General features: G+C 73.8%; 225 protein-coding genes (1 of these 225 cut by a window edge). 130 read left to right on the top strand and 95 right to left on the bottom strand.

Annotated elements, in window-relative coordinates; translation table 11 throughout:
• Nucleotides 1–334 precede the first annotated feature (334 nt).
• From HL054_RS06260 to HL054_RS06305, 10 genes are all read left to right on the top strand, one after another.
• Entirely contained in the window at nt 335–1,591 is a 1,257-nt protein-coding gene (locus tag HL054_RS06260; protein ID WP_369137982.1) for a thiolase family protein, read from the top strand.
• A gap of 5 nt (nt 1,592–1,596) precedes the next feature.
• Nucleotides 1,597–2,037 carry a Zn-ribbon domain-containing OB-fold protein gene (locus HL054_RS06265; protein WP_369137983.1) on the top strand — a complete coding sequence of 147 codons (441 nt, stop codon included), beginning with the start codon at nt 1,597–1,599 and terminating at the stop codon, nt 2,035–2,037.
• Nucleotides 2,034–3,233, top strand: coding sequence for a CaiB/BaiF CoA transferase family protein (locus HL054_RS06270; RefSeq protein ID WP_369137984.1), 1,200 nt, complete (start codon nt 2,034–2,036; stop codon nt 3,231–3,233). The genes HL054_RS06265 and HL054_RS06270 overlap by 4 nt, the downstream gene beginning before the upstream one ends.
• On the top strand, nt 3,230–4,027 hold the full coding sequence (locus tag HL054_RS06275) for a crotonase/enoyl-CoA hydratase family protein (RefSeq protein ID WP_369137985.1): 798 nt from the start codon (nt 3,230–3,232) through the stop codon (nt 4,025–4,027). The genes HL054_RS06270 and HL054_RS06275 overlap by 4 nt, the downstream gene beginning before the upstream one ends.
• Nucleotides 4,028–5,404: an aldehyde dehydrogenase family protein gene (locus HL054_RS06280; protein ID WP_369137986.1), complete on the top strand. Its 1,377-nt coding sequence runs from the start codon at nt 4,028–4,030 to the stop codon at nt 5,402–5,404.
• A 25-nt stretch (nt 5,405–5,429) separates the two neighbouring features.
• Complete coding sequence (locus HL054_RS06285; protein ID WP_369137987.1) at nt 5,430–6,158, top strand: enoyl-CoA hydratase/isomerase family protein; 729 nt, start codon at nt 5,430–5,432, stop codon at nt 6,156–6,158.
• A 98-nt stretch (nt 6,159–6,256) separates the two neighbouring features.
• Nucleotides 6,257–7,027, top strand: coding sequence for a CoA transferase subunit A (locus tag HL054_RS06290; protein ID WP_369137988.1), 771 nt, complete (start codon nt 6,257–6,259; stop codon nt 7,025–7,027).
• Nucleotide 7,028: 1 nt separating this feature from the next.
• Entirely contained in the window at nt 7,029–7,703 is a 675-nt protein-coding gene (locus HL054_RS06295; protein ID WP_369137989.1) for a 3-oxoacid CoA-transferase subunit B, read from the top strand.
• Between the two features lie 61 nt (nt 7,704–7,764).
• Complete coding sequence (locus HL054_RS06300) at nt 7,765–8,676, top strand: quinone oxidoreductase family protein (RefSeq protein WP_369137991.1); 912 nt, start codon at nt 7,765–7,767, stop codon at nt 8,674–8,676.
• 184 nt (nt 8,677–8,860) lie between these two features.
• Nucleotides 8,861–9,502, top strand: a complete 642-nt coding sequence (locus HL054_RS06305) for a TetR/AcrR family transcriptional regulator (RefSeq protein ID WP_369137992.1) — start codon at nt 8,861–8,863, stop codon at nt 9,500–9,502.
• Nucleotides 9,503–9,697: 195 nt separating this feature from the next.
• Here HL054_RS06305 and HL054_RS06310 read toward each other — a convergent pair whose 3' ends face one another.
• Complete coding sequence (locus HL054_RS06310) at nt 9,698–10,630, bottom strand: mycofactocin-coupled SDR family oxidoreductase (protein WP_369139071.1); 933 nt, start codon at nt 10,628–10,630, stop codon at nt 9,698–9,700.
• Between the two features lie 339 nt (nt 10,631–10,969).
• Here HL054_RS06310 and HL054_RS06315 point away from each other — a divergent pair, with 339 nt between their 5' ends.
• The 13 genes from HL054_RS06315 (at nt 10,970) to HL054_RS06375 (ending at nt 26,221) form a co-directional block, all read left to right on the top strand.
• Nucleotides 10,970–11,701, top strand: coding sequence for an SDR family NAD(P)-dependent oxidoreductase (locus HL054_RS06315; protein ID WP_369137993.1), 732 nt, complete (start codon nt 10,970–10,972; stop codon nt 11,699–11,701).
• Between the two features lie 157 nt (nt 11,702–11,858).
• Nucleotides 11,859–13,004 carry a serine hydrolase domain-containing protein gene (locus HL054_RS06320; RefSeq protein WP_369137994.1) on the top strand — a complete coding sequence of 382 codons (1,146 nt, stop codon included), beginning with the start codon at nt 11,859–11,861 and terminating at the stop codon, nt 13,002–13,004.
• 58 nt (nt 13,005–13,062) lie between these two features.
• Nucleotides 13,063–13,533, top strand: coding sequence for a nuclear transport factor 2 family protein (locus HL054_RS06325; RefSeq protein WP_369137995.1), 471 nt, complete (start codon nt 13,063–13,065; stop codon nt 13,531–13,533).
• A gap of 314 nt (nt 13,534–13,847) precedes the next feature.
• On the top strand, nt 13,848–14,924 hold the full coding sequence (locus tag HL054_RS06330) for an NAD(P)-dependent alcohol dehydrogenase (RefSeq protein WP_369137996.1): 1,077 nt from the start codon (nt 13,848–13,850) through the stop codon (nt 14,922–14,924).
• Nucleotides 14,925–15,314: 390 nt separating this feature from the next.
• A complete protein-coding gene (locus HL054_RS06335; protein ID WP_369137997.1) occupies nt 15,315–16,937 on the top strand; it encodes a flavin-containing monooxygenase in 1,623 nt (540 codons plus the stop codon).
• Between the two features lie 146 nt (nt 16,938–17,083).
• A complete protein-coding gene (locus HL054_RS06340; protein WP_369137998.1) occupies nt 17,084–18,676 on the top strand; it encodes a sugar ABC transporter ATP-binding protein in 1,593 nt (530 codons plus the stop codon).
• Nucleotides 18,669–19,760 carry an ABC transporter permease gene (locus HL054_RS06345; protein ID WP_369137999.1) on the top strand — a complete coding sequence of 364 codons (1,092 nt, stop codon included), beginning with the start codon at nt 18,669–18,671 and terminating at the stop codon, nt 19,758–19,760. Before HL054_RS06340 ends, HL054_RS06345 begins: the two co-directional genes overlap by 8 nt.
• 118 nt (nt 19,761–19,878) lie before the next feature.
• Complete coding sequence (locus tag HL054_RS06350) at nt 19,879–21,045, top strand: sugar ABC transporter substrate-binding protein (protein WP_369138000.1); 1,167 nt, start codon at nt 19,879–19,881, stop codon at nt 21,043–21,045.
• 196 nt (nt 21,046–21,241) lie between these two features.
• Entirely contained in the window at nt 21,242–22,192 is a 951-nt protein-coding gene (locus HL054_RS06355) for an LLM class flavin-dependent oxidoreductase (protein WP_369138001.1), read from the top strand.
• A gap of 157 nt (nt 22,193–22,349) precedes the next feature.
• Nucleotides 22,350–23,129, top strand: a complete 780-nt coding sequence (locus HL054_RS06360) for an SDR family NAD(P)-dependent oxidoreductase (protein ID WP_369138002.1) — start codon at nt 22,350–22,352, stop codon at nt 23,127–23,129.
• The gene (locus HL054_RS06365) at nt 23,126–24,175 is read left to right on the top strand and encodes a phosphotransferase family protein (RefSeq protein ID WP_369138003.1); all 1,050 of its coding nucleotides are present in this window, start codon (nt 23,126–23,128) and stop codon (nt 24,173–24,175) included. The genes HL054_RS06360 and HL054_RS06365 overlap by 4 nt, the downstream gene beginning before the upstream one ends.
• A gap of 1 nt (nt 24,176) precedes the next feature.
• Entirely contained in the window at nt 24,177–25,433 is a 1,257-nt protein-coding gene (locus tag HL054_RS06370) for an acyl-CoA dehydrogenase family protein (protein ID WP_369138004.1), read from the top strand.
• The gene (locus HL054_RS06375; RefSeq protein ID WP_369138005.1) at nt 25,430–26,221 is read left to right on the top strand and encodes an enoyl-CoA hydratase-related protein; all 792 of its coding nucleotides are present in this window, start codon (nt 25,430–25,432) and stop codon (nt 26,219–26,221) included. Before HL054_RS06370 ends, HL054_RS06375 begins: the two co-directional genes overlap by 4 nt.
• An 86-nt stretch (nt 26,222–26,307) precedes the next feature.
• On the opposite strand, the gene HL054_RS06380 is transcribed toward HL054_RS06375, so the two are convergent.
• Entirely contained in the window at nt 26,308–26,694 is a 387-nt protein-coding gene (locus HL054_RS06380) for a nuclear transport factor 2 family protein (protein WP_369138006.1), read from the bottom strand.
• Nucleotides 26,695–26,902: 208 nt separating this feature from the next.
• Here HL054_RS06380 and HL054_RS06385 point away from each other — a divergent pair, with 208 nt between their 5' ends.
• From HL054_RS06385 to HL054_RS06440, 12 genes are all read left to right on the top strand, one after another.
• Entirely contained in the window at nt 26,903–27,664 is a 762-nt protein-coding gene (locus HL054_RS06385) for an SDR family NAD(P)-dependent oxidoreductase (RefSeq protein ID WP_369138007.1), read from the top strand.
• Nucleotides 27,665–27,743: 79 nt separating this feature from the next.
• Nucleotides 27,744–29,279 carry a Re/Si-specific NAD(P)(+) transhydrogenase subunit alpha gene (locus HL054_RS06390; protein WP_369138008.1) on the top strand — a complete coding sequence of 512 codons (1,536 nt, stop codon included), beginning with the start codon at nt 27,744–27,746 and terminating at the stop codon, nt 29,277–29,279.
• Nucleotides 29,276–30,727 (top strand): Re/Si-specific NAD(P)(+) transhydrogenase subunit beta, encoded by a 1,452-nt coding sequence (gene pntB, locus HL054_RS06395; protein WP_369138010.1) that lies wholly within the window; start codon nt 29,276–29,278, stop codon nt 30,725–30,727. Before HL054_RS06390 ends, pntB begins: the two co-directional genes overlap by 4 nt.
• Before the next feature lie 198 nt (nt 30,728–30,925).
• Nucleotides 30,926–32,542, top strand: coding sequence for a flavin-containing monooxygenase (locus HL054_RS06400; RefSeq protein ID WP_369138012.1), 1,617 nt, complete (start codon nt 30,926–30,928; stop codon nt 32,540–32,542).
• A 195-nt stretch (nt 32,543–32,737) separates the two neighbouring features.
• The gene (locus tag HL054_RS06405) at nt 32,738–33,439 is read left to right on the top strand and encodes an acetoacetate decarboxylase family protein (RefSeq protein ID WP_369138014.1); all 702 of its coding nucleotides are present in this window, start codon (nt 32,738–32,740) and stop codon (nt 33,437–33,439) included.
• A gap of 271 nt (nt 33,440–33,710) precedes the next feature.
• Nucleotides 33,711–35,279 (top strand): long-chain fatty acid--CoA ligase, encoded by a 1,569-nt coding sequence (locus tag HL054_RS06410; protein ID WP_369139072.1) that lies wholly within the window; start codon nt 33,711–33,713, stop codon nt 35,277–35,279.
• Between the two features lie 159 nt (nt 35,280–35,438).
• Complete coding sequence (locus tag HL054_RS06415; protein ID WP_369138015.1) at nt 35,439–36,062, top strand: TetR/AcrR family transcriptional regulator; 624 nt, start codon at nt 35,439–35,441, stop codon at nt 36,060–36,062.
• Between the two features lie 278 nt (nt 36,063–36,340).
• Nucleotides 36,341–37,519, top strand: a complete 1,179-nt coding sequence (locus HL054_RS06420; RefSeq protein ID WP_369138017.1) for a thiolase family protein — start codon at nt 36,341–36,343, stop codon at nt 37,517–37,519.
• A gap of 592 nt (nt 37,520–38,111) precedes the next feature.
• A complete protein-coding gene (locus tag HL054_RS06425; protein ID WP_369138018.1) occupies nt 38,112–39,596 on the top strand; it encodes a DHA2 family efflux MFS transporter permease subunit in 1,485 nt (494 codons plus the stop codon).
• Between the two features lie 168 nt (nt 39,597–39,764).
• On the top strand, nt 39,765–41,105 hold the full coding sequence (locus HL054_RS06430; protein WP_369138019.1) for an NtaA/DmoA family FMN-dependent monooxygenase: 1,341 nt from the start codon (nt 39,765–39,767) through the stop codon (nt 41,103–41,105).
• A 200-nt stretch (nt 41,106–41,305) separates the two neighbouring features.
• Nucleotides 41,306–41,728, top strand: coding sequence for an organic hydroperoxide resistance protein (locus tag HL054_RS06435; RefSeq protein ID WP_369138020.1), 423 nt, complete (start codon nt 41,306–41,308; stop codon nt 41,726–41,728).
• Nucleotides 41,729–41,792: 64 nt separating this feature from the next.
• Nucleotides 41,793–42,809, top strand: a complete 1,017-nt coding sequence (locus HL054_RS06440) for a ketopantoate reductase family protein (RefSeq protein WP_369138022.1) — start codon at nt 41,793–41,795, stop codon at nt 42,807–42,809.
• Nucleotides 42,810–43,487: 678 nt separating this feature from the next.
• Here the strand turns inward: HL054_RS06440 and HL054_RS06445 are convergent.
• The 4 genes from HL054_RS06445 to aceA form a co-directional block, all read right to left on the bottom strand.
• Complete coding sequence (locus tag HL054_RS06445) at nt 43,488–45,338, bottom strand: phosphoenolpyruvate carboxykinase (GTP) (protein WP_369138023.1); 1,851 nt, start codon at nt 45,336–45,338, stop codon at nt 43,488–43,490.
• A gap of 130 nt (nt 45,339–45,468) precedes the next feature.
• A complete protein-coding gene (locus HL054_RS06450; RefSeq protein ID WP_369138024.1) occupies nt 45,469–45,894 on the bottom strand; it encodes a universal stress protein in 426 nt (141 codons plus the stop codon).
• Between the two features lie 251 nt (nt 45,895–46,145).
• Complete coding sequence (gene aceB, locus HL054_RS06455) at nt 46,146–47,801, bottom strand: malate synthase A (RefSeq protein ID WP_369138025.1); 1,656 nt, start codon at nt 47,799–47,801, stop codon at nt 46,146–46,148.
• Between the two features lie 37 nt (nt 47,802–47,838).
• Nucleotides 47,839–49,146 carry an isocitrate lyase gene (gene aceA / locus HL054_RS06460; RefSeq protein ID WP_369138026.1) on the bottom strand — a complete coding sequence of 436 codons (1,308 nt, stop codon included), beginning with the start codon at nt 49,144–49,146 and terminating at the stop codon, nt 47,839–47,841.
• A gap of 129 nt (nt 49,147–49,275) precedes the next feature.
• Here aceA and HL054_RS06465 point away from each other — a divergent pair, with 129 nt between their 5' ends.
• The gene (locus HL054_RS06465) at nt 49,276–50,748 is read left to right on the top strand and encodes a helix-turn-helix domain-containing protein (protein WP_369138027.1); all 1,473 of its coding nucleotides are present in this window, start codon (nt 49,276–49,278) and stop codon (nt 50,746–50,748) included.
• Nucleotides 50,749–51,673: 925 nt separating this feature from the next.
• Here the strand turns inward: HL054_RS06465 and HL054_RS06470 are convergent.
• The 4 genes from HL054_RS06470 to HL054_RS06485 are packed head-to-tail and all read right to left on the bottom strand — an operon-like array spanning nt 51,674 to nt 54,912.
• The gene (locus tag HL054_RS06470) at nt 51,674–53,065 is read right to left on the bottom strand and encodes an NAD(P)/FAD-dependent oxidoreductase (RefSeq protein WP_369138028.1); all 1,392 of its coding nucleotides are present in this window, start codon (nt 53,063–53,065) and stop codon (nt 51,674–51,676) included.
• A complete protein-coding gene (locus HL054_RS06475) occupies nt 53,049–53,327 on the bottom strand; it encodes a (2Fe-2S)-binding protein (RefSeq protein ID WP_369138029.1) in 279 nt (92 codons plus the stop codon). Before HL054_RS06475 ends, HL054_RS06470 begins: the two co-directional genes overlap by 17 nt.
• Nucleotides 53,324–54,502, bottom strand: coding sequence for an NAD(P)/FAD-dependent oxidoreductase (locus HL054_RS06480; protein ID WP_369138031.1), 1,179 nt, complete (start codon nt 54,500–54,502; stop codon nt 53,324–53,326). The genes HL054_RS06475 and HL054_RS06480 overlap by 4 nt, the downstream gene beginning before the upstream one ends.
• Complete coding sequence (locus HL054_RS06485; RefSeq protein WP_369138032.1) at nt 54,499–54,912, bottom strand: nuclear transport factor 2 family protein; 414 nt, start codon at nt 54,910–54,912, stop codon at nt 54,499–54,501. The genes HL054_RS06480 and HL054_RS06485 overlap by 4 nt, the downstream gene beginning before the upstream one ends.
• A gap of 142 nt (nt 54,913–55,054) precedes the next feature.
• On the opposite strand from HL054_RS06485, the gene HL054_RS06490 reads away from it, so the two are divergent.
• The 6 genes from HL054_RS06490 to HL054_RS06515 are packed head-to-tail and all read left to right on the top strand — an operon-like array spanning nt 55,055 to nt 60,853.
• A complete protein-coding gene (locus HL054_RS06490) occupies nt 55,055–55,951 on the top strand; it encodes a dihydrodipicolinate synthase family protein (protein ID WP_369138033.1) in 897 nt (298 codons plus the stop codon).
• 13 nt (nt 55,952–55,964) lie between these two features.
• A complete protein-coding gene (locus tag HL054_RS06495; RefSeq protein WP_369138034.1) occupies nt 55,965–56,975 on the top strand; it encodes a proline racemase family protein in 1,011 nt (336 codons plus the stop codon).
• Nucleotides 56,976–56,992: 17 nt separating this feature from the next.
• Nucleotides 56,993–58,375: an aldehyde dehydrogenase family protein gene (locus tag HL054_RS06500; protein WP_369138035.1), complete on the top strand. Its 1,383-nt coding sequence runs from the start codon at nt 56,993–56,995 to the stop codon at nt 58,373–58,375.
• A 5-nt stretch (nt 58,376–58,380) separates the two neighbouring features.
• Nucleotides 58,381–59,295 (top strand): ornithine cyclodeaminase family protein, encoded by a 915-nt coding sequence (locus HL054_RS06505; protein ID WP_369138036.1) that lies wholly within the window; start codon nt 58,381–58,383, stop codon nt 59,293–59,295.
• Nucleotides 59,292–59,972, top strand: coding sequence for a GntR family transcriptional regulator (locus HL054_RS06510; protein WP_369138037.1), 681 nt, complete (start codon nt 59,292–59,294; stop codon nt 59,970–59,972). Before HL054_RS06505 ends, HL054_RS06510 begins: the two co-directional genes overlap by 4 nt.
• Nucleotides 59,969–60,853, top strand: a complete 885-nt coding sequence (locus tag HL054_RS06515) for an LLM class flavin-dependent oxidoreductase (RefSeq protein WP_369138038.1) — start codon at nt 59,969–59,971, stop codon at nt 60,851–60,853. The genes HL054_RS06510 and HL054_RS06515 overlap by 4 nt, the downstream gene beginning before the upstream one ends.
• A gap of 36 nt (nt 60,854–60,889) precedes the next feature.
• Here the strand turns inward: HL054_RS06515 and HL054_RS06520 are convergent, their stop codons facing one another.
• Genes HL054_RS06520 through HL054_RS06530 form a run of 3 tightly spaced genes read right to left on the bottom strand, consistent with a single transcriptional unit; the run spans nt 60,890 to nt 65,876 of the window.
• Nucleotides 60,890–62,080: a metal-dependent hydrolase family protein gene (locus tag HL054_RS06520; protein WP_369138039.1), complete on the bottom strand. Its 1,191-nt coding sequence runs from the start codon at nt 62,078–62,080 to the stop codon at nt 60,890–60,892.
• A complete protein-coding gene (locus HL054_RS06525) occupies nt 62,077–63,822 on the bottom strand; it encodes a hydantoinase B/oxoprolinase family protein (protein WP_369138040.1) in 1,746 nt (581 codons plus the stop codon). Before HL054_RS06525 ends, HL054_RS06520 begins: the two co-directional genes overlap by 4 nt.
• A 5-nt stretch (nt 63,823–63,827) precedes the next feature.
• Nucleotides 63,828–65,876, bottom strand: a complete 2,049-nt coding sequence (locus tag HL054_RS06530) for a hydantoinase/oxoprolinase family protein (RefSeq protein ID WP_369138041.1) — start codon at nt 65,874–65,876, stop codon at nt 63,828–63,830.
• 442 nt (nt 65,877–66,318) lie between these two features.
• On the opposite strand from HL054_RS06530, the gene HL054_RS06535 reads away from it, so the two are divergent.
• The 7 genes from HL054_RS06535 to HL054_RS06565 all read left to right on the top strand — a co-directional run bounded on the left by HL054_RS06535 (nt 66,319) and on the right by HL054_RS06565 (nt 74,315).
• Nucleotides 66,319–66,633 carry an antibiotic biosynthesis monooxygenase family protein gene (locus HL054_RS06535; protein ID WP_369138042.1) on the top strand — a complete coding sequence of 105 codons (315 nt, stop codon included), beginning with the start codon at nt 66,319–66,321 and terminating at the stop codon, nt 66,631–66,633.
• 55 nt (nt 66,634–66,688) lie between these two features.
• Entirely contained in the window at nt 66,689–67,714 is a 1,026-nt protein-coding gene (locus tag HL054_RS06540) for a sugar ABC transporter substrate-binding protein (protein ID WP_369138043.1), read from the top strand.
• A gap of 74 nt (nt 67,715–67,788) precedes the next feature.
• The gene (locus HL054_RS06545) at nt 67,789–69,303 is read left to right on the top strand and encodes a sugar ABC transporter ATP-binding protein (RefSeq protein ID WP_369138044.1); all 1,515 of its coding nucleotides are present in this window, start codon (nt 67,789–67,791) and stop codon (nt 69,301–69,303) included.
• Entirely contained in the window at nt 69,300–70,301 is a 1,002-nt protein-coding gene (locus HL054_RS06550) for an ABC transporter permease (RefSeq protein WP_369138045.1), read from the top strand. The genes HL054_RS06545 and HL054_RS06550 overlap by 4 nt, the downstream gene beginning before the upstream one ends.
• Before the next feature lie 20 nt (nt 70,302–70,321).
• Entirely contained in the window at nt 70,322–71,644 is a 1,323-nt protein-coding gene (locus tag HL054_RS06555) for a hydantoinase/oxoprolinase N-terminal domain-containing protein (protein ID WP_369138047.1), read from the top strand.
• Nucleotides 71,641–72,765, top strand: coding sequence for a DUF917 domain-containing protein (locus tag HL054_RS06560; RefSeq protein ID WP_369138048.1), 1,125 nt, complete (start codon nt 71,641–71,643; stop codon nt 72,763–72,765). The genes HL054_RS06555 and HL054_RS06560 overlap by 4 nt, the downstream gene beginning before the upstream one ends.
• Nucleotides 72,762–74,315: a PucR family transcriptional regulator gene (locus tag HL054_RS06565; RefSeq protein ID WP_369138049.1), complete on the top strand. Its 1,554-nt coding sequence runs from the start codon at nt 72,762–72,764 to the stop codon at nt 74,313–74,315. The genes HL054_RS06560 and HL054_RS06565 overlap by 4 nt, the downstream gene beginning before the upstream one ends.
• Before the next feature lie 57 nt (nt 74,316–74,372).
• Here the strand turns inward: HL054_RS06565 and HL054_RS06570 are convergent, their stop codons facing one another.
• On the bottom strand, nt 74,373–76,052 hold the full coding sequence (locus HL054_RS06570; protein WP_369138050.1) for a hydantoinase B/oxoprolinase family protein: 1,680 nt from the start codon (nt 76,050–76,052) through the stop codon (nt 74,373–74,375).
• Nucleotides 76,049–78,094: a hydantoinase/oxoprolinase family protein gene (locus HL054_RS06575; protein ID WP_369138052.1), complete on the bottom strand. Its 2,046-nt coding sequence runs from the start codon at nt 78,092–78,094 to the stop codon at nt 76,049–76,051. Before HL054_RS06575 ends, HL054_RS06570 begins: the two co-directional genes overlap by 4 nt.
• A gap of 191 nt (nt 78,095–78,285) precedes the next feature.
• Between HL054_RS06575 and HL054_RS06580 the strand changes: the two genes are divergently transcribed.
• From HL054_RS06580 to HL054_RS06600, 5 genes are all read left to right on the top strand, one after another.
• Nucleotides 78,286–79,731, top strand: a complete 1,446-nt coding sequence (locus HL054_RS06580) for a M17 family metallopeptidase (protein ID WP_369138054.1) — start codon at nt 78,286–78,288, stop codon at nt 79,729–79,731.
• Nucleotides 79,728–79,928, top strand: a complete 201-nt coding sequence (locus HL054_RS06585; protein WP_369138055.1) for a hypothetical protein — start codon at nt 79,728–79,730, stop codon at nt 79,926–79,928. The genes HL054_RS06580 and HL054_RS06585 overlap by 4 nt, the downstream gene beginning before the upstream one ends.
• Nucleotides 79,929–80,383: 455 nt before the next feature.
• A complete protein-coding gene (locus HL054_RS06590; protein ID WP_369138056.1) occupies nt 80,384–80,998 on the top strand; it encodes a TetR/AcrR family transcriptional regulator in 615 nt (204 codons plus the stop codon).
• 399 nt (nt 80,999–81,397) lie between these two features.
• A complete protein-coding gene (locus HL054_RS06595) occupies nt 81,398–82,966 on the top strand; it encodes a DHA2 family efflux MFS transporter permease subunit (RefSeq protein ID WP_369138057.1) in 1,569 nt (522 codons plus the stop codon).
• Between the two features lie 2 nt (nt 82,967–82,968).
• Complete coding sequence (locus tag HL054_RS06600) at nt 82,969–84,306, top strand: NtaA/DmoA family FMN-dependent monooxygenase (protein WP_369139073.1); 1,338 nt, start codon at nt 82,969–82,971, stop codon at nt 84,304–84,306.
• Nucleotides 84,307–84,757: 451 nt separating this feature from the next.
• Here the strand turns inward: HL054_RS06600 and HL054_RS06605 are convergent, their stop codons facing one another.
• From HL054_RS06605 to HL054_RS06655, 11 genes are all read right to left on the bottom strand, one after another.
• Entirely contained in the window at nt 84,758–85,942 is a 1,185-nt protein-coding gene (locus tag HL054_RS06605) for an acetyl-CoA acetyltransferase (RefSeq protein ID WP_369138059.1), read from the bottom strand.
• Nucleotides 85,939–86,586, bottom strand: a complete 648-nt coding sequence (locus tag HL054_RS06610; RefSeq protein ID WP_369138060.1) for a CoA transferase subunit B — start codon at nt 86,584–86,586, stop codon at nt 85,939–85,941. Before HL054_RS06610 ends, HL054_RS06605 begins: the two co-directional genes overlap by 4 nt.
• Nucleotides 86,587–86,590: 4 nt before the next feature.
• Nucleotides 86,591–87,310 carry a CoA transferase subunit A gene (locus HL054_RS06615; protein ID WP_369138061.1) on the bottom strand — a complete coding sequence of 240 codons (720 nt, stop codon included), beginning with the start codon at nt 87,308–87,310 and terminating at the stop codon, nt 86,591–86,593.
• The gene (locus tag HL054_RS06620; RefSeq protein WP_369138062.1) at nt 87,307–87,966 is read right to left on the bottom strand and encodes a carboxymuconolactone decarboxylase family protein; all 660 of its coding nucleotides are present in this window, start codon (nt 87,964–87,966) and stop codon (nt 87,307–87,309) included. The genes HL054_RS06615 and HL054_RS06620 overlap by 4 nt, the downstream gene beginning before the upstream one ends.
• The gene (locus tag HL054_RS06625; RefSeq protein ID WP_369138063.1) at nt 87,963–88,670 is read right to left on the bottom strand and encodes an ABC transporter ATP-binding protein; all 708 of its coding nucleotides are present in this window, start codon (nt 88,668–88,670) and stop codon (nt 87,963–87,965) included. Before HL054_RS06625 ends, HL054_RS06620 begins: the two co-directional genes overlap by 4 nt.
• Nucleotides 88,657–89,466 (bottom strand): ABC transporter ATP-binding protein, encoded by an 810-nt coding sequence (locus HL054_RS06630; RefSeq protein ID WP_369138064.1) that lies wholly within the window; start codon nt 89,464–89,466, stop codon nt 88,657–88,659. The genes HL054_RS06625 and HL054_RS06630 overlap by 14 nt, the downstream gene beginning before the upstream one ends.
• Complete coding sequence (locus HL054_RS06635) at nt 89,463–90,452, bottom strand: branched-chain amino acid ABC transporter permease (RefSeq protein ID WP_369138066.1); 990 nt, start codon at nt 90,450–90,452, stop codon at nt 89,463–89,465. The genes HL054_RS06630 and HL054_RS06635 overlap by 4 nt, the downstream gene beginning before the upstream one ends.
• A 3-nt stretch (nt 90,453–90,455) precedes the next feature.
• Complete coding sequence (locus HL054_RS06640; RefSeq protein WP_369138067.1) at nt 90,456–91,403, bottom strand: branched-chain amino acid ABC transporter permease; 948 nt, start codon at nt 91,401–91,403, stop codon at nt 90,456–90,458.
• 114 nt (nt 91,404–91,517) lie between these two features.
• Nucleotides 91,518–92,816 carry an ABC transporter substrate-binding protein gene (locus HL054_RS06645; RefSeq protein ID WP_369138068.1) on the bottom strand — a complete coding sequence of 433 codons (1,299 nt, stop codon included), beginning with the start codon at nt 92,814–92,816 and terminating at the stop codon, nt 91,518–91,520.
• 59 nt (nt 92,817–92,875) lie between these two features.
• The gene (locus HL054_RS06650; protein WP_369138069.1) at nt 92,876–93,676 is read right to left on the bottom strand and encodes a cyclase family protein; all 801 of its coding nucleotides are present in this window, start codon (nt 93,674–93,676) and stop codon (nt 92,876–92,878) included.
• A gap of 42 nt (nt 93,677–93,718) precedes the next feature.
• Nucleotides 93,719–94,696: a fumarylacetoacetate hydrolase family protein gene (locus HL054_RS06655; protein ID WP_369138070.1), complete on the bottom strand. Its 978-nt coding sequence runs from the start codon at nt 94,694–94,696 to the stop codon at nt 93,719–93,721.
• A 116-nt stretch (nt 94,697–94,812) separates the two neighbouring features.
• Between HL054_RS06655 and HL054_RS06660 the strand changes: the two genes are divergently transcribed.
• Nucleotides 94,813–96,555 (top strand): helix-turn-helix domain-containing protein, encoded by a 1,743-nt coding sequence (locus tag HL054_RS06660; protein ID WP_369138071.1) that lies wholly within the window; start codon nt 94,813–94,815, stop codon nt 96,553–96,555.
• A gap of 466 nt (nt 96,556–97,021) precedes the next feature.
• Here HL054_RS06660 and HL054_RS06665 read toward each other — a convergent pair whose 3' ends face one another.
• The 5 genes from HL054_RS06665 to HL054_RS06685 all read right to left on the bottom strand — a co-directional run bounded on the left by HL054_RS06665 (nt 97,022) and on the right by HL054_RS06685 (nt 101,786).
• Nucleotides 97,022–97,864: an N-acyl homoserine lactonase family protein gene (locus tag HL054_RS06665; protein WP_369138072.1), complete on the bottom strand. Its 843-nt coding sequence runs from the start codon at nt 97,862–97,864 to the stop codon at nt 97,022–97,024.
• 1 nt (nt 97,865) lies between these two features.
• Nucleotides 97,866–98,699, bottom strand: coding sequence for a shikimate dehydrogenase family protein (locus HL054_RS06670; RefSeq protein ID WP_369138073.1), 834 nt, complete (start codon nt 98,697–98,699; stop codon nt 97,866–97,868).
• An 87-nt stretch (nt 98,700–98,786) separates the two neighbouring features.
• Complete coding sequence (locus tag HL054_RS06675; protein ID WP_369138074.1) at nt 98,787–99,827, bottom strand: DctP family TRAP transporter solute-binding subunit; 1,041 nt, start codon at nt 99,825–99,827, stop codon at nt 98,787–98,789.
• 151 nt (nt 99,828–99,978) lie between these two features.
• Nucleotides 99,979–101,253 (bottom strand): TRAP transporter large permease, encoded by a 1,275-nt coding sequence (locus HL054_RS06680; RefSeq protein ID WP_369138075.1) that lies wholly within the window; start codon nt 101,251–101,253, stop codon nt 99,979–99,981.
• Nucleotides 101,250–101,786, bottom strand: coding sequence for a TRAP transporter small permease (locus HL054_RS06685; protein WP_369138076.1), 537 nt, complete (start codon nt 101,784–101,786; stop codon nt 101,250–101,252). Before HL054_RS06685 ends, HL054_RS06680 begins: the two co-directional genes overlap by 4 nt.
• A gap of 130 nt (nt 101,787–101,916) precedes the next feature.
• Between HL054_RS06685 and HL054_RS06690 the strand changes: the two genes are divergently transcribed.
• Nucleotides 101,917–102,912 (top strand): LacI family DNA-binding transcriptional regulator, encoded by a 996-nt coding sequence (locus HL054_RS06690; protein WP_369138077.1) that lies wholly within the window; start codon nt 101,917–101,919, stop codon nt 102,910–102,912.
• 77 nt (nt 102,913–102,989) lie between these two features.
• Nucleotides 102,990–103,454 carry a type II 3-dehydroquinate dehydratase gene (aroQ, locus tag HL054_RS06695; RefSeq protein WP_369138078.1) on the top strand — a complete coding sequence of 155 codons (465 nt, stop codon included), beginning with the start codon at nt 102,990–102,992 and terminating at the stop codon, nt 103,452–103,454.
• A gap of 15 nt (nt 103,455–103,469) precedes the next feature.
• Here the strand turns inward: aroQ and HL054_RS06700 are convergent, their stop codons facing one another.
• The 3 genes from HL054_RS06700 to HL054_RS06710 form a co-directional block, all read right to left on the bottom strand.
• Entirely contained in the window at nt 103,470–105,299 is a 1,830-nt protein-coding gene (locus HL054_RS06700) for a sugar phosphate isomerase/epimerase and 4-hydroxyphenylpyruvate domain-containing protein (RefSeq protein ID WP_369138079.1), read from the bottom strand.
• Entirely contained in the window at nt 105,289–105,426 is a 138-nt protein-coding gene (locus tag HL054_RS06705) for a hypothetical protein (protein WP_369138080.1), read from the bottom strand. The genes HL054_RS06700 and HL054_RS06705 overlap by 11 nt, the downstream gene beginning before the upstream one ends.
• 81 nt (nt 105,427–105,507) lie before the next feature.
• Nucleotides 105,508–106,296 (bottom strand): hypothetical protein, encoded by a 789-nt coding sequence (locus HL054_RS06710; RefSeq protein ID WP_369138081.1) that lies wholly within the window; start codon nt 106,294–106,296, stop codon nt 105,508–105,510.
• Between the two features lie 111 nt (nt 106,297–106,407).
• On the opposite strand from HL054_RS06710, the gene HL054_RS06715 reads away from it, so the two are divergent.
• A complete protein-coding gene (locus HL054_RS06715; protein ID WP_369138082.1) occupies nt 106,408–107,091 on the top strand; it encodes a TetR/AcrR family transcriptional regulator in 684 nt (227 codons plus the stop codon).
• 254 nt (nt 107,092–107,345) lie between these two features.
• Complete coding sequence (locus HL054_RS06720; RefSeq protein ID WP_369138083.1) at nt 107,346–108,686, top strand: MFS transporter; 1,341 nt, start codon at nt 107,346–107,348, stop codon at nt 108,684–108,686.
• 560 nt (nt 108,687–109,246) lie between these two features.
• Here the strand turns inward: HL054_RS06720 and HL054_RS06725 are convergent.
• Nucleotides 109,247–110,074, bottom strand: coding sequence for a mycofactocin-coupled SDR family oxidoreductase (locus HL054_RS06725; protein WP_369138084.1), 828 nt, complete (start codon nt 110,072–110,074; stop codon nt 109,247–109,249).
• Between the two features lie 188 nt (nt 110,075–110,262).
• On the opposite strand from HL054_RS06725, the gene HL054_RS06730 reads away from it, so the two are divergent.
• Nucleotides 110,263–110,793: an acyl-CoA-like ligand-binding transcription factor gene (locus tag HL054_RS06730; RefSeq protein WP_369138085.1), complete on the top strand. Its 531-nt coding sequence runs from the start codon at nt 110,263–110,265 to the stop codon at nt 110,791–110,793.
• 140 nt (nt 110,794–110,933) lie between these two features.
• Complete coding sequence (locus HL054_RS06735) at nt 110,934–112,058, top strand: NDMA-dependent alcohol dehydrogenase (protein ID WP_369138086.1); 1,125 nt, start codon at nt 110,934–110,936, stop codon at nt 112,056–112,058.
• Nucleotides 112,059–112,362: 304 nt separating this feature from the next.
• Here the strand turns inward: HL054_RS06735 and HL054_RS06740 are convergent, their stop codons facing one another.
• The 3 genes from HL054_RS06740 to HL054_RS06750 form a co-directional block, all read right to left on the bottom strand.
• The gene (locus HL054_RS06740) at nt 112,363–112,581 is read right to left on the bottom strand and encodes a hypothetical protein (RefSeq protein ID WP_369138087.1); all 219 of its coding nucleotides are present in this window, start codon (nt 112,579–112,581) and stop codon (nt 112,363–112,365) included.
• 17 nt (nt 112,582–112,598) lie between these two features.
• On the bottom strand, nt 112,599–112,934 hold the full coding sequence (locus tag HL054_RS06745) for an STAS domain-containing protein (protein WP_369138088.1): 336 nt from the start codon (nt 112,932–112,934) through the stop codon (nt 112,599–112,601).
• Nucleotides 112,935–113,164: 230 nt separating this feature from the next.
• Nucleotides 113,165–113,461, bottom strand: a complete 297-nt coding sequence (locus tag HL054_RS06750; RefSeq protein WP_369138089.1) for a hypothetical protein — start codon at nt 113,459–113,461, stop codon at nt 113,165–113,167.
• A 162-nt stretch (nt 113,462–113,623) separates the two neighbouring features.
• Here HL054_RS06750 and HL054_RS06755 point away from each other — a divergent pair, with 162 nt between their 5' ends.
• The 4 genes from HL054_RS06755 to HL054_RS06770 all read left to right on the top strand — a co-directional run bounded on the left by HL054_RS06755 (nt 113,624) and on the right by HL054_RS06770 (nt 117,412).
• Entirely contained in the window at nt 113,624–114,142 is a 519-nt protein-coding gene (locus HL054_RS06755) for an EXLDI protein (protein ID WP_369138090.1), read from the top strand.
• Between the two features lie 51 nt (nt 114,143–114,193).
• Complete coding sequence (locus HL054_RS06760) at nt 114,194–114,955, top strand: ABC transporter ATP-binding protein (RefSeq protein WP_369138092.1); 762 nt, start codon at nt 114,194–114,196, stop codon at nt 114,953–114,955.
• Nucleotides 114,955–115,782: an ABC transporter permease gene (locus HL054_RS06765; protein WP_369138094.1), complete on the top strand. Its 828-nt coding sequence runs from the start codon at nt 114,955–114,957 to the stop codon at nt 115,780–115,782. The genes HL054_RS06760 and HL054_RS06765 overlap by 1 nt, the downstream gene beginning before the upstream one ends.
• Before the next feature lie 289 nt (nt 115,783–116,071).
• Entirely contained in the window at nt 116,072–117,412 is a 1,341-nt protein-coding gene (locus tag HL054_RS06770; RefSeq protein ID WP_369138095.1) for a PP2C family protein-serine/threonine phosphatase, read from the top strand.
• An 18-nt stretch (nt 117,413–117,430) separates the two neighbouring features.
• Here HL054_RS06770 and HL054_RS06775 read toward each other — a convergent pair whose 3' ends face one another.
• Entirely contained in the window at nt 117,431–118,165 is a 735-nt protein-coding gene (locus tag HL054_RS06775) for a dienelactone hydrolase family protein (RefSeq protein WP_369138097.1), read from the bottom strand.
• 77 nt (nt 118,166–118,242) lie between these two features.
• On the opposite strand from HL054_RS06775, the gene HL054_RS06780 reads away from it, so the two are divergent.
• Nucleotides 118,243–118,569: a diguanylate cyclase domain-containing protein gene (locus HL054_RS06780; protein WP_369138098.1), complete on the top strand. Its 327-nt coding sequence runs from the start codon at nt 118,243–118,245 to the stop codon at nt 118,567–118,569.
• 66 nt (nt 118,570–118,635) lie between these two features.
• Complete coding sequence (locus HL054_RS06785) at nt 118,636–119,601, top strand: NAD(P)H-binding protein (protein ID WP_369138099.1); 966 nt, start codon at nt 118,636–118,638, stop codon at nt 119,599–119,601.
• Between the two features lie 83 nt (nt 119,602–119,684).
• Here the strand turns inward: HL054_RS06785 and HL054_RS06790 are convergent, their stop codons facing one another.
• The 5 genes from HL054_RS06790 to mrf all read right to left on the bottom strand — a co-directional run bounded on the left by HL054_RS06790 (nt 119,685) and on the right by mrf (nt 122,443).
• The gene (locus HL054_RS06790; protein ID WP_369138100.1) at nt 119,685–120,128 is read right to left on the bottom strand and encodes an ATP-binding protein; all 444 of its coding nucleotides are present in this window, start codon (nt 120,126–120,128) and stop codon (nt 119,685–119,687) included.
• 187 nt (nt 120,129–120,315) lie between these two features.
• Complete coding sequence (locus HL054_RS06795; RefSeq protein WP_369138101.1) at nt 120,316–120,753, bottom strand: hypothetical protein; 438 nt, start codon at nt 120,751–120,753, stop codon at nt 120,316–120,318.
• The gene (rpmF, locus tag HL054_RS06800; protein ID WP_369138102.1) at nt 120,750–120,911 is read right to left on the bottom strand and encodes a 50S ribosomal protein L32; all 162 of its coding nucleotides are present in this window, start codon (nt 120,909–120,911) and stop codon (nt 120,750–120,752) included. The genes HL054_RS06795 and rpmF overlap by 4 nt, the downstream gene beginning before the upstream one ends.
• 3 nt (nt 120,912–120,914) lie before the next feature.
• Nucleotides 120,915–121,166, bottom strand: a complete 252-nt coding sequence (locus tag HL054_RS06805) for a type B 50S ribosomal protein L31 (RefSeq protein WP_369138103.1) — start codon at nt 121,164–121,166, stop codon at nt 120,915–120,917.
• Complete coding sequence (gene mrf, locus HL054_RS06810; protein ID WP_369138104.1) at nt 121,163–122,443, bottom strand: ribosome hibernation factor-recruiting GTPase MRF; 1,281 nt, start codon at nt 122,441–122,443, stop codon at nt 121,163–121,165. Before mrf ends, HL054_RS06805 begins: the two co-directional genes overlap by 4 nt.
• An 86-nt stretch (nt 122,444–122,529) precedes the next feature.
• Between mrf and rpmB the strand changes: the two genes are divergently transcribed.
• The 6 genes from rpmB (at nt 122,530) to HL054_RS06840 (ending at nt 125,481) form a co-directional block, all read left to right on the top strand.
• Complete coding sequence (gene rpmB, locus HL054_RS06815) at nt 122,530–122,799, top strand: 50S ribosomal protein L28 (RefSeq protein ID WP_369138106.1); 270 nt, start codon at nt 122,530–122,532, stop codon at nt 122,797–122,799.
• On the top strand, nt 122,799–122,966 hold the full coding sequence (rpmG, locus tag HL054_RS06820; protein ID WP_369138107.1) for a 50S ribosomal protein L33: 168 nt from the start codon (nt 122,799–122,801) through the stop codon (nt 122,964–122,966). The genes rpmB and rpmG overlap by 1 nt, the downstream gene beginning before the upstream one ends.
• A gap of 1 nt (nt 122,967) precedes the next feature.
• Nucleotides 122,968–123,270, top strand: coding sequence for a 30S ribosomal protein S14 (gene rpsN, locus HL054_RS06825; RefSeq protein WP_369138108.1), 303 nt, complete (start codon nt 122,968–122,970; stop codon nt 123,268–123,270).
• Entirely contained in the window at nt 123,267–123,509 is a 243-nt protein-coding gene (rpsR, locus tag HL054_RS06830) for a 30S ribosomal protein S18 (RefSeq protein WP_369138109.1), read from the top strand. The genes rpsN and rpsR overlap by 4 nt, the downstream gene beginning before the upstream one ends.
• Before the next feature lie 135 nt (nt 123,510–123,644).
• A complete protein-coding gene (locus HL054_RS06835) occupies nt 123,645–123,776 on the top strand; it encodes a hypothetical protein (RefSeq protein ID WP_369138110.1) in 132 nt (43 codons plus the stop codon).
• A 424-nt stretch (nt 123,777–124,200) separates the two neighbouring features.
• On the top strand, nt 124,201–125,481 hold the full coding sequence (locus HL054_RS06840; protein WP_369138111.1) for an MFS transporter: 1,281 nt from the start codon (nt 124,201–124,203) through the stop codon (nt 125,479–125,481).
• Nucleotides 125,482–125,499: 18 nt separating this feature from the next.
• On the opposite strand, the gene HL054_RS06845 is transcribed toward HL054_RS06840, so the two are convergent.
• The 4 genes from HL054_RS06845 to HL054_RS06860 all read right to left on the bottom strand — a co-directional run bounded on the left by HL054_RS06845 (nt 125,500) and on the right by HL054_RS06860 (nt 130,099).
• Complete coding sequence (locus HL054_RS06845; protein WP_369138112.1) at nt 125,500–126,387, bottom strand: metal ABC transporter permease; 888 nt, start codon at nt 126,385–126,387, stop codon at nt 125,500–125,502.
• Complete coding sequence (locus tag HL054_RS06850; protein ID WP_369138113.1) at nt 126,381–127,100, bottom strand: metal ABC transporter ATP-binding protein; 720 nt, start codon at nt 127,098–127,100, stop codon at nt 126,381–126,383. The genes HL054_RS06845 and HL054_RS06850 overlap by 7 nt, the downstream gene beginning before the upstream one ends.
• Nucleotides 127,091–128,104: a metal ABC transporter substrate-binding protein gene (locus HL054_RS06855; protein WP_369138114.1), complete on the bottom strand. Its 1,014-nt coding sequence runs from the start codon at nt 128,102–128,104 to the stop codon at nt 127,091–127,093. The genes HL054_RS06850 and HL054_RS06855 overlap by 10 nt, the downstream gene beginning before the upstream one ends.
• 63 nt (nt 128,105–128,167) lie before the next feature.
• Entirely contained in the window at nt 128,168–130,099 is a 1,932-nt protein-coding gene (locus tag HL054_RS06860; protein WP_369138115.1) for a heavy metal translocating P-type ATPase, read from the bottom strand.
• 63 nt (nt 130,100–130,162) lie between these two features.
• Here HL054_RS06860 and HL054_RS06865 point away from each other — a divergent pair, with 63 nt between their 5' ends.
• Nucleotides 130,163–130,507, top strand: a complete 345-nt coding sequence (locus HL054_RS06865) for an ArsR/SmtB family transcription factor (protein ID WP_369138116.1) — start codon at nt 130,163–130,165, stop codon at nt 130,505–130,507.
• Between the two features lie 95 nt (nt 130,508–130,602).
• Here the strand turns inward: HL054_RS06865 and HL054_RS06870 are convergent, their stop codons facing one another.
• Nucleotides 130,603–132,876, bottom strand: coding sequence for a heavy metal translocating P-type ATPase (locus HL054_RS06870; protein WP_369138117.1), 2,274 nt, complete (start codon nt 132,874–132,876; stop codon nt 130,603–130,605).
• Nucleotides 132,876–133,190: a DUF1490 family protein gene (locus HL054_RS06875; RefSeq protein ID WP_369138119.1), complete on the bottom strand. Its 315-nt coding sequence runs from the start codon at nt 133,188–133,190 to the stop codon at nt 132,876–132,878. Before HL054_RS06875 ends, HL054_RS06870 begins: the two co-directional genes overlap by 1 nt.
• 230 nt (nt 133,191–133,420) lie before the next feature.
• Here HL054_RS06875 and HL054_RS06880 point away from each other — a divergent pair, with 230 nt between their 5' ends.
• The 7 genes from HL054_RS06880 (at nt 133,421) to HL054_RS06910 (ending at nt 138,635) form a co-directional block, all read left to right on the top strand.
• Nucleotides 133,421–134,278 carry a permease gene (locus HL054_RS06880; protein ID WP_369138121.1) on the top strand — a complete coding sequence of 286 codons (858 nt, stop codon included), beginning with the start codon at nt 133,421–133,423 and terminating at the stop codon, nt 134,276–134,278.
• Nucleotides 134,275–134,988 carry a TIGR03943 family putative permease subunit gene (locus HL054_RS06885; RefSeq protein ID WP_369138122.1) on the top strand — a complete coding sequence of 238 codons (714 nt, stop codon included), beginning with the start codon at nt 134,275–134,277 and terminating at the stop codon, nt 134,986–134,988. Before HL054_RS06880 ends, HL054_RS06885 begins: the two co-directional genes overlap by 4 nt.
• Nucleotides 134,989–135,151: 163 nt before the next feature.
• The gene (locus tag HL054_RS06890) at nt 135,152–136,072 is read left to right on the top strand and encodes a metal ABC transporter solute-binding protein, Zn/Mn family (protein WP_369138123.1); all 921 of its coding nucleotides are present in this window, start codon (nt 135,152–135,154) and stop codon (nt 136,070–136,072) included.
• A gap of 14 nt (nt 136,073–136,086) precedes the next feature.
• Nucleotides 136,087–136,911 (top strand): metal ABC transporter ATP-binding protein, encoded by an 825-nt coding sequence (locus HL054_RS06895; protein ID WP_369138124.1) that lies wholly within the window; start codon nt 136,087–136,089, stop codon nt 136,909–136,911.
• A complete protein-coding gene (locus tag HL054_RS06900; RefSeq protein ID WP_369138126.1) occupies nt 136,908–137,810 on the top strand; it encodes a metal ABC transporter permease in 903 nt (300 codons plus the stop codon). Before HL054_RS06895 ends, HL054_RS06900 begins: the two co-directional genes overlap by 4 nt.
• Before the next feature lie 4 nt (nt 137,811–137,814).
• Nucleotides 137,815–138,210, top strand: a complete 396-nt coding sequence (locus HL054_RS06905) for an ArsR/SmtB family transcription factor (RefSeq protein WP_369138128.1) — start codon at nt 137,815–137,817, stop codon at nt 138,208–138,210.
• A complete protein-coding gene (locus HL054_RS06910; RefSeq protein ID WP_369138129.1) occupies nt 138,207–138,635 on the top strand; it encodes a Fur family transcriptional regulator in 429 nt (142 codons plus the stop codon). The genes HL054_RS06905 and HL054_RS06910 overlap by 4 nt, the downstream gene beginning before the upstream one ends.
• 10 nt (nt 138,636–138,645) lie before the next feature.
• Here the strand turns inward: HL054_RS06910 and aztA are convergent, their stop codons facing one another.
• On the bottom strand, nt 138,646–139,302 hold the full coding sequence (aztA, locus tag HL054_RS06915) for a zinc ABC transporter ATP-binding protein AztA (protein WP_369138130.1): 657 nt from the start codon (nt 139,300–139,302) through the stop codon (nt 138,646–138,648).
• 51 nt (nt 139,303–139,353) lie between these two features.
• On the opposite strand from aztA, the gene aztB reads away from it, so the two are divergent.
• The 5 genes from aztB to HL054_RS06940 all read left to right on the top strand — a co-directional run bounded on the left by aztB (nt 139,354) and on the right by HL054_RS06940 (nt 145,178).
• Nucleotides 139,354–140,169, top strand: a complete 816-nt coding sequence (gene aztB / locus HL054_RS06920; RefSeq protein WP_369138131.1) for a zinc ABC transporter permease AztB — start codon at nt 139,354–139,356, stop codon at nt 140,167–140,169.
• A 29-nt stretch (nt 140,170–140,198) separates the two neighbouring features.
• The gene (locus HL054_RS06925; protein ID WP_369138132.1) at nt 140,199–141,440 is read left to right on the top strand and encodes a hypothetical protein; all 1,242 of its coding nucleotides are present in this window, start codon (nt 140,199–140,201) and stop codon (nt 141,438–141,440) included.
• Nucleotides 141,437–142,348: a metal ABC transporter solute-binding protein, Zn/Mn family gene (locus HL054_RS06930; protein WP_369138133.1), complete on the top strand. Its 912-nt coding sequence runs from the start codon at nt 141,437–141,439 to the stop codon at nt 142,346–142,348. Before HL054_RS06925 ends, HL054_RS06930 begins: the two co-directional genes overlap by 4 nt.
• A 43-nt stretch (nt 142,349–142,391) precedes the next feature.
• Complete coding sequence (aztD, locus tag HL054_RS06935; RefSeq protein ID WP_369138134.1) at nt 142,392–143,627, top strand: zinc metallochaperone AztD; 1,236 nt, start codon at nt 142,392–142,394, stop codon at nt 143,625–143,627.
• Between the two features lie 231 nt (nt 143,628–143,858).
• Nucleotides 143,859–145,178 carry a PP2C family protein-serine/threonine phosphatase gene (locus HL054_RS06940; RefSeq protein WP_369138135.1) on the top strand — a complete coding sequence of 440 codons (1,320 nt, stop codon included), beginning with the start codon at nt 143,859–143,861 and terminating at the stop codon, nt 145,176–145,178.
• Between the two features lie 10 nt (nt 145,179–145,188).
• Here HL054_RS06940 and HL054_RS06945 read toward each other — a convergent pair whose 3' ends face one another.
• Genes HL054_RS06945 through HL054_RS06960 form a run of 4 tightly spaced genes read right to left on the bottom strand, consistent with a single transcriptional unit; the run spans nt 145,189 to nt 148,980 of the window.
• On the bottom strand, nt 145,189–145,650 hold the full coding sequence (locus HL054_RS06945) for a MaoC family dehydratase (RefSeq protein WP_369138136.1): 462 nt from the start codon (nt 145,648–145,650) through the stop codon (nt 145,189–145,191).
• On the bottom strand, nt 145,647–147,191 hold the full coding sequence (locus HL054_RS06950) for an acyl-CoA synthetase (protein WP_369138137.1): 1,545 nt from the start codon (nt 147,189–147,191) through the stop codon (nt 145,647–145,649). The genes HL054_RS06945 and HL054_RS06950 overlap by 4 nt, the downstream gene beginning before the upstream one ends.
• Nucleotides 147,188–148,051 (bottom strand): amidohydrolase family protein, encoded by an 864-nt coding sequence (locus tag HL054_RS06955; protein ID WP_369139074.1) that lies wholly within the window; start codon nt 148,049–148,051, stop codon nt 147,188–147,190. The genes HL054_RS06950 and HL054_RS06955 overlap by 4 nt, the downstream gene beginning before the upstream one ends.
• Nucleotides 148,052–148,068: 17 nt before the next feature.
• On the bottom strand, nt 148,069–148,980 hold the full coding sequence (locus tag HL054_RS06960; protein ID WP_369138139.1) for an SDR family oxidoreductase: 912 nt from the start codon (nt 148,978–148,980) through the stop codon (nt 148,069–148,071).
• Nucleotides 148,981–149,059: 79 nt separating this feature from the next.
• On the opposite strand from HL054_RS06960, the gene HL054_RS06965 reads away from it, so the two are divergent.
• A complete protein-coding gene (locus tag HL054_RS06965; RefSeq protein ID WP_369138140.1) occupies nt 149,060–149,488 on the top strand; it encodes a MarR family winged helix-turn-helix transcriptional regulator in 429 nt (142 codons plus the stop codon).
• Nucleotides 149,489–149,575: 87 nt separating this feature from the next.
• Here HL054_RS06965 and HL054_RS06970 read toward each other — a convergent pair whose 3' ends face one another.
• Nucleotides 149,576–150,466, bottom strand: coding sequence for a PaaX family transcriptional regulator C-terminal domain-containing protein (locus HL054_RS06970; RefSeq protein WP_369138141.1), 891 nt, complete (start codon nt 150,464–150,466; stop codon nt 149,576–149,578).
• Nucleotides 150,467–150,627: 161 nt separating this feature from the next.
• Here HL054_RS06970 and HL054_RS06975 point away from each other — a divergent pair, with 161 nt between their 5' ends.
• The 6 genes from HL054_RS06975 to HL054_RS07000 all read left to right on the top strand — a co-directional run bounded on the left by HL054_RS06975 (nt 150,628) and on the right by HL054_RS07000 (nt 157,929).
• Nucleotides 150,628–152,193: an ATP-binding cassette domain-containing protein gene (locus tag HL054_RS06975; RefSeq protein WP_369138142.1), complete on the top strand. Its 1,566-nt coding sequence runs from the start codon at nt 150,628–150,630 to the stop codon at nt 152,191–152,193.
• Between the two features lie 73 nt (nt 152,194–152,266).
• On the top strand, nt 152,267–153,160 hold the full coding sequence (locus HL054_RS06980) for a branched-chain amino acid ABC transporter permease (RefSeq protein ID WP_369138143.1): 894 nt from the start codon (nt 152,267–152,269) through the stop codon (nt 153,158–153,160).
• Entirely contained in the window at nt 153,153–154,328 is a 1,176-nt protein-coding gene (locus HL054_RS06985; protein WP_369138144.1) for a branched-chain amino acid ABC transporter permease, read from the top strand. The genes HL054_RS06980 and HL054_RS06985 overlap by 8 nt, the downstream gene beginning before the upstream one ends.
• A complete protein-coding gene (locus HL054_RS06990; RefSeq protein WP_369138145.1) occupies nt 154,325–155,593 on the top strand; it encodes an ABC transporter substrate-binding protein in 1,269 nt (422 codons plus the stop codon). Before HL054_RS06985 ends, HL054_RS06990 begins: the two co-directional genes overlap by 4 nt.
• Before the next feature lie 3 nt (nt 155,594–155,596).
• On the top strand, nt 155,597–157,159 hold the full coding sequence (locus HL054_RS06995) for a class I adenylate-forming enzyme family protein (protein WP_369138146.1): 1,563 nt from the start codon (nt 155,597–155,599) through the stop codon (nt 157,157–157,159).
• The gene (locus HL054_RS07000) at nt 157,156–157,929 is read left to right on the top strand and encodes a TIGR03084 family metal-binding protein (protein WP_369138147.1); all 774 of its coding nucleotides are present in this window, start codon (nt 157,156–157,158) and stop codon (nt 157,927–157,929) included. The genes HL054_RS06995 and HL054_RS07000 overlap by 4 nt, the downstream gene beginning before the upstream one ends.
• A 6-nt stretch (nt 157,930–157,935) precedes the next feature.
• On the opposite strand, the gene HL054_RS07005 is transcribed toward HL054_RS07000, so the two are convergent.
• From HL054_RS07005 to HL054_RS07015, 3 genes are read right to left on the bottom strand one after another with little or no spacing between them, the layout of a single operon-like run.
• Nucleotides 157,936–159,129 (bottom strand): hypothetical protein, encoded by a 1,194-nt coding sequence (locus HL054_RS07005; protein ID WP_369138148.1) that lies wholly within the window; start codon nt 159,127–159,129, stop codon nt 157,936–157,938.
• Nucleotides 159,126–159,986: a phosphate/phosphite/phosphonate ABC transporter substrate-binding protein gene (locus HL054_RS07010; protein ID WP_369138149.1), complete on the bottom strand. Its 861-nt coding sequence runs from the start codon at nt 159,984–159,986 to the stop codon at nt 159,126–159,128. Before HL054_RS07010 ends, HL054_RS07005 begins: the two co-directional genes overlap by 4 nt.
• A complete protein-coding gene (locus tag HL054_RS07015) occupies nt 159,986–161,143 on the bottom strand; it encodes an acyl-CoA dehydrogenase family protein (protein ID WP_369138150.1) in 1,158 nt (385 codons plus the stop codon). Before HL054_RS07015 ends, HL054_RS07010 begins: the two co-directional genes overlap by 1 nt.
• 194 nt (nt 161,144–161,337) lie before the next feature.
• Here HL054_RS07015 and HL054_RS07020 point away from each other — a divergent pair, with 194 nt between their 5' ends.
• Nucleotides 161,338–161,634: a hypothetical protein gene (locus HL054_RS07020; protein ID WP_369138151.1), complete on the top strand. Its 297-nt coding sequence runs from the start codon at nt 161,338–161,340 to the stop codon at nt 161,632–161,634.
• 359 nt (nt 161,635–161,993) lie between these two features.
• Complete coding sequence (locus HL054_RS07025) at nt 161,994–162,479, top strand: AfsR/SARP family transcriptional regulator (RefSeq protein ID WP_369138153.1); 486 nt, start codon at nt 161,994–161,996, stop codon at nt 162,477–162,479.
• Between the two features lie 7 nt (nt 162,480–162,486).
• Here the strand turns inward: HL054_RS07025 and HL054_RS07030 are convergent, their stop codons facing one another.
• The 4 genes from HL054_RS07030 to HL054_RS07045 all read right to left on the bottom strand — a co-directional run bounded on the left by HL054_RS07030 (nt 162,487) and on the right by HL054_RS07045 (nt 166,148).
• The gene (locus HL054_RS07030; RefSeq protein WP_369138154.1) at nt 162,487–162,834 is read right to left on the bottom strand and encodes a hypothetical protein; all 348 of its coding nucleotides are present in this window, start codon (nt 162,832–162,834) and stop codon (nt 162,487–162,489) included.
• Nucleotides 162,835–162,855: 21 nt separating this feature from the next.
• A complete protein-coding gene (locus HL054_RS07035) occupies nt 162,856–163,332 on the bottom strand; it encodes a hypothetical protein (RefSeq protein ID WP_369138155.1) in 477 nt (158 codons plus the stop codon).
• A gap of 107 nt (nt 163,333–163,439) precedes the next feature.
• On the bottom strand, nt 163,440–164,432 hold the full coding sequence (locus HL054_RS07040; protein WP_369138157.1) for a caspase family protein: 993 nt from the start codon (nt 164,430–164,432) through the stop codon (nt 163,440–163,442).
• Nucleotides 164,433–164,537: 105 nt separating this feature from the next.
• On the bottom strand, nt 164,538–166,148 hold the full coding sequence (locus tag HL054_RS07045) for a hypothetical protein (RefSeq protein ID WP_369138158.1): 1,611 nt from the start codon (nt 166,146–166,148) through the stop codon (nt 164,538–164,540).
• Between the two features lie 274 nt (nt 166,149–166,422).
• Here HL054_RS07045 and HL054_RS07050 point away from each other — a divergent pair, with 274 nt between their 5' ends.
• The 10 genes from HL054_RS07050 (at nt 166,423) to gcvP (ending at nt 175,856) form a co-directional block, all read left to right on the top strand.
• Complete coding sequence (locus HL054_RS07050) at nt 166,423–167,097, top strand: CDP-alcohol phosphatidyltransferase family protein (RefSeq protein ID WP_369138159.1); 675 nt, start codon at nt 166,423–166,425, stop codon at nt 167,095–167,097.
• A complete protein-coding gene (locus HL054_RS07055; protein WP_369138160.1) occupies nt 167,094–168,083 on the top strand; it encodes a DUF881 domain-containing protein in 990 nt (329 codons plus the stop codon). The genes HL054_RS07050 and HL054_RS07055 overlap by 4 nt, the downstream gene beginning before the upstream one ends.
• A 3-nt stretch (nt 168,084–168,086) precedes the next feature.
• Nucleotides 168,087–168,419: a small basic family protein gene (locus tag HL054_RS07060; RefSeq protein WP_369138161.1), complete on the top strand. Its 333-nt coding sequence runs from the start codon at nt 168,087–168,089 to the stop codon at nt 168,417–168,419.
• On the top strand, nt 168,416–169,273 hold the full coding sequence (locus tag HL054_RS07065; protein WP_369138162.1) for a DUF881 domain-containing protein: 858 nt from the start codon (nt 168,416–168,418) through the stop codon (nt 169,271–169,273). The genes HL054_RS07060 and HL054_RS07065 overlap by 4 nt, the downstream gene beginning before the upstream one ends.
• Nucleotides 169,274–169,369: 96 nt before the next feature.
• The gene (gene gcvH / locus HL054_RS07070; RefSeq protein ID WP_369138163.1) at nt 169,370–169,774 is read left to right on the top strand and encodes a glycine cleavage system protein GcvH; all 405 of its coding nucleotides are present in this window, start codon (nt 169,370–169,372) and stop codon (nt 169,772–169,774) included.
• Nucleotides 169,775–170,044: 270 nt separating this feature from the next.
• The gene (gene odhI, locus HL054_RS07075; protein ID WP_440347924.1) at nt 170,045–170,590 is read left to right on the top strand and encodes an oxoglutarate dehydrogenase inhibitor Odhl; all 546 of its coding nucleotides are present in this window, start codon (nt 170,045–170,047) and stop codon (nt 170,588–170,590) included.
• A 52-nt stretch (nt 170,591–170,642) separates the two neighbouring features.
• A complete protein-coding gene (gene ftsR, locus HL054_RS07080) occupies nt 170,643–171,425 on the top strand; it encodes a transcriptional regulator FtsR (protein ID WP_369138164.1) in 783 nt (260 codons plus the stop codon).
• A gap of 144 nt (nt 171,426–171,569) precedes the next feature.
• Complete coding sequence (locus HL054_RS07085) at nt 171,570–172,061, top strand: bifunctional nuclease family protein (RefSeq protein ID WP_369138165.1); 492 nt, start codon at nt 171,570–171,572, stop codon at nt 172,059–172,061.
• 177 nt (nt 172,062–172,238) lie between these two features.
• Nucleotides 172,239–172,808 (top strand): MerR family transcriptional regulator, encoded by a 570-nt coding sequence (locus tag HL054_RS07090; protein WP_369138166.1) that lies wholly within the window; start codon nt 172,239–172,241, stop codon nt 172,806–172,808.
• Between the two features lie 36 nt (nt 172,809–172,844).
• A complete protein-coding gene (gene gcvP, locus HL054_RS07095) occupies nt 172,845–175,856 on the top strand; it encodes an aminomethyl-transferring glycine dehydrogenase (RefSeq protein ID WP_369138167.1) in 3,012 nt (1,003 codons plus the stop codon).
• 16 nt (nt 175,857–175,872) lie between these two features.
• Here gcvP and HL054_RS07100 read toward each other — a convergent pair whose 3' ends face one another.
• On the bottom strand, nt 175,873–176,067 hold the full coding sequence (locus HL054_RS07100; RefSeq protein WP_369138168.1) for a DUF5999 family protein: 195 nt from the start codon (nt 176,065–176,067) through the stop codon (nt 175,873–175,875).
• Between the two features lie 148 nt (nt 176,068–176,215).
• Nucleotides 176,216–177,178: a type I pantothenate kinase gene (coaA, locus tag HL054_RS07105; protein WP_369138169.1), complete on the bottom strand. Its 963-nt coding sequence runs from the start codon at nt 177,176–177,178 to the stop codon at nt 176,216–176,218.
• 92 nt (nt 177,179–177,270) lie between these two features.
• Between coaA and HL054_RS07110 the strand changes: the two genes are divergently transcribed.
• Nucleotides 177,271–178,107 (top strand): GNAT family N-acetyltransferase, encoded by an 837-nt coding sequence (locus tag HL054_RS07110; RefSeq protein WP_369138170.1) that lies wholly within the window; start codon nt 177,271–177,273, stop codon nt 178,105–178,107.
• 60 nt (nt 178,108–178,167) lie between these two features.
• On the opposite strand, the gene HL054_RS07115 is transcribed toward HL054_RS07110, so the two are convergent.
• The 3 genes from HL054_RS07115 to HL054_RS07125 form a co-directional block, all read right to left on the bottom strand.
• Nucleotides 178,168–178,713, bottom strand: coding sequence for a YbhB/YbcL family Raf kinase inhibitor-like protein (locus tag HL054_RS07115; RefSeq protein WP_369138171.1), 546 nt, complete (start codon nt 178,711–178,713; stop codon nt 178,168–178,170).
• Between the two features lie 216 nt (nt 178,714–178,929).
• The gene (locus tag HL054_RS07120; protein WP_369138172.1) at nt 178,930–180,186 is read right to left on the bottom strand and encodes an RNA polymerase sigma factor; all 1,257 of its coding nucleotides are present in this window, start codon (nt 180,184–180,186) and stop codon (nt 178,930–178,932) included.
• Nucleotides 180,183–180,551 carry a YciI family protein gene (locus HL054_RS07125; RefSeq protein ID WP_369138173.1) on the bottom strand — a complete coding sequence of 123 codons (369 nt, stop codon included), beginning with the start codon at nt 180,549–180,551 and terminating at the stop codon, nt 180,183–180,185. The genes HL054_RS07120 and HL054_RS07125 overlap by 4 nt, the downstream gene beginning before the upstream one ends.
• A 107-nt stretch (nt 180,552–180,658) precedes the next feature.
• Between HL054_RS07125 and HL054_RS07130 the strand changes: the two genes are divergently transcribed.
• Both HL054_RS07130 and HL054_RS07135 read left to right on the top strand, forming a co-directional pair.
• Nucleotides 180,659–181,390: an HAD family hydrolase gene (locus HL054_RS07130; RefSeq protein ID WP_369138175.1), complete on the top strand. Its 732-nt coding sequence runs from the start codon at nt 180,659–180,661 to the stop codon at nt 181,388–181,390.
• Nucleotides 181,387–183,759: a glycoside hydrolase family 65 protein gene (locus HL054_RS07135; protein WP_369138177.1), complete on the top strand. Its 2,373-nt coding sequence runs from the start codon at nt 181,387–181,389 to the stop codon at nt 183,757–183,759. Before HL054_RS07130 ends, HL054_RS07135 begins: the two co-directional genes overlap by 4 nt.
• Nucleotides 183,760–183,832: 73 nt before the next feature.
• On the opposite strand, the gene HL054_RS07140 is transcribed toward HL054_RS07135, so the two are convergent.
• From HL054_RS07140 to HL054_RS07150, 3 genes are all read right to left on the bottom strand, one after another.
• A complete protein-coding gene (locus HL054_RS07140; RefSeq protein WP_369138178.1) occupies nt 183,833–184,540 on the bottom strand; it encodes a M50 family metallopeptidase in 708 nt (235 codons plus the stop codon).
• A gap of 72 nt (nt 184,541–184,612) precedes the next feature.
• Nucleotides 184,613–185,284: a response regulator transcription factor gene (locus HL054_RS07145; RefSeq protein WP_369138179.1), complete on the bottom strand. Its 672-nt coding sequence runs from the start codon at nt 185,282–185,284 to the stop codon at nt 184,613–184,615.
• Nucleotides 185,281–186,600, bottom strand: a complete 1,320-nt coding sequence (locus HL054_RS07150) for a sensor histidine kinase (protein WP_369138181.1) — start codon at nt 186,598–186,600, stop codon at nt 185,281–185,283. Before HL054_RS07150 ends, HL054_RS07145 begins: the two co-directional genes overlap by 4 nt.
• Before the next feature lie 149 nt (nt 186,601–186,749).
• On the opposite strand from HL054_RS07150, the gene HL054_RS07155 reads away from it, so the two are divergent.
• Both HL054_RS07155 and HL054_RS07160 read left to right on the top strand, forming a co-directional pair.
• Nucleotides 186,750–187,661 carry an ABC transporter ATP-binding protein gene (locus HL054_RS07155; protein ID WP_369138182.1) on the top strand — a complete coding sequence of 304 codons (912 nt, stop codon included), beginning with the start codon at nt 186,750–186,752 and terminating at the stop codon, nt 187,659–187,661.
• Nucleotides 187,658–188,443: a hypothetical protein gene (locus HL054_RS07160; protein WP_369138183.1), complete on the top strand. Its 786-nt coding sequence runs from the start codon at nt 187,658–187,660 to the stop codon at nt 188,441–188,443. Before HL054_RS07155 ends, HL054_RS07160 begins: the two co-directional genes overlap by 4 nt.
• 35 nt (nt 188,444–188,478) lie before the next feature.
• Here HL054_RS07160 and HL054_RS07165 read toward each other — a convergent pair whose 3' ends face one another.
• The 6 genes from HL054_RS07165 to HL054_RS07190 all read right to left on the bottom strand — a co-directional run bounded on the left by HL054_RS07165 (nt 188,479) and on the right by HL054_RS07190 (nt 194,369).
• Entirely contained in the window at nt 188,479–189,168 is a 690-nt protein-coding gene (locus tag HL054_RS07165) for an ABC transporter ATP-binding protein (protein WP_369138184.1), read from the bottom strand.
• Nucleotides 189,162–190,139, bottom strand: a complete 978-nt coding sequence (locus HL054_RS07170; RefSeq protein WP_369138185.1) for an ABC transporter ATP-binding protein — start codon at nt 190,137–190,139, stop codon at nt 189,162–189,164. Before HL054_RS07170 ends, HL054_RS07165 begins: the two co-directional genes overlap by 7 nt.
• On the bottom strand, nt 190,136–190,957 hold the full coding sequence (locus HL054_RS07175; RefSeq protein ID WP_369138187.1) for an ABC transporter permease: 822 nt from the start codon (nt 190,955–190,957) through the stop codon (nt 190,136–190,138). Before HL054_RS07175 ends, HL054_RS07170 begins: the two co-directional genes overlap by 4 nt.
• Nucleotides 190,950–191,996, bottom strand: a complete 1,047-nt coding sequence (locus HL054_RS07180; protein WP_369138188.1) for an ABC transporter permease — start codon at nt 191,994–191,996, stop codon at nt 190,950–190,952. The genes HL054_RS07175 and HL054_RS07180 overlap by 8 nt, the downstream gene beginning before the upstream one ends.
• Nucleotides 191,993–193,618 carry an ABC transporter substrate-binding protein gene (locus HL054_RS07185; RefSeq protein WP_369138189.1) on the bottom strand — a complete coding sequence of 542 codons (1,626 nt, stop codon included), beginning with the start codon at nt 193,616–193,618 and terminating at the stop codon, nt 191,993–191,995. The genes HL054_RS07180 and HL054_RS07185 overlap by 4 nt, the downstream gene beginning before the upstream one ends.
• A gap of 103 nt (nt 193,619–193,721) precedes the next feature.
• Nucleotides 193,722–194,369 (bottom strand): SDR family NAD(P)-dependent oxidoreductase, encoded by a 648-nt coding sequence (locus HL054_RS07190; protein WP_369138190.1) that lies wholly within the window; start codon nt 194,367–194,369, stop codon nt 193,722–193,724.
• Nucleotides 194,370–194,648: 279 nt separating this feature from the next.
• Here HL054_RS07190 and HL054_RS07195 point away from each other — a divergent pair, with 279 nt between their 5' ends.
• From HL054_RS07195 to HL054_RS07235, 9 genes are all read left to right on the top strand, one after another.
• A complete protein-coding gene (locus HL054_RS07195) occupies nt 194,649–195,548 on the top strand; it encodes an AraC family transcriptional regulator (protein WP_369138191.1) in 900 nt (299 codons plus the stop codon).
• 40 nt (nt 195,549–195,588) lie between these two features.
• A complete protein-coding gene (locus tag HL054_RS07200; protein ID WP_369138192.1) occupies nt 195,589–195,972 on the top strand; it encodes a VOC family protein in 384 nt (127 codons plus the stop codon).
• A gap of 73 nt (nt 195,973–196,045) precedes the next feature.
• Complete coding sequence (locus HL054_RS07205; RefSeq protein ID WP_369138193.1) at nt 196,046–196,516, top strand: SRPBCC family protein; 471 nt, start codon at nt 196,046–196,048, stop codon at nt 196,514–196,516.
• Complete coding sequence (locus HL054_RS07210) at nt 196,513–196,860, top strand: ArsR/SmtB family transcription factor (RefSeq protein WP_369138194.1); 348 nt, start codon at nt 196,513–196,515, stop codon at nt 196,858–196,860. Before HL054_RS07205 ends, HL054_RS07210 begins: the two co-directional genes overlap by 4 nt.
• A 19-nt stretch (nt 196,861–196,879) precedes the next feature.
• Nucleotides 196,880–197,326 (top strand): SRPBCC family protein, encoded by a 447-nt coding sequence (locus tag HL054_RS07215; protein ID WP_369138195.1) that lies wholly within the window; start codon nt 196,880–196,882, stop codon nt 197,324–197,326.
• Nucleotides 197,327–197,429: 103 nt separating this feature from the next.
• Nucleotides 197,430–197,984, top strand: a complete 555-nt coding sequence (locus HL054_RS07220; RefSeq protein WP_369138196.1) for an isochorismatase family protein — start codon at nt 197,430–197,432, stop codon at nt 197,982–197,984.
• A 53-nt stretch (nt 197,985–198,037) separates the two neighbouring features.
• Nucleotides 198,038–198,274 (top strand): type II toxin-antitoxin system Phd/YefM family antitoxin, encoded by a 237-nt coding sequence (locus HL054_RS07225; protein WP_369138197.1) that lies wholly within the window; start codon nt 198,038–198,040, stop codon nt 198,272–198,274.
• Nucleotides 198,271–198,696, top strand: coding sequence for a PIN domain-containing protein (locus tag HL054_RS07230; protein ID WP_369138199.1), 426 nt, complete (start codon nt 198,271–198,273; stop codon nt 198,694–198,696). The genes HL054_RS07225 and HL054_RS07230 overlap by 4 nt, the downstream gene beginning before the upstream one ends.
• A gap of 475 nt (nt 198,697–199,171) precedes the next feature.
• Nucleotides 199,172–199,423: a hypothetical protein gene (locus HL054_RS07235; protein ID WP_369138200.1), complete on the top strand. Its 252-nt coding sequence runs from the start codon at nt 199,172–199,174 to the stop codon at nt 199,421–199,423.
• A gap of 87 nt (nt 199,424–199,510) precedes the next feature.
• On the opposite strand, the gene HL054_RS07240 is transcribed toward HL054_RS07235, so the two are convergent.
• On the bottom strand, nt 199,511–199,963 hold the full coding sequence (locus HL054_RS07240) for a hypothetical protein (protein ID WP_369138201.1): 453 nt from the start codon (nt 199,961–199,963) through the stop codon (nt 199,511–199,513).
• Between the two features lie 114 nt (nt 199,964–200,077).
• Between HL054_RS07240 and HL054_RS07245 the strand changes: the two genes are divergently transcribed.
• The 5 genes from HL054_RS07245 (at nt 200,078) to HL054_RS07265 (ending at nt 204,428) form a co-directional block, all read left to right on the top strand.
• Nucleotides 200,078–200,854, top strand: a complete 777-nt coding sequence (locus tag HL054_RS07245) for a glycerophosphodiester phosphodiesterase (RefSeq protein WP_369138202.1) — start codon at nt 200,078–200,080, stop codon at nt 200,852–200,854.
• Nucleotides 200,851–201,732, top strand: coding sequence for a lysophospholipid acyltransferase family protein (locus HL054_RS07250; RefSeq protein ID WP_369138203.1), 882 nt, complete (start codon nt 200,851–200,853; stop codon nt 201,730–201,732). The genes HL054_RS07245 and HL054_RS07250 overlap by 4 nt, the downstream gene beginning before the upstream one ends.
• Before the next feature lie 46 nt (nt 201,733–201,778).
• Nucleotides 201,779–203,158 (top strand): MFS transporter, encoded by a 1,380-nt coding sequence (locus tag HL054_RS07255; protein ID WP_369138204.1) that lies wholly within the window; start codon nt 201,779–201,781, stop codon nt 203,156–203,158.
• Complete coding sequence (locus HL054_RS07260; protein WP_369138205.1) at nt 203,155–203,889, top strand: thymidine kinase; 735 nt, start codon at nt 203,155–203,157, stop codon at nt 203,887–203,889. The genes HL054_RS07255 and HL054_RS07260 overlap by 4 nt, the downstream gene beginning before the upstream one ends.
• A gap of 194 nt (nt 203,890–204,083) precedes the next feature.
• Complete coding sequence (locus HL054_RS07265) at nt 204,084–204,428, top strand: RNA polymerase-binding protein RbpA (protein WP_110554073.1); 345 nt, start codon at nt 204,084–204,086, stop codon at nt 204,426–204,428.
• A 129-nt stretch (nt 204,429–204,557) separates the two neighbouring features.
• Here HL054_RS07265 and HL054_RS07270 read toward each other — a convergent pair whose 3' ends face one another.
• The 8 genes from HL054_RS07270 to HL054_RS07305 all read right to left on the bottom strand — a co-directional run bounded on the left by HL054_RS07270 (nt 204,558) and on the right by HL054_RS07305 (nt 213,190).
• Nucleotides 204,558–205,094: an FxsA family protein gene (locus HL054_RS07270; protein ID WP_369138206.1), complete on the bottom strand. Its 537-nt coding sequence runs from the start codon at nt 205,092–205,094 to the stop codon at nt 204,558–204,560.
• A 38-nt stretch (nt 205,095–205,132) separates the two neighbouring features.
• On the bottom strand, nt 205,133–205,939 hold the full coding sequence (locus tag HL054_RS07275; RefSeq protein WP_369138207.1) for a polyprenol monophosphomannose synthase: 807 nt from the start codon (nt 205,937–205,939) through the stop codon (nt 205,133–205,135).
• Nucleotides 205,936–207,555 (bottom strand): apolipoprotein N-acyltransferase, encoded by a 1,620-nt coding sequence (lnt, locus tag HL054_RS07280; protein WP_369138208.1) that lies wholly within the window; start codon nt 207,553–207,555, stop codon nt 205,936–205,938. The genes HL054_RS07275 and lnt overlap by 4 nt, the downstream gene beginning before the upstream one ends.
• Nucleotides 207,556–207,718: 163 nt before the next feature.
• On the bottom strand, nt 207,719–208,120 hold the full coding sequence (locus tag HL054_RS07285) for a hotdog fold domain-containing protein (RefSeq protein ID WP_369138209.1): 402 nt from the start codon (nt 208,118–208,120) through the stop codon (nt 207,719–207,721).
• Complete coding sequence (locus HL054_RS07290) at nt 208,117–208,863, bottom strand: OAM dimerization domain-containing protein (protein ID WP_369138211.1); 747 nt, start codon at nt 208,861–208,863, stop codon at nt 208,117–208,119. Before HL054_RS07290 ends, HL054_RS07285 begins: the two co-directional genes overlap by 4 nt.
• 76 nt (nt 208,864–208,939) lie before the next feature.
• A complete protein-coding gene (locus tag HL054_RS07295; RefSeq protein WP_369138212.1) occupies nt 208,940–210,511 on the bottom strand; it encodes a lysine 5,6-aminomutase subunit alpha in 1,572 nt (523 codons plus the stop codon).
• Nucleotides 210,512–210,629: 118 nt separating this feature from the next.
• A complete protein-coding gene (locus HL054_RS07300) occupies nt 210,630–212,147 on the bottom strand; it encodes an amidohydrolase (protein ID WP_369138213.1) in 1,518 nt (505 codons plus the stop codon).
• Nucleotides 212,144–213,190, bottom strand: coding sequence for an L-erythro-3,5-diaminohexanoate dehydrogenase (locus tag HL054_RS07305; RefSeq protein ID WP_369138215.1), 1,047 nt, complete (start codon nt 213,188–213,190; stop codon nt 212,144–212,146). Before HL054_RS07305 ends, HL054_RS07300 begins: the two co-directional genes overlap by 4 nt.
• A gap of 118 nt (nt 213,191–213,308) precedes the next feature.
• On the opposite strand from HL054_RS07305, the gene HL054_RS07310 reads away from it, so the two are divergent.
• Genes HL054_RS07310 through HL054_RS07325 form a run of 4 tightly spaced genes read left to right on the top strand, consistent with a single transcriptional unit; the run spans nt 213,309 to nt 217,061 of the window.
• Complete coding sequence (locus tag HL054_RS07310; protein ID WP_369138217.1) at nt 213,309–214,670, top strand: KamA family radical SAM protein; 1,362 nt, start codon at nt 213,309–213,311, stop codon at nt 214,668–214,670.
• Between the two features lie 31 nt (nt 214,671–214,701).
• Nucleotides 214,702–215,070 (top strand): hypothetical protein, encoded by a 369-nt coding sequence (locus HL054_RS07315; RefSeq protein WP_369139076.1) that lies wholly within the window; start codon nt 214,702–214,704, stop codon nt 215,068–215,070.
• A 45-nt stretch (nt 215,071–215,115) separates the two neighbouring features.
• The gene (locus tag HL054_RS07320) at nt 215,116–215,631 is read left to right on the top strand and encodes a GNAT family N-acetyltransferase (protein ID WP_369138218.1); all 516 of its coding nucleotides are present in this window, start codon (nt 215,116–215,118) and stop codon (nt 215,629–215,631) included.
• On the top strand, nt 215,628–217,061 hold the full coding sequence (locus tag HL054_RS07325; protein WP_369138219.1) for a lipase maturation factor family protein: 1,434 nt from the start codon (nt 215,628–215,630) through the stop codon (nt 217,059–217,061). The genes HL054_RS07320 and HL054_RS07325 overlap by 4 nt, the downstream gene beginning before the upstream one ends.
• Nucleotides 217,062–217,077: 16 nt before the next feature.
• Here HL054_RS07325 and HL054_RS07330 read toward each other — a convergent pair whose 3' ends face one another.
• From HL054_RS07330 to HL054_RS07340, 3 genes are read right to left on the bottom strand one after another with little or no spacing between them, the layout of a single operon-like run.
• A complete protein-coding gene (locus HL054_RS07330) occupies nt 217,078–218,358 on the bottom strand; it encodes a glycosyltransferase 87 family protein (protein WP_369138221.1) in 1,281 nt (426 codons plus the stop codon).
• A 25-nt stretch (nt 218,359–218,383) separates the two neighbouring features.
• Nucleotides 218,384–219,250, bottom strand: a complete 867-nt coding sequence (locus HL054_RS07335; RefSeq protein ID WP_369138223.1) for a lysophospholipid acyltransferase family protein — start codon at nt 219,248–219,250, stop codon at nt 218,384–218,386.
• Between the two features lie 53 nt (nt 219,251–219,303).
• Nucleotides 219,304–220,452, bottom strand: coding sequence for a glutamate--cysteine ligase (locus HL054_RS07340; protein WP_369138225.1), 1,149 nt, complete (start codon nt 220,450–220,452; stop codon nt 219,304–219,306).
• A 312-nt stretch (nt 220,453–220,764) separates the two neighbouring features.
• Between HL054_RS07340 and HL054_RS07345 the strand changes: the two genes are divergently transcribed.
• The gene (locus HL054_RS07345) at nt 220,765–221,577 is read left to right on the top strand and encodes a hypothetical protein (protein ID WP_369138226.1); all 813 of its coding nucleotides are present in this window, start codon (nt 220,765–220,767) and stop codon (nt 221,575–221,577) included.
• A 1-nt stretch (nt 221,578) separates the two neighbouring features.
• Here the strand turns inward: HL054_RS07345 and HL054_RS07350 are convergent, their stop codons facing one another.
• The 4 genes from HL054_RS07350 to HL054_RS07365 are packed head-to-tail and all read right to left on the bottom strand — an operon-like array spanning nt 221,579 to nt 224,725.
• Nucleotides 221,579–222,691 (bottom strand): Rv2578c family radical SAM protein, encoded by a 1,113-nt coding sequence (locus HL054_RS07350; RefSeq protein ID WP_369138227.1) that lies wholly within the window; start codon nt 222,689–222,691, stop codon nt 221,579–221,581.
• Between the two features lie 52 nt (nt 222,692–222,743).
• Nucleotides 222,744–223,076 carry a cytoplasmic protein gene (locus HL054_RS07355; protein WP_369138228.1) on the bottom strand — a complete coding sequence of 111 codons (333 nt, stop codon included), beginning with the start codon at nt 223,074–223,076 and terminating at the stop codon, nt 222,744–222,746.
• A 49-nt stretch (nt 223,077–223,125) separates the two neighbouring features.
• A complete protein-coding gene (locus tag HL054_RS07360) occupies nt 223,126–223,602 on the bottom strand; it encodes an Lrp/AsnC family transcriptional regulator (protein ID WP_369138230.1) in 477 nt (158 codons plus the stop codon).
• Complete coding sequence (locus HL054_RS07365) at nt 223,577–224,725, bottom strand: M24 family metallopeptidase (RefSeq protein ID WP_369138231.1); 1,149 nt, start codon at nt 224,723–224,725, stop codon at nt 223,577–223,579. Before HL054_RS07365 ends, HL054_RS07360 begins: the two co-directional genes overlap by 26 nt.
• Before the next feature lie 75 nt (nt 224,726–224,800).
• On the opposite strand from HL054_RS07365, the gene HL054_RS07370 reads away from it, so the two are divergent.
• Nucleotides 224,801–225,709, top strand: coding sequence for a 5'-3' exonuclease (locus HL054_RS07370; RefSeq protein WP_369139077.1), 909 nt, complete (start codon nt 224,801–224,803; stop codon nt 225,707–225,709).
• A gap of 6 nt (nt 225,710–225,715) precedes the next feature.
• Here the strand turns inward: HL054_RS07370 and HL054_RS07375 are convergent, their stop codons facing one another.
• Both HL054_RS07375 and HL054_RS07380 read right to left on the bottom strand, forming a co-directional pair.
• The gene (locus HL054_RS07375) at nt 225,716–226,570 is read right to left on the bottom strand and encodes a DUF4333 domain-containing protein (protein ID WP_369138232.1); all 855 of its coding nucleotides are present in this window, start codon (nt 226,568–226,570) and stop codon (nt 225,716–225,718) included.
• 109 nt (nt 226,571–226,679) lie between these two features.
• Nucleotides 226,680–228,802 carry the 3' portion of a DEAD/DEAH box helicase gene (locus HL054_RS07380; protein ID WP_369138233.1) on the bottom strand. It continues 742 nt past the right edge of the window, so the window shows 2,123 of its 2,865 coding nt (coding positions 743–2,865); the start codon falls outside the window, past its right edge; it ends in the stop codon at nt 226,680–226,682.

The raw sequence follows: 228,802 nt of genomic DNA on the forward strand, positions 1-228,802 counted from the left end.
CGTGTGCAGGTCGATGTCGGCGGGGACGGGTTCTCCCGCGCTCTCCAGTTCGGCGGCACTCACAGCGCCGTCCTCCCGAAGACCGCCATCGGTTGCTGCGCCACTGCATCTCCTCGTCGACGTGGTCCGCGGAGCCTCCGCGTGTGCCTTGATCCGCCGAGGACCCGTCACGGAGGTCCGATGGAGCGCCTGCGCACCCCCGGTCCTCGTCGACCTTGACGAGTCATCCGGCGACATCGATACTCGGATCTAGCGAACGCTAAGTCAAGGCGATCGGCAGACAGCTGTCAGACATCGTCGTGAACCCAGAAGTGCACGGGCGAACAGCCGGGGAGTGGTGCCGTTCATGGAACCAGCCGGGTCGACAGGTGAACTGCTCGTCGGCGGACACGGGCTCGCCCGCACACCCTCGTCGCCGGTCACGGTGGACGCGGCGATCGTCGGGCTCGGCCTGACCGATGTCGGCAAGGTCTACGGCCGGACGGCGCCCGACTTCGCTGCGGATGCGGTCCGGCGAGCGGTGGCTGACGCCGGACTCGGCCTCGGCGACCTCGATGGCCTGCTCGTCAGCACAGGGACCACCGGAGACGTGGACGTCTCCCTGCAGCAGCGGCTCGGTCTGCGGGACCTCCGGCTGCTGGCCTCCGTACAGGCGTTCGGCGCCACAGCCGGCGCGATGGTGGCGCAGGCCGCCCTCGCCGTGTCCACCGGAGTGGCGTCGGCGGTCGCCTGCGTCTTCGCCGACGCTCCTCGCCGGCCCAAGGAGTCGGCCGGGGCCGCGTACGCCGCACGGCGCCGCTACCCGCTCGCCGGCCTGGGCGCCCTGCGCACCATGGCTGGAGCCAACCCCACCGTGGGCTACGCGATGGCAGCGCGACGCCACATGGAGACGTACGGCACGACCAGTGAGCAGCTGGGGGCCATCGCGGTCGCCCAACGACAGTGGGCGATGATGAACCCGCTGGCCGAACAGCGCTCGCCGCTGACGCTGGCAGACCACCAGGGCTCCCGTCTGGTCGCTGAACCCCTGCACCTCTACGACTGCTGCCTCGTGTCGAACGGCGGCGCCGCCGTCGTCGTCACCAGCGCGGCACGGGCGGCCGACCTGGCTCAGCCACCCGTGCACGTCCTCGGATTCGGCTTCGGGCACCCGGGCGGGGCCACCGACCGCAGTTCTCAGTTCGGCCTGCGGACCGGTGCCGCGATCGCCGGCCCGGCGGCCCTGCGGATGGCGGGCGTGAGCGTCGACGACGTGGACCTCCTCGAGATCTACGACTGCTACACGTACACCGTCCTGGTGACCCTCGAGGACTACGGGTTCTGCGAGAAGGGCGACGGGGGCGTCTTCGTCAGCGACGGCCGCACTGCCCCTGGCGGCAGCCTCCCGGTCAACACCGGAGGAGGACAGTTGTCGAGCTACTACCTGTGGGGCATGACGCCCCTGACCGAAGCCGTCATCCAGGTGCGGGGACAGGCGGGCGACCGCCAGGTGGCGAAGCGGGACGTCGCCATGGTCAGCGGCAACGGCGGAGTCCTCGACCACCACGCCTCGCTGGTCCTGTCGCCCCACCGGGGTGGTTCGCGGTGGTGACCCGGGTGCACAGCTCCGCAGGCCGGACCACGATCAACGGACCGACGGTGACCGCGGACGACGCCAGCGCGGACTTCTTCGATGCAGCCGCGGCCGGCACCTTGATGCTGCGGTGGTGCTCGTCGTGCGACGGGTGGGCAGCACCGGGCACCGACTGGTGCCCGCAGTGCCCCGGGCAGGAACTCCAGTGGCGTGCCGCTGCCGGCACCGGCGAGCTCGTGACCTGGGCGGTCGCGCACAACGCGCCGCACCCTGCCTTCGCCGACGACCTGCCGATCGTCTCGGCGATCGTCGAGGTCCGAGAGGGCCCGTGGTTGAACCTGCGCGTGATCGGGTCCACCTCAGCACTCAGCGTGGGGGCGGCGGTCGAGATCGGCTTCGCGCATCCGGACGAGGGTGCCAGCTACCCGGTCGCCGTCCTGCCGAGCGACGGAGGCGCCTCGTGACGCACGGCAGCGAGACCCGCGCGGACCGCCGGCCCATGGCCGGGCTGCGCGTGCTGGACCTGACCTCCAACGTCGCTGGCCCGCTCGCCGGCCAGGTGATGGCGGACCTCGGCGCCGAGGTGATCAAGGTCGAGCCGCCGGAGGGAGAAGCAGGCCGGCGCATCCGGTCGACCATCCCCGGTCAAGAGGAACTGATGCCCTACTTCCTGCCGCACCACCGGGGCAAGAAGTCCGTCGTGGTCGACCTGCGCACGTCCGAGGGCGTCGAGACGCTCCGCACCCTCACGGCGACTGCCGACGTCTTCATGCAGGGGTTCCGTCCGGGCTACCTGGACCGCCTGGGGCTGGGTGCCGATGCGCTGCGGACGGTCAACCCGCGCCTCATCTACGCCTCACTCTCGGCCTACAGCGGCACGGGGACCCAGCGGCAACGGCCAGGAATCGACGCCCTCATCCAGTCCGAGGCTGGACTGCTCACCGGACTGGTGGGGGAGGAGGGGCGCCCCCTCCTGCCGGCGCCGACGTTCGTGGATGCCAGTTCGGGTCACGCCCTGGCTCAGGGCGTGCTGGCGGCGTTGCTGGCGCGGGAGCGCTTCGGCCACGGCGACACGGTCGACGTGGCGCTGTACGACGTGGCGATCAGCCTCCAGGCGCCGTTCGTCACCCGCCAGCTGAACACGGCCCCCGAGCACGCCCACCTCACCGCGGACGGGCGGGGATCGGTCGCCGTCACCCCCTCCGGCGCGTTCCGCGCGAAGGACGGGTACCTCATGCTCTTCGCCTACGTCCCCAAGCACTGGGCGCTGCTGGTCGAGGCACTCGACCGCGCGGACCTCGCCACCGATCCGCGCTTCATCGACCAGTTCCACCGCACGCGCCACCGCGGGGAGCTCACCGAGGAGCTCGAGGCCAGTCTCGGTCAGCGGACGGTGGCTGAGTGGAGCAGGCTGCTCACGTCGCTGGGTGTGATGGCCTCACCCCCGCTGACCTGGGCAGACGTGGTGACCTCCGACGCCTTCCGCGAGGCGGAGCTGGCGATCGCCGTGGACAGCGACCACGGAGAGCAGACCGCCGTGCGGATGCCGGTGCGGTACGCGAGCTTCACGCCGGGCGGTGGCGGCCACGTGCCCGCTGTCGGCGAGCACACCGAGCAGGTGCTCGGAACGCTGCCTCTCCGAGCGGGGAGCGCCTCGTGAGCGATCCCGCGGTGCTCGTCGACCAGCAGGGCGCGACGCTGGTCGTCACCCTCAACCACCCGCACGTCAGCAACGCAGTGGACCTGGAGATGGCGCTCGCCGTCGCCGCGGCGATGGACCGGCTCGACGAGGACTCGTCGCTGCGGGTCGGCGTGATCACCGGAGCCGGCAAGCACTTCTGCTCGGGGATGGACCTCAAGGAGTTCTCGCGGGGCCGACGCCCCTTCGTCGAGGGACGGGGGTTCGCCGGGTTGGTCGAGCGGCCGCCGGCCAAGCCACTGATCGCCGCCGTCGAGGGTGCCGCCGTGGCAGGGGGCTTCGAGATCGTGCTCACCTGCGACCTGGTGACCGCCGGTGAAGGCGCGTTCTTCGGTCTGCCCGAGGTCAAGCGCGGGCTGATCGCCGCCGGCGGCGGCCTCCTCCGGCTGCCGGAACGGTGCCCGCGCAACGTCGCGACGGAGCTGGCGCTCACCGGCGGACGCCTGTCGGCGGAGCGGGCTCACGCCTTCGGACTGGTCAACCGGCTCGTCCCGCGCGGCGAGTCGCTGGACACGGCGCTCGCGCTGGCCGAGGAGATCTCCGCCAACGGGCCCCAGGCGGTGCGCGCCACCAAGGAGACGTTGACGGTGACCCGCGGCCTGCCGTTCTCGGAGGCCTTCGAGCTCCAGGAAGTGATCGCGAACCAGGTGCGGACGTCCGACGAAGCCCGGGAGGGGGCACTCGCGTTCGTCGAAAAGCGGGCTCCCTCATGGGCGCCGGCTCCGACCACCACAGCATCGACGAATCGAGGATGAGTGTCTGAGTCAGTGAAGTCCGGTACGCCCGCGACGAGGTCCCTCGCCGACGTGTTCGCGCTCCAGTCCCAGCAGCGCTGGACCACCGCCCGGTCGTCGGCGGCCGAGCGCAAGGACAAGCTCCAGGCCCTGCGGGCCGCCGTGCTCGCGCACGCCGACGACGCGGCCGACGCCCTCTACGAGGACCTGCGCAAGCCGCGGGAACGGCCGCTCATGCGTGAGGTGGCCCGGGTGGTCAGCTACGTCGATGACGCGCTGGCCCACCTCGACGAGTGGATGCAGCCTGAGGTGCTGCCCGACCGCAGCACCGGCGTGGAGTCCCTGGTCCGCTACGAGGCCAAGGGCGTGGTCTCCCTCTTCGGCCCGTGGAACTTCCCGTTCCAGCTGACACTGGCCCCGCTCGTGCCGATCCTGGCCGCGGGAAACACCGCGCTGGTCAAGCCGAACGAGATGACCCCGGCCACCTCGGCGTTGATCGCCCGCATCCTGAGGTCGACGTTCGACGACAGCGAGGTGGCCGTCTTCGAGGGCGGGATCGACGTCGCCAACGAGCTCCTCGACCTCCCCGTCGACCACATCTTCTTCACCGGCAGCCCGGCGGTCGGCCGGATCGTGATGGCGGCTGCCGCCAAGCACCTGGTCCCCGTCACCCTCGAGCTCGGCGGGAAGTGCCCGGCGATCGTGGACTCGACCACCGACGTCGCCCGCGCCGCGTCGCAGGTCGCCCGGGGCAAGCACCACAACTCCGGCCAGGTCTGCCTCGCGCCGGACCACGTGTGGGTCCATGACGACGTGCGCGAGGAGTTCGTCACGCACTACCTGGAGTGGGTACGCGGCCACCTGTACGACGGCGACCAGCTGGACGAGTCGAAGTGCTCCCGCATCGTCAACCAGCGGAACCTCGACCGGCTGCAGGGCTACGTGACCGATGCCGTCGAGCGCGGCGCCGAGGCGCACAGCCTGGGAGGGACACCCAGCGACGGGATGTTCATGGCCCCGGTCGCGCTCGTGGGCGCACCGCTGGACTCCGAGGTGATGCAGGAGGAGATCTTCGGGCCCGTGCTGCCGATCATCCCGTTCACCGATCGCGCGGAGGTCGTGCGCCAGCTGCGGAACTCGCCCAAGCCGCTGGCCATGTACCTCTTCACCCAGGACGACGAGCTGGCCGAGGACCTGATCGCGTCCTCGTCCTCCGGTGGCGTCACGGTGAACGGCTGGGCGACGCACTTCGAGGACGTGCGGCTGCCCTTCGGCGGCGTGGGCCAGAGCGGGATGGGCCGCTACCAGGGCAAGGCCGGTTTCGCCGAGCTCTCCAACCACCGGGCCGTCGTCCGTCAGGCCGAGGTCTCCTTCGGCGGCCTGATCACTGATGGCTGAGGGCCCGCCGGCTCCCGTGGGTTGCATGCTGACGCGCGAGCACGACGTGGCGGTGGTGACGATCTCCGACCCGCGCCGCCGCAACTGTCTGTCCGCAGCCGTCCGGGACGACTTCCTCGCCGTCTTCGAGACGCTCTCGGCGGACCCGAGCTGTCGCGCGGTGGTCCTCACCGGCGCCGACGGCTACTTCACCGCCGGGGCCGACGTCGCAGAGATGGCCGCGTTGAGCACCGAACAGGCCGTGGGCAACCTCGCGAGCCTGCAGGCTCTCGTGCTGGCGGTGGCCCGGCTCCCGGTCCCGGTCGTGGCCGCGGTGGAGGGTGGAGCGGCCGGTGGCGGCCTGTCGCTGGCGATCGCCTGCGACATGGTCGTCGTCTCCTCCGCGGCCCGTCTCGTCCTCGGCTTCGAGCGGCTCGGGCTGGCGCCGGACCTCGGGGGTCTGTACCTCTTCGAACGCCGGATGGGCCTGGCCGCCGCGCGTCGGCTCGCGTTCCTCACCTCGTCGATCGACCCGGCCGAGGCTGTCGAACGTGGCCTGATGGACGAACTCGTGGAGCCCGGCGGAGCGCGCGCACGAGCCGTGGCCCTTGCCGCGGAGATGGCGACGCGCTCCCGCACGGCCAACGCGGTCATCAAGGAGATGCTGGCGGACCCCCCGCACTCGCTCGCCGCGGCGATGGAGACGGAGCTGCGGCTGGGCGCGCGGATGTACGAGTCCCCGGAGTTCGTCGAGGGAACCCGCGGTCGCCGGTGACCGGGGAACGGCCCGGCCCGGCCCGGCCCGGCCGGCCTCGCATCGCGGTGCCCCTGCCCCACCCGTGCACCACAAAGCTGAGAGGTGACGAGATCACGATGGACAAGACCGCCGCGAGCGCGACCGAGGCGATCGCCGACATCCCGAGCGGTGCCTCGATCGCGGTCGGGGGCTTCGGGCTCTGCGGCAACCCGATGTCCCTGATCGAGGCGATCCTGGCGCGTGGCATCGACGGCCTGTCGATCGTCAGCAACAACTGCGGCGTCGACGACTGGGGTCTGGGCGTCCTGCTGGCGGCGCGCCGGATCCGGAAGATGACGGCGTCCTACGTCGGCGAGAACAAGGAGTTCGAGCGGCAGTTCCTGAGCGGCGAGCTCGAGGTCGAACTGACTCCGCAGGGCACGCTCGCCGAGCGGTTGCGCGCCGGCGGCGCCGGCATCGGTGGCTTCTTCACCCGCACCGGCGTGGGCACCCAGGTGCAGGAAGGCGGCCTCCCGCGCCGGTACGACGGGGACGGCAACGTGCTCGAGGCATCACCCGCCAAGGACACGCGCACCTTCGACCTCTTCGGCTCTCCGGCGACGTTCGTCCTGGAGGAGGGGATCGCGACCGACTTCTCCCTCGTCCACGCACGGCGTGGTGACCGGCACGGCAACCTCGTCTTCCACCGGTCCGCCCGGAACTTCAACCCCCTCGCCGCGATGGCGGGGCGGATCTGCATCGCCCAGGTGGAGGAGCTCGTCGAGCCGGGCGAGCTCGATCCTGACTCCGTCCACCTCCCCGGCGTCTACGTACACCGGGTGCTCGAGGTCGGGACCGACATCGAGAAGCGCATCGAACGGCGCGTCGTCCGCTCGGAAGGAGCCTGAGATGGCCCTCACCCGCGACCAGATGGCGGCCAGGGCGGCGCTGGAACTGCGTGACGGGTCCTACGTCAACCTCGGCATCGGGCTCCCGACCCTGGTGCCCAGCCACGTGCCCGCGGGCATCACCGTCACCCTCCAGTCGGAGAACGGCGTCCTGGGCATCGGCGACTTCCCGACCGAGGCGGAGGTCGATCCCGACCTGATCAACGCGGGCAAGGAGACCGTGACGCTCAACCCGGGCGCCTCCATCACCGATTCGGCGACGAGCTTCGCGATGATCAGGGGCGGCAAGATCGAGGCTGCCATCCTGGGCGGGATGCAGGTCTCCGTGGCTGGGGACCTGGCGAACTGGATGGTCCCGGGCAAGATGGTCAAAGGCCCCGGTGGAGCGATGGACCTCGTCTACGGTGCCGCCCGCGTCATCGTGCTCATGGAGCACGTGGCCAAGGACGGCTCGCCGAAGATCGTCAACGAGTGCTCTCTCCCCCTCACCGGCCGCGCGGTCGTGGACCGGGTCATCACGGACCTGGCGGTGATCGACGTGACCCCCGAGGGTCTCGTCCTGATCGAGCTCGCGCCGGGGGTGGACGTCGAGGAGGTCGTCGCGGCGACCGAGGCGCCGCTGATCGTGGGCGCCTCGGTGGGCTCGACCGTGCCCGCTGTCCGGCAGCTGCAATGACGGCCACCGTGGCCGAACGACCAGATGACAGGACAGGTGGATGCACGTGCGCGCAGTCGGAGTGACCGAGTTCGGTGGGCCAGAGGCCCTGCACATCGTCGATGTCCCGCCCCAGCCACTCAGCCCGGGGCACGTCCGGCTTCGCGTGCGGGCGGCGGCCATCAACCCGACCGACACGCAGTACCGCGCCGGCGCGTACACGGCTTACTACCCGGACGAGACGGCACCGTGGATCCCGGGTATGGACGCTGCGGGTGACGTCGTCGACGTGGGGGAGGGCGTCGACCACCTCGCCGTCGGCGACCTCGCCATGGCAGTCGTCGTCCCGCACGGCGCGTACTGCGAGGAGTTGGTGCTGCCGGGTGCTTCTGTCGTCAAGGCGCCGGCCGGCGTGGACGCCGTCGCCGCATCGACCTTGCCGATGAACGGGCTCACTGCCCGTCTCGCCCTGAACCGGATGAGCTTGCGTCCCGGTCAGGTGCTCGCCGTGACCGGGGCGGCCGGCGCGTTCGGCGGCTACGTCGTGCAGTTGGCGAAGACCGAGGGGCTCACCGTCATCGCCGACGCCGCCGAGAGCGACGAGGAGCTCGTCCGGAGCCTGGGTGCGGACATCGTCGTGCGGCGAGGGGACGACGTGGCCGACCGCATCCGTGCGGAGTTCCCCGACGGCGTCGACGGTCTGGCCGACGGGTCGGTGCAGGGTCCGCTCGTCCTCCCTGCGGTGAAGGACGGCGGCGCGGTCTCGACCGTGCGCGGGTACGCGGGGGATGAGCAGCGCTCGGTACGGGTGTTCCCCTGCCTGGTGCGGGAGATCTCCCAGGACCGGGCGGCGCTGGACCGTCTCCGGCATCTGGCTGAAGACGGCGCCGTCACCTTGCGGGTTGCCCAGACGTTCCCCGCCGAGCAGGCGTCAGACGCCCACCGGATGCTCGAACGAGGCGGGATTCGAGGCCGCTTGGTCCTCACCTTCTGATCCACGCACGTCGGGTCGGACACCCCCGAGGCCACTCGCCACAGCTGGGATCCGGAGCTCGAACGACGGCCGGAGGTCCGTGCAGGCTCGCTCACCACATGGGAGGTCATCGATCCTGGGACGGCGGCCCACAACGATCTTCGCTTAGACTCTGACTAGCGATAGATAATATTTGGGGGAATCGGTGGTCGAAGCCGTCGTGGCGGTACCGGGGACGTCCGTCTCTGACGGCAGTTGGCGCACACGTGAGGGGCTGCCGCTGCCGCCGATCCTCGCAGCTGCTCTCGCCAACCTCCAGGAGCACGGTTACCACGGGACGACGGTGCGCGGCATCGCCTCGGGCGTGGGCCTCACGATGCCATCGCTGTACTACCACTACGGCAACAAGGAGGGCATCCTCTTCGCCCTGCTCGACATCGCGATGGACGACTTGCTCGCCCGGATCCGTGATGGTCTGGAGGAGGCAGGCAGCGGCACGGAGGCGAGGCTCGCGAACTTCGTCACCGCGGTCGCGCTGCACAACACGCGCCGGCGTGATCTCGCGAAATTGCACGACGAGTCCCGCTTTCTCGGCCCGGAACTGCGTGAGCAGTACATCGCGAAGCGGAGCGTCGTCGACGACACGTTGATCGGTCTGCTGGACGAGGGCGTCGAGGCGGGCTTGTTCGAGACCGAGGACGCTCACTTCACGTCCCGGCTCGTGCTCGGCATGTGCAACAGCATCGTGGACTGGTACAGCGCGGCCGGCAGCTCGACTGCGGAGGAAATCGCCGAGCGGTACGCGCAGAGCGCCGTTCGCCTGGTCACGGTCAACGCGTCGAGCTGAGACCCCGCCCGTTCCGCCAGGGTGCACGATGCGCCACACCGCCGGATGTGGTCGACGCCCGGAACGCCCGCTCGGCGACGTACCGACCGACGAGGAGAGGCCACCCAGGCGCACGGTCTGGGTGGCCTCTCCTTGCATCCGTGCTCGAGGCGAGACGGGGCCGGCGGTCGTCTCGCTCTCCCAGCGGCTGTGCCTCTACTGGCCGGCGTTTGCGGTGAGCGCGTTGCCCTCGTAGTCGAAGGTCCCCAGCTCGTCGTCCACGATGGGGTCCGGGTTGCGGCCCGGCATCACCAAGTGCCCTGCGTCGACCGGCAGGGTTATGCCCGTCACGTGCTGGGACTCGTCGGAGGCCAGCCAGATCGCCGCATCGGCGATCGCCGACGCGGGGAGGATCGGCCGACCGCGCAGCAGGTGCCAGTTGCGCGGGCCGTTGACGGTCTGGTGCTCGATCTGCTCATCGGTCAGGTCGCGCCCCGACTCACCGGCCAGCTGCCGCTGCAGCGTGGGGTTGGTCGTGATGGGAGCGAAGACCGGCCCTGGCAGGAGGGTGTTGACGCGGACGTTGTCCGGTCCGAGTTCGAGGGCGGCCTGTCGCATGAGGCCCACGACACCGTGCTTCGACGCCGTGTAGCTGATGTTGCCGTAGCCGCCTTCCACGCCCTGTACAGAGGCAGTCAGGATGATGCTCCCGCTCCTCGCCGCGATCATCGACGGGGCCACCGCCTTGATCGTGTGGAACACCCCGGTGAGGTTGACGTCGATGACGACCTGCCATGCCTGCGCACTCATCTCCACCAAGGGCGAGTACGTGTGGATGCCCGCGTTGGCGACCGCGATGTCGATGCGCCCGAACTCGTTCACCGTGCGCTCGGCCACGGCGACCATCGCCGCTTCGTCTCGCACGTCGACGACCTCGGCGAGGCAGCGGCGGTCCGCCCGTTCGATCAGTGCGCGGGTCTCGTCGAGATCGGCCTTCGAGGCCATGTCGTAGTCCAGGCCCTCGATCGGCCCGCAGACGTCGAGGATGACGATGTCGGCGCCCTCCGACGCGAACTTCGCAGCGATCGCACGCCCTTGGCCTCGCGCTCCGCCGGTGATCAATGCGGTGCGCCCAGTGAGACGGCCCATGGTCGTCACAGTCCTTCCGTCGAGTCCTCGATGCCCGGCGAGCCTGTCCGTCCCAGGTAGGTGACGCAGGTCGGGGTGCCGGTGGCGGGAAGGTATGCGTGTAGTGAGCGCTAGGTCAAGGGGAAGTAGCCCGACCTCAGGTGTCGCCTCCTCGCCCGCTGGTGGCGACCGGGGTACCCGCAAGAGTGGCCTGCACGGAGTCTTGACTGAACGCTCGCTACATCCTACGGTCAGTGAGCCACGTCTCATCAGGAACCAGCACCGCCGCTCGGTAGGCGGGCCGTTCCGAGACGCCTTCCTCCCGCCGAGGGGGGACCAGAGCTGGAGGGGAGGAACCTCGTGAACGCGACAGCGATCGTCACAGGCGGATGCGGCGGCATCGGCGCGGCCACCGCGTCCCGGCTCGCAGCCGACGGCTTCACGGTCTACTCGACGGACCTCGCGGGCGCCATAGAGGCGGCCACGGAGGCCGTCCTCGCGACCGCCCACCACCGCCTAGTCCACGACGTCGCCGACGAGGACAGCTGGGCCGACGTCGTCGGACACGTGCTGTCGATCGAAGGCAGGGTCGACGTGCTGGTCAACAACGCCGGGGTCGGCAACATGGCCACGGCGGTCGATGAGATGGTGGCCGGCTGGCACCGGGTCATCGGCATCACCCAGATGGGCGTGTGGCTCGGCATGCGCGCCGTCGGGCCGATCATGGTCGAGCAGCGCGCCGGGTCGATCGTCAACGTGGCGTCGATCTTCGGCTCTTCCGGCGGGAAGGGTGACATGTTCGCCTACCACGCCGCCAAGGGCGCCGTGCTCAGCATGACGAAGAGCGCAGCCGTCCTGTGGGGCCCGGATCAGGTCCGGGTCAACACGGTCCAGCCTGGTTTCGTCCAAACTCCGTCGCTCGAGCGGAACGCCGATGCAGCACGGGTCGAGTGGATGACGACCAACGCGCCCCTGGGCCGGGTGGCGACCGCAGCGGAGGTCGCGAACGCCATCGCGTTCCTCGCCGGTCGGGAGTCCGGGTTCATCACCGGTGCGGACCTCGTCGTCGACGGCGGCTGGCTGGCGCGCTGATGACTCCCTGCTCTCCGAGCGCAGACCAGCACGCAGCCCCAACGGGCCGTGATGTCGCAGGGTCGGCGTCCCTCCGTGGATGACGTCGGCGTAGTCCCGTGTGCCAGTCCGACCGCGCGGTCGGCTGATCAACAGCAGATGAAGGAGATCGATCTCGGTGGCTGACGTCCAGGGAACGTGTGACGCGAAGTTCGAGGCAGTCCGCGAGGCCTTCCAAGCGAACTTCGACAAGGGGCTGGACCTCGGGGCCTCGGTCGCCGTGGCCGTCGACGGGCAGCTCGTCGTCGATCTCTGGGGTGGCCTGGCCGACGAGGCGGGGCGCCCGTGGGAGAAGGACACGATCACGAACGTGTGGTCGACGACCAAGACGATGGCGGTGCTGTCCGTCCTGCTGCTGGTCGACCGGGGCGACGTCGACCTCGAGGCGCCGGTCGCGCGCTACTGGCCCGAGTTCGCCGCCGCGGGCAAGGACGGCGTCCTGGTCCGCCACATCCTGAGTCACACCTCCGGCCTGGCCGGCTGGGACGAGCCCCTGCAGCCGGCCGACCTCGGTGACTTCGAGCGGCTGTCGTCGCTCCTCGCCGCGCAGGCCCCCTGGTGGACACCGGGCGACGGTTCGGGCTACCACGGCTACAGCCACGGGTTCCTGATCGGTGAGCTCGTGCGTCGGGTGACCGGCCAGACGCTCGCCGAGTTCTTCCGCCGCGAGCTGGCCGAGCCGTTGGGTGCTGACTTCCAGATCGTCGCGTCCGAGACCGACTACGACCGGATCAGTCCCGTCACCCCACCGCCGCCTCCCACCGAGGCGCACGCCGGCTTCGAAGACCCCAACAGCGTCGCGGTGCGTGCTCTGACGAACCCGCCCATGGGCGGCGATGCCGCCAACACCGAGTGGTGGCGTTGTGCGGAGATCGGTGCCGCGGGCGGGCACGGCAACGCGCGATCGGTTGCGATGGTGCAGCGTCTGCTGTCGGCCGGGGGTGAGGTCGACGGACGGCGGTTCCTCTCCCGCAAGACGTGCGAGGCCGTCTTCCCGCTGCAGGCCGACAACGTCGACCGGGTGATCGGTGTGCACACGAAGTGGGGCATCGGGTTCGCCCTGCGGTCGCCGGGACTGCCGCTCCCCGTCAACGACTCGACGTACTACTGGGGCGGATGGGGTGGTTCCTTCGTGACCAACGACCTCGGTTCCGGCATGACAGTCGCGTACGTCATGAACCGGATGCAGAACGCCATCGTCGGCGACGAGCGCGGCGTCCCGCTGTTCGAAGCCGCCGAACGGTCGCTTGCCGGCACGGCCTGATGTCGCACATGCCCAGGACCGGTACCCCTGCGCGACCGGGCCAGAGAACGGAGACACCATGACGCTCACCAGCACCGGCCTCGTGGGCGTGGTCAAGGACCACATCGACGCGATCAACGCCTTCGACGTCGACCGGATCATGGCCACCTTCCACGACGAGGCCTACCTCAACGACTTCAACCGGGAGATCAGGGGACCTGATCAGATCCGCCGGTTCTTCCAGGTGGAGTTCGTGGGCGACCAGATCACCATGGAGGTCGTGACCGTCGCTGATCACTTCGGCGATGTCATCGTCACCGCAGTGTTCGACGGGACCTTCGACAGGACGATGCTCCCGGACGGGGAGGCGCCGCTGCTCACGACCTACTACGCCGTGCGTGACGACAAGATCACGAGCCTCTTCATCATGTCGAACGCCCCGTGGCCCGGCCCGCCGGCTCGGCTCCTGGAAGAGCCGCCCCGGCCGTTCGACCCCGCCGTGGACAGGCCGGCCGTCTGGCCGTACGGCGACAGCGGACCCGCGCAGTAGAAGCCGTCCAAGAGGCCTGGCGAGGGCCGATCTGATGCGCGCCAGGGGGCGGGCGGGCGATCCGTCACTGATGAATCGCCCGCCTGTCCCGACGCGCGTCATGGGGGCGAAGCGCCTGGTCGACGAAGCCATTGACGGCCGACATGTTGCTGTTCCAAGCCCTGACCGTGAAGGAGAGCCGACACCGTGTTCCTGGGAGTGGGGCGAAGCCCTCGGCCTGAGGACGGCGCGGACCGCGACCGCTTGGGTCAGGTCGTGCCGGTAGGAATTCGACCGTGAGGACCGACTCGGTCGCTGACGGCGGGGGTTCCCTGATGCGGGCACTGCGCTTCCACGCATTCGGGGAGGCGCCGCGTGTGATGGACATCGAAGTCCCGGTGCCCGGTCCGGGGCAGGTGCTGCTCAGAGTCGCAGCCGCGGGGGTGTGCCATTCCGACGAGTGGATCATGAGCACCCCGCCCGAGAACTGGGCTGCAACCGGAGCGCCCTTCCCGATCACGCTCGGCCACGAAGCCGCGGGCGAGGTGATCTCGCTCGGCGCCGGGGTCGAGAACGTCGCGATCGGTGAGTCGGTCCTGGTCTACGGCCCATGGGGCTGTGGGCGCTGTGCGTCCTGCGCTGCGGGCAGTGAGAACTACTGTCGCCGGCCGGGAGGGCCCCGGCCGCCGGGCATCAAGGTCGACGGAGCCATGGCGGAGTACCTGCTGGTCCCCGCTGCACGCCACCTGGTGCCGCTGGGTGACCTCGACCCCGTCGCCGCGGTCGCCCTCACCGACGCAGGGCTGACGTCGTACCACGCGATCCTCGAGTGCATGCCGAGGCTGCGGCCCGGGTCCACGGCGCTGGTGCTGGGCGTCGGGGGTCTTGGTCACCTCGCGGTCCAGATCCTCCGGGCCGTTGCGCCCGGGGTCAGGGTGATCGCCGTCGACGCGCGGCAGGACAAACTGGACCTCGCCGTCGAGGTCGGCGCCCACCATGCGCTCCTCGCGGGACCTGGTGCGGAGGAACGGGTCCTCGAGCTCACCGCAGGGTCGGGTGCGGACGTGGTGCTGGACATGGTGCGCGTCCAGCCCACCGTCGATCTGGGCCGTCGTGTCGTTGCCCAAGCGGGCGTGATCTCACTGGTCGGAGCCGGCCCGGGGGTGCTCGAGGTGGCTGTCGGTCGGCTGCCGATGGGCGTCTCGGTGCTCAGACCGTTCTGGGGGACCCTCGCCGAGCTGTGGCAGGTCGTCGAGCTGGCGCGCGCGGGCTTGATCCGCACCGAGTTCGAGGTCCATCCGCTGGAGGCTGGCCCGGAGGTCTACGAGCGGCTCCGCGCCGGCGACGTGCGGGGTCGCGCGGTGCTGGTCCCCGGACGCGACGGGAGTGGGTCGACCCGACCTGCCGGCTGAGCACCCGCGCCGCCGGCAGGCGCCGTGTCACCCCGGTGTGCCGGTGCGCTCATGGGCGTGGCCAAACGGGTGAGTTCGTGCAACGACGTGGTCCGTCGAGAAGTCGTGCGCCGAGATGGGGTCCTGCGCCCCGTGCGCCAGTGCGGCGGCGAGCCGGCCGCGCAGTCCGAGGCTCGGCGTGGTCCAGCGCGGACGCCTGGGCCGGCGTGCCCCCCGGGCGATGGGTGGACCCGCGGTCCGGAATGGCCCGGAATTCGTATGCGTCGTCCTATTGACTGAACGCTCGCTACACAATAGCTTTGTGATCGCCGTCATAACGGGCCGATCGGCCCGAGACTCCCCGCACCGTGACGCACCGTGCGCTGGGCAACCCCTTCCTGGAGGTCATGCATGTCGCATCCGAGTGAGATCCTCTCCGCCCCACGGTTCGACGCCGTCGTCGTCGGCGCCGGGTTCACGGGCGTCTACGCGCTGGAGCGTCTGGTCTCCATGGGGCTGAGCGTCAAGCTCATCGAGGCCGGTTCCGGTGTGGGTGGCACCTGGCACTGGAACCGTTACCCGGGGGCGCGGTTCGACTCGGAGAGCTACTCGTACGGCTACTACCACGACCAGGAGCTGCTCGACAGCTGGGACTGGTCGGAGAAGTACGCCGGCGCACCGGAGATCGAGCGGTACCTGAACCACGCGGTCGACCACTGGGGCCTGCGCGAGCACATCCAGCTGGACACCAAGGTCGTGGGCGCCGTCTACAACGAGGCGACCAAGGAGTGGGACATCAGCCTGTCGACCGGCGAAGAGGTGCGTTGCAAGTACTTCGTCCCCGCCGTGGGCCTGCTCTCGGCGACCTACACGCCTCCGTTCCCGAACATGGAGTCCTTCGAGGGCCAGCTCCACCACACCTCGCGCTGGCCGCACGAGCCGGTCGACTTCACGGGGAAGAAGGTCGCCGTCATCGGGACCGCCGCGAGCGGGGTGCAGATCATCCCGAAGATCGCGGAGGTCGCGGAGACGCTGACCGTCTTCCAGCGCACGCCGAACTGGGCCACGCCGCTGAACAACCACCCGCTCACGAAGGAGGACATGGCGTCGATCCGAGCCAACTTCGAGGAGATCCGGGCGAAGATCGACAAGACCTGGATGGCCTTCCCGCACGAGGGGCCGGACCCGCGTAACACCTTCGACGTGTCGGAGGAGGAGCGGCTCAAGAAGTACGAGCAGCTCTACCGCCAGGGTGGCTTGAGCAAGGTCTCGGACAACTTCGCCGACATGGCACGCAACCCCGAGGCGAACGCCGCCTGGTCCGGGTTCATCGCCGACAAGATCCGTGAGCGGGTGAAGGACCCGGTCGTCGCGGAGAAGTTGATCCCCAAGGACCACGGGTTCGGCGCCAAGCGGCCGCCGCAGGAGACCAACTACTACGAGGCCTACAACCGGGACAACGTCGCGCTCGTCGACCTGCACGAGACGCCGATCGTCACCTTCACCCCCGCCGGGATCGAGACGACGGCGCTCGACTTCGACTTCGACATCATCGTGCTGGCCACCGGGTTCGACGCCGTGACCGGCGCGCAGCTCAACCTGAACATCCGCGGTGTCGACGGACTCGAGCTCAGGGACGCATGGGGCGAGGGCCCGATCACCCTGTTCGGCGCGCTCGTGCCCGGCTTCCCGAACCTGTTCATCACCGGCGGGCCGCACGTCGGCGTCGGCAACGTGCCCCGGGCGACCGAGCACCAGGTGAACTTCATCATCGCGGCCATCGCCAAGGCGGAGGCCGAGGGCGCCACCACCGTCGCGGTCACCGACGAGGCGGCACGCGCGTTCGTCGACCACGTGCTCGATGCGGTCGCGGCGTTGGGGGGCAACCTCAACTACAAGAACAACTGGTACACCGGCGGCAACATCCCCGGCAAGGTGCGGGTCTTCTCGCAGTACTCCGAGGGCGTCCCCGAGTACCGGCGACGCATGGAGGAAGACGCCGCCAAGGGCTTCCCGGGTGTGGTCTTCGCCTGATCACCTGCTCCGCTGCGGGGCGTGGTGACACGCCCCGCAGCGGACAGCGGGGGCACGGCCCTCGTGGTCCTCGGGTCCCGAGGCCACTTCCAGCTGGTCGCGACGGCGCCCAGCACCACAACCGGTCCACCACGAGAGGAGGACACGTGTCTGCACCCGAGGAGAACGCCGCTTCGCCGGCCTGCGCACTCCAACTGCGTTCGATCAGCAAGACATTCGGTGCTCAGCGGGCCCTGGACCACGTCGACCTCGACGTCCGGTCCGGCGAGATCCACGCGCTGATGGGACCGAACGGATCGGGCAAGTCCACCGTGGTGAAGGTGCTGGGGGGCTACCACCACCCCGACACCGGCACGGCCCTGGTCGGCGGTCGCCCCTTCCAGCTGGGCGCGGCCAAGGCGGCGGAGCTGGCAGGACTGCGCTTCGTGCACCAGGACCTGGGTCTCGTCGAGGACCTGTCCGTCGCGGACAACTTCCACCTGACTGCCGGCAGGGGCAGGTGGACCGTGCCGCTGTCGAAGAAGAAGGAGGCCGAGAGCGCAGGTGCGGCCCTCCGGGAGTTCGGGTACGACATCGACCCGGGTCGTCGAGTGGAGAGCCTGACCTCCGCGGAGAGGACGGCGGTCGCCATCGTGCGGGCCGTGTCCGGTGGCGTGGGCGACCCCGAGCTGCTCGTCCTCGACGAGCCGACGGCGTCGTTGCCGCATGCCGACGCCGAGATCATGTACGGGGCGCTGCGGGGGCTGGTCGCCAAGGGTCGATCGGTGCTCTTCATCTCCCACCACCTCGACGAGGTCTTGGCACTCGCCGATCGGGTCACCGTCCTGCGGGACGGACGCAACGTCGTGACCCGTGACACGAACGGCCTGGACAGCAGTGAGCTGGCGGCCCTAATGCTCGGCCGTGCCCTTGCCGCCGACGAGGCGCGCGAGCACGAGTCCGCGTCGACGCGCGGACGGGACGGTAACCCCGTGCTCCTCGTCGAGGACCTGCGCACCGCCGCGGCACAGGGCGTCGGCTTCGAGGTCTACAGCGGTGAGATCGTCGGCATCGCCGGGCTGACCGGTTCAGGTCGCGAAGAGCTGGCTCCCGCACTGGCCGGGCAGATCGACCGTCAGGGCTCGATGACCGTCGACGTCGTCGCGGTGAAGCCCGGCCGTCCGAGGGCGGCGCTGGCCGCAGGAGTGCAGTACCTGCCGGCCGAACGACGTCGCGACGCACTCTTCGCCGGTGCCTCGATCCGCGAGAACACGGTGATCTCGAACCTGGACAGCGTCAGCCGGTTCAAGCGCGTCGTCCGCAAGCTCGAGCGGACCGAGACCAGCAAGTGGATCGACGTCCTGGACGTCCGGCCCGGGCAGGTGGAGAAGTCCGCTGTCGAGCTCTCCGGTGGCAACCAGCAGAAGGTGGTCCTCGGTCGTCTTCTCCGCATGGACCCCCGGGTGCTGGTCCTCGACGAACCCACCCAGGGCGTGGACATCGGAGCCAAACTCGCCATCCACCAGCTGGTCCGGCAGGTCGCGGCCGGAGGTGCAGCTGTCGTCGTGTGCTCCTCCGACGAGAGCGAGCTCGCGGCCCTGGCCAACCGGGTCCTGGTGATGAAGAAGGGGCGCATCGGGACGGTCCTGGAAGGCGCCCAGATCACGGCAGAGCGCATCGAAGAAGAGCAGTTGGCGGTGTCCGCGACGGCTTCAGCGAGCCCGTCACCACGAGGCAGAGGACTGGTTGACCATGAGTGACGGCACCGCACTGCGGCGGACGGCATCACTGTTGAGCGTGCGGCGGATCAGTGTGATCTACCTGCTCGGGGTGATCGTCCTGATCTTCGGCATCACGATCCCGGACCTCTTCCTCTCCTCGGTGACGGCGCAGGTCGTCGCGTCCAGCCAGGCCGTGGTCATCCTGATCGCGCTGGCCGCGATGCTGCCGCTGATCGCCGGCGAGTTCGACATCACCGTCGGTACGAACATGGCCTTGTCACTGGCGATCGTGTGCCAGCAGAGTCAAGCGCACCCAGAGCGGAGCCTGTTCGCCGTCTGCGTGGTGGCGGTGCTGGTGTCCGGCCTCGTCGGTCTGGTGAACGGCTTCCTCGTGGTGAAGCTCCGGTTGAACTCGTTCATCGCCACGCTCGCGATGAGTCAGGTGCTGGCCGCCATCGCGCTGAAGATCTCCGACAACGAGCAGATCCGTGGCACCTTCCCACCGGGCTTCAGCGACTTCGGGCAGGCCAAGCTGGCGGGCATCCCCGTACCGCTGCTGTGCTCCGTCGTCGTCGGCCTGGTCCTCTGGTACGTGCTGGACTGGACCAAGCTCGGGCGCCAGCTCTTCGCGACGGGCATGAACCGCGAGGCAGCCCGCCTCTCCGGCGTCCGGACGGACGGGCTGATCATCAGCTCGTTCGTCACCTCGGGTCTGATCAGCGGTGCAGCCGGCATCGTGTACGCCACGCAGGTCGGCACCTTCTCCAACTCGGTGGGTGCGCCGCTGCTGTTCCCGGCCTTCGCGGCGGTCTTCCTGGGGGCGACCCAGTTCAACCACCGGCCCAACGTCTGGGGCACCTTCCTGGCCATCATCACGCTGGCTCTCGGCGTGCAGGGCCTGCAGCTCTCGCTCACCTCCGGCGGCTTCTGGATCACGCCCCTCTTCAACGGGCTGGCTCTGATCTTCGCGGTCATCTTCAGCGCCCGTCAGGCCAGTCAGTCGGAGAAGGCATCGAGCGACGGCAAGGCGTCGATCGACGAGCCGCCGGCTGTCGCACCTCCGGACGGTGCACTGCTGTCGGAGACAGCGGCGTCCAGGCGCGCTACCACCGGCACCTCGTAGCCCCTCACCGCGCCTCGTCGCCCGGTCGAACTCCTCTCCGGATCCCCAGTCGGGATCCCGTCGTCCCCTCCTGCGCGCCCGCTGCCGGAGTTCGCTACACCAACCGAAAGGAAGCGCTGTGTTGAGCACCAGACTCGGCAAGGCGAGCAAGAGGGCCATCGCGGTCGCGGCTCTCGCAACGACGCTGACCACGATCGCGGCGTGCGGGGGCGGCTCCGACAGTGCCTCCGGAGGGGCGTCCGACGGTGGCGGGAAGGTGGACGAGGACGCGGCGGCCGCCGCCTCCGAGAGGTTGGAGCCCAATCTGGAGGAGATCTCCGACATCGGCATCACGACCCCGCTGACGAGCGCGCCCGAGGCGGGGAAGGTCGCCTACCTCATCCGGTTCAACAACTCGACGTCGGAGCCGATGGAGCAGCCGTTCAAGGACGCGGTGGGCGCCCTGGGGTGGGAGAGCCGAGTGCTTGCCACGGACGCGGCGGACCCGCAGGGCACGAGCAACGCCATCAAGCAGGCTGTCGCGGCCGGCGCCGACTACATCACGATCAACTCGACGAGCGTCGATGCGATCGGGCCGGGGCTCGACGCGGCGAAGGCCGCAGGCGTCCCCATCGTCCTCAACGCCTCGGTGGGCGAGGTCGAAGGTGAGGCGAACGGCATCTACGGCAACGTCGCCAACGTGGACAACATCGCTGCGTCCGGGCTCGCACTGATGGACTGGGCGATCGCCGACAGCCAGGGCGCCGGCAGTGTGCTGTTCGTGACGTACCCCGACATCCCCATCCTGGCGGCGTCCGGAGCCAAGGTCGAGGCGGGCTTCAAGGAGAACTGCCCGCAGTGCTCACTGAGCATCTTCAAGCTCTCGACCCCGCAGGTGGTCAACGGGGACATGGTGACCGGCATCGTCTCGGAGATCCGGAAGAACCCGGAGATCAAGTACGTGACGATGGACATCAGCCTGGCGGGCGTGGGCCTGCGTGAGGCGCTGGACGCGGCGGGCCTGACCGACGTGGAGATCGGCGTCGGTTACCCGACCACCGACCAGTTCGAGGGCATCCGGGACGGCAGCTACGGGATCGGGGCCGCCTACGGCAACGACGACGCCGTCTACGCCGCGGTCGACCAGATGGCCCGACTCGACGTCGGGATGGACGCCGCCCAGGACGAGCACGCCGTGCGGCCCTTCCAGCTGTACACCGAGGACAACATCGGCGCCGACGTGGACTACTGGGCCGGGCCGCAGGGGTTCAAAGAGCAGTACCTCGCCCTGTGGGGCAAGGACTGAGGAGCCGGTCACGTTCTGGGGCAGCGACCTGCCGCCCCAGGACTCCACGACGTGAGGATGAGGGGACGGGTGGTGTCCGTGTTGGTCAGCTGTGGCACGGAACGCCGCGCATCGTGACGACCCCGCCGCCGGACACAGGCCGGGAGCACCGAGCAGGACGGTGCCAGATCGCCGTCTCGAGGAGGAGGCCACGTCGATGGAACTCGGGCTGAACACGTCGAGTCTCGACACGGCGATCCGCGACGCGCAGGTGGCCGAGCGGCTCGGGTTCGACTACCTGGGTTGCGGCGAGCACCTGTTCTTCCACGGCCCCATGCCGAACAGCTTCATCCAGCTGGCCGCGGCTGCCGGTGCCACCACGAGCATCCGTCTGGTCAGCGCCATCACGCTGCTGCCGCTCTACCCGGCCGCACTGGCCGGGAAGCTGGCCGCCTCGCTCGACATCGTCTCGGGAGGCCGGTTCGAGCTGGGTGTCGGTGCTGGTGGGGAGTACCCGGCCGAGTTCCACGCCGTGGGGGTCGACCCGGCCACGCGGTTCCGCCGGATGGACGAAGGCCTGGAGATCCTCCACCGGCTGTTCAGCGGCGAGACGGTCGACTTCGACGGTGAGTTCGCCAGCCTCCACGACGTCACGCTGGATCCTGCACCGTTGACCCCGGGCGGTCCCAGGATCTGGATGGGCGGCCGCAAGCCGGGTGCCATCCGCAGAGCCGGCAGGTACGCCGACGTGTTCATGCCGTACATGGTCGAGCCGTCCGGTCTCCGCCGGTCGCTGGACGCCGTCGACGTCGCTGCCGTCGAGGCGGGGAGGGAACCCGGCGACGTCTCCGGCGCCGCCTACCTGTGGACCTGCGTCGACCCGGACGGTGACTGGGCGAGGAAGACGGGTGTGGACACCGTGAGCAGGACCTACGCCCAGGACTTCGCACCGCTGGCCGACCGCTACCTGGCGCTCGGCACGCCCGAGCAGGTGGTCGACCGGGTGCGGCAGTACGCCGACGCCGGCGCCGGACGTGTCCTCTTCCAGATCGCTGCTCCGCCGGAGCACCGCGACCGGGTGGTGGCCACGCTGGCGCGCGACGTCGTCCCCCAGTTGCGAGCAGGGGCACGACCGGACCCGGCGGACCCCGTACGCGCCGATCGCTGAGCGTGGGCCGACGTCGTCGGCCGATCCGGCTGCTGGACATGCGGTCGCCTCACCGGCCCGACGCGGGCACCGACGTCCACACCGCGTCCTCACGACCGAGGGGCCGGCAGCCCGCTCGGCGCCGATCAAGCACAGGGAGCGCTCGCCGGTGAGGTGGGTGCCCGAAGAGGAGGAGATGGACATGGACGTCAAAGGACGATCAGCACTCGTGACGGGCGGCGCGTCGGGATTGGGCCTCGCTACGGCCCGGCGGCTCGCGGACGACGGCATGCGCGTGGTGGGGCTCGACCTGGAGGCATCCGTGCTGCGTGCGGCGGCGGCCTGGCCGGAGCTGGAGTTCGCAACTGCGGACGTGCGGGACCCGGAAGCGGTGACTCGTGCCGTCGCACAGGCCAATCGGGATGGCGACTTGTCGGTCGTGGTCAACTGCGCAGGCATCGGCGACCCGAGTCGGGTCGTCGGCCGGAGTGGTCCGGTGGACCTCGAGCGGTTCGAACGGGTGCTGAGCGTCAACCTGGTCGGCACGTTCAACGTGATCCGGCTCGCCGCGCACGCCATGATCGGCAACGACCTCCAGGGTGAGGAGCGCGGCGTCATCGTCAACACGGCGTCGGTCGCCGCTTTCGACGGCCAGATCGGGCAGGCCTCCTACGCCGCGTCCAAGGCGGGCATCGCCGGCATGACCTTGCCGATCGCGCGCGAGCTGGCGGCCTCAGCCATCCGCGTGGTGACCATCGCCCCCGGCCTGTTCGAGACGCCGCTGCTCGGTCAGCTGCCCCAAGAGGTCCGCGACGAGCTCGGCGCCCAGGTCCCGTTCCCCTCCCGGCTCGGTGCGCCGGAGGAGTACGCGGACCTGCTCAGCGCGATCGTCCGCAACCCGATGCTCAACGGCGAGGTCATCCGGCTCGACGGGGCCATCCGGATGGCCCCGCGATGAGCGTCGACTCGACCGAGGCGGACCTCGAGGCGCTGGTCCGCCCCGAGGCACTCGGGGCGCTGCTCGCCGACCGGCTGAGCGACGACAGCTGGCGTGACCTCACGGCGCGACTGATCACCGGCGGGAAGTCGAACCTTACCTTCGAGGTGACCAGCGGAGGCGGCAGCCTCGTCCTCCGCCGGCCGCCCACCGGCACCCTCCTGCGTGGAGCACACGACATGGCACGCGAGGTCACCGTCCAGCGCGCGCTGCTCGGTTCGGCCGTCCCGGTGGCCGACGTGGTCGTGTTCGACCCGGACGGCGAGTTGCTCGGCGTGCCGTTCTACGTGATGCGCCGGCTGCCCGGACGGACGGTGAGCCACGAGCTGCCGCCCGAGTGGGTCGGCCGGACGGCCGACGTCGCGTCGCTCGTCGACGACCTCGTCGCGACCCTCGCAGCCCTGCACGAGGTGTCACCTGCAGCGGTGGGGCTCGGCGAGTTCGGCCGGGGGGAGGGCTTCGCGGCACGTCAGGTGAAGACCTGGCGCCGACAGTACGAGGCGTCCCGGACCCACGACGTACCGGCCGTCGAAGAACTCCACCAGCGCCTGCAGACGCACACCTGGCAGCAGCAGTCGATCTCGATCGTCCACGGCGACTACCGCCTGGACAACTGCCTGGTCTCCGACGGCCTGCCGCCCCACATCACCGGCGTGCTGGACTGGGAGCTGGCCACGCTCGGCGACCCGCTCTGCGACCTCGGCATGCTGCTCTTCTACTGGCCCGAGCCCGGCGAGCCGGCCCCCGTGCTGACCCCGGCTGTCACGGCCTCCGGCGTGTTCCCGACCCGGGCCACGGTCACCGCTTCGTACGCCGCCGCTTCGAGCTGGGACCTGTCCGATCTGCCGGCCTACCTGGCGCTGGCACATCACAAGTTCGTCGGCATCGCCCAGGGCATCGCCTCCCGGGTCGCCTCAGGACAGATGGCCGGGCAGGACTTCGGGCCGCTGGACGACGAGATCGAGCGCATAGCCACGGCCGGACTGGCCGCCTTGGAAGGGATCTGACGTGGACTTCGCACTGTCCGGCACTGCGCAGGAGACCTGCGCTCGCATGTGGGACTTCATGAACGAGGAGGTGTTCGCCGCTGAGCCGGTGTGGGCCGGGCAGTTGGCCGAGCACGGTGCGCACTCGCACCCACCGGTCATGGCCGACCTCAAGGCGTCGGCGCGTCGCCGCGGCTTGTGGAACCTCTTCCTGCCCGACCTCGGCGGACTGTCCAACGTCGAGTACGCCGCGGTCGCCGAGATCACCGGGTGGTCCCCGGTGATCGCCCCGGAGGCGATCAACTGCCAGGCGCCGGACACCGGCAACATGGAGACGCTGATCGGCTTCGGCACGGACGCGCAGAAGTCGAGGTGGCTGGAGCCGCTGCTCGAGGGACGGTCCCGGTCGGCGTTCGCCATGACCGAGCCCGACGTCGCTTCATCGGACGCCACCAACATCCAGACGTCGATCGTGCGCGACGGCGACGACTACGTGGTCAACGGCCGCAAGTGGTGGATCACCGGGGTGGCCGACGAGCGGTGCGAGATCTTCATCGTGATGGGCAAGTCGGACCCGACCGCGGCAGCTCACCGGCAGCAGTCGATGATCCTGGTCCCGCGGGACACCCCGGGTGTCACCATCGAGCGGCACCTGCCGATCTTCGGCTACCAGGACCAGCACGGGCACTCGGAGATCGTCTTCGACGACGTCCGGCTCCCCACCGACCACCTGCTCGGCGAGGAGGGCGACGGGTTCCGCATCGCGCAGGCGCGGCTCGGTCCCGGTCGCATCCACCACGCGATGCGAGCGATCGGCATGGCGGAGCGGGCCCTGGCCCTGATGGTCGACCGCGCCCAGAGCCGGGTGGCGTTCGGCAAGCCGCTCGCCGAGCAGGGGGTGGTCCAAGAGCTGATCGCACGGTCGCGCATCGAGATCGACCAGGTCCGGCTGTACGTCTACCGGACCGCCTGGCTCATCGACCAGGTCGGGGCGCGGGGCGCCAGGAGCGAGATCGCCGGCATCAAGGTGGCCGCGCCCGCCGTGGCGACGGCCGTCATCGACCGGGCGATCGAGGTGTTCGGCGGGGCTGGGGTCAGCGATGACACACCGCTGGCCTACTTCTACGCGTGGGCGCGGGTCCTCCGCATCGTCGACGGTCCGGACGCCGTCCACCGGCGCACCATCGCGCGCGAGGAGCTCAAGCGCGTCCGTCCGGCGGTCCTCCCGGGGGCGCCGGCCCGTTCGGGCGACACCGCCAGCAGGCAGGCCGCGCGATGAGCCCCGACGCTCCACTGGCTACGTGCGACGTCTCCGACGGCGTCGCCCTGATCACCTTCCGCCGGGCGCACGCCCGTAACGCCGTCAACGCCCAGCTGTCCGCGGCGGTGGGCGAGGCGCTCGAGGCCGCCGACGCGGACCCGGCGGTGCGGGCCGTCGTCGTCACGGGTGACGGGCCGGTGTTCTGCGCCGGTGCGGACCTGAAGGGGATCGCCGCGGGGGAGGACCTGACGGCACCCGGACATCCCGAGTGGGGCTTCGCCGGTCTGGTGCAGCACGCCGTCTCGCTGCCCGTCATCGCGGCCGTCAACGGGCACGCGATGGGTGGGGGAGCCGAGATCGTGCTCGCCTGCGACCTGGCCGTGATGGCCGGGGACGCCCTGTTCGGCCTGCCGGAGGTGACGCGCGGCCTCTACGCCGCCGCCGGCGGGACGATCCGCCTGCCGCGGCAGGTGCCGCTCAAGGTCGCCCTGCAGGCAGGGCTGACCGGTGACCCGATGACCGCAGGGGACGCTGCCCGATGGGGTCTGATCAACGCCGTCGTCCCGCGGTCCGACGTCGTGGACGAGGCGCTGACACTCGCCCGTCGCATCGCGGCCAACGCGCCGCTGGCCGTGGCCGTGACGAAGTCGATGATGCACGCAGCGGCGGGGGCAGGCCCGGAGTGGGGCGGCGCGTTGTGGCGGCGACAGGACCAGGAGATGGCGCGGCTGTTAAGGTCGCGCGATGCCCGCGAGGGTGCCCAGGCCTTCGTGGAGAAGCGTCCGCCGGCATGGACCGGACGGTGAACCGCGCCGTGGCGGTGTGAGTCGTAGAGCCGGACCCGCCCGGGCCGACGGGTCCGGCTCCCACCCGGCCGCGTCGGCGCGAGCGGTCACGCCGGCGTCGGAGGTGTGCGTCGCCAGGTGTACGTGATGACGCGACGGCTGAACCGCGGGACTCCCTGCCCGTCCACGCGGACCGTGTCGCGGTACGTCCCCGTGGAGAGCGTCTCGCCCGCCTCGTACGTCACCCAGTCCGCTCGACTCGAGATGCCCTGATCGAACTCCTCCAGCACCAGGACGTTGAACGAGTGGTGGACGACGCCGAGGCGGGACAGCGACATCCAGGCGGTGAGCTCCTCGTGTCCCCGAACCGTTCTCGCGGGACTCTCCAGGACGGCGTCGTCGGTGAAACAGCTCAGGAAGAGCCGGGTGTCGGCCGTGTCCAGCCCCACGGCGTAAGCGCTGTAGAGGTCGACCAGTCGTGCGGTGGAGGCCATGTCCACTTCCTCTCGGTTCGATACGGCGACTCTACCGAGTCTTGCTGAACTAGCGATAGCTAAGTAGCGTGGTGAACCGGTACACGCCACGTGTCGCAGAGTCTGTCTGCGCGCCCTCGGGTCGCGGACACCTGATCTGTCACGCCCCCGCCTGTGGGTCGCGTGCCGCACGTACCCCACCCCGGGGAAGAGGAGTGAGGACCGCGAGATGAGCACACTCGATCTGTTCCGACTGGATGGGCGCACCGTCGTCGTCACCGGGGCGAGCAGTGGTCTGGGGGAGGGCTTCGCCCGGGCACTGGCCGGTGTGGGTGCGAACCTCGTCCTCGCCGCCCGGCGGGAAGACCGGTTGGCGGCGTTGGCCGACACGCTCCGCGCGTCGGGGGCGAAGGTGGACACCGTCGTGGCCGACGTGAGCAGTCCTGAGGACTGCGCACGTGTCGCGGCGACCGCGGTGGAGTCACAGGGACGGATCGACGTCCTGGTCAACAACGCCGGCCTCGGGCACGTGGGCGGGGCGCTGAAGGAGACGCCGGAGAGGTTCCGCCGGATCGTCGACGTCAACCTCAACGGCGTGTTCTGGATGGCGCAGGCATGCGCTCCCCGGATGGTGGAGGGCTCATCGATCGTCAACGTCGCCAGCGTGCTGGGGCTGATCGCGCCGCGGTTCCCCCAAGCCGGCTATGCCGCATCGAAGGCCGGGGTGATCGGACTGACCCGCGACCTGGCCGGTGAGTGGTCCCAGCGGCGCGGCATCCGCGTCAACGCGTTGTGCCCGGGCTACTTCGACTCCGAGATGACCGCCGACGGGCGCGAGGTCCTGGCCACGATGGTGGCCGACCACAGCATGTTGGGTCGCTTCGGGACCCAGGCCGAGCTCGATGCCGCCCTGCTGTTCCTGGCCAGCCCGGCCTCGTCCTACGTGACCGGGACGACGCTCACCGTCGACGGCGGACTCGCTGCCTACTGACCGGATCGCACGGCCTCGGCACACGGGGTCCGCACGAGACCCCACCCGGACGAATTCAGGCTCTGAGGAGACCAGCGTGATGATCGGAGTACCTGGCGAGAACGCGGCCCGCGAGACGCGAGTCGCGGCGACACCGGCCACGGTGGCCAAGCTCGTGGGTCTCGGTCACGAGGTGGTCGTCGAGTCCGGGGCGGGGCAGTCCAGCAGCTTCCCCGACGAGGCCTACGGGGCGGCGGGGGCGCGCATCGGGACGGCGACCGAGGCGTGGGCCGCGGACGTCGTGCTGCGCGTGAACGCGCCGTCGGTCGAGGAGATCGCGCTGCTGCGGGACGGCGCGACGCTGATCGGGCAGCTGGCTCCGGCGTTCAACCCGGCGCTGGTCGAGGCGCTGGCGGCCCGGCCGATCACCGCGCTCGCGGTGGACGCGGTCCCGCGCATCTCCCGGGCGCAGTCGATGGACGTGTTGTCCTCGATGGCCAACATCGCCGGGTACCGGGCGGTGATCGAGGCCGCGCACACCTTCGGCCGGTTCTTCACCGGGCAGGTCACCGCCGCGGGCAAGGTGCCTCCGGCAAAGGTGCTGGTCGCCGGTGCGGGCGTGGCCGGGCTGGCTGCGATCGGCGCGGCGTCCAGCCTGGGTGCGATCGTGCGGGCCACCGATGTGCGCCCGGAGGTCGCCGAGCAGGTGCGGTCGCTGGGCGGGGAGTACGTGGCGGTGCCGGCCGGGGAGACCGAGGCCAGCTCCGATGGCTACGCGCGGGAGATGGGCGAGGACTTCAACCGCCGCGCCGCGCTGATGTACGCCGATCAGGCGGCTGAGGTGGACATCATCATCACCACCGCGCTGATCCCCGGCCGCCCGGCGCCGCTGCTGATCACCAAGGAGATGGTCGCCTCCATGCGGCCGGGCAGCGTGATCGTGGACATGGCCGCCGCGCAGGGTGGGAACGTGGCCGGATCGGTGGCCGACGAGGTGGTGGTGACCGACAACGGGGTGTCGATCATCGGCTACACCGACCTGCCCGGCCGGCTGCCTGCGCAGGCCTCGCAGCTGTACGGCACCAACCTGGTCAGCCTGCTCACCCTGCTCACCCCGGCCAAGGACGGGCAGCTGGTGCTGGACTTCGAGGACGTCGTCCAGCGGACGATCACCGTGGTCCGCGACGGGGAGACGACCTGGCCGCCTCCGCCGGTGCAGGTGTCGGCGGCCCCGGTGCAGGCTCCCCCTGCGGCGATCGAGCTGGCGCCGAAGGCGCCACGACCGCCGTCCCGGAAGTTCGTCGTCGTCGGCATCGCGGCAGCGGCGCTGTTCCTGATCACCGGGTTCTCCCCGAACGAGCTGATCGGGCACTTCACCGTCTTCGCCCTCGCCGTGGTCGTCGGGTTCTACGTCATCGGGCACGTGCACCACGCGCTGCACACCCCGCTGATGAGCGTGACCAACGCGATCTCCGGGATCATCGTCGTCGGCGCCCTGCTGCAGATCGGCCACGACGAGTCGGTGGTCACCGCGCTGGCCACGATCGCGATCCTGCTCGCCAGCATCAACGTGTTCGGCGGGTTCGCCGTCACCCGCCGCATGCTCGCCATGTTCACGAGAGGACCGGCCCGATGAGCGCCGTCACCGCCGCCTCGGCCGCCTACATCGTCGCCGGCCTGCTGTTCATCCTCAGCCTGGCCGGCCTCTCCAAGCACGAGACCGCCAAGACCGGCAACGTCTACGGGATGGCCGGCATGGCCATCGCCCTGGTCGCCACCGTCGGGCTTGCGGCGTCCCGCGACATCTCCGCCCTCGGGGCTGTCCTGCTCGTCGCGGCCGTGCTCGTCGGCGCGGTGATCGGGCTGTGGCGGGCCCGTCGGGTGGAGATGACCGGCATGCCCGAGCTGATCGCGATGCTGCACAGCTTCGTCGGCGCCGCGGCGGTGCTGGTGGGCTGGAACGGCTACCTGTCGGTCGAGGCTCGGGCCGACGAGCAGACCGAAGTGGCCGGCGACCTGCTCGGCATCCACTCGGCCGAGGTCGTCATCGGGGTGTTCATCGGCGCGGTCACCGTCACCGGCTCGATCGTCGCCTTCCTCAAGCTCTCAGGGCGGATCAAGTCCAACCCGCTGATGCTCCCGGCGCACAACATGCTGAACCTCGGCGCCCTGGTCGCCTTCGTCGTCCTCACCGTGCTGTTCGTGATCGATCCGAGCCTGCCGCTGCTGATCGCGGTCACGGTGCTGGCCCTGGCGCTCGGGTGGCACCTGGTCGCCTCGATCGGCGGGGGTGACATGCCCGTGGTGGTGTCGATGCTCAACAGCTACTCCGGGTGGGCCGCTGCCGCGTCGGGCTTCCTGCTCGGCAATGACCTGCTGATCCTCACCGGCGCACTGGTCGGCTCCTCCGGTGCCTACCTGTCCTACATCATGTGCACCGCGATGAACCGGTCGTTCCTGTCGGTGATCGCCGGCGGCTTCGGCAACGAGGGCGCCGCCGCGGTCGACCGGGACTACGGCGAGCACACCGAGGTCAGCGCCGACCAGGTCGCCGACCTGCTCGCCGACGCCCGCACGGTGGTGATCACCCCCGGCTACGGCATGGCCGTGGCCCAGGCGCAGGGCGCTGTCGCCGAACTCGTGCGGCACCTGACCGACCGGGGCACCGACGTGCGGTTCGGCATCCACCCGGTCGCCGGCCGGCTGCCAGGGCACATGAACGTGCTGCTGGCCGAGGCGAAGGTGCCCTACGACATCGTGCTGGAGATGGACGAGATTAACGACGACCTCGCCGGCACCGACGTCGTCCTCGTGATCGGCGCCAACGACACCGTCAACCCGGCCGCCACCGACGACCCCACCAGCCCGATCGCCGGCATGCCGGTGCTCAAGGTGTGGGAAGCCGACCAGGTCATCGTGTTCAAGCGGTCGATGAGCACCGGCTACGCCGGGGTGCAGAACCCGCTGTTCTTCCGGGACAACAGCCGGATGCTCTTCGGCGACGCCCGCGAACGCGTCGAGGACATCCTGGTCGCCCTTCCCAAGCCCGACCGTACGACCGTGGGCCACGGCCGCCAGGACTGACTGCCGAGCCAGCGCCTGGCGTCACTCCCCACGACGGTCTACTGGGCCGGGAGCATCGCGTTGCATCCGCTGACGAGGCCCTACCGGCGTCGATCGAATCGGTTGACTTAACGCTCGCTACATCTTAGATTCTGTGATGGGTGTCTCAGGGCGCCGTGAACGGGGTCGCCCAACCGCACAGGCCAAGGAAGGTCCCTCATGTCACACGAGTCCGAGATCTCGACCGCTGAGCACTACGACGCCGTGGTGGTGGGGGCCGGTGTCACCGGTATCTACCAGCTGTCGCGCCTCGTGGACCTCGGCCTGAGAGTCCGGCTCTTCGAGGCTGGCGGGGGAGTGGGTGGGACGTGGTACTGGAACCGCTACCCGCTGGCCAGGTTCGACTCGGAGGCCTACTCGTACGGGTACTTCCACGACAAGGGCCTGCTGGACGAGTGGAACTGGTCGGAGGTCTTCCCGGCTCAGCCCGAGATCGAGCGGTACTTCAACCACGTCGTCGACCGCTGGCAGCTACGGGACCACATCCAGCTGAACACGAAGGTGGAAGGCGCCGTCTACGACGAGTCGACCAGTCGCTGGGACGTCAGCCTCTCCACGGGTGAGGTCGTCACGACCAAGTACTTCATCCCTGCCGTGGGCATGCTGTCGGCGCCGTACACGCCTCCCTTCCCGAACCTGGACAAGTTCACCGGCACGCTGCACCACACCTCGCTGTGGCCAGAGGAGCCTGTCGACTTCCGTGGCAAGAAGGTGGCCGTCATCGGCACCGGGTCGACCGGTGTGCAGATCATCCCGGCGGTCGCCGAGGTCGCCGAGTCCCTGACCGTCTTCCAGCGCACGCCGAACTGGGTCACCCCGCTGAACAACCGCGAGATCTCCGAGGAGGAGATGGCGGAGATCAAGGCGTCGTACGACGAGATCTGGGCCAAGATCGCCGTCAACCCCCTGGGCGGACCGCACGAAGCGGACCAGCGCAACACCCTCGAGGTCCCGGAGGAGGAGCGTCAGGCGAAGTTCGAGCGGCTCTGGCGCGACGAGGGGCTGGCCAAGGTGGGCAACAACTTCATCGACATGCCGACGAACCCGAAGGCGAACGAGACCTGGTGTGAGTTCGTCGCGGCCAAGATCAGGTCACGGGTGAAGGACCCCGTCGTGGCCGAGAAGCTCATCCCCAAGGACCACGGGTTCGGTGCCAAGCGGCCGCCGATGGAGACCAACTACTACGAGGTCTACAACCAGGACAACGTCGAGCTCATCGACCTGCACGAGACGCCGATCGTCGAGTTCACCCCCACCGGGATCGAGACGACGGCGCGGAGCTTCGACTTCGACATCGTGGTACTGGCCACCGGCTTCGATGCGGTCACCGGGGCGATGGAGCGGCTCAACGTGCGCGGCGAGGACGGTCTCGAGCTGGTCGCCGCCTGGGCCGACGGCCCGCAGACGGTCTTCGGCGTCGGGTTGCCCGGGTTCCCGAACCTGTTCATCACCGGTGGGCCCCACGTGGGCATCGGCAACGTCCCCCGCGGCACCGAGCCCCAGGTCAACTTCATCACCGAGTTGATCAAATACGCCGAGCGGATCGGCAGCAACACCGTCGCGACGACTCCCGACGCTGCCGCCGAATGGGTCGAGCACGCCCTCGACCTCGTGGCCGACGTGGCCATCATGAAGTACAAGCACAACTGGTACACGGGCGGCAACATCCCCGGCAAGAAGCAGGTCTTCACCCAGTACGCCGGCGGCATCCCGGAGGCCACGAGGCGCATGGAGGAATCGGCCGCGGCCGGCTTCCCTGAGTTCGAGCTCCGCTAGCCGGGTCGTCGACGGAGGCGGCCGCACCATCCCTGCCGCCCCCGTCGGGGTGCACGTCCTCGTCCCCCTGGCGCCGACGTCGCGGTTCGACGCCCCGACAGCACGCCGGACAGTCGGCCAGTCTCGTCGTGGCTGGCGCGGACATGGACGCCTCTGTGTCAGATGACCCGGTTCCTTCTCGAAGGGAGAGATCGCATGGAAGACATGATCGGCCGTGCCTACCACGACCTGCCGTGGGACTACGACAAGGGCGAGGAGGTCCAGGTCGTCTTCCGCACCGACCGTGAGGCGTTGCAGCCCCTGCTCCCGCCGGTCCTCGAACTCCCCGACGGGCCGGCTCTGGCCGTCGTCACGGCTGTGCACCACGCGCGCAGCACGTTCGGGCCCTACGTCGGGGTCTACCTCGGCATGCTGGCCGTCTTCGAGGGCCAGACCGTGCTGCATCGGCTCACCGGGATCAAGACCAGCTTCCCCGGCACCGCCGCAGGACGTGAGCAGTGGGGCATGCCCCTCCAGGTGGGTGAGGCGAGCATGGTCTGGGACGGCGACGTGCTCACCATCGCTGCGGGCCGGCACGGCCAGGACTTCGCCCGCTTGCAGGTCCGGCTGGAGCGGCGGGTCGAGCGGCCCGTCGGGAGGTTCACCGGCTCCACCTCGGTGGCTCGCCGTCCGCCCTGGGAGAACGCGGGGAAGCAGAACGTCCTGCTCGGCGGACGCAGCGACCCTCCCGACCCGGACGACATGGTGTTCTGGACGGGATCTGCCGTGCTCAGGCTCATCGGCGGCGACCCGGGTGACGACTGGTCGATCCTGCCGGTGCGCGAGGTGATCGAGACGAACTACAACGTCGGCGGGCACAGCGCTCTGACCGGCCCGTACATCCTCACCGAGTACTGACCGTCCTCCGACGTCGGAGGGACGGTGGCGCCGGACGCTGACCCGTCGAGCGCCACGGATCGAGGGGAACGGCGGTCCCGTCCGCCAACCGCGCGAGGGAGCGTCGGCGGGTCACCGTGGACCGTCGCGTCACCCATCATCGCCACAGCACCCAGAAGAGGACGTGCCCGCAATGACGCAGCACAGGCAGGCAGCAGTGGACGACGAGGCGGTGACCCTCCCCGGCCTCATGATGGACTTCCCGCTGACCGTCCAGCACGTCCTCCGCCGGATGGCGGGGGTCCACGGAGCCAAGAAGGTCGTGACACTCGTCGACCCGGAGACGGGCGAGTGCGTCGAACGCGACTTCCGCGACGTGGTCGCACGGGCCGGCCGACTGGCGCACGCCCTGCAGCGCCTGGGGGTCCGCCCCGGTGACCGGGTCGCCACGCTGGCGTGGAACAACGCCCAGCACCTCGAGGTGTACCTCGCGGTCATGTGCATGGGCGCGGTGCTGCACACGATGAACCTGCGTCTGGCCGACGACCAGCTCGCCTACACCGTGAACCACGCCGGGGACGGCGTCGTGATCGTCGAGAGCTCGCTCGCCGCCCAGTTCGCCGAGGTCCGGCCGGAGCTCAAGACCGTCACGAACGTCATCGTGCTCGACGACGCAGGGGAGCGCTGTGCCGAATTACCGGACGCTCTCGACTACGAGGAGCTGTTGGCGCAGGAGAGCCCGCACTTCCCCTGGCCGGAGTTCGACGAACGGTCGGCTGCTGCGCTCTGCTACACCTCGGGGACCACGGGAGACCCGAAGGGGGTGCTGTACTCCCACCGGTCCATCGTCCTGCACGCACTCGCGATGTCGGGAGCCGACGTCTACGGCATCACCAGTCGTGACCGCGTGCTGGCACTGGTCCCGCTGTTCCACGCCCTGGGGTGGGGGTTGCCGTTCGTGTCCGGCCTGGTGGGGTGTGACCTCATCCTGCCGGGGCGGCACCTGAAGCCAGGCGTGGTCGCCCGGCTCATCGAGGACCAGCAGGCGACGTGGTCCTCAGGCGTGCCGACGCTGTGGCTGGACCTCCTCCACCACGTCGACAGCCGCCGGCCCGACGACCGACCCGTGGACCTGTCGAGCCTGCACACCGTCCTGTGCGGTGGCACGGCCGTTCCGGACAGCCTCATCGAACGGTACGAGGAGCAGTTCGGGGTCGAGGTCATCCGTGGCTGGGGGATGACCGAGATCTTCCCCGGCGCCACCGTCGGACGTGACCAGCCGGGTGACCCGGAGTCCGTGAAGTCGGAACGTCGGAGGACGGGTGGTCGCGTCTCGCCCCTGTACGAGCTCCGCGTCGTCGACCCGGTGGGCGACGTCCTGCCGCACGACGGGGCCACGGTCGGTGACATCGAGGTCCGTGGCCCCGCCGTCACCGGTGCGTACTTCAACGCTCCGGCGGCCACCGCGGAGGCCGTCCACGACGGGTGGCTCCGCACTGGTGACGTCGGCACCATCGACAGCGCCGGGTACCTGCGGATCACCGATCGGGCGAAGAACGTCATCAAGTCCGGGGGCGAGTGGATCTCCTCGCAGGACCTGGAGGTGGCCTTGATGGCTCACCCGGCAGTACGCGAAGCGGCGGTGATCGGCGTTCCCGACGAGCGGTGGGGTGAACGACCACTCGCCTTCGTCGTGCTGCGTGCTCCAGCCAGTCATGATGACCTCAAGGAGTTCCTGAGGGGCCGGGTGGCTCGGTGGTGGGTCCCGGAGCACTTCCAGACAGTCGACGAGATCGCCAGGACGAGCACGGGCAAGTACGACAAGAAGGTCCTCAACGCCTGGGCCGACAGCATCCCGTGACCGCCGGCTGCCACACGGCAGGCTGCAGCCCGACCAGCCAGGTCGGCGGACTCGACGCGCGAGGCGGGATCTGCAGCCGGCGCCGTCGGCTTCGGATAGGTTGGGCGGAGGTCTGGGCTTGACCCGGGGGCAGGATCGTCGAACGGGGCCGAGGTGGCAGTGGGCACGTCGACATCCGGTTCCGACGGCTCGTGGCGGACGCGGGAGGGTGAGCCGCTGCCGCCCATCCTGGCGGCCGCCCTCGCCAACCTCCAGGAACTCGGCTACCACGGGACGACCGTGCGGGGGATCGCCTCAGGCGTGGGCCTCACCATGCCGGCGTTGTACTACCACTACGGCAACAAGGAGGGCATCCTCTTCGCCCTGCTCGACATCGCGATGGACGACCTCCTGGCCCGGATCCGTGACGGTCTCGAGGAGGCCGGTCAGGACACCGAGGCGCGGTTCACGAACTTCGTCACCGCGGTCGTCCTGCACAACACGCTCGAGCGCGATCTCGCGACACTCCACGACGAGTTCCGGTTCCTGACGAGCGACCTCCGCGCGCAGTACGTGGCCAAGCGGTCGGTCGTGGACGAGACGCTGGTCGGCCTGCTGGAGGACGGCGTCGCCGAGGGTGCCTTCGAGACCGATGACGCTCACTTCAGCTCACGGCTCGTGCTCGGCATGTGCAACGGGATCGTGGACTGGTACCACTCCTCCGGTCCCTTGAGTGCCACGGAGATCGCTGACAGGTACGCCCGGAGCGCTGTCCGCCTCGTCGCGCGCGGCGGAGCGCAGTAGACCCGGTCCGATCGACTCCCTCGGGCACGGGGGGCTGTCTGCAACAGCGGTGGCGGTCCGCGGCCGGCGATGGCCTCTGAGCTCGGGCACTCGGGCCAGGGCACGTCCGGCAGGAGCAGCCCGCCGACCGGTCAGGCGTCACGCCAGGCAGCAGGCGCAGCATTCGGCGGTGACCTGGTCGGCCGTGCACCCGGCCGACCTTGACGACTCGCAGATGACGATCGATACTTATCTAGCGAACGCTAAATAGCGGGCCGTCGGTCTCCGGGAGGAACATCGTGAGAGATGCCGTCATCGTCGATGCGGTCCGTACTGGTTCGGGGCGAGGAAAGCCTGGTGGCGTGCTGTCCGGTGTGCACCCCGTAGACCTCCTCGCCGCAGTGCTGCGGCAGCTGGCCGAGCGCAACGACCTCGATCCCGGCCGCATCGACGACGTGATCGCCGGCTGCGTGGGCCAGGCAGGCGAGCAGTCGCTCAACATCGGGCGGCAGGCCGTGCTGGCCGCAGGATGGCCGGTGTCGGTTCCGGCGACCACGGTGGACCGCCAGTGCGGTTCCAGTCAGCAGGCTGCCCACTTCGCGGCTCAGGGCGTGATGGCAGGCGCGTACGACATCGTGGTGGCCTGCGGGGTGGAGTCGATGAGTCGGGTTCCGATGGGCACACCGGGCATGGGGGAGGACCCCTACGGTCCGGCGATGTCGCGACGGTTCCCCGAGGGTCTGGTGAACCAGGGCATCTCCGCTGAGCTGATCGCCGACAAGTGGTCAATCTCGCGCGAGGAGCTCGATGCCTTCGCGGCGCGGTCGCACCGGTTGGCCGGAGCGGCAGGTCAGGCAGGGGCGTTCGACCGGGAGATCGTCCCGGTGTCCGTCGAGGGCGGTGAGCACACGTCCGACCAGACTGTCCGGGCGGCCACGACTCCTGAGAAGCTCGCCGGGTTGCCGACGTCGTTCGCCACACCGGCCGCCCGCGAGCGGTTCCCACATGTGGACTGGCGCATCACACCGGGGAACTCCTCCCCGTTGACCGACGGCGCGTCCGCAGTCCTCATCATGGGCGAGGACACGGCCAAGGCCCTCGGACTCCGTCCACGAGCGCGCTTCCACTCCTTCGCGCTGGCCGGCGACGACCCCTTGCTGATGCTGACTGCGCCGATCCCGGCCACCGAGCGGGCGCTGGCCAGGGTCGGGCTCACCATCGATGACATCGACACCTACGAGGTCAACGAGGCGTTCGCGCCGGTGCCGCTCGCCTGGGCGCACGAGCTGAAGGCCGACCCTGAGCGGCTGAACCCGCGGGGAGGCGCCATCGCCCTCGGCCACGCGCTGGGCTCCTCGGGCACCCGCCTGCTCACGACGATGCTGCACCACCTCGAGGACACCGACGGCCGGTACGGCCTGCAGACGATGTGCGAGGCCGGTGGGCTGGCCAACGCCACGATCATCGAACGCGTCTGAGAGAAGTCGGACAGCCCTCGACCCCGCCTCGCCGGAACTGTCGCCGTCGGGACGTCGTCGGTGGCGGTGGTGACGGTCTGGCAGGTGAACGCCAGCGGGAAGATCTCCGAGCGCGATCTCGAGGGGACGGGGAAGGCCGTCCGAGGCGGTCAGGTACTGGGTCAGCGCGCGCGGCCACTGCTCGGGCCACGCCGGGGTCCTCGACCTCGCGCTGGGTGGGTCGGAGCGAGCGAACAGCTCGTCGTAGCGGGCCTGATGAGGGTGCGATCAGCGCGTTGCGGGGTCGGAAGGCCATCGGAGCGTGCGGGGGCACGCGCCGGTCGCTCGGCGATGGTGTCCAGGGAAGCGCCAACGCCCATCGGCTGGAGAAGTCCTCGTCGACGTCCAGCAGGTGAGAGCGATTGCGCTCGTGTCGCCTCGTGGGCGGTGCGGCCTGCCGCGCCGCTGGTCGTGGGTGGGTGTGGATCGGCCGCTCGGATGAACGCTCCGGCACTTCGTACGGCGGACGGGATTATTTTCCGGACACATGTACTTTAAGTCGGCAGCGGAGGCAGTCTTCGCGAGCTGTCGAGACCTGGCGAGGACTTCCTGCATGACCCAGCAAACCGACCTGCCGACCTCGCCTCCTGCACCAGCGGCCGACCTGAAGACCCGCCTGACCCCCGATGAGGTCATCGTCGTCACCGTGCTGGCGGGGGCGGCCTTCATCACGGTCCTGAACGAGCTGGTCATGGGCGTCGCCCTGCCGCAGGTGATGGCGGAGCTGGCGATCACCGCCAGCACCGGGCAGTGGCTGACAACGGCCTACGCGCTGACCATGGCCGTCGTCATCCCGGCGACCGGCTTCCTGATGCAGCGCTTCGCCACCCGTCCGCTGTTCATCGCGACGATGGTCCTGTTCACCCTCGGGACGGCGATCGCGGCCGTGGCTCCCGGCTTCGAGCTGCTGCTGGCCGGGCGCGTGATCCAGGCTGTGGGGACGGCGATCCTGCTGCCGCTGCTCATGACGACGGCCTTCGGGCTGGCGCCGGCGGGGCGCCGCGGGCAGATGATGGCGGTGACCACCGCCGTGCCCGCCCTGGCCGGGGCGATCGGCCCGGCCATCTCCGGTGTGGTGGTGGCGCAGCTGAGCTGGCGTTGGATCTTCCTGCTGGTCCTGCCGCTGGCCGTGCTCGGCCTGGCGGTGGGGGCGTGGAAGATGCGCAACCTCACCACCCCCAAGCCGGTCCAGATCGACATCGGGTCGCTGGTGCTGGCGGCGATCGGCTTCGGTTCCCTGCTCTACGGCCTGTCGACGGCGGCGGAGTCCGGCGGCGGCCGGGCGCTGGTCGTCTCCGGCGTCGTCTTCGTGGTGGGCGTGGCGGGGATCGCGGCGTTCGTGCTGCGCCAGCGGCAGCTGCAGCACCGGGACGCGGCAGTGCTGGACATGCGGGTGTTCGCCCACCGCGGGTTCAGCCTCTCCGCCGCCCTCTTCATCTTCCTGGTGATGACCGCCTTCGGGGTCAACGTGGTCCTGCCCCTGGTCCTGCAGGACGCCCTGGGCTTCGGTGTCCTGGAGACCGGTCTGCTGCTCATCCCCGGCGGTGCGGCCATCGCCCTCACCGCGGCCGTCGTGGGCCGGCTGTACGAGCCGGTGGGCCCGCGGACGCTGGTCGTCTTCGGCGCGGTCCTGGCCACCGCCGCGTGGGGGTTCCTGTCCACCGTGGACACCGACACCCACATCGCCGTCGTCCTGGCCATGCACCTGCTGATCTCCATCGGCATGGCGTTCATGTGGACACCGCTGTTCACCCTGGCCATGGCCTCCCTGCCCGAGGACCTCTACCCCCACGGCAGTGCCGTGCTCAACACCCTGCAGCAGCTGGGCGGGGCCGCCGGCATCGCAGTCCTGATCGCCGTGCTGACCCTGGTCAGCGGCTCGGAGTCCGCCGAGGCCACAGCGGTGGCCTCCCTGCACGGCATGCGGGCGACCTTCATCGCCGCCGCTCTGCTCACCGCCGTGGCTGCGGTCGGTGCCCTGTTCCTACCCCGCGTGCAGCGAGGGGCCACCGCGGCCGTGCCCGTGTCCATGCACTGAACAGCCGGCTCACCGACCCCGGCACCGCCGACTCCGGCGGTACCGAACCACCACCTCCTGGCCTGCAGCAGGCCAAGGAGACGACAGGCAGGACCGCAGTGGACCTGCCAGCGCACGCCCGCTGACCCGCTGGGTCAACCACCTACGACACGAGGACATGACGGTCACATGAGCAACAGCTCGTTCCTGCTCGGAGCAGTACTGGGAGAGATGCACGGCAACCACCCCGGAGCGTGGCGGATGCCGTCGGCTGATCCGAACGCCTACAGCGACGTGACGGCCTGGGTGCGCGCCGCCCAGATCGCCGAGCGTGGCGGACTGGACTACCTCTTCTTCCCCGACCGGGTCTTCATCTGGGGGGACCTGGAGTCGCGACCGCCCATCGTGACGATGGAGCCGACCTTGACACTGGCCGCGATCGCCCCCGCCACCCGGCGGATCGGCCTGGTCACCACGCTGTCGACCTCCTTCGTCCCGCCCTACACACTGGCCCGTCAACTCAGGGCGCTGGACGTGATGAGTCATGGCCGCGCCGGCTGGCAGGCCATCCCCAGCTACGAACCGGAGGCCTTCGCCAACTACGGGCTGCCCGTTCCGCCGCGCGAGGAGAAGTACGAACGCTTCAACGAGGCCATCCAGATCACCCAGGCGCTGTGGGGGAGCTGGGGCAGAGCCGCAGGCACCCCCGACAAGGCCACCGGACGGTTCGCCGACACCACACAGATCCGCCCCGTCAACCTGCAGGGCCGTCACGTCGCCTCGCGTGGGCCACTGCAGATCCCGCCCTCCGAGCAGGGGCAGCCGGTGATCTTCATGCCCTTCGCCAGTGGCCTCGGTGTGCAGGCCGCCGCCATGTACGCCAACGGCATCATCGCTCACGCCACCTCCATGGAGGAGGCCAAGGCCCAACGCGCCATGATGCGCTCGATGACCGTGGATGCCGGTCGGGACGCGGATGAGGTGAAGTTCCTCAACTTCTTCGCCCTCACCGTCGGTACCACCCTCCAGGAGGCGGTCCAGCGACGCATGGTGCTGGAGGAGGCTGCCGGGATCGAGGGACGGCTGATGCGCCTGTCGGCCGTCCTCGGGCTGCGCCTGGACCCGGCGGATCGGGACAAGCCGCTCACCAGCGCCCAGATCGGGGCCCTCCGCCCGCACCCCGGCGCCGCCCAAGCCGGCTACGCCCTGGAGCTCGCCCGTCAGGGGCGGACACCGCACGAGATCCTCGGTCACGGAGTCCTCGACCAGGCTCCGTCCCTGGTGGGAACGGCCGAGCAGATCGCCGACGTGCTGCAGGAGTGGGTGCAGGCCGGTGCCGCCGATGGCTTCTCCGTGATCATCGACGACCTGCACGACGGGATGGACGCCTTCGTGGACCAGGTCGTGCCCGTCCTGCGTCGGCGCGGTCTCCGCCCCGACGACTACGAGGGAGCGACGCTGCGCGACCACCTGGGCCTGCCGGAGCAGATCGGCCTGGACCCGCGACTGACCGCAGACAAAGAACGCTGATCCGGCTCGTCAGGAGCTGGAGGTGTTCAGCCGTCCTGCACGGGCGACGGACCCTCCTGATCGCAGACGTCCCTCCCGCTGCCGACCTCCAGCAACACCGGCAGCGGGCAACGTCCGCTGCCCGCATCGTCGGCGGCCTCCCCCATCACGAAGTGCTCCGACCCCCTCGCCGAGCTGTCCCACCCTCGAAAGGTCTCGTCATGGACGCCAGCTACACCGCTGAAGCTCTTGCCACCGGCGCCGGCCGAAGCGGCCACGTCGCCACCACCACAGGAACCCTCGACATGGACCTGGCGGTCCCGAAGGAGATGGGGGGTGCGGGCGGCGGAGCGAACCCGGAAGAGCTGTTCGCGGCCGGGTACGCGGCATGCTTCCACTCCGCACTGCAGATGGTCGCCCGGACCCAGAAGGTGCCGATCGCACACTCCTCCGTCGGTAGCCGAGTCCACATCGGGCCCGACGGACAGGGTGGATTCGTGCTGGCCGTCGACCTCGAAGTCGTCATCCCGGACGTGGACCACGACCGAGCACAGGCCCTCGCGGACGCAGCCCACCAGGTCTGCCCCTACTCCAATGCCACCCGCGGCAACATCGAGGTCACCATCTCCGTCAGCGACGACTGACCCCCTGCGGGCCGCCGAATCCCACTGGATGTCCAAGCCCAGCCCGACACGAAAGACCACGCTCATGACGGACAACATCCCCTCCATCGGCATCGTCGGGGCCGGAGCGGTCGGCGTCAACGCCGCCTACGACCTCATGCGCGCCGGCGCCGAGGTCACCTTCCTCGTCCGCCCGCACCGCCAGGAACAGCTCTCTCGTCCACAGGCCATGTACTCCTACGACGACCACACCCTCGACCGGTTCTCCGGCTACGACGTCATCACCGACCCAGCCGCCCTGTCCGACCAGCAGCTGGACTTCCTCATCGTCACCCTCGACAACGCCTCTCTCCGCGCCGAAGCCGGCCTGACCTCGGTCAAGGAGATCGGACGCGCGTTCCGCGGCACGAACACCGGCGTCATCCTCAACGCCGTCGGCATCGGGGTCGTGTCCTGGTTCCTCGCCGAGTCCGGCCTGTCCGAGGACCAGGTCGCCATGGGCAGCACCAACGCCCTGATCCACGAAGTCGCCGCCGCGGACCTGCCCCTCGATCCGAGCGTCGACGCGGACCTGCTCGGCCAGGCGGACTACGCCGTCAAGCACCTCGGCCCGGCAGGGTTCCTCATCGACGACAGCTCCCCACAGCTCGCCGAGGCCTTCACCGCCGTCTACACCGGCAACGGGATCCCCGCCGCGAGCACCGCGTCCGCCAGCGAGACGGCGATCGGTCTTGCCATCCTCGCCCCGATCCTCGCCTGGGGACTCCTCGACTGGCAGTCCCTCGACGACGTTGACGCAACGAACGAGGCCTGGCAGCTCGGCGCGAACAGCATGCGCGAGATCCAGCAGTTGGCCGTCTTCGGCGCCGCCGGCCAAGCTGCGGCCAAGCAGACCACCTCTCAGAGCGTCCTGCAGATGTTCCGGCACATGACTCAGCAGGCCACGCCACTCGACTTGGCCGCCTTCTTCGCCTACCACCACGGTGGCAAGGTGAACCGTCAGGACCTCGACTTCCTCGACGACGCCCGCCAGCGCGCCCAAGCAGAGGGCCAAGACGCCACCGCCCTGCGCGAGCTCGCCAGCCGTCTCAACATCGCGTGATCAGGGGCATCAAGAGCATCTCCTGCCAGTGCGCCGACACCGACGTCCGTGGTCGCTGAGGGCTGACCAGCCTGCTGCCGGGTCGAGCTGCAGCAGGGTGATCCCGCAGGAGCTGTCGGTAGCAGCGGTGCAGATGGGGTTGGCACCCAATGCGGTCGAGATTCGCCAGGCACATGACCGGACCGATGCGCGCGCAGCGGGCTGGACGTTCGACACCTCGGCCAGCCGTGCCGGCCGAGCCGTTCGCGGCTGTGCCAGGCCGGTGGGCTGGTACAGCAACCGGTACAGCAACGGGGTGCGTACGACCACGGATCCGGGCGGATGGTCGCGGACGTCGCGCCGATGTGACCTGCGAAAACGGCACGTCGGTGGACGCTCACGGACGACTGCTCGTGGCTGGGGGTCAAGGGGTCGCAGGTTCAAGTCCTGTCAGCCCGACAGTGGGACAGCGGGCCAGAGGCGGGTCGTCCGGCGTGGACGGCCCGCCTCTGGCGTCAGTACGACAACCGGTACGGCGACGCGCCTGACTGCGCCCACCCCTCGACAGCCTCGTCGAGCCGGTCGCGGGCACCACGACGTCCGGCGGGCTGCCGAGCGCAGCACTCGTATGGCTCCGGGAGGCAGCTGCCGTGCGCGCGGCGCTCACCTCCCGCCCAGTGCCGCGAACGTCCCGGTGCCTCAGCCGCCGGCATCGGCGGACCGGAGGGCCTTGGTGACGCGGTGGTGTGCTGTCCAGATCTCTTCGGGCAGCCCCTCGAAGAGGTTCAGGTGTTCTTCGCGGTGGGTCATCTCCTGCTGCCAGCGGGCGGTGTCGATGGTCAGCAACCGCTCGAGGTCGCCCGGCGGCAGCTCCATGCCACGCAGGTCGAGCTCGTCGGGGGTGGGCACGATGCCGACCGGCGTGCTGGTGCCGGTCACCTCGCCGTCCCGCAGCTGCATCAGCCAGAGCAGGGCCCGCAGGTTGTCCCGGTACCCGGGCCACAGGAAGTGGCCGTCCTCGGGGTCACGCTGGAACCAGTTGACGTGGGCGAACAGCGGCTGCTTGGTCGCCGAGCCGATGATCTTCAGCCACAGCGCGGCGTAGCGCCCTTCCGGGACGGCCATGAACGGGCGCATCGACATCGGGTCGTACCGCAGCACGCCCTCGGTGCCCTCTGCGGCGAAGGTCGCCTCGGCGCCCAGCGTGAGGCCGTCGTAGACCCCCTCGGCCAGGTCGGTGATCGCGCGGACGAGCGGCTCCCGGTCACGCGTGCGCCCGCCGAAGATGATCGCGTCGATCGGCACGCCCTGCGGCTTCTCGTAGTCCGGCGCGATGTTGGGCACGTTGGCCAGGGTGGTGGTGAACCGGCTGTTCGGGTGAGCCCAGGGGGAGGACTCGGCGCCCTCCGGCCGGTCGGAGACCAGCGCACCTGTCCAGTCCCGCCAGCCGGTGACGTCGGCCGGTGGTTGCGGCGTCTTCCCCTCCCACCACACGTCCTGGGTGTCGGCGTTGTAGGCGACGTTGGTGAAGATCGTGCCGGTGCCGGGGGCGATCGCCGCGACCGCGGTGGGGTTGGTGTCCTCGTTGGTGTCCTTGGCGACCCCGAAGACCCCGAACTCGGGGTTGATCGCGTAGACGCGGCCGTCCTGCGGATCGACGCGCAGCCAGGCGATGTCGTCGCCGTAGAAGTCGACGCGATAGCGGTCGCCGAGGACGTCCGGGGGCAGCGTCATGGCCAGGTTGGTCTTGCCCGAGGCGCTCGGCATGCCGCCGCACACGTGGTACGTGCGGCCGGTCTCCTTGTCGGTGATGCCCAGCAGCAGGAACTGCTCGGCGAGGAACTCGCCGGAGACCCAGCCGTCGTAGGCCGCCTGCCGCAGACCGTGCGCGATCTTGCCCAGCAGCGCGTTGCCGCCGTAGGAGGACCCGTAGTGCAGGATCGTCCGCTCGTCGGCGACCGTGACGAAGTAGCGCTCGTCGGCCGGCGTCCCCTGGCCCAGCTTCTCCAGGTCGCCGGTGACGTGCACGCCGCGGACGAAGCTGCCCGGGTCGGCGAGGTCGTTCACGTGCTCGACGCCGACCCTGCCCATCCGGATCATGTGCAACACCACGGTCCGGGCGTCCGTGAGTTCGACGCCGGTGGCGAAGCCCGCCAGCGGCGAGCCGGGTGGGGCCATCAGGTAGGGGACGACGTACATGGTCTTGCCGGCCGAGGCGCCCCGCATCCGGCTCTCGAGCAGCGGTTTCATCTCCGAGGCCGGGCGCCAGTTGTTGTAGACCCCGGCGTCGGTGGGGTCGCTGGTGGCCACCACGGTGCGTTCCTCGGAGCGCGCGGTGTCCTTCGGGTGGCTGCGGGAGTAGTAGCGGCCCTCGCCGGCGGGGGAGAGCTCGCCGGCGGCCAGGGCCTCCTCGATGAGCCGCCCGTCGTCGGCGGCGTTGACCACCTCGAGCCGTTCGGCGCCGGTCAGCTCGAACCAGTGCCGCACGTACTCGCGGACCCGGCTGTTGGTCAGTCCTGCTCGATCGAGAACGGCGTCGACGGCGCTCACGAACTCACCTGCTTCCCGTGGGGATGGAACGAGTCGGTCGGTGGGCCGTCCGGCCCGGTCAGCGGAACGTATCGGGTCGCCGCCGTCGATGCCGCGCCGGACCACCCGTAGCGCGGGGTCGGATGCCGGGTCAGGCCTGCACGGCGAGCACCGGCCGGTCGGCGTCGAGCAGGATTCGCCGTGCGGTGCTGCCCATGAGCAGCCCGCCGACCGGGGAGCGCTTGCGCAGGCCGATGGCGATGACCGACGGGGTGGCGTCCTCCGCGGCCGTGGGGACGGCGTCGGCCAGGTCGCCGCAGTGCGGGGTCTGCCGTACGTCCGGCTCGACGCCGGCGCCGCGAGCACGGCCGGTCATGTCCTCGACGAGTTCAGGTGGCGCGACGTCGGCACTGACGGCCGCGCCGCCCCGAGGGGTGTCCAGCACCAGGAGGTCCTCGCCGCGGCGGCGGGCCTCCTCGGGCCAGGCGGCGAAGGCGGCGCACCCCTCGGAGGTGGGCACGAACCCGACGAGGACGGTCACATCGGTCGTGCGCCGGCGGGTCAGCGCCGCCGGCACCGGCGGCAGCAGGCCACCCGCACGAAGACGGCGAGCAGGACGCCGGAGATGGGCGGGTGGAGAAGCCGGTGGCATCGCCGTCGAAGGTCAGCAGCGATCGGCGCAGCGAGTCCCCAGCAGGAAGCCGAGGACGAAGGCGAGCACGAGCGCGCCGGGTGCACCGTCCGGTGGACGCGAGGGACGGCTCTGCTGGGCTGGTGTGGAAGGGGCAGCCCAGCAGAACCGTCTCGGCGTCCGGAGGTGGTGGTGGGTCAGCGGTGGGTCAGCTCCACGAGGTGCTCGACGTACCCGGGGACGGTGAGGAACGTCGGGAAGTCCTCGTCCAGGGTGACCGCCCGGAACATGCGTGCGGCCTCGTCGAACCGGTCATCCGCTGTGCGCCGCTGGGCGGCGAGGGTCTCGTCCAGGAGCTCCTCGACGTGACCGCGGGTCACCTCCGTGCCCTCGGCGGTGACAGTCCCGTGGTGGATCCACTGCCACAGCTGCGCGCGGCTGATCTCCGCGGTCGCGGCGTCCTCCACGTGCCCGTCGATGGCGACGGCGCCGACCCCGCGGAGCCACCCCTCCAGGTACCGCAGGGCCACGGTGACGTTGGTGCGCACGCCGGCATCGGTGACGTCGCCGGTCACCCCGCGGGTGTCGAGCAGGTCCGCAGCCTGGACCGTCCTGCTCTCCGGCCGGCGCCCCCGCTGGTCGGTGGCTCCGCCGAGGACGGCGTCGAACGCGGCGCGCGCGGTCGTGACCAGCCCCGGATGGGCCGTCCAGGTACCGTCGAACCCCTGGCTCGCCTCGCGGCGCTTGTCCGCGGCGACGGCGGCCAGGGCGCGCTCGGTGGCCTGCGGGTCGTCGCCGTCGGGGATGGCGGTGCTCATCCCACCGATGGCGTGTGCGCCGCGGCGGTGGCAGGTGGCCACCAGCAGGTCGGTGTAGGCCTGCATGAACGGCGTCGTCATCGTCAAGGCCGACCGGTCGGGCAGGACCCAGGACGGTCCCCGTCCGCGGAACTTCTTGATGATGCTGAACAGGTAGTCCCACCGTCCGGCGTTGAGCCCCGCGCAGTGGTCGCGCAGCTCGTGGAGGACCTCCTCCATCTCGAAGGCCGCGGTGATGGTCTCGATGAGGACGGTCGCGCGGATGGTCCCGTGGGACAGCCCCAGGCAGCGCTCGGTCTCGGTGAAGACGTCGTCCCAGAGGCGGGCCTCGGCGGCGGTCTCGATCTTCGGCAGGTAGAAGTACGGCCCGCTGCCCCGGGCGACGAGCTCTGCGGCGTTGTGGAACGCGTGCAGGCCGAAGTCGACCAGTGACGCCACAGCGGCGGTCCGGCGCCCGCTGGGATCGGTCCAGCACAGGTGCTTCTCGACCAGGTGCCAGCCCCGCGGACGGACGATCAGGGTCGGCGCGGTCTCCCACTCGACCGGACCGCCCAGGCGCCGGCGGACGACGTCGGTGAGGAGGACCTGCCCCTCGATGACGTTGCCCCAGGTGGGGCTGGTGGCGTCCTCCAGGTCGGCCACCCAGGTCTGCGCCCCGGAGGTCAGCGCGGCGACGGCCGACGCGGGGTCGAGCGGGCTGGTGATCTCGACCCGTCGGTCCGCGAGACCCGGTCCGGGGCCGGCCACCCGCCAGCTGGGGTCGGCGCGGAGCGCGGCGGTCCCTGGTCGGAAGCCCAGGTCGCGGCCGTTGGAGATGTGCGTGCGGCGGCTGGCGCGTTCGCCCAGCAGCTCGGCCCGCCGGGAGGCGAAACGGGTGTGCAGGTGTGCGAGGAAGGCCAGGGCGTCGGGGGTGAGGACGTCCTCGTCGCGGGGCAGGGCCGGCCCGTGCGTGGTGATCCGTCCGGCGGTCGGCTCCGGTCCGGGCCGGATCGGCATGGGAGCGGAAGGGGCGGCGGGTGGGGCGAGCGTCGTCATGGCAGTTCTCCTTGGCAGCGGGGGGAGCGGGGGAGGGTCAGTGGAACTGCTCGGACTCCGTCGACCCGACGAGGGCGAGGGTCGAGCTGGCCGGGTTGAGCGCGGTGGCGATCCGGTCGAAGTAGCCGGTGCCGACCTCCCGCTGGTGCCGCGTGGCGGTGTAGCCGTCGGGCTCGGAGGCGAACTCGGCCTCCTGCAGCTCCACGTAGGCGCTCATCTGCCGCTCGGCGTAGCCCTGCGCGAGGCTGAACATCGAGTGGTTGAGGGAGTGGAAGCCGGCCAGGGTGATGAACTGGAACGCGTAGCCCATCGCGGCCAGCTCGCGCTGGAACCCGGCGATCTGGTCGTCGTCCAGGTGGCTCTTCCAGTTGAACGACGGCGAGCAGTTGTAGGCCAGCTTCTGGTCGGGGAACTCGGCGTGCACCGCCTCGGCGAAGCGGCGGGCGAGCTCGAGGTCAGGGGTCGCGGACTCGACCCAGATCAGGTCGGCGTACGGGGCGTAGGCCAGTCCCCGGGCGATGACCGGGTCGAAGCCGTTGCGCACGGTGTAGAAGCCCTCCGCCGTCCGCTCGCCGGTGAGGAACGGACGGTCGCGCTCGTCGTGGTCGCTCGTCAGCAGGGTCGCGGCGAGGGCGTCGGTGCGGGCGATGACCAGGGACGGGACGCCGGCGACGTCGGCGGCCAGCCGCGCGGCGTTCAGCGTCCGGATGTGCTGGCCGGTGGGCACCAGGACCTTGCCCCCCATGTGACCGCACTTCTTCTCCGACGCCAGCTGGTCCTCCCAGTGCACGCCGGCGGCACCTGCGGTGATCATCGAGCGCATCAGCTCGTAGGCGTTGAGCGGGCCACCGAAGCCGGCCTCGGCGTCGGCGACGATCGGCACCAGCCAGTCCCGCCCGTCACCGCCGTCCGAGCCCTCGATCTGCCCGGCGCGCAGCAGCGCGTTGTTGATCCGGCGGACGACCGTGGGCACCGAGTCGACCGGGTAGAGGCTCTGGTCGGGGTAGGTCTGCCCGGCGGTGTTGGCGTCGGCGGCGACCTGCCAGCCGGAGAGGTAGATGGCCTTCAAGCCGGCCCGGACCTGCTGGACGGCCTGGTTGCCGGTGAGCGCGCCGAGGGCGGACACCCACTCCCGGCCGTTGCTGGACTCCACCAGCTCGAAGAGCCGCTGCGCGCCCCGGCGGGCGAGGGTGTGCTCCTCCACCACCGGGCCCCGCAGCGCCACGACGTCCTCGGCGGTGTGGTCGCGCCGGATGCCGGCCCACCGCGGGTCGGTCTGCCACTCGAAGGCGAGGTCGGTCGCGGTCTGGACGGCATCGCCGGGTCGGGGGGTCTGCGGGCTCATCGGAGTGCTCCTCGAGGTGGATCGGGGGAACGGGGTTGCACGGATGAGCCTGCGGGGCGACCAGGACGTCGCGGTGGGGTTTCACCCGAGAACTTGACGGTTTCTTCCCGCATCCGGAAGATCCTGCGGATGATGGATGGTCACGACCCGCTCGTCGTAGGACGCCGGATCCGGGAGCTGCGCAGCGCCGCCGGCCTGACCCTGGGTGAGTTCGCGAGCCGGCTGGGTCGCGCGCCGTCGCACCTGTCGATGGTTGAGAACGGGAAGCGGGAACTCCGGGTCGGGGAGCTGCACACCGTGGCCGGCGTGCTCGGGGTGGAGGTGGCGGACCTGCTGTCGCAGGCGCCGCAGTCCCGGCGCGCGCAGCTGGAGATCGCCCTGGAGCGGGCCCAGCGCAGCCCGCTGTTCGGCTCGCTCGGGCTGGCCCCCCTGTCGGTGCGCAAGACGCTGCCCGACCAGGCCATCGAGACGGTGCTCGCGCTGCTCAGCGAGCTGGAACGGGTGCACGAGCAACGGGCGGCGACGCCGGAGGAGGCGCGCCGGGCCAACACCGCGCTACGGGCGGAGATGCGCCGGCGGGGCAACCACCTCGCCGAGCTGGAGACGACCGCGGCCACCCTGCTCGCAGCGGTCGACCACACCGGCGGGCCACTGTCCCAGCGGGTTGCCGCCGACCTCGCCGGCCACCTCGGGTTCACCATCCACCACGTCGGCGACCTGCCCGCCTCCACCCGCAGCCTGACCGACCTGGAAGGCCGCCGGATCTACCTGCCGCGCTCGACCGAGGCCGGCCGGGACCCCCGCTCGACCCTCCTGCAGGCCCTGGCGGGTGCCGTTCTGGGGCACAGCCCGCCGGAAGACTACGAGTCCTTCCTCCGACAGCGGGTGGAGAGCAACTACCTCGCCGGCGCCCTCCTGGTGCCCGCGGCGACCGCGGTGCCGCTGCTGAAGGCGGCGAAGGACCGCCGCGAGCTGTCGGTGGAGGACCTGCGCGACGCCTACGCCGTGACCTACGAGACCGCCGCCCACCGGTTCACCAACCTGGCCACCGAGCACCTGGGCATCCCGGTGCACTTCCTGAAGGCCCATGAGTCCGGCGCCATCGCCAAGGCCTACGAGAACGACGACGTCCAGTTCCCGACCGACCCGCTCGGCACCGTCGAGGGCCAGCTGGTGTGCCGCTGGTGGGCGGCCCGGCGGGTGTTCGCCGTCGAGGACCGGTTCAGCCCGTACCACCAGCTCACCGACAAGCCCGGCGGGACGTACTGGTGCACCTCGAGCATCCAGGCCACCGGCCGGGGGGCCTTCTCGCTGTCGGTGGGGACGTCGTTCGCCCATGCGAAGTGGTTCCGCGGCATGGACGCCGACCAGCGGTTCACCTCGACGTGCCCGGACGAGAGCTGCTGCCGTACGCCACCGCCGGCGCTCGCGGAGCGCTGGGCCAGCCGGGCACTGCCGACGCCGCGGTTGAACGCCACGCTGTTCGCCACGCTCCCGACCGTGCCCAGCGTGACCACCGGCGGCTCGTCGTCCTCACCGGGTGTGGACACCACCGAGGCGTACCGCTTCCTGGAACGTCACTCCCGGGCAAGTCGGCCTTGACCCCGTACCGCGCGGGAGATCGTCCGGCGCGGTCTTCAGTCGGGACCTGCTCACCTCGAGCGGCGCGCGCCTTGGCGCGCATGCCCCGCGACCTGGTCGTCGCGTGCGTTGCCTGGCCGTCCCCGCCGTTGTCACGACCGGCCGCTACCCGCGTCCGAGGCCGCTGCCACGAGCGCTCACCAAGGTCCCGACCATCCCCTCACCATCCGGGACGTGACGCGCGTCCAGGGCCGACCCCTTCCCGCAGCGCAGTCCGAGAGACCTGTCGCTCACACGACGAGGACAGCAACCGGTACAGCAACGCGGTCATGGACGACGGCTGGCGCAGGCGTACGGCAACAGACGGCGGGTCCTCGTGACCTGCGAGAACGGCACGTCAGCGGACGTCCACGGAAGTCTGCACGTGACTGGGGTCAAGGGGGCGCAGGTTCGACGACCTGTCAGCTCGACAGGGAGACCGCAGGTCAGAGGCGGGTCGTCCGGAATCGGGCGGCCCGCCACCTGCGCTCCCGAGACCCGGTCGATGGGTCGCTGTCCTTCAAAGGCTGAGCACGACGGGAACCCAGGTCAACGGCTCAGCGATGTCGACGACCGTGCCTGCAGCACGCGTGAGGAGTCGGTCTCCTGCCGCGATGCCGGGACCCGACCGCTGCCGCGAAGCGGCAGTCGCTCGGCCGCGGGGCGGGTCGCCGCAGGAGAGCCCAGATGAGAGTGGTGTGGGTCGTCGGAACCCAGGATCGTCGAGGACTGACGCTCTGCAGCAGCAGGTGCAGCAGGTGCAGCAGGTGCAGCAGGTGCAGCAACGCGGAGACGGCAACCGGACGCTCCGGGCTCCGGGACCCGCCGGCCGGCACGTGGGTCGACCTCCACCGCCACGACTCCCGTCCTGCCCGACGGAGTGATGGAGGCCGACGTGCCCCGCGGCTCAGTCGGCGAGGACCCTCAGCGGGAGCGGGACGGTGAGTGGGCGTTCAGCGAACGCCCGCAGGTCGGCGACCTCGCACTCCCGGCCGCAGGCCCGGGCGGTGAGCAGCGCGGTGGCCGAGCCGCAGACCCGGCCCTGGCACCAGCCCATGCCGGTGCGGGTCAGCAGCTTGACGGTGCGGGCGTCGGTGGCGCCCCACTCGCCGACGGCGTCCCGGACGGCGCCGACCGGCACCTCCTCGCATCGGCACAGCAGGGTCTCGTCCGGCAGCGCGTCGAGCACCTCCGGTGGCACCGGGTGCACGGCGTGGAGCGCGGCGGCGAAGCGGCGCAGGGCCGCACGCCGCCTCAGCAGGCGGGCGGGAACGCCGGCGTCCACCGCCGAGCGGCCGGCGATCTCGCCCTCGACGACGGCGAGCTCCGATCCGCCGATGCCGGTGCACTCGCCGGCCGCCCAGACCCCCGGGACGCTGGTCCGCCCGGCGTCGTCCGCTGTCACCACCAGGCTGCCGTCGGCGCCCAGCTCCGTCGCGCACCCCAGCTGCAGGTGCAGCTCCAGATGCGGGGTGAAGCCCCAGCCGACCGCGAGCAGGTCGCACGGCACGGTCGACACCCCACCGGGCACCGGGCGGCCGGCCCGGTCCAGCCGGGCGACCTCCACCGCCTCCAGCTGGTCGGTGCCCAGCGCCCGGACGACGACCGAGCGCCGCCGGTACCGGGTCCGGGTGCGGGCCAGCCGGAGCAGGTAGCCGGCCGCCTCGCCCAGCTTGCCGCGTGCGCCGAGGACCGCCCTGGGGTGGCGGACGAAGCCGGCCGGTGAGTTCGCCTCCACGACCGCGGCCACCGTCGCGCCGCTGCGCAGCAGGCCGTCGGCCACCGGGAGCAGGAACGGCCCGGTGCCGGCGACGACCGCGCGCCGGCCGGCCGCGACGCCGTGCTGCTTGAGCAGCGCCTGGACCCCGCCGGCGGCCAGCACGCCGGGCAGGTCCCAGCCGGGGAAGGGCAGCTGCCGGTCGTAGGCGCCGGGAGCCAGCACCAGGCGGCGGCCGCGGACGACCGCCGCACCGCCGCCGGCCCGCGGCTCGCGGCCCACCACGCAGTGCACCACCCAGCCGTCCGCGTCGGCGGCGACCGTCTGCACGGTGTGCTCGACCAGGCAGACCACCGCAGCGGCCCGGATCCGGCGCAGCAGCGCCACGAACCGGTCGCGGTCGTGGTGCAGGCCGGCGCCCGATCCCTGCTCGGCATTGCGCCAGTACTGCCCGCCCGGCCCGGGACCGGCATCGACGAGTGCGACGGTGGCACCCGTCTCGGCCGCGGCGGCAGCCGCCGCCAGACCGGCCGGGCCGCCCCCGACCACCAGCACGTCGACCCGGTCAGCAGGTGCGGTCATCGTGCCCCGTCCCGTGCTGGGTGGTGACGGCGGCACCGGCGGCGGCCGGCAGCAGGCAGGCGCGCAGCGACGTCTCGCCGTCCACGGTCACCAGGCAGTCGAAGCAGACGCCGATCCCGCAGAACAGCCCCCGCGGGCGGCCCTCGTGCCGGGTGGTCCGCCACGACCGGATGCCGGCGGCGGTGAGCGCGGCCCCCACCGACCAGCCCTGGCGGAAGGCGATCGGCGCCCCGTCGAAGGTGAAGGTGTCCTCGCTGGTCATGCGGGCAGCTCCTCGAAGCGCTCGGGACGGAACGGGTGCAGGGGGAGCTCGGTCGGCCGGTCGCACAGGCTCTGCCCGACGAGCAGCCCGGTGGCCGCGGCCAGCCCGATCCCGGCGCCCTCGTGGCCGCAGGCGTGCCACAGCCCCGGAGCCCGCGGGTCGGGGCCGATCACCGGCAGGTGGTCGGGGCAGTAGGGCCGGAAGCCGCGGTAGCCGCGGAGCACCGAGACGTCGGCGAGGAACGGGAACAGCCGCCGCGCGCCGTCGGCGAGCACGCGGACCGCGTCGGGTGACCAGCTGCGGTCGAAGCCGACCCGCTCCCGGGTGGCGCCGATCAGCACGGTGCCCGCGCGGGTGCCTTCCACGACCGGCGAGCTCTGCAGCCCCGCTGAGTCGCTGGCGACGTCGGCGACGTAGTCGGCGTAGTAGACCTTGTGCCGCACCACGGTGGGCAGCGGCTCGGTGACCAGCACGAACCCCCGCCGCGGGGCGACCGGGACGGCGACGTCCGCCAGCGCCGCGACCTGCCCGGCCCACGTGCCGGCCGCGTTCACCACGGCGCCGGCGGGCAGGTCGCGGACCGCGGTCCGCACGCCGGTGACCCGGTCGCCGTCGCGCAGCAGGGCGGTCACCTCCTCGCCGGTCAGCACGGTGGCCCCGGCGTCGCGGGCCAGCCGGAGGAGCGCGGCCGCGGTGAGCATCGGCTGCAGCTGCATGTCCTGCGGGTAGAGGTGGCCGCCGGCCAGGTCGCGGGCGAGGTTGGGCTCGTGCTCGGGCAGCTCGTCGGCCGGCACCGCGACCGACGTGACACCGGCTGCCCGCTGGTGCCCGGCCAGCTCGGTCAGGGAGGTCATCGTCGCGGCGGAGGAGGCGACCACCAGGCCACCCTTCTCCTCGAGCTCGACCCACGCGCCGAGGGTGCGACCCCGCAACGGCAGTGCGCCGAGCTCCCGCCACACCCGGTGCGACAGCAGGGCCAGGTCCAGCTCGGCGCCCGGTTCCTTGTCCGAGACCAGCAGGTTGCCCTCGCCGGCTCCCGTCGTGCCGCCGGCGATCGGGCCGCGGTCGACCACGACCACCGACAGCCCGGCCGAGGCGGCGGCGTGGGCGCAGGCAGCCCCGATCACCCCCGCCCCGATGACGACGACGTCGGGGTGGTGCTCGCCGCCGGTCATCCCCGACCGAGCGCGCGGTCGGCGATCCGGTCCAGCGTGCCCGTGGGGTGGTAGAGCCGCGCCTCGACGATCCGGCCGTCCGCGCACCGCACCACCGAGCAGCCGGGCACGTCCAGCGGCGGCAGGTCGGTCCCGGCTGCCGGCGTGCCCCGCATGCGCCACTCGATGACCGCGGAGTCGCCGTCCTCCAGCGCGCCGACGAAGCTGCGCGCGTAGTCGGGGTAGCAGCGGATGAGCTCGGTCTGCACGGCCCGGTCCTCGGCCGCCGAGGAGACCGCCGGGCTGCCGTTGACCAGCACGGCGAGGTCGGGTGCGACGAAGGCGGCGGCTGCGTCGTGGTCGCCCCGGTTCGCGGCTGCGTCGTAGGCGAGCCAGATCTCCCGGGGGCCGGGTCGGCCGGTCGTCGTCACGGGCAGGTCCTCGTCTCGTCGTCCAGTTGGGTGCTCATTGTCTCCGACGGTGCAATGTGAAATTGTACTGATCGACGCCGCGGTCCGGAACGGCCCGGCGGCCCCGCGCTCCCCGAGCCGCCCCCGTTGATCGGAGTACCCCATGACCTCTGCCCGCACCCCCTGGCACGGCGTCCTCGTCGCCACCGCCCTGCCGCTGCGACCGGACCTGTCCGTGGACCTCGACGGGTACGCCGAGCACGTCGCCTGGCTGGCCGCCGAGGGATGCGACGGCGTGACGCCGAACGGCTCGCTGGGGGAGTACCAGACCCTGACGCCCGAGGAGCGCTCCGCCGTGGTGCGCACCGCGGTCGCCGCCGCGCCGGAGGGCTTCACGGTCATGCCCGGGGTGGCCGCCTACGGGTCCCGGGAGGCTGCGCAGTGGGCCGCGGACGCCGCCGAGGCAGGCTGCCCCGCGGTCATGCTGCTCCCGCCCAACGCCTACCGCGCCGACGAGCGCGCCGTCGTCGAGCACTACCGCGCCGTCGCCGCCGTGGGCGTGCCGGTCGTCGCCTACAACAACCCGATCGACACCAAGGTCGACCTGACCCCCGAGCTGCTCGCCCGGCTGCACGGCGAGGGTCTCATCGTGGCGGTCAAGGAGTTCTCCGGCGACGTCCGCCGCAGCTACCGGATCACCGAGCTGGCCCCCGACCTCGACGTGCTGGTCGGCGCGGACGACGTCGTGCTGGAGCTCGGCGTGGCCGGCGCGCCGGGCTGGGTGTCGGGCTACCCCAACGCCTTCCCCCGTGCCTGCGTCGAGCTCTTCGCCGCCGTCCGGGCCGGGGACCTGGACACCGCGTTGCCGCTGTACCGCGACCTGCACCCGCTGCTGCGCTGGGACTCCCAGGTCGAGTTCGTCCAGGCGATCAAGCTGTCCATGGACGTCGTCGGCCGGGCCGGCGGCCCGTGCCGCCCGCCGCGGGTGCCGCTGCTGGACGAGGCCGCGGCGACGGTGCGCGAGCACACCGAGAAGCTGGCCGCCGCCGGCTACCGCTGACCGGGGGCCGACGATGCGCAGCTCGCGGGTCTTCGCCGCGGTCGACTCGCACACCGAGGGCATGCCCACCCGGGTGGTCACCGGCGGGGTCGGCGTCATCCCCGGCGCCAGCATGGCCGAGCGCCGGCAGTACTTCATGGCCCACCTGGACGACGTCCGCACCCTGCTGATGTACGAGCCGCGGGGCCACGGCGCGATGAGCGGGGCGATCCTGCAGCCGCCCACCCGGCCCGACGCCGACTGGGGCGTGCTGTTCATCGAGGTGAGCGGCTGCCTGCCGATGTGCGGCCACGGCACCATCGGGGTGGCCACCGTGCTGGTGGAGACGGGCATGGTCACGGTCACCGAGCCGGTCACCGAGATCCGGCTGGAGACGCCGGCCGGCCTGGTGGTGGCCGAGGTGCAGGTGCGCGACGGGGCGGCCACCTCGGTGACGCTGCGGAACGTGGCCTCCTTCGCCACCCACCTGGGTGCGACCGTCGACGTGCCCGGGGTGGGTGCGGTGGCGGTCGACGTCGCCTTCGGCGGCAACTTCTACGCGATCACCGAGCTCGCGGCGCTGGGCATCCCGTTCACCCCGGCCGACCCGGCGGTGCGGCAGCGGCTGCTCGACGCGGGCCTGGCGATCATGGACGCGGTCACCGAGCAGCTCGCGCCGGTGCACCCGGAGCAGCCGGAGATGGCCGGCTGCCACCACGTCTACCTGGCCGCCCCGGGGTCGACGGCGGTGCACTCCCGGCACGCGATGGCCATCCACCCCGGCTGGTTCGACCGGTCCCCGTGCGGCACCGGCACCTCGGCCCGGATGGCCCAGCTGCACGCCCGCGGCGAGCTGGCGCTGGACACCGACTTCACCAACGAGTCGGTCATCGGCAGCTCCTTCGTCGGGCGGCTGCTCGGCACCACGACCGTCGGCGGCCTGCCCGCCGTGCTCCCCACCATCACCGGACGGGCCTGGATCACCGGGATGGGCCAGTACCTGCTCGACCCGACCGACCCGTTCCCGGCCGGCTTCCAGCTCTGAGACCCGCGAGGAGAACCATGACCGAGCTGCGCTCCACCTCGCCCCAGCGCCCCGACGACGTCGTCGTCACCCTGCAGGCAGCCACCGCGGCCGACGTGGCCGCGGCCGCGGACGCTGCCCGGGGGGCCCAGTCAGGCTGGGCAGCAGCGCCCCCGGCCGTCCGGGCCGCTGCCCTCGGCGGAGCCGCCGACGCGGTCGAGGGCGCTGCTGCCGAGCTGACCGACCTGGTCGTCCGCGAGGTCGGCAAGCCCCGGGGCGAGGCCGCCGGGGAGGTCGGCCGGGCGGTGGCCATCCTCCGCTACCACGCCCAGCAGGTGTACGACCCGCAGGGCGCGGTGCACGCGCCCAGCAGCGGCGGCACCGGGCTGTCGTTCACCCGGCGGCGGGCGCGCGGGGTGGCCGGGCTGATCACGCCGTGGAACTTCCCGCTGGCCATCCCGCTGTGGAAGGCCGCGCCCGCGCTCGCCTTCGGCAACGCCGTGCTGCTCAAGCCCGCGCCGCAGGCCACCGCGTGCGCCCTGCGGCTGGCCGAACTGCTCACGCCCCACCTGCCCGGCGGGCTGCTGGCCGTGCTGCCCGGTGGAGCCGAGGCCGGCGCGGCCGTCGTCGACGCCGCCGACGTCGTCTCCTTCACCGGCTCGGCCGCCGTCGGCGCGGGCATCGCCGTCGCCGCGACCCGCCGCGGCGTGCCGGTGCAGTGCGAGATGGGCGGGCAGAACCCCGCCGTCGTGCTGCCCGACGCCGACCTCGAGCGCGCCGCCGGTCAGATCGCCGCGGCCGCGTTCGGCTTCGCCGGCCAGAAGTGCACGGCCACCAAGCGCGTGGTCGTGCTCGGCCGGGTGGAGGAGTTCACCGAGGCGCTGGTCGCCGCAGCCCGGGCCCTGCCGTTCGGCGACCCGGCCGACGCGGCGACCCTCGTCGGCCCGGTGGTGGAGGAGTCCGCCCGGGACCGGGTGGTCGCCGCCGCCACCGGCGCCCGGTCGGCCGGTGGCCGCGTGCTCACCGGTGGGACGGCGACCGGGGACGGCGGCTGGTACGTCGGGCCGACCGTCGTCGACGGGCTGCCCGAGGACGCCGAGCTGTTGCGGGAGGAGACGTTCGGGCCGATCTGCGCGGTGGTGGCGGCGGACTCGGTGGCCGACGCCGTGCGCCGGGCCAACGCCGTCCGGTACGGGCTGACCGCCGCGGTCTACACCGGCGACCTGGACGCCGCGCTGCAGGTGGTCGACGGTCTCGCCGCCGGCCAGGTCAAGGTGAACGCACCGACCACCGGCGTCGACTTCCACCTGCCCTTCGGCGGGCAGCGGGACTCCAGCTACGGCGCGCGGGAGCAGGGCAAGGCCGCGCAGGACTTCTACACCTCCCTGCACACGGTGACCGTCGCTCCGACGGGCCGGTGACCGGCGTGCGCATCCTGGATGCCGCGGCGGTGACCGGCGCCATCGGCTGGACCGACGCCGTCGAAGCGCTGCGCCGGGCGCTGCTCGAGGGGCTCGACCCGGAGACCGAGCTGCCCAGGACCGGCCGGCCCTTCGGCGCCGGCGAGCTGCTGGTGATGCCGTCGGACGCCGGCGGCGGGACGCTGGCCGCGGTCAAGCTGGCCACGGTCACGCCGGACGTCCCGGGGTCCGGGCTGCCCCGGGTCAACGCCGTCTGCGTGCTCTTCGACGCGGTGACCCTGGCCCCGGTCGCGGTGCTCGACGGGGTGGCGCTGACCGCCCTGCGGACGCCGGCGGTCTCAGCGCTCGCGGTCGACCTGGTCGCCCCCGCCGCCGCGGACCGGCTGCTGGTCTTCGGCACCGGCCCGCAGGCCGCGGGGCACGTGGCAGCGCTGCGCGCGGTGCGGCCGCTGGGGTCGGTCGGCGTGGTCGGCCGGGTGCCCGAGCGGACCGCGGCCTTCGTGGACCGCCTCCGCGCCGACGGCGTCGACGCAGCGGTGGCGACCGCGGCGGACGTGGCCGACGCCGACGTCGTCGCCTGCTGCACCACCGCCCGCCGGCCCCTCTTCGACGGCCGGCTGCTCAGCGGCACCGCCGTCGTGGTGGCCTGCGGCTCGCACGAGAAGGACGCCCGTGAGGTCGACAGCGAGACCGTGCGGCGCTGCGGCGTGGTCGTCGAGTCGGTGACCGCTGCCTGCCGGGAGGCAGGGGACGTCGTCCTGGCCCGGGCGGAGGGGGCGGTCACGGCCGCGGACCTGGTGCCGCTGGCCCGGCTCGTGCGCGGCGAGTCGGCCACCCGCCCCCGGCTGGTCAAGACTGTCGGCATGGGCTGGGAAGATCTCGTGGTGGCGGCTGCGGTGTTCGCGGCGGTCGACCGGTGAGCGGACCGCTGGAGCTGCCCTCGCTTGAGGTGCGCCGCAGCGTCCGCAGCCAGGTCATCCACGCTCTGCGGGCGGCGCTGGTCACCGGGCAGATGGTGCCGGGCGAGGTGTACTCGGCCCCTGCCCTGGCCGCCAGCCTCGGGGTCTCCGCCACCCCTGTCCGCGAGGCGATGCTCGAGCTGGTCCGGGAGGGGCAGGTCCTCACCGTGCCCAACAAGGGCTTCCGGGTGCGCGACCTCTCCGACCGCGAGCTCGACGAGATCACCGGGGTCCGGCTGCTGCTCGAGGTGCCGACCACGGTCGACGTGGTGGGCCGCGCGAGCGCCGACGACCTGGCGCGGCTGCGGCCGATGGCCCAGCGCATCGTCGACCTGGCCCGGGCCGGGGACCTCATCGACTACGTCGAGGCCGACCGCCGGTTCCACCTGGCCCTGCTCGCGCTGGCGGGCAACGAGCAGCTGGTCACGATCGTCGCCGAGCTGCGGGCCCGCACCCGGCTGCTCGGGCTGGCCCCGCTGGCCGAGAGCGGCGAGCTGGCGACCTCGGCGGAGGAGCACCTGGAGATGCTGCGGTTGATCGAGGCCGGCGACGGCGCGCAGCTCGAGCGGCTGGTGCGCCAGCACATCGGCCACGTCCGGGGCAGCTGGGCCGGCCGCACGGAAGGGACGCCGCGATGAGCACGGCACTGCACCTGTCGGCGCTGGTCCTCCCGGACCGGCACCCGATCGCCTCCTTCCTCGACGACGTGCGGGCTGCGGAGGACGCCGGCGTGCGCACGGTGTGGACCTACGACCACCTGACCTGGCCGCTGCTGGCCGACGGCCCCTGGTACGGCGCCGTCCCGCTGCTGGCGGCCGCCGCCGTGCGGACGCAGCGGGTGCGGCTGGGCACCCAGGTCGCGACCCCGAACTTCCGCCACCCGGTGCCCTTCGCCAAGGAGCTCATGACGCTGGACCAGCTCACCGGTGGCCGGCTCGAGGTGGGGCTGGGCGCCGGTACCGAGGGGCCGGACGCCCTGGTGCTCGGCGAGCCCCGGCGCACGCTGCGCGAGCGGTCCGACCGGTTCGCCGAGTGGCTGCAGCTGCTGGACACGCTGCTGCGCGAGCCGGTGACCACGGTGCACGGCGAGCGGTTCAACGCGGTCGACGCCCACCAGCTCCCGGGCTGCGTGCAGCAGCCGCGGCTGCCGTTCACCGTCGCCGCCTCCGGCCCCCGGGCGCTGGGCCTGGCGGCCCGGTTCGGGCAGGCGTGGGTGACCTACGGCCCGTACGGCCCGCAGGTGGCGCCGGAGGACTGGTTCGCCGCGCTCGCCGAGCAGTCGCAGCGCCTCACCGACGTGCTGGCCGAGCAGGGCCGGGCGCCGGACGCGCTGCACCGCACCGCCCAGTTCGGGCTGGAGGTGCACTGGCCCTTCGAGAGCGCCGCCCGCTACGCCGACACCCTCGGGCGGCTCGCGGAGCTCGACTTCGACGAGGTGACGGTGCACTGGCCGCGACCCGACGGCCGCGGGGTGCCGGCGGCGGCCCTGCCGGTCGTCACCGCGGCGCACGGCTCCTGACGGGGGTCCCGGCGCGCCGGGACCCCCGTCAGGCGCTCAGCGCACCGTGCCGGCCTGGACGACGGTGCGCCCGGACGGCGGACCCCACAGCACGGCGGGGTCGGTCAGCGGGTCGCCGTCGACGACGAGCAGGTCGGCGACCGCACCTGCCTGCACCCGCCCCAGGTCGGGCCGGCCCAGCAGGTCGGCGTTGACCGAGGTCGCCGACTGCAGCGCCAGCAGCGGGCCGTCGACCTCGACCTGCACCCGCAGGCCGGTCAGCTGCTCGTCCTCCAGCACCCCCATCAGGTCGGTGCCGAAGCCCACCCGGACGCCGGCGGCCCGGGCCAGCTCCACCGCCGTCCGGCCGGCCTCCAGCACCTCCCGGTTCTTCGCCCGGGAGACGGCGGCCATGCCCAGCTCGCCGCCCCGGCGCTCCATCGCCTCGTAGGTGCCGAGGGTGGGCACCAGGAAGGCGCCGGCGGCGGCCATCACCTCCGCCGTCGCCGCGTCGAGCAGGTTGCCGTGCTCGATGCTGCGCACCCCGTTGTCCACCGCGTGCCGGATGGCCTCGGGGGAGTAGGCGTGGGCGGCGACGTAGCTGCCCCGCCGGCCGGCCTCCTCGCTGACCGCCCGCAGCTCCTCGGCCGAGTACTGCGGGATCCGGATGGGGTCGGTCAGCGACACCACCCCGCCCGAGGCCATCACCTTGATCGCGTGCGCACCGCGGCGGAACCTGTCCCGCACCGCCCGGCGCAGCGGGTCCACGCCGTCGACGACCTCGATGGTGTGCGCCCCGCAGCAGCGCACGTCGGAGTCCGGCCCCCGCAGGTCGCCGTGCCCGCCGGTCTGGCTCAGCGCGGCCCCGGTCCACAGGTACCGGGGGGAGGGGAGGAGCCCCTCGCTGATCGCCCGGGCCAGCCCTGCGTCGCCGCCGGACGGGTCGCGGATCGTGGTGAAGCCCCGGGCCAGTGCCGCGGCCAGCCGGCGGGCGGCGGCGAGCGCGACGTAGCTCAGCGGCCGGCTCTCGATGGCCATCATGTCCAGCGAGATGCCGTAGGCGTGGCAGTGCGCGTCGATCAGCCCGGGCAGCACCGTCCGGCCGCGTGCGTCGAGCACCCGGTCGGCCGGCTGCGGATCCCCGCCGACGGCGGTGATCCGCCCGTCGACGACGTGCACCGGGCCCTCGACGAGGTCGTCGGACACCCCGTCGAAGACCCGGCCGTTGACGATGGACAGCGACGTCACGCGTCGACCGTCCGCAGCCGGGCGGTCGCGTCGGCGTCGACGGCGAAGGTGGCCGGGTCGACGACCACGCCGTACTCCCGCTCGGCCGCGGCGACCGAGACGAAGCCGTTGCGGACGTCGCGGGCGATCAGCTCCGGCTCGCGGTCGAGCGGGTTGCCGTACCCGCCACCCCCGCCGGTGTTGTTGGCCAGCACGTCGCCAGTCTCCAGGTGGTTGTAGCTGCCGCCCTGCACGACCTCACGCGGGGTGCCCGGGTTGAGCACGACGTGGTTGTTGTCGCCCTCACGACCGCCGGCGACCGGCCACGGCTTGGTCTTGGTCTTGTAGACCAGGCAGATGCCGGTGGTCGGTGCGGTGAACCGGTACACCCGGCTCACCCCGACGCCGCCCCGGTACCGGCCGGCCCCACCGGTGTCGGGCCGGTAGCCGTAGGACTCGATGAACATCGGCGACTTGGTCTCCAGGACCTCCACCGGGTTGTTCCGGCAGCCGGGTTCGGACAGGTGCATGATCCCGTCCGCCCCGTCACCGCCGGCGTGCCCGCCGAAGCCGACCGCCTCGTTGGTGGCCTCCAGCCAGCTCTCGCCGTTCCGCGGGTTCACGCCCAGGCCCATCATCGAGCAGACGTCGCCGCCGGAGCAGGCGGGGACGACGTCGGGCATGCCCTGGGCCAGCGCCTTGAGGACCACCTCGCCGCCGATCAGCGCGGTCCACAGGGTGAAGGTGGGCATCGGCGGGACGGCGTGCATGACCGAGCCGGGCTCGGTGATGACCCGCAGCGGGCGGAAGTTCCCCGCCACCACCGAGGAGTCCGGCGTGGTCAGCGCCTTGAAGATCAGGCTGCAGAACGCCTCGGTCTGGCCCACCGGGAGGTTGATCGGACCGCGCACGTCCCGGTCGCTGCCGGTCCAGTCGATGATCATCTCGTCGTCGGTGATGGTCACCGTGACGTTCATCTTGATCATGCGGTCCAGCTCGACGCCGTCGGAGTCGACGAAGTCGTACGCCGTCCAGGTGCCCTTGGGCATCTTCGCCAGAGCCAGCCGGGCGAGCTTCTCGCCGTGGTCGTTGATGGCCTCCATGGCCGCCACCAGCGTCCCGGTGCCGTACTTGGCCGCGATCTCCTGGGTCCGGCGCACGCCGGTCACGCAGGCGGACACCTGGGCCTGCATGTCGCCGATCGTCCGCTCCGGCAGCCGGCTGTTGAACCGGATGATGTTGAAGACGTCCTCGTTCGGCTCGCCGGCCCGGTACAGCTTGGTGGCCGGGAAGAAGATGCCCTCCTGGGACATGTCCGTGGAGTCCAGGACGTACCCGGGGTCCTTCTGCTTGAGGTCCAGCACGTGGATCCGGCAGGAGGCGAAGCCGATCAGCTCCCCGTCGACGTGGATGGGGGCGAACATCAGCGGGTCCAGGGTGTGCGCCGAGGACCAGTAGGGAAAGTTGAGCAGGAAGACGTCCCCGGGGTGCATCTTGTCGACCCCGAGGAAGTCCACCGCCTCCTTGATGCCGTGGTCGTTGCCGCGGGTGAACACCGCGATCCCCGGCGCGTCGGCGACGACGTCGCCGTGCGCGTCGTGGATGCAGATGCCGTAGTCGTGGATCTCGTAGACGACGGTGTTGTAGGCGGTCCGGCAGAGGTTGCGGGCCATCTCCTCGGCGCTGGCCAGCAGGCCGTGCCGGATGATCTCGGTGGTGATCGCGTCGATCGGTGGTGTGGCGGTGGGGCTCGGGACGCTCATGGGGGTCAGGCCTTTCCCTCGGTGCCGACGGTGATGACCAGCTCGCCGTGCGGGCCGACCCGCAGGGCGTCGGCCGCGTGGATGACGGTGGTCGCGGTGTGCTCGGAGATGACGGCCGGCCCGGCGATCTCGTCGCCGGCGAGCAGCTGCTCCCGGGTGTACAGCGCGTACGGGACGGCGGGCCGGGCGTCGGAGACCCAGACGGCGCGGTGCCCGTCGGGCTGGGGAGCGCCCTCCTCCCGCACGGGCAGCAGCGGCAGGGTGGGACGGTCCACCCCGCCCGTCGCCCGCAGCCGCATCGTGGTGGTCTCGATCGGGTCGTCCATGACGTGCCCGTACTGCCGCTCGTGCAGCGCGGCGAAGTCCTTCTCGACCGCAGCGGCCACGTCCGCGACGCCGTCGGGGATGGTGACCGTCACGCTGTGCTCCTGGCCGCTGTACCGGACGTCGATGCTGCGGGTGAGCACCTGGCGCTCGACCGCGAAGCCCTCGGCGTCCAGGACCCGGCGGGCCTCCTCCGTCATCGGCCCGAACGCCGACTCCAGCCGGGCCGTGTCCAGGTCGGCCAGCGGGGCGACCGCGGTGCGGGAGAAGTCGTGCTGGACCTCGGCCATCAGCATCCCGAAGGCGGAGAAGGCGCCCTGCCCGGGCGGCACGATCACGGTGGGGATGCCCAGCTCGTGGGCGACGTCCACCGCGACCAGACCGCCGCCGCCGCCGAAGGACAGCAGCGCGAAGTCCTTCGGGTCGCGACCGACCTCGACCGTGATCGCGCGGACCGCGCCCATGATCTTGGTGGTCGAGATGCGCACGATGCCCCGCGCCAGCGCCGTGGGTGCCAGGCCCAGCTCCGCCGCGATCGGGCTCAGCGCGGCCGTGGCCAGTCCCTCGTCCAGGGTCAGCCGGCCGCCCAGCGGAGTGCCGGCGCCCAGGTAGCCGACCGCCAGCGCGGCGTCGGTGAACGTCGGCTGCGTGCCGCCGCGGCCGTAGGAGGCCGGGCCGGGGGACGCCCCGGCGCTCTGCGGCCCCACCTGCAGCGCACCGGCGCCGTCGAGCCAGCCGATCGAGCCACCGCCGGCGCCGATGGTGTGGATGTACAGCGACGGCGTGTTGATCGGCATGCCCTCGAACTCCGCGCCCTGGTGCAGCACCGGGGCGCCGTCCACGATCAGCGACGCGTCGAGGCTGGTGCCGCCCATGTCGATGGTGATCAGGTTCGGCTCACCGATCAGCTCGGCGAACGCCGCGGCCCCGATGACGCCCCCGGCCGGGCCGGACAGGATGAGGCTCACCGGTTGCTCACGGGCAGAGCTGGCCGTCATCGCCCCGCCACCGGAGCGGGTCATCAGGAACCGCCCGGTGAAGCCGCCGGACTCCAGCTCACCTTCGAGGGTCTGCAGGTAGCGCCGGACGATCGGCTTGACGTAGGCGTCGAGGACCGCGGTGCTGGTCCGCTCGTACTCGCGGTACTCCCGGGAGAGCTCGTGCGACAGGGTCACGACGACCTGCGGGGCGACCTCGGCGAGGACCTCGCGCATCTGCAGCTCGTGCTCGGGGTTGGCGTAGGCGTGCAGGAAGGCCACGGCCACCGAGTCGTACCCCCGCTCGGCCACCGTGGCGGCGACCTCGCGCGCCGCCGCCACGTCGAGCGGGCGGTGCACCGAGCCGTCGAACAGGCTCCGCTCGGGCACCTCGAAGGTGTCGTACCGCTCCAGCAGCGGGGTCGGCGGCCGGTAGGTGATGTCGTACATCGTCCGGCGGTCGGTGCGGCCGAGCAGGTAGACGTCCCGGAACCCCAGGGTGCCGATGACCGCCGTCCGCGCACCGGTCCGGGTCAGCAGCGCGTTGAGCCCGAGCGTGGTGCCGTGGGTGAACATCGTGACGTCCGACAGCTCGGACTCGGTCACCCCGAAGGCGTCGAGCACGCCCGCGGTCGGCTCCGCCGGCGTGGTGGGGACCTTGTCGAAGCGCAGTTCGCCGGTGTCGGGCAGCAGTTCCACCACGTCGGTGAAGGTGCCGCCGACGTCGATGGCGACGCGGCTGGAGCGGGACATGTGGGTTCGCCTTTCGTGCCTGCCGCGGCCCGGGTGCAGGACGCGCGGGTGGAGGCCGGCCGGTCGGCGCAGGGCGCGCACGACCGGTTGCGGGGGAGTGGGCACCCGGCAGGTCGGCAGACGACGGCGTGGCCCGGCCCGCGCAGTCGTGCTGGACGTGCAGGAGTGCAGCCGGTCCAGGTCCCGCTGTCCCACGGACCGGGAGCGGTCCGCGCGGGGGAGTCGGCGATCGAGCGCGGCCGGTTGGCACGGCCGAGCGCGGTCACGCTGACACAGCGCCGGACGGGGTGTCAACCGGGTCAGCGGGCCCCTCCGGACGCTGTCGTTCCGGCTCCGCGGGCGTGCACAGTCGCGCCGCCGACCGGTGTGCGGAGCGCACAACCGGGGCGTGTCCGGCACCGCCAGCATTCCTCCACCCGACGACCTGACCCAGGGAGTGCACGTGGTCCGCAGCGTCCTTTCCCTCCGTGCGGCCGGTGGCGACACCGGCGCGCTGGAGGCCTTCTACGCGCAGCAGCGGATCCTCGAGCGCGCCCGCGGGTTCCCCGGTTGCCGGGACGCGGTCCTGCTCAGGGCCATCGACGGTGGGCCCGTCACGCACCTGGTCATCGCTGACTGGGACGGGCCCGAGGACTACCGGCGGTGGGTCGAGGACCCGTGGCGGGCTGCCGTGTCCCGGCAGCTCGCCGACCTGTTGGACGCCGAGCAGGACGAGCTCGTCGTTGGCGGCGTGTTCGAGCTCGTCCCGGCCCGGTGACGGTCGCCCGCACCCCCGGTCCCCCCGACCCCACCCCCAGCCAGAGGAGCAGTCAGTGAAGAGAACGCCCCGCCTCGCGACGATCGGGATGACGGCGGCCGTCGCCGTCTCCCTCGCGGCCTGCAGCAACCCCTCGTCGGACTCCGAGAGCGGCTCGGCGGCCCCCTCCGCGGCCGGCGCCGACGAGGAGCTGAGCATCGGCTTCTTCGGGTTCGCCAAGGCGAACAGCTTCGCCCAGGCCACCTGGGCCGGCATCCAGGAGTACGCCGAGGCGAACAACGCGACGGCGACCTTCCTCGACTCCAACTTCGACGGCCCCACCCAGGTCAACCAGCTGCAGGACGCGGTCACCTCCAAGGCCTACGACGTCGTGATCGTGCAGGCCAACGACGGCACGGCGATGGTCAACCCGGTCCGGCAGGCGGTGGAGGCCGGCATCACCGTGGTCGTGGAGTTCACCCCCGTCGGCGGTGACTACAGCACCGCCGAGCCGCAGGTGGACGGCACGATCAACATCATCGACCCGCCCACGGTCAACGGCGAGGGCCTGGCGCAGATGGCGCTGGACGCCTGCCCGACCGTGACCCAGGGCGAGTGCACCGTCGCCTACCTGCAGGGTTTCGAGAACTACCCGCTGGACGCCGCCCGCACCGAGGCGGCCGTCGACGCCCTGGAGGCCGGGGGCGTCACGGTGATCTCCAACCTGGTCGGTGGCTACACCGCCGACAGCGGCCGCACCGCCATGCAGAACCTGCTGCAGGCGCACCCCGAGGTGAACGTGGTGATCGGCTCCTCGCAGGCGATCGGCGGCGCGACGCCGCTGGCCGAGGGCAAGGAGATCACCTTCGTCGGCAACGGGGCCTCGACCCAGGCGTACGAGTACGTGGAGGCCGGCACCTGGTACGGCACGTACGCCCTGCCGGAGAAGGCCTCCGGGGCCAAGGCCGCTGAGCTGGGCCTGGCCGCCGCGCGGGGCGAGGACGTCCCGGACTCCACGGTGGCCTGCGAGGAGCTCACCGACTACGCCTGCCTGGGCACCAAGGACGCCCTGGCCGGGCAGACCGCCGACTACTCCGACTGACCCCCGGCACCGCTGCCCGGGCGTCGCACCCCGACGCCCGGGCAGCAGTGCCCGCACCGACAGGAGCTCAGGCCATGACACACACGCCTCTGCCCGCACCGGCCATCGCGGTGCGCGGGGTCGGCAAGAGCTACAGCGGCGTCAGCGTGCTGCGCGACATCGACCTGGACATCTCCCCCGGCGAGGTGCACAGCCTGGTCGGGGAGAACGGAGCCGGGAAGAGCACGCTGCTCAAGATCCTGGGCGGGGCCATCCGCGCCGACGAGGGGACGCTGAGCTTCGACGGCGAGCGGGTGGCGATCGGCAACCCGCGTGACGCCATCGCGCACGGCATCGCGCTCATCTCCCAGGAGGGCGCGCTGGTACCGGCCCTCCCCGTGCTGGACAACGTCTTCCTCGCCCGGTGGTCGCACCGGGCCGGGGTGGTCCGCGGCAGGTCCGACCGCCGCCGGTTCGACGAGCTCCTCGAGCTCACCGGCTTCGACGTCGACCCGGGAGCGCGCGTCGACGGGCTGCCCATCGGCACCCAGCAGCAGGTGGAGGTCCTGCGCTCCCTCGCCCGCGGTGCGCGGGTGCTCGCCCTGGACGAGCCCACCGCCGTGCTCGCGGAGCACGAGAAGGCCAACCTGCTCGCGCTGATCCGCCGGCTGGCCGCCGGCGGCACGACGGTGCTGCTGGTGTCCCACTTCCTGGACGAGGTGCTCAGCGTCGCCGACCGGGTCACCGTGCTGCGCGACGGCGAGCTGGTGCTCACCGGTGATGCCGCCGAGCACACGCCCGGGTCGCTGGTCCGCCACATGGTCGGCCGGGAGCTCGACGTCCTCTACCCGGAGCCGGCCCCCGTGCCGGCGGACGCCCCGGTCCGGCTGTCGGCACGCGGGCTCAGCCGGGGCATCGTCTCCGGCGTCGACCTGGAGGTGCGGGCCGGCGAGGTGCTCGGGATCGCCGGCCTGGTCGGCAGCGGGCGGACCGAGACGCTGCGGCTGCTCTTCGGCGCCGACCAGGCCGACGCCGGCGTCGTCTCGGTCGACGGGCAGGAGCTCACCCGGCTCTCGCCCCGGCGGGCTATGGACGCCGGCGTCGCGCTGGTGCCCGAGTCCCGCAAGGAGCAGGGGCTGGTCATGATGCGGTCGGTGCGCGAGAACGTCGCGCTGGCCTCCCTCGGGTCCCGGCGGGCCGGCCCGTTCGTCCGCCCGGCGGCGGAACGCTCCGCGGTCGAGGAGGTGTCCCGGTCGGTCGACATCCGGGCGGCCCGTACTGACGCCGCCGTCGAGACCCTGTCCGGCGGCAACCAGCAGAAGTCGCTGTTCGCCAAGTGGCTGGCCCGCTCGCCGAAGGTGCTGCTCGTCGACGAGCCGACCCGGGGCGTCGACGTCGCCGCCAAGTCCCAGATCCACCACCTCATCACCGAGCTCGCGGCCGACGGCATGGCCGTCGTCTGCGTCTCCTCCGAGATCGAGGAGCTGCTCGCCCTCTCCCACCGGGTGCTGGTGCTGCGCCACGGCCGCCCGGTCGGCAACTTCCCGCGCGGGGTCGACCCCGAGGTCGTCATCAGCGCCGCGTTCGGAGACGAAGGAGACAACGCGTGACCGTCGAAGCCGCACCCGCCACCGGGACCCCTGCACCGTCCAGGGGGGAGGTCGCGCAACGCAGGGGGATCCGGGTCCGCGACTACGGCATCCTGGCCGCCCTGGTCGCGATCGTCGTCGCGCTGTCGCTCAGCACCGACACGTTCCTGACCTCGGGCAACCTGGTGAACCTGCTCGACCAGGTCGCCGTGGTGGGTCTGCTGGCCACCGGCGCCACGGTCTGCATCATCAGCGGGGTCTTCGACCTCACCGCCAGCGCGACGCTGGCGCTGTCGGCGATCATCGGCGTGCAGGTGGTGCAGCACACCAACGTGCTCGTCGGCTTCGTCGCCGCGATCGTGGCCGGGGCGCTGCTGGGCCTGGTCACCGGCACCATCGTCGTCCGCAGCGGGGTGAACTCGTTCATCGCCACCCTGGCCACCAGCATCATCTACCGCGGCCTGGCCGTCGTCGTGACCGGCGGGGCGATCCTCTACCCGCTGGCCGACCAGGCCGAGCAGTTCGGCATGCTGACCTGGCCGTCGCTGTTCAGCCTCACCTCGGCCACGGTCGTCTTCGTGGTCGTGGTGGTGGTCATCGGCGTCGTCATCGCCGCCACCACGTTCGGCCGGCGGGTCTACGCGGTCGGCGGGAACGCCGAGGCGGCCCGGCTGTCGGGGATCCGGGTGGGCTCGGTGCACGTGTCGGCCTACATGATCAGCGGGGTCTGCTCGGCGCTGGCCGGCCTCATCCTGGCCTCCCGGGCCGGGTCGGCGCAGTCGAGCATGGCCACCGGTGTCGAGCTCACCGCGATCGCCGCCGCCGTCATCGGCGGCACCAGCATCCTGGGCGGCGAGGGGGCGGTCTGGCGCGGGGTCGTCGGCGCGCTGATCCTGACCCTGATCGGCAACGGGTTCAACCTGCTGGGCTGGGACACCACCTACCAGCAGGTGGTGCAGGGCGTGCTGATCCTGCTGGCGGTCGGCATCGACCGCTGGCTGCGCCGCCGCAGCCGGTGACCCGCGGTTAGCCTGCGGTCGTGATCACGGCTGCCGCGCGGTCCGCGAGCGCCGGGGTCAGCATGTGCCCCGACGGCGCGCGGGCCGTGCTGGTGGTCGACGACGGGACGGTCCTCCCGGTGGACGTGCCGCCCACGCACGACGTGCCGGCGGTGGTGGCCGCGGTCGTCGGCACCGCGGCCGACAGGGTCGGCCCGGACGCGCTGCGGGCGGTCACGGTCGACGTCTCCGCGATGCTGCTGGACGCCGTGGTGCGGGCCGAGACGTCGCTGCCGGAGGTGGCCGTCGTGCGGATCGTCCCGCGCCCGGCGGGCGACCCGGAGCTGGCCCGGTCCCCGGCCCGGCTCGTGGAGCGGCTGATCAGCCACCGCTGGACCGTGGCCGGCGGGCACGACCTGCTGGGCAACGAGCTGCGGCCGCTGGACGAGGCGTGCCTGGTCGCGGTCTGCGCGGAGCTGGTGGCGACCGACGTGCGGCACCTGGCCGTCGTCGCCGCCGGCTCCCAGGGCCGTCCGGAGCACGAGCGGGCCGTCGCCGACGCGGTGCAGGCAGCGGTGCCGGGGGCCCGCATCTCCGCCGCCAGCGACTTCGGTGGCCAGGGTCTCATCGCCCGGGAGGCCACCGTCGTGCTCGACTGCACCCTCGGCCAGCTCACCGACGCCCTGCTCACCACCTGGGAGGCCGCACTGGACCAGCACGCGCCCGGGGTCCCGCTGCGGGTCGCGCGGGGTGACGGCGGGTTCAGCACGCCCTCCCGGGTGCGCGCGCTGCCTTCGGTCACCCTCGGTGCTGCGGACGCCGCCGAGCTCCGCGGCGCCGCGCACGTGGCCCGGCACGAGGACTGCCGGGTGCTGCTGCGGCGGCCGGACGGCCAGGTCGCCGGGGACGTGCGGCGCGGCCTGCCCGTCGTGCGGTCGGCCCAGCTGGTCGAGCTCGGCACGGCCCTCGTCGTCCCGACCGCGGTGCTGGCCCCGGAGCCCGGCGGCGCGGACGGCGGCGAGGTCCTCCGGGTCACCGACGTGCCGCTCGTCGTCGTCGACGGCCCGCCGTTCGAGCGGGTCTGCGTGGGGGCCGCGACGAGCCAGCCGACCGGGTGGGTGGACGAGATCGCCTACATCGAGTCGGCGGAGCACCTCGCCGGCGCCCGCCGGGAGGCCGAGGAGCGGGCCGCGGCCATGGTCACCGCCAACGGGGCCGCCCCGGGCACGTCGTACCTGATCGAGTCCTCGATCGTCGCGGTGCCCTACAGCCCGTCGGGGACGGTGCGCATCCGGGTGCGCGTCGCCGGGGCCTCGGAGGTCCCGGCAGCCGCGGTCCCGGAGCCGGCCGGGTCGGCGGCGTGAGCACCGCGCAGGCGGGGACGACCGGTGGCTACCTCGGCGCGATCAGCTCGATCTCCGCCGACGACGTGCCCGCGCTCTACCAGGGCGCCAAGTTCTACTCCCCGGCGGTCGGCGAGGCCGACAAGTCCGCGCTCACCGCCTGGCTCGCCGGGCTGCTGGACCGCAACGGCCCGGTGGCCCTGCGGCGACCGGAGGCGATGCCGCCGGACACCCGGTGCGTGTCGCTGTGCGTCATCGGCTCGGGCTCGGCGATGGCCGACCTGCCGCCGTCCGGGGACGAGTTCCAGCTCGCCGTGCAGCGGATCGAGCAGCTGCAGGGGCAGCCCTTCGGTGCGGTCTACCCGCTGGCCGCCGCGACGGTGAGCGCCCTGGTGCCGGTGGTGGCGGCCGCCCAGCTGGGCGTGCCGCTGCTGGACGCCGACGGGATGGGCCGCACCTACGCCCTGATCCACCACACCTCGATGTACCTGGCCGGCCTGTCGCCGGCACCGCTGGTCGCGCACGGCCCGACCGGGGAGAGCGTGCTCATCGAGGTGACCATCGGTCCGCGCGCCGACCGGCTGCTGCGGGCCAACGTGGACACCCTCGGCGGGTGGGCCGCGCTCGCCGCCTACCCGACCACGGCCGGCGCGCTCCGCCGGGCCGCGCTCCCGGGCACCGTCTCCCGGCTGCTCAACGTCGGCCGCCTGCTCCTGGAGCGCCCCACCCCCGACGTGCTGGTGGCACGGCTGGCGGCGATCAACGGGTGCAGCCGGATCGGGCGCGGGCGGATCGTGGAGCTGGAACACCTCAGCCGGCCCAACGACGTGACGGTGCCCGGCCATCCCTCCAGCCTGGTGCTCGAGGAGAGCGACGGCCAGCGGCGGCAGCTGCGGCTGGAGCTGCGGAGCGAGATCGTCGCCGTGTTCGCCGACGGCCGGCTGGTCGCCGCCGCACCGGACCTGCTGTCGCTGTTCGACGTCTCGCGGGGCGAGATCGCCAGCCTGGACAGCCTCGAGCCGGGCGACCTCCTCGACGTCCTGGTGACCCCGGCGGACGCCGTGTGGTACTCCGCGGAGGGGATGGCCATGGTGGGCCTGGGCTCGCACGGCATCGGCCTCGACCACCCCCGGCGCCGATGAGCCGGCCCCGCGGCGCCGCGCTGCCGGTGACGCTGCCGATCACGCTGGCCGAGCTGGTGCGCATCGCGCCGCTCGCTGCCGGCGAGGTCCTGCACCTGGCCGACCCCGCCCGGCCGGTGGAGCAGGTCGTCGTCGCCGAGACGATCGACCGGCTGCGGCGGAGCTCGCCGCACTCCCTGGTGGTGCTGCACGCCGATGCCGCGGCCGGCGGCTGGTCGCTGGCGGCCGCGCTGCACCTGGCCTGGGAGCGCAACGCCTCGGCGGTCGTGGTCGCCCGCTCGGTGGCCGGGCCCTCCAGCGCCGCACTCGCCCAGCGGCTGAACATGACGCTGGTGGTCATCGACGAGCAGCCGGTCGAGGTCGCCCTCCAGCTCGCCGGTCAGGTCAGCGCCCCGGACGCCGCCCGGGCCCTGCGCCAGGCGCTGTTCGCCGAGCGGCTGGCCGAGGAGAGCAGCACCCGGGCGGTGCTGAGCGCGCTGAACGGCGAGCTGGCCCCCGTGCCGGTCGCCCTGGTGGTCGGTGACGCGGTGCTCGCCGGGCGTGCTGCCGCCCTGACCGAGGGCGCGGACGCCGAGCAGGTGGAGGTGGACGTCAAGGCGCCGGGGGAACGCCCGTGGGCGCGGCTGGTCGCCGCCGTCCCGGCGCGGGTCCCCGGCGCGGCGCAGCACGTCGAGGCGCTCCTCCGGCTGGCCCGTCCGGCGCTGCTCGCCTCGCTGGCGCAGGCCCGGCTCAACAGCGCCCAGCGCGCGACGCACGAGCAGGCGGCCTTCGGGCTGCTCCGCCAGCTGGCCGTCGAGTCGCCGTCGACCGACCGGGTCGGCACCGCGGTCGAGGCACCCGCCTGGACCAGCGACCTGGGCTGGCACGTCGACGGGTTCAACCGGGCGGTGTGGCTGGCCCCGGCGCGTCCGGTGGCCGCGCCGCCGGAGCAGCTCACCGAACTGGTCCGGGCCGCGTGGCTGCGCGCCCGGCCGACCTGGCCGCTGGTCGCCGAGGACGACGGCTGGATCTCCTGGTGCAGCACCAGCGACGCCGAGGACGTCTCGCTGCTGCGCGGCACGCTGGCCGGCTTCCGGGAGACCGCGGCCGCGCACGGTCTGGTGGTCGGCGTCGGCCGGCCCGAGCGCGGCGTGCCGGGGCTGATGCGCTCGGTCGCCGAGGCCCGGCTGGCGGCCCACGTCGCCCGCGACTCCGGTCCCGGTGCGGTGCAGTGGTTCGACCAGGTCGGCCCGGGGGCGGCGCTGGCCTGGCTGCCGACTGCGGAGATCGCCCAGGTGGCCGACCTGTGCCTGCAGGACCTGATGGCCGCCAAGGACCGCAGCACGCTCGTCGACACCGTGCTGGCCGTGCTCGACTGCGGCGGATCGCTCAGCCAGGCGTCCCAGCGGCTGGGCGTGCACCGCAACACGGTGCTGACCCGGGTGGCCCGGGCCCGGCAGCTGGGACTGGACTTCGAGGACCCCGGCCAGCGGCTGGCGCTGCACGTGCTGTGCCACGCCCTCGCGTCGCTGTCCGACGACCCCGGAAGGTCCGGCGACGGGCCGGGCTGAGCCGCCGCGGCCGACCGGGAGGGCCGGGTGCGCCCGGCCCTCCCGGTCAGCAGCTGGTCACTCCTCGCCGATCCCGTACCGGGTCAGCGCCGTCCCGGCGGTGATGTTGCGGTCCAGCACGTCGGCCCGGACATCGGCGGCCGAGCGCCCGACGGCGTCGCCGTAGCCACCACCTCCGCCGGTGGCGCACCGCACCACGTCGCCCTTGCGCAGCCGCATGCCGTTCGCCTTGAGCAGCCGCCGCTCGTCGTCCCGGCCCGGGTTGACGACCACCTCCGGTCCGATGGCGTCGTCACCGCCGAACAGCCCCCAGGCCGGCTGCCGGGAGCGCTCGAACCACAGCGACACCGACAGGTCGGTCTGCGCCTCGTACGTCCGGACGACGCCGTTGCCGCCCCGCCAGCGGCCGGCGCCCCCGGAGTCCGGCCGGATCCGGTACTCGGTGATCCGCCACGGGTAACGGGTCTCGTGCACCTCGATCGGGATGTCCTTGAGGGAGCCGTTGACGTTGTTGATCAGCGCGCTCTCGCCGTCGGAGCCGTTCCAGGCGCCCCAGCCACCGACCGTGGCCTCCAGGCTGACGAACTCCCGCTCCACCCGCGGGTCGACCCCGGCGGTCAGGATGATCATCGAGTCGCCGTGGCTGGCGCCGGCGACGTGGTCGGGCAGCGCCGGCGCGAGCGCGCGGGCCACCATGTCGATGAGCAGGCCCAGGTGGGAGAAGTACCACTGGCAGGCCGCGGGGGAGCGCGCGCCGAGCACGGACCCCTCCCGGACCTGGGTGGTCATCGATCGGAACGAGCCGCCGTTGCCGGGCAGGTCCGGGCTGACCAGCAGCTTGTAGCCGACCCGCAGCGCCGACACGGCCTGGGAGACCCCGCAGTTCACCGGGCCGACGGTCTGGTCGGCCGACTCGGTGACGTCGAAGTCGATCTCCTCGCCGGTCACGGTGATCTTCAGCCGGATCGGGACCGGGGTGTCCAGGTCGATCCCGTCGTTGTCCAGCACGCCCTCGGCGGTGTACACGCCGTCCGGGATCTGCGCGATCATCGCCCGCTCGAGCAGCTCGGTCTGCCGGAAGATCTCGTCCCGGGCCAGCTCGAGGGTCTCCAGCCCGAACCGCTCGACCAGCTCCTGCAACCGCTTCTCGCCCATGGTGATGCAGGCGATCATGGCGTGCATGTCCCCGGTCGTCGGGTAGGGGAAGCGGACGTTGGTGGAGATGGTGTCGATGACGGCGCGCTCGTCCACCCCGCCGGCCACCAGCTTCTGGGGGCCGAGGCGCAGGCCCTCCTGGAAGATGGTGACCGAGTCCATCGAGCCGCCGGGGTCCTTGGACCCGACGTCGATCCAGTGGGCACGGGACGCGGTGAAGCCGACCAGCGTCTGCCCCACGAAGACCGGTCCGAAGATCGTGACGTCGTTGAGGTGCGTGCCGCCCAGGTAGCTGTCGTTGAGGATCCAGACGTCGCCGGGCTGCCACACCTCACGGCCGAAGCGCTCCTCGGTGGCCCGCGTGCACGCCTCCAGGTTGCCCAGGAAGATCGGCAGCCCGGCAGACTGCCCCAGGACCTGGTGCTGGGCGTCCAGCAGCGCGACGACGCAGTCGCCGCCCTCGTAGATGATCGGCGTGTACGCCGATCGGATCAGCGTCGCGTTCATGTCCTCGGCCGCGGAGTTCAGCGCGTTGCGCAGGATCTCGACGGTGACGGGGTCGATGCCCAGGGTCGCGGTCACTTGACGTCCTTCTCTCGGATGATGAGCGAGCCGATCGAGTCCACGCTCACGGTGTGGTCGGGGGGCACGACCGTGGTGGCGGTGTCCTCCAGGACCACCGCGGGGCCGTCGAAGGTGTGGCCGACGAGCAGGTCGTCGCGCCGCACCACCAGCGCCTCCCGGCTCTCGCCGCCGAAGACGACGTCGCGCAGCTCGTGGGGGAAGGACGTCGAGTCCGCCACCGGCCACTCCTGCGGTGCCGGCTGGCCGAGGTCGCCGAAGGCGGTGGTCCGCAGGGTGACGAACTCGACCGGCGCACCCAGGTTCGCGTGCCCGTACCGCGACTCGTGCAGCTCGGCGAAGCGCCGGGCCACCGTGGTCACGAAGTCCGGGCTGGTCGGCTCGTCGGCGTCGGTGAGCGGGACGGTGAGCGTGTACTCCTGCGCGGCGTAGCGGATGTCGACCGCGTGGGTGGCGACCCGGGCGTCGTCCGGCACCCCCTCGTGCGCCAGGGAGTCGAGCCCGGTGGCCTCCATCCGGTGCAGGGCGGCGGACATGTCCGATCCGTCGAGGTCCTCGTCGAGGAAGAAGTACGGCTCGGTGTAGTCCTGCCGGATCCGGGTCTGCAGCATGCCCCAGGCGGAGAACGCCCCCGGGAAGCGCGGCACGATCGTCTCGGCGATGCCCAGCTCCCGGGCGAGGAAGACCGCGTGCATCGGGCCGGCCCCGCCGAACGCGACCAGCGCGGACTCGCGCGGGTCGATGCCGCGGGAGACGGTGATGGTCCGGATGGCCTGCGCCATCTTGGAGTTCGCCACGTCGCAGATGCCCTCGGCCATGCCGACCGGGGAGAGCCCGAACCCGGCCGCCAGCCCGGTCATGGCCGCCTCGGCGGCGGCCACGTCCAGCGTCAGCTGACCACCGGCGAAGCCCTTCGGGTCGATCCGGCCGAGCACCAGGTTCGCGTCGGTGACGGTCGGCTCGGTGCCCCCGCGCCCGTAGCAGGCCGGGCCGGGCCGGGCGCCCGCCGAGCGCGGGCCCACGCGCAGGCCCCCGGCCTCCGCCCAGGCCACCGAGCCACCGCCGGCGCCGACGGTGTGGATGTTGACGATGCTCATCAGCATCGGCAGGCCCTCGAGCTTGGCCTCCGCCGAGACGTCGGGCTCGCCGTCCACGACGAGGGAGACGTCGAAGGACGTGCCGCCCATGTCGACGCCGATGAGGTTCGGCCGCCCGGTCTGGCGGGAGAGCTGGGCGCAGGCGATCGCGCCACCGACCGGTCCGGACAGCAGGGTCTGCAACGGGCGCCGGCGCGCCGACTCCGCGGTGAGGATCCCGCCCGAGGACTGCATGACGTGCAGCGGCACGCCCAGGCCCCGGTCGGCGAGGCGCTTCTCCAGCTCCTCCAGGTACCGGCGCACCACCGGGCCGGTGTAGGCCTCGATGACCGCGGAGGAGGTGCGCTCGTACTCCCGCCACTCCTTGGCGGACTCGTGCGAGACGGAGACGGTGAACCCGTCGCCGAGCTCCGCCAGCAGGATCTCGCGCGCCCGCAGCTCGTGGGCCGGGTTCTTGTAGCTGAACAGGAAGGCGACGGCGACGGCGCCCAGCCCGCGCTCGCGGACCGTGCCGGCGGCGGCCCGCACGGCGTCCTCGTCCAGCGGCTCCAGCTCACTGCCGTCGGCGGCGATCCGGCCGCCGATGCCCAGCACGTCCCGGCGTGGCACCAGCGGGGTGGGCTTGCGGTAGTGCAGGTCGTACAGCCGGGTCCGCGGACCGCGGGCGATGTGGTAGCTGTCCTCCACCCCGGCGGTGCCCAGCAGCATCACCGGCACGCCGCGGCGCTCCAGGAAGGCGTTGAGCCCCTGGGTCGTGCCGTGCACGAGGAAGTCGATGTCGGAGGGCTGCTCCACGACCGAGTCGAGCCCGGCGAGCACCCCCTCGCTGAGGTTGCCGGGTGTCGTCGAGGCCTTCGTGGCGGCGAACACCCCGGCCACGTCGTCGTAGGTGACGACGTCGGTGAACGTGCCCCCGATGTCCATCGAGACTCGGTACCGGGTCATGGAGACTCCCTTCGCTGCTGGGCGGTCCAGCGAGGCAGTCGCAAGCTACGAGCCGCCGCCGGGCCGGGACTGTGCGCGCGGCACAGCGGGGCGGCGAGCGGTCCGTGCGACGCGCACGGCGGCGGTGGCGGGTCCACCGGCAGGATGCGGCCCGCCCGGGCGACCGTCCGGGCAGATGCCGAGGAGGCGCCGTGCCGCCGTACGACGCAGCAGCGCCCGGGCGCGCCGGGAGCCGGGACCGGGCCGCGGAGATCGACGCCGCGATCGACGCCGTCACCGGTGCGGGCATGGTGACCGTCGGCACCGGCACGGCGACCCGGCGGGTGCGCTTCGAGCACGCGCTGCCGCCGGCTGGGGCCGAGGGCTGGCTGCCGTTCACCGGCCGGGCCGGGGAGCTGGCGGCCGCCGGGGACACCCTGCGGGTGGGGCTCGGCCCCCGGTCCGCGGCCGAGCCCGGTGCCCCCTCGGCGGTCGAGTCGGCCCGCGCCGCTGCGGCGGCGGCCGGGGCGTGCCTGACCGGCGGGGACGTCGAGGTGGTGGTGCCCGACGGCGGGACCGACCTGGTCGCGGCGCTGGTCGACGGGCTGGCGACCGGCTGCCCGGCCACGGGTCCGGTGCGCCTGCTGCTGCCGGCCGACCAGCTGCCCGAGGCCCGGCGGGGGCTCCTGGCAGCCGCCGTCGCCGGGCTTGCCGCGGCACTGGTCAGCGCGCCGGCAGACCTGCTCACCCCGGAGACGGCTGCCGAGTGGGCCGCGGAGGTCGCCGGCCGGGCCGGGTTGGACTGCGTGGTCCTGGAGCCGGAGGAGGTCACCGCCCAGGGGTTCGGCGGGCTCGCCGCGATCGGGGCGGGCTCGGCGAACGGACCGAGGCTGGTCCGGCTGTGGTACTCGGCCCCGGGCGACGGGCCGGTGCTGGGGCTGGTCGGGAAGGGCATCACCTTCGACAGCGGTGGGCTGTCGCTGAAGTCGCCGGCGGCGATGCAGTCGATGCGGCTGGATGTCGCCGGGGCGGCCACCGTGCTCGCGGTGATGGCCGGGCTGCGCGCGGCCGGCTGCCAGGTGAGCGTGCAGGCGGTGCTGCCCTTCGCGGAGAACCTGCCCGGCCCCGGGGCGATGCGCCCGGGCGACGTGGTCACGGCCTGGAACGGGACCGAGATACAGCTGCTCGACCTGGACTTCGAGGGGCGGGTGGTGCTGGCGGACGCCCTGGCCCTCGCCGCCGCCGAGCGGCCGGACCTGCTGGTCGACCTGGCCACGTTGACCTACCAGGCGGAGATCGCGCTGGGCCCGGAGATCGCCGCCGTGCTGGGCCGGGACGACGCCGCCGTCGAGCAGGTGCTCGCGGCGGCGCGCACGGCCGGCGAGCCCATGGCGCGGCTGCCCTGGGCCGCCCGCTACGCCGACCAGGTGCGCACCCCGTCCGGGGTGCGCAACCACCCGCTGCAGGACACCGGCCGGGCGCTCACCGCCGCTCTGTTCCTGGGCGAGTTCGTCCCGCGCGACGTCCCGTGGGCGCACTGCGACATGACCGGCCCGGCCTGGAGAGGCGACTCATCGGGGGACGGCGGGACCGGTTTCGGTGCCCGCACGCTGCTGGCGCTGACCGAGACGATGGGTGTCGGCGGTGGGCAGGGGTGAGCACCTCGGGCTGGTCGGTCGTCGTCGGACTGGCCCTGGTGCTGACCGCGCGGCCGCTGGCGCGCGTCGGCGAGCTGTCGAGTGCCGTGCTGTCCGGGGAGCCGTCCCCACCGCTTCCCGTGTCGGCGCATCCCGTGCTGCTGTGGGTGCTGCGCATGCAGGGCGTCGTCCTCGTCCTGATCGGCCTGGCGGTCTAGCGGGTCCGCCCCGGCGTCAGGTGGGCTGCTCGTCTTCGTCCGGCTTCGCCCACCGCGCTGCGCCGACGGCAGGGAGCCGGGCGAGGAGGCGAGGCGAGTCGGCGGCGCTGCAGCAACCGGCACAGCAATGCAGTGCGTACGACCACGCATCTGCAGGGACGGCCACGCACGCGATGCCCCTGTGACCCGCGGGAACAGCACGTCGGCGCACGTCCCCAGACGGCTGCGCGTGGCTGGGGTCGCGGGGGTCGCAGGTCCGGATCCTGTCAGCCCGGCAGGACAGTTCAGCGGCGGGTCGTCCGAGTTCGGACAGCCCGTCTCGTGCGTTACGCAGACCTGTCGGGCGCCGTCGGGACGGTGCTGCAGGCTCGATCGGGCCAGTCGGCCGCAACAGCCGTCTATCCTGCCCGTACAAGGAGATGGACGTGTCCTCCGTTTCTGCACGAGGAGGTCGGATGGTGGTCCACCAGGAGGCGGCGCCGCGGAAGTCGCGTGCTGACGCGGAGCGCAACCGACTGCACATCCTCGACGTCGCGGAGGGGTTCTTCGCCGAGCAGGGCGTGAGCGGCGCCATGCAGGACATCGCCAAGCGAGCCGGCCTCGGGCCGGGCACGCTCTACCGGCACTTCCCCACCCGGGAGTCCCTGCTCGCGGCGCTCATCAAGGCGCGGTGGGAGGAGCTTGACGCCCGTCGAGCCGAGATCGAGGCCGAGCACGGTGACCCGCTCGAGGCGCTGGAGCTGTGGCTGACCGCGCTGGGTGGCTACGTGACCGTCTTCGACGGCCTGCCCGGCCCCCTCCGGGAAGCTCTGAGCGACACCACCTCGCCGCTGGCCATGACGTGTGAACTGCTCGTCGAGGCCACCGGGGAGTTCCTCGCCGCGGCCCAGGCCGCCGGGAGCGCCCGCCCGTGGGTGCGCGACCGGGACCTCGTACTCACGGTGCTGGCGACGGCATGGGTGAGCGGTGCGCTGCTGGCCGACGAACGGTCCGGAGACGCTCTGCGTGCCATCGTGCGAGAGGGATGGCAGGACCCCTCCCGGGCCTCGGAGTCCGCTCCGCGGTCCTGACCCGACGCCTGCGCGTGGTCGGTGGCGACGGCGACGTCAGCACGTAGCGCCGGCCCGGGACGACCCCGCCGAGGCCCGCACCCAGCGGCCGAGGAGCGCTGCGCGTGGTCGGCATCCAGGCGTCCTTGTCGCTTCGGTCACGTACGTCAGACCTCGTTGACAAGCCGGAGGCCGCCTCCGTATGTTGAAGGGGTAAACGGAGACTGCCTCCGTTCCGCACGGGTCGTCGAGACACCGGGATGCTCCTGCCGCACCGCCACTGGCCACTGTCGGTCAGGGAGCTGCGCACGCCCGGTGCCGACCTGTCCGGTCTGGACCTGTATTCCGCCCGCCGACGAGTCGCGCACGTCGCACCGATCGGTCTTCCTCTCCGGACCTCACGAGACAGCGAGCACGCACATGACCACCCCATCGGACACTGACCTAGCGGCTCCAGCACCGCCGACCCGCTCCGGCGACCGGCTCCCTCCGGGCGTCGCCCTGGTCATCGGGGTCCTGATGGTCTCCACGTTCATCGTCTTCCTCAACGAGATGCTCCTGGGCGTCGCCCTGCCCACGCTGATCGCGGAGTTCGGCGTGAGCCCGAGCACCGGGCAGTGGGTCACGACCGGCTTCCTGCTGACCATGGCCGTGCTGATCCCGGCCAGCAGCTTCGTGATGCGGCGGTTCCACCTGCGGACGATCTTCCTGGTCGCCTTGTCGCTCTTCATCGTCGGGACGGCGCTCGCGGCGATCGCGCCGACGTTCGGCGTCCTGGTGGTCGGTCGGGTCGTCCAGGCGTCCGGCACCGCCGTCTTCCTGCCCCTGTTGATGACCACGACCATGCGCCTGGTGCCGGCCGGTCGCCGCGGCCAGATGATGGCGATCACGACGGCCGTCCCGTCCGTGGCGCCGGCTCTCGGCCCGGCGCTGTCCGGTCTCGTGCTGTCCGCACTGAGCTGGCGCTGGCTGTTCATCCTGATGCTGCCGATCGCCGTCGTCGCCCTGGTGCTGGGGGCGTGGAAGCTGCGCAACATCACCACCCCCGAGCCGGTGACCCTGGACCTGCCGTCGCTGCTGCTGTCCGCGGTCGGGTTCGGCGGCCTGGTCTACGGGCTGTCCCTGCTCGGCGAGGCGTCCTCCGGGCACGCCCCGATCTCCCCGTACCTGCCGATCGCCGTGGGGCTGGTGGGCCTGGTGGCGTTCGTCCTCCGGCAGATCCCGCTGCAACGTCGCGACAGCGCGTTCCTGGACATGCGGATCTTCGCCCAGAGGTCCTACACGCTGCCGATCCTGGTGATGGTCTTCGTCGCGGGCAACGGCATCGGCCTGCTGGTCGTCGTCCCGCTGGTGCTGACCCTCGTCACCGGCCTGAGCACCCTCCAGCTCGGTCTCTTCCTCATCCCCGGCGGGGCGGCGATCTCGATCATGGCGACGCTGAGCGGTCGGGTGTACGACCGCGTCGGCCCGCGCCCGCTGGTGATCCCGGCTGCGATCGTCTGGCTCGCCGTCCTGTGGTTCCTCAGCCGGGTCGACGAGAACACGAGCGTCGTCGCGCTGATCATCGCCTGGCTGGTGTTCACCAGCGCGATGGCCACGATGTGGGCGCCGCTCACGACGAGTGCGATGGGCGCCCTGCGGACCGAGCTCTTCCCGCACGGCTCCGCGGCGTTCGCCACCGTCCAGCAGCTCGCCGGTGCCGCCTTCGGAGCGGTGTTCATCTCCGCCTACACGATCGGTTCCGGTGCCCGGGACGCCGGCGTGCTCACCACGGACCAGGCCGAGTCGGCCGGACAAGCCGCCTTCCTGACCGCCTGGGTCATCGGCCTGGTCGTCCTGGTCGGCGTCTTCTTCATCCGCCGGACAGCGAGTCCGGTCGACGACGGGGAGGTCGTCGACGCGCCGGTCGCCGTTGCGCCGGTCACCGTCGAGACGGTGGCCGACGTGACCGCCACCGTCGCAGCGGTCGGGGCGAAGGCGGCCCGGTGACCATGACGGACAAGAAGCTCCTCCTCGGCATGGGGATGATCGACGGATACGGGGGCCTGCACGGCGCCTGGCGTGCCCCGCACGTCGACCCCGGGACCTACGCCGACGTCGACGCCACCGTGCGCCATGCCAGAGCTGCCGAGCGTGGCAAGTTCACCTTCCTCTTCACCCCCGACTTCCCCGCCGTGCGCGGCGACGTCGAGCACTCGACGATCAGCAACCTCATGGACCCGCTGATCCAGTTGGCCGCCGTCGCGCGCGAGACGACGAACATCGGCTTCGTGGCGACCGGGTCGACGACCTTCCAGGAGCCGTTCAACACGGCACGCCAGTTCAAGGCGCTCGACGTCCTGAGCCACGGCCGCGCGGGGTGGAACGCCGTCACGACGAGCGATCCCGCCGTCGCCGCCAACTACGGGCGACCCGTCGCCGACCGCGAGGAGCGTTACCAGCGCGCCCACGAGGCGATCCAGATCGTCCAGGCGCTGTGGGGGAGCTGGCAGGAGGACGCGTGGGTCAAGGACCAGGCGGCGGACCGGTTCATCGACCCGTCGAAGCTGCAGCCGGTCAACCTGCAGGGCCGGTACGTCGCGTCGCGAGGCCCCCTGGCGATCCCACCGTCGGAGCAGGGCCAGCCCGTCGTCTTCACGTCCGGCGGCCCCAGCCCGCACCTGCTGTCGATCGCAGGCCGCTACGCGAGCGGTTTCATCGCCGAGGTGTGGACGATCGAGGAGGCGCGCGCCCAGCGCGAGCTCGTGCGCGACGCGGCACGCGAGGCCGGCCGCGACCCCGACGAGGTCAAGTACATCCCCGGGATCATGACCACCGTCGCCCCGACGGTGCGTGAGGGCCTCGACCGGCGCCTGCGCTACGCCGGCGACGTCATCGAGGCCCGCCTGCCCCACCTCGGCGCGATCCTCGGGATCCAGATCCACCCGGACCGGTTCGACGAACCCCTCACGCCGGAGCAGCTGGCCTCCGCGCACGCCTCGCCGCGGGATCCGCGGTCGTCGAACGCCCTGGCGGTGGCGCGCGAGGGGTGGTCCCCGCGCGACGTCCTCGCCCACGGCGTGATCGACTTCCACCCCACGGTCGTGGGCCCGGGGGAGCTGCACGCCGACCACCTGCAGGAGTGGTTCGAGGCCGGGGCCGCCGACGGCTTCTGGGTGACGCCCGACATCTACGAGGACGGCATCGACGCCTTCGTCGACGAGGTCGTGCCGATCCTGCAGCAACGCGGCATCTACCCCACCGAGTACCCGGGCACGACCTTGCGCGCGAACCTCGGCGTGCCCCACCAGTACGGACTCGACCCGCGCATCACCGGCACCGAGCAGTGACCGGACCCAGGTGACGCCGCGGACGTCCGGTCCTGCTGCCGCCGTCCTCGGCGCCGTCATGGCCGCGTGGTCCCGCCCGTTCGTCGCGACGCCGTCCTGACGAACCCATCCGCAGAGCCAGTCGGCAGAGGATGATCCCGTGCGGATCGAAGGACAGGTCGCGCTGGTCACCGGAGCGAACCGGGGCATCGGCAGACTGGTCGAATCGCTGGTGCGGACCGCCGTCGAGCGCGCGGCCTGCCGCCGGGAACGGGCTGACGGTGGGGGACGTGTCACCGCGGGGGCTGAGGGGCTCGAACATCCACGCCGGCTCGTCGCAGCGGGTGAGTCCACCGGATCGGTCCAGGTACCGGTCAGGAGTTCCTGCGCGAGCCGGCCGGCCCTCCCCAGGTCACGGACCGGCCCGGTCAAGCCACGCCACCAGGCGCACCGACCGGCCGGGCACCGCTCCTCAGACGGTCGCCTCCAGGACCGTGACGTGGTTGGCGACGGCCAGGCCGCCCATGTTGTGCACCGCGCCCCGGCGGGCCCCGGACAGCTGCATGGCCCCGGCGACCCCGGACAGCTGCATCGCGGCCAGCACGTGCTGCGAGACGCCGGTCGCCCCGACCGGGTGGCCCTTGGACTTCAACCCGCCTGAGACGTTGATCGGCAGCCGGCCGTCCGGTCCGACGAGGCCCTCCTCCAGGGCCAGCCGGCCCTTGCCTGGTTCGGCGAGCCCGATGACCTCGTACATCACCAGCTCGGCGATGGTGAAGCAGTCGTGGAGCTCGACGAAGTCCAGGTCGTCCAGCGCCGCGCCGGCCGACGTCAGTGCCCGCTGCCAGGCCAGTTCCGCAGCCGCGAAGGCCACCGGGTCGCGGCTGTCCTGCGGCAGGAAGTCGTTGGCCTGGGCGAACGAGGCGATCCGGACCGGGTCCACCGTGGCCGTGGCCAGTGCCCCGCGGCTGAGCACCACGGCGGCAGCTCCGTCGGAGACCGGAGAGCAGTCGGTGCGCCGCAGCGGGGCCGCGACCATCGGGTTGCGCTCGGAGACCGACCGGCAGAACTCCTCGTCGAACTCCTTGTGCAGGTGCGCGTAGGGGTTCTTCATGGCGTTGCGGTGGCTCTTGGCCGCGATGCTGCCCAGCACGTCGCCCACCGGGCCGTACCGCTCCTCGTAGGCCAGCGCCACCCGGGCGAAGAGGCCTGCGAACCCGGTGACCGAGTGCCGACCGGCGCTCTCGTAGTCAGCGCCCAGGAGGCCGGCACCGACCACCTCGGCCGGGGCGTGCGTCATCTTCTCCGCGCCGATCACCAGCACCCGCTCGGCGGTGCCGGCCAAGATCGCGGTGATGCCCTGGTGGAGGGCGGCCGAACCGGAGGCGCAGGCGTTCTCCACCCGGGTGGCCGGCACCCCGAAGAGGTCCGGCGACAGCTGCAGGGCCAGCGACGAGGCGAACCCCAGCGGCCACATGCCGGAGTTGAAGTGCCCGAGGAACACCGCGTCGACGTCCCGCGGTTCCAGGCCGGCGGACTCCAGGGCCCCCCGCCCGACGTCGACGACGAGGGACTCGAGCGTCTCCTCCGTCAGCTTGCCGAACCGGGAGTGGCCCCAGCCGGCGATGACGACGTCCTGCTCGCGGATGTCGGTCACGAGTCCTCCATGGTGAGTTCGACGGTGAAGGCCGCCGCGGTCCGCTCCCGCACCAGCTCGACCGGTACGTCCGGGGCGGTGGCGCGCAGCACCAGTCTACGGTCGGTGACGTCGAAGTCGGCGAGGTCGGTGATGATGCGGTCGACCACCCCTGAGCCGGTCAGGGGGAGCGTGCACTCGGCGACGACCTTGGCCGAGCCGTCCTTGGCCTGGTGATCGGTGAGGACGACGACCCGACGGGCCCCGGCGACCAGGTCCATCGCGCCGCCCATGCCCTTCACCAGGCTGCCCGGGATGGCCCAGTTGGCCAGGTCTCCGCCGGCGGACACCTGCATCGCGCCCGGCACTGCGACGTCGATGTGGCCGCCGCGGATCATCGCGAACGACGTCGCCGAGTCGAAGTAGCTCGCGCCGGGCGCGGCCGTCACGGTCTGCTTGCCGGCGTTGATGAGGTCGGCGTCCTCCTGGCCCTCGACGGGGAACGGGCCGATCCCCAGCAGACCGTTCTCGCTGTGCAGCGTGACGCGCACGCCGCCCGGGATGTGGTCGACCACGAGCGTCGGGATGCCGATGCCGAGGTTGACGTAGTCGCCGTCCCGCAGCTCGGCCGCCGCGCGGGCTGCCATGTCGTGCCTGGTCCACATCGCGTCAGCCCCCCGTCCGGGCCGTCGGCGCGGCCGGCCGGACGGTGCGCTGCTCGATGGGCTTCGCGCGGGGGGCGGCCAGCACCAGGTGGTCGACGAAGATGCCGGGGGTGTGCACCCGGTCTGGATCGACGTAGTCGTCGGCGACGACCTCCGCCTCGGCGATGGTCACCCGCGCGGCGGTGGCCACCACCGGGTTGAAGTTGCGGGCCGTGCGCCGGAAGACGAGGTTGCCCTCGGCGTCAGCCAGGGCGGCGTGCACCAGCGCGACGTCGGCGACGATCCCGCGCTCGAGCACGCACGTCCGGCCGTCGAAGTCGGCGTGCGGTTTGCCCTCGGCCACCGCCGTGCCGACGCCGGTGGGGGTGTAGAAGGCCGGGATGCCGGCGCCGCCGGCTCGCAGCCGTTCGGCCAGCGTGCCCTGCGGTGCGAACTCGATCTCGATCTCCCCGGCGAGGTACTGGGCGGCGAACAGCCGGTTCTCCCCGACGTAGGAGGCGATGACCCGGCGTACCTGTCGCGTCTCCAGCAGCAGGCCGAGGCTGGTGCCGTCGACGCCCATGTTGTTGGAGACCACGGTGAGGTCCCCGGCTCCGCTGTCGCGGACCGCCTCGATGAGGTCGAAGGGGTTGCCGGAGAGGCCGAAACCGCCGACGGCCAGGGTCATGCCGTCACGCACGGTCTCGGTGACGATCTCCGCAGCACTGGACCGCAGCTTGCTCACGTCGTGCTCCTCGGCTGCCCGCTGGTGGCGGCGTCGTCATGGGTGGTCGGTGGAGGTGGCTGGGCGAACGGGTCGGGCCGGCCTCCGGGCATCGGCGCCCGGCCGACCCGCAGGCTCAGGGCGATCAGCGCGTAGTAGCCGACCAGCCAGACGAGCTCCACCACCACGACGACGCCGAGCGTGCGGACGGCCTCCTGGAACTCCTCGTCGCTGAGGTCGCGGTGCCGCGCCAGCGACGTGACCAGCCGGTGCACCTGCTGCTCGCGCGCGGTGGCGGAGGCCGGAGCCCGGCCGTCCAGCAGGGTTCGCAACTCGCCCTCGGACAGACCTGCGGCCAGCGCCGGGCGGAGGTGCCCCGCCCACTCGAAGCCGCTGCGTTCCACGGCAGCCACGCAGAGGACGGCCAGCTCGCGTTCCCGGCCGGTCAGCGACGAACGGTGCCGCAGCGCCACGCCGAGCTCGGACACCCGCGCACCGATGGCGGGGGAGAGCACCATCGTGTTGAACGGGCCGAGCAGCCGTCCTGTCTCGTCGGTGACCGGGACCGCACTGTCACCGGCCGACCAGTCGTCGCCGGCGAGGGCGCGGTGCAGGGCCCGTTGGGCGTCGTCCAGTTCATCCGGCGCCGGCCACGGCAGCCGGCCGGCCTGCCTCACGCCGCCCCCAGGTAGGCCGCCCGGACCTCGGGCATGACCAGCAACTCGTCGGCCGGGGCGCTGAGCGTGAGCTGCCCGTCGGCCAGCACGTGCCCCGCGTCGGACATCGACAGCGCCGCCTGCATGTTCTGCTCGGCGATGAGCATCGTGACGCCCTCGCCGCGGATCGCCTGCAAGGTGTCGAAGACGGTGTCCACCACCACCGGCGCCAGGCCGAGGGAGGGCTCGTCGAGCACCAGCAGCCGCGGGCGGGAGACGAGCGCCCGGCCCAGGGCGACCATCTGCTGCTCGCCACCGCTGAGGGTCCCGGCCGCCTGCCCGCCCCGCTCCGCGAGCAGCGGGAACAGCTCGAGCACCCACTCCATGCCGCCCCGGGAGCGGGCGCGTGACTCGCGGTCGTGCAGGCCGAGCCGGAGGTTGTCCCGGACGCTCATGGTGGGGAAGAGCCGGCGGCCCTCGGGCACCAGCGCCATGCCGTGGCGCGGCCGCTGGTGGGCCGACACGCCGCTGAGGTCGTGGCCGTCGAAGACGATGCGGCCCGAGCGCAGCGGCTGCATGCCCATGATCGCCTTGACCAGGGTCGTCTTGCCGGCTCCGTTGGAACCGATCAGCGCGACCGTGGCACCGTCGGGCACGGACAGGGAGACCCCGCGCAGCGCGGTCGCCTCGCCGTACGCCACGTCGATGGCCTCAATCTCGAGCACGGGCGCTCCCCAGGTAGGCGGTGATGACGTCGGGGTCGGCGATGACGTCGGCGGGCGCACCACTGGCGAGGTTGCGGCCGCGGTTGAGCACGTACATCCGGTCGGCCAGCGTGGTGACCGCCTTGACGTTGTGCTCGATGTAGAGGATCGAGACGCCGGAGTCGCGCAGCGCCGCGATCATCTCCACACCCGCGGCGGCCTCGGTGGGGTTGAGCCCGCCGAGCACCTCGTCGAGCAGCAGCAGCCGGGGGCGCAGCGCCAGGGCGCGGGCGATCTCCAGGAACTTGCGCTCGTGCAGCGTCAGGCTGCTCGTCGCCGACGCGGCCTGGGCGGTCAGCCCCAGCCGGTCGAGGATGCCGGCCGCCTCGTCCAGCGCCTGTGCGCGGCTGCTGCGGTGCCGGCCGAACATGGCGGCGACCGCGACGTTGTCCACGACGGTCAGGGAGGGCAGCGGCCGGGGCACCTGGAAGGTGCGGGAGATCCCCGAGTGGGCCCGCCGGTGGGCGGGCTCGCGGGTGACGTCCCGGCCCTCGAAGGTGATGGTCCCGCCGCTGACCGGCACCGACCCCCCGATCAGGTTGAGCAGCGTCGTCTTGCCCGAGCCGTTGGGGCCGACCAGGCCGACGATCTCGCCGGGGTGCACCTCGAGGTCCACCTGGTCCAGGGCGAGCAGGCCGCCGTAGCGCTTGGAGACGCCGCGGCAGGCCAGCAGGGGAGCCGTCGGCTCCGGCGCACCCGCGGCGCTCGATCCGGCGTGCGTCGTCGGCCGGTCGTCCGGGCTCAGCGCAGCGGTCACCGGGTCACCGCCCGCGGGCGGAGCTGGGCGGCGTCACGCAGCACCCGGCGCCGGCCGGCCAGCCCGCCGATGCCGGCGGGCAGGGCGACGATGACGGCTACCAGGAGCAGGCCGATGACGATCTGGGCCAGGTCGGGGTCGCCCAGGTCCAGCAGCAGCTCGCGGGCGCCGACGATGAGCGCGGCACCGAGCACCGGCCCGTACCAGGTGGTCGTGCCACCGAGGATGGCCATGATCACGACGAACAGCGGGATGCTGAGCGCGAAGACCGCGCCGACCTCGATGTAGCCCAGGTACACCGCCTGCGGCGAGCCCACCAGGCCGGCCAGCCCACCGCTGACCGCGAACGTGCCGACCTTGTACCGGTAGGTGGACACCCCCAGCGACTCGGCCACGCCCTCGTCGTCCCGGATGGCGGTCAGCGCAGTGCCCCACCGGCTGCGGGCGATGGCCAGGGCCACGAGCACGGTGCCGACCGCCATCGCCAGGGCGAGCAGGTACAGGCGCACCGGGTCGTTGGCCAGGAAGGTGCCCGCTGCTGCCTCCCGGACGAAGACGCCGCGACCCCCGTCGAGCACGTCCACGTTGCTCACGACGGTGGCGACGATGAACGCGAGGGCCAGGGTGACCAGGCCGAACAGGTCTCCGCGGAACCGCGGTGAGGCGAACATCGCGGCGCCGACGGCGGCCGCCAGCGCCGCGGGCACCAGACCGGAGAGCAGGACGACCACCGGCAGCGGCAGGTCGGTGCGGGTCAGCAGGGTCGAGGTCGTGTAGATCCCGATCCCGAAGAACACCCCGTGCCCGAAGCTGGGGTAGCCGGCCGAGCCGCTGAAGACGTTCCAGCTGACGGCGAGCACCACCCAGACCAGGAACTGGAAGCCCAGCGTGACCGGGTAGCCGGTACCGGTGACCACCGGGAGCAGCGCGCCCAGCACGGTGCACGCGGCGATCACCGCCACGGGGCGCCTCAGTCGAGTCGGCACGGGTCAGCTCCTCGTGGCTGCGGGCGCGGCCAGGCGCGGCGCAGCTGGTCGGGTGGCGGCCATCCGCGTGCTGACCGCACGGAACAGGGGGGCGGCGCCGAGGTAGGCGAAGAGCACCCCATAGGCGATGGCAGGGGCCCAGGTGGGGGAGAGGTACAGCGACCAGGCGTTCTGCACCATCATCAGGAGGACGGCCGCGAGCAGGGCGCCGACCGGCCGTCCGAGGCCGCCCAGCAGGCAGCTGACCACCACGATGCCCAGCCACGAGGCGGACAGGGTGGGGGTGAGCGAGAGCTTCAGCGCCACGAGGGTGCCCGACACCGCCGCGCTGGCAGCGGCGAGCCCGGAGACCACCACGGCGAGGGGCACCAGCCGCACCCCGAACACCTCGGCGACGGCGGCGTCCTGGTGCATCGCGTGCAGGGCCCGGCCGTGCCGGGTCTTCCGCAGCAGGTACGCGGAACCGCCGACCATCACCAGGGCGGCGACCAGGCTGAGCAGGTCGACCGGCTGGAAGGCGACCCGGTCCAGCGGTTCGGGCAGCCGCAGCGGCTGGCGCAGCGCGTCGGGGAGGGTGGGGCGCAGGTTGAGCAGGTCCGAGCTCCAGACCAGGCTGACCAGGCTCTCCGCGGCGATGAACAGCCCGAAGGTGATCAGCAGCGTGGTGAACACGGCGGCCCTGATGCGCACCAGCCCCAGCTGCAGGAGCACCCCGACCAGGAAGAAGGCCGGGACCGTCAGCAGCAAGGCGGCGAACGGGCTGAGCCCCACGTCGGCCGCGACGGTGTAGGTGAGGTAGGCGGCGATCACGGTGAGCGAGATGTGCGAGAAGTCGGCGACGCCCAGCAGGCCCCACTTGATCGTCAGGCCCAGCGCGATGCAGCCGAAGAGGCAGCCGAGCAGGGCTCCGTTGACCAGGGTCTGGACGAGCGCGATGGTCCCGGCGTCCACGGGCAGCGCTCCCTCCTGTGTGCTGCAGGGCCCGCGGGGGCGCGGTCCGTGGTGGTCGGTGGCTACGGGCCGGCGGTGGGCACCGGGGGCGGCACTGGCCCCCGGTGCGTCGCCTCAGGGCTGGAACTGGATGTCGGCGCTGGCGACGTCCTCGGGCCAGACCACCTGGCGCTCGCCGTCCTGGATCTGGGTGATCTTCGTCAGGTCGGTGTTGTAGTTGTTGAACCCGTCGAAGCCCACGGCCCCGGCGAGCGTCTCGACCTCGGTGCCGTTGAGGTAGGCGATGATCGCGGCGTTGTCGACGCCCGCGTTCACCATGCCGGTCAGCAGGATCTGCCAGGCCCCGAAGCTCCCGGCTGCCTGCGTCTCGATCAGCGGGAAGAGGTCACCGGCCTCGGCCCGCTCGACGTACTCCTGGGCGAAGTACTGCGCGACCGGCGTGTCCGACAGCGGCGGCTGGTTCTCCCAGATCGACTGGGTCATGAAGCCCTCGGCCTCGGCGCCCAGCTGGCTGTAGGTCACCGGGGCCGCGAGGCTGGCGAAGAGCCCGCGCGGGGTGTAGCCGATCGCGGTGAGGGCGTCCATGAAGTTGGTCAGGTCCCCGCCGAGCGCACCCAGGTAGATGAAGTCCGGGTCGGCCTGCTGCACCCGCAGCGCGATCGAGCTGAAGTCGGTGGACCCGAGCTCGTAGGAGACGTCCCCGGCGATCTCCACGCCGTTGGACTCGAAGACCTGCTTGGCCGCGGTACCAAGCGAGATGGTGGTGGGGAACTGGGACACGGCGAAGAACGCCGACTCGGGCGGGTTCCCGCTGGACTCCAGAGCGCCCCACAGTGCCTCCGCACCAGGCGTGAAGAAGCTCTCCGAGCTGCTGCCGCCGTCACCGAACTGCCAGGCCGGGAAGTGGAACTCGCCGATCAGCTGGTCCGGGGCGCCGTTGGTGTGCGTCGGGTAGGCGTACCCGGCCCGGCCGACCGGGCCGGCGCCGGCCAGCGTGGTGGCCCCGCCGTAGGGCCCCATGACCACGTCCACCCCGTCGGCGATCAGCCGCTCGTAGTTCGACGCCGCCTGACCGGGGGTGGACTGGTCGTCGACGACCTGCCACTCCAGCGGCCGCCCGTCGACCCCACCGCACTCGTTCACCCAGTCGACCACCAGCTCGGCCACCGCCTCGTGGATGGCGGCGGTCGGCGCCAGCGGGCCGGTCAGGCTCAGCGAGCCGCCGACGACGATCGGTTCGCCGGTGGCTGCGGTGCCGGTGCACTCCATGTCGGCGATCGGGGCGACCAGCTCGGCCTCGGGCAGGTCGGCGACCTGGTCCTCCACGGCGTCGCTGGAGCTGCTGCCGCCGCACGCCGTCAGCAGCAGGGCTGCCGACAGCGCGGCCGCGGCAGCGGCGGGGGTTCGGTTCACGTTCGACTCCTTCGTCGAGGGTGCGTGGCGGGTGGGGCGGTGCAGGTCGACCACGGAGGTCAGTCGGGCAGGAAGGCCACGACGCGCGCGGGAGCGGCGCTGGTCCGGGCGAGGTGGATCGGGAAGAAGCCGACGGTGAAGCCGTTCGGCGGCAGGTCGGCCAGGTTGACCATCTGCTGGACGATGAACGCCTCGCGGTCACGGATGGCGAAGTGGCCGTCCCAGATCTCGTTCCTGTCCCCGGTGTCCTCGAACGCCTTGCGCATCACCGGGAAGGGCCGGTCCCAGGCCAGCGCGTCCGTGCCGAGCACGGTGGCCCCCAGCCCGGTCAGGTACCGGGTCCCCTCACCCGTCATCCCCGGGTACTGGAAGAACTCCGGGTCGGACATGGAGTACCGCTCCTGGCCGGTGCGCAGCAGCACCGCGTCGCCGGGCTCGACCGGCTTGCCGTTCGCCGCGATCGCCGCCTCGAGGGCGGTCACCGTGATGCCGGTCGCCGGCTGCACGTGCTCGCGCAGGTCCAGCACCATCCCGGGCCGGTACAGCTCGTCGAGCGGGATGTCGCTGATCGTCCGGGCCGGCTTGCCCTCGATCGTGTTGCCGCTGTGCAGCGGGGCGTCGACGTGGGTGCCGCAGTGGGTGTTCATCATGTGCATCCAGTCCTCCCCCCAGCCCTGGTGGTCGGGGAGGTCCTCGGGGGTGCAGCCGAAGGCGCCGATCACCCGGTCCAGACCCTTGTCGGCCGGGTTCAGGTACTCGATGTCGGGCGCGATGATCGTCTTCAGGAACTCCAGCTCCGGCGGCATGAGGTCGCGGTTGGCCGGGTCCATCAGCCGGGACAGGTCGACGAGGCGGGGCATGGACGGCTCCTTCTTGGGTGGGGGTGGCGGACGGGTCGGACGTCAGTCGCGGTTGCTGTAGCGGACCCGGTTGCGGAGTACGCCGATGCCGGCGACCTCCAGCTCCACGACGTCGCCGTCCTTGAGCTGACGGCCGATCTCGAAGCCGCTCCCGCCCAGCACGGTCCCGGATCCCAGCACCTCGCCGGCGTGCAGCGTGCGACCGCGGCTGAACAGTGCGAGGGCGTCCTCGACCCGGTGGGTGATCGTCGAGGAGTTGCCCCGCGACCACTCCACGCCGTTGACCCGCGCGGTCATCTCCAGCGCGTAGGGGTCACCGATCTCGTCGCGGGTGACGATGCACGGGCCCAAGGTCGTCCCGCCCGGGAGGTCCTTGCCCAGACCCGGGCCGAGGTTGCCCTGCATGACCCGGGCCTGGGTGTCGCGCAGGCTCCAGTCGTTGAAGATGGTCCACCCGAACACCAGTTCAGCGGCCTGCTCGGCGGAGACGTCGGAGGCCGTGCGGCCCAGCACGATGCCCAGCTCGAGCTCGTAGTCCAGCCGGGTCGAGTCGGGCGGGGCGACGATCTCGTCGTCCGGGCCGCTGACCGCCAGGTGGTCGCAGGTGTAGTAGACCGGCTGTTCGCGCAGCACCGGCGGCAGGCCGTAGTTGCCGGTGGCGATGAGCCGCTCGTGCTCGGCCGCCGGGTCGTCGGCGGCGGCCGCCTGCTGGCGGGCCAGCGCCTGGAAGGCGGGCTCGAGGTGTGCGGTGAACAGCGTGCAGTCGCGCATCCGGACCGGATCCGGGAGCGGCGCGCGCAGCACCGCGTCCTCGACGGGGACGACGGCGCTGATCGGGTGCTCGTCGAGGACCCGGTCCGCCAGCGCGAGACCGGCCTCGCCGGAGCTGATGAGGTGCCGCATCGAGGTGAACGCCGTCGCCTCGGGCGCGGCGGCGGTCAGGTCCAGCACGGCAGACCCGGCGTCGATCAGGGCTCCGACGTGGTTGGCGCCGTCCACCCGCAGCGTCACCAGCTTCATGTCCACTCCACCTGTCTCCCGGGTCGGCGCCGTCATCGGCGTCGATGGAGACAGTGGCGGCACGGGCGAGGGCGGCGGTAGGTGACAACTGCCAATCTTGTGATCAAGCTCATTGTGTGACGGACACAACGCCGCAGGACCTGACGCTGCTGCCCTGGCGGCTCGTCGAGGGGTTCGAGCCCGGTGCGGGAGCCACGGCCGGGGGTCCCCTGGCGGCCCAGGCCGACTACCTGAGGAGGCTGTCCGGCACCCGGACCCAGCGGGAGACGATGCAGGTCGCCACCGACGAGGTCTGCCGACGACTCGGCTGCGACGTGAGCTGGGTCGGCACGGTCGAGCACGGATACCTGGTCATGGGCGCGGCCCGCGGGCTGCAGTCCAGCGAGATGGCGGTGGCCTGGCGGCTCAAGCTCGGCCAGGGGATCGGCGGGCGGGTGGCCACCGACGGCCGGCCGAGCGTCAGCCGGGACTACCGGCACGACTCGCGGCGGGTGCCGCTGATGACCCGGGTGATCGACGAGGAGGGCATCCGCTCGCTCGTCTCCGTGCCGTTGCTGTCGGGCGACCAGGTGCTCGGGGTGCTCTACGGCGCGCGGCGGGAGGTGCACGACTGGAGCCCGGCCGAGGTCGCCGAGGTGACCGAGGTCGGGCGGGACCTGGCCGTGCGGCTGACGGTGGTCGCCGATGTGGAGTCGACGGTCCGCCGGCTCGCGGACGCCGAGCAGGACCTCGCCGCGATGCGCGGCACGCTGCGCACCGTCCAGCACCTGGTCCGGTCGTTCACCCGGGGCGAGGACGTCCGGCGCGGCATCGAGCTGCTGGCGCACGACCTGCAGATGACCGTGGAGCTGCGCGACGCGGACGGGTGGGTGGTGCACCTGGTCACCGAGGGGGTGCCGCAGCGGTCCCGGGTGCGGTGGCGGGCGGACGTCGGTCCCCGCGACAGCCACGCCCTCGCGGTGGTCGGCGACCACGATCTCAGCGACGCGCAGGCGGCGATGGCGCAGACCTTCGCGGCGCTGATCACGCTGCAGATGGCCCGCGCGCAGGAACGGTCGACCGAGGAGCTGAGGCTGACCAGCCGCTTCTTCGACGCGGTGCTGGCCGGGAGGGGAGGAGACCTCCGTGAGTTCGTCGCCGACGCGTCACTGCTCGGCCTCGACCTGCGCCGCCCGGCGTTCGTGGCGGTCGCCGGCCGCACCGGCGACGACCTGACGCAGCGTGCCCTCACGCCGCAGGACGTGGCAGCGGCGACGGGGCTGCTGGCCGCCCGCTTCCCCGGCAGCGTGGTCACCCCCCGGGAAGGTGACCTGCTGGCCATCGTGTTCACCGAGGACGGCGCACGGTCGGTCGCCGCGGTCATGGAAGCGCAGGTGCTCCCCGGGCTGGGTGCCCGGGGCCAGTGGGTTGCCGGCGTCGGCGGGCGGGTGGAGACCGTCGGCGACTATGCCGCCGCCTACCGCGAAGCGGGCCGGGCCCTGGCGTTCGTGCGTTCCAGCGCAGGTGGCACCGACGTCGCCATCGCCTCCGACCTCGGGACGTGGGGGCTGGGCGACGGGACGAGCGAACCCGCGGGCCGTCAGGTGGAGGCCGCCCTGGGACCGCTGCTGCGGTCGGACGCGACCGGGGGCACGGAGTACGTGCCCACCCTGGAGGCGTACCTGCGCAACGACCGGAACCTCAACCGGACCGCGGCGGCCCTGCACGTGCACGCCAACACCGTGCGCTACCGGGTGACCAAGATCGAGGAGCTGCTGCGGGCCAGCCTGCGGGACGTCGACGACCGCTTCCGGCTGGAGTCGGCGCTGCGCCTGAGAGGAGCCACCCGCAAGAAGCCGACGGCCTCGGCGCCGGAGTGACCCCCGTGGCGCTGACGACCGGCCAGCTCTCTGCTCGCGGTAGCGGATGGCGCGTTCTACCTCGTCCTCATGACCGAGCGGGGCGGGCGGAGGACTCATCGTGGGTCCTCTCCGCGTGAGCAGTGGGTCCGCGCTACAGCAACCGGTACAGCGACGCGGTGGGTACGACCACGCACGTGGGAGCACGGCCACGAACGCCGCGTCCCTGTGACTTGCGGGAACGCAGGTCGGCGAACAGTCGCGGACGACTGCTCGTAGTTGGGGGTCAAGGGGACGCAGGTCCGATTCCTGTCAGCCCGCAAGTGAGATCGCAGGTCAGAGGCGGGTCGTCCGAGACGGGTGGCTGCCTCTTGCGTCGGTACAGCAACCGGTACCCGTGCTGTCCGGACCATTGACGGACGCCGCCCCCCGGAAGCGCGCTTCGGCGGCGCAGTCGTCGGACATCGTGCCTCGCTGTGCGCTCCGGTCAGGCGATCTGCACCACCCTGCCGGTGAGGGCGGGCGTCACAGCCGGATGCCTGCCGAGCACCGCTGGGTCGTGGCCGGGCACGATCAGCTCGACCCGGTCGGCGAGCTCGCTGATCCGGTCGAACGCGCCGTGGACGGCGGTCGTGCAGTGCAGCAGGGGCGCCGGCCGGTCGGTGCCGAGGTTCTCGTAGAAGTGGCTCGCGTCGGACGCCAGCACCACGTGACCGATCTCGGTGCGCAGCCGGACCACCTGCATCCCGGCGGTGTGACCGCCGACCAGGTGCAGGCTGAGTCCCGGCAGCAGTTCGACGTCCCCGTCGACGGTCCGGAGCCGGCCCTGTCCCTGGGCGACGCCCAGGTGCGCCAGGTCCTCGGGCGACCAGAGCCACCGCTCGCGGGTGATCCGCTGCGGCCACGGGCCGGTCCAGTGGTCCCACTCGGTCTGCTGGACGACGTAGGTGGCCGCGGGCAGGTCGGCGACGGTGCCGGTGTGGTCGTAGTGCAGGTGGGTGAGCACCACCCGGTCGACCTGGTCGGGGGTGACGCCGACCTGGCCGAGCAGGTCGACCGGTGAGCCCAGGTAGCTCATCCCGGCCATCGTCGAGGCCCGGTCACGCCCGATGCCGGCGTCCACCAGGACCACGTGCCGGTCGGACACCGCCAGCCACACGTAGTAGGCCGTGGGGTGCGGTTCGGTGGACCGTTCGTCGTGGCCGAGGAAGTGCTGTCCACGGAGGCCGGTCCGGAAGCCGTAGGCGATCGCCAGCACGCGCCACGTCCCTGGCGTCGTGGGGCGCAGCCGGGCCAGCTCCTCGGCGTCCGGGAGGCGACGGACCGGCACCTCAGTCGTCCAGCCGGGACACGGCGCGCAGCTCGTCCGGCGTCGCGGAGCCGAAGCCGAAGAACTCCAGGTAGGCGGGGATCTGCTCGTAGAGCATGTCCGCACCCACCTGGACGGGGCAGCCCCGCGCTGTGGCGGCGGCCAGGAACGGCGTGATCACCCGGTGCATGACCACGTCGCCGACGAGGGTGGAGGGCGACAGGCGGGAGACGTCGACGGGCAGCGGGTCGTCGTCGGACATGCCCAGCGGGGACGCGTTCACGACCAGGTCGAAGCCGGCCGGGTCCGCGGAGCCGGTCAGCACGTCCAGCTCGGGGAAGTGCTCGCGCAGCCGCCCGGAGAGCCGGTCGGTCACCCCGGCGCCGGGGTCGAAGAGCCCGAGCGTGGCGACCCCGGCCTCGGCCAACGACGCCGCGATGGGCGAGCCGACGCCTCCGTTGCCGATCACCAGCGCCCGCCGTCCGGCCGGGTCGAAGCCCTTGCGCAGCACGCCGCGGACGAAGCCGGTCCCGTCGAACTGGTCACCGACCAGGCGGCCGTCCTCCCGCCGGAGCACCGCGTTGGCCGCTCCGGCCACCATGGCGGCCCGGGACAGCTCGTCGACCAGCTCGGTCGTCGTCACCTTGTGCGGCATCGTCACCAGCGCGCCACGGAGGTTGGTCATGGTGAACAGAGCCGGGAAGAAGTCCCGGTAGTCCTCGGCCCGCACGCCCATCGGCACGACCACCGCGTCGACCTGGTGCTTCTCGAACCACGGGTTGTAGATCATCGGTGCCTTGAAGGCGTGGGTCGGGTAGCCGAGATGGGCGATGAGCGTGGTCGTCCCGCTGAGCATGGTCGTCTCTCCTGTGGAGGTGGCCGGGGTGTCGGGCTGGAGCCGGCCCCGGGGTGGCGGATCAGCGCACCCCAGGGCCGGGGTCCGTCACTCCGCCGAGCCGCGGATGGCCTCGTAGACCGCCAGCTGGTCGCCGCTGTAGTTCTCCGAGAAGTACCCCTCGGCCTGCTCGCGGAATGCGTCGACGTCCACGTCGTCCACCACCTCGAGGTCGCCACCGGATGCCCACTCGTCGAGCTGGGTCTGCTCGAGCTCCTCGACGCACTGCGGGACCTGCTCGACGGCCGCGTCGACCGCCGCGGACAGCGCCTCCTGCTGCTCCTCCGACAGCTCGTCCCAGACCGGGCCGATGACCACGAGGTTGGAGTTCTGCTGGTGCGCGGACAGGCTGATGTAGTCCTGCACCTCGGCGTAGTTCTGCGCCGCGATGTTGGTGATCGGGTTCTCCTGGCCGTCGACGATGCCCTGCTGCAGGGCGAGGTAGAGCTCCTCGAAGGCGACCTCGGTCGGCGTGGCCCCCAGTGCCTCGGCGTTCATCAGGTACTGCGGGGAGTTGGGGAAGCGCATCCGCAGACCGTCGAGGTCGGCGGGCTCGCGGATCGGCTCGCTCGCGGTGAAGTGGCGGGCGCCGGCGGACCAGGCACCGAGGATCTGCACCCCTGTCGAGTCGGCGAAGTCCTGCCGCACGGTGGAGGAGGCGTCACCGCCGAAGAAGGTCGCCAGGTGCTCGGCGTCGTCGAAGGCGTAGGCGGCGTCGACCACGCCGATGGGCTCGTAGATGGCGCCCAGCGCGGAGGCGCCCTGGATGTCCATGTCGTGGTCGCCGGCCGCCACGGCGTTGACGCGGTCGGCGTCGCCACCCAGCTGGCTGGCGCCGAAGATCTCCACGGTCACGCCCACGTCGGCGGATGCGACCTCGTCGGCGATGACCTGGGCGCCGCAGCGGGCCTGCGGCTGGTCGTCGGTGTAGCTGTGGGCGAGGGTGATCTCGACCTCTTCGTTGGCCGAGCCGCCACCGCCACCACCGCCACCGCTGTCGTCGCTGCCGCCGCAGGCTGCAGCGAGCAGCACGGGCACGGTCATCGTGAGGGCGAGCGCTGTGCGCTGGCGCCGAGAACGAGTCTTCATGAGGTCCCTCCGTTGGGTTCGAGAGTTCTGGTCGTCGGACGTCAGGCGCCGGTGGTGCACCCGGCAGCTGGACGGGTGTGCGGTGAACGGCCCCCGGTGGACCCGGGGGACGACTGTGCGGGCGGGCCGGGGTGGACGCGCCCGCGGCGGGTCACAGGCCGAGCTGCTCGGGGAGCCAGGTGACGGCGTCGGGGAAGAGGATGATCAGGCCGCAGATGACCAGCAGCGGGATCATGAACGGCAGCGATCCTCGGAAGACCACGCCGGTGGGCGCCTTGGTGATCGAGCTCAGCACGTAGAGCACCGTGCCGACCGGCGGCGTGAGCAGGCCGATCATGTTGGAGATGATCAGCAGGACGCCGAGCGCGATCGGGTCCACGCCGAACTGGTTGCTGATCGGCAGGATGATCGGGACCGTCAGCACGAGGATCGCCGTCGGGTCGATGGCGGTGCCGAGGATCAGGATGACGATCGCCACGAGGAGCAGGAAGATCGTGGGGTCGTCGGTCAGCGCGAAGATCGCCTCGGACAGCGTCTGGGGCACCCGCTCCCGGGCCATGATGTAGCCGAGCAGGGAGGCCGAGGAGACGATCAGCATGACCGCGGCCGACACCAGGACGGTCTCCTTGAACACCTCGGGCAGGTCGCGGAGCTTGAGGCTCCGGTAGCAGAGGCAGAGCACCATCATGTAGGCCACGCCGACGGCGGCGGCTTCCGTGGGAGTGAAGGCGCCGGAGAGGATGCCGCCCAGGATGATCACCGGCGCGCCCAGCGGGCCGAGGACCCGGCGGCCGGTGTGCAGCACCCGCTGCATGGAGAACTGGGTCACCTGGATGTCGGGGTACCGGCGGACCAGGACGAAGACGACGATGCAGAGCCCGAACGCCATGAGCAGGGCGGGGACGACCGAGGCGGCGAAGAGCGCTCCGGTGGAGACGGCGGCCAGGCCGGCGTAGATGACCGCCGGGATGCTCGGTGGCATGACCGGGGCGATCAGTGACGCCGCGCCGGTCACGCCGAGCGCGAACTTGAGCGGGTAGCCGTTGCGTTGCATCGCCGGGATCTCGACCTTGCCGAGCGCGGCGGCGTCGGCGACAGCGGAGCCGCTCATCCAGGAGAAGCCGAGGCTGACCCCGACGCTGACGTAGCCGAGGCTGCCGCGGACCCGGCCGAAGAGCGCCAGCGCGAAGTCGAACAGCCGGTCGGCGATGCCGCCCTTGTTGGCGATGACGCCCAGCAGGATGAACAGCGGCACGGCGAGCAACGGGAAGCTGGCGGTGGCGGCGGTGAGGAGCCGGAGGCTCGCCCCGATCGACTGTCCCTCGATCCACATGTAGGCCAGGCAGGGGCCCAGGAAGGCGAACGCGACGGGTACCCGCAGGCACAGCAGCCCGGCGATGGCCAGGGTCAACCAGAGGATGGTCACTCGGCACCGGCCATCATCGGTGCGTGCCCGGCGGGCACCCCACGGACGGCGATGACCGCGGCCGCGACGAGCCCGCGCACGGCTGTGCTCACGAAGCCGATCAGCGGGAGCACGTAGAGCCAGGGCATCGGCAGCCTGAGCGAGGGCGACGTGAGCCGTGCCTGCGACTGCATCAGCTCGAACGCCTCCACGGCGAACCCGGCGCCGACGGCGGCGACGACGAGGCACGCGAAGACGCGGACGGCCCGCACCACCCACTGGTTCTTCACCAGGTCGACCACCTCGAGGGCGATGTGCCCGTCGGTGGTGACGAGGACCCCGGTCACGACGAAGGCGAGCCAGACCAGGCAGAAGCGGGCCAGCTCTCCGGTCCAGGTGAAGCCGTCGATGGGCAGGTACCGCTGACCTGCCTGGACCAGGACGAGCAGGAACATGACGATCGTTGCCGCGGCCGCCAGCCCGATCTCGATGGCGGTGATCACCCGCACCGGGCGGGACCACCAGCGGGTGGGTGGATCGTTCGGAGCCGTCACTGGCCCTCGCTCCTTCGGTCGACGCTGTGCTGCGTGTCACAGCAGGAAGGCACGTTAGGGAGCTGGCCACAGCGCTGGCAAGCAGTTGCCATGGGTTGCCAAATCATGGTGATCACGGTCTGATCACGCCGTGCAGAGCCCGACGATCTACGACGTGGCACGGTCCGCCGGTGTGGCGACCTCGACGGTGTCCCGGTCGTTCAGCAACCCGAAGCGGGTGAGCGCGGTGACCCGGGAACACGTCCTCCGGGTCGCTCGCGAACTGGGCTACGAGCCCAACCCGCACGCCCGTGCCCTGACCTCGCGCCGGACCCAGACGCTGGCGATGGTCGTATCGGACATCACCAACCCGCACTTCTTCGAGATCATCCGGGGCGCGGAACTGCGGGCGAAGTCCTCGGCCTACACGCTCGTGCTGGTCAACGCCGAGGAGTCGCCGCGGATCGAGGAAGAGCAGATCAGCCGGCTGATGCGTTCCGTCGACGGGTTCCTGCTGGCGGCGAGCCGGCTGCCCGACGAGAGCCTCAGCCAGCTGGCCGCCTCGCACTCCCTCGTCCTGCTCAACCGCCAGGCCACGGGCATCCCGAGCGTCGTCCTCGACCAGCGGGAAGGCTGCCGGCAACTGGTTGCCCACCTGGCGTCGCTGGGCCACTCGAAGCTGGTGTGCCTGTCCGGGCCGCGCAACTCCTGGACGTCGGCCAACCGGTGGGCGGCGATCCGCGACGCGGCGGAAGAGCTGGGGCTGACGGTGACCCGGATGGGGCCCTACACGCCGACCGTCTCGCACGGTGGTGCCGCGGCCGACGCCGCACTGACCACCGGCGCGACGGCCTTCATCGCGCACAACGACCTGCTCGCCATCGGGGTGCTCCGCCGGCTCGCGGCCCGCGGGGTCCAGGTGCCGGGGGACGTCAGCGTCAGCGGGTTCGACGACATCTTCGCCGCCGACCTGTGCACCCCGAGCCTCACCACGCTCGGCGGCGTGCACGCCGACCTGGGCCGCGCAGCGGTGGAGCTGCTGCTGGAGGCGGCGAGCTCACCGAACCGGACCGGCACCGCGCCGCAGCAGCTGGTGCTGCCGTCCCGGCTGGTGCTGCGGAACTCGACGGGGACCGCGGCCGGCTGAGCTCCGTCCGGCGCGCCCGTACGGTGTGCCGGTCCTCGAACCGGACCATGTCCGGCGCCCGTCCGACCGGAGGTGCCATGAGCACGGTGCTCGTCCTGAACGGCCCCAACCTGAACCTGCTGGGCGAGCGGAAGCCGGAGGTCTACGGCTCGACATCGCTCGCTGACGTGGAACGGCTGTGTGCCGCGCGGACGACGGAGCTCGGCCACGAGTTGTCGTTCCGGCAGTCGAACCACGAAGGGGAGCTGATCGACTGGATCCACGCGGCCGGCCCCGAGGTGCGCGCAGGTCGGTGCCTCGGCGCTGTCTACAACCCCGGGGCGCACGCGCACACGTCGATCGCGCTGCGCGACGCGATCGAGGGTGTCCAGTTGCCGGTCGTCGAGGTGCACATCTCGAACGTGCACGCCCGGGAGGGGTTCCGGCACCACTCCTACATCTCCGAGGTGGCCCGCGGCGTCGTCGTCGGTCTGGGCGTCCGGGGCTACCCGCTCGCCATCACCGCCCTGGTCGAGCTCGCGGCGGAGGACGGCCGGCGCTGACGTCCCCCGCCGGGGTCAGTGCCTGCGTGCGCGGCGGTGGGCGGCCATCCGGACCGGTGCGTCGGCGGTGCCGTAGCCGTCGTAGCCGTCCAACCGCTGCACGACCTCCAGGAACACCCGGTCCCCGAGCACGCCGGTGACCAGGTGCAGGTAGCCGCCGCGCTGGTCGACGTCGTAGAGCAGGCCGTGCTCGCGGATGGCGGCGAGCAGAGCGGCAGGGAGCTCCAGCCGGGCGTCCAGGTCGTCGACGTAGTTGGCGGGCACCGGCAGCAGCGGCGCACCCGCGGCCCGCAGCCGGCCGGCGGTGGCGACGATGTCGTCGGTGGCGAAGGCGATGTACTGCGGGTCCGGCACGGTCGGTGACCAGCCGCCACGGCGCAGCGCCGCCACGCTCAGGCTGAGCCGGACGGCCCGGTCGGGGCGGGTGACAGCCCGGTTGCGGACCAGCCCGAACGGCGCCGCCACCTCGGTCACCGCCTGGGGCTCCAGCCCGAGCACCGCGCGGTAGAACAAGCCCGCCTCGTCGAAGGAGTCGAAGGGCTGGGTGAGACCGACGTGGTCGACCGACGTCAGGCCCGCGTCGGGGCCGGTCGGGCTGCCCGTGGGCAGGAAGTCGGCCGGCCAGCCGTCCGGCCCGGTGCGGGTGAAGAACACCTGCGTGCCGTCCGGGGCGGCGACCGCCGAGAGGTCTGCCTCGGCGCTGCCCCGGGTGCGGGGGAGGACAGGGGCCAGCAGCGCCTCCGCGCGGGCGGCCGAGCGCACCGGGTCGTCGCTCTCCAGCCCGAGCGCGGAGACCGCGGCGACCCCGGTCGCGGTCGGGCGGACGACGGAGGCGTTGAGCAGCACCCGTGCCGCGCCCTGCTCCCACAGCTGCACCGGCTTGGAACGGTGCTGGCCGGTGTGGGTGAAGCCGAGCCGGCCCAGCACATCGGCGACCTCGGGCCCGGAGACGCCGTCGACGGCCAGTTCGGTGAAGGAGTGGCCGGTCAGCGCCGGTGCCGGCGGCAGGGTCCGGCCGCCGGGCAGCTGGTCCTCCAGCCAGCGCAGCGAGCGCATGGCGTCCACCGCCGTCCGGACCGGGTCGGACTGCCGGAACACGTCGTTGAACACCTCCAGCGACAGGGGGCCGGCGTACCCGGCGTCCAGCACGCAGCGCAGGAAGCCGGGCAGGTCGAAGGCGCCTTGGCCGGGGAAGAGGCGGTGGTGCCGGCTCCACTGCAGGACGTCCATCTGCAGCTGCGGGGCGTCGGCGAGCTGCAGGAAGAAGAGCTTCTCCGCGGGGACGACGGCGAAGCCGGCCGGGTCCCCACCGCGGGAGAGGACGTGGAAGCTGTCCAGGCACAGGCCGAGCGTCGGGACGTCGGCGCGCTGCACCGCCTGCCACGAGTGGTCCCAGGTGGAGACGTGTCGGCCCCAGGCCAGTGCTTCGTAGGCGATCCGCAGCCCGCGCTCGCCGGCACGCCGGGCGGCGGTGGCCAGCTGCTCGGCGAGCTGGTCGAGGTCGGCGACGGCGTCGTCGGACACCGACGAGCAGACCAGCACGGTGTCCACCCCGAGCTCGGCCATCACGTCGAACTTCCGGTCGGCCCGACGGAGGTTGCGGGCGAAGGTCGCCGGGTCGGTGGAGTCCAGGTCGCGGAAGGGCTGGAACAGGTCGATGGACAGACCGAGGTCGGCGCAGCGGGCGGCGAGCTCGCGGGGTGACCAGGGGGAGGCGATCAGGTCGGGCTCGAAGACCTCCACCCCGTCGAAGCCGGCCTGGGCGGCCGCGGCCAGCTTGTCCTCCAGCGTCCCGGACAGGCAGACGGTGGCGACGCCGCGCCGGAGTGCAAGATCAGGAGACATGGGCGTCGGTGCCGGACCCCGCCGGCCGGGTGCGGAGGCCGACCTCGTCGAGGTACCGCCCGTGGATCTGCGAGGGCCCGGCGCCGCCCACCAGGCCCATGAGCACGCTGCGCGGGAGTGTGGGCACGAGGCCTCCGACTGTTAACCACCTGGTGAGTTACGCCCCTAGAGGACCACACCGGCGGCGGCGGCGCCAGGGCCGCCGAGCTCACCCGTGACCCAGCCGCCTGGCTCGAGCGCGCGGGTGCTCGAGCATCTGGTCGACGAGGTCGTGCAGGCGCCGCAGCGAGGGCGCCGGGTCGCCGGCCAGCAGACCGTGGGAGTCCTCGCCTCCCAGCGCCACCGGCACGTCCGGCGGCAGGGTGCGCAGCAGACCGGCCGCCGACTCGCCGGCGGACTCGACCTGGCGGGCACTGACCCGGACGTAACCGAGGTGCTCCCACGCCAGTTCGACGGCTTCCTCCACCTGGTCCGCCGTGGTCGACGAGGGGTTGACGTCCAGCACGACACCACCCCGCGAGGGGGCGACCACGGCGAGGGCGTCGGTGAGCAGGTCGAGCCGCTCGGCCGGCATCGGCGCCAGCAGCGGGCGGAGCCGGTAGGGGCGGGCCTGCTGGGCGAGCTGTCCGAACAGGTCCACGCGCTCGCCGGTGCTGCGGCCGGCGGGAGTGCTGGGCGCGCCGAAGCGGGCGGTGACGAACTGGGCGCCGAACCGCGCACCGAGGTCGAGCACCCGGCCGTGCGCGGCGTGCACGTCATCGTGGGGGAGGGGTCCGTCGAGGCGGACCCGGCCGACGTCCAGGACCGTCACCCGGGTCACCAGCAGCAGGTCGACCAGGCGGGCGAGGTTGCGCTCGCCGGTCCCGCCGGACCACCAGTGCTCGACCTCCTCGGCAGCCCCGACGTGCAGGCCGAGGGAGTCCCAGCCCGTACCGGGCAGGAGCTCGGTCAGCTCCAGCGGATCGTGCGGGTGGACGACGGACTGGTGTACGACCATGCGGTTCACGTGTGTGCCGCCTCTCTGCGCCGCGCGGCGCCCGGGTGCGGTGCGCGAGCGTAGCCGGGGGCTCGCCCTACGCTCGATGCATCCGCACCGCAGGGAGGCCTCGTGAGCGCGCAGTCGTCGGACGTCGCACCGCCGTCCGGTGGACCCCCTGTCGAGGTGGCCGTCGAGCGGACGAGGGACGCCGAGCGCACCCGGGCCGACATCCTCGCCGTGGCGACCCGCGAGTTCGCCGACCAGGGATACGCCGGTGCGCGGATCAACCTGATCGCGGACAAGACCAGCACCACCAAGCGGATGATCTACTACTACTTCGGCGGCAAGGAGGGTCTCTACGTCGCCGTCCTGGAGCAGGCGTACAGCCGGATCCGCAGCCTGGAGCAGCAGCTCGACGTCGAGCACCTGGACCCGGTCGAGGCGATCCGCGAGCTCGCCGGGCTCACGTTCGACCACCACGAGTCGCATCCGGACTTCATCCGGCTGGTGAGCATCGAGAACATCCACCGGGCTGAGCACATCGCCCGCTCCACGGCACTCACCGGGCTCTCCACCCCAGCGCTGGACGTGCTCGGCGTCATCCTGGAACGGGGGTGGGCGGCCGGGGTGTTCCGGGACGACGTCGACGCCCTCGACGTGCACCAGGTCATCAGCGCGTTCTGCGTGTTCCGGACGGCGAACCGGCACACCTTCGGAGCGATCTTCGGCCGGGACCTGCTGGACCCGGCTCAGCGCGATCACCAGCGGCGGATGCTCTGCGACCTCGTGGTCGCCCACCTCACCGCTCGCTGAGCAGTCGGGCGCGCCACCACGGAGCCTCCGGTCGCGGGGCACCCTCCCCTTGACGGAGTGACGGTCATCACTTCACCATCTGGTACGTAACCACCTGGTACATACGGTCGACATGCCCTGCAGGAGAAGAGCGCTCGTCCGGGAGATCCGGCAGCACGCAGGAGGGCAACGCCGCGCCGCTGACGTGCCGGGGCCATGCGACCGCGGCCACCCGCCAGGGCTGAGATCCCTGCCGTTGGACCTCAGGAGAACTGATGAGCGCCACCGAGCCGGGCGGGACCACCGCCAACGTGCCGCGGAAGGCCGCGTTGGCCAGCTTCGTGGGCAGCGCACTGGAGTACTACGACTTCTTCATCTACGGGGCGGCCGCCGGTCTGGTCTTCCCCGAGGTCTTCTTCCCCGACAGCGACCCGGCGACCGGGACGTTGCTGTCGCTGGCCAGCTTCGGCGTCGCGTACGTGGCCCGGCCGATCGGCGCGGTGGTCGTCGGCCACTTCGGCGACAAGCTGGGCCGTAAGAAGATGCTGGTGGCGACCCTGCTCCTGATGGGGGTTTCGACCTTCGCCATCGGGCTGGTCCCGTCGTACGAGAGCATCGGCGTGGCCGCTCCGATCGTGCTGGTGCTGCTGCGTGTGCTGCAGGGGCTCTCGGCGGCCGGGGAGCAGGCCGGTGCCAACTCGATGACGCTGGAGCACGCGCCCGAAGGCCGGCGCGGCTTCTTCACCAGCTTCACGCTGCAGGGCACCCAGGCCGGCCTGATCCTGGCCAACCTGGTCTTCCTCGCCGTCGCGATGCTGCCTGACGAGCAGCTGTTCAGCTGGGGCTGGCGGGTGCCCTTCTTCCTCTCCGCGCTCGTCGTTGCCGTGGGCTACTGGGTGCGCCGGTCGTTGCCCGAGACCCCGGAGTTCCAGCGGGCCGAAGCCACCGACGAGGTCGCGGAGATCCCGGTCGCCGTGCTGTTCCGCGACCACTGGTCGTCGGTGCTGCGGGTCGTGCTCTGCGCCCTGATCTCGGTGGTGAGCACCATCGTGGCCACCTGGTCGCTCGCTCACGGCACCCAGATCGTCGGGCTGGACCGGACCACGTTGCTGTGGATGGTCATCCTGGCGAACGTGCTCGCACTCGCGGCGCTGCCGCTGTGGGCGATGCTGTCGGACCGGATCGGCCGCCGCCCGGTGTTCGCCATCGGTGCGTTCGGCTCCGCTGCGGTGGCCTTCCCGTTCCTCTGGGCGCTGCAGAGCGGCCGGATCGGGTTGATCTTCCTCGTCGGGATCCTGCTGGCCGGGCTGGTCTACTCGGCCGCGAACGGCATCTGGCCGGCCATGTACGGCGAGATGTTCGACACCAAGGTGCGGTACTCCGGCACGGCCATCGGCACCCAGGTCGGCTTCGCCCTCGGCGGCTTCTCCCCGAGCATCGCCGCGGCCATCGTCGGCGATGGTGCGGACGGCTGGTTGCCGGTGGCACTGCTGACCGCGGGTGCGGCGACCGTGGCCGGCGTCTGCGCGCTGACCGCACGGGAGACCGCCCACGTGCCCCTCGCGCAGCTGGGGACCCGGCCGGCCGACCGGGACCGCCAGGTGACCCGCGCCTGACCCCGTCCGCTGCGGGCCGCGGGTCCGCTGGACGGCCGAGCACCGCTGGCCGTGGTGAGAGCGCGGCGCCCCGACCGCGCGGGCCCCGGGTCCAGATGTGGGCGGGGGCGACCAGGGTGTCGACTTGGCAGGGCTCCGCGTTCCCTGCGCGCGGCGTCGTCCACGTGCGGATGCGGCGCACATCGGCGACGATGCCCAGCGCGCGCCGGCCGGCGCCTCGCCCACGGCCGCCGAGGGTGAGGCCGCGGAGTACGCCCCGGCCCGTGAGATCGCCGCAACGGCCATGCGCCGCCGGGTGGTCTTCCTGTCAGGCGTCGCCCCGACGCCGTCACGAGGACGCACGTGGGACCCGGGCGGCTACCGGGCTGATCGCCGAGGCCGGTCGCCGAGGCCGGTCTGGCGAGCATGCGGCCCGCATGGGCACCACCGGGGGCCGGTGGCCCGGCGCGACACGCGCTTCTCCGCGATCGGGGTGCGCAGCGCGCGCTGGGCGGACCCGGCAGACGGCGTCTGCCAGGTCCGCTTCGGCGGCCACGAGGACGAGCCCGTGCGGCGTCAGGTCAGAGCTGGCCGCCGGCGTCGACCACGTGGGTGGTGCCGGTGACGTAGCGGCCGTCGTCGGACACGAGGTAGAGGACGGCGTTGGAGATGTCCTCGACCTCGACCGCGGGGATCGGCAGCTTGTTGAGCGTCCGGGCGGCCTCCTCGAAGTCGGCCCGGGTCGGGTTCTCCAGGTCGGGGCGGAACAGCCGGTAGGTCGCGTCGTTGAGGATCATGCCGGTGTTCACCGTGGTCGGGTGGATGGTGTTGACCCGGATCGACTGCGGAGCCAGCTCCTTCGCGAGGATCTTGGCCATCATGACCAGGCCGGCCTTGGCGGCGCCGTAGTGCGCGGTGCCCGGGTTGGCGTAGATGGCCGCGAGCGAGCTGGTGATGACGACGGAGCCGCCGCGGCCGCCGGCGATGATGTGCGGCACGGCTGCCTTGATGGTCTTCCACTGCCCGGTCAGGTTGATGTCGATCATCGTCTGCCAGGTCTCCTCGTCCATCTCGAGCGAGGAGGCCGGGGTCGAGATGCCGGCGTTGGCCAGCACGATGTCGAGCCGGCCGAGCTCGGCGACGCCCGCGTCGACGGCGGCCGTGAGGGCGCCGAGGTCCCGGATGTCGGCCTCGGTCGCGATGATGCGGCGGTCCAGCGCCTCGACCTGGCGGACGGTCTCGGCCAGGTCCTCGGCGGTGGCGGTGGGGTAGGGGACCGTCTCGACCTGGCGGCTGACGTCGACGGCGATGATGTCGGCGCCCTCCTGGGCCAGGCGTACCGCGTGGCTGCGTCCCTGACCACGGGCGGCTCCGGTGATGAAGGCGACCTTGCCCTCGAGTCGGGCCATCGTCTGCTCCTCTCGTCGCGGCCGGCCCGGGCACGGGCGGCCTGGATGTCGAGGAGGTTATGACACTGGATGCCACAACGCCGCCCGACCGGTCGGGCAGGATCGGTGCCGTGGGCGGACGGACGGCACCAGGAGACCGGGACAGGGGCGGCCGCCCCGCGGCCACCACGGCGCACGCTCTCGCCGGGGTGGCGCAGGAGTTGTTCGTGCAGCAGGGGTTCGACGAGACGAGCATCGAGGACATCGCCGCTGCCGCACACATCGGGCGGCGGACGTTCTTCCGCTACTTCAGCAGCAAGGCCGACGTCCTGTTCGTGGCGTCGGACGCCGAGCTGGCGACCCTGCGTCGGGTGCTGTCCTCCGCCCCGGCCGGTGGGGACTACCGGGAGGCCGTCACCGAGGCGGTGGTCGTGGCGCTGCGCGTCCCGCCCGGTGACCAGCTGTGGGCGCGCCAGCGGGCGGAGCTGGTCCTGTCCGTACCGGCGCTGCAGGCCCACGCGGCGGTCGTGTTCGCGCGCTGGCGCCGCACAGCAGCGGACCACGCAGCAGCGCGCTTCCCCGGCCACGAGCTCTTCGCCCTCGCCGTCGGGCACGCCGTCCTGGCCGCGACGCTGGCGGCGCACGAGCACTGGATCGCCCACCCCGGCACCGAGCTCGAGGACGCGCTCCGGGCCGCACTCGGGCTCCTCCTGCCACCGCAGCCGGCGGGACCCGCGTGAAGTGGGCACGGTCGGGCAGCCTCGCCCATGGCTGGACGCCGCGCACCAGGGTGACCCGCATCACGCTGGCCGGCCGGTGGGCCTAGGCTCCGCCCACCAGTTCTGGCACGCAGTGCCAGTCATCGACGGACGGAGCGACGATGCCCCAGACCACCCGAGCCTCGATCATGCGCAAGGCCCCCGGCAGGTACGAGACGGTCGAGGTCCAGCTCGACGACCCACGCCAGAACGAGGTGACCGTCAAGCTCGCAGCATCGGGCCTGTGCCACTCGGACGACCACGTCGCCACCGGCGACATCATGGTCGGGCACTACCCGATCTGCGGCGGCCACGAGGGCTCCGGAGTCGTCACCGCCGTCGGCCCGAACACCCCGGGTTTCGAGGTGGGCGACCACGTCGTCTTCTCGTTCCTGCCCGCCTGCGGCCGCTGCGCCTCCTGCGCGCGTGGCCAGTTCAACCTTTGCGACACCGGCGCGAACACGCTGGTCGGCTCGCGTGCTGACGACCCGACGAGCTTCCGGATGACGCTCGACGGCGAGGACGTCGGCCAGATGGCCGGCATCTCCACCTTCGCCGAGTACACCACCGCGCACGTCGACTCGGTCGTCAAGATCGACAAGGAGATCCCGCTCAAGCAGGCGGCGCTCATCGGCTGCGGCGTGCCCACCGGCTGGGGTGCCGCGGTGAACTCGGCCCAGGTGCAGCCCGGCGACACCGTCGTGATCATGGGCATCGGCGGGATCGGCATCAACGCCGTCCAGGGCGCCAAGCACGCCGGCGCGACGACGATCATCGCCGTCGACCCGGTGCCCTTCAAGCGCGAGAAGGCCCAGGAGTTCGGGGCCACGCACGCCTTCGAGGGCATCGAGGAGGCCACCGCCTACGCCCAGTCGATCACCAACGGGCAGGGTGCGGACGCGGCCATCGTCACCATCGGCGTCGTCACCGGTGACCACGTCGCCCAGGCGATGGCCGCGATCCGCAAGGCCGGCACCGTGGTGGTCACCGGCATCGGCAAGATGACCGACGTCGGCGCACCGGTGTCGCTGTTCGAGCTGACGATGATGCAGAAGCGGATCCAGGGCTCGCTGTACGGCGAGAACAGCCCGCGCGACATCATCCCGAAGCTGCTGCGCATGTACCAGTCCGGCCAGCTCAAGCTCGACGAGCTGATCACCCGTGAGTACTCGCTGGACCAGGTCGCGGAGGCCTACGACGACATGCACGCCGGGCTGAACATCCGCGGCGTCGTCGTCTACGACTGAGGAAGGACCTCTCGGGGCCCGGTACGGCCCGGGCCCCGAGACGATCCGCTGACGACCTGGACGTGGCCGCCGGCGCGGGATGGTCCTGCTGTGACGGGGGGACTGGTGCGGCCGACTCCAGCTCTGAGTTCACGACCGACAGCGGCGTCATGGCGGCTGGGGGCTCGAGGCCGCCGGTCGGCCTCGAGGTGCAGCGCCCGCAGGGTGACGGCTGGCTGAGCCACCACCTGTCCACCAGCCGCTGAGCGACTCGGGCGTCGACGGGTCGGTGCGCGAGGAGCGGGAGTCGATCCTGCCGCCGCCGCTACGGCCTGGTCGGATGCGCATCGACGGTCACGGAGAGGGCCAGGTGGTAGACCCCGAGCCGGTCGTGCACGAGCCGTTCGGCAGGCTCGCCGGTCATGACCATGCCCCGGCTCTCGACGAGCCGCGCGAGGGCCGCGCGGGCGCTCGCACGCACGTCAGCGCGCTTCCGTGCAGATGCGATCCACTCCGCATCGGGCGTCACGACCGTGGTGGACACCGTCTGTGGCTCCCGGGTCACGACCGGGCCGCCGGATCGGCCGGGCGACCGATGAGCCCGGTCCAGCTGGTGGACTCCGTCAACCGCCGGAACGAGCCGGGTGCGCCAGGGGTGAGGACGTCGACGTCGGCGCTCATCGCTGTCGCTCGGGCGACCAGGAGGGCGCCGAGGGCGGAGAGCCCGACGTACGTCGTCGCGGTGAAGTCGAGGGACAAGGTCGGTGGGCTCAGCCGGCTCGCTGAGGCCAGCGCGGCTCGCAGGTCCGGCATGGCGGCGCTGTCGATCTCGCCGGTGAGCCGGACGATCAGCAGTCGCCGTCGAGCTGAGAGGTCGATGGCGTGGGCGGGGCGCACCTTCGACTCCGACGAGTGCAGTAGGGACCCGTTGAGTTGGGTCGCCCGAGTTGCGGCCTCCGCCGGTCGAGTGGGCCCAACGTAGCAGCGCACAACCGTCCTCGCGAACCGATCGAGCGGGTGGACGGTCGCCGGGGCCCGGAGCGCGGGCGGGGCGGAGCGCGCCGTCCTGCGCGACGGGTCCCCGGTCACCACCTCCGGCCCAGACGCCTGGTGAGGGTGGCGGTCGATCAGCCGGCGACCCGCTGGCACTCCTCGCACCGTGGAGCCCCCCACGCCAGCTGCCAGTCCAGGTCCGGGATCGTGGTGACCAGGGCGCCGCACACCGCTTCGTCCAGCCCGTCGACGGTCGGTCTCGCCACTGCGTGCGTCAGGTCGACCACACGGTTGATGGTCCGTCCGTCGCAGAGCGGGTCGCGCTCGACGGACGCGACGTGGGTCCCGGTCACGTACGAGCTGGCCACCATGGCACCAGGCTCGGCGTCGCCTGTGTCCGCAGCATGACGGGCCACGCGGCGGTTGCTCACCGTGGTTGTACGACTACAGAAACGGTCGCTCACCTGCACTGCACCGGAACCCGGGCCCAGCAGATCGACGGGGATGGACGACGACTCCCGCGGCGCAGCGTCGACCCGCTGTCCATCTACGTATAAATGTGCGTATGCTGCTGTCGTGCCTAGGATGGCTCCATGCCGAACAAGACGATCTACGTCTCCGACGCCGACCTGCCCGTCTACCAGCGCGCGCAGGAACTCGTCGGCGGCAACCTCTCGGCGGCCATCTCCCGGGCGCTCCACCGGCTGGTCGAGGTGGAGGAGGGGCGACTGGAGGGCTTCGCCGAGGTCACGGTCGGCGTGGGGGTCGGTGCGGCGAAGAAGCAGCGGTTCCAGGGCGTCCTGCTGGCCGACTGGAACCGGACCACGGGCGGCGTCCAAGAGCACTACCGGGTCTACCGGACCCGCACCGGCAAGTTCGCCGTCCACCTGGCCCGCGGTGAGCAGTACGTCCACTCCGCCGGCCCCGACGGCCAGCTGACCGGCTGGCGCAAGCACTTCTCGCCCGAGCAGCAGTGGGGGCAGGTCCCCGCGACCGCGAGCCTCGACGTCTTCGAGTCCTTCGCCGCGCTGCAGGAGGCCGTGCCGGCCGAGCTGGCGGCACTGGTGGAGGTCCACGCCACCGCACCCGAGGTCGAGGACCTCGACATCTGAGGCTCCCGGCGTCGTCGGGGGTCCCCCCGACAACGCTCGTGAGGAGCAGTCGTGCCCGTCCCACCCCTCCCGCCGGCCATCGAGGTCGTCGGCCTGCACAAGCGCTACGGCGACCAGTCCGTGCTCGACGGCCTGGACCTGACCGTCCCTGCGGGCACCGTGACGGCCCTGCTCGGCCCCAACGGGGCCGGCAAGACCACCACCGTGTCCATCCTGTCCACGCTGCTGGCCGCCGACGGCGGGACCGCCCGCGTGCTCGGCCACGACGTCGCCACCGACCCGCAGGCCGTCCGCGGTCTGATCGGCGTGACCGGCCAGCTGTCGGCCGTCGACCCGCTGCTCACCGTCACCGAGAACCTCCGGCTGATGGCCGACCTGTCCCACCTGCCCCGCGCCGAGGGCCGCCGCCGGGTGGCCGACCTGGTCGAGCGCTTCGGGCTCGGCGAGGTCGCCCGGCGGCGGGGCCAGCTGCTGTCCGGGGGCACCACGCGCAAGCTGGACCTGGCCATGACCCTCGTCGCCGGACCCCGGGTGGTCTTCCTCGACGAGCCCACCACCGGCCTGGACCCCCGCGCCCGGCACGAGCTGTGGGGCCAGGTCCGCGCCCTGGTCGCCGACGGGGTGAGCGTCCTGCTGACCACCCAGTACCTCGAGGAGGCCGACCGGCTGGCCGACGCCGTCGGCGTCCTGCACGGCGGACGGCTGGTCGCCCACGACACCCCGGCCGGCCTCAAGGCCGCGCACGCTGCAGGCTCCCTGGACGACGTCTTCCTCGCCCTGACCGCCCCCACCGGCACCGCGGACGTCGCCTGATGGCCGCCCTCGCTGCGGCGCCCCGGCCAGCCGCCCGGCACGCCACCCGCGATCTCACCACGATGACCCGCCGCAGCCTGCTGCGGATGGTCCGCTACCCCTCGCTGACGACGATCATCGTGGCCACCCCGGTGGTGCTCCTGCTGCTGTTCGTCTACGTCTTCGGCGGCGCGTTCGGGGCGGGGGTGGCCCCGGGTGTCACCCCGGGCGCGCAGGGCCGGGAGGTCTACCTGGCCTACATCACCCCCGCCGTGCTGGTGATGACCGCGACCAGCGTCGCCCAGTCCACCGCCATCAACGTGGCCATGGACATGACCGGTGGAATCGTCACCCGGCTGCGGACCACGCCCGTCGCCCCGGTGGCGGTGCTCGGTGGTCACGTGGTCGCCGCTGTCGTGCAGACCGTGCTCGCTGCCGTCCTCGTCCTGGGGGTGGCAGTCGCCCTGGGGTACCGACCGGACGTCGACGCGCTCGGCCTGCTGGCCGTGACCGGGTTCTTCGTGCTCTTCGGCCTGGCGCTCACCTGGCTGTCGGTCGCGATGGGCGCGGCGGCGCGGTCGGTGGAGTCGGCCTCCAACACCCCGATGCTGTTGATCCTGCTGCCCTTCTTCGGCAGCGGCTTCGTCCCGGTGGACACGATGCCCACCCCGGTGCGGCTGTTCGCCGAGCACCAGCCGTTCACGCCGGTCATCGAGACCGTCCGGGGACTGCTCGCCGGCACCCCGATCGGCGCGACCACCGCGTGGACCGCCGTGGGCTGGTGCGTGGGCCTCGCCGTCCTGGGCTGGCTGTGGGCACGCCACGCCTACCGGCGACCCCGGGTCTGAGCTCGAGTCGTGGACGGTGTCCCCGGGTGAGGGCTGCAGCCCGGAGTCCTCACCCGGTGGACGCAGAGCCGGGGACACGACCGGCCGAGCTCCGGACGACCGGTCTGCCCCTCGTCGATCCGACCAGGGGACGTCGTCGATGGTCCCCTGGCGGCGGCCGAGGGCGAAGCCTCGACCCTCTGGCGCACGGCGGTCTCCTGGAGCCGGCGCCGACGTGCCGGTGCACCTCCGGCGTCCACCGGTCGGTTACGTTGCGCGGCACGGACTGAGGCGGGCGGAGACCGGCTCGGTGGTCGCGCGGGGCGAGGAGGTGGCGACGGTGCTCGGCGCTGCCCCGACCACCGGCGGACAGGGTCGCGACGACGACGCATGGGCGCGGTTGTCGTTGCTGGCCGACGTCAGCGACACGCTCATCCGCACGCTCGACACCGGGCAGTCGGCCGATCACCTGGCACGGCTGGTGGTGCCGCGGCTGGCCGACTGGGCGACGGTCACCGTGCTGGCCGAGGACGGCGCGGACCAGCTCACCGGCCGGGCGCACCGGGACGCTGACCGGCTGGCGGACCTGGACGCCTACCTCGGCGGGCGGACCGCCGGCGTGCGCAGCCAGTCGGCGCTGGTGGCCGCACTGCAGTCCGGGCAGCCGCTGCGGCTGGCCGATGGGAACGTCGCCGTGGCGCGCGACGCCGCCGGTCCGCGTGTGCAGGCGGCGTTCGACCGGCTGGACCCGACCTCGGCGGTCATCGTGCCGCTGGCCGCGCACGGGCAGGTGATCGGGGCTCTGTCGCTGATGAACAGCGGGGTCCGGCCGCCGCTGACCGACGCCGAGGTCGCCCTCGCCGCGGAGATCGCCCGCCGCGGTTCCTTGGCGCTGGACAACGCCCGGCTCTACACCCGCCAGCTCCAGGTCGCCGAGACGCTGCAGCGCAGCCTGCTCACCCCGCCGCCGCAGAGCCGGACGCTGGAGATCGCGGTCCGCTACCGGCCCGCCGGGCGGCACACGCTCGTCGGCGGTGACTTCTACGACGCCTTCACGCAGGCCGACGGGTCCACCGTGCTGGTCGTCGGCGACGTCGCCGGGCACTCGGTGGAGGCGGCTGCGGCGATGTCGCAACTGCGCAGCACCGTGCGCACGTTGGCCTGCGACCGGCCCGGGAGCCCTGCGGACACCCTCACCCGCACCGACGCGGTGCTCACCATGACGGGGTTCGGCACCCTGGCCACCGTCGTGGTCGCCCTCCTCGACCGGACACCGGCCGGTGGGCTGCTGCTCCGCTGGTCCTCGGCCGGGCACCTCCCGCTGATGCTGCTCACCGCCGACGGGCGGGTGCGGGTGCTCGACACGCCTCCCGAGCGGCTGCTGGGCACCGGCGAGCCGTCGGTGCGCACCGACCACGTCGCCGGACTGCGCCCCGGGGACACGGTGCTGCTCTACACCGACGGGCTGGTCGAGCAGCGCCACGACGGCCGCCGGGCCACCATCGACGAGGGCGTCCGCCGGCTCCGTGCGGAGCTGGCCGAGCTCGGCGGTGTCCCGGTGGAGCGGTTGTGCGACGACCTGCTGGCGCGCGTCCTGCCCGGCCCCGCCGACGACGACGTCGCGCTGCTGGCGGTGCGCTGCCGGCCGTAGCCGCCGGGCGCACGGTCCTCAGCCGGGGGTGACCGCGACCCGCAGGTGCTCGTCGAAGAAGCGCAGGATGCGGCGCTTGGCGTCGGCGGCCGCGTCGTGGTCGTAGCCGACCCCGGCCACCTTGAGCACCGGCGTGAGGGGTGAGGCCACGCTGATGCGGTTGATGAAGCTGTGCCGGGCGTCCGGGTACTCCGCCACGTCCGCCGGCACCCCGGCGGCCGCCGCGGCGGCGCGGAGTCGCTGGGCAGCGCCGGGGAAGGCCCTGTCGCGGCCGCCGAAGCTGGCCACCACGGGGCAGGCACCGCTGAGGACGTCCTCGACGTCGTCCGGGACCGGGCCGTAGTTGACGCTTGCCGCGGACCAGCCCGGCCGGCCGGCCAGCAGCAGGGCGAACCCGCCACCCATGCAGTACCCGATCACGCCGACCCGGCCGGTGCAGTCCGGGTGCCGGGCGAGCGTTGCTCGCACCCCGTCCAGCCGGTCGAACGCCGGGCCCTGCCGCCGGCTGAGCTGGGTGAACGTGCTCTTGAGGCAGCGGACGGCGGACCTGCCCCCGTAGAGGTCGGGCACCGCGACGAGGTACCCGGCTGCGGCCAGCCAGTCGGCCTGCTCGCGCATGTCGTCCCCCAGCCCGAGCGCGTCGTGCACGAGCACCACGCCCGGCCACGGCCCCGGCCGGTCGGAGGTGACCACGGGCGTGGCCAGGTAGCCGCCGACCTGGTCGGCCAGGACGGTGCGGTCAGGAGGGGTCACAGGAACTCCAGTTCTGGGTGACGGGGCCGAGCGAGGACAGACTGCCGGTCGGACGGTCACAGCCGGAGGGCCAGGGCGTGCTCGTCGCCGTCGCCGGGCGGCTGCGGGAGCTGGCCGGACCGGACGACGTGGTGGCGCGGCTCGGTGGCGACGAGTTCCTGCTGCCCTGCCCCGGCGCCTCCGAGACGGCGCTCGCGGACCGGGCAGGCAGGCTGCAGGTGCTCATGGCGCAACCCGTGGACGTCGCCGGGGGCGCGGTCCGGGCCGGGGTGAGCACGGGCACGGCGGTCGGCCGGTCCGGCGACGACCCCGGTGCCGTCATGGCCCTCGCGGACCGGGACATGTACCGCGCGAAGAGCAGCAGCCGGGTCCGGCGCCGCTCGCGGGCCGCGGCTCCCGGGTGAGGGACCGGTCTCAACCGGTTTGCGGAGGTCGGTGGCGAGCATCACCCACCGGTGACTCGTTGTCTGGTGACAGGTTCGTCCGGCTACATCGGGTCCCGGCTGGTCGTGCAGCTCGAGCGGGCCGGCCACCAGGTGGTCGCCACCGCGCGCGACGTCACCAAGCTGACCGACTTCGACTGGCCCGCCGCGGTCGCCGAGGTGCCGTTGGACGTCTCCGACGCCGGTTCCTGCCGGGAGGCCTTCGCCGTGGCGGGGGACGTGGAGGTCGCCTACTTCCTCGTGCACTCCATCGGCGAGGGCGACTTCGCCGCCCAGGACCTCGACAGCGCCCGGCAGTTCGCCGCCGCCGCCCGGGAGGCCGGGGTCTCCCGCATCGTCTACCTCGGCGGCTTCGTGCCCCAGCAGGAGGAGCTCTCGGAGCACCTGGAGAGCCGCGCCGACGTCGGGGACGCCCTGGGGGAGGCCGGCGTCGAGCTGGTGTGGTTGCGGGCGGCCGTCGTCCTGGGTGGGGGGTCGACGTCCTACGAACTGGTGCGCCACATCGCCGACCGGGTGCCGGTGATCCCGCTGCCCACGTGGATGCAGCACCCGGTGTCGCCCATCGCGGTCACCGACGTCCTGCACTACCTGGTCGCCGCGGCCGACCGCGACCAGCTCCCCGCCGGCGCCTACGAGGTGTCCAACGGCGAGCGCCCCACCTACGCGGACCTGATCAGGGCCTACGCCGCCGAGGCCGGGCTGCGCCGGCTGTGGCTGCCCGTCCCGCCCGTCCCGCCCAGGCTGGTCGCCACCATCGCGTCGTGGCTGACGCCGCTGCCGCGCGAGCTCGCCGCCGACCTGGTCATGAGCCTGCCCAACAGCATGGAGACCCACGACGACCGGATCCGCGGCATGGTGCCCGACCCGCACGGCGGGCTGGTCACCTCCCGGGAGGCGTTGCGCCGGGCGCGCCAGGGGAGCCGGACCGCCGGCGTCGGCAGCAGCGGGGACCCCGCCCACCGGGTGCGCACCGACCCGGACTGGTCGGCCTGACCCCACGCCGGTGTCGTCCCGTCCGCTCCCGGGCCCTCGGGGTGAGCCGACCCGACCGGTCCGGGCACCCGCCGGGCGGTGGGTCAGCCGGCCGGGACCACGCAGGCCCAGACGTGCTTGCGCGCGCCGACGACCTCCCAGCCGACCAGTGCGGCCAGCCGTGCGATGAGGTGCAGGCCCAGCCCGCCGAGCGCCGGGTCGCGGTCGACGGCCGGCACGGGGGAGCGGTCCACGTCCCCGTCGGTCGCGTCGACGAGCCAGCCCTCCCTGCAGGCGGCCACCCGGACCTGCACCGGGGCGCGGCCGTGGCGCAGGGCGTTGGACGCCAGCTCCTCGAAGGCCAGCAGCAGCCGCTCGACGTCGTCGTCCGCGGCGCGGGGGAGCTGGTCACCGGTCGACGCGGCGCGGAGCTGGCCGCGGGCGGCGGTGAGGTCGCCGGGCCGGGTGAGCACCCAGGTCCACGCCGACGTCGCGTGGCTGGAGTCGGGCGGTGGCTGCCGGGCCCACCCGGTCGGTGCAGTGCTCATGGCTCCCGCCGTGTGAGTCGGACGTCGTCACCCGGCGTCCACCGCACGGCTGCGCGGGGCGCGCCGGGAACGGGACGGGCGACCCACTCTCTCCCGGCCCGGCTCCCCGCGCCACGCGACCCGGCCGGTGAGCGGCGGAAGCCGGCCACCCGCACCACGTCGTCGGCGCCGGAGCCCGCGGCGACCTCTACCGCTCGCTCGGCTGAGCCCGGGTGGTGCGGACCGGGGGGCCGACCCCGGTGACGGCGGTCCGCAGGCAGGCGGGCAGCTCGGCCACCGCCGGCTGACCGGTGCCGTCGTCCGCGGCAGCCGGGGCACCCGCCTCCACCCACTGCACGAGGGCGCCGGTGCGCTCGGCCGTCTGCATCTCCGACAGCCAGAGCACCGGGCCGGGGGCGCCGATCCCCGGCGACCGGCGGGCGAGCCCGGCCAGGGCCGCCCGGTCGCACCCGCCGAGGCACCCGGCGGTCACCAGCACGGCCCCCGACGTCCGGCGGACCGCGGCGGCCACCTGCTCCACGCCGTCCCCGGCCCCGGCCAGCCGGCGCAGCGCGGCGCACCGGTGGCCGACGCAGAGCGCGACCAGCGGACCGCCCGCCTCGGGTGCGCCGTCCCGGCGGCTCACGGCAGCAGTCCCCGCTCGGCGGCCCGGCGCAGCTTCTGCGGCACCAGCCGGACGACGCCGTCCACGGTCACCGGCACCAGTGGGACCGGTGCCGCCTTCCACTGGGAACGACGGGAGCGGGTGTTCGACCGGGACGTCCTCCGCTTCGGTACGGCCACCGGTCAGCCCCGCTTCCGGGCGCCGTAGCGCTGGTTGAACCGCTCGACCCGGCCGGCGGTGTCCAGCACGCGCTGGTTGCCGGTCCAGAACGGGTGGCTGGCCGCGCTGATCTCCACGTTGACCACCGGCAGCGTCTGCCCGTCCAGCTCGATCGTCTGGTCGGTGCGCACCGTGGAGCGGGTGCGGTAGGTGGCACCGCTGGCGGTGTCCCGGAACACCACCGTGCGGTAGTCGGGGTGGATGCCGTCCTTCATCGGGTGCGGTCCTCTCGGTCGGGGACGTGCAGGTCGTCGTCGGCGGGGCTGGACGCCTCGCAGGGGTCTTCGTGCCAGTCGCCGAACGGGTCGTCCAGCGAGGCCCAGGCCGCGGGTCCGGCCGCGAGCTCCTCGTCGGTCATCAGCGCCCCGAACAGCGCGGTGGTGACGGCCATCGGCGTCTGGCGGAGGACCAGCACCACGAGCTGGTTGTCCCGGTCGCCGTAGAGGGGGTCCCAGCGCAGGGCCGCCGCGGCCGACCGCTGCGGGTCGACCTCGGCCCACACCTCGGGGTCGTCGGGCAGCGTCGCCAGCCACGGGCCGGCGTCACCGATCTGCAGGCCCCCTCCCGCGGACTCCAGCCACAGCGCCCGGTCCTGCCGGGTGGCCAGCCACAGCCGGCCGCGGCTGCAGACGACGCCGTCGAGCAGCGTGTCGAGCGCGTCGTGCAGCCGCTCGGGGTGGAACGGGCGGTCGGCGCCGAAGCGGACCAGCGACACCCCGGCGTCCTCGCCCAGCGGCGGCTGCCCGGCCAGCAACGGGTCGTGCGGGGAGGACACCCGGCCGCGGCGCGCCGCGGGCCCGAGGCCGGCGAGGACCGGGCCGGGCTGCCAGGACGCGAGGTCCAGCCGTGGGACGGCGGGCACCAGCCGGTCCAGCACGGCGTCCCGCCGGGCGCCGGTCCAGGGGTCGGCCGGCCCGCCGCCCAGCAGGACGGCGTCGGCGAAGGCCGTCTGTCCGACGACCACCTGGGCGAGCGTGCGCTCGTCGTCGGGGGTGGCGGCGAGCCCGCGGTCGGCCATCGTCTCCTCGCCCGAGGCGTCGTCGAGCCAGCTCCCGGCGTCCAGGACGGCGATCACCGCCTCCACCTCGACGGAGTCGCCCGCCGTCTCCGGCTCGCCGTCCGGCTCGTCGTCCAGCGCGACCTCGGCGATGGCCCAGCAGAGGTGCTCCGGCTCCAGGGCGGGGTCCAGCTGCAGCACGATCCGCGTGACGTCGTCCCGGCCGGCGAGGGACCGCAGCAGCGGCAGCACGTCCAGCCGCAGCGTGCACGACAGGCAGCCGTGGGCGAGCTCGACGGCGGACCGGTGCTCGACCGTCCCAGCGGCACCGTGCTCGCGGAGCGTCCGGACGACGACGCCCTGCCCGAGGGCGCGGACGTCGTGGTGCACGACCACGGTGCCCGGTCGGGCGGTCAGCAGGGAGTCGGCGGCGGCGGCGGTGAGCGGCCGGTGCACGCCGGTGAGGAGCAGGAGCGGGGTGCGGGTCGGAGCCATGCCACCACCCTAGACGATAACGGGAACGGTTCCCATCTAGAGTTCCCGTCGTCCACCCGACGTCCGACCCCGGGAGCCGCTCTACCATGGCCACCTACTGCGAGGTGACCGGACGCAAGCCGACCTTCGGCAAGTCCGTGAGCCACTCACACCGCCGCACCAACCGCCGGTTCGACCCCAACCTGCAGTCCAAGCGCTTCTACCTGCCCAGCGAGAACCGGTGGGTCCGGCTCACCGTCTCGACCAAGGCCATCAAGACCATCGACGTGCAGGGCATCGAGGCCGTGGTCGCCCGGATCCGGGCCACCGACCCCGACGCCCGTCGTCGGCTGGGCGCCGGGCGGGGGAACGGCTGATGGCCCGCGGCAACGACGTCCGCCCGATCATCAAGCTCACGTCCACCGCCGGCACGGGCCACACGTACGTCACCCGCAAGAACCGCCGCAACGACCCCGACCGGCTCGTGCTGCGCAAGTACGACCCGAAGGTCCGCCGGCACTTCGACTTCCGCGAGGAGCGCTGAGATGGCCAAGAAGTCCATGATCGCCAAGGACCGCCAGCGGCGGGAGGTGGTCGCCCGGCACGCCCAGCGGCGCGCCGAGCTCAAGGAGGCGGCGCGCACGGCGGCGACCCCCCAGGAGCGGTCCGCCGCGCAGGCGGCGCTGCAGCGGCTGCCCCGGGACGCCAGCCCGACCCGGCTGCGCAACCGGGACGTCGCCGACGGCCGGCCGCGGGGGCACCTGCGCGAGTTCGGGCTCTCCCGGGTCCGTTTCCGGGCGATGGCGCACGCCGGTGAGCTGCCGGGCATCACGAAGAGCAGCTGGTGACCCCGGCCCAGCGGCCGCAGCGGCCGCAGCGGCCGCAACGCCCGCGCGCCAAGCGCCGCCTCGACGGCCCGGTCGACTGGAAGGACGTCACCCAGCTGCGCACGTTCATCTCCGACCGGGGCAAGATCCGTGCCCGCCGGGTCACCGGGCTCACCCCGACCCAGCACCGGCAGGTGACCCGGGCGGTCAAGAACGCCCGGGAGATGGCCCTGCTCCCGTACCCCGCGCAGGGTCGCTGACCTCGTTCGCCGGCGACCCGCCGCGGCGCGGGAGCGGCACCCGCGTCCGGGCCGGCCTCGCCGAGCGCGGCCGCCCGGCGCCCTGTCACTCGACGACCTGGCTCCTACGGGAGCCGCCCGACCTGAGGAGGAACCGTGTCCGACTGCTGCACCCCGAACGGCTGCACGCCGGCCCCCACCGATCGATCCGCCGTGCCGGCCGTCGGCCAGGTCGACCGGCGCAACCGCGCCGAGCGCCGCCGCGACGCCCGGGCAGCCAAGCGCTGAGCGGCTCACCGGGCGCACCCGACCCGGCACCGGCCCGGGCGCGGCCGACCGGGCTGCAGGTACCCGGCCGGTGCCCCCGCCGGGGGCCTCAGCCGACGGCGGCGGGCTGCTCCGGGGACGGCGTCGTCGGGTGCTTGACCCGCTGACCGTTGTCAGCAGCCTGGCCACCGGCAGGTCGTCGCCCGGCACCCCCCACCGGGCCGCGGTCGGGCAGGGGCGGTCCCGTCCCGGTCGCCGTGCTGCGACCGGGTTGCAATAGCGTGGACCGCGGCCCGGGACCCGCCGTGCCCCCGCACCGGCAGGTGCGGCAGCCCCGTCCGGAGGTCCCCGTGGTCCGTCGCAGCCCCGGCCGACGCCGGGTGACCGCCGTCCCGGGCACCCGCCTCGGCCCCGTCGTCGGCATGGCCGGCGAGCGGGGGGTGCCGTGAGCTGGCAACCGGCCGTGCTGTTCCGCCGGCTGCCGCCGGTGGCGCGGCTGCTGCTGCTGTCGCAGCTTGCGTTCAACGTCGGCTTCTACCTGGTGGTGCCCTTCCTCGCCGTCCACCTGACCGAGGACCTCGCCCTGGCCGGCGGCGTCGTCGGGCTGGTGCTGGGCGTGCGCACCTTCAGCCAGCAGGGGCTGTTCTTCCTCGGCGGCGGGCTGGCCGACCGGTTCGGGGTCAAGCCGGTCGTGGTGGTCGGGGTGACCGTGCGCATCGCCGGCTTCGCCGTCCTGGCGGTCACCACCTCGCTGCCCGGGGTGCTCGCCGGGACGGTGCTGGTCGGCTTCGCCGCGGCCTTGTTCTCACCGGCCGTGGAGTCCGCCCTGGCCGGGCAGGGCCGCCGGCTCGAGGCCGCCGGGGTGGTCACCCGGGCGGAGGTCTTCGGCCTGGACGCGATCGCGAGCAAGCTCGGCTCGGTGACCGGGCCGGTGCTCGGCGCGGTGCTGCTCGGGGTGCCGTTCGCGGTCACCTGCTGGGTGTCTGCCGCCGTCTTCGGGCTGGTGCTGCTGGCGCACCTGCGCTGGCTCCCGCGCGACCTGCGCACCGAGGACGCCGTCGAGGGCGCCGTGGGGGAGAGCGTGGTCGCCGGCTGGGGGCACGTGCTGCGCAACCGCACCTTCCTGGCCTTCACCGCCTGCTACTGCACCTACCTGCTCAGCTACAACCAGCTCTACCTCGCCCTGCCCGTGGAGCTCACCCGGGCCACCGGTGGGCAGGGCGCGCTCGGCTGGCTGTTCGTCCTGGCCGCCGTCTCGGTGCTGCTGTTCCAGCTGCCGGTCACCACCCTCGCCCGGCGGCTGGGCCCGCGCCGGGCGCTGCCGCTGGGCTTCTCGCTGATGGCGGCCGCGTTCGTCCTGGTCGCGGTCTGCGCTCCGCTGCCGCCGCCACCCGGGCCGTGGGCGCTGGCGCCGGCGGTCGGCATGGTGCTGCTGCTCTACGCCGGGCAGATGGTCGCCGTCCCCGTGGCGCAGGACCTGGTGCCGCGGCTGGCCGGGGAGCGGCGGCTGGGTGCGCACTTCGGCTTCCTGGCCTCCGCCGGGGGCGCGGCCGTGCTGGTCGGCAGCACCGGCGTCGGCGTGCTGCTGGACCGGGCCGCCGAGCCCGCACCCGGCGCGGCGGTGCCGTGGCTGGTGCTCGCCGTCCTGCCCGCGCTGTCCGCCGTCGGCATGGCGGTGCTGACCCGGCGCTCCGCCGCCCCGGTGCCCGTCCCCGCTCACCGGTGACCGCCGGGCCCCCCGGGGTCATCCCAGGGCGCTGGTGCCCAGCCGCACCGGGCCGTCGACGTCCTGCGCGGTCGGTGCCCCCCGTGCCGGCTCGCGCCAGCGCCGCGAGGCGCGCACGAGGCTCCGTGCGCCGGCCAGCAGGGCGAAGGCGGCGATGGTGACCAGCACGATCGTCGCGCCCGACGGGGTGTCGGCGTAGAAGGAGACCACCGTCCCGGTGATCGCCACGGTCACGCCGACCAGCACCGCGATGGCCAGGCTGGCGCGGGCGCTGCGGGCGACGAGCTGGGCGCAGCCGGCGGGCAGCACCATCAGGCCGCTGATCAGCAGCAGCCCGAGCACCCGCATCGACAGCGTCACCGTGCCGGCGGTGACCACCGCCAGCAGCAGGTTCAGCCGCAGCACGGGCAGCCCGCTGGCCGCCGCGTACTCCTCGTCGAGGGCGACGGTGAACAGCGAGCGGCTCAGCCCGAGCGTGACGCCCAGCACGACGAGGGCCATGACGGCGAAGACCACCAGGTCGGCCCGCGTCGTGGTGGTCAGCGCCCCGAACAGGTAGCTGTCCAGGTTGGCCGGCGTGCCGGCCGGGGCCCGGGCGACGACGACGACGCCGCCGGCGATCCCGCCGTAGAACATGATCGCCAGCGCGACGTCGGTGCCGGCCGACCGGCGGCTGCGCAGCAGCTCGAGCACCAGCGCGCCGGCCACCGTGGCCAGCAGCGCGGTCAGCACCGGTGCGGTCCGGGTCGCGAGCCCCACGGCCACGCCGAGCAGCGCGACGTGCCCCAGCCCGTCGCCGACGAGCGACAGCCTGCGCTGGACCAGGTAGATGCCGACCGTGGGCGCGGTGAGCCCGACCAGCACGGCGGCGGCCAGCGCCAGCTGCATGAAGCCGTAGCTCAGCACCCCTCGTCGCCGGCCGTCCTGCCGACGGCGACCGTGCGGGTGACCACCGGGGCCAGCGGGCCGACCTCGTGCACCACGACGACGACCGTGGTCCCGGTCGCCGCCAGCCCGGCCAGCGTGGCGGCCAGCACGCGTTGGTTGCCGGCGTCGACGCCGGCGGTCGGTTCGTCGAGCACCAGCAGCTCCGGGTCGCCGGCCAGGGCGCGGGCGACCAGCGCGCGCCGCTGCTGGCCGCCGGAGAGCTCGGCGACCGGGCGGCGGTCGAAGCCGGCCAGGCCGACGCCCTCCAGGGCGCAGTCGACGGCGCAGTGGTCGGCCTCGCCGAAGCGGCGCCACGGCCCCACCCGGCTCAGCCGCCCGGAGGACACCAGCTCACGGACGGTCACCGGGACGCTGCCGACCACGGTCGAGCGCTGCGGGACGTACCCCACCCGCTGCCAGTCGCGGAAGCGGGCCCGCGGCTCACCGAACAGCCGCACCTCGCCGGCCAGCACCTCCGACGACCCGAGCAGGCCGCGGACCAGCGTCGACTTGCCGGCGCCGTTGGGTCCGCGGACGGCCAGCACCTCGCCGGGCTGCACCGTCAGGTCCACCCCGGAGAGCACCGGCCGGCGTCGGTAGCCGAAGGCGGCGCCGCGCAGCTCCAGGACCGCACCGGCCCGGGCGGCCGGCGGTGCGGTCGACCGGGCGGCGGGCCGGGAGGTCAGGAGCACTGCTGCCCCGCCTGCAGGCTCGCCAGGTTCGACCGCATGAGCTCGAGGTAGTCCTCGCCCTGCGAGGCGTCGGTCAGCCCCTCGATCGGGTCCAGCTGGCGGGTCTGCGCGCCGGTCTCCCGGGCCACCGTCTCCGCGATCGCCGGGCTCACCAGGGTCTCGAAGTAGATGGTGGACACCCCGTGCTCGCGCACGAAGGCGGTGGCGTCGGTGAGCGCGCTCGGCGTCGGCTCCTCGTCCGGGGCCAGCCCGCTGATCCCCACCTGGTGCAGGTCGAAGGCCTCGGCGAGGTAGCCGAACGCGCTGTGGCTGGTGACGACGTCGCGACTGGCGCAGTCGGCCAGGCCGGTGCGGAACTCGTCGTCGAGCGCCTCGAGCTCGGTGCGCAGGGCGGCTGCGTTGGCGGTGTACGTGTCGGCGTTCCCGGCGTCGGCCCGGCCCAGCTGCACGGCCAGCGCCTCGCCCACCGCGGCCATCCGCACCGGGTCGTGCCAGAAGTGCGGATCGGTGACCGCGCCCTCCTCCTCGGCGTGCGCTCTCTCCTCCTCGGCGTGCTCCTCCTCCTCGGCGTGGTCGTGGTCCTCGCCGGCCACGTAGACCAGGTCGAGGTCTGCCGCGCTCCCGGCGTCGAAGGCGCGGTCGCCGCCCTGCGCGTCCACCGCGGCGTCGACCGAGGGCTGCAGCGCGTCGAGGTAGACGACGACGTCGGCCTCGGCGACCGCGGCCACGTCGCCGGGGGTGAGCTCGTGGTCGTGCGGTTCGGCACCGGGGGGCGTGAGCGAGCGGACGGTCGCCAGGTCGCCGGCCACCTGCTGGCTCAGCCACTCCAGCGGGTAGAAGGAGGCGACGACGTCGAGGCGGTCCCCGCCGTCCGCCGTCGGCTCGGTGCCGCTCGCCGACGAGCACCCCGCCAGCGCCATCGCCAGCACCACCGTCCCGGCGCAGGTCAGGGCGAGCGGGGCGGTGGGTCCGGTGCGGGGAGGTCGGGGTCGGCGCGAGCTCATGCGAGCAGGATCGATGATCTGACAATGATTGTCAAAAGCCGTTGGAGTGACAGGGCTCGGCGGTCACCCGTGGCCCGAGGCTGACGCGCCCGGCCAGGCGGAGTGGCGCAGCAGGCGGAGGCCGTTGAGCGCGACCAGGATCGTCGAGCCCTCGTGACCGGCCACCCCCAGCGGCAGCGGCAGCGTGCCCAGCAGGTCCCAGAGCACCAGCGCGGTGATCACCGTGCCGGCGATCACCAGGTTCTGCACCACCAGCCGGTGCGCCCGCCGGGCCAGCGCGATCACGGCGGGCAGCGCGGCGAGGTCGTCGCGGACGACGACGACGTCGGCGCTGCGCAGCGCGAGGTCCGAGCCGATGCCGCCCATGGCCACCCCGACGTCGGCGGTGGCCAGTGCCGGGGCGTCGTTCACCCCGTCGCCGACGACGGCGACCCGGTGGCCGGCCCGCTGCAGTGCGACGACGGCGTCCACCTTGCCCTGCGGCAGCAGGCCGGCGCGCACCTCGGTCACCCTGGCCTCGGCGGCCAGCGCCCGTGCGGCGCCGGCGTTGTCGCCGGTGAGCAGCAGCGGTTCGGCGGTGGTGAGCCCACGCAGCGAGGCGACGGCGGCGGCGGCCTCGGGGCGCGCCCGGTCGGCGAGCGCCAGCACCCCGGCGGCCCGGCCGTCGAGGCAGACGACCACGGCCGTGCGCCCGGCGGCCTGCTCCTCGGCGACGATCCCGGCGACCACGTCGTCCCCGGACCCGGGTGCGGCGACCGTGACCTCCCGGCCGGCGACGGTGGCGCTCACCCCGGAGCCGACCGCCGCCCGGAAGCCCTCGGCCGGGGCCAGCGGCCGCCGGGCCGCCGCCACGATCGCCCGGCCGACCGGGTGCTCGCTGGGCACCTCGGCCGCGGCGGCCAGCGCCAGCAGCTCGTCGCCGTCGATCCCGGGCAGCGTCCGGACGGCCACCACGGCGGGCCGGCCGTCGGTCAGCGTGCCGGTCTTGTCCAGCGCGACCGCGGTCAGCGAGCCCAGCTGCTCGAGCACCACCGCCGAGCGGACCAGCACGCCGTTGCGGCTCGCCGTGGCGATCGCCGAGAGCATCGGCGGCATGGTGGAGAGCACCACGGCGCAGGGTGAGGCGACGATCATGAACGTCATCGCCCGCAGCAGCGCGCTCTCCGTGGTCGCCCCGGCCAGCAGCGGCACGGCGAAGACAGCGATCGTCGCGACGACGACGCCGACCGAGTAGCGCTGCTCGATCTTTTCGATGAACAGCTGGGTGCGGGCCTTGGTCGCGGTGGCCTCGGCGACCAGCGCGCCGATCCGGGCCAGCACGGTGTCCTGGGCGGGGCGGTCGACCCGGACGGTCAGCACGCCGGTGCCGTTCGCCGTCCCGGCCCAGACCGGGTCGCCGGGGGCCTTGTCCACCGGCAGCGGTTCGCCGGTGATGGACGCCTGGCCGACGTCGGAGCGGCCCTCGACGACCTCGCCGTCGGCCGGCACCTGCTCACCGGGGCGGACGAGCACCAGGTCGCCGACCTCCAGCTCCGCCACCGCCAGCCGGTGCTCGGCGCCCCCGCGCAGCACCGTCGCGCGCTCGGGTGCCAGGTCGGTGAGCCCGGAGACCGCTTCGGCCGTGCGCCGGGTGGCCACGGTCTCCAGCGCCCCGGAGGTGGCGAAGATGACGATCAGCAGGGCCCCGTCGAGCACCTGACCGAGCGCCAGCGCACCGATCGCGGCCAGCACCATCAGCATGTCGACGTCCAGGACCCGCTCGCGCAGCGCGGTGATCCCGGCCCAGGCCGGCTCCCAGCCGCCGGCGGCGTAGCAGCCCAGGTGGAGGGCCCAGGCCAGCGGCGTCGGGCCGCCGAGCAGCTGGACCAGGCCACCGGCGAGGAACAGCCCCAGGGCAGCGGCCGCCCAGCGGACCTCCGGCACGGTGGTCCAGCCGGGCAGCGAACGGCGCGCGGGGGTGTCCGTGGAGGTGGGCCGGGCGTCGAGGGCGGTCACCGGGGCACGGTACTTGCGCAACTGCGAAGGTTCGCAAGTCGAGGCGGGGTCTAGGGTGTCGGCATGGTCCACCAGGGCATCGACGGCTTCGACATGCCGGCCGGTGACACCGTGCGGCACGCCGCCGACGCGCTGCGCATGCTCGCCGACCCGACCCGGATCAACGTGCTGTGGGCGCTCATGCAGGGCGAGACGTCGGTGACCTGCCTCGCGGAGCTGGCCGGCACCTCACCGACGGCGGTCAGCCAGCACCTGTCCAAGCTCCGGCTGGCCGGCCTGGTCACGAACCGCCGCGAGGGCGCCTTCGTCTACTACCAGCTCGCCGACCCGCACGTCGCCGCGCTGCTCCGCCAGGCGCTCTACCACGCCGGGCAGCCGCAGGCCGGCGCCACGACGCCCGCTCGCTGAGACCGCCGGCGCACCGGACCGGCGCCCGCCTGCTGGACGGGTCCGGGTGACCCGGGGCCCGGTGGACACGCCGGCCCGCCGTCGTGGTGCGCTGCTCACGGCGTCCCGACGGCGACGGTCGGCGACCCGCCCGCACCGGACGGCGTCGGGATCAGCCCGTCTGGCTCGATCGCCGGGTCGTCCCGGCGCACGCCGCGGTAGCGCACCAGCCGGGCGGAGTTGCCCGCCACCGCCACCGACGAGGCGTTGTGCAGCACCGCCGCCAGCACGGGGGAGAGGGCTCCACCGCCGGCGACCAGCAACCCGATGCCGTTGACCGCGATCGACATGCCGTAGTTCTGCCGGACGATCTGCAGCGTCCGGCCGCCCAGCTCGCGCAGGTCCAGCAGGTGCCGCAGGTCGTCGCCGACCAGGGCGACGTCGGCGGTCTCCACCGCCACGTCGGTGCCCGACACGCCCATGGCGATCCCGATGTCGGCCGCCGCCAGCGCGGGGGCGTCGTTGGTGCCGTCGCCGACCATGGCGACCGTGTGCCCCGCGGCCTGCAGTGCGGCGACGACGTCCTGCTTGTGCTCGGGCAGCACCTCGGCCTGCCACTCGGTGATGCCCAGTTCCGCCGCGACCGCCGTGGCGGTGGACGCGTGGTCGCCGGTCAGCATCACGATCCGCTCGACACCGGTGGCGCGCAGGGCGTCGAGCACGTCCCGCGCCTCCGGCCGCACCTCGTCGCGGAGGCTCACCAGGCCGACCAGCTCGCCGTCGACCGCCAGCAGCAGCGGGGTCTCCGCGGCGGCGCGCAGCCGGTCCAGCCAGCCGGCGGCGTCCGCGTCGACGGTCACGCCCTCGGCGGTCATCAGCGGCTCGCTGCCCAGCAGCAGCACCCGCCCGTCGGCCTGGGTGCGCATGCCGAGCCCGAGCAGCACCTCGCACTCCTCGTGCGGCGGGATGTACACGTGCCGCTCCTCGGTGGAGCGGATCACCGCCTGCGCCAGCGGGTGCCGCGAGTGCACCTCCGAGCTGGCCGCGTAGCCCAGCACCTGCTCCGGGGTCCACGTGGGGGAGAAGGAGACGATGTTGGTGACCACCGGCCGGCCCAGGGTGAGGGTGCCGGTCTTGTCGAACACCACGGCGTCGATCCGGCCGGCCGCCTCCAGGTGCGCGCCGCCCTTGATGAGCACGCCCCGGGAGGCGCCGTTGCCGATGGCGGCGCTGACCGCGGTCGGTGTCGAGAGCCCGACCGCGCACGGGCAGGCGACCAGGAGCATCGTCATCGCCCGGCGGACGTCCCGGGTGACCAGCCAGGTGAGCCCGGCGAGCGCGAAGGACGCCGGCACGAAGCGGCGGGAGAAGTTCTCCCCGACCGTCTGGATCGGCGCCCGGTCGTCCTGCGCCTGCTCGACCCGCGCGATGATCCGGCCGATCGCGGTGTCCGAGCCGGTGGCCGACGCGCGGACGACGAGCCGGCCGCGCAGGTTGACCGACCCGGCGTGGACGACGGCACCGGAGGTGACCGCGACCGGCAGCGGCTCGCCGGTGATCGCGGCCTGGTCGACCACCCCGCTGCCCTCGACGACCACGCCGTCGACCGGCAGCGTCGTCTGCTCGTGCACGACCACCAGGTCGCCGACCCGCAGCTGCGCCAGGTCGACCTTGCGCTCCAGGTCGGGCTGGCCGCCCTCGCCGGGCACGACGACCCAGGCGGTGGTCTCGGTGCCGGCCAGCAGCGCCGAGATCGCCCGCCGGGTGCGGCGCAGGGTCAGCGTCTGCATCCACTCGCCGATGTTGAGCAGCCACAGCACGGTGAGGGCGACGACGTTCTCGCGCAGCAGCAGGCTGGCGAAGGTGGCCGCGGTGACCAGGGCGTCGGTGCCGGCCGTCCGCTTGCCGGCGAGCGCGCCGAAGGCCCCCTTCACGAACGGGTACCCGGTGAAGAGGGTGAGGGCGCTGGCCACCAGCCGGCTGCGGCCGGACAGCACCGGCGAACGGCCGAGGCCGTAGCGACGGATGCCGAGCAGGGCCAGCGCGGCCCCGCCGATGCCGATCCGCAGCAGCTCGGTGTTGGCGACGTCGGCCGACCGCGGTCGGCGCGCCACGGCACCGTCGGCCGGCAGCGCGGCCACCCCGGCGACGACCGCGAGCACCGCTGCCCGGTCGGCGTCCGCGGCGAGCCACACCACGACCTGCCCGGTGACCGGGAAGGCCTGGACCGCGAGCACACCGGGCACCTCGTCCAAGGCGTCCTCGAGCCGGACGGCGCGCGGCGACGACGCGGCCACCGCCGGCACGCTGATCCGCAGCCGCCCACCGGCGTCGGCGACCACCACCGGTGGCTGCGGTCGCTCGCCCGGGACCGTCGTCGCGCCCGCCATCAGTGGCTGTGGTCGTGGCCGCCGGTGGACCGGTCGGCCGGCGGCGGGGCCTGCTCGCCGAGGTCGGCGTAGGCCTGCGCCCGCACGTCGCCGGCGGCCAGCCGCGCCTTCTCCACCGCGACCTCCGCGCGGCGGGTGCCGAGGATGCCCCAGCGGGTGGCGGTGACGGCGATCCGCCGCGGCAGCGGGCCGCCCTCGCCGCGCTCGGCGGCGCGCACGACGGCGACGCCGACCACGCCGGTGGCCACGGTGCCGGCGGCCTTGCGCAGCACCCGGCCGGCGGTGGCGGTGCGGTTCTTCTTCGACTCGGCCATGGAGTGGCTCCTCGGTGCTCGGCGGGGGGAGTTCGTGAGATCGTCGGGTGCCACGGTAACGGGAACCGTGGTCAAGGCGACGGGGGGAGGCGGAGATCACCGACGTCCACCCGGCGGCCGCGCGGGCCCGGCGGACCACCGGCCTCCGCAGCACCGACCTGCTGGGCGCGCTGGTCGCCGTCCTCGTCGTCCTCCACTTCGCCGCACCCGGCGTGCTGGAGCGGCCCGCTGTGCTGGCGTGGAGCACGGTGTTCGTCGCGGTCTGCCTGCAGGCCCTGCCGTTCCTGGTCCTGGGCGTGGCCCTGTCGGCGGCCATCAGCACCTTCGTCCCGCCGTCGTTCTTCGCCCGGGTGCTGCCCCGCCACCCCGCGCTCGCCGTGCCCGTCGCGGGCGTGGCCGGCGTCGTGCTGCCCGGCTGCGAGTGCGCGTCCGTGCCGGTCGCCGGCAGCCTGGTGCGCCGGGGCGTCCCCCCGGCTGCCGCCTTCGCCTTCCTGCTGGCCGCGCCGGCGATCAACCCGGTGGTCCTGGTCGCCACGGCCGTGGCGTTCCCCGGCCGGCCGGAGATGGTGGGAGCCCGGTTCGTCGCCTCCCTCGCCGTGGCCGTGCTGATGGGGTGGCTGTGGAGCCTGTGGGGGCGGTCGGGGTGGCTCCGCCTCCCGGCGCCGGTCGCCACCGCGCCGGGTGCCACCCGGGTCCGTGCCTTCGGGGACGCGATGCAGCACGACCTGGTCCACGCCGGAGGCTTCCTCGTGGTCGGTGCGGCCACCGCCGCCACCCTGGCGGTGCTCGTGCCCCGGCGGTGGCTGGACGCCGTCGCCGGGTCGCCGCTGCTGTCGGTGCTGGTGCTGGCCGGGCTCGCCGTCGTCCTGGCCATCTGCTCGGAGGCCGACGCGTTCGTGGCCGCCAGCCTCACCAGCTTCTCGCTCACCTCCAGGCTGGTCTTCCTCGTCGTCGGCCCGGCGGTCGACGTGAAGCTGGTGGCGTTGCAGGCAGGCACCTTCGGCGGCCGGTTCGCCGTCCGCTTCGCCCCGGTCACCCTGGTGGTCGCCGTGCTGGTCGCCGTCGGGGTCGGGGAGGTGCTGCTGTGAGCGCCCGCCCCGACCGCACCACCCAGCACGTGCTCCTCCTGCTGCTGGGGGTCGTCACCCTGGTGGTCGCCGGCTCCGACCGGTACCTCGACTACGTGCGGGCCGGCTTCCGGCCCTTCCTGCTGGTGGCCGGCGCGGTGGTCCTCGCGGTCGCCGTCGTGGGCCTGCTGGGCCGTCGGCCCGCGAGCCGGTCCGGGCACGAGCACCCGGGGCCGGCGGTCGGCTGGCTGCTCGCCGCTCCGGTGGCGGTCGTGCTCGTGGTGGCGCCACCGGCGCTGGGCGCCTACAGCGCCGACCGGCTGCCGGCGACCCCGGTCACGGTGGCCGGCTCCCCGCCGCCGGGCATCGGAGCCGACGACCCGGGCACCGACCACCGCACCATGACGCTGCTCGCGTACACGATCTGGTCCGCGCAACCGGACACCTCGGCACTGGCGGACCGGCGGGTCCGGCTGGTCGGCTTCGTCTCCCCGCGGGAGGCGGGTGGCTGGTACCTCACCCGGTTGCGGGTCAACTGCTGCGCGGCCGACGCCACCGCCCTGCGGGTGGCCGTCCCGGACGGGTCCGCGGAGTTCGCCCCCGACCAGTGGGTGGAGGTCGTCGGCGGGTTCACCGAGCCGGTCGTCGACCCGGCGGTCGGGTTCGCCCAGCCGGCGGTCGACGCGCTCTGGGTCCGCCGGGTGGAGGCGCCGGCCGAGACCTACGAGTGACCGGACCCACCGTCCGGCGGCCCGGGAGCACCGTGCCGGTCGTCCGGCCGAGCGGCTGCGCCCGCGGTGGGGTCCGGCCCGGACCCGGCACCCCGTCGGCGGCCGTCGGCGGACCGGGGTTACCGTAGTGGTAACCGTTCCCGTTCCGAGGAAGAGAAGACACATGCGCATCGCCCGGATGGGCGTGGCCGTCACCGCCGCGTCCGCACTGCTGCTCCTCAGCGCCTGCGGGTCGGACGACGACGCCGCCGCGGCGTCCGCGGACGACGGGATCTCCGTCGTCGCCTCCACCGACGTCTACGGCGCCATCGTCGAGGCCGTCGCCGGTGACGACGTCGAGGTCACCGCGATCATCGACGACCCGTCGGCGGACCCCCACTCCTACGAGGCCAACACGCGCACCCAGCTGGCCGTCTCCGAGGCCGACCTGATCGTCGAGAACGGCGGCGGGTACGACGACTTCGTCGACACCATGGTCTCGGCGAGCGACACCGACGCGCCGGTCGTCAACGCGGTCGAGCTCTCCGGCCGCGAGGCCGAGGCCGAGGAGGCGGGCGAGGAGCTCAACGAGCACGTCTGGTACGACCTCGAGACGGTCGAGAAGCTCGCCGACGAGCTCGTCTCCCAGCTCAGCGACATCGACCCGGACAACGCCGGGACCTACGAGGCCAACGGCGCCGACTTCACCGAGCAGCTGCAGGCGCTCATGGCGGCCGAGGAGGAGGCGCGCGCCGGCACCGAGGGCGCCGGCGTCGCGATCACCGAGCCGGTGCCCGGCTACCTGCTCGACGCCCTCGGTGCGGAGAACCGCACCCCGGAGGAGTTCTCCGAGGCCATCGAGGAGGGCGGCGACGTCGCCCCGTCCGTGCTGCAGGAGACCCTGGACCTGTTCAGCGGCGGTCAGGTGGAGGCGCTGGTCTACAACGAGCAGACGACGGGGGCGGAGACCGAGCAGGTCCTCGCGGCCGCCGAGGCCGCCGGTGTCGCGGTCGTGCCGGTGACCGAGACGCTGCCCGAGGGCGAGGACTACGTCTCCTGGATGCAGGGCAACATCGACGCCGTCGCCACCGCCCTGTCGGCCTGACCGGGCGGACGGCGGTGAGCGCTCCGCTCGCGGCCCACGGCGCCGCCGTCGCCTTCGGTGACCGCCGGCTGTGGGGCGGCCTCGACCTGGAACTGGCCGCCGGGGAGTTCCTGGCCGTGCTCGGTCCCAACGGTGCCGGGAAGTCGACGTTCCTGCGGGCGGCGCTGGGGCAGCAGCCGCTGTCGGCCGGCAGCATGTCGGTCCTCGGCCGGCCCGTGGGCCGGCCGGACCGCACCGTCGGGTACGTGCCCCAGCAGAAGTCGATGGGTGCGGCCACGCCGCTGCGGGCCCGCGACCTGGTCGGGCTGGGGGTGGACGGCGGCCGGTACGGCCTGCGCCGGCGCAGCCGGGCCGAGCGTGCGCGCATCGAGGAGGCGCTCGCCGCCGTCGGGGCGCAGGCGTACGCCGACGCCCCGATCGGCCTGCTCTCCGGCGGCGAGCAGCAGCGCGTGCGGATCGCGCAGGCGCTGGTCGGCGACCCGCAGCTGCTGCTCTGCGACGAGCCGCTGCTGTCCCTCGACCTCGGCCACCAGCGGGCGGTGAGCGCGGTCATCGACCGCCGGCGACGGGAGCACGGCACCGCCGTCGTCTTCGTCACCCACGAGATCAACCCGGTGCTCGACCTCGTCGACCGGGTCCTCTACATCGCCGGCGGCCGGCACCGGCTGGGCACCCCGGCGGAGGTCTTCACCTCCGCGTCGCTCAGCGACCTCTACGGGACGCCGGTCGACGTGCTGACCGTGCAGGGCCGGATCGTCGTGGTGGGCACCCCCGACCACGCGCTCGCCGCGTCCCGGCACCACGACCTGCCGGCCGGCGCCGGCGCGCTGCACCGGTGACCGAGGTGTTCAGCTTCGAGGACTACGGGCGGCTGCTCGCGCTGGTCCACGGCTCGCTCGTCGCCGCGGCGCTGCTGGGCGTCATCGGCGGTCTGGTCGGCGTGTTCGTGCAGATGCGCGACATGCAGTTCGCCGTCCACGGGATCAGCGAGCTCAGCTTCGCCGGCGCCGCCGGCGCCCTCCTGCTGGGCGTCAACGTGGCGCTGGGCTCGGTGCTGGGGTCGCTGCTGGCCGGCCTGCTCATCGGGCTGCTCGGCGTGCGCGCCCGCGACCGCAACTCGGTGATCGGGGTGCTGATGCCGTTCGGGCTCGGCCTCGGGGTGCTCTTCCTCGCCCTCTACGACGGGCGTGCCGCGAACAAGTTCGGGCTCCTCACCGGGCAGGTCGTCTCGGTGGGCACCGTCCAGCTCGGCTGGCTGGCCGGGCTGTCGGTCGTCGTGCTGGGCGGGCTGGCGCTCATCTGGCGGCCGCTGACCTTCGTCAGCGCCGACCCCGAGGTCGCCGCTGCCCGGGGGATGCCCGCCGGGCCGCTCTCCGTGGTGTTCACCCTGCTGCTGGCCCTGGCCGTCTCGGTCGCCGTCCAGGTGATCGGCGCGCTGCTCGTGCTCGCGCTGCTGGTGACCCCGGCGGCCGCCGCGTTGCGGGTCACCGCCTCTCCGGTCCTCGCCCCGCTGCTGAGCGCGGCGTTCGGGGTGGTGTCCGCGGTCGGCGGGATCCTGGTCGCCCTGGGCACCAGCGTGCCGATCAGCCCGTTCGTCACGACGATCTCCTTCCTCATCTACCTGGTCTGCCGGGTCGCCTCGGGCCGGCGGGCCCGGCGGGGCTGGGGCAGCCGGGACGTGCACCCGGCGCCCGCGGAGGAAGCAGTCGACAACAGTTCTCACATGTCGCTACGCTGATGTGGTGACCGCTGCACCGTCCCGACCCGGCGTGGCCGCGCCGGCCTACCCGCCGGAGGCGGTGCAGGCGGCCAGCTCCCTGCTCGCCGCCCTGTCGGCCCCCATGCGGCTGTCGATCGTGGCCCAGCTGCTCGAGCACGGCAGCCGGTGCGTCCACCAGCTGGTCGACGAGCTGGGTGCGCCCCAGCCGCTGGTCTCCCAGCACCTGCGCGTGCTCCGGGACGCCGGGCTGGTGGTGGGGGAGCGGCGGCACCGGGAGGTGCACTACGCGCTGGTCGACCGGCACGTCGGGCACATCGTCCGCGATGCCCTCGACCACGTCTCGCACGCGGTGGGCCGAGCGGGTCCGGTGGGCGTCGACGACGCAGGCTGCCCGGTGGACGAAGGGACGACGAGATGATCCGCAACACCCGCCAGCGCACCGCCGTGAACGCGGTGTTCGACGAACTCGAGGGCTTCCACAGCGCCCAGGAGGTGCACGCCCGGATGCGGGCCGCCGGCGACACGATCGGCCTCTCGACGGTCTACCGGGCCGTCCAGGCCCTCGTCGACGACGGCGAGCTCGACTCCATCCGCACCGACGCCGGTGAGGCGATCTACCGGCGCTGCAGCACCCGCCACCACCACCACCTGGTCTGCCGCACGTGCGGGCGCACCGAGGAGGTCGAGGGGCCGACCGTCGAGCGCTGGGCCGACCGGGTGGCCGGCGAGCACGGGTTCGTCGACGTCCGGCACACCCTGGAGATCTTCGGGACCTGCGCCGCGTGCCACGAGGCCGGCCGGGCCCAGGACGCGCCGGTCGACGGCGAGACCGCGGGGCGCTGACCCCCGCCGGTCAGCCCACCGCGGACCGGCCGGTCGCGTCCACCCGGCCGCCGCGGAGGGCGAGCACGTGGTCGGCCCGGTCCACGGCCGCCGCGTCGTGGGTGGCGTGCACGACGACGACGCCCCGCGCGGCCTCCGCGGCCAGCGCGTCCAGGACCGCGGACCGGGTCGCCTCGTCCACGCTTGACGTGGGCTCGTCCACCAGCAGCACGTCCGCCCGGCAGGCCAGCCCCTGCGCGACCAGCACCCGCTGCCGCTGACCGCCGGAGAGCTCGGCCAGCGGCTTCGCGAGCAGGTCCGCCAGGCCCATCCGCTCGGTGCACTCCGCGACGAGGGCCCGGTCCGCCGGGCGCAGCCGGCCGAGCAGGCCGCGCTCGCGCCACCGGCCCATCGCTACCACCTCCCCGACGGTGATCGGCAGCTGCTCGGGGACGGCGCTGTGCTGGGGCACGTAGGCGACGCTGCCGCGCGACAGGCCGGTCACCTGCCCACCGGTCGGGGCGAGGGTGCCGGCCAGCACGTCCAGCAGCGTCGACTTGCCGGAGCCGTTCGGGCCGGTCAGCACGGTGGTCGCGGCCGCCGGGAAGCCGGCGGTGACGTCGTCCAGGGCGAGGGTGGGGCCGCGCCGGACCGACAGTGACCGGAGCTGCACGGGCGGGGTGTCCACCCGGCCCACTCTATCGGTAGTGAGAACCAGTCCCATGTAGCGTGGCCGGACATGACCTGGCTGACCGACCCGCTCGCAGTCTCGTTCATGCAGCGGGCGCTGCTCGGCGGCAGCCTCGCCGCGGTCATCTGCGCGGTCGTCGGCACCTGGGTCGTGGTCCGCGGACTGGCCTTCCTCGGCGAGGCCGTGGCGCACGGGATGCTGCCGGGGGTGGCGGTCGCCGCGCTCGCCGGGTGGCCGCTGGTCCTCGGGGCGGCGGTGAGCGCCGGGGCGATGAGCGTCGGGGTCGGCGTGGTCGCCCGGCGCGCCAGGCTCTCGCACGACACCGCGACCGGGCTGCTCTTCGTAGGCATGCTGTCGCTGGGCGTCGTCATCGTCTCCCGCTCGCGCTCCTTCGCCACCGACCTGACCGCGATCCTCTTCGGCGACGTGCTGGCCGTCCGCGTCCCGCAGCTGACGCTGCTCGCCGTCGCCCTGGTGCTCATCGCCGCGGCCTGCGCCGTGCTGCACCGGGCCTTCGTGGCGCTGTCCTTCGACCCCCGCACCGCCGCCACGCTGGGGCTGCGGCCGCGGGCGGCGAACGCGGCCATGGTGCTGCTGGTGACCGCCGCGGTCGTCGCCTCGTTCCAGGCGCTGGGCACGCTGCTCGTCCTCGCCCTGCTGCTGGCGCCGGCCGCGGCCGCCCGCCAGTGGACGCACCGGGTGCCGCCGACGATGGCGCTCGGCGCGGCCTTCGGCGTCGCCGCCGTGCTGATCGGCCTGCTCGTCTCCTGGCACGCCGGCACCGCCGGCGGCGCCTCGATCGCCGGCTGCGCCGTTGCCCTCGTCCTCGTGTCGGCCGCCGTGCGCGCCGCCGTCCCCCGCTGACCCCCACCCACCCCATCCCAGGAGACGACGTGACCCGCTCCACCCACGCCCGGCGACCCCGCCGGGCGGACCGACGACGACCCGCCCTCGCCTCGGCGGTCGGCCTCGTCCTGCTCACCACCGGCTGCGCCGGTGAGGCGGCTTCCGGCAGCACGCCGGCAGCCGGTCCCGCGACCCCGCACGGCTACGTCGCCGGCGCTGCGGAGCTGACCGAGCCGCAGCTCCAGCTCGGCTACCTGGACGCGTCCGGCGCCGCCCACGCCCTCGACCTGCTCACCGGGGAGACGACCGACCTCGGCGCGGTCGGCCCGGCCGGGTCGGTCGCCAGCGACGGCCGGTTCCTGTTCGTCTCCTCCGAGCCGGCCGGGCAGCTGACCGTGGTCGACACCGGCTCCTGGACGGTCGACCACGGCGACCACACGCACTATTACCGGGCCGAGCCCCGGGTGGTGGGCACCCTGGACTGGGCCGGGGAGGTCCGGGTCGGGTCCTCGGAGCGGGTGACCGCGCTGTTCTCGCCCACCACCGGCGGCGGCGTCGTGCTCGACCGCGAGGCGCTGGGCCGTGGTGACCTCGAGCAGACGGCCACGGTCGGCGCCGAGCCGCACGACGGGGTGCTGCTGCCGCTGGGCGACGGGCTGGTCGGCACCGACGGCGACCGGGTCCGCGTGCTGGACGCCGCGGGTGAGCCCGCGGGCGGCGAGGGGGCGGCGTGCCCGGGGGTGCGCGGGGGAGCCGCGACCCGGGTCGGCGTCGTCGTCTCCTGCGCCGACGGCGCGGTCCTGGCGACCGAGGCCGACGGCGCAGTCACGTTCGAGTCGATCCCGTACCCCACGGCGGTGGCGGACGGCGACCGGGCGGCGGTGTTCGCGCAGCGCCCCGGCCGCCCCGGCCTCGCCGCGCCCGCCGGCGACCGCGGCGTCTGGCTGCTGGACACCCGGGCGGCCGAGTGGCAGCTGGTCGAGACCCCCACCCCGCTGCTGCGGGCGGTCGCCGTGGACGACGACCGGGACCGGGTGGTCGCGCTGGACGCCACCGGCCGGGTGGTGGTGATCGAACCGGACGTCGGCGTGGTGGCCACGACGGACGTGCTGGTGGGCAGCGCGGAGGACCTGGCGACGGCGACGGTCGAGGTGGACGCCGACCGGGCGTACGTCAACGTCGCCTCGGCGGGCGTGGTGCACGAGATCGACTACGTCGACGGCGCCCGGGTCGCCCGGTCGCTGGAGACGGTCGTGGCGCCGGCGTTCCTCGCGGAGACCGGTCGATGAGCCGGGTGCTGCGGACGCTCGCCGCCGCCGTCGTCGCCACCGGTGCGCTGGCCGGGTGCGGCGGCGACGCCGCCGCGGACCGTCCGCTCGTGGTGGTGACCACCGACGTCCTGGGCGACGTCGTGGGGGAGCTGGTCGGCGCGCAGGCCGAGGTGGTGACCCTGATGCCGACCGGCTCCGACCCGCACTCCTTCGAGGTCTCGGCCCAGGAGGCCGCGCGGATGCGGGAGGCCGACCTCCTGGTGGCCAACGGGCTCGGTCTGGAGGAGGGGCTGGCCGCGCAGGTCGAGGCGGCCCGCGACGACGGCGTGCCGGTCGTCGAGGCCGGCGAGGCGGTGCCGGTGCTCGAGTGGGTCAGCGACGACGCCTCCGGTGTCGACCCGCACTTCTGGACCGACCCCGCCCGGATGCTGGCGGTGACCGATGCGCTGGGAGACGCGCTGGCCGAGCACCTCGACGGCGTGGACGCCGACGTGCTGGCCGCCGACGTCGCGGCCTACCGGGAGCAGCTGACCGAGCTGGACGGCTGGATGGCCGAGCAGCTGTCGCAGGTGCCGGTGGAACGCCGCAACCTGGTGACCAACCACCACGTCTTCGGCTACCTCGCCGACCGCTTCGGCTACACCGTCGTCGGCGCGGTGATCCCCAGCGGGACCACGCTGGCCGCCCCCAGCGCCCGCGACCTGGACGAGCTCGCGACCAGCATCCGCGACGCGGGGGTGTCGACGATCTTCGTCGACTCCGCCCAGCCCGACCGGCTCGCGCAGGTGCTCGCCGAGCAGGCCGCCGTGGACGTCGCGGTGACCCCGCTGTTCACCGAGTCGCTGAGCGCGCCCGGCGAGGGGGCGGAGACCTACCTCGCGATGATGCGGAGCAACACCGAGGACATCGTGGCCGGTCTCCGCTGACCCACTGCTAGTAATGAGAATCATTCACGATAGGGTGGGCGGCATGACCAGAACTCGTTCCTCCTTCCCGGTGGGGGTGGTCGGCCTCGGGGTCGCCACGCTCCTCGTGACCGGGTGCTCCTCCGACTCCTCCGCGTCCGCCGACCCCGGCACCGACGCCGCGTCGCCCTCCGCGGAGACCGTCTCCGCGGCCCAGCCGCGCATCGCCGTCACCTACGACGGCGGCGTGCTCGTGCTCGACGCCGACACCCTCGAGGTGGTCGGCGACCTGCCGATGGACGGCTTCCTCCGGGTCAACCCGGCCGGTGACGGCCGGCACGTGCTCGTCACCACCGAGGAGGGCTTCCAGGTGCTCGACACCGGCGTCTGGACCGACGGCGGCGAGTCCTACGCCGCGGACCCGGTCCTCACCGACGACGTCTTCGAGGCCGACACCGCCGGCCACGTCGTCGTCCACGGGGACCGGACGGTGCTCTTCGCCGACGGCACCGGCGACATCACCTCGTTCGAGACGGCGGCGCTGCTGGACGCCGACGGGCTGCCGGAGACCGAGTCCTGGGAGTCCGAGGCGGCGCACCACGGCGTCGCCATCGAGCTCGAGGACGGCACGAAGCTGTCGACCCTGGGGGACTCCGAGTCGCGGTCCGGCGTCCGGGTGCTCGATCCCTCCGGCGAGGAGGTCGACCGGTTCGAGGAGTGCCCGGGGGTGCACGGCGAGGGCACCGTCGCCGGTGAGGCGGCGGTCTTCGGCTGCGAGGACGGCGTCCTGCTCTACGACGGGGAGTTCACCAAGCTCGACGCCCCGGACGAGTTCGGCCGGACCGGCAACATCTTCACCACGGAGTCCTCGACCGTGGCGCTCGGCGACTACCGCGACGACCCGGACGCGGAGGGCTCGCTGCTGTCCTCGATCGTGCTGATCGACACCGCGGCCGACCGGATGCAGGTCGTGCCGCTGCCCGCGGGCGTCCAGTACACCTTCCGCGACCTGGCCCGTGGCCCCGGCGACGAGGCCGTGATCCTGGGCACGGACGGTGCGGTGCACGTCCTCGACGAGACCACCGGTGAGCTGGTCGCCAGCCACCCGGTGATCGACGCCTGGGAGGGGCCGGCCGAGTGGCAGGACCCGCACCCGGCGATCAAGGTCCACGACGGCATCGCCTACGTCACCGAGCCTGCGGCCGACGCCGTCCACGCGGTCGACCTGGCCACCGGCGAGGTCGTGGCGACCGGTGAGCTGTCCGGCACCCCGAACGAGATGGCCGTCGTCACCGGCTGACCGACCCGCTGCCGGCCACCGGCCCCGCCCGTCCACCGGACCGGCGGGGCCGGCGTCGCCCCAGCCGCGCACCGGCTGGACGCGCACCATCACCGGTCCGCGGTCCCCGGCGGCTAGGATGCTGCCGTCGTCGCGCCGGTCCCTGGACGCCACGCTGTGCTCCCCGGCGTCGAGCCGGTTCCTGGGTCGCCGACCGGTCACCCCTGATGCGGTGGACCTGGGGGAGAGCACGTGCCGGACGGCGGACCTGATCAGAGCGCGGTCGCGGTGGAGACCCTCCCGGCGGGCCGGGGCTTCGCCGACCGGCAGGGGCGGTCGCGCACCGAGAGCCTCGGCGAGCGGGTGCTCGGGTCGCTCCTGGACCGCGCCCACCTCATGCCCGCCCGGCTGGTGGGGCCGCTGGTGGCCCAGGAGATCGGCTCGGTCGGCGGCACCGACGTGGGCATCTGGCTGCAGGACTACGACCAGCGGACGCTCAACCCGCTGACCGGACCCGGCCTGACCGGGGAGCCCGCGCCGATCGACGGCAGCTGGCCGGGCCGCGCCTTCACCCAGGACGCCCGGATCGAGCAGCAGCTGCCCGACGGCTCGGTGCGGCTGTACCTGCCGATGCTCGACGGGTCCGACCGGGTCGGCGTGCTCGCCTTCACCCTGCCCGGGGTGGACGACGACGACCGCCGGCTCGGCCAGCGGCTGGCCGGGCTGACCGCCGACCTGGTCGTCACCAAGTCGCTCTACACCGGCACCTTCGCCCGGGTGCGCACCGCGGCGCCGATGAGCCTGTCGGCCCACCTGCAGTGGCAGACGCTGCCGCCGCTGGTGATGACCACCCCGGACCTCGCCCTGGCCGGCATCCTGGAGCCCGCCTACGACGTGGGCGGGGACAGCTTCGACTACGCACTCGACGAGCACGTGCTGCACCTGGCCGTGTTCGACGCCATGGGCCACGGGCTCGAGGCGGCCATCATGGCCACCGTCGTGGTCGCCGCCTACCGGCACGGCCGTCGCTCGGACGCCTCGCTGCCGGACCTCTACGTGCACATGGACGACGTCCTGGGCAGCACCCACCCCGGCAAGTTCGCCACGGCCCAGATCGGCCGGCTGGACACCGAGACCGGGGTGCTCAGCTGGGTCAACGCCGGCCACCCCGCGGCCCTGCTGGTCCGGCCCGGCGGGGCCGTCGAGGAGCTCACCGGACCGATCAGCCGGCCCGTCGGCTTCGGCGGCGCCGAGCCCGTCGTGCAGACCGTGCAGCTGTCGCCGGGCGACCGGGTGCTGTTCTTCACCGACGGCGTCGTCGAGGAACGGCTGGCCGACGGCATGCAGTTCGGCGAGGTCCGGCTGCGGGAGCTGGTCGAGCGGACCAGCGCCGACCGGCTGAGCGTGGCCGAGACCGTGCGGCTGCTCTCGCACACCCTGATGGCCGCCCGGGGCGGCCGGACCAGCGATGACGCCTCGCTGTTGCTGGTCGAGTGGGGCGGCCCGCCCCGGGACGACGAGCTGGCTCGCGGCATCATCGGCGGCCTGCCGGCCGGCGACATCACCAGCTGACGCGCCGGGGTCAGCCGCCGTAGGCGCGGAACACCGGCTCGGCGATGCACACCGGCTTCTCGGCGCCCTCGCGCTCGATGACCGCGCCGATGGTCAGCTGCACCCCGCCGGCGATCTGCTCGACCGCCGCGAGGGTCGCGGTCAGCCGGATCCGCGAGCCGACCGGCACGGGGGCGGGGAAGCGCACCCTGCCCAGGCCGTAGTTCACGCCCATGGTCTGGTCGGTCACGGTGAGCACCTGCGCCCACATCGGGATCAGCAGCGCCAGCGTGAGGTAGCCGTGCGCGATCGGGCTCCCGAAGGGGCTCTCGGCCGCGGCGCGCTCGACGTCGACGTGGATCCACTGGTGGTCGCCGGTCGCGTCGGCGAAGGTGTCGACCCGCTGCTGGGTCACCTCGAACCAGTCGCTGGTGCCCAGCTCGGTGCCCGCCAGCGCGGGCAGCTCGGCGATGGTGGTGGTGGTCGTCCTCATGTGTCCTCCTGGCCCGGCCGGAACGTCTGCCGCAGGTCGGGTTTGCGGATCTTGCCGGTGGCGGTCTTGGGCAGCTCGTCGACGTAGCGGACCTGCTTGGGCACCTTGAACCCGGCCAGCCGCTCCCGGAGGGCGGCGCGCAGCGCGTCGCCGTCCCGGGGCGCCCCGGGGGCGGGGACGACGATCGCCAGCCCCACCTCGCCCCAGTGCGGGTCGGGGACGCCGATCACGGCCACCTCCTGCACCTCGGGCAGTTCGAGCATCACCGACTCGACCTCGGCCGGGTACACGTTCTCCCCGCCGGAGATGATCATGTCCTTGTAGCGGTCCCGGATGTAGAGGTAGCCGTCGGCGTCGGTGGAGCCGGCGTCGCCCGAGTGGTACCAGCCGTCGACGATCGCGGCGGCGGTCGCCTCGGGGGCGTTCCAGTACCCGGCCATGATGTTCGGCCCGGACAGCACGATCTCGCCGACCTCGCCCGGGGCGCACCCGGTCCCGTCCGGACGGACGACGCGGACGTCGGTGAAGAACTGCGGCTTGCCGGCGGACCCGACGTGGCTCACCGCGTCCGCGCTGTCCAGGGAGGTGCCTGCCGGTGCCGACTCGGTCATCCCGTAGGCCTGCTGCACGGTGACGCCGCGGTCCAGCCAGGTGCGCAGGAGCGGCAGGGGGAGCGGTGCCCCGGCCGCGCCGATCGTGCGCAGCGCGGACAGGTCGAGGGTCTGGAAGCCGGGCTGCCGGCTGAGCGCGTCGAGCATGGTGGGGACGGCGAAGAACGAGGTCACCCGCTGCTCGGCGATGACCGCCAGGGTCGCCGCCGCGTCGAACCCGCGGACGAGCACGCCGCAGCCGCCGCGCAGCAGGGTCGGGTTGAGCGTCCCGTTCAGCCCGCCGATGTGGAACAGCGGCGCGAGCGCGAGGGTCCGCTCGTCGGGGGCGAAGTCGAAGCCGAGCAGCTGGCTCATGCACGACCACGTCATGTTGCCGTGGGTCAGCACCGCGCCCTTGGGCCGGCCGGTGGTGCCGGAGGTGTACATGATGAGGCAGGTGTCGTCGAGGGCGACCGTCTCGTCGCGCTGCACGGGCTCGGCGCCGGCGAGCAGTGCGGCCCAGTCCAGCGAGCCGGCGCCGCCGGACAGCGGCGGCTCGGCCGCGACCCACACCCGGACGGCGGGCAGCGCGGTGCGCAGCGCGTCCGCCGTCGTCCCGTGCTCCCGGCCGTGCACCACCAGCGAGGCGCCGGAGTGCTCGAGGACGTACTGCGCCTCCGGCGCGGTCAGCCGGGCGTTGACCGGCACCCAGATCGCGCCGAGCTGGCCGCAGGCGTAGAGGGTCTCCAGGCCGGCCGGGTGGTTGGCCCCGAACCAGGCGACCCGGTCGCCGCGCTGCACGCCGAGCGCGGCCAGCGCGGACGCGGCGCGCCGGACGCGGAGCGCGAACTCGCCGTGCGTCGTCGTGGTGCCCTCGAACCACAGCGCGGGCTTGTGCGGCGAGCTCCGCAGGTGCCGCTCGGGCCAGGAACCCAGGCCGGCGTTCCTCACCGCAGCCCCAGCGCCCGGATCGCGTTCTCCTTCATGACCAGCGGCTTGACCTCGTCCTTGATCTCCAGGGCGTCGAAGTCGCGGATCCAGCGCTCCGGGCGGAGCAGCGGGTAGTCCGAGCCGAACAGCACCTTGCGCTTCAGCAGCCCGTTGGTGGCCCGGACCAGCTGCGGCGGGAAGTACTTCGGCGACCAGCCGGACAGGTCGATGTAGACGTTGGCCTTGTGGGTGGCCACCGAGATGGCGGCGTCCTGCCAGGGCACGGAGGGGTGGGCCATGATGATCGTCAGGCCGGGGAAGTCGGCGGCGACGTCGTCGAGCAGCATCGGGTCGGAGTAGCGCAGCCTGATGCCGCGCCCACCGGGCAGCCCGGCGCCGATGCCGGTCTGGCCGGTGTGGAACAGCGCCGGGACGCCCAGGGCCTGCAGCTCTTCGTAGAGCGGGTACACGGCGCGGTCGTTGGGCAGGAAGTCCTGCAGGCTGGGGTGGAACTTGAAGCCGCGGACACCGGAGGACTCCACCAGCCGCCGCGCCAGCCGGACCCCCGCCTTGCCGCGGGCCGGGTCGACCGACCCGAACGGGATCAGCACGTCGGGGTGCTGCGCGGCGAGGTCGGCGATCTCCTCGTTGGACAGCGCCGGCTGCCCGGTGGCGGCCTCGGCGTCCACGGTGAAGACGACGGCGGCCATCTTCTTGCCGCGGTAGTCGGCGGCGATCTCGGGCACGGTCGGGTCGTAGGGGTCGCCCTTGAAGTACTGGGCGGCGGCCGCGTTGAGCTCGTCGTCGAGCGCGAGGTGCCCGTGCTGGTCGGCGTGCACGTGGACGTGCACGTCGATGGCGACCAGTGCGTCCAGGTCCAGCCCGGGAGCCGGGGCGGTCACCTGCCCGGCTCCTGCGGCAGCTGCTGGCCGACGGTCTGCTGGGCGGCGGCGAACCGGGCCGGCCAGGCCTCGGCGATGGCGTCGGCCGACCAGCCGGTGCCGTCGGCGAACTCGACCACGACCTCGGTGGGGTGGCTCCAGAGCGCGAGCCGGTCGCCGCCGATGCCGATCGCCTGGCCGGTGATCCCGGCTGCGGCGTCGGAGGCGAGGAAGGCGACCAGGCCGGCGGCGTCCTCGGGCGTGCCGAAGCCGAGCTCCTGGCGGGCGAACGCCGGCAGCGGCTCGCCCTCCTTCAGCATCTCGATGTAGGGCTGCACGAACGGCACCGTCTCGGTCATGGCGGTGGCCGCGACCGGGACGACGGCGTTGACGGTGATCTGCGCCCGGGCCAGCTCCATGGCCCAGGTGCGGACCATGCCGACGATGCCGGCCTTGGCCGCGGCGTAGTTGGTCTGGCCGAAGTTGCCGACCTGGCCGGTGGGGGAGCCGATGCAGATGACCCGGCCGCCCTCGCCCTGCTCCCGCATCCGCACCGCCGCGGCGCGGGTGCAGGTGAACGTGCCGCGCAGGTGGGTGGTGACCACGGCGTCGAAGTGCTCGTCGGTCATCTTCCACAGCGTCGCGTCGCGCAGGATGCCGGCGTTGTTGACCAGGACGTCGAGCCGGCCGAACTCGTCCACCGCCCGCGCGACGAGGGCCGCGGCGGCCTCGCTGGTGCCGACCGGCACGACCTCGGCGACGGCGGTGCCGCCCGCTGCGGTGATCGACGCGACCGCGGCGGTGGCCACCTCCTCGTCGACGTCGTTGACCACGACGGCGGCGCCGCGGCGGGACAGCTCGGTGGCGTAGGCGAGACCGAGGCCGCGCCCCGATCCGGTGACGACGGCGACCTTGCCGGTCAGGTCCACGGGTTCTCCTCTGCGAGCGACTGGTGGTGCGGCGAACGTAAGTGCGTATCGTGGAGGATGTCAACGATCGGGGAGTCAGATGACGTGGAGCTTCGCCGACGACCTCGGCTTCCTCATGTCCCGGGCCAGCGGCGTCGTGGTGCGGGCGACCAACGCGGCCCTGGCCGAGCACGGGCTCCGGGTCCGGCCGTACTCGGTGCTGGCGCTCGCGGCCGAGTCCGAGGAGGGCACCTCGCAGCGCGACCTCGGCACGGTGCTCGGCCTCGACCCCTCCCAGGTGGTCCTGCTCGTCGACGAGCTCGTCGAGCGCGGCCTGGTCGAGCGGCGGCCGTCGCCGGCCGACCGGCGGACCCGGCTGGTGGTGGCCACGGCGGAGGGCCGGCGGGTCCGGGAGGCGGCCAGGCAGGCGGCCGACGCCGCCGTCGAGGGGCCGCTGGCCCTGCTCGGCGACGCCGAGCGGGAGCGGCTGCGGGACATGCTGACCCGGGTCTGGACCGCGGCCGGCTGAGGGAGGACCCCGCTGCCCCCACGCCTCGCGAGCTCGGCGCGGGGCCCTGCAGCGGGGCCGGGGGCCGGACGGGCCGGGCCGACGCGGTCAGGGGAGAGCGCGGCGCAGCGCGGCCCGGGCGGCGGGCTGGAGCGCGGTGGCCACCCGCTCGTACAGCGCGGCGCTGGCCGCCGCCGGGTGGTCGCTGCCGAGCTGGCCGGCCGGCAGTCCCGGGTCGGCGCGCAGCAGCGCCAGCCAGTCCGCGGCCAGCAGGGTCCGTTGCGCCAGCGAGCCCCTGACCCGCGGTGGCGCGCTCCAGTCGGCGACGAACCGCAGGTGGGCGCGGCGCAGCGCGGCCACGTCCCAGGCCCGGCGGACGAGCCGGTCGACGTCGGTGCCCGGGAGCGGCCGGGCGGCGAAGGCGTCGGCGAGCTCGACCGCCTCGGACAGGTCGTCCGGCGCGAGCACCGCGGCGACGTCGACCGTGCCCGGGGCGATCCACAGCCCGTCGCGCAGGCCGCCGAACCCGGCCCAGGTGAGCCGCGAGCGCACCTTGTGCCGCAGGTCCCGCCGGCTCTCCGGCACCGAGTAGCTCAGCAGCGTCCACTCGCCGGAGGGGTGGGTGAAGGGCGCGGGGGAGCTGACCCGCTCGTCGGCCTGGCGGAGCACCCGCTCGGCCAACGGGGTGAGGCCGTACTCGGCGCTGCGGCCCACCTGCCCGCGGTGCAGGAGGCCCCGCTGGGTCATCCGCTTGAGCGTCGCCCGGGCTGCTGCCTCCGTGACCCCGAGGTCGGCGAGCAGGTCCAGCAGCACCACCGACGGCAGCGGGGGCAGCTCGTCGTACAGCACGACCGCGCCGAGGAAACCGAGCAGCAGCGACTGCGGACGGTGCACGGGTGCGTCGTCCCGTGCCGACCCCGGCTCGTGTCCGGGCTCGTGGTCGGGCTCGTGTTCGGGCTCGTGGTCGGGGTCGACCAGCTCGGCCGCCAGCGCGCTCATGTCCCTCCTCGGTCCGGTGTCGATCTCAGCACGGCCGCCGAGACGTGGACGTGACGTTAGACAGCAGCTTGACGCACGTCGAGATCCTCTCTAGCTTTCTGGTGACTCCGGCCACACTGCGCCGCGCTGGAGCGTCCTGGTGCCGCCCTGGAAGGACGTCGATGTCCCCACCGCTGTTGTCCGTCGAGCACCTCGACGTCGTCTACGACGGCACGATCTCCGCCCTGACCGACGTCTCGCTCACCGTTGACGAGGGGCAGGTGGTGGCGGTGCTGGGGTCGAACGGCGCGGGGAAGACCTCGCTGCTGCGCGCGGTCTCCCGGGCGCTGGGCCCCTACGGCGGTGCGGTCACCGGTGGCACCGTCCGGTTCGCGGGGGAGGACCTCGCCGGGCTCGACACCGCGGCGGTGGTCCGCCGCGGGCTGGTGCAGGTGCCCGAGGGACGACGGATCTTCCGCGACCTGACCGTCGAGGAGAACCTGCGCGCCGGCGGCTACACCGTGCGCGACGCCAGGGCCAGGGCGCAGGCGCGGGACCGGGTGTTCGACCTCTTCCCGATCCTGGCCGAGCGGCGCGCCCAGCTCGGCGGGCTGCTGTCGGGCGGCCAGCAGCAGATGCTCGCCATGGGCCGGGCGCTGATGACGTCGCCCCGGCTGCTGCTGCTCGACGAGCCCTCGCTGGGGCTGGCGCCGCTGCTGGTCGACCAGATCGGCGAGATCGTCACCGAGATCAACCGGCAGGGCACCGCGGTGCTGCTGATCGAGCAGAACGCGGTGATGGGGTTGCGGGTCGCCGACGCCGCCTCCGTGCTCGAGGTCGGCCGGGTCACCGCCGCCGGCTCCGCCGCCGAGCTGGCGGCCAGCGACGAGGTGCAGGAGCGCTACCTCGGCGTCGCCGTCCCGGTCGTGGCCACCCAGCCGGTCGTCGTCGCCGAGCCGGAGATCCCGACCGCCGAGCCGCCGCAGCAGCTCCGGGTCGAGGGCCTGACCGTCCGCTTCGGCGGCATCACCGCCCTGTCCGACGTCAGCTTCACCGTGGAGCCGGGCACCGTGCACGCCCTGATCGGGCCGAACGGCGCCGGGAAGTCGACCCTGGTCAACGTCCTGGGCGGTGCGTACCGGGCGACCGAGGGCACCGTCCACTACGGGGCCGAGGAGCTCACCGCGCTGCCGGCGCACCGGGTGGCCGGTCTCGGCGTGGCCCGCACCTTCCAGAACATCTCCCTCGCCCTCGAGGACACCGTCGAGGACAACCTGCTGGTCGGCCGGCACCGGCTGATGCGCGCCGGGGTGGTGGCGGGGGCCTGGCGGACGCCGCGGGTGCGCCGCGAGGAGCGCGAGCACCGGGCGACCGTCGCCGGCATCGCCGAGCTGCTCGGCATCGCGCACCTGCTGCGCACGCCGGTGCACACGCTGGCCTACGGCGACCGCAAGCGGGTGGAGCTGGGCCGGGCGCTGGCCGCCCGCCCGTCGCTGCTGCTGCTCGACGAGCCGGTCGCCGGGATGACCCACGGGGAGTCCCAGGAGATGGCCGAGACCATCCGCCAGGTGCGCCGCGACCTGGGTCTGTCGATCGTGCTGGTGGAGCACGACATGCCCTTCGTCATGGGCCTGGCCGAGCAGGTCACCGTGCTCGACTTCGGCAGGAAGATCGCCGAGGGCACCCCCGCGGAGGTCCAGCGGGACCCCGAGGTCGTCCGCGCCTACCTGGGGGCGGCTGCGGCATGAGCGACGTGCGAGCGAGCATCGCAGCGAGCTCTGCGAGCGAGGAGCGGAACGAGCAGGGAGCGGGGGACAGGGCATGAGCTACTTCCTCGAGCAGGTCCTCAACGGCCTGTCCTTCGGACTCGTGCTGAGCCTGATCGCCGCGGGCTTCGCCATCGTCTTCACCTCCACAGGCGTGCTCAACTTCGCGCACGGCGCGGTGGTCCTGCTGGGCGCCTACCTCGTCGCGGTGCTGCACGACAGCATCGGCTTCTGGCCCGCGGTGCTGGTCGCGATGGCGGGGGCGGCGCTGGTCGGCGTGCTCATCAACACCCTGCTGGTCCGCCACCTGGCCGACCAGAACGCCGGCACCGCCGCGATCCTCATGCTCGGCGTCGACATCGTGCTGCTCACCGAGCTCACCCGGCGGATCGGCAACCAGGTGCTCACCCTCGGTGCCCCCTGGGGCGCCTCGGTGGTCCGGTTCGGCGACGTCTCGCTGCCCACCGGCCGGGTCATCGCCGCCGGTGTGACCGTGGTGGCCTTCGCCGCGCTCTGGTACCTCTTCTCCCGCACCGACCTCGGCGTGGGCATGCGGGCCGCGGCCGCCGACGGGCCGACCGCCTCCCTCATGGGCATCCGGCTCACCCGCACCGCGGCGACCGGCTGGGCGCTGGCGGGGGTGCTGGCCGCCGTCGCCGGCGTCTTCCTCACCTCGTTCCCCGCCCCCGGCGTCGCCCCGACCGTCGCCCTCAGCGCGTTCGCGGCCATCCCCGCGTGGGTGCTGGGTGGTTTCGACTCCGTGCCCGGCGCCGTCGTCGGCGGACTGGTCATCGGGCTCACCAGCGCCCTGGTCACCGGCTACGAGAGCGACCTCGAGCGGTTCGTCGGCACCGGCTTCGGCGAGGTCGCGCCCTACGTGGTCATGATCGTCGTCCTGCTCGTGCGGCCCTCGGGTCTGCTGGGCAGCAAGGAGGCCGTCCGTGTCTGAGCTCCCTGGCTCCCGGTGGCCGAGCCGGGCCGCCGGCCTCCTGCTCGTGCTGATCGCCCTCGCGCTGCCCCTCGTGCTGTCGGACTTCTGGCTGCAGACCGGCCTGTTCGTGATGGCGACCGCCATCGGCGCGGTCGGGCTCACCCTGCTGGTCGGCGTCGCCGGGCAGCTGTCCCTGGGGCACGCGGCGTTCGCCGCGATCGGCGCGTACGTCTACGCCTGGTCCACCGGCGAGTCGACGGCCACGGTCGGCGGGGCCGGGCTGCCCCCGGTGGCCGGGCTCGTCCTCGCCGCGGTGGTCAGCGCGCTGGTCGGGGCGGCGTTCTCCCCGGTGGCCGGCCGGCTTCGCGGCATCTACCTGGGGCTCGCCACGCTGGGCCTGGTCTTCGTCGTCCGGCACCTGCTGGTCAACCTGGACCAGTGGACCGGCGGCTTCACCGGCCGATCGGTGGAGGCCTTCGCCCTCGGCGGGTTCAGCTTCAGCAACTCCGACCCGGACTACCTCGCCGTCGGAGGCGTGGAGTTCGAGGGCCTGCACCGGCTCTGGTACCTCTTCCTCGTGCTGGCCCTGGTGGCCTGCTGGCTGGCCGGCAACCTGCGGTCCGGGCGGACCGGCCGGGCCTGGGCCAACGTCCGGGACTCCGAGACCGCCGCCGCGGCGATGGGGATCGGGGTCGCCCGGGCCAAGGCGTCGGTGTTCGTCGTCTCCTCGGCCTACGCCGGGGTCGCCGGGGCGATGCTCGCGCTGGCCTACGGGCGGGTGGCCCCGGACGTCTTCAGCCTCACCGCGTCGGTCGACTTCCTGGTGATGATCGTGCTCGGCGGCCTCGGCTCGGTGGGCGGCGCGGTGGTCGGCGCGCTGTTCGTCACCGCGCTGCCGCTGGTGCTGGCCGAGTACAGCTCCTCGCTGCCCTTCCTGGCCGCGCCCGGGTCCGGGGGGCTGGACCCCTCGACGGCGTCCCGGCTGGTCTACGGGCTGGCGATCATCGCCGTCCTGCTGTTCCTCCGCGGCGGCCTGACCGGCGCCGCCCGCCGGCTCCGGCAGCGGACCTCGCGCACGTCCGCCGCGCCGCCGGCGGGTCCCTCCCCGCGCGACCCCCTCAGCACCGATGACGGCGGCCACCCGGCCGCGGTCAGCCCCGCACGGTCGAAGGAGACCACCCGATGAAGCACCTGCCCCGTGCCCGCGCCCTGTCGCTGGCGGCCGTCACCGCGCTGGCCCTGGCGGCCTGCAGCACGACCGACCCCAGCGACGCCGGCGGCTCCGCGGACTCCGGCTCGGGCGAGGTGGAGACCGGCAACGGCGTCACCGACAGCGAGATCACCGTCGGCATGCTGACCGACCTGTCCGGTCCCTTCGCGGCCGGTGCCGCCGTCCAGGTCACCGAGACGCAGGCCTACTGGGAGCAGGTCAACGCCGACGGTGGGGTCTGCGACCGGGACGTCGTCGTGGACGTGCAGGACCACGGCTACGACCCGCAGCGCGCGGTGACCCTCTACCGCAGCATGGCGCCCGACGTCATCGCCCTCCAGCAGGTCCTCGGCGGCCCGACCAGCGCCGCCGTGCTGCCGCTGGCGGAGCAGGACGACGTCTACGTCGGCGGCGTGGGGTGGACCGGCTCGGCGCTGCAGTACGAGAACAACCAGCTCCCGGGTGCCTCCTACGCCATCGAGGCGGCCAACGCGATCGACTACCTGGTCGACGAACTGGGGGTGGCCGAGGGCGCCAAGGTCGGCGTCGTCTACTTCGCCGGGGACTACGGCGCGGACGTGCTGCTGGGCGCCGAGCACGCCGCCGAGGAGCGCGGCCTGGAGATCGTCGCCCAGGAGATCACCTCGGCGACGACGGACCTCTCGGCGCAGGCCTCCGCGCTGGCCCAGGAGGGCGTGGCCGGCGTGGTGCTGGGCGCCGCACCCACCCAGCTCGCCTCGCTGGCCGGGGTGCTGGCCACCCAGGGCGCCGACGTCCCGCTGATCGGGATGAACCCCACGTTCAACCCCTCGCTGCTGACCACGCCCGCGGCCGACGCGCTGCTGGCCAACGCCTACAGCATCACCAGCGTCGCCCCCTACGCCTCGGACGCCCCCGGGGTGCAGGCCGCCAACGAGCTCTACGCCGCCGCCGACCCCGACGGTGCGCTCGGCTGGGAGGTGCCGCTGGCCTACGTGCAGGCCGAGCTGCTCAAGCAGGCGCTGGACGGGGCGTGCGAGTCCGGCGACCTCACCCCCGAGGGCGTCGTCGCCGCGCTGCGGGACAGCACGTCGGTCGACACCGAGGGCGTGCTCCCCGACGGCCTGGACTACTCCGAGGTCGGCCAGTCGCCGACGACGACGGTCTACCTGTCCAAGGTGGACGCGGCCGCGCCGGCCGGTCTCGCGCTGCTGGAGGAGCTCAGCGGCCCCAGTGCGGAGTCCTTCTCCTACGGCGGCTGAGCGGTGACCGCACTCGTCGTCAGCGAGCTGCGGGCGCCGGCGGCCGGGCCGGCCGACGGCGTCCTCGGCGACGTCCTCCGCCGGGCCGTCCGGCTCGCGCCCGACGAGGTGCTGCTCAGCACGCCGGGCACCGGGGAGAGCTGGACCGCGCGGGAGCTGCTGGACGCCGCCGGATCGCTGGCCGCCGGGCTGCTCGACCGGCACGCGCCCGGCGCGCGGGTGGCCACCTGCCTGGGCAACGGCCCGGCCGCGGTGCTGCTGCAGCTCGGCGTGGCGCTGGCCGGGATGACCCTGGTGCCGGTGAACCCGCGGTCCCGGCCCGCCGAGGTGGAGCACGCGCTGCGGCTGTCCGGCGCGGCGCTGGCCCTGGCCGCCGACGACGTCGCCGGCAACCCGGTGGCCGACCTGTGCGCTGCCGTCGACGGGGTGGCGGTCGTGCGCGTCGGTGACGACTGGCGGTCCGCCCTGCCCTGGGCGACGCCGGGTGCGCTCCCCGCCGTCGACCCGCAGTCCCTCGCCCAGGTGCAGTTCACCTCCGGCACGACCGGCCGGGCCAAGGGCGTGCGGATCACCCACGCCGGGATGGTCGCGACCGGCACGGCGTTCGCCGACCGGCTCGGGCCGACCGCGGGGCGGGTGTGGTGCAACCCCATGCCGCTGTTCCACACCGCCGGCAACGTGCTCGGCGTCGTGGGCGCGCTGGTCGCCCGCGCCGAGCACGTCGTGCTCCCCTTCGCCCCGGGACCGGTGCTGCGCGCGCTGGAGGACCGCCGGGTCACCACGCTGTCGGCCGCGCCCACCCTGCTCGACCTGCTGGCCGCCCACCCCGACCTGCCCCGCACCGACCTGTCGGCGCTGCAGGTGCTGTTCACCGGCGGGATGACCGTCACCCCGGCCTTCGTCGCCCGGGTGGAGCAGGTCTTCGGGGCCCGGCTGTCGATCACCTTCGGCATGACCGAGACCTGCGGTGCGGTGCTCCAGACCTCCCCGGACGACCCCGACGACGTGCGCCGGGGCACGGTCGGCGCCCCCTTGGCCGGCACCGAGGTCCGGGTGGCCGGGCCGGACGGCGCGGCGGTCCCCCCGGGGACGGCGGGGGAGCTGTGGGTGCGCGGCGAGCGCATCACCCGCGGCTACCTCGACGACCCGGTCGCGACGGCGGAGGCGATCGACCCCGACGGCTGGCTGCACACCGGCGACCTCGCCGAGATGGACGACCGGGGCGCCTGCCGGGTGGTCGGCCGGCTCAAGGACATGATCAAGACCGGCGGGGAGAACGTGTCGCCGGTCGAGGTCGAGGAGGTGCTGGTGGCCCACCCCGACGTCGCCCGGGCCGCGGTGGTCGGGGTGCCCGACCCGCGGTGGGGTGAGCTGGTGGTGGCCTTCGTCGTGCCGGCCGGCAGCCGCGAACCCGTCCCGGCCGAGCTGACCGAGCACTGCAGGGACCGGCTGTCGCCGTTCAAGGTGCCCCGCTCGTGGCGGGTGGTCGACGACCTGCCGATGACCGCGTCGGCCAAGGTGCAACGGGCCGAGCTGCGCCGGATCGCCGCGGCGGGCCCCGGGTGAGGGCGGCGCTGCTGGGCGACCTGGCCGCCGAGGGCGCGGCGCTGGAGGAGCTGCTCCGGCCGCTCGCCCCCGCCGACTGGGCCCGGCCCACCCCGGCGGCAGGGTGGACCGTCGCGGCCCAGGTGGCGCACCTGGCCTGGACCGACGAGGTCGCGCTGCTGGCCACCACCGACCCGCCCGGGTTCGCCGCCCTGCTGGCGGGCGACCCGGCCGACCCCGGCGACCGGGGGGCGGCCGGCGCCGACGCCGTCCCGCCCGCCGCGCTGCTGGCCCGGTGGCACGACGGCCGGGAGCGGCTGGCAGGTGCGCTTGCCGCGGCCCCCGAGGGCGCCCGGCTGCCCTGGTTCGGCCCGCCGATGAGCGTCGCGTCGATGGCGACCGCCCGGCTGATGGAGACCTGGGCGCACGGGGTCGACGTCCGGGACGCGCTGGGCCGGCCGGTCGGGGAGTCCCGGCGGCTGGACCACGTGGCCCACCTGGGCGTGCGCACCCGGGGCTTCGCCTTCGCCGCGCACGGCCTGCCCGCGCCGGCCGCGCCGGTCCGGGTCGAGCTGACCCGCACCGACGGCTCCCGCTGGACCGACGGGCCGGCCGACGCCGACCAGCGGGTGACCGGCCCGCTGCTGGACTTCTGCCTGCGGGTCGTCCAGCGCCGGCCGCGGTCCGCGCTGGCGCTGGTCGCCGTCGGCCCGGACGCCGACCGGTGGCTGGACGTCGCCCAGGCCTTCGCCGGTGCGCCCGGTGCGGGCAGCGGCTCCCGGGGGACCTGACCGCGGCTACATGAAGTTGCGGGTGTGCAGCGCGGACAGCTCGGCGGCCTCGTCGTCGGGGAACCCGAGCCGGTGCAGCCGCTGCCGCCGGCCGTCGTCCATGGTGCCGTGCAGCTGCTGCACCGCCCGGTACCCGCGGGCGATGGCCGTGGGCGTCCACTCGCCGGCGGCGAGCACGACCAGGGAGTCGAACACGTCGGCGTTGAGCCCGGCGGTGTCGACCAGCACGTCGTGCCGGCGCTCGACCGCCGCCCGCAGCCGGCCCCGCAGGGTCGGGTCCAGCTGGCCCTCGTGCTCGAGGTGCGCGACGCCGAAGGCCACGTGCCGGGCCTCGTCGACCCGGGCCAGCCGGGTCACCTGCCGGGTCACCGGGTCGGGTGCGTGCTCGTCGATGAAGCCGAGCAGCGACAGGAAGCTGCCCTCGCCGAGCACCGAGAGCAGGAAGGAGGCGAGGGAGAAGTCGGCCTCGTTGAGCAGCGAGTTCAGCGACTCCCGGCCACCGGCCGACGACGTGCCCATCTGCCCGCCGGTCAGCAGCGCGCGGCGGGTGAACACCTCCATGTGCCGGGCCTCGTCGGCGGCCTGGACGGCGAGCAGCTGCATCACCTCGCGGAAGTGCGGGTGCACCCGGGCCAGCAACCGCGCCGGGATGACCAGCGCGGCCTGCTCGTTCTCCACCAGGTAGGTCATCACCTGCACGACGGCCGCCTCGATCTCGGCGGGCAGCGGCTCGGGGATGGTCCAGTCGACCGCGGTCGCCGGGTCCCACTGGGCGGCCGCCGCGTGGGCGTAGAGCCGCGGCGCCAGGTCGGCCCAGACGACGTCCCGGTCGGCGATGTCGAAGCCCGGCGACGGCCCGCCGGCCTCGACCAGCGCGCCCCGCGCGGCCAGGCCCCAGTGCGCCGGTGGCCGCCGCACGATGCCCTGCGGCGAGGGGTCACCGGCCCGTTCGGCACCGGCCCAGCGCAGCTGCTCGGCGTCGCCGCGGACGACGTCGTACCCGCCGTCGGGGTCGACGGAGAACCCGTGGCCCTCGGCCCGGCACCAGCCGCGCAGGTGCACGCCCAGCACCGGGTCGTCGCCCCGCACCCGCAGCCGGCCGCCGATCGGCACCCCGCGCAGGCCGCGCCGGACCAGCAGGTGCGCGCCGGAGTCGAAGCCCAGCCGGTCGAGGTCGACCAGGGCCACGGGCGGTGTCACGGCCGGTACCCCGCGGCGCGCACGCCCCCGTCGGCGTCGTAGAAGCCCGTCTCGTCGACGGCGGTGGTCAGCGGGCCGAAGCCGCTGGTCCGCCCCACCCGCCACTGCCGCAGTCCCTCGAGGTCGAGCAGCGGGCGCACCACCGGGTCGCCGTAGGACATCGACAGCAGCAGCTCGACGAACCGGCCGGCCAGCGCGGGCGGGGCCGTGTCGACCAGCGTCATGGTGCAGTGGTCGAACACCGGCGTCTGGGCCAGCACCCGGGTGGTCCCGGCCGGCAGCACGCCCTCCTGGGTGAACAGCAGGTGGTTGCCGTCGATCATGCAGGCGGCGTCGACCTCGCCGGCCAGCAGCGCCCGGGCGGCGTCCCGCTCGCCGCCGACGTGGTCGCCGTGCAGCCCGACGCCCACGTCGAACCGCCGCACGGTCAGGTCGCCGTCGGGGTCCAGCCCCTGGGCGCGGAGGAACGACAGCGGCAGCAGCGTGGCCTGCGGGGAGTCGATCGCGCCGGTGGCCACCGTCGCGCCCTTCAGGTCGGCGACCGTCCCGATGCCGGAGTCGGCGCGGACGACGACGACCGAGGTGAGGTCCTGGTCGGTGTCCCGCATGACCGCCGAGCGCACCGTCCGGCCGGCGGCCGCGGCCAGCCGGACCGAGCGCACCCAGGCCAGCGGCGAGTTCCAGGCGGCGTCGAGGGAGCCGGCGACCAGGTCCTCGACCTGCCGCTCGTAGTGGGAGTACAGGACGAAGTCGAAGGGCAGCCCGGCGTCGGCGAGCCAGCGGCGGAAGCCCTCCCAGATGGTGACCACCTTGGGGTCGTAGGCCACCGCCCCCATCAGCAGCACGTCGCCGGGCATCAGGCGGCCGGCTCGTCGAAGAGCGGCTGGCCGAGCGCGATGCGGCCGACGAAGTCGTGCAGCGCTGCGGTGGTCGGGGCCATCACCCGGGCGGCCAGGGAGTCGCGGAACCGGCGCTCGACGCCCAGCTCCTTGCGGAACGCGGCGCCCCCGCACAGCTTCATCACCCCGTCGGCGACCTCGGACGACGCCTCGGCGGCCACCGCCTTCACCTCCAGCACCCGCAGCGTCGCGTCCGCCCGGCCGGAGCCGAGCGCGGCCAGCGTGTCGGCGAGGAAGGCGCGGACGCCGTCGACGACCAGCTTCAGCCGGGCGAACTCGCCGCGGGTGAGCGGCTGCTGGGCCAGCGTCTGCCCGAGGTGCTCGAGCCGGGTGCGGGTGAGGTGGGCGGCGGCGTCGGCGAGCAGCGCCTCCATCAGGCCGAGGGAGAAGGCAGCGTTCCCGACCAGGAACGTGGGCAGCGCAGTGCCCAGGGCGATGTCCAGGCCGGCGCCGTCCGGGCCGAGCTGGGCCGAGGCGGGCACGGACGCGCCGTCGGCGCGCACCGGCCGGGAGGAGTTGCCGCGCAGGCCGACCCCGTCGAACTCGCCGGCCACGGCGACGCCCGGGGTGGCCGACGGCACCAGCCAGAGGGTCATCGGGCCGTCGGCGGCCAGCGGCCGGCTGGACCACAGGTAGCTGTCGGCCTCACCGGCGGAGGTGACCCAGCTCTTGGCGGCGTCCAGCCGGACCCGGTCGCCGTCGGCGGTGGCGGTGCTCAGCGGCGCCCAGAAGTGGCTCCGCGAGCCGGCCTCGGAGAACGCCAGGGTGCTCAGGTGCTCGCCGCGGGCGATGGACCGGCGGACGTCCTCGGGCCCGTGCGCCTCCAGCACCGCGGTGGCCGCGTAGTGCATGAGCAGGACCATCCCGGTCGAGCCGTCGGCGGTGGCCACCTGCTCGACGACCTGCGCCACGTCGGCCAGCGAGCCGCCGGCGCCGCCGACGTCGGGGGAGCTGAGCAGGCCCAGCGCGCCGGCGCGGGCCAGCGCCTCGATGCCCTCGCGGGGGAAGGTGCCGTTCGCGTCGACGGCGACGGCGGCGGGGGCGATGGTCTCGGCGACGACGGTGGCGACGCGGCCGGGCAGGTCGGAGCCCGGTCGGCTGGGGACGGTGGTCATGGTGCTGATCGTGGCCGGGTCGCCCGGTGCGGCCAAGATCGGTTTCCGGCAGGTCGAAAGCCGGCGAGATCACGCGGCCGTGACGGCGCGGTGACGGGGCGCAGGTGGCATGGTGCAGCGCCGGTCGCGGCGCCGTCGGTCCGGCAACGGCCGGACCGGCGTCGGACGGGGCTGGCGGAGCCGGGGGCACCGAGATGCGGGAGCCGTGCGCGCACCCGGTCGGCAGCCGGCCCGGCGTGGTCCGCCGCAGCGGGGGAGGGGCGGGCCGGACGGGGGACCCGAGCGCGGTCCTGCTCGTCCGGGTGTGGCGGGAGGAGGGGACCGGGTCCTTCCGGGCCCGGCTGGTCGTCGAGGCACCGGTCGGCGACCCGCCCGCCGAGCCCCGCACGGTGGCCGTCGCGTCGTCTCCGGGTGAGGTGCTGATCGCCTTGCGTCACTGGCTCGACGCGTTCCTCCACGACACGCGGTGGTGGCGGGACGGCGGCCGGTGAGGTGCCACGATCGCAGCATCACGGCACCTGGCAGTCACCTCTGGTGGACATGGGCGGTGAGGGGGAACGGACCGTGGAGGACGTGCACTGTCCGCGCGTGACCCTGCTCGACGGGTTCGCGCTGGACCCCGGGCGGAGCGCCGCCCCCGTGGGCGACCTGCCGCACGGGGTGCAGCGGCTCGTGGCGCACCTGGGACTGGCCGGTCGGGCACCGCGGACGGCGGTCGCCGGCCTGCTGTGGCCCGACGTCCCCGAGCGCCACGCGCACGGCAGCCTGCGGTCGGCGCTGTGGCGGCTGCACCGGGTGGTCCCGGGGCTGGTGCAGGCGGCGGGGGGGCACGCTGTCGCTCGGCGCGCACGTGCAGGTCGACGTGCAGGAGCTCGGCGACTGGTCGCGGCGGGTCCTCGGCTCCCGCCCGGGCGCGCCCCCGGTGGAGGTGCCGACCGGGGTGCTGGGCGGCGTGCTCGCCGGGGAGCTGCTGCCGGGCTGGTACGACGACTGGGTGCTGCTGGAGCGCGAACGGCTGCGGCAGCTGCTGGTGCACACCCTCGAGGTCGCGGCGACCCGGTACGCGGCGTCGGGCCGGTACACCGAGGCGATGCAGGCCGCCTACGCCGCGCTGCGCGCCGAGCCGCTGCGGGAGAGCGCGCACCGGGTGATCGTGCAGGTGCACCTGGACGAGGGGAACGTGGCCGAGGCGCTGCGCGCCTTCGACCGGTGCCGGGCGCTGCTGGCCGACGAGCTCGGCGTCCGCCCGACCGACCAGATGTGCCGGCTGGTCGGCGGGCTCCGGCGCCCGCTGCGGGAGCCCGCCCGCAGCGCCGGCCCGGTCCCGACGGGCTGAGGCCGGCTCACCGACCGCGCATCGGGAACCGCACGACGGGCCCGTCGGTGCCCACCACCACCGGCTCGGCGAACGGCTCGCCCGCGACCACCCGCCGGAGCGCGAGCTCCGGGGCCCGGCCGCAGGGGCCGCCCGCGAAGTCCGGGGGCCGTCCCTCGACCGACACCCGCCCGGCGGTGAGCGTCCGGACCCGGTCGCGGAGCCAGGTCGCGAACTCGGCCCGCACGACGACGCCGCCCAGCGCGCGGGCGAGTGCCCCGCGCACCTGGGCGGCGTCGAAGAGGGAGAGGTCGGGCTCCTGGCCGGCTGCCAGAGCAGCCGCGACCGCCTCGCGCACGGCGCGGTCGTCGTCCACGGGCCCGACCTCCTCCCCGGTCTACAGCGCGGCGAGCACCAGCGGGAGCGCCCGCATGCCGACCTGGGCGACCTCGCCCCAGTCGACGCCGGACACCGCGTCGCTGACCGTGTCCCACGCGTCGGACAGCCAGCTCTTGCTCAGGTCGGGCTGGTAGGCCTTGCCCTGCTGCTGGGCCTGGACCGGCTGGACCGCCGCCTGCATCCACAGGCCGAGCGCCTTGGCGAACGCGGGGTCGGCGAGGTGCGGGCCGACGACCTCCTTGAGCTGGGCGACGGCCTGCTCCTTGGGGACCGCCGGCGCGAACGCCTTCCCGGGCCCGCCGATGCCGAAGATGCTCATCACCTGGCTGACCGTCTGCCCGGCGATCCGCGGGTCGATCCCGAGGGTCGGTGCCGCGTGCCGGGCGACGTCGGGCAGGATCCCGCCGAGGAAGTCGAAGAAGTCCTTGTCGGCGGTCGCGGTGGTGCCCGCCGGGCTGTTCATGGTCATGGTCATGTCGCTCTCCTTCTCTGATCTGCTGGTCGGTACCGGTGCCGCCGCACGCTTGCGGGCGGGCTTCTTCGTCCTCGCCGAGCCGTCGTCCCCGTGGCGCCCTCCCGTGGTCATCTGCTCGCGTCCGTCCCGATCCCGAGTGACTGCAGGAACGAGTCCAGCCCCCCGGCGCCGGCACCGTCGGAGGACGGGGACGGGGACGACGGGCCCGCGCCGGCGGCGTAGGTGACCAGTGGCTGGGTGAGCCAGCCGCCGTGCGCCATCGGCGCCTCGACGACCGGGGTCTGCCGCATGTTCAGCGCCGCCAGCCGCGCGGCCACCCCGTCGCGCACCGCCCCGGCCGCCCGGGTCACGCCGCCGGCCTCCAGCTCCAGGCCCAGCGCCCAGGTGAACGCCGACAGGCCGTCGGTCGGCGGGCTGCCGGCGGCGGCGGTCTGGTCGGCGAGGCAGGCCGCGGCCAGCACGCCGTTGAGCTCGGACTGCCCCTCGCCGGCCTTCGCCGCGGGTGCCGCCCGGCCGCCGAAGGCCTCCGGGGAGAACTGCTTGGCCACCGCGCCGGTGTCCGAGCTCGCCGCCCGCCCGAAGGACTTGAAGGAGGTGGCCTGCGCGAGCAGGGCCACGTCGGCGGCGGACTGCTCCGGCGGCGGCTGCCACACCTTCGCCCTGGCCGCGTGGAGCCCGTCGCGGGCGAAGAACAGCTTCTCCATGCCGGCGGCGTGGCAGGCGTCCACGATGCAGGTGAACGTGCCGGGCGGCACGCGCTGGCTCAGCTGCACCAGCTCGGTGTCCTCGAGGAACTGGTCGTAGAGGCAGAGCACCTCGATGAACGTCGAGCCCTTGACGTAGCGGTAGCCGTGCGAGGACTCGAAGAAGACCACCTGGTCGCCGTCGCCCACCCCGGTGAGGAGCTGGGACAGCTGGAGGCGCACCGCGGCCAGCGTCGCGGCGCTGTTGTGCAGCAGCGTGACGTCCTGCGGCGCGAAGCCGTAGTGGCTCTGCAGCAGGCCCCTGATCCGCAACGTGTCGGCCACGCAGCTGTTCAGGTTGTTCCGTGGGTCCGGGTACTGGTCGATCCCCACCAGGAGTGCGCGTTTCGTGGCCACCGGCCACCCCTTCCTGTGTCGATCCCGTGCGCGGACCGTAGGAGGGGAGGCGTCACCCGGCCGTCACCCGACCGTCACCGGTCGTACCTGCTCCGGGGAGCCGGGTCAGACCCGCCAGGACAGCGTGCGGCTGACCCAGCGGAGGTTCTCGTCGGCCCAGCCGAGCAGGTCCAGCGCGGAGTCCAGCAGCTGGGGCGGGCGCCGCACGAGCGAGTCGCGGCGCAGCAGCCGGTCGAAGTCGACCTGGACCGGCAGCCCGCGCGGCCTGCCCGTGCGGTCGGTGAAGACCACGCCGGCCGCGGCCATGACCGTGATCACCTCCTGGGCGAGGAGGCCGTAGCCGACGGTGGTGGGGTGCACGCCGTCCAGGGAGAACAGCCCGCCGGCGGCCCGCCCGCCACGGCCGTCGCCGACCAGGAACCGCGAGTCGAGCGCCGGCTGCAGCGCCGCCAGCGCCGGCGGCAGCGGGTACGGCGTCCACCAGGAGGGGCGGGCCGCCGGGTCGGTGACGTAGCGCCGGGAGGCCAGCCGGTCCAGCAGGCCGGCGACGTCGAGCAGGTACCAGTCCCGGGGCGTCCCACCGGTCCCGCGGCGGGCGTCCCGGACCGCCGCCTCGATGCCGGTGTTGTACAGGTCGATCGCGGCGTCGACGGCGCGGGCGTCGTGCTCGGTGAGGTGCGCGTCCCGGGCCGGGTCGAACCGGGCGTCGTCCACCCACGGGCGGGCGTAGTGGGCGTAGTAGCGCGACCCCGCGCGCACCTTGGCCCCGATGCCGCGGGCGATCGGCGCGATCGTCACGTGCGGGACGGTGCACCAGATGACGTGCCGGGCGTCGATCCGGCGGACGGCGGCGACCAGCTCGGCGAGCTCGACGGCGAAGTGCTCCGGCCGCCACACCGTGCAGGCACCCTTGCGGCGCAGGTCCTGGAAGCCCGCGTCGCTCCACCGCACCCGCAGGTCGGTCACCGCGGGCAGGGCGTTGTTGGCGCCCAGGAAGACGACCAGCGTCTCGATGCCCGCCTCGGCCTCCCCGTGGTCGCGGCCCAGCCCGGTGGCGGCGTCCACCAGGGTCTGCTGCCGGGCCTCGTCGTCCCACCGCGGGTACACCCGCAGCGCCGCCCGCTCGGTCGCGTCCTGGACCGCCTGGTCGAGGAAGGAGTCGTCCGCCCGGCCGGTGGCGCGCTCCAGGTCGCCGGCGGTGCGGGACAGGGTGTCGCGGAGGTCCCAGCCGTAGACCGACAGGTTGTGCAGCGCCCGGCCGGTGCGGGGCGGGACGTGCCCGGGACCGCGTTCCCAGTGGTCCTCCACCTCGTCCAGGAACCCCCGGGCCTCGAACAGCGCCAGCGGCGTCTCCCACAGGCTGAGCCGGCGGCCGAACCGCTCCTCCAGCCGGCGCAGCAGCAGCTCGAGGTTCAGCGGCAGCCCGCCCGGCCCGCCGTACACCGGGTACCGGAACCGGTCGAGCCAGCCGAGCTCGTGGGCCACGATCGCCGGCCACGACAGGTCGGTGTTGTAGACCGCGCCGCTCTGGAAGCCGTGGCTGAGGGAGTCGCCGAGGACGACGAGCCGGTGCGGCGGCACCCCGCGGCGGCCGGTGCGGGGGACCGGCACCCCCAGCGTCGGGTCGGAGCAGGGCTCCCGCGGTTCGCCGCGGGCGGCCTGGGCGCGGACGTCGTCCGGGGTGCCGGGCGGCACGGAGAGGTCGGTGAGGGTCATGGGTCGTCCCGTCGTCGGAACCCGGTGCCGCACCCCGGGCCCGCCGGGCCGCGGCCTGCCGGGGCACACGGTCGGCCGCCCCCGTCAGCCCGCCGTCACCACCGCGTCACCACGGGCTCCCCACCGCGTCCCCGGCGGCGCCGTCCGTTCGGCCGGAGGCCACCGGGGCCACCGGCGCGTGATCGCGGAGCCGTCGCTGCCGGGCCGGTCGCGACCGGACCCGTCGTCCCCGGGCACTAGCCTGACCCCCGGTGGACGGCGAGGTGGAGCGGCGATGACGACGGCGGACGACCGGGCGACCGGCGCTCCGGAGGGCACCCCCGCGGCGCGTGCACCGCGGCCGGCGGACCGGCTGGCCGACCGGGACGCCCTCGGCGACCGGGTGCTGACGCTGCCCAACCTGCTGTCGGTGCTGCGGCTGCTCGGGGTGCCGCTGTTCCTGTGGCTGCTGCTGGGCCCGCACGCCGACGGCTGGGCGATCGTGGTGCTGGCGGTCGCCGGGGCCACCGACTGGGCCGACGGGAAGCTCGCCCGCGCGCTGGGCCAGTCCAGCCGGCTGGGCGCGCTGCTCGACCCGGCGGCTGACCGGCTCTACATCGTCGCCACGCTCGTCGCCTTCGTGCTGCGCGACGTCATCCCGCTGTGGGTCGTCGTCCTGCTGCTGGTCCGCGAGCTCGTGCTGGGGGTGACCCTGCTGGTGCTCCGCCGGGCCGGCTGGCCGCCCCTGCAGGTGCACTACCTGGGCAAGGCGGCGACCTTCCTGCTGCTCTACGCCTTCCCGCTGCTGCTCCTCGCCGACGGCGACAACCCGGTCGCGGCCGTCGCCCAGCCGATCGCCTACGCGCTCACCGTCTGGGGCGCGGCGCTGTACCTGCTGGCCGGCGTCCTCTACGTCGGGCAGGCCGTCGGCCTGCTGGCCGGGAGCCGCCGCGCCGGGGCCCGGCCGTGAGCGCACCGCCGGGCCGGCAGCGGTCCCTGGGCGCCTCGCTGCTGGACCAGGTGCTCGCCGAGACCCTCGACCCCGCCTACGCCCAGGCCGCCGCCGCCCGCGCGGCCCGCGCCGCCGACCTCCGTCCCGACCCCGACCCCGACCGCGGTGCGGCTCCCGGCCGGCCCCCGTGGCTGCGCCGGCACCGCGGCCAGCTGCTGGTCGCGCTCACCCTGCTGATCGCCGGGCTGCTGGCGTCGATCACCTACAGCGAGGCGGCCGCCGGGGCCGAGGGCCGCGAGCAGGCCCGCCAGGCGCTCCGGGAGGACATCCGGACGGAGTCGGACAACGCCGACGAACTGGTCGTCCAGCTGGAGGAGCTCACCGCGGAGGTGACGAGCACCCGGCAGCGGGCGCTGGAGGCCAGCAGCGTCGGCCAGCGGGCGCTCGACGAGCTGGCCGCCGCCGAGCAGGGCGCCGCCACCGTCGCCGTCTCCGGGCCCGGGCTGCGGGTGACCATGGACAACGCCCCGCCGGAGGCCGACAGCGACCCGGTGGGCGGCTCCGCGGAGGTCGCCGAGCCCGGCATCGTCCAGGACAACGACCTGCGGCGGCTGGTCAACGGGCTGTGGGCGGCCGGTGCGGAGGCGATCTCCCTCAACGGGCAGCGGATCGGCGCGACGACCACCATCCGGCAGGCCGGCGGCGCGATCCTGGTCGACCTCCGGCCGGTGGCCGCGCCCTACGTCCTCTCCGCCGTCGGCGACCCGCAGGGCCTGCAGAACGCCTTCCTGACCACCCCGGAGGCCCGGGACCTCGGCCAGCTGACCCCCGACTACGGTGTGGTCTTCGAGGTCGGCCGGGCCGACGACCTGGAGCTGCCGGCCGCCACCGCCGCCGAGCTGCGGCACGCCGCTCCGCTGGCGGCCACCGCGCCCGCGCGTGGGAGCGGCACGACCCCCGGGGCCGTCCCGGACACCCCCGACCCGACCAGCGACGGAGACTGACCCGTGATCCCGATCCTCGGACTCGCGGTCGGCGTGGTGCTCGGCCTGCTGCTGGACCCCAGCGTCCCGTTGTGGCTGCAGCCCTACCTGCCGATCGCCGTGGTCGCCGCCCTCGACGCCGTCTTCGGTGGCATCCGCGCCCGGTTCGACGGCATCTTCGACGCCAAGGTGTTCGTGGTGTCCTTCGTGTCCAACGTGGTGGTCGCGGCGCTGATCGTCTTCCTGGGCGACCAGCTCGGCGTCGGCGCGCAGCTGTCCACCGCCGTCGTCGTCGTGCTCGGCATCCGGATCTTCGGCAACGCGGCGGCGATCCGGCGCCACCTGTTCCGGGCATGAGCGGGGAGCCGGACACCGGCCGGGCCGCCGGCGGGGACGCCCCGCGGTCCCCGGCCGACGCCGCCCCGCAGGACGCGCCCCCGGACGCCACCCCGGACGCCACCCCGGACGCTCCGCCGGACACCACCGCGGACGACGCCGCGCCGGTCGCGGCACCTGCCCGCGCCCGGCGGCGCGACCCGCTGGCCGCCGTCCTCATCGGCGTGCTCACCCTGCTGCTCGGGTTCGCCTTCGCCGTCCAGGTGCGCAGCACCGACACCGACGAGCAGCTGGCCGGCGCCCGCGAGGAGGACCTGGTCCGCATCCTCGACGACCTGACCGCGCAGGAGGACCGGCTCCGGCAGGAGATCGCCGACCAGCGGGCGGCGCTGGAGCAGCTGGGCAACTCCGACAGCCAGGCCGCCGCCGCGCTGCAGGAGGCCCGCGACCGGGCCGAGGCGCTGGGCATCCTCAACGGCACCATCGCCGCGCAGGGCCCGGGCATCACCATGACCGTCCGGGACCCGGAACGGTCGATCACCTCGGCGGTGCTGCTCACCGCCATCCAGGAGCTGCGCGGGGCCGGTGCGGAGACCGTGCAGGTCGACGACGTCCGGATCGGGGTCAGCAGCGCGGTCACCGGCAGCCCCGGCGAGCTGCGCATCGACGGGCAGGCGCTCCAGGCGCCCTACGTCTTCGTCGCGATCGGCTCCGCGCAGGACATGGCGACCGCGATGAGCATCCCCGGCGGGGTGGTCAGCCGGGTCGGCGGGCGCGGCGGCAGCGTCGACATCGTCCAGTCCGACCAGGTGGTCGTGGACGCGTTGCGACCGCTGGACGAGCCTCAATACGCTGACCCCGACGACGGGGACTGACGAAGGACCTCGCTGCCCCCCGACCCTCGCTCCGCTCGCGCCGGGCCCCTCCAGCGAGGCCGTACCCGCACCGACACCTCTGCTGGGAGAACTGAGATGGCCACGCCCGACGACCGGCGGTACACCGAGCAGCACGAGTGGGCGCTGGTGCAGGGCGCGGTGGGCGCCGAGACGGTGGTGCGGGTCGGGATCACCGACCACGCGCAGGACGCGCTCGGCGACATCGTCTTCGTCCAGCTGCCCGAGGTCGGCGCCGAGGTCGGCCCGGCCGACCCGATCGGCGAGGTGGAGTCCACCAAGTCGGTGTCCGACGTGTACGCACCGGTCACCGGGGTGGTGGCCGCGGTCAACGACGCCCTCGCCGACACCCCCGAGACGGTCAACGCCGACCCCTACGGGGCCGGCTGGCTGGTCGAGATCCGGGTGTCCGGCGACGGCGGCGACCCGACGGCGGAGCTGCTCGACGCCGCCGCGTACCAGGCCCTCGTCGACGCCTCCTGAGCTCCCGCGGGCACCTCCGCGGCATCCGCGCGCGACCCGACCCCCCGCCGTCCCCGCGGGGGGAGCAGAGATCACTATCATCATCGCGAGGTCGGCCCGTGAGCCCTGCGGGAGCCCCGACCCTCGACCTGTACGTCCGGTTGACCCTCGGGTCAGCCGCTGGTTCCATGACCCCCGGCCCGACCGCGACCCTGCGGTGGCCGACCTACGGCGGGCCACCCGGCCCGTCGTCCGCCGGCCGACCGCGGCCGTTCCACCAGGCCCGCGGCGGTGCCACCTGCACCGGAGGAGACCCACGTGCTCTGCACTCGATGTGGCCACCAGAACCCCGAGGGCAGCCGATTCTGCGCCCAGTGCGGGTCAGCCCTGAGCCCCGAGCGGGTCGGTGAGTCGACGAGCATCATCCCCAAGGTCGGCGGCGAGGACTCCGGCGAGCAGGCCGAGGTCTCCGAGTCCCCGGCCGACGCCCACGCCGGCGCCGTCGAGTCCCTCCCGGCCGGCTCCGCGCTGCTGGTGGTCAAGCGCGGCCCCAACGCGGGCAGCCGCTTCCTCCTCGACCAGGAGGTCACCACCGCCGGCCGGCACCCCGACAGCGACATCTTCCTCGACGACGTCACCGTCAGCCGCCGGCACGTGGAGTTCCACCGCGAGGGCGGCGGCTTCACCGTGCACGACGTCGGCAGCCTCAACGGCACCTACGTCAACCGCGAGCCGGTCGACGTGGCCTCCCTCGCCGGCGGCGACGAGGTCCAGATCGGCAAGTTCCGCCTGGTGTACCTGACCGGGCCGCGGACGGGCGAGCCGGCCGGCGCATGACCGCCGCGGTCAGCCCGGCCCGGCACGCGAGCGGGCGAGAGCAGTGAGCGCGGTGCCCCAGCCCAGCGGAAGCGCGGACCGGGACACCGACGACACGGCACCGCGGTTCACGATCGGGCAGGTCCTCGGCGCGCTGCGCGGGGACTTCCCCGACGTGACCATCAGCAAGATCCGCTACCTCGAGTCCGAGGAGCTGGTCCACCCGCAGCGCACCCCGTCGGGCTACCGGAAGTTCTCCGCCGCCGACGTCACCCGGCTGCGGTACGTGCTGGCCGCCCAGCGCGACCAGTACCTGCCGCTGCGGGTGATCAAGGAGCACCTCGACGCCCTCGACCGCGGCGAGGAGCTCCCCGGCCGGGCCGACGCCGAGCGGACCGCGGCGACGGAGCCGGCCCCGGCCGGGACCACGGCCGGCGACGTGGCGGACGACGTGGCCGGTGACGTGGCAGGTGACGTGGTGGGCACAGCGCCGCTGCCGGCCGAGGCCTTCGCCCGCGCCGCCGGGCTGACCGACGAGCAGCTCGCCGACTGCGTGCACTTCGGCCTGCTCACCCCTGACGCGCAGGGCCGGCACCGGCCGGTCGACCTGCCGGTGGCCCGGGCCGCCGCCGGGCTGGCCCGGCACGGCATCGAGCCGCGGCACCTGCGGCTGCACCGGACCGCCGCCGAGCGCGAGGCGGCGCTGCTGGAGCAGCTGGTCACCCCGGCGCTGCGGTCCCGGTCCGAGGAGGCCCGCGCCCGGGCGACCGAGCAGCTCCAGGAGCTCGCCGGGCTCTCCGCCCAGCTGCACGGGGCGCTGCTGGAGGCCCGGCTCCGCGAGGTCCTCGGGGGCTGAGGGCTGGCGTAACGTTGCGGGGGAGCGGGTACCCCCGGGTGCACCGCCCGGAGCCCCGGCGGCCGCGGCCGGGGCGACCGCAGCAGGCACCAGCAGCGCGCACCAGCGGGACCCAACGGGGGCCTCAGCGGAGGGGAGCCAGACGTGCAGGAGCTCAGAGTCGTCGGCGTCCGGGTGGAACTGCCCGGCAACCAGCCCATCCTGCTGCTCAAGGAGGCCCAGGGGGAGCGCTACCTGCCGATCTGGATCGGGGCGGTCGAGGCGGCCGCCATCGCGTTCGAGCAGCAGGGCGTCCGCCCGGCCCGCCCGATGACGCACGACCTGCTGCGCGAGGTGGTGAGCGCCCTGGGCGCCAGCCTGGAGGCCGTGCACATCACCGAGATGCGCGACGGCATCTACATCGCCGAGCTGCTCTTCGGCGACGAGCGCACGGTCAGCGCCCGCCCGTCGGACGCCGTCGCCCTGGCCGTGCGCACCGGGGCGCCGATCTACGGCGCCGAGTCCCTGCTCGACGAGGTGGGGATCGAGATCCCCGACGAGCAGGAGGACGAGGTGGAGAAGTTCCGCGAGTTCCTCGACAACATCAGCCCGGAGGACTTCGGCGCCGGCTCCGGCTCCGGCGGCGCACCCTCCTGATCACCCGTCGGGGGTGCCGGGGGGCGGCGACCGCGCGTCTCGGTTGACCGGGTCCCGGCCCGGGCCTACCGTCAGCGAATCACCCGCGTGTGACTCCCTGAGCCACGTCCAGGTGACCCCACCGGCCATCGCCGGAGGCGGCCCAGCTGCTGGGTGCCGAGAACGAGGAGGCGCTGGATGAGCGACCAGGACGACGGTTCGCAGGGTCAGCTGTTCAGCGACGCCGCCGTGGGCGCACCCTCCTACGACGAGGCCGACAGCGAGTCGGTCGGCTACCGCGGCCCCACGGCCTGCGCCGCCGCCGGGATCACCTACCGGCAGCTGGACTACTGGGCCCGCACCGGTCTGGTCGCCCCCTCCGTCCGCACCGCGACGGGGTCCGGCACGCAGCGCCTCTACTCCTTCCGCGACATCCTGGTGCTCAAGGTGGTCAAGCGGCTGCTGGACACCGGCGTCTCGCTGCAGAACATCCGCAAGGCCGTCGACCACCTGCGTACCCGCGGGGTCCGCGACCTGGCCAACATCACGCTGCTGTCCGACGGCGCCACCGTCTACGAGTGCACGTCCGCCGAGGAGGTCGTCGACCTGCTCGCCGGCGGCCAGGGCGTCTTCGGCATCGCCGTCTCCGGTGCGCTCCGCGAGCTCTCCGGTGAGCTGGCCGAGCTGCCGGCCGAGCGCCTCGACGGTGGTCCGCACGCCGACGACGAGCTCTCCCAGCGCCGCCGCCGCCGCGCGGCTTCTGCCTGACGGAACGGCCCTTGCGGCGCTGGTAGCGTCGATGCAGTGGCCGATCGACTCCCTGGCGCTGGTTCCCCCGTCCTGACCGGGGCGCTGCCGTCCCTGTCCGACCTCTCCACCGCCGGGTCCTTCGCCGGCCGGCACATCGGGCCGCGGGGCGGTGAGACCGCGGCCATGCTCGAGGTGGTGGGGCACCCCTCGCTGGCCTCGCTGGCCGACGCCTGCGTCCCCGAGGGCGTTCGCGACCGCACCCCGCTGGACCTGCCCGCCGCCGCCGACGAGGCCACCGTGCTGGCCGAGCTGCGCGAGCGCGCCGCGGCCAACGAGGTGTTCACCTCGATGATCGGCCTGGGCTACAGCGGCACGGTCACCCCGGCGGTCATCCAGCGGAACATCCTGGAGAACCCGGCCTGGTACACCGCCTACACGCCCTACCAGCCCGAGATCAGCCAGGGCCGGCTCGAGGCGCTGATCAACTTCCAGACGACGGTCGCCGATCTCACCGGGCTGCCGGTCGCCGGGGCCTCCATGCTCGACGAGGCCACCGCCGCCGCCGAGGCGATGACCCTGGTCCGCCGCGCGGGCCGGGCGAAGGCTGACGCGGTCTTCGTCGTCGACGCCGACACCCTGCCGCAGACCCTCGCCGTGCTGCGCACCCGCGCCGAGCCGCTGGGCATCGGCCTGCACGTCGCCGACCTCTCCGCCGGCTGGCCCACCGACCTGCCGGCGGCCGGCGCCTTCGGCGTGCTGCTGGCCCTCCCGGGCGCCGGGGGCGCGGTCCGCGACCACCGGGCGCTGGCCGCGGTCGCGCACGAGGCCGGGGCATCGGTCGTGGTCGCCGCGGACCTGCTCGCGCTCACCCTGCTGGAGGCGCCGGGGGAGTGGGGCGCCGACGTCGCCTGCGGCACCACCCAGCGCTTCGGCGTCCCGCTGGGCTACGGCGGTCCGCACGCCGGCTACCTGTCGGTGCGCGAGGGGCTGGCCCGCCAGCTGCCCGGCCGGCTGGTCGGCGTCTCGGTCGACGCCGACGGCGCCGTCGCCTACCGGCTGGCGCTGCAGACCCGCGAGCAGCACATCCGCCGGGAGAAGGCGACCAGCAACATCTGCACCGCGCAGGTGCTGCTGGCCGTGATGGCCGGCGCCTACGCGGTCTACCACGGCCCCGAGGGGCTCACCGCCATCGCCGCCCGGGTGCACCGCAGCGCGCAGGCGCTGGCCGGCTGGCTGCGCGCCGGCGGCCTGCAGCTGGTGCACGAGCACTTCTTCGACACGCTGTCGGTCGCGGTGCCCGGCCGGGCCGCCGAGGTGGTGGCCGCCGCCGCGGCGCGCCGGGTGAACCTGCGGCTGGTGGACGCCGACACGGTGGCGGTCGCCTGCGACGAGACCACCACCCCCGCCGTCCTGCGGCTGGTGGCCGAGGCGTTCGGCGTCACCCCGGACGACGCGGCGCTGGACGACGCCGGCGCCGACGCCCTGCCGCCCGCCCTGCGCCGGCGCACGCCGTTCCTCACCCACCCGGTCTTCGCCGAGCACCGCTCGGAGACGGCGATGCTGCGCTACCTGCGGCGGCTGTCGGACAAGGACCTGGCGCTGGACCGCACGATGATCCCGCTCGGCTCGTGCACGATGAAGCTCAACGCCGCCACCGAGATGGCCGCCGTCACCTGGCCGGAGTTCGCCGGGCTGCACCCCTTCGCCCCGGCCGAGCAGGCCCGCGGCTACCGGCAGCTGATCGACGAGCTGTGCGCGGGGCTGGCCGAGGTCACCGGCTACGCGGCGGTCAGCGTGCAGCCCAACGCCGGGTCGCAGGGGGAGTTCGCCGGGCTGCTGGCCATCCGCGGGTACCACCGCAGCCGCGGGGAGGACCGCCGCGACGTCTGCCTGATCCCGTCGTCCGCGCACGGCACCAACGCCGCCAGCGCGGTCATGGCCGGCATGCGCGTGGTGGTGGTGGCCTGCGACGACGCCGGCAACGTCGACCTCGCCGACCTGCGGGCGAAGGTGGACGCGCACGCCGACCGGCTCGCCGCGATCATGATCACCTACCCGTCGACGCACGGGGTGTTCGAGGTCGAGGTGCAGGAGATCTGCGCCGCGGTGCACGACGCCGGCGGCCAGGTCTACGTCGACGGCGCCAACCTCAACGCGCTGGTCGGCCTGGCCCGGCCGGGCCGGTTCGGCTCCGACGTCAGCCACCTCAACCTGCACAAGACCTTCTGCATCCCGCACGGTGGCGGCGGTCCCGGCGTCGGCCCGATCGGCGTCCGGGAGCACCTGGTGCCGTTCCTGCCCGGCCACCCGCTGGTGGAGACCGGCGGGCAGGGCCCGGCGGTCTCCGGCGCCCCGTTCGGCTCCGCCGGCATCCTGCCGATCTCCTGGGCCTACCTGCGGCTGATGGGCCCCGACGGCCTGCTGCGGGCCACCGAGCACGCCATCCTGGCCGCCAACTACCTGGCCGAGCGGCTGCGCCCGCACTACCCGGTGCTCTACACCGGCGCCACCGGCCTGGTGGCGCACGAGTGCATCCTCGACATCCGGCCGCTGACCAAGGCCACCGGCATCACCAACGACGACATCGCCAAGCGGCTGATCGACCTGGGCTTCCACGCCCCGACGATGAGCTTCCCGGTCGCCGGCACGCTGATGGTGGAGCCGACCGAGAGCGAGGACAAGGCCGAGCTCGACCGGTTCGTCGAGGCGATGGTGGCGATCCGCGAGGAGGTCGAGAAGGTCGCCACCGGGGAGTACGACGCCACCGACAACCCGCTGCGCAACGCCCCGCACACGCTGGAGATGCTGGCGGGGGAGTGGGACCACCCCTACCCGCGCGACGTCGCGGTGTACCCGGTGGCGCGGCTGCACGGCCGCGGCTACCTGGCCCCGGTCCGGCGGATCGACGGCGCCTACGGCGACCGCAACCTGGTCTGCTCCTGCCCGTCCCCGGAGGCGTTCGAGGAGCAGCACGAGGCGCGCCCGCCGGTGCCGGCCCAGCCGACCCGCGCGCAGGGCGCGCCGGACGACCTCGGGACGACGCGGGACGTGGTGGGCGCGCAGTAGCGCGCCCGCCGAGGTCCTAGGCGGAGACCGCCAGCGTCCAGGGGCGGCTCAGCACGACCTGCCCGTCGGGGAGCAGTTCACCGTCGTCGTCGAAGAGGACCACCCCGTTGCAGAGCAGGGTCCAGCCCTGCTCGGGGTGCCGGCTCACCGGGACGGCGAGGACACGGTCGTCGGTGTCCGCGGTGGGACAGGGCAGCAGGTGAGCACACATCCTGGTCAACTCCTGGTCGGCCCCGGCGAGCGGGGACGGGTCGGGCCGCATCCGTGCGGTGGACCGAGTGTGCGCGCGGTCACGTCCGGTGCACCGGGCGCGAGCTGACGAGGTCACCCGCCGGGGTTGGCAGAGTGTGTCCGCCGGCTCAGAGCTTGCGGAGCAGCACCCGGCGGACCGAGTGGTCGGCGGCCTTCTGCAGCACCAGCCGCGCCCGGGAGCGGGTCGGGGCGATGTTCAGGCGCAGGTTCGGCTCGTTGACCGCCGTCCAGATGCCCCGCGCGGTCGTCGTCGCCTCGTCGTCGGTCAGGTCGGCGAACCGGTGGAAGTACGCCGCGGTGTCGGAGAACGCGGTGCGGCGCAGCGCGAGGAAGCGCTCGACGTACCACCGCGAGATGTCCTGCTCGGTGGCGTCGACGTAGACGGAGAAGTCGAAGAAGTCCGACAGGAACACCTCCGGCACCCGGCCGTCCGGTCGGCCACCGGCCTGCAGCACGTTGAGGCCCTCGAGCACCAGGACGTCCGGGGAGTCGACGAGCTGCCGCTCGCCGGGCAGCACGTCATAGGACAGGTGCGAGTACAGCGGGGCGCTGACCGCCGGCCGGCCGCTCTTGACGTCGGCCAGGAAGCGCAGCAGGGCGCGCCGGTCGTAGCTCTCCGGGAAGCCCTTGCGGCCCAGCAGGCCGCGCGCCTCCAGGACGGCGTTGGGCAGCAGGAACCCGTCGGTGGTCACCAGGTCGACCCGCGGGGTGTCCGGGGCCGCGGCCAGCAGGGCCTGCAGCAGCCGGGCGGTGGTGCTCTTGCCGACCGCGACGCTGCCGGCGACCGCGATCACGAACGGCACCTTCTCGGTGCGGGCGCCCAGGAACTGGGTCTGCGCGGCCCACAACCGGCGGCTGGCGGTGACGTGCAGGTGCAGCAGCCGGGCCAGCGGCAGGTAGACGGTGGCGACCTCGTCCAGGTCGATCCGGTCGCCGAGGCTGGCCAGCGCCCGGACGTCGGCGGCGTCCAGCGGCAGCTCCGAGCCCGCTGCCAGGGCGCGCCAGGACTCCCGGTCGAACGCCGTGAAGGGCGAGACCTGCGCGCGTTGACCGACCGTCACGGCGCCCATCGTGCCGGTCGGGCCCCCGGAGCCCCCCGACCGGGTGGTCCGGCGGGCGCGCGGCGGTCACCGCGGGCACGGGGGCGTCTAGGGTCCTGGGCGTGTCCGCGCCCCGGCTGCTCGACCGGATCGAGCGCTACTTCACCCTCGCGCCGCTGGCGGACGCCCGGGTGCACACCGCCGGGCCGCTGCGGGTGCCGATCGGCTCGGCGGAGTGGCCCTACCCGGCCCGCCCGGAGCCCGGCCGGGAGGCCGAGGTCTCCCTCGCCGACGTGCGGGCGGCCATCGCGCTGCAGGAGCAGGCCGGGCTGCCGGTCGCCCTGGAGTGGCTCGGCGACCACTGCCGCGGCCTGGCCCAGGTCGCGCGGCAGGCCGGGCTCGTCGTCGACGAGCTGCCCCTGCTGGTCGCCGACGACCCGGTCGAGGTGCTGCTGCCCGCGGAGGTCCGGCTCTACCTGGTCGGCGCCGACGACCCGCGGCTCGGCCTCTACCAGCGGCTGGCCGAGCTGGCGTTCGCGAACCCGCGACCGGCCGTCGCGGTGCCGGCCGGCGCCGGCCGCGGCGTCCCGGACGTGGCGCTGGACGACCCCGGGCCGACCGAGCTGCCGCCCACCGAGGTGCTGCGGGAGCGGGTGGCGACCGGGCGCACGGTCATGATGGTCGCCGTCGACGACGGCCAGCCGGTGGCGATCGGCTCCCACCAGCCGGTGGACGTCGACGGCACGGAGGTCAGCGAGGTCGTCGGGGTGGCCACGCTGCCCCGCTTCCGCGGCCGCGGCCTGGGCGCCGGGCTGACCTCGGCGCTGGTCGAGCACGCCCGGCAGACCGCCGACCTGGTGTTCCTCGCCGCGGGTGACGACGACGTCGCCCGGGTGTACGAGCGGGCCGGCTTCGCCTGGGTGGCCACCAGCTGCCTGGCCGAGCGCCCGACCCACTGAGCTCCGCTCCTCGGCGGAGCCCGGCGGGCCGGTCAGCGCGGGACGGTCAGCGCGGGACGGTCAGCCGACCTCGTACGTCGCGACGATCCGGCCGCGGGCGAGGGTGTGGCTGAACAGGTTGAACCCGAGGTAGGCCGGGGTCGCCTCGGCCGGGACGCCCAGGTCGTCGGTGTCCAGCGCGTGCACCACCACGTGGTAGTGGTGGGCGCCGTGACCGGCCGGCGGCGCCGCGCCCACGTACCGGGCCAGCCCGGCGTCGTTGCGCAGCTGGACCGCGCCGTCCGGGAGCCCGGACCCCTGCTCGTCGCCGGCGCCCGTGGGCAGCTCGGTCACCGAGGCGGGGATGCCGGCGACCGCCCAGTGCCAGAAGCCGCTGCCGGTCGGGGCGTCGGGGTCGTAGACGGTGACCGCGAAGCCCCGGGTCCCGTCCGGGAAGCCGGACCAGGACAGCTGCGGTGAGACGTCGTCGCCACCGGCCCCCAGGATCCCGCTGACCTGCGGCGTGGTGAGGGCCTCGCCGGAGCTGATGTCGGTGCTGGTGACCTCGAACGAGGGCACCTGGGGGAGGAAGTCGTAGGGGTCGGGCACGGTGGGCCGGTCGGCCATGCCGGGTCCTCTCGGTCGTGGGGCCCCGGCGACACCGGGGTGCGGCAGGTGCCGCGGCTGCTGCCGACCCTAGGCAGGTCCGCGCGCCGGTGCCCGACGCGCCCGCCACCAACTACCGTTATCCCCAACACCGCGCGCGATGTCGAGCCCGTCGTCCCCGGCCACCCGGCGTCCCTCCCGACCCGGACGCCGACCACGACGCAGCAATGGCCCCGGTCAGCCGCCACCGGTGACCGCGGCCAGCCGGGCCCGCAGGAACGCCGCGTCGGCGGGGGAGACCGGCAGGGCCAGCGCGGCCCGGTACTCGTCGGCGGCGGCCAGCGGGCGCCCGGACCGGCGGTGCAGCTCCGCCCGGGTGGCCGGCAGCCACGGGTACCGGGCCAGCACCGGGTCGTCGGCCACCGCGCGCAGTGCCTGCAGCGCCGCCGAGGGGCCGTCCACCTCGGCCAGCGCGACGGCGCGGTTGAGCGCCACCACCGGGGTCGGCCACTCGGCCAGCAGCGCGTCGTAGAGCCGCAGCACCTGCCGCCAGTCGGTGTCCGCGGCGGTGGCGGCCCGGGCGTGCTCGGCGGCGATCGCGGCCTGCAGGGTGAACCGGCCGGCGGGGTGGGGGAGGAGGCCGCGCACCAGGGCGAGCCCCTCGGCGACCGCCGCCGCGTCCCAGCGCGAGCGGTCCTGCTCGGCCAGCAGCACCACCGCGCCGGCGTCGTCCCGGCGGGCCGGTGCCCGCGCGCCGGTCAGCAGCGCGAGGGCGAGCAGACCCCGGGCCTCGGTCTCCCCGGGCGCGACCCGCACCAGCGCCCGGGCGAGCAGCACGGCCCGGGCGGCCAGCCCGTCGTCGGCGGCCGGGTCGTCGTGGGCGCAGGTGAGCACCAGGTGGACGACGTCCAGGGCGCCGGCCACCCGGCGGGCCCGGTCCGCGGCCGCCGGCAGCCGCAGCGGGATGCCGGCGGCGGCGATCTTCTTCTTGGCCCGGGTCAGCCGGGCGGCCAGGGTCGGCTCGCTGACCAGCATCGCCCGGGCGACCGCCGCGGTCGGCACCCCGCAGACCGCGCGCAGCGTCAGCGCCACCCGGGACTCCGCGGCCAGCGCGGGGTGGGCGCACAGCAGCACCAGCCGGAGCAGGTCCTCGCCGTCGTCCCTGGCGTCGTCCCGCGGCGCCCGGCCGGGGCCGTCCCGGGTCACCCGTTCGGTCTCGGCGATCAGCCCCGGGAGCGCCCGGCGCTCCGTCGCCGAGCGGCGCAGCCGGTCCAGCGCCCGGTGGCGGGTCGCGGTGGTCAGCCAGGCGGCGGGGTTGCCGGGGACGCCGTCGCTGCGCCAGGTGCGCACCGCGGCGGCGAACGCGTCCTGCACGCAGTCCTCGGCCGCGTCCAGGTCGCGCAGCAGCCGCACCGTGGTGGCCAACAGCACCGGCCAGTGCTCCCGGTGCGCGGCCTCGACAGCAGTGGCGACGGCGTCCCCGGCGGGGGTCACCCTTCCTCGCCCATATCCCAGACCGGCCGCACCTCGACCCCGCCGGCCAGCACCGGGCACTGCTTCGCCAGGTCCAGCGCCTGGTCCAGGTCGCGGGCCTCGATCAGGTAGTACCCGCCGAAGGCCTCCTTGGCCTCCAGGAACGGGCCGTCGGTGACCAGCGGCTCGCCGGCGGGGTCGCGCCGGACGGTGGTCGCGGTGGCCTGGTCCCGCAGCGCCTCCCCGCCGAGCACCCGGGCACCGTCGGCGGCCTCCACCGCGGCGGTGAAGACGCGGTGGGCCTGCATCGTCGTCTCGAACAGCTCCTCGCCGCCCTCGGCGTAGAGGTCCTCGCGGTCGTAGAGCATGAACAGGTACTGCGGCACGGTCTGCCTCCTCGCTCGCCACCGGCCGTCCCGGTGGACACCACTCCGACGTGCGACCCGGGCGGATTCGACAGGTCGCGGCGATCATCTCCCCGTAGCGTGGCGGTGTGCTGGGACTCCCCGACGACATCAGGGCCTGCCTGTTCGACCTCGACGGGGTGTTGACGCAGACCGCGAAGGTGCACCAGGCCGCCTGGAAGCGCACCTTCGACGAGTTCCTGCGCGGGCACGACCCCGCCGCGGCCGAGTTCAGCCAGGACGACTACAACCGGTTCGTCGACGGCAAGCCGCGCGAGGACGGCGTCCGCGACTTCCTGGCCAGCCGGCAGATCACCCTGCCCGAGGGCACCGACGGCGACCCGGCCGACGCCGCCACGGTGCGCGGCGTGGCCACCCGCAAGAACGAGCTGCTGCTGCGCGAGCTCGACGAGCACGGGGTGCAGGTCTACGAGGGGTCGATGCGGTACCTGCGCGCGGCGCGGGACGCCGGCCTGGCCACCGCGGTGGTGACCGCCTCGGCCAACGGGGAGCAGGTCGTGGCCGCCGGTGGCTTCGCCGACCTCATCGACGCCCGCGTGGACGGGGTGGTGGCCAAGCGCGACGGGCTGCGCGGCAAGCCCGCGCCCGACGGCTTCCTGGCAGGTGCTCGGGCGCTGGGCGTGGAGCCGGCGCACTGCGCGGTGTACGAGGACGCGCTGGCCGGCGTGGCGGCCGGGCGGGCCGGGGACTTCGGCCTCGTCGTCGGCGTCGACCGGGTCGGCCAGGCCGACCAGCTGCGCGAGCACGGCGCGGACGTCGTCGTGCAGGACCTCGACGAGCTGCTCGGGGACGACCGGTGACGGAGGGGCGCGCGCACTTCCTGGTCGAGCCGTGGTCGCTGACCGAGGTCGGCATCGACCTGGCCGCCCTCGGGGTCAACGAGTCGGTCTTCGCGCTGGCCAACGGGCACATCGGCATGCGCGGCACGCTGGACGAGGGGGAGCCGGTCGTCGTCCCGGGCACCTACCTCAACGGCTTCTTCGAGGAGCGGCCGCTGCCCTACGCCGAGGCCGGCTACGGCTTCCCGGAGCAGGGCCAGACCGTGGTGAACGTGACCGACGGCAAGCTGGTCCGGCTGCTGGTCGGCGACACCCCGCTGGACCTCCAGTACGGCGACATCATCTCGCACCGCCGCACCCTGGACCTGCGCAACGGGCTGCTGCGCCGGAGCACCGAGTGGCGCTCGCCCAGCGGCCGCCAGGTCAAGGTCACCAGCACCCGGCTCGTCTCGCTCACCCGCCGGTCCATCGCCGCGATCGAGTACCAGGTCGAGTGCACCGACGACCAGGGCGACCTCTACATCGCCCTGCAGTCGGACCTGCTGGCCAACGAGGTGCGCAACACCGCCGCGACCGACGACCCGCGGGCCGCCTCGGCGATGAACCGCCCGCTCGCCTCCGACCTGCACGTGGGCCGCGGCCGGCACGCCGTGCTGGTGCACCAGACCAAGCGGAGCCGGCTGCGGATGGCCGCGGGCATGGACCACGAGGTCGACGTCCCCGACTCCGCCAGCGAGGACCTGGAGACCTCGCCGGACCTGGCGCGCTACACCCTGGCCGCCCGGCTGCCGGCCGGGTCCAAGGTGCGGCTGGTGAAGTACCTGGCCTACGGCTGGTCGAGCCGGCGGTCCGCGGCGGCCGTCCGCGACCAGGTCGAGGGTGCCCTGGCCACCGCCAAGCTGGCCGGCTGGACCCGGCTGGTCCGCGAGCAGCGCGAGCTGCTGGACCGCCACTGGGACGAGGCCGACGTCGAGATCGAGGGCGACGACGAGCTGCAGCAGGCCGTGCGGGTGGGCATGTTCCACGTCCTGCAGGCGGGGCTGCGCGCCGAGCGGCAGCCGATCCCGGCCAAGGGGCTCACCGGCGACGGCTACGACGGGCACACCTTCTGGGACACCGAGACCTACGTGCTGCCGGTGCTCACCTACACCGTGCCGGCCGCGGCCCGGGACGCGCTGCTCTGGCGGCACTCCACCCTGGACCTCGCCCGCGAGCGGGCCCGGGTGCTCGGCCACGACGGCGCGGCCTTCCCGTGGCGCACCATCCGCGGCGAGGAGACCTCGGGCTACTGGCCGGCCGGGACGGCGGCCTTCCACATCAACGCCGACATCGCCGACGCGGTGTCCCGGTACGTGGCAGCCACCGAGGACCAGGAGTTCGACCGCGACTACGGCACCGAGCTGCTGGTCGAGACGGCCCGGCTGTGGGCCTCGCTGGGCCACTTCGACGACGGCCGCGGGTTCCGGATCGACGGCGTCACCGGCCCCGACGAGTACGACGCGATCGTGGACAACAACGTCTACACGAACCTGATGGCGCAGCGGAACCTGCGCGAGGCCGTCGCCGCGGTCGACCGCCAGCCGGAGACGGCGGGCCGGCTGCTGGTCAGCCGGGACGAGGTCGAGCTGTGGACCCGGGCGGCCGACGCCATGCGCATCCCGTTCAACGAGGTGCTGGGCGTGCACGAGCAGTCCGAGGGGTTCACCCACCACGAGGAGTGGGACTTCGCCGGCACCGACCCGGACAAGTACCCGCTGCTGCTGCACTTCCCGTACTTCGACATCTACCGCAAGCAGGTGGTCAAGCAGGCCGACCTGGTGATGGCGCTGCACCTGCGCGGTGACGCGTTCACCCCCGAGCAGAAGATCGCCGACTTCGCCTACTACGAGGCCCGGACGGTGCGGGACTCCTCGCTGTCGGCGGCCCAGCAGGCGGTGGTGGCGGCCGAGACCGGGCACCTGCAGCTGGCCCACGACTACTGGGGCGAGGCGGCGCTGACCGACCTGCAGAACCTGCACGGCAACAGCGGGCACGGGCTGCACATCGCCTCGCTGGCCGGAGGCTGGACGGTCGCCGTCGCCGGGTTCGGCGGCATGCGCGACCACGGCGGGCAGCTGACCTTCGCGCCGCGGCTGCCGCCCCGGGTCCGCCGGCTGGCGTTCCGGGTGGTCTTCCGCGGCCGGTGCCTGGCGGTGACGGTGACCGGGCAGCGGGCCACCTACCGGCTGGTCTACGGCGACGAGCCGCTCGAGATCGGCCACCACGGGAAGCTGTTCACCGTCTCGCACGAGCCCACGGAGCTGGAGATCCCGGCTGCGCCACCGGTGGAGCCGGTGCGGCAGCCCCCGCACGCCGCCCCGCGCCGGCGGAACCGGCCGACCAGCGATTAAGGACCCCGTCCCCCTCATCCCTCGCAAGCTCGGGACGAGCCTCTGGACGGGGCCGACGGCCGACGGGCACCGCTCAGCGCACGAGCCACCAGGTGCCGAGGAGGAGGGCGCCGGCGTCGACGAGGAGGAAGACGCCGACCCACAGCAGGCCGGGCAGGTGGGTGAGCCGGGCCAGCTGGTCGGCGTCGGAGTCGGGCGCACCCCGGCCCCGGCGGCGGGTGGCCTGCAGCTCCAGGACGGTGCGCGGCGCCGCCAGCAGCAGGAACCAGGTGACCGCGTGCGCGAAGGCGGCCTGCCCCTCGGCCGGCAGCCACCAGGTGGCGGCCAGCACCAGCGTGCCGGTCACCAGCACCGACCACAGCCCGTACCAGTTGCGGATCTGCACCAGCAGCAGCGCCAGCAGCCCCAGCAGCGCCCACAGCAGCCCGACGGCGTAGCCGGCCGCCAGCAGCGCGGCCGCCCCCAGCCCGAACAGCCCGGGCCCGGTGTAGCCCGCGGCGAGGGTGAGCACCATGCCGGCCCCGGACGGGCGGCCGGCGGAGACGGTGACGCCCGAGGTGTCCGAGTGCAGCCGGATGCCCGACAGCCGCCGTCCGGTGACCAGGGCCGCCAGCCCGTGCGACCCCTCGTGCGCGATGGTCACCGCGTGCCGGGCCCGCTGCCACACCGCGGGCGAGGCGACCAGCAGCAGCGCCAGCGCCGCGCTCAGCGCCAGCAGCCAGCCCGGCAGCGGGGGAGAGGTGGCCGAGACACGCGACCAGGACCGCTCGAGGACCTCCATCCCGCGATCATCGCCAGCCCGGCTGTGCGGCGGCCCCACGCCGCGCGGGCGGGGACGGCCCTTCCTCTGCCGTCAGACGAGCTCGGCGTCGTGCACCAGCAGCGCGACCTGCACCCGGTTGGCCACGTCCAGCTTCACCAGCAGCCGGGACACGTGCGCCTTGACGGTGGGCACGCTGAGGAACAGCTCGCTGCCGATCTGCGCGTTGGACAGCCCGCGGCCCACCGCCAGCGCCACCTCCTGCTCGCGGTCGCTGAGCTGGGCGAGCCGGGCCCGGGCGCGGTCGGCGCGGCCGTCGCCCGACCCGGCCGGTGCCGCGGCGGCCACGTGCGCGATCAGCTGCCGGGTGACGGTGGGGGAGAGCATCGGCTCACCGGCCGCGACCCGGCGCACCGCCTCGACGATCGCCGCCGGCGGGGTGTCCTTGACCAGGAAACCGCTCGCGCCCGCCCGCAGCGCCCGCAGCACCTGGTCGTCGGCGTCGAAGGTGGTCAGCACGATCACCTCGGGGGCGTCCCGGCGGGCCAGCAGCTGCTCGGTGGCGGTCAGGCCGTCGGTGCGCGGCATCCGGATGTCCATCAGCACGACGTCGGGCGCGCACCGCTCGACCGCGCCGGCCACCTCGTCGCCGTCGGTCGCCTCCCCGGCGAGCTCGAGCCCCTCGGCGCCGCCGAGCACCATCGCCAGCGCCGCGCGGACCAGCGGGTCGTCGTCGACGACGAGCACCCGCACCGGCTCCCTCACGGCCGGTCCGGCGCGGCGGGTCCGGCCGGCCAGGGCAGCGTGGCCAGCAGCCGGAACTCGCCGTCCGGCGTCCAGCCGTGCTCCAGGTGCCCGGCGGCCAGGCTGATCCGCTCGAGCAGACCGACCAGGCCCGTGCCGGCACTGGGCAGCGGCGCCTGCAGCTCCGTGCCGGCCGGGGAGGGGTTGCGGACCTCGACGGCCAGCCCGGTGCCCGGGCCGCCCTCCACCCGCACCGAGGCCACGGTGCCCGGGGCGTGCTTGCGCACGTTGGTCAGCGCCTCCTGGACGACGCGGTAGGCGGCGCGGCCGGTGGCCGGGGGAGCGGAACCGAGGTCGGGCACCCGGTACTCGGCGCGCACCCGCACGCCGGCCCGCCGGCACTCCTCGACCAGCGCGGGGAGGTCGGCGAGGGTGGGCTGGGGCCGGGTGGCCGAGCCGCCGTCCGGGCCCTCGCGGAGCACGCCGATCACCTCGCGGAGGTCCTCCAGCGCCTGCCGGGCGCTGGCCCGCACGACACCGGCGGCCTGCGCGACCTCGGCGGGGGAGGCGTCCGGGCGGAACTCCAGGGCCCCGGCGTGCATGCTCAGCAGCGAGAGCCGGTGGGCCAGCACGTCGTGCATCTCCCGGGCGATCCGGGTCCGCTCGAGGTGCCGGGCCTGCTCGACCCGCAGCAGCTGCTCGCTCTCCGCGCGCACCGCCCGGTCGCGCAGCGACAGCACCAGCTGCCGGCGGGCGCGCACGAACATGCCCCAGGCGGCGACCCCCGAGACCAGCACCACGCCGAAGCCCAGCACGACCGAGTACGGCACGTCGTGCGTCGGCCGCACGACCGTGTAGACGGCGTAGCCGGCCAGGTTGAGCGCGGACAGCACCAGCAGCGTGGGCAGCCGGCGGTGCACCGCGACGGTGAACAGCGCGATCATGGCCGCCACGCCGACCATGTCGGAGAAGGCGCCGATGGGGAGCATCAGCACGGCGACGGCGACCGGCCAGCGGCGTCGGCCCCACAGCAGCAGGCAGCCGGCCAGGCCGGCGACGACGTCGGCGAGCACCAGCCAGTCGGGCGCCGGCTCGCTCCCGCTCGCTGCGGAGTAGACGAGCACCGCGCCGCCCAGGACGGCCACCACGAAGCAGAGGACGTCGACGGCCCAGTCGCGGACCGAACGGTGCACCCGGCGCCGTCCGCCCGTGCTGCCCGCGCCGTCCGGGCCGCGCTCCGGGGGCGCCCCCGGGTCGGCGAGCAGCTGGGCCGGGACCAGGGAGGGGTGGTCGACGACGGGGTCCGGGGCGGACGCCGCTCCGGCGGTCACGGTCACCCCCCGGAGGCTACGGACGGCGGCGGTCCACCGGAACCGACCGAGGTAGGTACCTGCCCGACCGGGGTGCGTCTTCCGGCCCGGTCGCCGTCCCGATGTACTACTCCCGGCCGATGCGCGTGACCGGCCGGGTGGGCCAGGCTCACCCCATGATCACGATCGATCACCTCACCAAACGGTACGGCGCGCAGGTCGCCGTCTCCGACGTCTCCTTCAGCTGCCAGCCGGGCACGGTCACCGGCTTCCTGGGCCCCAACGGTGCCGGCAAGTCCACGACGCTGCGGTCCCTCGTCGGGCTGGCCACCCCGACCAGCGGCACGGCCACCATCGCCGGCCGGCGGTACACCGACCTGCCCAACGCCGGCCGTCAGGTCGGCGTGCTGCTCGACGCCGGCGCCCAGCACGCCGGCCGCACCGGCCGGGAGGTGCTCAGCCTGTCCGCCATGGTGCTCGGGGTCGGCCCGCAGCGCGTGGACGACGTGCTGACCCTGGTCGGCCTGGCCGGCCGCCCCGCGGCCAAGCGGCTGGGCAACTACTCCCTGGGCATGCGGCAACGGCTGGGCCTGGCCACCGCGCTGCTCGGCGACCCGCAGGTGCTGGTGCTCGACGAGCCGGCCAACGGGCTGGACCCGGAGGGCATCTTCTGGATGCGCGGGCTGCTGCGCGGCTTCGCCGACCGGGGCGGCACGGTGCTGCTCTCCTCGCACCTGCTGCACGAGATCGAGGCGGTGGCCGACCAGCTGGTCGTCATCGCCGGTGGCCGGATCGTGGCGCAGGGCAGCAAGCAGGAGCTGCTCGCCGGACGGGGCACGCTCGTCCGCGGCCCGGACCGCGCCCTCCTGCACCGGGCCCTGGACGCTGCCGGCATCCCGGTCTCGCCGGGCCCGGAGGACGCGCTCCTCGCCGACGCCGAGGCGCTCGCCGTCGGGCAGGCGGTGGCCGCGGCCGGCGTCGTGCTCACCGAACTGCGACCCGCCGGGGGAGAGGGGCTCGAGGAGCTCTTCCGGTCCCTCACCGGCTCCGCCGGCACCGGCCAGCAGGTCCAGGAGGTGCTGGCATGAGCACCTCGACCCTCCCCGTGGACCAGCCGCGCCCCGTCACCGGGGTCACCCCGCCCAGCCTGCTCACGCTGGTCCGGGTGGAGCTGCGGAAGTCCTACGACACCCGGGCCGGGCGGTGGCTGCTGGTCACCATCGGGCTCGCCGCGCTGGCCGTCGTCGCCATCTCGCTGTTCGTCGACGACGCGCCGAAGACCTTCGCCGACTACTTCTCCTTCACCCAGTTGCCGGTGGGCATCCTGCTGCCGGTGCTCGGCATCCTGCTGGTCACCAGCGAGTGGTCCCAGCGCACCGCGATGACGACGTTCACCCTGGTGCCCCGGCGGTCGCGGGTGCTGACCGCCAAGGTGCTGGCCGCCGCGGTGCTGGGCGTGCTGGGCGTGCTGGCGGCCGCGGTCGCCTCCGGCCTGGCCACGGTCCTCACCCCGGTGTTCACCGACCAGCCGATGGACTGGTCGCTGTCGGCCGCCCAGGCCGGGCAGGTGCTCCTCGTGCAGGTGGTGTACGTGCTGTCCGGCGTCGCCTTCGGCATGCTGCTGCTCAGCTCGCCGCTGGCGATCGTCACCTACTTCGTGCTGCCGACGGTGTTCACCATCGTGGTCAACCTGGTCAGCGCGCTGGACTGGGTGCGGGACTGGCTGGACCTGGGCACCGTGACGCAGCCGATGTTCGAGGGCGAGCTCGACGGGCAGGGCTGGGCGCAGCTGGCCACCTCGGCGGCGCTGTGGATCGTGCTGCCGATGGTGATCGGGTGGCTGCGGATCGAGCGGTCCGAGATCGCCTGACCGGTCCCTGCCGGGGCTGACCTCCCGTCGGGAGGTCAGCCCCGGTGGCCGTCCGTGGCGCCCGCCAGCCGGACGGTCCGGTCGGCCCACACCGCGAGCAGGTCCTCGTCGTGGCTGACCGCCAGCACCCCGAGCTCGCCGGCGGTGACGGCCTCGGCGACGGTGGCGACCAGGGCCGCCGCGGTGGAGGCGTCCAGCATCGCGGTCATCTCGTCGCAGAGCAGGTAGCGCGGCCGCTGCGCCAGCGCCCGGGCGAGGCAGGCCCGCTGCAGCTGGCCGTCGCTCACCTCGTGCGGACGGCGGGCGAGCAGGTCACCGGTCAGCCCGACCCGCTCGGCCAACTCCCGCACCCGGTGCTCCCGCGCAGGTGCACCGGCCCGGCCGGCGGTCGGCGTGCCCCGCACCCGCAGCGGCTCGGCGACCACCGCCGCCAGCGTCAGCCGCGGGTCGGCCGACAGCCGGGGCGACTGGAACACCATGCCGACCCTCGTGCGCAGCGGCGCCGGCACCCGGTGGCGCACCCCCGGGGCTGCGGCCCCGTCGACGGTGACGGTGCCCTCCCACGGGGCCGTCAGCAGGGCGAGCACCCGGGCCAGCGTCGACTTGCCGCTGCCGCTCGGACCGGCCAGCCCCACCACCTCGCCGGGCGCGACGTCCAGGTCCACCCCGTGCAGCACCGGCTCGCCCGGCCGGTGCCCGACGACGACACCGCGCGCGGTCAGCACCGGCCGCCCCCGTCCCCGGTGGGCAGCGGGCGGCAGCGGGTGGCGCGGCCGCCGCCGGCGTGCCACCGCCCGCCGTCGCACGGGCCGGCGGCCGGTCGGCGCCGGTGGTAGGCGCAGCCCGGGGGCAGGTCGGTCAGCTCCGGCGGGCTGCCCGGGATCGGCACCAGGCCGCCCGCGGGCAGCGCGCCGAGCAGGTCCCGGGTGTAGTCGTGCGCCGGGTCGGCGAGCACCGCACCGGCGGGGCCGGTCTCCAGCAGCCGGCTGGCGTACATGACGGCGAGGTCGTCGGCGACCCCTGGCGTCCGGAGCAGCGCACCGAGGTCGTGGGTGATGAGCAGGACGGCGCAACCGGCGTCGGCGGCGTGGCGCAGCAGCCTCAGCGTCCGGTCGACCAGCGGCCGGTCCAGCCCGGCGGTCGGCTCGTCGGCCAGCACGACCTCCGGGTCGCCAGCCAGCGCGAGGGCCGTCACCACCCGCTGGGCCATCCCGCCGGACAGCTCGTGGGGGTGGCGGTCCAGGTCGCGGGCGGCCAGCCCGACCCGCTCTGCCAGGCCGTCGGCCCGGGCCCGCGGGTCGGCGCCGGGCACCAGCTCCCGCACCGTCTCCTCCAGCTGGCTGCGGGCGGTGCGCACCGGGGTGAGCGAGGTCGCCGCCGACTGCGGCACCAGCGCGACCCGTCGTCCGCGCACCTGCCGGGCGAGCACCCGCTCGTCGGCACCGAGCAGGTCGGTGCCGTCGGCCAGCACGGCCGAGCCGCGGACGGCCGCCGTGCCGGGCAGCAGCCGCACCAGCGCCGAGGCGAGCACCGACTTGCCGCAGCCGCTCTCGCCGACCAGCGCCAGCACCCGGCCCGCGTGCAGGTCGAAGGAGACGTCGGTGGCAGCGTGCACCACGGGGGTCGGGCCGCGCCTGCGCCGGGGAGCCAGCGGGAACCGGACACTCAGGTCGCGCACCGACAGGGCCGGGGTCACCGGCGCACCTCCGTGCGGCGCGGCAGCGCGACCCGGTCGCGGAGCGCGGCGCCCACCGCGGCCGCCGCCAGGGTGGCCAGCACCAGGCCCAGCGCCGGGAACACCAGGGTCCACCAGCCGCCCAGCAGCAGCGAGCTGCGCGCCTCCTCCAGCAGCGTGCCCAGGCTGGCGCGGTGCGGCGGCAGGCCGAGACCGAGGAAGCTCAGCGTCGACTCGTGCCAGACCGCGTGCGGCAGCAGCAGCACCGCCGCCACCAGCGCCTGGGGCAGGGCGGCGGGGAGCAGGTGCCGGTGCACGACCCGCCAGCGGGCGGCCCCGCCGAGCACCGCGGCGTCGACGAGCGGCCGGTCGCGCAGCGAGAGCACCTCCGACCGGACGATCCTGGCCACCTGGGTCCAGTGGGTGAGTGCGATGGAGGCGATGATCGCGACCAGGCTGCCCCGGAACAGCGCCACCAGCACGATGCCCAGCAGCAGGTGCGGCACCGCGTTGACCCCGTCGACCACCCGCATCACCAGCCGGTCGACGCGGCCGCCGGCGACGGCCGACAGTGCGCCGACCACCGCGCCGATGACGGTGGACAGCAGGGCGCAGACGGTCGCGACGAGCAGCGAGACGCGCAGCCCGGCGGCGGTGCGCACGAACAGGTCCCGGCCGGCGGAGTCGGTGCCGAACAGGTGGGTGGCCGACGGTGCCTGCCGGGCCGCGGCGAAGTCGGCCACCCGGTCGTCCACGCCGGCCACCCAGGGCACCAGCAGCGCGTAGGCGGTCAGCCCGGCGAGCACGGCCAGGCCGACCCCGAGCCGGCGGTCAGCCATCCGCGGCCACCCGGGGGTCCAGCAGCACGGTGGCCACGTCGGCCAGCAGCGAGCCGAGCAGGACCGCGACCGTGCTGAGCAGGGTGAGGAAGGCCAGCAGCGCGAAGTCCAGCTCGGTGGCCGAGGTGACCACCGCCTGGGCCAGGCCGGGCCAGCTGAACACCTCCTCGACCAGCACCGCACCGACGACCAGCTCGGGCAGCCGGGCGCCCAGGAGCGTGACGAACGGCAGCAGCGCGGTGGGCAGCGCGTGCCGCAGCACGACCGTCCGCTCGGCCAGCCCGCGGGCGCGGGCGCCGGCCACGTGGTCCTCGGCCAGCGACCGCAGCATCGACTGCCGCACGGTGAGCAGCAGCCACGGCAGCTGGGACAGCGCGAGCACCAGCGCCGGGAGCACCAGGTGGCGGGCGACCTGACCGGCCGAGAGCGCGGCGCCGGCGTCGGTCAGGCCGGCCACCGGCAGCCACGCGAGCCCGACACCGAAGACGGCGACCGCGCCCAGCGCGACCACGAACGGCGGGAGGCCCTGCAGCAGCAGGCAGCCCGGGGTCACCAGCCGGTCGACCCACCCGCCGCGCCGGGTCGCCGTCCAGGTGCCCAGCACCAGGGCGAGGACGACGGCCACCGCCAGCGATACCGCGACCAGCAGCAGCGTCCAGGGCAGCCGTTCGGCGAGCACGTCGGCCACCGGCTGCCCGAACGCGCGCGAGGTGCCGAGGTCGCCGGTGGCCAGGTCGCCCAGCCAGCCGAGGTACTGCACCGGCCAGGGGCGGTCGGTGCCCAGCTGCGCGGCGATCTCGTCCTGCGTCGTCTGGCTGGCGGTGAGGTAGCGGTCGCCCAGGTAGCCGGCCAGCGGGTCGAACGGCGACGCCGCGGCGGCGGCGAAGACCCCCAGGGACACGGCCAGCACCACCGGCACCGCGGCCAGCAGCCGCCGGCCGACCATCCGCGCGGCGGCGACCCGGCGTGGGCGCCCGGCCGGCGCCGCGGCGGGCCGGGGGCCCGCCGGGGGCCGCAGCAGCGGGGGAGCGGTGGTCACCCGGGCAGCCGCCACTCGCGCAGGTTCCACCACGGGCCCCAGCTGACGCCGTGGGAGTGCGGCTCGAGCACCGGCTCGGTGCCGGTCCAGTCGCCGTCCCGCATCACGTAGACGTGCTCGAGGAAGACCAGCACCACCGCCGGCGGTGCGGCGACGAACGCGCGCTGCACGGTGCGGTAGGCCGCCGTCCGGACCGCCGGGTCGTCGCTGCGCCGGCCCTCGTCCAGGGCGGCGTCGACGGCCGGGTCGACGTGGTCGCTGGGGTTGTCGAACGGACCGCCCACGCCGTCCTGCGTGTAGACCGAGTGCAGGCCGGCGTAGAGCAGGGTGTCCGGGTCGTAGGGCACGTCGCCACCACCGAGCAGGCCGGCGTCGACCGGGATGCGCGGGCGGAACTGCGGCCGGTCGACCGCCTCCAGGTCGACCTCCACCCCGACCTGCAGGGCGTCGGAGGCGAAGGCCTGCGCCAGGTCGCGGCGCAGCGTCTCCTCCGGGAAGTACATCAGCGTGAACTCCGCCCGGACGCCGTCCCGCACCCGGACGCCGTCGTCCCCGGGCACCCAGCCGGCGTCGTCGAGCAGCTGCCGGGCGCGGTCGGGGTCGTGGTCGAAGGTGGCCGTGGGCTCGAACGCGTCGCCGAGCACCTCCGGGACCGGGGTGTACGCGGGCACGCCGTGGCCGCCGAGGATCGACTCGACCATCGCCGCCCGGTCGACGGCGTGGTTGAGCGCCAGCCGGACGGCGGGGTCGGCGGTCACCGGGTCGCCGGCGGGCAGCGACACCGACCGCGTGTCGGCGCTGGGGTGGCCGACCACCGTCAGCCCCTCGGCGTCGGCGAGCGTGTCGGCCAGCAGCGGGGGCAGCGTCGTCCCGTCGAACTCGCCGGCGGCCATCCGCTGCGCGCGGGTGTTGTCGTCGGGCACGTGCTCGACGACCAGCTCCTCGACCTGCGGGGCGCCGTCCCAGTAGTCGGGGTTGGCGGTGAAGACCGTCCGGTCGCCGCGCCGCTCGGTGAGCAGGTAGGGGCCGGTGCCGACGGGCTCGGTGTTGAGCGGGCTCTCCTCCGCCGGGCCGGGGGTCGTGAGCGCCTCGGCCGGCGCGATCCCCAGCAGCAGCTTGGTGGCGAACGGCGCGTAGGGGTACGCCAGCCGGAACCGGACGGTGTGCTCGTCGGGGGCGCTGACCTCGCTGACCATCGCGTAGCTGGTGGCGATGGGGGAGGCCGAGACCGGGTCGAGCACGGCCCGGTAGGTGGCCACGACGTCCTCGGCGCCGAACGCGGTGCCGTCGGTGAAGCGGACGTCGTCGCGCAGCCGGACCGTCCAGGTGGTGCCGTCGGCGTCGGGCGTGGGCAGCTCGGCCGCCAGGGCCGGCTCCAGCTCGGGCAGGCCGTCGCCGCCGGCCAGCCGGACCAGGCCGTCGTAGACCCGCGAGGCGCCGGTCTCGCCGTGCCCGCCGACCGGGTTGAGCGGCTCGGGCTCGTAGGCGTCGGCGAGCACCAGCCGGCGCGACGGGTCAGCCGACCCCGCCGGGCCGGCGCCGGGTGCGGAGCAGGCGGTCAGGGCGACCAGCGCGGCCAGGGCGAGCCCCGGGACGACGGGGCGGGCACACGGCGAGGGCAACGGCGCTCCGATCAGCGGACGGCGGTGGGCTTGTTGCCAGCACTTCGCAACAACCTAGTTGTTGCACCGAAGTCGCAACAAGCTGCCCGTCGACCCCCTGGGCTCAGAGGCCGAACCCGCCGGACGCCGTGACGTCCTCGCCGGTGATCCAGCTCCCGCCCTCGGACAGCAGGAAGGCGATGACCCGGCCGACGTCGGCGCCCTCGCCGATCCGGCCGAGCGCGGTGCTGGCCGCCAGCGGTGCGACCAGCTCCGGGTACCGGTCGAACCCGTCGTCCCCGAGGCGGGTGCGGGTCGGGCCCGGCGCCACGGAGTTCACCCGGATCCCGCGCGGGCCGAGCTCCTTGGCGAGGTAGCGGGTCCACACCTCGACCGCACCCTTGGCCGCCCCGTAGACCGAGTAGCCGCTGGAGATGCCGCCGGGGTGGGCGGACGTGCTGCCGACGTTGACGATCGCCCCGCCGTCCGCGAGCCGGGGGAGCAGCGCCTGGGTGAGGAAGTACGGGCCCTTGAACAACGCGTCGAGCAGCTCGTCGAACACCGCCTCGGTGGTCTCGGTGACCGGCGCGCTGCGGGAGAGGCCGGCGTTGTTGACCAGCCCGGTCAGCGTCCCGGTCCGCCAGGTGTCGGACAGCGCCCGGTCCACCTGCGCGACGAAGTCCGGGAAGGTCTCCAGGCGGCCGGTGTCGAGGGGGAGGGCGACCGCCGTGCCACCGAGCGCCTCGACCGCGGCGACGGTCGTCCTCCGCACCCTGGGGGTTGCCGCGGTAGGTCAGCAGCACCCCGGCGCCCTGCCGGGCCACCTCGACGGCGGTGCTGCGGCCGATGCCGGAACTCGCACCGGTGATCAGGACGACGGACATGGGGCTCCTCGGTCAGGTGGTGGGGGGGGGGCGCTGCCCGTACCGGGCGCCGCAGGAGCCAGTCCACCCGGTGACCGCCGGGTCTCCTAGGCGAGACCTGCCCGGTGGGTGCACGATCCTGCCCGGGGAGGGGTGCCGGACCGCCGTGAGCTGGTTGACTCCCTGCCATGACGCTCGGCGAGCTGGCCCGGCTGGTGACCCGGCACGCCGACCGGGGCACCACCGACCTGTTCGACGGCGCGCAGGTGGCCCGGGTGGCGTCGCCGGGAGCCCCGGAGTCGGCCATGACCGGGGTGGTGTTCGCGCTCATCGCCGCGGGGGAGAAGACGCTGGTGCTCGGCGACCGGGAGCTGCGCTACGGCCCCGGCCAGTACCTGGTGGCCTCGCTGGACCTGCCGGTCACCGGTCAGTTCACCCGGGCCAGCCGGGCCGAGCCCGCGCTCGGCTTCGGGCTCCGGCTGCGGCCGTCGGTGGTGGCCGAGCTCCTGCTGCACCCCTCGGCCCGGGACTTCGCCCGGCACGGCCGCGGTGCGTCGGCGCCCCCCGCGCTGGCGGTCAGCACGGCGCCGGCCGAGCTCGTCGACGCCGTCGTCCGGATGGTGCGGCTGGCCGACCGGCCCCGCGACCGGGCGGTGCTCCAGCCGATGCTCGAGCGGGAGGTGCTGTGGCTGCTGATGACCGGGCCGCAGGGCGAGACGGTCCGCCAGCTCGGCCTCTCCGACAGCAGCCTGTCCAGCGTCGGGCGGGCGGTCCGCTGGCTGCGCGAGCACTACGCGCAGCCGGTGCGGGTCGACGACCTCGCCGCGATCGCGGCGATGAGCCCGTCGGCGTTCCACCGCAGCTTCGCCGCGGTCACCGCCATGAGCCCCATCCAGTTCCAGAAGCGGATCCGGCTGCAGGAGGCGCGGCTGCGGCTGCTCGCCGACCCTGCCGACGTCGCCGGCATCGGGCACAGCGTCGGGTACGAGAGCGCCTCCCAGTTCAGCCGCGAGTACCGCCGGCTCTTCGGCCTCCCGCCCGGCCGCGACGCCCTGCGGATGCGCGCCGAGGCCCGGGCGGCCGGCTGAGGCCTGGACGCGCACGCCCGGGCCGGGCCAGGGTGGGCGGATGCGATCCCGGCGGGCCGGCATGTGGTGGGGCGTGGCGGTCGAGGCGCCGGACCCGGCGGCGCTCGCCCGGTTCTACGCCGCGCTGCTGGAGTGGCCGGTCGGCCACGAGGAGACCGGCACCACGGTGCTGGCCGCCCCCGGCGGCTCGTCGTTCGTGGTGTTCCAGCAGGCGGACGGCCACCAGCCGCCGGTCTGGCCGCCGGTCGCGGGGGAGCAGCGGCCGATGATGCACCTCGACGTCCAGGTGGGCGACCTCGACGACGCGGTGGCCGAGGCGGTCGCGCTGGGCGCCACGCTCGCCGACCACCAGCCGCAGGAGCACGTCCGGGTGCTGCTCGACCCGGCCGGCCACCCGTTCTGCCTCGTCCGCGACGACGGCTGACGCAACCAGGGGTTGCGTCAGGCGTCCGCGTCCGGCTACCTTCACGTGCAACAACCAGTTGCAGGAGGTCGGCATGGAGTTCGGCACCATCGAGCGCGAGATCCACATCGACGCGTCACCCGAGGTCGTGTTCGAGGTGGTCAGCAGCCCCGAGCACCTCCGGGGGTGGTGGCCCGACGAGGCGCGGTACGAGGCCGTCCCGGGGTCCGCGGGGGAGGTCGTCTTCGGCGACCCCGCCGACGGGGGCCACGTCGCGTCGTTCACCGTCGTCGACGTGCGGCCGCCGCGGTCGTTCTCCTTCCGCTGGACCCACCCGGCGGGCGAGGCCGCCGACGAGCACAACTCCCTGCTGGTCACCTTCGAGCTGACCCCGTCCGGCAGCGGGACCCGGCTGACGATGACCGAGACCGGGTTCCGCGAGCGCGGGTGGGAGGTCGCCGTCCTCGAGGAGCAGTACCGTGACCACGTCGCCGGCTGGGACCACTTCCTGCCCCGCCTGGCGCCCTACGTCGCGACGCTGGCCGGCCAGCCGGCGCTGCCGTGAGCAGCGCCGGGGCCGACGTCGACGACGCCCTCTGGTCCGCGATCGGCGACCCGACCCGGCGGCGGATGCTCGACCTGCTGCTCGTGGCCGGTGACGGCACCGCGACCACCCTCGGCCAGCAGCTGCCGGTCAGCCGCCAGGCCGTCGCCAAGCACCTGACCGTGCTGGACCGGGTCGGTCTGGTCCGGTCGACGCCCGCGGGCCGGGAGCGGCGCTACCGGGTGGACGACGAGCAACTGGCCCGCGCGGTGGCCCAGCTCTCGACGGTCGGGTCGGCGTGGGACGCCCGGCTCCGGCGGATCAAGCGGATCGCCGAGGCGGTCCAGCGCACCCAGCAGGACTGACGAGACGGAGGAGAGCGAGATGGTGGACATCCTGCACCGGGTCGGGGTCCAGACCCCGACGCCGGAGCGTGTGTACGAGGCGCTGACGACGGTCGACGGCCTCGCCGGCTGGTGGACCGGCGACGCCCGGGGGAGCGGCGAGCCGGGTGGCGTCCTGGAGTTCCGCTTCCCGCCGGTCGGCGGCTTCGACATGGAGGTGCTCGAGACCGTCCCGGGGGAGCGGGTGACCTGGCGGGTCGTCGAGGGTCCGGCGGAGTGGGTCGGGACGACGGTGGAGTGGCGGCTCCGCCAGGACGGCGACTGGACGATCGTGCTGTTCACCCACGCGGGCTGGCGGGAGCCGGTGGAGTTCATGCACCACTGCAGCACCAAGTGGGCGTCGTTCCTGCTGAGCCTGAAGTCGCTGCTGGAGACCGGCTCCGGGGCTCCGGCACCCCGGGACGTGCCGATCAGCGACTGGCACTGAGCCGGCGGCTGGGAGCTCCGTCGGCCGCGCGGCCGGCGGGGCTCCCGGACTGTCGGTGGTCGGGCCTAGCGTGACTCCGAGCCGACCAGCCGAGGAGACCGCGATGACCACGCTGCCCGACCGCCCGCACACCGCCCTCGTCGTCATCGACGTCCAGCAGGTGGTGGTCGACGAGGCACCCCGCCGGGACGACGTGGTGGCCAACATCGGCAGCCTGGTCGACCGGGCGCGGGAGCAGCAGGTGCCCGTGGTCTGGGTGCAGCACTCCGACGACGAGATGCAGCAGGGGAGCGACGCCTGGCAGTACGTGCCGGAGCTGGTGCGCGCGGACTCCGAGCCGCTGGTGCACAAGTCGCACGGCGACTCGTTCGAGGGCACCGACCTGGAGCAGGTGCTCGCCGGAGCGGGCGTCGGCCACCTGGTGGTCGCCGGCGCCGAGTCCGACGCCTGCATCCGGTCGACCATCCACGGCGCCTTCACCCGCGGCTACGACGTCACGCTCGTCGGCGACGCGCACACCGCCGGGGACAAGAGCGCCTGGGGTGCGCCGCCGGTGGAGCAGGTCATCGCGCACACCAACCTGTACTGGCGCTTCCAGACCGCGCCCGGCCGCACCGCCGGCGTGGTCGACACCGAGGACGTCGCGTTCCCCGGATGACGACGCTCCTCGGCACGGCACCGTCGTGTCTCACCGGCGATACGCTCGTCGCCGTGGAGACGGTGTCGGTGCGCGAGTTGCGCAACCGCGGGGGAGAGGTCCTCGACCGCGTCGCTCGGGGCGCCTCGCTGGTCGTCACCCGGGACGGGGCCGAGGTGGCCGAGCTGCGGCCCCGCGGACGTCGCAGCCCGTCGTCCGCCGACCTCGTCGCCCGTCGGCGGCACCTGCCGAGGCTGGACCCGGACGCGCTGCGACGCGACGTCGACGCGGTGCTGGACCCGGGCCTGTGACCGCACCGGCCGGCCGGGGGATGCTCGACACCTCGACGGTCATCCCGCTGGGGCAGCTGCCGGACGCAGCGGACCTGCCGGACGCGATGGTGGTCAGCGCCGTCACCCTCGCGGAGCTGTCGGTCGGCCCGCTGGTCGCCCGCACGGCGAAGGAGCGGGGCGCCCGCCAAGCGCACCTGCAGCAGGCGGAGTCCGACTTCGGGTCGATCACCTTCGACGCCCAGGCGGCGCGGGCCTTCGGCCGGGTGGCGGCGTCGCTGCGGTCGGCAGGTCGGAAGCCGGCCGCCCGCGCCTACGACGCCCTGATCGCGGCGGCGGCCATCGCGGCGGGCGTGCCGCTGTACACCTGCGATCCGGAGGACTTCGCCGGCATCGACGACCTCGAGGTGCGCGCCGTCCCGCACCAGGACCGCGGGGAGTGACCGGCCGACCTGCCGGGGCGGTCCTCATCTCCTCTACTTGACATAATGTCGATTATCGGCGGACTTGCCAAGGGCGCCGGAAGCGGCTGACGGCCTGGTCGCCCGCTGCGTTGTCGGCGGTCGCCCGCCGTGGTGTCGAGGACCCAGACCAGCCGTCGGCTCCGTCGACCACCCACCGCCCGTCGACGTCGTCGTCCGCCGGCGTGCGTCGTCGTTGCCGCGGCGTGCGACCTCTCCAGCTCCGGGCGACCACGTGGGCTCGCTGGCCCATGGTCAACTCCCCCGGATGTTGATCTTGGGGGGTGGCTCCGCTGGTCAGGCACCGTGCCCACGATCACCCGCACGGCCCAGGCCCGCTCCTGGGCCGTGCTCCCCCCGTCCCCGTACACCCCGCTGAATACGTCACTCTGACGAAACGACGGGCGATCTGGCGTTCCGACGGGCGGCTGCGGCGAACCCTTCATAAGGTCGAGCCATGAACATCCGACGCCCGGCAGCTGCCGTCTTCATCGCACTGGCTCTGGTCGGCGGACCGGCCACGTTGACTGCCTGCAGTCCGGCCGGCGGCGGCCAGGAGCGCAACGACGGGACCACCGACGACGACGGGACCAACACCTCCGGTGCGAACCCCGGCGGCACGTCGCAGGGCAACCTGCCGGACAACGACGACACGAACACCACCGGCAACGAGGACCGGGACAACAACCAGGACGGCGACAACAACTGAGTCCAACGGAGGGGCACGGTCGGTGCCCCTCCCCTGCGGACCTGGCTCCCCCGGCCTCGTTGCGTCACAGTGACGGTAAGACTGCCGTCAGCCGGCTGCCTTGCCGTTGAGCCACAACCGGTCCAGCCGGCCGGTCGACCGGACCAGGTCGGCCAGCGACCGCTCGAGCTCGGCCTTGGTGGGCTTCTCGGTCAGCAGGGTCTGCACGTCCTCGATGGCGCAGCGCAGTTGGTACAGCCGGTCCTGCAGGCCGTCGAGCTCGGCGCGGGTCACCAGCACGACGTCGGCGGACAGCCCGGCCTTCGCCGTCGCCGACCGCTGCTCGTAGGCCCGCTGCCGGCAGGCCTGGCCGCAGTACAGCCGCGGGCGGCCCACCGACTCCTGCGCGGGCAGGACGGTGCGGCACCAGCCGCAGCGTCGTTCCTCGCCGTCCGCCCGCCGGTTCCGTGCCGCCGGGCGGGCCCGCAGCCCGTGCTCGGCCGGATGTTCGGCCCTGCGTTCGGCCCTGCGTTCGGCCTGCTCGGCCCGGTCCACCGCCACGCCAGCGACGGTAGACGCAGGTACCGACAGGACCGGGTGGACACGCCAGTGACCCGACGGCCCCGGCACGGCACCGCTCGACACGCGGTCTGACCTCCGCACTAGCGTGGGGGCGTGCCGGGCTCGCGCTACGCCTTCCTCGACGGGCCGACCCCCGTCGCGATGGCCCACCGTGGCGGCGCCATCGAGCACCTGGAGAACACCATGCCGGCGTTCGAGGCGTGCGTGGCGTTGGGCTACGGCTATCTGGAGACCGACGTGCGGGTCACCGTCGACGGCCAGCTGGTGGTCTTCCACGACCCGACGCTGGACCGGGTCACCGACCGCAGCGGCCGGGTGGAGTCCCTGCCGTGGCGGGAGGTGCAGGGGGCGCTGATCGGCGGTCGCGAGCCCGTGCTGCGGCTGGAGGACCTGCTCGGCGCCTGGCCCGACGTCCGGTTCAACCTCGACATCAAGGCCGCCGGCGTGCTGGCGCCGCTGGTGCGGCTGGTCCGCCGGCTGGGGGTCGAGCACCGGATCTGCCTGGGGTCGTTCTCCGACGCCCGGGTCGCCGCGGCCCGCCGGCTGTTCGGCCCCGACGTCTGCACCTCGCTGGGCCCCCGCGGGGTGGCGGCGCTGCGGCTGTCCTCCTACTCACCGCGGGCGGCCGGCCTGGTGCGGATCCAGGCCGGGTGCGCCCAGGTGCCGCTGCACCTCGGTGGCCGGCCGCTGGTCGACGAGCGGTTCATCGAGGCCGCGCACGCCCGCAGCCTCCAGGTGCACGTCTGGACCGTCGACACCGAGGTCGCGGCCGCGGAGATGCTCGACCTGGGCGTCGACGGGGTGATGACCGACCGGCCGGCGATGCTGCGTGACCTGCTGGTGTCCCGCGGCCAGTGGACCGGCCGGTGAGGCTGCGCGACTGGCGCCCACCCGCTCCCCCGCTGCCGCCGCACCTCGCCGACGAGGTGCGGCCCGACGACCCCGACTGGTTCGCCCGCGAGCTGGCCATCGCCGTGGCGCCGCAGTGGTGGGTGTGGGGCGCGGTGCTCCGCCGGCTCGGCTGGGTGCCGGGGCTCTTCGGTCGCATCGAGGTCACCGGGGGCATCGACCCGGCGCTGCGGGAGGGCCCGCTGCTGCTGGCGGTCAACCACATCGGCGACTTCGACGTCTTCGTCATCGGCGTCGCGCTGCACCGCGCCGGGCTGCGGCCCCGGTTCCTGGTGAAGAGCGGCGTCCTCGACGTCCCCGTCGTCGGCCCGCTGCTGGAGCGCTGCGGCGGCATCCGGGTGGAGCGGGGCACCGACCTGGCCGCGCACGCGGTGCGGGTCACCCGGGCCGCGCTGGCCGCGGGCGGTCACGTCGTCGCCTACCCCGAGGGCCGGGTCGGGCTGACCCCGGACGGCTGGCCCGAGCGTGGCCGCACCGGGCTGGCCCGGACGGCGCTGGCCGCCGGGGTGCCGGTGGTCCCGGTGAGCCAGTGGGGTGCCCACGAGGTGCTGCAGTACCGCACCGACCTCGGGAAGCTGCGCACGCTGGTCAGCGCGCTGTGGCGGCGCCCGACGCTGCAGGTGCACCTCGGCCCGCCGGTGGCCCTCGCGGACCTGGTGCCCGGCCGGGTCGGTGACGCCCACCGGGCCCGCACCCGGATCGCCGCCGCGCTCACCCGCGGGCTGGCGCCGCTGCGCGCCGGGGAACCGGCCGACCGGATCGCCTTCCCCGACCCCACCCGGCCGACCACCGCGGTCGCCGCCTTCCCCGGCGGCGTCGTGCCGGACGACGTGCCGTGACGGCCCGTCGCTGGACCCGGCCGCCGACGGCTGACACCCTCCGCCCGTGACCGAGCACGCTGTCCCCGCCGGGACGACGTCCCCGCCGGCCGTCCCCGACCCCGCGCTCCGCCGGGAACGGTTCGGCTGGTACTCCTACGACTGGGCGATGTCGGCGTTCAACACGACGGTCGTCAGCGTCTTCCTGGCGCCCTACCTGACCTCGGTGGCCGAGGCCGCGGCCGACGCCGACGGCCGGATCCACCCGCTGGGCATCAGCATCCCGCCGGGCAGCCTGTTCGGGTACGTCGTCTCGCTGTCGGTGGTGCTGCAGGTGCTGGTGCTCCCGCTGGCCGGGGCCGTCGCCGACAGCTCCGGCCGCAAGCGGGAGCTGCTGGCGGCCTTCACGCTGGTCGGGTCGCTGTGCACCATGGCGCTGTTCTTCCTCGCCGGCGACGGCTACCTGCTGGGCTCCGGGCTGTTCATCGCGGCCAACATCGCCTTCGGCGCGGCCACCGTCGTCTACTACTCCTGGCTGCCCGACCTGGCCGGCCCCGACGAGCGGGACGCCGTCTCCAGCCGCGGGTGGGCGCTGGGCTACCTGGGCGGCGCCCTGCTGCTGGCGGCGAACCTGGTGCTGTACACCCAGTACGAGTCGCTCGGGGTGACCGAGTCGCAGGCGGTGCGGATCTGCCTGTCGTCGGCCGGGGTGTGGTGGGCGGCGTTCGCGGTGGTCAGCATCGCGCTGCTGCGCAACCGCCGGCCCGGCGGCGGGGGCCGGCCGCCGACCACCCGGCAGGCGCTGCGCACGTCGGTCCGCCAGCTGCGGGCCACCCTGCGCGACATGCGGCAGTACCGGCTCACGCTGTGGTTCCTCGGCGCCTACCTGCTGTTCAACGACGGCGTCCAGACGGTCATCACCGTGTCGGCGCAGTTCGGCTCCGAGGAGCTCGACCTGTCCCAGACCACCCTGGTGTCGGCGATCCTGCTGGTGCAGGTGGTGGCCTTCGTCGGCGCCCGGGCCATGGGCGCGATCGCGGAGCGCATCGGCGCCCGGCGCACCGTGCTCGGCTCGCTGGTGGTCTGGGTCGGTGTGCTGGTGGCCGCCTGCTTCCTCACCGCCGGCGCGGCCGTGCAGTTCTACCTGCTCGCCGTGGTCATCGGCTTCGTCCTCGGCGGCACCCAGGCGCTGTCCCGCTCGCTGTTCAGCCAGCTCATCCCGGCCGGCAAGGAGGCCGAGTACTTCGGCTTCTACACGATCTCCGACCGCGGGACGAGCTGGCTGGGCACCTTCCTGTTCGCGCTGACCTTCCAGCTGACCGACTCCTACCGCTACGCCATCGTCAGCCTGGTGGTCTTCTTCGTCGTGGGTGGTGTCCTGCTGGCGAAGCTGGACCTCCGGCAGGCGATCGTCGAGGCCGGCAACACCCCTCCGGAGCGACTGTGAGCCCCTCCCCCCTGTCCGCCCCCGACTCGGTGCCCGCCTCCGGCGACCGCCGGCGGCACCCGGCCCCGGCGCACCTGGTGTTCTTCCACGGTCCGATGGACTGCGGGAAGTCCACCCTGGCGCTGCAGGTCGACCACAACCACCGCCGGCAGGGCCGGCACGGCATGCTGCTGACCCAGGGCGACCGCTCCGGGGCCCCGCAGATCAGCTCCCGGGTGGGGCTCAGCCGCGAAGCCGTCGAGTTCGCGCCGGACACCGACGTGCGGCTGCTCGTCCGGGACCGCTGGGCCACCGGGCACCGGGTCGACTACCTGATCGTCGACGAGGCGCAGTTCCTCACCGGCGAGCAGGTCGAGCAGCTGGCCGAGCTGGTCGACACCTCCCACGTCGACGTCTACGCCTTCGGCCTCACCACCGACTTCCGCACCCGCCTGTTCACCGGCACCCAGCGGCTGTTCGAGCTCGCCGACGACGTCCAGCGGGTGCAGGTCGAGGTGCTGTGCTGGTGCGGGCTGCCGGGGGTGCTCAACGCCCGCGTCGTCGGCGGGGTGATGGTGCGCGAGGGCGAGACCGTGGTGGTGGCCGACACCGTGCCGCAGGACCCGGTGGGGGCCGACGGCGGGCCGGAGGCCGGTGACGTCGTCCGGTACCAGGTGTTGTGCCGGCGGCACCACACCCGTGGCCAGCTGGGTCCGCAGCCGACCGGACCGGGCCAGCTCGCGCTGCGCTGAGGTCCGCCGGGCTCACCCGCTGGGGGTGGCCCCAGGTCGATCTCTCATCATGTGGGATGATCGAGCGCTGACGACACGGAAATCTTTTCCCTTCACCTGTCGTTGACCCCTGCGACACCCCGCACCGGATGCGTGAGCATGCGGTTGCCCGGGCATCCAGGACTGACCGAATCAGCACGAGAGGACGGTGTGCCATGGGCGAGCGATCCCTGCGCGGGAGCCGACTGGGCAGCGTGAGCTACGAGACCGAGCGCAACACCGCGCCCATCGAGCGGCAGTACGCCGAGTACCGGTGCCCTCAGGGCCACCTCGTGACGGTGCCCTTCGCCGACGACGCGGAACTCCCCGACACGTGGGAGTGCAAGTACGACGGATCGGCTGCCAAGCTCGTGGGCGGCGCCGAGCCGGCCCCCAAGAAGGTCAAGCCCCCGCGCACGCACTGGGACATGCTCCTGGAGCGCCGCTCGGTCGACGACCTGGAAGAGGTCCTCGCCGAGCGCCTCGAGGTACTGCGCGGACGGCGCACCCGCGCCAGCTGAACCCAGCACCACGCGAAGATGGCCATCTTCGCCCTCCTCACGGGGGGCGAAGATGGCCATCTTCGTCTTGGCCCCGCTGCAGGGTCCCGCCGCGAGCGTGCGAGGGGCGGGGGGCAGCGGGGTCCTTCTTCAGCGGCGGGGGTCGGGGTCGACCTCGCCGTCGATGACGCGGGTGGCCGGGCCGGCGCGGAAGGGCTCCTCGACCGGGCCGGCGACCGGCTCGGCGCGCACCGACCGCACCCGCACCGGGCCCCGCATCGCGACCGGCAGCCGGCTGACCACCAGCCGGGCGATCAGCGCCCGGGGCAGCCCGCGGGTGACCGGCAGCAGGCACAGCAGCCCCAGCAGGTCGCCGAGGAAGCCGGGCAGCACCATCAGCAGGCCGCCGAGGGCGACCAGGCCGGCGTCGCCGAGGGCCCGCCCGGGTGCGCGGTGCTCCTCGGCCCGCTGGCGCAGTTCGCCCAGGGCCTTGGTGCCCTGCTTGGCGAGCAGCACCCAGCCCAGCGCGCTGGTCGCCAGGGTCGCCAGGATCGTCCAGCCGAGACCGATCCAGGAGGCGACGAGGACGTAGACGACGACCTCGGCCAGCGCCCCCAGCCCGATCGCCGTCCGGAGCCGCGACGACGGCCGACGCGACGGGTGTGGCGCCGGGTAGCCGGTGGCCATGTGCGCTCCTCCTCTGCCCGGCGGGCGGCGGGTGCCCCCTACCGGAGCACCTTCGTCCGCCACCCACCTCGGGCGCGTCCCGGCACGGGACGGGTCACCCGTCCGGGCAGCCGATCGGCCAGCCGGTCCAGGACTCCCCACCAGGTCACCCGTGCCAGTGCCTCTCCAACGATCGAACCGCTCATCTTGCTCCGCCCGGCGGTGCGTTCGCTGAAGGCGATCGGCACCTCGACCACCCGGGCCCCCGCGCGGACCGCCCGCCAGGCCCAGTCGACCTGGAAGCAGTACCCCTGGCTGGCCACCTCGTCGAAGGGCAGCGCGCCCACCAGCTCGACCCGCGCGGCCCGGAAACCGCCGGTGGCGTCGGCCAGCGGGAGCCGCAGCGCCCAGCGGGTGTAGAGGTTGCCGGCCCGGGACAGCGCCAGCCGGTGCGGGGGCCAGTCCACGACCTCACCGCCGGGCACGTAGCGCGAGCCCAGCACCAGGTCGGCGTCCTCCAACGCGGTCAGCAGCGCAGGCAGCCGCTCCGGGGGGTGCGAGCCGTCGGCGTCCATCTCCACGACCACCGCGTAACCGTGCTCGGCCGCCCAGGTGAACCCGGCGACGTAGGCCGGGCCGAGGCCGGCCTTGGTCGCCCGGTGCAGCACGTGCACCCGCTCGTCGGCGGCGGCCCGGGCGTCGGCGAGGGCGCCGGTGCCGTCGGGTGAGTTGTCGTCGACGACCAGCGCGTCTGCCGTGGGCACCGCGGCGTGCAGCCGGTCCAGCACCGCCCCGAGGTTGTCGACCTCGTCGTAGGTGGGGATCACCACGAGCACCGGGCCGAGGGGCTCCGCCGTGCCGGTCACCGGTCGGCCCGGCGGGCCGTCCGCCGGCGGACGGACCCGGGGACGGCGACGGCGAGGACGGCGCCGACGCCCAGCGCGGTGAGCACCCACTCCGGTCCGGCGTCCAGCCGCTCGGCGACGGTGCGGGAGTCCCGTTGCGCGATCTGCTGCACGAACGTGTCGGCGGTGAACAGCTCCGAGCGTTCGGCCAGCGAGCCGTCCGGGGCGACGATGGCGCTGATGCCGCTGGTCGCCGACACGACCACCGTGCGGCCGAACTCGACCGCCCGCAGCCGGCTCATCGCCAGCTGCTGCTCGCTCTCGTCGGTGAAGCCGAAGGTGGCGTTGTTGGTCTGCACGACGACCATCCCGGCACCGCCGTCGACGACGTCGGACACCAGCCCGTCGTAGGCGACCTCGAAGCAGATGACGTCGCCGACGTTCGCCCCGGCGATGGTGAGGTTCCCGTCCTGGGTGCCGTGCGCGAAGTCGGTGACCCGGTCGACCAGCGGGCTGAAGAACCGGAAGAACGGCCGGGCCGGCACGTACTCCGCCAGCGGCACCGGGTGGCGCTTCACGTAGGTCTCCCCCGGGCCGGTGACCGGGTCCCAGACGATGCCGGTGTTGGAGATGAACCGGCCGGGTCCGTCGACCACGGCCCCGACGAGGATCGGCGCACCGATCGCCTCGGCGGCCCGGCTGATCACCCGGGCGGCGTCGGCGTTGGCGTAGGGGTCGATGTCGGAGCTGTTCTCCGGCCAGACGACGAGGTCGGGCTGGTCGGCCTCGCCGCGGGCGACGGCGGCCGCGAGCTCCTGGGTGCGGCCGGCGTGGTTGTCCAGCACCGCGCGCCGCTGGGCGTTGAAGTCCAGCCCGGCGCGGGGCACGTTGCCCTGGATGACCGCCACGGTGCGGGTGGGCCCGCCCTCGGTGAGCGACGGACCGGCCAGCGGCAACCAGGCCACCGCACCGACCAGCGGGACGGCGAGGAGGGCGACCACCGCCGGCACCGCGGTGCGCACCCCGGCCCGGCGGCGGACGACCCGGACCACCGCGGGGACGGCGGCGGCCAGCAGCGTGCCGGTCAGCGCCACCGCGAAGCTCACCAGCGGGACCCCGCCGTAGGCGGCCAGGGCGGTGAAGGGCCCGTCGACCTGGCTGAACCCGAGCCGTCCCCAGGGGAACCCGCCCAGCGGCCAGCGACCGCGCAGCGCCTCGTCGGCGACCCACAGGGCAGCGGCCCACACCGGCCACAGCGGCAGCCGCGAGGTGGCCGCCGCGGCCGCGCCCAGGACGGCGAAGTAGAGCGCCTCGGTGACCGCCAGGGCCAGCCAGGGCAGTGGGCCGACGTAGACGCCGGTCCAGGACAGCAGCGGCACCATGAAGGCCAGCCCGAGCACCAGCCCGAGCCAGGCGCCGCTGCGCACCCGCTGACCGCGGACGGCGAGGGCCAGAGCGGCCGGGCCGAGCACCGCCAGCCATGACAGGCCGTACCCGGGGAAGGCCAGGAGCAGGGCCAGGCCACCGAGGACGGCCAGGGCGGTGCGCCAGGGCAGGCGTCGTCGGGCCGGGGCGTCCGGGGACGGGGCCGCGCCCGGTCCCGCCACCACCGTGCCGGTCGCCACCACTGCCGGCACCCCTGCCTCCCGTCCGGTCCCGGGCAGCAGCCGGGAGGTCGTGGCCCGGCGTCCGCCGGGCCCGGTGCCGCGGCACCCCGCCGTGGCAGCACCCAGCATCCCACCCCGGGCCGCCGTCCCGGCGGAGCGTCACCTGTGAGGACTCTCGCCGGGGTCGCCGGGGTCAGGCGTCGGCGGGCGGGGCGGGGACGACGAGGGTCGCCACCGCCTCGACGACCCGCAGCGGCGGGTCGAGCACCCGGGCCGCCGAGGCGCCGCGGCCGGGCTCCGCGCGGGCCACGACCTCGGCCCAGCAGCGCAGCTCGCGGCTGCGCCGGCCGACCCGGACCACCTCGCAGGAGGCCTCCAGCACGTCGCCGGCCTGCACCGGCGCCAGGAAGCGGACCTCGGAGTAGCCGGCGAGCAGGCCCTCGTCGCCGTCGGCGCGGATCGCCACCTCGGTGGCGACGTCACCGAAGAGGCCGAGGGTGTACGCGCCGTCGACGAGGTCGCCGCCGTAGTGGGCGTGGGCGTACGGGACGTAGCGGCGGTGGGTGACGGTGAGTCCCACCCGGGGGTCGGTCACGGCGTTGCCTCCTCGGGGACGAGTGCGTGCACCAGGTAGCTGGCGACCTCGCCGGGCGTCGTCCCCCGGCCGAAGACCTTGTCCACGCCGAGCTCGGCGGCCATCGCCGGGTCGAAGCGGGGCCCGCCGACGACCAGCAGCGGGCGGGACTCCCCCATCGCCTCGCGGAAGGCGCCGGCGAGCTCGCGGGTGTTGCGCAGGTGGGCGTCCTTCTGGGTGACGACCTGGGAGACGAGGACGGCGTCGGCCTTCCGGGCCCGGGCGGCGTGCACCAGCTCCGGCACGCTCACCTGGGCGCCGAGGTTGGCCACCTGCAGCTCTCGGTAGTACTCCAGGCCCTTCTCCCCCGCGAAGCCCTTGAGGTTGAGGATGGCGTCGATGCCCACGGTGTGCGCGTCGGTGCCGATGCAGGCGCCGAGGACGACGAGGCTGCGCCGGAGCCGGGCCTTCACCGCGGCGTTGACCTCGCTGGGCGACAGCAGGGGGTAGGGCCGCTCCTCGACGTGGACGGCGTCCAGGTCGACCAGGTGCCGCACGCTGCCGTAGACGACGAAGAAGGTGAACCCCTCGCCGATGCCGTGGCTGTGCACCACCATCGCCGGCTCGATGCCCATCTTGTGCGCCAGCTGCAGGGCCGCGCCCTCCGCCTTCGGGCCGGGCGGCACCGGCAGGGTGAACGACGTCTGCACCATGCCGTCGCCGGTGGTGTCGCCGTAGGGCCGGACCACGCTCCCCTCAGACACCGTCGAACGGCCCGACTCCGCGCCGCGGTCCGCTCCTCGCTCGCTGGCGCTCGCTGCGATGCTCCCGCGGCTGTCGTCAGACACGGACACCCTCCATCAGTTCCAACGCCGGGTTGTAGGCGCCGGCCGCGGTGCGAAACACGCCGTCCCTGCCCTTGCCGCCGTCCGGGGACCGCTTGGTGATGCCGAAGGTGCCGTCGGCGATGGCCTGGATCAGCCCCTGCTCGTGGTCGGCGATCCGTTCCAGCAGCTGCACCGCGTCGGTGAGCACGCTGTGCGCGCGGCGGTCGATGAAGCCGCCCGGCCGGGGCGCGAAGTCCTCGTGCAGGTTGCCGGCGGCCGACAGCACGTAGCGCACGTTGCGCAGCGCCAGGTCCCGGTCGGACAGCCACGGGGTGACCACGGCCTCGGTCATCATCCCGACCAGGAGGATGCCCTGGCCGGTGAGCGCCCCCGCCAGGTTGAAGAACCCGTCGAGCAGGTAGCCGCCGAAGACGTCGCCGGTCATGTGCTTGGTCGGCGGCATCCACTTGAGCGGGGCGTCGGGGAACAGCCCGCGGGCCAGCAGCGCGTGCGCCAGCTCCAGCCGGAACGACTCGGGCACCGCCGGGTCGATCTCGAAGGCGTGCCCGAGACCGAGCTGCCAGTCCGCGAGCCCGGCCTCGTGCGCCAGGGTCTCGTTGAGCAGCTGGCTGACGGTGACGGTGTGCGCCTCGTCGACGGCGTCGGCGGTGGTGAGGTAGTTGTCCTCGCCGGTGTTGATGATGATCCCGGCGCGGGCGTGCACCATCCGGCTGAACCGCTGGTCGACGAAGGTGCGCCGCGGGTTGATGTCGCGGAAGAGGATCCCGTACATCGCGTCGTTGAGCATCATGTCCAGCCGCTCCAGGCCGGCGAGCACCGCGATCTCGGGCATGCACAGCCCGGAGGCGTAGTTGGTCAGCCGGACGTAGCGGCCCAGCTCCGCGCTGACGTCGTCCAGCGCGGCCCGCATCAGCCGGAAGTTCTCCTGGGTGGCGTACGTGCCGGCGTACCCGGTGCGGGTCGCCCCCTCGGGCACGTAGTCCAGCAGCGACTGCCCGGTCGAGCGGATCACCGCGATGACGTCGGCCCCGGCCCGCGCGGCGGCCTGCGCCTGCGGGATGTCCTCGTAGATGTCCCCGGTGGCCACGATCAGGTAGATCCACGGACGGCGGGGCGGGTCGCCGTGGGTGGCCACCAGGTCCTCGCGGCGGGCCCGGTTGGCGTCGATGCGGGCCAGGCCGGCGCCGACCGCAGCCCGCGCCGCCTCCCGCGCCGGCTCCGGGTCGTCGGGCAGCGCGAACCGGGCCGTGCCGGCGCCCACCTGCTCGGCCAGCGCCGCCAGGTCCGGCGCCGTCCCGGAGGTGAGGGCGTGCCACACCGGCAGCGACACCCCGTGCGCGAGGCCCACCTGCTCCTGCACCGCGTCCACGACCCGGTTGACCCACGGCACCTCGCCGTCGCCGAGCACCGGGTCGGTGCCGGTGAGCCCGGCCAGCCGCAGCGTGGCGCGCTCGACGGAGACGGTGGTGTGCGTCCGCGCGAGGTCGACCACCGGCGCCGCGGCGCGTGTGGCCAGCTCCCGCGCCCGGCGGACCAGCTCGCCGTCCAGCTCCAGCCCGCTCATCGCGCCGTCCCCTCTGCGCAGAGACGCGCGAAACCACGCGTGGGAAGACGCGCGAAACCACGCGCGAAACCACGCGTGGGAAGACGCGCGAAACCGTGCGCGGGGGCGTGGGGGTGGGTCATCGGGGGTCTCCGATCGGGGTGCCGGCGATGAGCAGCCGGCGGCAGGCGGGGCGCAGCCGCCCGGCGAGGACGGCGGACAGCGTGCCGGTCGTCTCCCACAGTGCGAGGTCCGCCGGTGCGCCGACCGACAGCGGGCCCTCGGCGTGCTCGGACCGGGTGGCCACCCAGCCGCCGTGGGTGGCGGCGTCGAAGGCGTCGAACGGGCGCATCCCCGAGCCGGGCGTGCGGTGGTCCACCGCGGCGTGCACCCCGCCCCAGGGGTCCAGCGGGGTCACCGGGGCGTCGCTGCCCAGCGCCACGGCCACGCCGGCGTCGACCAGGTCGGCCAGCGGGTTGCAGGCGGCCGCCCGCTCGACGCCCAGCCGCTCGGCGTACATGCCGGCCGCGCCGCCCCACGCGGCGTCGAAGGCCGGCTGGACGCTGGCGACCATCCCCCACTGCCGCAGCTGGTCGACCGCGTCGGCGCCCAGCATCTCCACGTGCTCGAGCCGGTGCCGGCAGGCCCGGACCGCGTCCCGGCCGAGCTCGGCGACGACGGCGGCGACCGCGGTGAGCACCTGGTCGACGGCGGCGTCCCCGATGACGTGGAAGCCGGCCTGGACGCCCGCGGCGGTGCAGGCCCGCAGGTGCTCGACCAGCTCGGCGGTCTCGAACCGGAGGTTGCCGCTGGTGTCGGGCCGGTCGACGTAGGGGGCCGAGAGCGCCGCGGTGTGCGAGCCGAAGGCGCCGTCGCAGAACAGGTCGCCGCCGGCGCCGGCGAGGCCGAGCTCGCGGACCACCGCGAGCCCGCCGCGCGCGGACAGCTCGCCCCAGTAGCCGACCACCCGCGGTCCGGGGGCCTGGCCGGCGAGCTCGAGCAGGCCGGCGAGGTCCTCGGCGCTGGACACCTCCGGGCCGCCCATCTCGTGCACGGTGCCGATGCCCAGCTCGGCCGCGGCGGCCAGGGTGGCCCGCTGCGCGGCGCGGCGCTGGTCGGCCGGCACCGACCCGTAGGCGGCCTGCCGGACGGCGTGGTGCGCGTCGAGCCGCAGCCGGCCGTCGGGGCTGTACCCGGGCAGGCCGGTGATGCCGGGCACCCGGTCCAGCAGCGCGGTGGAGACGGTCGCGGAGTGGACGTCGACGCGGGCCAGGTAGGCCGGCCGCTCCCCCACCACCGCGTCCAGGTCGTGCCGGGTGAGGCCGCGGCCCTCGGGCCAGGCCGTCTCGTCCCAGCCGGTGCCCAGCACCGTGCCGGTCGGCGCGCGGCCGGAGTGCTCGGCGACCCTGGCGACGGCGGCCCGCAGGCTGCCGGCGCCGTGCAGGGCCAGGCCGGTGAGCGAGAGGCCGGTGGCGGTGGCGTGCACGTGGGCGTCGACGAACGCCGGGGTGAGCAGTGCTCCCCCGCCGTCGACCGTGCGGTCGGCCGGGAGGGCGTCGGCGTCCGCGCCGAGCCAGGCGATCCGCCCGTCCACCACGTGCACCGCCCGGCCGGCCCGGTCCCCCACGGTCACGTCCCGGACGACCACCGAGGTCATGCCCGCACCCGCGGGTCGATCAGCGACCGCACGCCCGGCGTCCGCCGGTACAGGTCCAGGGCCAGGGCCGCGTGCCCCGGCGTGTAGCCGTTGCCCACCAGCATGGTCACGTCCGCCGCCATCCCCTCCGCGCCCAGGGCCGCCGCCGAGAAGGACGTGGCCATGGAGAAGAAGACCACGGTGCCGCCGTCGGCCGTCGCGAGGACCGCCCCGTGCTCGGCGCCGGGCACGTCGACGCAGACCACGGTGACGTCGACCGGCTCCCCCACCGCCGCGGCGACCGCGAGCGGGTCGGTGGCGTCAGCGACGACGACCTCGTCGGCCAGCCGGGCCGCACGCAGGGCGTCCGCCTCCCGCTCGTCGCGGACGACGCCGACGAGCCGGCCGGCGTGGGCGTCCCGCGCAGCGGCCAGGCTCAGGCACCCGGACTTGCCGGCCGCGCCCAGGACGGCGACCGAGGACCGGTGCCCGAGCCGACGCCGGCGCCGGTGCACGACGCGCTCGGTGGCCGCCGGCGCGCCGCACACGTCCAGCACCGCCAGCGCCACCTGCTCGGGCAGGTCGTCGGGCAGCACCGCGGCGATCGACCGGGAGAACAGCACGGCGCTGCCCGACGCCGGGACCTGCTCGCTGAGGCCGTCCCACCCGGCGAGCCCGTCGGTGAGGAGCAGCGGGGTGAGCGTGAGCGACACGAGCGTGGCGACCCGCTGGCCCGGCTCCAGGCCCAGCGGTGAGTCCGGGCCGACCTCGTCGACGACGCCGATCAGCATCCCGCCGGAGCCGGTGACCGGGTTGTGCATCTTGCCGCGGCGCTCGACGATGCCCAGCACCTCGGCCCGGACCGCGTCGCCGTCGCCGCCGTGCGCCTCGGACAGCTGCCGGAAGGAGGCGGCGTCCAGGTTGAGCCGGCGCACCGCGATCCGCACCTCGTCCGGGCCCAGCCGCGGGTCGGGGTCCAGCCGGGTCGCGGCCTGGGGCAGCACGCCGACCGGTTCCAGCACCCGGTGCACCCCGAGGCTGCGCTGCAGTGCGCTCGTCGCCACCGTCGTCCCTTCCGTCACAGGCCGCCCGACACGGGAGAACCTATCGTCATCTGCTCGATCCGCCGCATTTCTTCCCGTAGGGTCGCCGTGTCGTCGTCGTCCGTGGGATGGAGCACCGGTGCTGGAGCAGCCCTACGAGTACACCGCGCGGGAGCTCGTCGAGCCCGACTGGCGTCGGCTGCCCGGCTTCGCCGACGTCTCCGACGCCGAGTGGCGCAGCGCCCAGTGGCAGCGCGCGCACTGCGTGAAGAACGTCCGGCAGCTGCGCGGGGTGTACGGCGACCTGCTCGACGAGGCCTTCTACGCCGACGTCGAGGCCGACCAGGCCGGGCGGGCGACGATGTCGCTGCTGCTGCCGCCGCAGATGCTCAACACCATGGTGCCGGCGGCGGCGCCGACGACGGCGGCGATGCTCGCCGACCCGGTGCGCCGCTACATGCTGCCGGTCGCCTCCGACCGGCTCCCCGGCGACGCCGGCAGCCACCCGTACGCCGCCCGCGACTCGTTGCACGAGCACGAGATGTGGGCCGTCGAGGGGCTCACCCACCGGTACCCGACCAAGGTGCTCGCCGAGCTGCTGTCGACCTGCCCGCAGTACTGCGGTCACTGCACCCGGATGGACCTGGTGGGCAACTCGACCCCGGCCGTCCCCAAGCTCAAGTTCGAGCTGAAGCCGGTCGACCGGCAGGGGGCGATGCTGCAGTACCTGCGGGACACCCCCGGCGTCCGGGACGTCGTGGTCTCCGGCGGCGACGTGGCCAACCTGCCGTTCAAGAACCTGGAGGCGTTCGTCGCCGGGCTGCTGGACATCGACTCGGTCCGCGACATCCGGCTGGCCTCCAAGGCGCTGATGGGCCTCCCCCAGCACTGGCTGCAGCCCGAGGTGGTCGAGGGCATGGGCCGGCTCGCCGCCACCGCGCAGCAGCGGGGCGTCTCGCTGGCCGTGCACACCCACGTCAACGCCGCGCAGTCGGTGACCCCGCTGGTCGCCGAGGCGGCGCGGGCCCTGCTCGAGGTCGGCGTGCGCGACGTGCGCAACCAGGGCGTGCTGCTCGACGGCGTGAACGCGACCGCCGGGCAGCTGCTCGACCTGTGCTTCGCGCTCCTCGACGGCGCCTCGATCACGCCCTACTACTTCTACATGTGCGACATGATCCCCAGCGCCGAGCACTGGCGGGTCCCGCTGGCCACCGCGCAGACGCTGCAGCACGACGTCATGGGCTACCTGCCGGGGTTCGCGACGCCGCGGATCGTCTGCGACGTGCCCTACGTCGGCAAGCGCTGGGTGCACCAGGTCGCCGAGTACGACCGCGAGCGCGGCATCAGCTACTGGACGAAGAACTACCGGATCGGCATCGAGCGCGCCGACGCGGCCGCGCTGGACCGCCGCTACGCCTACTACGACCCGATCCACTCCCTGCCCGCCGCGGGCCGCGAGTGGTGGGCCGCCCAGCGGGTGCCGGTGCTCGAGCCGGCCTGATCCCGGGCCCGCTACCGTCCGCGTCGTGATCATGGTCGCGGCCGTCGGTGCCGCTCTGCTCGCGGCCCTGGCCGTGTTCCAGCTGGTGCTCGCCGGCGGGGCACCGCTCGGCCGGTTCGCGTGGGGCGGGCAGCACACCGTCCTGCCCGCCCGGTTGCGCGTCGGCAGCGCCGTCTCGGTGGTGCTGTACGCGGTCATCGGCCTGGTCCTGCTCGACCGGGCCGGGGCGGTCGACGTCCTGCCCGACGGTCTCAGCCGCGGCCTCACCTGGTTCCTCACCGGGTACTTCGCCCTGGGCACGGTGCTCAACCTGGTGTCCCGCAGCCGACCGGAGAGGCTGGTCATGACGCCGGTGGCCGCGGCGCTCACCGCCGTCTGCCTGGCTCTCGCGCTGACCTGACCCCGTCTGGTTTCCACCGGCGCGGACGGCGGTAGCTCCCCCGGGGTGGAACTGCTCTGCACCGGCCGGTTGCGGTTGCGCGCCTGGACGACGTCCGGCGCCGACCTCGACCGGCTCGCGGACCTCTACGGCCGGGACGAGGTGACCCGCTGGCTGGGCGGGCCGCCCACGGTGCCGCCGGCCGAGCTGGTGGAGCGGTGGCGGCTGGTGCACGAGCTGGACCCGGCGCACGGCTGCTGGGCGGTCGAGCCGCTGGACGGCGGCGCCGCGGCGGGCACGGTGCTGCTCAAGCCACTCCCGGACGGCGTGGGCGAGGTGGAGGTGGGCTGGCACCTGCACCCGGACAGCTGGGGCCGCGGCTACGCCACCGAGGCGGCCCGGGCGGTGGTCGACCGGGCCTTCGGCGACGGGCTGCTGGAGGTGTTCGCCGTCGTCCGGCCCGGCAACGAGGCGTCCCTGGCGGTCTGCCGCCGGCTGGGCATGCAGCCGCTGGGCCGCACCACCCGCTGGTACCACCGGGAGCTGGAGGCCTTCCGGCTCGAGGCCCCGCCGCTGCCATGACCGAGTGGCTGGCCGACCCCGGCGCCTGGGCGGCCCGGTGGGTGTTCACCCGGGGCATCGCGCTGGTCTACCTGGTCGCCTTCGTCGCGGCGCTGCGGCAGGGCCCGGCGCTCATCGGCACCTCCGGCCTCACCCCGGTCCCCCGGTACCTGCAGCACACGTCGTTCCGCCGGTCGCCGAGCGTCTTCCACTGGCACTGGTCGGACCGCTTCTTCCGCGGCTGCTGCTGGACCGGCATCGTGCTGGCGCTGCTCGCCCTGGGAGGGGTCGCCGACCGGCTGCCGGTCGCCGGCTGGATGGCGCTGTGGCTGACGCTCTGGGCGCTGTACCTGTCGATCGTCGACGTCGGCCAGATCTGGTACGGGTTCGGCTGGGAGACGCTGCTGCTCGAGGCGGGCTTCCTCACCGTCTTCCTGGGCCCGGCCCACGTCGCCCCGCCGCTGCTGGTGATGTGGCTGCTGCGCTGGCTGCTGTTCCGGCTGGAGATCGGCGCCGGGCTGATCAAGATGCGCGGCGACCGCTGCTGGCGGGACCTGACCTGCCTGGCCTACCACCACGAGACCCAGCCGATGCCCAATCCGCTGAGCTGGTGGTTCCACCGGCTGAGCCCGCGGCTGCACCGGGTCGAGACGCTGGCCAACCACGTCACCCAGCTGGTCGTCGTCTTCGGCCTGCTGCTGCCCCAGCCGGTCGCCGGGGTGGCCGCCGCCGTCGTGGTGGTCACCCAGGGCTACCTGCTGGTCAGCGGCAACTTCGCCTGGCTCAACGCGCTCACCCTCGTGCTGGGGCTGTCGGTGCTCGACGGGCGCTGGCTGGATGCGGTCCTGCCGGTCGACCGCCCGGCCGAGCTCGGCACCCCGGCCTGGTTCGGCGGCCTGAGCGTGGCGCTGACGGTCCTGGTGGCCGTGCTGAGCATCGGCCCGGTGCGCAACCTGCTGTCACCGCAGCAGCGGATGAACACCAGCTTCGACCCGCTGCGGCTGGTCAACAGCTACGGCGCGTTCGGCTCGGTCACCCGGGTGCGCCGCGAGCTGGTGGTGGAGGCGACCGACGAGCTCGGACCGGACGCGGAGTGGCGGGAGTACGAGTTCCGCGGCAAGCCCGGCGACGTGCGCCGCCGGCCGCCGCAGTGGGCGCCCTACCACCTGCGGCTGGACTGGCTCATGTGGTTCGTCGCCCTCTCCCCCGCCTACGGCCGGCCGTGGCTCAGCACGTTCCTCCGCAAGCTGCTGGCTGCCGACCCGGCCACCCTGCGGCTGCTCCGCTCCGCCCCGTTCGGTCAGCGCCGCCCGGCCGCGGTGCGGGTCCTGGTCTACCGCTACCGGTTCACCACCCGGGCCGAACGGCGGGAGACCGGCGCCTGGTGGCACCGCAGCTACGAGCGGCAGCTGGTCGGCCCGACGACGGCGGAGGACGTCGGGGCGCCCTGAACCGGCCGCGCCGCCGTCAGGCCCGGGCCGGGGCCGCCTCGGGCTCGTCCGCCGGTGGGGCCGGCTCGGCGTCCGCCGCCCGCCGTTGCCGCCACGGCAGGGCCAGCACGATGAGCGCGACGAGGACCAGGCTGCTCAGCGGGGCGACCCGGTACACCCAGCCGTCCCAGGCGGCCGGGGCGAGGCCCGAGCCCAGGCCGATGTAGGCCCACCAGGCCCACACGCCGATGGCCACCTGCAGCAGCGGCAGCAGCCGGGTCGGGGCGAGCACGGTGAACGGGGCGGGCCAGGCGAGGTACTGGGCGCCGTGCCCGGCGGTGGTCACCTGGAACACCGAGGCGGTCACGCCGGCCAGCACGACGGGGTGCGCCCGCCGCCACCACCAGACGGCGGCGACGATGGCGGCGAGCGTGGCCAGCGAGCCGATCCGGCCGACCGTCGCCCAGAACGTCGACGTCTCGAAGCTCTCGTAGGTGTACGGCTCGACGAGGAAGACGATCGCCGACCACCCCCACGTCCCGCCCGCGGAGTTGTAGCCGACGATCGTGGAGACGATCTCGGGCAGCGACCGGAACGGCGTGCCCACGGTGAGCGGCATGGTCAGCAGCAGGGTGAGCCCGACCGCCAGGCCGCCGAGCAGCAGCTGCCCGCGGGCCCGCCAGGTCGGCAGGCCGATCAGCAGCGCCGGCAGGAACAGCAGCGGCCAGGTCTTCACCGAGACGGCCAGCCCGAGGAGCGCGCCGGCCGCGAGCGCGCGGCGTCCGGTGCCGGGCCGCGCGGCCAGGAAGGCGGCCAGGGCGAACAGCAGGCACAACGGCTCCATCTGGCCGTGCACGGCGCTGACGAAGAAGGCGATCGGGGTGCAGGCGTACTGGAAGGCGCGCAGCCCGCCCTTCTCCCGGCCCCCCAGCGTCCAGACCAGGACGACGACGCCCAGGTCGAAGCAGATCGGCAGGACCCGGGCGACCGACAGCCACGGCAGCCCGGTCCACTCCTCGAACGCCACCATCCCGGCCAGCAGGAAGGCGTAGGTGGGCAGGTAGCTCCACCCGCGGGGCCGGCTGTTGAGCGTCGGGTCCTGGTGGGCGAGGACGTTCTCGCCGGCGATCCGGAAGTCGTTGAGCAGGTCGTAGGGGGCCACGTCCTTGGCGATCACGAACAGGGCCACCCGGAAGGCGAGCGCGACGAGCAGGGCGTCGAGCAGGGACGGGCGCCACTCGCGCCGTCCGCTGACGACGAGCAGCGTGCCGGCGACGCCCACCAGGAGCAGCGCCAGGAGGGCGAGCGTCGGGGTCATGCGGCGCTCCGGGGGCGGGTCGGGGTCAGCGGCGGGCGCGGGCGACGAGCGTCTTCAGCCGCTGCACCGGCGGCCGGCGGGTCTTCGCCACCTTGTGGCCGGCGGCGTAGGCGGCGTCCTTCTCCTTGGCCTCCTCCGGCGTCGGGGCGGTGCCCCCGAGGTGGGCCGGCAGCCACCAGCGGTCGTCGTCGCCGGCGGGCTGGTCGGGGTAGGACTGCTGGGCCTCGTCGAGCAGGGCCTCCATCGCCGCGCGGGTGCGGCGCAGCAGGGACTGCACCTTCTCCCCCGGCTCGGGGACCAGCGGCTCACCGATGAGCACCGTCACCGCCACGCCCCGGCGCAGCACGACGTCGTGCCCCTTGGTGGCGATGCGGTGCCCGCCCCACACGGCGGCGGGCAGGACCGGGACGCCGGCGTCGATCGCCATCCGGGCGGCACCGGCCTTGAGGTCCTTGACGGTGAACGAGCTGCTGATCGTCGCCTCGGGGAAGATGCCGACGACCTGACCGTCCTTCAGCGCGCGGACCGCCGAGTCGAACGCCGCCGCCCCCGCCTTGCGGTCGACCGGGATGTGCTGCATCGCCCGCATGAAGGGCCCGGAGAAGCGGTGGGTGAACACCGCCGACTTGGCCATGAACCGCACCAGCCGGTGCTGCGGGAGGGCGGCGAGCCCGAGGAAGGTGAAGTCGAAGAAGCTGACGTGGTTGCTGCAGATGATCGCCCCGCCGGAGGTGGGCACGTGCTCCTGGCCGCGGACGTCGAAGCGGAAGCCGAAGAGGCGGAAGACGACCAGCGCCAGCCGGATGACGATGCGGTACGGCCGGTCGCGTCGGTCCGGGTGCGGCCCGAAGAGGTCACGGCGGACGACGTCGCCCCAGCTGGCGGTGTACATGGGCGGACCCTAACCAACCCGCGGCCGGTCGGTCCGGGCGACCGCTCGGCGGCTCAGTCGCCGTGGGTGGCGGCGACCGCGGCGCGGACCACGGCGGCCAGGTCGCCGCTCGTCGCGTGCACGCGTCGTTGCAGGTCGGCGCCGGTGCCCCGGCGCAGGACGTCGGCCACCCCGCGCTCGACCAGCGCCAGGTCGCCGCTGTCGGCCAGTGCGGCGCGGACGTGGTCGACCAGGGCGGCGACCACCTCCGCCGCCGGCGCGGGCCGCCCGGTGCGGGGGTGGACGAGCGCACCGGACACCCCCGACCGGCCCGCGCGCCAGGCGGCGACCCGGAGGACCTCGGTGCGGACGTCGGGTGCGGGCCGGCCGGCCCGCCAGTCGCGGGCCGCGGTCTCGACCAGCCCGCGGACGAGGCCGGCCAGCAGGACGGCGTCCTCGACCAGCAGAGCGACGTCGGCGACCCGGACCTCGACGGTGGGCCAGGTCGCCGACAGCCGGGCGTCGAAGTAGACCATCCCGTCGTCGAGGACCGTGCCGCTGGCGAGCAGGTCCTCGACGACCCGGTGGTAGGTGGCCGGCGAGCCGAAACGGCCGGTGGGGCCGGCCGAGGGCCAGCGGGTCCACACCTGCGACCGGAAGCTGGCGTACTCGGAGTCCGTGCCCTGCCAGAAGGGCGAGTTGGCGGTGAGCGCGGTCAGCACCGGCAGCCAGACCCGGATGTGGTCGAGGACGGCGACGCCCTCCTCGTCGTCGGCGACCGAGACGTGCACGTGGCAGCCGCAGGTGAGCGGCTCCAGCGCGGTCAGGCCGAAGGTCTCGAGCATCCGCTGGTAGCGGTCCCCCTGCGTGGGCACCGGCTCGACGAGCACCGGCGACGTCGCCAGCGCGGCGACCCGGGCCCCGACGGAGGCGGCTGCCGCATCGGCCCGGGACCGCCAGTGCCGCAGCTCGGCGGCGACCTCGGTCAGGGTCCGGCACACCCGGGTGCCCAGCTCGATCTGCTGCTGCTTCAGCTCGGGGACCAGCCGGGCGCCACCGAGGTCACCGGGTGGAGGTGCCTCCTGCTCCGCCCGGGCGTGCTCTTCCACGGTCTCGCCCTCCCCGTGGCGGGCGGCCGTGGCGAGGGCCTCCGGCGCGAGCGGGACGGGCGTGCCCGAGGGGTCGACGACGAGCAGTTCTTCTTCTACCCCGACGGTGCGCACGAGTCATGATCACGTCCACGCCCGCCGATCTGCACAGTGGGCCCTCTGACGGCCCACCCACATGGGTGGGCCGTTATGCCCAAGTGCTCATTCGAGAATGGACCGGGACCTGCGGTCCCGGCTCCTCCTGGTCCCGCACCGTCGTCGGCCGCCATTCACCGATTGGCGCCATGGCGCCCGGAGGGCGCCATGGCGCCCGGAGGGCGCCGAGCGTTGCCTTCGGCAGGTGACCACAACGAAAAGGCGCGACATTGTTGGGGATAACGGTAGTATTTGCGCATGCGAGGTGGGTGGCAGCCTCCGCTGCCCGACATGCCGGCTCCTCCCCCGGTCCGCGCCTGGGCGCGGCTCACGCCGCCCCTCGGTTACGAGCCGCAGTGGCGGCGGCTGGTGGAGGCCGCCCTGGAGCTGGACCTCGGCCCGGACGCGCTCGCCGAGACCGGGCTCGACCCGCTGGCCGCGGCACGGGACTGGAAGCCGGCCACCGTCGCGCTCTACAGCAAGGTCGCGCGGTACGGCGGGATCGACGTCCCGCAGCCGAGGACCCCGGAGCCCGATCCCCCGGTGCTCGACCTGCGGGAGCTGACCCGGGTGCGCAGCGAGGCGCCGGAGCACCTGCGGTCGGTGGCCTGGTGCGCGATCGCCCTGGGCTGGCCCGGCACCGTGGGGCAGTTCCGCTCGCTGCGACGGGACCAGGTGCGGACCACCGCCCGGCGGCTGCTGATCTCCACCGACGACGGCGAGTGGGCGGTGCCGGGAGCGCTGACGGCCTGGCACGCCTGGGAGGCGGTGCGCAACCGGTTCCCCGCCCTGGCGGCCAGCCCGTGGGTGCTGCCGGCGCTGCGCCGTGGCCCGGGCATCGACTCGCACGTCGGTGGCCGGCTGTCGACCCAGGCGCTGCAGGTGACCTTCGCCAAGCACGCCGTCCGGACGGCGACGGCCATGCGCGCCACCGCCGCCCCGGGCCAGCGCGAGCACGTCGAGGCGCTGGCGGCGGACTACCTGACCCTCTCCTACGACTCCTACCGGCGACTGGCGCTGGCCGGCGGTGCGGCTCCGGTGGGCCCGCGCGGGGCGGTGCGCGCGCTGCGCAGCGTGCACCGGGCGGCCCGGCAGGCCGGCTGAGTCAGCACAGCGCGAGCTGCTCCGGCTCCGGCGGCACGACGGGGACGTGGCCCACCGGCCGGACCGGCAGGCTGCCGGCCGGGAAGCCCACCGACTCGTCCCCGGGCAGGCCGGTGTCCGGCCCGGCGGGTTCCCCGGCCGTCCCTCGGGCGGTGCCGCTGCTCTGCCGGTCCAGGCCGTGCCGGGCCAGCAGCGGGGCGACGCGGCCGGCCAGCCAGGCGCGGTACTCGGCCGGGACGTAAGCGCCGCGGCCGTAGAGCTGGCGGTACCTGCCGACCAGGCCCGGGTGCTCGCGGGCCAGCCAGGCGGTGAACCACTCCCGGGCGCCCGGACGCAGGTGCAGCGGCACCACGGTGACCCCGGTGGCGCCGGCCGCGGCGATGGCCCCGATCGCCGCCTCGAGGTGCTCCAGCCGGTCGGTCAGCCCGGGCAGCACCGGGGCGAGGAACACCCCGCAGGGCAGTCCGGCGTCGGTGATCGCCCGCACCAGGTCCAGCCGGGCGCGCGGCGTCGGGACACCGGGCTCCAGGGCGGCGTGCAGGTCGTCGTCCCAGATGGCCATCGAGACGCCCATCCCGATCGGGACGTCGCGCGAGGCGGCGGCCAGCCGGGGCACGTCGCGCCGGGCCAGCGTGCCCTTGGTGAGGACGGAGAACGGCGTGCCCGAGCGGGCCAGGGCGTCGATGACGCCGGGCATCAGCCGGTACCGGCCCTCGGCCCGCTGGTAGGGGTCGGTGTTGGTGCCCAGCGCCACGTGCTCGCGCTTCCAGCTCGGCCGGGCCAGCTCGCGCCGCAGCACCTCGACGACGTTGGTCTTGACCACGATCTGCTGGTCGAAGTCCGTGCCGCTGTCCAGCTCCAGCCACTCGTGCGTGCTGCGGGCATAGCAGTAGACACAGGCATGTGAGCATCCCCGGAAGGTGTTGACCGTGTAGGCGAACGGCATCGCGGAGCCCGCCGGCACGGCGTTCAGCGCGCTCTTCGCCCGCACCTCGTGGAAGGTCAGCCCGGGGAACTCGGGCACCTCGACGCTGCGCAGCAGACCGCGCACCGTGGGCAGCCCGGGCAGCACCTCGGGCTCGGCCAGGTCGAGCCGTTGGGCGTCCCATCGCATGCCGCCATCCGAACACACGTTCGAAGCGGTGTCCAGCGGCCGCGCGCCGAGGTCAGCGGGGACCGAGCGCGCCGTCCCCCGGCGGACCAGGCTCCTTCAGCTCCACGAAGACGGTGTGCGTCGGGGTCTCACCGGTGTTCTCACCGGAGTGCTCCTGCGCGTCGAGCCAGCGCGCGACCCCCTGCGGCATTTCGACGTCCACGTCCCGGCCGCCGGCGGACAGCCGCCGGCGGAACGACGACAGCGTGACCATGACGCTGTCCGGGTGGTGGTGGGGCGTGGTCCGGTGGCCGGGGGCGTCGGTGTACTCGAGCACCCGGACGCGGGGGTTCTCGAACAGCACCCGGTAGACGTCGGGGTTGGTGGTCACCGGGTCGAGGTCCATCGTCGGACGCTACTGCGGCGGCCCCCGCCCGGACAGGGGTGCGTGCGCGTCAGACGGGCGGGCGGTCCTCGTAGAACGTGGAGAGCACGACCGTCGTCCGGGTGCTGACGTTGGCCGAGGACCGGATCTCGTGCAGCAGCCCCTCGAGCGCGTCCGGGGACGCGACCCGCACCTTGAGGATGTAGCTCTCCACGCCGGCGACCGAGTGGCAGGCCTCGATCGCGGTCAGGTGCGCCAGCCGGGCCGGGGCGTCGTCGGGCTGGCCGACGTCGATCGGCGTGATCGAGACGAACGCCGTCAGCGGCAGGCCGAGCGCCTTGGCGTCCAGCTGCGCGGCGTACCCGGTGATCAGCCCGCGCTGCTCGAGCCGGCGCACCCGCTGGTGCACCGCCGACACCGACAGCCCGACCAGCTCGGCCAGGTCGGTGTAGCTCGCCCGGCCGTCCCGGGCGAGCGCGCTCAGCAGCGCCCGGTCGACGTCCGGGGCGACGGTCGGCGGGTCAGCCGGGGAGTTCGACGAGCTCACGGGTGCCCCCGTTCAGGTTCCGCACGCCGTCGTCGGTGCAGACGACGATGTCCTCGATGCGGGCGCCGTACCGGCCGGGCAGGTAGATGCCCGGCTCGACGGAGAAGGCCATCCCCGGCTCGATCGGCAGGTCGTTGCCCTCGACGATGTAGGGCGCCTCGTGGCTGTCCAGCCCGATGCCGTGCCCGGTGCGGTGGATGAACTGCTCGCCCCAGCCGGCGTCGGTGATCACCTGGCGGGCGACGGCGTCGACCTGGGCGCAGGTGACGCCGGGGCGCACCGCCGCGACGGCCGCCGCCTGGGCCCGCTGCAGCACGCCGTACCAGTCCTTCAGGCTGCGGGCGGCGACCCCGCCGACGAGGTAGGTGCGGGTGCAGTCGGACCGGTAGCCGGTGGCCGTCTCACCGCCGATGTCCACCACCACCACGTCGCCGCCCACGACGACCCGGTCGGACAGCTCGTGGTGCGGGCTGGCCCCGTTCGGGCCCGACCCGACGATGGTGAAGTCCACCGAGACGTGGCCCTCGGCCAGGATCGCCGCGGCGATGTCGGCGCCGACCTCGGCCTCGGTGCGGCCGACCCGCAGCCACTCCCCCATCCGGGCGTGCACGCGGTCGATCGCGGCGGCGGCGAGCGCCAGCTCGGTCACCTCGGCGGGGGTCTTGACCATGCGCAGCCGGTCGACGACGGGGCTGCCGAGCTCGAGCGCCGCACCGGGAAGCGCCCGCTGGACGCCGAGGGCGTGCTCGGCCCAGGTCCGGTTGCCGACCGAGACCCGGGTGGGCGCGCTCCCCAGCCGGGCGGTGACCGCCTCGGCCAGCCGGGCGAACGGGTCCTCGGTCTCGTCCCAGGCCAGCACCTCCAGGCCCAGCGCACCGGCCGGCGAGGCGTCCACCATCGGCGCCTCCAGCCGGGGCACCACCAGCAGCGGCTCGCCGCGGCGCGGCACCACCAGGGCGGTCAGCCGCTCCATCGCGTGGGCGTGGTAGCCGGTGAGGTACCGCAGGTCGGAGCCGGGGGTGACCACGAGGACGTCGATGCCGAGCCCGTCGGCGACCGCGCGGGCGGCGTGCACCCGGTCGACGGGCACGAGCGGGGACGAGGAGGAGGGGACGGCGGCCACGTGCGCAGACTAACCAGCGGCCCGGACGGCCCCGGCCGCCGTCACCGCACCGTTACGGTGCCGTCCGTGACGACGATGCTGCTGGACGCCGCCAGCCTCTACTTCCGCGCCTTCTACGGCGTGCCGACCACCGTCACCACGCCCGACGGCCGCCCGATCAACGCGGTGCGCGGCTTCCTGGACATGACCTCACGGCTGGTCACCGCCCACCGTCCCGACCGCTGGGTGGCCTGCTGGGACGACGACTGGCGGCCGGCGTTCCGGGTGGCCGCGCTGCCCACCTACAAGGCGCACCGGGTCGCTGCCGAGGGCGGTGAGGAGGTGCCCGACGAGCTCGGCCCGCAGGTGCCGGTGCTGGTCGAGGTGCTCGCCGCCGCCGGGCTGGCCCGGGTCGGTGCGCCCGGCTACGAGGCCGACGACGTCATCGGCACGCTGGCCACCCGGGCCCGCGGGCCGGTCGACGTGGTCACCGGCGACCGCGACCTGTTCCAGCTGGTCGACGACGCCCGCGGCGTCCGGGTGCTCTACACCAACCGCGGCATCAACGACCTGGAGTTCGTCGACGAGGCGGCGGTGGCGGCCAAGTACGGCATCCCCGGGCGGGCCTACGCCGACTTCGCGGTGCTGCGCGGCGACCCCAGCGACGGGCTGCCCGGTGTCGTGGGCGTCGGCGCGAAGACGGCGGCCGCGCTGATCAACGAGTTCGGCTCGCTGGCCGGCATCCGGCAGGCCGCCGACTGCGCCGTCGTCCCGAGGCCGCCGCTGACCGCCGCGGTGCTGAAGAAGCTGCACGCCGCGGCGGGCTACCTCGACGCCGCCCCCGAGGTGGTCGCCGTCGTCACCACCATCGACCTGCCACCGGTGGACGGCGACCTCCCCCGCCGGCCGGCCGACCCGGACGCGCTCGCCGCGCTGGCCGCGCAGCACGGGCTGGAGTCCTCGGTGCGCCGGCTCGGCGCCGCGCTGGGCTGGGAACGGGACTGACCGGCCTCAGCCGTCGGACCAGGTGTAGTCCCCGTCGTCGCTGGTGATCGTGATGGTGATGGTCATCGGGTCGCCGTCGGCCGTGGTGCCGTCGCACTCGTAGCTGGCACCGGTCTCGACCGGCATCTCCTGCGCGCAGTCCAGCTCCAGGCCCACGCCCTCGCGCTGCTCGAACTGGGCGGCGACGTCGCGCTGCACGGCCTGCGGGTCCAGCCGGGTGGAGCCGAGGACGACCGGCAGGGTGATGGCCAGGCCGACCACCAGGACGGCGAGGAGCACCAGACCGAGGACCTTGGGCCTCCGGGACCGCCGCGCGGGCTGCTCAGGCTGCCCCCAGGCGCCGTACTGGCCGTAGGGGGTGCCGTGCTGCCCCGGCTGGCCGTACCGGGGTTGCCCGTACGGCGGCTGGCCGTACTGGGGTTGCCCGTAGCCGGGCTGCCCGTACTGCGGTTGGCCGTAGGCAGGCTGACCGTACTGCGGCTGCCCGTAGCCGGGTTGGCCGTACTGCGGTTGGCCGTACTGCGGTTGCCCGTACGGGGGCTGGCCGTGCGGAGACTGCCCGTGGCCCGGCTGCCCGTACTGCGGCTGCCCGTACTGCGGCTGCCCGTACTGCGGCTGCCCGTACTGCGGCTGCCCGTACTTTGGCTGGCCGTACGGCGGCTGCCCGGACGACGGCTGGCCGTACCGGTTCCCGTACCCGGACGGCGGCCCCCAGCCCTGGTCCGGAGCAGGCTGCTGGTACCCCGACGGCTGCTGTCCCGAGGGCTGTTGCCCCGGCGGCTGCTGCCCGGACGGCGGTCCCCAGCCGGGCGCAGGCGGGCGGGGGTCCTGCGGCTCCTCGCCCTGCGGCGGCTGGCTCATCGTCGCTCCTCGGTCGGACGTCGCGCTCCCGGGCACGGCGGCATGCGGCGGGGCGCCCGATTCTGTCGTACCGCGACCGCGGTGGCCCGGCACACCGGCTGCGGCGCGCTCAGCCGCTGACCGCGACGGCCACGACCCCGCGGCGCACCCGGCCGACCGCCGACCGGGCGATGCCGGCGAGCGGCTGGTCGGCCACCTTGGCCAGCTGGTCGAGCAGGTCGACCAGCTGCCGCGCCCAGCGCACGAAGTCCCCGCCGGAGAGCTCGGTGCCGGCCTGCTCGGCCCCGGCCAGCACCCGGTCCAGGCTCTGCCCGTCGGCCCAGCGGTAGGCGGCCCAGACGAAGCCGAGGTCCAGCTCGCGGGTCACCGGCACCTCGTGCTCGCGCTCCACGTCGGCCAGCCGGTCGTGCACCCGGCGCATCCCCGCCAGCGCCGCGGTGACCTTGCCGGCCGGCACCGACGGCGAGCCCGGCCCCTCCCGGCGCGCCTCGAAGACCAGCGCCGACACGCAGCCGGCGAGCTCGGCGGGGGTGAGCCCGCGGAACACCCCGGCCCGCAGGCACTCGGCGGTGAGCAGGTCGGTCTCCGACCAGATCCGGCTCAGCCGCCGGCCGTCGTCGGTGACCACCGGCGACTCCTCCGGCGGCACGCCGTCCTCGGGCGGCTCGACCGGCAGCTCGGCCACCGGGTGCAGGTAGCCCAGCTCCTGCAGCACGTCGCAGGTGTGGTCGAACTGCCGGGTCAGCGACCCGGTCCGGTCGGCGATCTGCCGGCGCAGCCGTTCGGCGTCCCGCAGCTCGCGCAGCCAGCGGTCGGCGGCGCGCACCCGCTCCTCGCGGTCGGGCAGCGCGTGCACCGGATGGGCGCGCAGCGCGTGCCGCAGGTCGGCCAGCACCGGGTCGTCGGCCGCGGCCGAGCGGCCCCGGGTGCGCCGGGCGCCCAGGTCGTTCTCCATCCGGGCGGTGCGCAGCGTGGCGGCGAGGTCCCGGCGCGCGTGCGGGCTGCGGTGGTTGAAGTTCTTCGGCACCCGCACCCGGGCCAGCGCCGTCACCGGCGACGGGAAGTCGACCGAACCCAGCCGGCCGGCCCACTTGTCCTCGGTGAGCACCAGCGGCCGCGGGTCGGACAGCTCCGTGGTGCCCGGGTCCAGCACGACGGCCAGGCCCTGACGTCGTCCGCTGGGCACCCGGATCACGTCACCGGCGCGCAGCGCGGCCAGCGACTCGGCGGCGTCCAGCCGGCGCTTGGCCTGCGAGTCGCGGGACAGCGCCTTCTCGCGCTCGGTGATCTCCAGCCGCAGCCGGGCGTACCCGGCGACGTCCAGCGCGGCGTTCGAGAGCCCGCCGTTCATCTCCTTGAGCAGCCGGGCGGCGTCCTCCTCGTGCCGGGCCGCGGACCGGGCCAGGCCGACCACCGAGCGGTCGGCCTGGAACTGGGCGAAGGAGGCGGCGAGCAGCTCCCGGGCGCGTTCCCGGCCGAACGCACCGACCAGGTTGACCGCCATGTTGTAGCTGGGCCGGAACGACGAGCGCAGCGGGTAGGTGCGGGTGCTGGCCAGCCCGGCGACCACCGCCGGGTCGACCCCCGGCGCCCAGACGACGACCGCGTGCCCCTCGACGTCGATGCCGCGGCGCCCGGCCCGACCGGTGAGCTGGGTGTACTCCCCCGGCGTCACGTCGGCGTGCGCCTCGCCGTTCCACTTGACCAGCTTCTCCAGGACGACGGTGCGGGCCGGCATGTTGATGCCCAGGGCCAGCGTCTCGGTGGCGAACACCGCCTTGACCAGGCCGCGGACGAAGCACTCCTCGACGGTCTCCTTGAACGCGGGCACCAGCCCGGCGTGGTGGGCGGCGACCCCGGCCAGCAGGCCCTCCCGCCACTCCCAGAAGCCGAGGACGTGCAGGTCCTCCTCCGGCAGCGAGCCGGTGCGCCGGTCGATGACCTCGGCGATCGCGGCCCGCTCGCTCTCGTCGGTGAGCCGCATCCCCGAGCCCAGGCACTGGTGGACGGCGGCGTCGCAGCCGGCGCGGCTGAACACGAAGGTGATGGCCGGCAGCAGCCCGGCGCGGTCCAGCCGCTCGACCACCTCCGGGCGGGACGGCGGCCGGTACCGCGGCCGGTGCCCGCTGCCGCCGGAGCTCCCCCGCAGGCCGCCGCCCCCACCGCCGTGCCAGGAGTCGTACCGCCGGTCCTGCTCGTGGACGTAGCGCACCAGCTCCGGGTCGACGACCG

It is taken from the genome of Modestobacter versicolor (assembly GCF_041028285.1).
GTDB lineage: Bacteria > Actinomycetota > Actinomycetes > Mycobacteriales > Geodermatophilaceae > Modestobacter > Modestobacter versicolor_A.

Coding starts and splice junctions, on each gene's coding strand:
- HL054_RS06285 (WP_369137987.1), top strand. CDS start 5,430: ATGCTGACGCGCGAGCACGACGTGGCGGTGGTGACGATCTCCGACCCG.
- HL054_RS06290 (WP_369137988.1), top strand. CDS start 6,257: ATGGACAAGACCGCCGCGAGCGCGACCGAGGCGATCGCCGACATCCCG.
- HL054_RS06295 (WP_369137989.1), top strand. CDS start 7,029: ATGGCCCTCACCCGCGACCAGATGGCGGCCAGGGCGGCGCTGGAACTG.
- HL054_RS06310 (WP_369139071.1), bottom strand. CDS start 10,630: ATGGGCCGTCTCACTGGGCGCACCGCATTGATCACCGGCGGAGCGCGA.
- HL054_RS06325 (WP_369137995.1), top strand. CDS start 13,063: ATGACGCTCACCAGCACCGGCCTCGTGGGCGTGGTCAAGGACCACATC.
- HL054_RS06330 (WP_369137996.1), top strand. CDS start 13,848: ATGCGGGCACTGCGCTTCCACGCATTCGGGGAGGCGCCGCGTGTGATG.
- HL054_RS06335 (WP_369137997.1), top strand. CDS start 15,315: ATGTCGCATCCGAGTGAGATCCTCTCCGCCCCACGGTTCGACGCCGTC.
- HL054_RS06345 (WP_369137999.1), top strand. CDS start 18,669: ATGAGTGACGGCACCGCACTGCGGCGGACGGCATCACTGTTGAGCGTG.
- HL054_RS06355 (WP_369138001.1), top strand. CDS start 21,242: ATGGAACTCGGGCTGAACACGTCGAGTCTCGACACGGCGATCCGCGAC.
- HL054_RS06365 (WP_369138003.1), top strand. CDS start 23,126: ATGAGCGTCGACTCGACCGAGGCGGACCTCGAGGCGCTGGTCCGCCCC.
- HL054_RS06375 (WP_369138005.1), top strand. CDS start 25,430: ATGAGCCCCGACGCTCCACTGGCTACGTGCGACGTCTCCGACGGCGTC.
- HL054_RS06380 (WP_369138006.1), bottom strand. CDS start 26,694: ATGGCCTCCACCGCACGACTGGTCGACCTCTACAGCGCTTACGCCGTG.
- HL054_RS06385 (WP_369138007.1), top strand. CDS start 26,903: ATGAGCACACTCGATCTGTTCCGACTGGATGGGCGCACCGTCGTCGTC.
- HL054_RS06390 (WP_369138008.1), top strand. CDS start 27,744: ATGATCGGAGTACCTGGCGAGAACGCGGCCCGCGAGACGCGAGTCGCG.
- pntB (WP_369138010.1), top strand. CDS start 29,276: ATGAGCGCCGTCACCGCCGCCTCGGCCGCCTACATCGTCGCCGGCCTG.
- HL054_RS06400 (WP_369138012.1), top strand. CDS start 30,926: ATGTCACACGAGTCCGAGATCTCGACCGCTGAGCACTACGACGCCGTG.
- HL054_RS06405 (WP_369138014.1), top strand. CDS start 32,738: ATGGAAGACATGATCGGCCGTGCCTACCACGACCTGCCGTGGGACTAC.
- HL054_RS06410 (WP_369139072.1), top strand. CDS start 33,711: ATGGCGGGGGTCCACGGAGCCAAGAAGGTCGTGACACTCGTCGACCCG.
- HL054_RS06425 (WP_369138018.1), top strand. CDS start 38,112: ATGACCCAGCAAACCGACCTGCCGACCTCGCCTCCTGCACCAGCGGCC.
- HL054_RS06430 (WP_369138019.1), top strand. CDS start 39,765: ATGAGCAACAGCTCGTTCCTGCTCGGAGCAGTACTGGGAGAGATGCAC.
- HL054_RS06435 (WP_369138020.1), top strand. CDS start 41,306: ATGGACGCCAGCTACACCGCTGAAGCTCTTGCCACCGGCGCCGGCCGA.
- HL054_RS06440 (WP_369138022.1), top strand. CDS start 41,793: ATGACGGACAACATCCCCTCCATCGGCATCGTCGGGGCCGGAGCGGTC.
- aceB (WP_369138025.1), bottom strand. CDS start 47,801: ATGACGACGCTCGCCCCACCCGCCGCCCCTTCCGCTCCCATGCCGATC.
- aceA (WP_369138026.1), bottom strand. CDS start 49,146: ATGAGCCCGCAGACCCCCCGACCCGGCGATGCCGTCCAGACCGCGACC.
- HL054_RS06465 (WP_369138027.1), top strand. CDS start 49,276: ATGATGGATGGTCACGACCCGCTCGTCGTAGGACGCCGGATCCGGGAG.
- HL054_RS06470 (WP_369138028.1), bottom strand. CDS start 53,065: ATGACCGCACCTGCTGACCGGGTCGACGTGCTGGTGGTCGGGGGCGGC.
- HL054_RS06475 (WP_369138029.1), bottom strand. CDS start 53,327: ATGACCAGCGAGGACACCTTCACCTTCGACGGGGCGCCGATCGCCTTC.
- HL054_RS06480 (WP_369138031.1), bottom strand. CDS start 54,502: ATGACCGGCGGCGAGCACCACCCCGACGTCGTCGTCATCGGGGCGGGG.
- HL054_RS06490 (WP_369138033.1), top strand. CDS start 55,055: ATGACCTCTGCCCGCACCCCCTGGCACGGCGTCCTCGTCGCCACCGCC.
- HL054_RS06495 (WP_369138034.1), top strand. CDS start 55,965: ATGCGCAGCTCGCGGGTCTTCGCCGCGGTCGACTCGCACACCGAGGGC.
- HL054_RS06500 (WP_369138035.1), top strand. CDS start 56,993: ATGACCGAGCTGCGCTCCACCTCGCCCCAGCGCCCCGACGACGTCGTC.
- HL054_RS06515 (WP_369138038.1), top strand. CDS start 59,969: ATGAGCACGGCACTGCACCTGTCGGCGCTGGTCCTCCCGGACCGGCAC.
- HL054_RS06525 (WP_369138040.1), bottom strand. CDS start 63,822: ATGAGCGTCCCGAGCCCCACCGCCACACCACCGATCGACGCGATCACC.
- HL054_RS06530 (WP_369138041.1), bottom strand. CDS start 65,876: ATGTCCCGCTCCAGCCGCGTCGCCATCGACGTCGGCGGCACCTTCACC.
- HL054_RS06545 (WP_369138044.1), top strand. CDS start 67,789: ATGACACACACGCCTCTGCCCGCACCGGCCATCGCGGTGCGCGGGGTC.
- HL054_RS06565 (WP_369138049.1), top strand. CDS start 72,762: ATGAGCCGGCCCCGCGGCGCCGCGCTGCCGGTGACGCTGCCGATCACG.
- HL054_RS06575 (WP_369138052.1), bottom strand. CDS start 78,094: ATGACCCGGTACCGAGTCTCGATGGACATCGGGGGCACGTTCACCGAC.
- HL054_RS06590 (WP_369138056.1), top strand. CDS start 80,384: ATGGTGGTCCACCAGGAGGCGGCGCCGCGGAAGTCGCGTGCTGACGCG.
- HL054_RS06595 (WP_369138057.1), top strand. CDS start 81,398: ATGACCACCCCATCGGACACTGACCTAGCGGCTCCAGCACCGCCGACC.
- HL054_RS06600 (WP_369139073.1), top strand. CDS start 82,969: ATGACGGACAAGAAGCTCCTCCTCGGCATGGGGATGATCGACGGATAC.
- HL054_RS06610 (WP_369138060.1), bottom strand. CDS start 86,586: ATGTGGACCAGGCACGACATGGCAGCCCGCGCGGCGGCCGAGCTGCGG.
- HL054_RS06650 (WP_369138069.1), bottom strand. CDS start 93,676: ATGCCCCGCCTCGTCGACCTGTCCCGGCTGATGGACCCGGCCAACCGC.
- HL054_RS06655 (WP_369138070.1), bottom strand. CDS start 94,696: ATGAAGCTGGTGACGCTGCGGGTGGACGGCGCCAACCACGTCGGAGCC.
- HL054_RS06670 (WP_369138073.1), bottom strand. CDS start 98,699: ATGCTCAGCGGGACGACCACGCTCATCGCCCATCTCGGCTACCCGACC.
- HL054_RS06675 (WP_369138074.1), bottom strand. CDS start 99,827: ATGAAGACTCGTTCTCGGCGCCAGCGCACAGCGCTCGCCCTCACGATG.
- aroQ (WP_369138078.1), top strand. CDS start 102,990: ATGAGCACGGTGCTCGTCCTGAACGGCCCCAACCTGAACCTGCTGGGC.
- HL054_RS06700 (WP_369138079.1), bottom strand. CDS start 105,299: ATGTCTCCTGATCTTGCACTCCGGCGCGGCGTCGCCACCGTCTGCCTG.
- HL054_RS06710 (WP_369138081.1), bottom strand. CDS start 106,296: ATGGTCGTACACCAGTCCGTCGTCCACCCGCACGATCCGCTGGAGCTG.
- HL054_RS06720 (WP_369138083.1), top strand. CDS start 107,346: ATGAGCGCCACCGAGCCGGGCGGGACCACCGCCAACGTGCCGCGGAAG.
- HL054_RS06725 (WP_369138084.1), bottom strand. CDS start 110,074: ATGGCCCGACTCGAGGGCAAGGTCGCCTTCATCACCGGAGCCGCCCGT.
- HL054_RS06735 (WP_369138086.1), top strand. CDS start 110,934: ATGCCCCAGACCACCCGAGCCTCGATCATGCGCAAGGCCCCCGGCAGG.
- HL054_RS06755 (WP_369138090.1), top strand. CDS start 113,624: ATGCCGAACAAGACGATCTACGTCTCCGACGCCGACCTGCCCGTCTAC.
- HL054_RS06765 (WP_369138094.1), top strand. CDS start 114,955: ATGGCCGCCCTCGCTGCGGCGCCCCGGCCAGCCGCCCGGCACGCCACC.
- HL054_RS06790 (WP_369138100.1), bottom strand. CDS start 120,128: ATGAGCACTGCACCGACCGGGTGGGCCCGGCAGCCACCGCCCGACTCC.
- HL054_RS06805 (WP_369138103.1), bottom strand. CDS start 121,166: ATGAAGGACGGCATCCACCCCGACTACCGCACGGTGGTGTTCCGGGAC.
- mrf (WP_369138104.1), bottom strand. CDS start 122,443: ATGGCTCCGACCCGCACCCCGCTCCTGCTCCTCACCGGCGTGCACCGG.
- rpmB (WP_369138106.1), top strand. CDS start 122,530: ATGGCCACCTACTGCGAGGTGACCGGACGCAAGCCGACCTTCGGCAAG.
- rpmG (WP_369138107.1), top strand. CDS start 122,799: ATGGCCCGCGGCAACGACGTCCGCCCGATCATCAAGCTCACGTCCACC.
- rpsN (WP_369138108.1), top strand. CDS start 122,968: ATGGCCAAGAAGTCCATGATCGCCAAGGACCGCCAGCGGCGGGAGGTG.
- HL054_RS06855 (WP_369138114.1), bottom strand. CDS start 128,104: ATGAGCTCGCGCCGACCCCGACCTCCCCGCACCGGACCCACCGCCCCG.
- HL054_RS06865 (WP_369138116.1), top strand. CDS start 130,163: ATGGTCCACCAGGGCATCGACGGCTTCGACATGCCGGCCGGTGACACC.
- HL054_RS06870 (WP_369138117.1), bottom strand. CDS start 132,876: ATGGCGGGCGCGACGACGGTCCCGGGCGAGCGACCGCAGCCACCGGTG.
- HL054_RS06875 (WP_369138119.1), bottom strand. CDS start 133,190: ATGGCCGAGTCGAAGAAGAACCGCACCGCCACCGCCGGCCGGGTGCTG.
- HL054_RS06890 (WP_369138123.1), top strand. CDS start 135,152: ATGCGCATCGCCCGGATGGGCGTGGCCGTCACCGCCGCGTCCGCACTG.
- HL054_RS06910 (WP_369138129.1), top strand. CDS start 138,207: ATGATCCGCAACACCCGCCAGCGCACCGCCGTGAACGCGGTGTTCGAC.
- aztB (WP_369138131.1), top strand. CDS start 139,354: ATGACCTGGCTGACCGACCCGCTCGCAGTCTCGTTCATGCAGCGGGCG.
- HL054_RS06930 (WP_369138133.1), top strand. CDS start 141,437: ATGAGCCGGGTGCTGCGGACGCTCGCCGCCGCCGTCGTCGCCACCGGT.
- aztD (WP_369138134.1), top strand. CDS start 142,392: ATGACCAGAACTCGTTCCTCCTTCCCGGTGGGGGTGGTCGGCCTCGGG.
- HL054_RS06945 (WP_369138136.1), bottom strand. CDS start 145,650: ATGAGGACGACCACCACCACCATCGCCGAGCTGCCCGCGCTGGCGGGC.
- HL054_RS06965 (WP_369138140.1), top strand. CDS start 149,060: ATGACGTGGAGCTTCGCCGACGACCTCGGCTTCCTCATGTCCCGGGCC.
- HL054_RS06970 (WP_369138141.1), bottom strand. CDS start 150,466: ATGAGCGCGCTGGCGGCCGAGCTGGTCGACCCCGACCACGAGCCCGAA.
- HL054_RS06975 (WP_369138142.1), top strand. CDS start 150,628: ATGTCCCCACCGCTGTTGTCCGTCGAGCACCTCGACGTCGTCTACGAC.
- HL054_RS06980 (WP_369138143.1), top strand. CDS start 152,267: ATGAGCTACTTCCTCGAGCAGGTCCTCAACGGCCTGTCCTTCGGACTC.
- HL054_RS06990 (WP_369138145.1), top strand. CDS start 154,325: ATGAAGCACCTGCCCCGTGCCCGCGCCCTGTCGCTGGCGGCCGTCACC.
- HL054_RS07010 (WP_369138149.1), bottom strand. CDS start 159,986: ATGCCCGGCGACGTGCTGCTGATGGGGGCGGTGGCCTACGACCCCAAG.
- HL054_RS07015 (WP_369138150.1), bottom strand. CDS start 161,143: ATGACCACCGTCCCCAGCCGACCGGGCTCCGACCTGCCCGGCCGCGTC.
- HL054_RS07020 (WP_369138151.1), top strand. CDS start 161,338: ATGCGGGAGCCGTGCGCGCACCCGGTCGGCAGCCGGCCCGGCGTGGTC.
- HL054_RS07035 (WP_369138155.1), bottom strand. CDS start 163,332: ATGACCATGACCATGAACAGCCCGGCGGGCACCACCGCGACCGCCGAC.
- HL054_RS07045 (WP_369138158.1), bottom strand. CDS start 166,148: ATGACCCTCACCGACCTCTCCGTGCCGCCCGGCACCCCGGACGACGTC.
- HL054_RS07050 (WP_369138159.1), top strand. CDS start 166,423: ATGACGACGGCGGACGACCGGGCGACCGGCGCTCCGGAGGGCACCCCC.
- HL054_RS07065 (WP_369138162.1), top strand. CDS start 168,416: ATGAGCGGGGAGCCGGACACCGGCCGGGCCGCCGGCGGGGACGCCCCG.
- gcvH (WP_369138163.1), top strand. CDS start 169,370: ATGGCCACGCCCGACGACCGGCGGTACACCGAGCAGCACGAGTGGGCG.
- HL054_RS07090 (WP_369138166.1), top strand. CDS start 172,239: ATGAGCGACCAGGACGACGGTTCGCAGGGTCAGCTGTTCAGCGACGCC.
- HL054_RS07100 (WP_369138168.1), bottom strand. CDS start 176,067: ATGTGTGCTCACCTGCTGCCCTGTCCCACCGCGGACACCGACGACCGT.
- coaA (WP_369138169.1), bottom strand. CDS start 177,178: ATGGGCGCCGTGACGGTCGGTCAACGCGCGCAGGTCTCGCCCTTCACG.
- HL054_RS07115 (WP_369138171.1), bottom strand. CDS start 178,713: ATGGCCGACCGGCCCACCGTGCCCGACCCCTACGACTTCCTCCCCCAG.
- HL054_RS07140 (WP_369138178.1), bottom strand. CDS start 184,540: ATGGAGGTCCTCGAGCGGTCCTGGTCGCGTGTCTCGGCCACCTCTCCC.
- HL054_RS07155 (WP_369138182.1), top strand. CDS start 186,750: ATGATCACGATCGATCACCTCACCAAACGGTACGGCGCGCAGGTCGCC.
- HL054_RS07160 (WP_369138183.1), top strand. CDS start 187,658: ATGAGCACCTCGACCCTCCCCGTGGACCAGCCGCGCCCCGTCACCGGG.
- HL054_RS07175 (WP_369138187.1), bottom strand. CDS start 190,957: ATGGCTGACCGCCGGCTCGGGGTCGGCCTGGCCGTGCTCGCCGGGCTG.
- HL054_RS07195 (WP_369138191.1), top strand. CDS start 194,649: ATGACGCTCGGCGAGCTGGCCCGGCTGGTGACCCGGCACGCCGACCGG.
- HL054_RS07200 (WP_369138192.1), top strand. CDS start 195,589: ATGCGATCCCGGCGGGCCGGCATGTGGTGGGGCGTGGCGGTCGAGGCG.
- HL054_RS07205 (WP_369138193.1), top strand. CDS start 196,046: ATGGAGTTCGGCACCATCGAGCGCGAGATCCACATCGACGCGTCACCC.
- HL054_RS07215 (WP_369138195.1), top strand. CDS start 196,880: ATGGTGGACATCCTGCACCGGGTCGGGGTCCAGACCCCGACGCCGGAG.
- HL054_RS07220 (WP_369138196.1), top strand. CDS start 197,430: ATGACCACGCTGCCCGACCGCCCGCACACCGCCCTCGTCGTCATCGAC.
- HL054_RS07235 (WP_369138200.1), top strand. CDS start 199,172: ATGAACATCCGACGCCCGGCAGCTGCCGTCTTCATCGCACTGGCTCTG.
- HL054_RS07265 (WP_110554073.1), top strand. CDS start 204,084: ATGGGCGAGCGATCCCTGCGCGGGAGCCGACTGGGCAGCGTGAGCTAC.
- HL054_RS07270 (WP_369138206.1), bottom strand. CDS start 205,094: ATGGCCACCGGCTACCCGGCGCCACACCCGTCGCGTCGGCCGTCGTCG.
- HL054_RS07295 (WP_369138212.1), bottom strand. CDS start 210,511: ATGAGCGGGCTGGAGCTGGACGGCGAGCTGGTCCGCCGGGCGCGGGAG.
- HL054_RS07300 (WP_369138213.1), bottom strand. CDS start 212,147: ATGACCTCGGTGGTCGTCCGGGACGTGACCGTGGGGGACCGGGCCGGC.
- HL054_RS07315 (WP_369139076.1), top strand. CDS start 214,702: ATGGTCGCGGCCGTCGGTGCCGCTCTGCTCGCGGCCCTGGCCGTGTTC.
- HL054_RS07325 (WP_369138219.1), top strand. CDS start 215,628: ATGACCGAGTGGCTGGCCGACCCCGGCGCCTGGGCGGCCCGGTGGGTG.
- HL054_RS07330 (WP_369138221.1), bottom strand. CDS start 218,358: ATGACCCCGACGCTCGCCCTCCTGGCGCTGCTCCTGGTGGGCGTCGCC.
- HL054_RS07335 (WP_369138223.1), bottom strand. CDS start 219,250: ATGTACACCGCCAGCTGGGGCGACGTCGTCCGCCGTGACCTCTTCGGG.
- HL054_RS07345 (WP_369138226.1), top strand. CDS start 220,765: ATGCCGGCTCCTCCCCCGGTCCGCGCCTGGGCGCGGCTCACGCCGCCC.
- HL054_RS07350 (WP_369138227.1), bottom strand. CDS start 222,691: ATGCGATGGGACGCCCAACGGCTCGACCTGGCCGAGCCCGAGGTGCTG.
- HL054_RS07355 (WP_369138228.1), bottom strand. CDS start 223,076: ATGGACCTCGACCCGGTGACCACCAACCCCGACGTCTACCGGGTGCTG.
- HL054_RS07370 (WP_369139077.1), top strand. CDS start 224,801: ATGCTGCTGGACGCCGCCAGCCTCTACTTCCGCGCCTTCTACGGCGTG.
- HL054_RS07375 (WP_369138232.1), bottom strand. CDS start 226,570: ATGAGCCAGCCGCCGCAGGGCGAGGAGCCGCAGGACCCCCGCCCGCCT.